Source organism: Thermobaculum terrenum ATCC BAA-798, from assembly GCF_000025005.1.
Classification (GTDB): domain Bacteria; phylum Chloroflexota; class Chloroflexia; order Thermobaculales; family Thermobaculaceae; genus Thermobaculum; species Thermobaculum terrenum.
In genome coordinates this window covers 1,661,542-1,892,227 of the sequence record NC_013525.1, presented here as the reverse complement: position 1 = coordinate 1,892,227, position 230,686 = coordinate 1,661,542, and the positions used below count along the sequence as shown (strand labels likewise).

216 protein-coding genes, 7 tRNA genes, 1 riboswitch and 1 other annotated feature (2 of these 225 running past the window's edge) are annotated in these 230,686 nt (G+C 47.9%); of the genes, 132 read left to right on the top strand and 91 right to left on the bottom strand.

Features of this window, described 5'->3' with window-relative positions; genetic code table 11:
- From dnaK to TTER_RS08880, 4 genes are all read right to left on the bottom strand, one after another.
- Positions 1–1,796, bottom strand: partial view of a molecular chaperone DnaK gene (dnaK, locus tag TTER_RS08895; RefSeq protein ID WP_012875690.1) — the 5' portion only. Its footprint begins 118 nt before the window's first position; only the first 1,796 of its 1,914 coding nucleotides appear in the window; its start codon is at positions 1,794–1,796; its stop codon lies beyond the left edge, outside the window.
- A gap of 19 nt (positions 1,797–1,815) precedes the next feature.
- On the bottom strand, positions 1,816–2,421 hold the full coding sequence (locus tag TTER_RS08890; RefSeq protein WP_012875689.1) for a nucleotide exchange factor GrpE: 606 nt from the start codon (positions 2,419–2,421) through the stop codon (positions 1,816–1,818).
- Between the two features lie 18 nt (positions 2,422–2,439).
- A complete protein-coding gene (gene hrcA, locus TTER_RS08885; RefSeq protein ID WP_012875688.1) occupies positions 2,440–3,474 on the bottom strand; it encodes a heat-inducible transcriptional repressor HrcA in 1,035 nt (344 codons plus the stop codon).
- A gap of 265 nt (positions 3,475–3,739) precedes the next feature.
- Positions 3,740–4,009: a hypothetical protein gene (locus TTER_RS08880; RefSeq protein ID WP_012875687.1), complete on the bottom strand. Its 270-nt coding sequence runs from the start codon at positions 4,007–4,009 to the stop codon at positions 3,740–3,742.
- Positions 4,010–4,249: 240 nt separating this feature from the next.
- Here TTER_RS08880 and TTER_RS08875 point away from each other — a divergent pair, with 240 nt between their 5' ends.
- The 12 genes from TTER_RS08875 to TTER_RS08820 all read left to right on the top strand — a co-directional run bounded on the left by TTER_RS08875 (position 4,250) and on the right by TTER_RS08820 (position 19,294).
- Positions 4,250–4,483 (top strand): Franean1_4349 family RiPP, encoded by a 234-nt coding sequence (locus tag TTER_RS08875; RefSeq protein ID WP_012875686.1) that lies wholly within the window; start codon positions 4,250–4,252, stop codon positions 4,481–4,483.
- Between the two features lie 63 nt (positions 4,484–4,546).
- A complete protein-coding gene (locus TTER_RS08870; protein ID WP_012875685.1) occupies positions 4,547–5,728 on the top strand; it encodes an aminotransferase class I/II-fold pyridoxal phosphate-dependent enzyme in 1,182 nt (393 codons plus the stop codon).
- Between the two features lie 42 nt (positions 5,729–5,770).
- On the top strand, positions 5,771–6,661 hold the full coding sequence (locus tag TTER_RS08865; RefSeq protein WP_012875684.1) for a universal stress protein: 891 nt from the start codon (positions 5,771–5,773) through the stop codon (positions 6,659–6,661).
- 133 nt (positions 6,662–6,794) lie between these two features.
- Positions 6,795–7,094, top strand: coding sequence for a DUF503 domain-containing protein (locus TTER_RS08860; RefSeq protein WP_012875683.1), 300 nt, complete (start codon positions 6,795–6,797; stop codon positions 7,092–7,094).
- Between the two features lie 80 nt (positions 7,095–7,174).
- Entirely contained in the window at positions 7,175–9,172 is a 1,998-nt protein-coding gene (locus TTER_RS08855; protein ID WP_012875682.1) for a DUF7408 domain-containing protein, read from the top strand.
- On the top strand, positions 9,165–10,130 hold the full coding sequence (locus TTER_RS08850; RefSeq protein ID WP_012875681.1) for an ABC transporter ATP-binding protein: 966 nt from the start codon (positions 9,165–9,167) through the stop codon (positions 10,128–10,130). Before TTER_RS08855 ends, TTER_RS08850 begins: the two co-directional genes overlap by 8 nt.
- 2 nt (positions 10,131–10,132) lie before the next feature.
- On the top strand, positions 10,133–11,137 hold the full coding sequence (locus tag TTER_RS08845; protein ID WP_012875680.1) for an ABC transporter permease: 1,005 nt from the start codon (positions 10,133–10,135) through the stop codon (positions 11,135–11,137).
- Positions 11,137–12,807 (top strand): hypothetical protein, encoded by a 1,671-nt coding sequence (locus TTER_RS08840; protein ID WP_012875679.1) that lies wholly within the window; start codon positions 11,137–11,139, stop codon positions 12,805–12,807. Before TTER_RS08845 ends, TTER_RS08840 begins: the two co-directional genes overlap by 1 nt.
- Positions 12,804–13,805: an AAA family ATPase gene (locus TTER_RS08835; protein ID WP_012875678.1), complete on the top strand. Its 1,002-nt coding sequence runs from the start codon at positions 12,804–12,806 to the stop codon at positions 13,803–13,805. Before TTER_RS08840 ends, TTER_RS08835 begins: the two co-directional genes overlap by 4 nt.
- A gap of 4 nt (positions 13,806–13,809) precedes the next feature.
- The gene (locus TTER_RS08830; protein WP_012875677.1) at positions 13,810–14,721 is read left to right on the top strand and encodes a DUF58 domain-containing protein; all 912 of its coding nucleotides are present in this window, start codon (positions 13,810–13,812) and stop codon (positions 14,719–14,721) included.
- 5 nt (positions 14,722–14,726) lie between these two features.
- Positions 14,727–16,541, top strand: coding sequence for a vWA domain-containing protein (locus tag TTER_RS08825; protein WP_012875676.1), 1,815 nt, complete (start codon positions 14,727–14,729; stop codon positions 16,539–16,541).
- Entirely contained in the window at positions 16,538–19,294 is a 2,757-nt protein-coding gene (locus TTER_RS08820; RefSeq protein ID WP_012875675.1) for a VWA domain-containing protein, read from the top strand. The genes TTER_RS08825 and TTER_RS08820 overlap by 4 nt, the downstream gene beginning before the upstream one ends.
- Here TTER_RS08820 and TTER_RS08815 read toward each other — a convergent pair.
- The 3 genes from TTER_RS08815 to lgt are packed head-to-tail and all read right to left on the bottom strand — an operon-like array spanning position 19,291 to position 21,255.
- Positions 19,291–19,728, bottom strand: coding sequence for a vitamin K epoxide reductase family protein (locus TTER_RS08815; RefSeq protein ID WP_012875674.1), 438 nt, complete (start codon positions 19,726–19,728; stop codon positions 19,291–19,293). The two genes, TTER_RS08820 and TTER_RS08815, sit on opposite strands and share 4 nt — an antisense overlap.
- Positions 19,729–19,737: 9 nt before the next feature.
- A complete protein-coding gene (locus TTER_RS14805) occupies positions 19,738–20,433 on the bottom strand; it encodes a DsbA family protein (RefSeq protein ID WP_012875673.1) in 696 nt (231 codons plus the stop codon).
- Positions 20,434–20,442: 9 nt separating this feature from the next.
- Entirely contained in the window at positions 20,443–21,255 is an 813-nt protein-coding gene (lgt, locus tag TTER_RS08805; RefSeq protein WP_012875672.1) for a prolipoprotein diacylglyceryl transferase, read from the bottom strand.
- A gap of 128 nt (positions 21,256–21,383) precedes the next feature.
- Here lgt and TTER_RS16030 point away from each other — a divergent pair, with 128 nt between their 5' ends.
- Both TTER_RS16030 and TTER_RS08795 read left to right on the top strand, forming a co-directional pair.
- A complete protein-coding gene (locus TTER_RS16030; protein WP_012875671.1) occupies positions 21,384–21,941 on the top strand; it encodes a CGNR zinc finger domain-containing protein in 558 nt (185 codons plus the stop codon).
- Positions 21,942–21,945: 4 nt separating this feature from the next.
- Entirely contained in the window at positions 21,946–24,465 is a 2,520-nt protein-coding gene (locus TTER_RS08795; protein WP_012875670.1) for a heavy metal translocating P-type ATPase, read from the top strand.
- On the opposite strand, the gene TTER_RS08790 is transcribed toward TTER_RS08795, so the two are convergent.
- The 6 genes from TTER_RS08790 to TTER_RS08765 form a co-directional block, all read right to left on the bottom strand.
- Positions 24,417–25,289 (bottom strand): NAD-dependent epimerase/dehydratase family protein, encoded by an 873-nt coding sequence (locus tag TTER_RS08790; protein WP_012875669.1) that lies wholly within the window; start codon positions 25,287–25,289, stop codon positions 24,417–24,419. The genes TTER_RS08795 and TTER_RS08790 overlap by 49 nt on opposite strands.
- Before the next feature lie 102 nt (positions 25,290–25,391).
- Positions 25,392–25,670: a hypothetical protein gene (locus tag TTER_RS08785; RefSeq protein ID WP_012875668.1), complete on the bottom strand. Its 279-nt coding sequence runs from the start codon at positions 25,668–25,670 to the stop codon at positions 25,392–25,394.
- Between the two features lie 27 nt (positions 25,671–25,697).
- Entirely contained in the window at positions 25,698–26,060 is a 363-nt protein-coding gene (locus TTER_RS08780; protein WP_012875667.1) for a hypothetical protein, read from the bottom strand.
- A complete protein-coding gene (locus tag TTER_RS08775; protein ID WP_012875666.1) occupies positions 26,044–26,304 on the bottom strand; it encodes a hypothetical protein in 261 nt (86 codons plus the stop codon). The genes TTER_RS08780 and TTER_RS08775 overlap by 17 nt, the downstream gene beginning before the upstream one ends.
- Positions 26,305–26,733, bottom strand: coding sequence for an Hsp20/alpha crystallin family protein (locus TTER_RS08770; RefSeq protein ID WP_012875665.1), 429 nt, complete (start codon positions 26,731–26,733; stop codon positions 26,305–26,307).
- Positions 26,734–26,798: 65 nt separating this feature from the next.
- On the bottom strand, positions 26,799–27,092 hold the full coding sequence (locus TTER_RS08765; protein WP_012875664.1) for a hypothetical protein: 294 nt from the start codon (positions 27,090–27,092) through the stop codon (positions 26,799–26,801).
- Positions 27,093–27,212: 120 nt separating this feature from the next.
- Between TTER_RS08765 and TTER_RS08760 the strand changes: the two genes are divergently transcribed.
- Positions 27,213–28,340, top strand: coding sequence for a M48 family metallopeptidase (locus tag TTER_RS08760; RefSeq protein ID WP_012875663.1), 1,128 nt, complete (start codon positions 27,213–27,215; stop codon positions 28,338–28,340).
- A gap of 150 nt (positions 28,341–28,490) precedes the next feature.
- Here the strand turns inward: TTER_RS08760 and TTER_RS08755 are convergent, their stop codons facing one another.
- The 5 genes from TTER_RS08755 to TTER_RS08735 all read right to left on the bottom strand — a co-directional run bounded on the left by TTER_RS08755 (position 28,491) and on the right by TTER_RS08735 (position 33,703).
- Positions 28,491–29,210 carry an ABC transporter permease gene (locus tag TTER_RS08755; RefSeq protein ID WP_012875662.1) on the bottom strand — a complete coding sequence of 240 codons (720 nt, stop codon included), beginning with the start codon at positions 29,208–29,210 and terminating at the stop codon, positions 28,491–28,493.
- Between the two features lie 21 nt (positions 29,211–29,231).
- Positions 29,232–29,738 (bottom strand): hypothetical protein, encoded by a 507-nt coding sequence (locus TTER_RS08750; protein WP_169302660.1) that lies wholly within the window; start codon positions 29,736–29,738, stop codon positions 29,232–29,234.
- Positions 29,671–30,621 carry a branched-chain amino acid transaminase gene (locus TTER_RS08745; protein ID WP_012875660.1) on the bottom strand — a complete coding sequence of 317 codons (951 nt, stop codon included), beginning with the start codon at positions 30,619–30,621 and terminating at the stop codon, positions 29,671–29,673. Before TTER_RS08745 ends, TTER_RS08750 begins: the two co-directional genes overlap by 68 nt.
- A gap of 76 nt (positions 30,622–30,697) precedes the next feature.
- The gene (locus tag TTER_RS14800; RefSeq protein ID WP_169302659.1) at positions 30,698–32,023 is read right to left on the bottom strand and encodes a sensor domain-containing diguanylate cyclase; all 1,326 of its coding nucleotides are present in this window, start codon (positions 32,021–32,023) and stop codon (positions 30,698–30,700) included.
- 378 nt (positions 32,024–32,401) lie between these two features.
- Entirely contained in the window at positions 32,402–33,703 is a 1,302-nt protein-coding gene (locus TTER_RS08735) for a glycosyltransferase (protein WP_012875658.1), read from the bottom strand.
- Between the two features lie 227 nt (positions 33,704–33,930).
- On the opposite strand from TTER_RS08735, the gene lat reads away from it, so the two are divergent.
- Together lat and TTER_RS08725 are read left to right on the top strand one after the other, a co-directional pair.
- Complete coding sequence (gene lat / locus TTER_RS08730; protein WP_012875657.1) at positions 33,931–35,280, top strand: L-lysine 6-transaminase; 1,350 nt, start codon at positions 33,931–33,933, stop codon at positions 35,278–35,280.
- Between the two features lie 135 nt (positions 35,281–35,415).
- Complete coding sequence (locus TTER_RS08725) at positions 35,416–36,558, top strand: peptidyl-prolyl cis-trans isomerase (RefSeq protein WP_012875656.1); 1,143 nt, start codon at positions 35,416–35,418, stop codon at positions 36,556–36,558.
- 242 nt (positions 36,559–36,800) lie between these two features.
- Here the strand turns inward: TTER_RS08725 and TTER_RS08720 are convergent, their stop codons facing one another.
- From TTER_RS08720 to TTER_RS08695, 6 genes are all read right to left on the bottom strand, one after another.
- Positions 36,801–37,355: an O-acetyl-ADP-ribose deacetylase gene (locus TTER_RS08720; RefSeq protein ID WP_012875655.1), complete on the bottom strand. Its 555-nt coding sequence runs from the start codon at positions 37,353–37,355 to the stop codon at positions 36,801–36,803.
- A 2-nt stretch (positions 37,356–37,357) separates the two neighbouring features.
- On the bottom strand, positions 37,358–38,626 hold the full coding sequence (tyrS, locus tag TTER_RS08715; RefSeq protein WP_012875654.1) for a tyrosine--tRNA ligase: 1,269 nt from the start codon (positions 38,624–38,626) through the stop codon (positions 37,358–37,360).
- Positions 38,627–38,702: 76 nt separating this feature from the next.
- Complete coding sequence (locus TTER_RS08710) at positions 38,703–39,746, bottom strand: serine hydrolase domain-containing protein (RefSeq protein ID WP_012875653.1); 1,044 nt, start codon at positions 39,744–39,746, stop codon at positions 38,703–38,705.
- A gap of 22 nt (positions 39,747–39,768) precedes the next feature.
- Entirely contained in the window at positions 39,769–41,397 is a 1,629-nt protein-coding gene (locus TTER_RS08705) for a putative manganese-dependent inorganic diphosphatase (protein ID WP_012875652.1), read from the bottom strand.
- Between the two features lie 32 nt (positions 41,398–41,429).
- On the bottom strand, positions 41,430–42,422 hold the full coding sequence (gene gmd / locus TTER_RS08700; RefSeq protein WP_012875651.1) for a GDP-mannose 4,6-dehydratase: 993 nt from the start codon (positions 42,420–42,422) through the stop codon (positions 41,430–41,432).
- The gene (locus TTER_RS08695) at positions 42,419–43,399 is read right to left on the bottom strand and encodes a GDP-mannose 4,6-dehydratase (protein WP_012875650.1); all 981 of its coding nucleotides are present in this window, start codon (positions 43,397–43,399) and stop codon (positions 42,419–42,421) included. The genes gmd and TTER_RS08695 overlap by 4 nt, the downstream gene beginning before the upstream one ends.
- A gap of 148 nt (positions 43,400–43,547) precedes the next feature.
- Here TTER_RS08695 and TTER_RS08690 point away from each other — a divergent pair, with 148 nt between their 5' ends.
- Entirely contained in the window at positions 43,548–45,341 is a 1,794-nt protein-coding gene (locus TTER_RS08690) for a S9 family peptidase (RefSeq protein WP_241215201.1), read from the top strand.
- A 20-nt stretch (positions 45,342–45,361) separates the two neighbouring features.
- On the opposite strand, the gene larE is transcribed toward TTER_RS08690, so the two are convergent.
- The 8 genes from larE to pyk all read right to left on the bottom strand — a co-directional run bounded on the left by larE (position 45,362) and on the right by pyk (position 53,550).
- Positions 45,362–46,198 carry an ATP-dependent sacrificial sulfur transferase LarE gene (gene larE / locus TTER_RS08685; RefSeq protein WP_012875648.1) on the bottom strand — a complete coding sequence of 279 codons (837 nt, stop codon included), beginning with the start codon at positions 46,196–46,198 and terminating at the stop codon, positions 45,362–45,364.
- Positions 46,199–46,234: 36 nt separating this feature from the next.
- Complete coding sequence (locus TTER_RS08680; RefSeq protein WP_012875647.1) at positions 46,235–47,044, bottom strand: ParA family protein; 810 nt, start codon at positions 47,042–47,044, stop codon at positions 46,235–46,237.
- Between the two features lie 29 nt (positions 47,045–47,073).
- Positions 47,074–47,541: a universal stress protein gene (locus TTER_RS08675; protein ID WP_012875646.1), complete on the bottom strand. Its 468-nt coding sequence runs from the start codon at positions 47,539–47,541 to the stop codon at positions 47,074–47,076.
- 49 nt (positions 47,542–47,590) lie between these two features.
- Positions 47,591–48,652, bottom strand: coding sequence for an RIP metalloprotease RseP (rseP, locus tag TTER_RS08670; RefSeq protein ID WP_012875645.1), 1,062 nt, complete (start codon positions 48,650–48,652; stop codon positions 47,591–47,593).
- Between the two features lie 10 nt (positions 48,653–48,662).
- Complete coding sequence (locus TTER_RS08665; protein WP_012875644.1) at positions 48,663–49,874, bottom strand: 1-deoxy-D-xylulose-5-phosphate reductoisomerase; 1,212 nt, start codon at positions 49,872–49,874, stop codon at positions 48,663–48,665.
- Positions 49,875–49,935: 61 nt separating this feature from the next.
- Complete coding sequence (locus TTER_RS08660) at positions 49,936–50,412, bottom strand: hypothetical protein (protein ID WP_012875643.1); 477 nt, start codon at positions 50,410–50,412, stop codon at positions 49,936–49,938.
- 127 nt (positions 50,413–50,539) lie between these two features.
- Positions 50,540–52,075: a 2,3-bisphosphoglycerate-independent phosphoglycerate mutase gene (gene gpmI, locus TTER_RS08655; protein WP_012875642.1), complete on the bottom strand. Its 1,536-nt coding sequence runs from the start codon at positions 52,073–52,075 to the stop codon at positions 50,540–50,542.
- A gap of 38 nt (positions 52,076–52,113) precedes the next feature.
- Positions 52,114–53,550 (bottom strand): pyruvate kinase, encoded by a 1,437-nt coding sequence (pyk, locus tag TTER_RS08650; RefSeq protein ID WP_012875641.1) that lies wholly within the window; start codon positions 53,548–53,550, stop codon positions 52,114–52,116.
- Between the two features lie 127 nt (positions 53,551–53,677).
- On the opposite strand from pyk, the gene TTER_RS08645 reads away from it, so the two are divergent.
- From TTER_RS08645 to TTER_RS08605, 9 genes are all read left to right on the top strand, one after another.
- The gene (locus TTER_RS08645; RefSeq protein ID WP_012875640.1) at positions 53,678–54,214 is read left to right on the top strand and encodes an RrF2 family transcriptional regulator; all 537 of its coding nucleotides are present in this window, start codon (positions 53,678–53,680) and stop codon (positions 54,212–54,214) included.
- 29 nt (positions 54,215–54,243) lie between these two features.
- A complete protein-coding gene (sufC, locus tag TTER_RS08640; RefSeq protein WP_012875639.1) occupies positions 54,244–55,017 on the top strand; it encodes a Fe-S cluster assembly ATPase SufC in 774 nt (257 codons plus the stop codon).
- Positions 55,018–55,060: 43 nt separating this feature from the next.
- Positions 55,061–56,470 carry a Fe-S cluster assembly protein SufB gene (gene sufB / locus TTER_RS08635; RefSeq protein ID WP_012875638.1) on the top strand — a complete coding sequence of 470 codons (1,410 nt, stop codon included), beginning with the start codon at positions 55,061–55,063 and terminating at the stop codon, positions 56,468–56,470.
- Positions 56,471–56,551: 81 nt separating this feature from the next.
- Complete coding sequence (gene sufD, locus TTER_RS08630; protein ID WP_012875637.1) at positions 56,552–57,856, top strand: Fe-S cluster assembly protein SufD; 1,305 nt, start codon at positions 56,552–56,554, stop codon at positions 57,854–57,856.
- A gap of 5 nt (positions 57,857–57,861) precedes the next feature.
- Positions 57,862–59,115 (top strand): cysteine desulfurase, encoded by a 1,254-nt coding sequence (locus tag TTER_RS08625; protein WP_012875636.1) that lies wholly within the window; start codon positions 57,862–57,864, stop codon positions 59,113–59,115.
- A gap of 39 nt (positions 59,116–59,154) precedes the next feature.
- Positions 59,155–59,541 carry a Fe-S cluster assembly sulfur transfer protein SufU gene (gene sufU, locus TTER_RS08620; RefSeq protein WP_012875635.1) on the top strand — a complete coding sequence of 129 codons (387 nt, stop codon included), beginning with the start codon at positions 59,155–59,157 and terminating at the stop codon, positions 59,539–59,541.
- Between the two features lie 51 nt (positions 59,542–59,592).
- Positions 59,593–59,910, top strand: a complete 318-nt coding sequence (locus tag TTER_RS08615; RefSeq protein ID WP_012875634.1) for a non-heme iron oxygenase ferredoxin subunit — start codon at positions 59,593–59,595, stop codon at positions 59,908–59,910.
- 356 nt (positions 59,911–60,266) lie between these two features.
- Complete coding sequence (locus TTER_RS08610) at positions 60,267–60,917, top strand: translin family protein (RefSeq protein ID WP_012875632.1); 651 nt, start codon at positions 60,267–60,269, stop codon at positions 60,915–60,917.
- A 62-nt stretch (positions 60,918–60,979) separates the two neighbouring features.
- Entirely contained in the window at positions 60,980–61,711 is a 732-nt protein-coding gene (locus TTER_RS08605; protein WP_012875631.1) for a DUF554 domain-containing protein, read from the top strand.
- Here TTER_RS08605 and TTER_RS08600 read toward each other — a convergent pair.
- Positions 61,688–63,991: a heavy metal translocating P-type ATPase gene (locus tag TTER_RS08600; protein WP_012875630.1), complete on the bottom strand. Its 2,304-nt coding sequence runs from the start codon at positions 63,989–63,991 to the stop codon at positions 61,688–61,690. The two genes, TTER_RS08605 and TTER_RS08600, sit on opposite strands and share 24 nt — an antisense overlap.
- Positions 63,957–64,382, bottom strand: a complete 426-nt coding sequence (locus tag TTER_RS15390) for an ArsR/SmtB family transcription factor (RefSeq protein WP_012875629.1) — start codon at positions 64,380–64,382, stop codon at positions 63,957–63,959. Before TTER_RS15390 ends, TTER_RS08600 begins: the two co-directional genes overlap by 35 nt.
- A gap of 84 nt (positions 64,383–64,466) precedes the next feature.
- Between TTER_RS15390 and cutA the strand changes: the two genes are divergently transcribed.
- On the top strand, positions 64,467–64,838 hold the full coding sequence (gene cutA / locus TTER_RS08595) for a divalent-cation tolerance protein CutA (RefSeq protein ID WP_012875628.1): 372 nt from the start codon (positions 64,467–64,469) through the stop codon (positions 64,836–64,838).
- On the opposite strand, the gene TTER_RS08590 is transcribed toward cutA, so the two are convergent.
- The 3 genes from TTER_RS08590 to TTER_RS08580 are packed head-to-tail and all read right to left on the bottom strand — an operon-like array spanning position 64,825 to position 66,702.
- Complete coding sequence (locus TTER_RS08590) at positions 64,825–65,064, bottom strand: YtxH domain-containing protein (RefSeq protein WP_012875627.1); 240 nt, start codon at positions 65,062–65,064, stop codon at positions 64,825–64,827. The genes cutA and TTER_RS08590 overlap by 14 nt on opposite strands.
- A gap of 35 nt (positions 65,065–65,099) precedes the next feature.
- Complete coding sequence (locus TTER_RS08585) at positions 65,100–65,828, bottom strand: ABC transporter ATP-binding protein (protein ID WP_012875626.1); 729 nt, start codon at positions 65,826–65,828, stop codon at positions 65,100–65,102.
- A complete protein-coding gene (locus TTER_RS08580; protein ID WP_012875625.1) occupies positions 65,812–66,702 on the bottom strand; it encodes a deoxyribonuclease IV in 891 nt (296 codons plus the stop codon). The genes TTER_RS08585 and TTER_RS08580 overlap by 17 nt, the downstream gene beginning before the upstream one ends.
- Before the next feature lie 83 nt (positions 66,703–66,785).
- On the opposite strand from TTER_RS08580, the gene TTER_RS14795 reads away from it, so the two are divergent.
- The 4 genes from TTER_RS14795 to TTER_RS15385 all read left to right on the top strand — a co-directional run bounded on the left by TTER_RS14795 (position 66,786) and on the right by TTER_RS15385 (position 74,101).
- Positions 66,786–68,807, top strand: a complete 2,022-nt coding sequence (locus TTER_RS14795; RefSeq protein ID WP_012875624.1) for a protein kinase domain-containing protein — start codon at positions 66,786–66,788, stop codon at positions 68,805–68,807.
- A gap of 203 nt (positions 68,808–69,010) precedes the next feature.
- On the top strand, positions 69,011–71,341 hold the full coding sequence (locus TTER_RS14790) for a protein kinase domain-containing protein (RefSeq protein WP_012875623.1): 2,331 nt from the start codon (positions 69,011–69,013) through the stop codon (positions 71,339–71,341).
- Positions 71,342–71,432: 91 nt separating this feature from the next.
- Positions 71,433–72,374 (top strand): Stp1/IreP family PP2C-type Ser/Thr phosphatase, encoded by a 942-nt coding sequence (locus tag TTER_RS08565; RefSeq protein ID WP_012875622.1) that lies wholly within the window; start codon positions 71,433–71,435, stop codon positions 72,372–72,374.
- 518 nt (positions 72,375–72,892) lie between these two features.
- Complete coding sequence (locus TTER_RS15385) at positions 72,893–74,101, top strand: CapA family protein (protein ID WP_169302657.1); 1,209 nt, start codon at positions 72,893–72,895, stop codon at positions 74,099–74,101.
- Here the strand turns inward: TTER_RS15385 and TTER_RS08555 are convergent.
- The 4 genes from TTER_RS08555 to TTER_RS08540 form a co-directional block, all read right to left on the bottom strand.
- Complete coding sequence (locus TTER_RS08555) at positions 74,076–76,136, bottom strand: thioredoxin domain-containing protein (protein WP_012875620.1); 2,061 nt, start codon at positions 76,134–76,136, stop codon at positions 74,076–74,078. The genes TTER_RS15385 and TTER_RS08555 overlap by 26 nt on opposite strands.
- Positions 76,137–76,551: 415 nt before the next feature.
- A tRNA-Phe gene (locus TTER_RS08550) sits at positions 76,552–76,627 on the bottom strand.
- Between the two features lie 25 nt (positions 76,628–76,652).
- Positions 76,653–76,726, bottom strand: a tRNA-Val gene (locus tag TTER_RS08545).
- A 23-nt stretch (positions 76,727–76,749) separates the two neighbouring features.
- Positions 76,750–76,838: transfer RNA gene (locus tag TTER_RS08540), tRNA-Leu, on the bottom strand.
- A gap of 362 nt (positions 76,839–77,200) precedes the next feature.
- On the opposite strand from TTER_RS08540, the gene TTER_RS08535 reads away from it, so the two are divergent.
- The 4 genes from TTER_RS08535 to bcp all read left to right on the top strand — a co-directional run bounded on the left by TTER_RS08535 (position 77,201) and on the right by bcp (position 81,021).
- A complete protein-coding gene (locus TTER_RS08535; RefSeq protein ID WP_012875619.1) occupies positions 77,201–78,754 on the top strand; it encodes an MptA/MptB family glycosyltransferase in 1,554 nt (517 codons plus the stop codon).
- A 103-nt stretch (positions 78,755–78,857) separates the two neighbouring features.
- Positions 78,858–79,817 carry a phosphatase PAP2 family protein gene (locus TTER_RS08530; protein ID WP_012875618.1) on the top strand — a complete coding sequence of 320 codons (960 nt, stop codon included), beginning with the start codon at positions 78,858–78,860 and terminating at the stop codon, positions 79,815–79,817.
- A gap of 3 nt (positions 79,818–79,820) precedes the next feature.
- Positions 79,821–80,573 carry a nickel pincer cofactor biosynthesis protein LarB gene (gene larB, locus TTER_RS08525; protein WP_012875617.1) on the top strand — a complete coding sequence of 251 codons (753 nt, stop codon included), beginning with the start codon at positions 79,821–79,823 and terminating at the stop codon, positions 80,571–80,573.
- A complete protein-coding gene (gene bcp, locus TTER_RS08520) occupies positions 80,563–81,021 on the top strand; it encodes a thioredoxin-dependent thiol peroxidase (protein WP_012875616.1) in 459 nt (152 codons plus the stop codon). Before larB ends, bcp begins: the two co-directional genes overlap by 11 nt.
- Here bcp and TTER_RS08515 read toward each other — a convergent pair.
- The 7 genes from TTER_RS08515 to TTER_RS08485 all read right to left on the bottom strand — a co-directional run bounded on the left by TTER_RS08515 (position 81,018) and on the right by TTER_RS08485 (position 88,437).
- A complete protein-coding gene (locus TTER_RS08515) occupies positions 81,018–82,205 on the bottom strand; it encodes an MptA/MptB family glycosyltransferase (protein ID WP_169302656.1) in 1,188 nt (395 codons plus the stop codon). The two genes, bcp and TTER_RS08515, sit on opposite strands and share 4 nt — an antisense overlap.
- Positions 82,206–82,460: 255 nt before the next feature.
- Positions 82,461–83,456 (bottom strand): methylmalonyl Co-A mutase-associated GTPase MeaB, encoded by a 996-nt coding sequence (gene meaB / locus TTER_RS08510; RefSeq protein WP_049822995.1) that lies wholly within the window; start codon positions 83,454–83,456, stop codon positions 82,461–82,463.
- The gene (locus tag TTER_RS08505; RefSeq protein WP_012875613.1) at positions 83,404–83,865 is read right to left on the bottom strand and encodes a cobalamin B12-binding domain-containing protein; all 462 of its coding nucleotides are present in this window, start codon (positions 83,863–83,865) and stop codon (positions 83,404–83,406) included. The genes meaB and TTER_RS08505 overlap by 53 nt, the downstream gene beginning before the upstream one ends.
- 137 nt (positions 83,866–84,002) lie before the next feature.
- A complete protein-coding gene (locus tag TTER_RS08500) occupies positions 84,003–85,715 on the bottom strand; it encodes an acyl-CoA mutase large subunit family protein (RefSeq protein WP_012875612.1) in 1,713 nt (570 codons plus the stop codon).
- A 100-nt stretch (positions 85,716–85,815) separates the two neighbouring features.
- A complete protein-coding gene (locus TTER_RS08495; RefSeq protein WP_012875611.1) occupies positions 85,816–86,661 on the bottom strand; it encodes a 3-hydroxyacyl-CoA dehydrogenase family protein in 846 nt (281 codons plus the stop codon).
- A gap of 21 nt (positions 86,662–86,682) precedes the next feature.
- A complete protein-coding gene (locus TTER_RS08490) occupies positions 86,683–87,516 on the bottom strand; it encodes an ABC transporter permease (protein ID WP_012875610.1) in 834 nt (277 codons plus the stop codon).
- Between the two features lie 12 nt (positions 87,517–87,528).
- The gene (locus tag TTER_RS08485) at positions 87,529–88,437 is read right to left on the bottom strand and encodes an ABC transporter ATP-binding protein (protein ID WP_012875609.1); all 909 of its coding nucleotides are present in this window, start codon (positions 88,435–88,437) and stop codon (positions 87,529–87,531) included.
- A 322-nt stretch (positions 88,438–88,759) separates the two neighbouring features.
- On the opposite strand from TTER_RS08485, the gene TTER_RS08480 reads away from it, so the two are divergent.
- From TTER_RS08480 to proS, 4 genes are all read left to right on the top strand, one after another.
- Entirely contained in the window at positions 88,760–89,380 is a 621-nt protein-coding gene (locus TTER_RS08480; protein WP_012875608.1) for a helix-hairpin-helix domain-containing protein, read from the top strand.
- Positions 89,377–90,786, top strand: coding sequence for a ComEC/Rec2 family competence protein (locus TTER_RS08475; RefSeq protein WP_012875607.1), 1,410 nt, complete (start codon positions 89,377–89,379; stop codon positions 90,784–90,786). Before TTER_RS08480 ends, TTER_RS08475 begins: the two co-directional genes overlap by 4 nt.
- Positions 90,787–91,052: 266 nt before the next feature.
- Positions 91,053–92,786 carry a DNA repair protein RecN gene (gene recN, locus TTER_RS08470; RefSeq protein ID WP_012875606.1) on the top strand — a complete coding sequence of 578 codons (1,734 nt, stop codon included), beginning with the start codon at positions 91,053–91,055 and terminating at the stop codon, positions 92,784–92,786.
- Positions 92,787–92,847: 61 nt separating this feature from the next.
- Positions 92,848–93,090: a binding site (T-box leader), on the top strand.
- Positions 93,091–93,157: 67 nt separating this feature from the next.
- A complete protein-coding gene (gene proS, locus TTER_RS08465) occupies positions 93,158–94,609 on the top strand; it encodes a proline--tRNA ligase (RefSeq protein ID WP_012875605.1) in 1,452 nt (483 codons plus the stop codon).
- Positions 94,610–94,636: 27 nt separating this feature from the next.
- On the opposite strand, the gene dgoD is transcribed toward proS, so the two are convergent.
- From dgoD to TTER_RS08425, 8 genes are read right to left on the bottom strand one after another with little or no spacing between them, the layout of a single operon-like run.
- Positions 94,637–95,785, bottom strand: coding sequence for a galactonate dehydratase (dgoD, locus tag TTER_RS08460; protein WP_012875604.1), 1,149 nt, complete (start codon positions 95,783–95,785; stop codon positions 94,637–94,639).
- Between the two features lie 17 nt (positions 95,786–95,802).
- Positions 95,803–96,108 (bottom strand): exodeoxyribonuclease VII small subunit, encoded by a 306-nt coding sequence (gene xseB, locus TTER_RS08455; protein WP_012875603.1) that lies wholly within the window; start codon positions 96,106–96,108, stop codon positions 95,803–95,805.
- A gap of 5 nt (positions 96,109–96,113) precedes the next feature.
- A complete protein-coding gene (gene xseA, locus TTER_RS08450) occupies positions 96,114–97,322 on the bottom strand; it encodes an exodeoxyribonuclease VII large subunit (protein WP_012875602.1) in 1,209 nt (402 codons plus the stop codon).
- Between the two features lie 17 nt (positions 97,323–97,339).
- A complete protein-coding gene (gene accB, locus TTER_RS08445; RefSeq protein ID WP_012875601.1) occupies positions 97,340–97,867 on the bottom strand; it encodes an acetyl-CoA carboxylase biotin carboxyl carrier protein in 528 nt (175 codons plus the stop codon).
- Between the two features lies 1 nt (position 97,868).
- A complete protein-coding gene (gene efp / locus TTER_RS08440; protein WP_012875600.1) occupies positions 97,869–98,429 on the bottom strand; it encodes an elongation factor P in 561 nt (186 codons plus the stop codon).
- Positions 98,430–98,445: 16 nt separating this feature from the next.
- Positions 98,446–99,555: a M24 family metallopeptidase gene (locus TTER_RS08435; protein WP_012875599.1), complete on the bottom strand. Its 1,110-nt coding sequence runs from the start codon at positions 99,553–99,555 to the stop codon at positions 98,446–98,448.
- A 52-nt stretch (positions 99,556–99,607) separates the two neighbouring features.
- Complete coding sequence (locus TTER_RS08430; protein ID WP_241215200.1) at positions 99,608–100,480, bottom strand: glycosyltransferase family 2 protein; 873 nt, start codon at positions 100,478–100,480, stop codon at positions 99,608–99,610.
- Positions 100,467–101,471 (bottom strand): lysylphosphatidylglycerol synthase transmembrane domain-containing protein, encoded by a 1,005-nt coding sequence (locus tag TTER_RS08425; RefSeq protein WP_012875597.1) that lies wholly within the window; start codon positions 101,469–101,471, stop codon positions 100,467–100,469. Before TTER_RS08425 ends, TTER_RS08430 begins: the two co-directional genes overlap by 14 nt.
- 243 nt (positions 101,472–101,714) lie before the next feature.
- Here TTER_RS08425 and TTER_RS08420 point away from each other — a divergent pair, with 243 nt between their 5' ends.
- A complete protein-coding gene (locus tag TTER_RS08420; RefSeq protein WP_049822994.1) occupies positions 101,715–103,178 on the top strand; it encodes an ammonium transporter in 1,464 nt (487 codons plus the stop codon).
- An 80-nt stretch (positions 103,179–103,258) separates the two neighbouring features.
- On the opposite strand, the gene TTER_RS15615 is transcribed toward TTER_RS08420, so the two are convergent.
- A tRNA-Sec gene (locus TTER_RS15615) sits at positions 103,259–103,357 on the bottom strand.
- Between the two features lie 112 nt (positions 103,358–103,469).
- Here TTER_RS15615 and thpR point away from each other — a divergent pair.
- Both thpR and prfA read left to right on the top strand, forming a co-directional pair.
- Positions 103,470–104,054, top strand: a complete 585-nt coding sequence (gene thpR / locus TTER_RS08415) for an RNA 2',3'-cyclic phosphodiesterase (RefSeq protein ID WP_012875595.1) — start codon at positions 103,470–103,472, stop codon at positions 104,052–104,054.
- Positions 104,055–104,069: 15 nt separating this feature from the next.
- Positions 104,070–105,137: a peptide chain release factor 1 gene (prfA, locus tag TTER_RS08410; RefSeq protein ID WP_012875594.1), complete on the top strand. Its 1,068-nt coding sequence runs from the start codon at positions 104,070–104,072 to the stop codon at positions 105,135–105,137.
- 50 nt (positions 105,138–105,187) lie between these two features.
- Here the strand turns inward: prfA and rpmB are convergent, their stop codons facing one another.
- Positions 105,188–105,439: a 50S ribosomal protein L28 gene (gene rpmB / locus TTER_RS08405; RefSeq protein WP_241215199.1), complete on the bottom strand. Its 252-nt coding sequence runs from the start codon at positions 105,437–105,439 to the stop codon at positions 105,188–105,190.
- A gap of 132 nt (positions 105,440–105,571) precedes the next feature.
- Here rpmB and TTER_RS08400 point away from each other — a divergent pair, with 132 nt between their 5' ends.
- The 13 genes from TTER_RS08400 to tatC all read left to right on the top strand — a co-directional run bounded on the left by TTER_RS08400 (position 105,572) and on the right by tatC (position 117,413).
- Positions 105,572–107,209: a DAK2 domain-containing protein gene (locus tag TTER_RS08400; RefSeq protein WP_012875592.1), complete on the top strand. Its 1,638-nt coding sequence runs from the start codon at positions 105,572–105,574 to the stop codon at positions 107,207–107,209.
- Between the two features lie 9 nt (positions 107,210–107,218).
- Positions 107,219–108,067, top strand: coding sequence for a DegV family protein (locus TTER_RS08395; RefSeq protein WP_012875591.1), 849 nt, complete (start codon positions 107,219–107,221; stop codon positions 108,065–108,067).
- Positions 108,057–110,417: an ATP-dependent DNA helicase RecG gene (gene recG, locus TTER_RS08390; protein WP_012875590.1), complete on the top strand. Its 2,361-nt coding sequence runs from the start codon at positions 108,057–108,059 to the stop codon at positions 110,415–110,417. Before TTER_RS08395 ends, recG begins: the two co-directional genes overlap by 11 nt.
- Complete coding sequence (rsmD, locus tag TTER_RS08385; RefSeq protein WP_012875589.1) at positions 110,417–110,986, top strand: 16S rRNA (guanine(966)-N(2))-methyltransferase RsmD; 570 nt, start codon at positions 110,417–110,419, stop codon at positions 110,984–110,986. The genes recG and rsmD overlap by 1 nt, the downstream gene beginning before the upstream one ends.
- 120 nt (positions 110,987–111,106) lie before the next feature.
- Positions 111,107–111,574 (top strand): hypothetical protein, encoded by a 468-nt coding sequence (locus TTER_RS08380; protein WP_041424431.1) that lies wholly within the window; start codon positions 111,107–111,109, stop codon positions 111,572–111,574.
- Between the two features lie 76 nt (positions 111,575–111,650).
- Positions 111,651–112,211, top strand: a complete 561-nt coding sequence (locus tag TTER_RS08375) for a YceD family protein (RefSeq protein WP_012875587.1) — start codon at positions 111,651–111,653, stop codon at positions 112,209–112,211.
- A gap of 23 nt (positions 112,212–112,234) precedes the next feature.
- A complete protein-coding gene (gene rpmF / locus TTER_RS15380; protein ID WP_012875586.1) occupies positions 112,235–112,426 on the top strand; it encodes a 50S ribosomal protein L32 in 192 nt (63 codons plus the stop codon).
- A gap of 48 nt (positions 112,427–112,474) precedes the next feature.
- A complete protein-coding gene (locus TTER_RS08370; protein WP_012875585.1) occupies positions 112,475–113,509 on the top strand; it encodes a beta-ketoacyl-ACP synthase III in 1,035 nt (344 codons plus the stop codon).
- Positions 113,499–114,428: an ACP S-malonyltransferase gene (fabD, locus tag TTER_RS08365; RefSeq protein WP_012875584.1), complete on the top strand. Its 930-nt coding sequence runs from the start codon at positions 113,499–113,501 to the stop codon at positions 114,426–114,428. Before TTER_RS08370 ends, fabD begins: the two co-directional genes overlap by 11 nt.
- A gap of 2 nt (positions 114,429–114,430) precedes the next feature.
- Positions 114,431–115,792, top strand: coding sequence for an acetyl-CoA carboxylase biotin carboxylase subunit (accC, locus tag TTER_RS08360; RefSeq protein ID WP_012875583.1), 1,362 nt, complete (start codon positions 114,431–114,433; stop codon positions 115,790–115,792).
- A gap of 8 nt (positions 115,793–115,800) precedes the next feature.
- Positions 115,801–116,262: a transcription antitermination factor NusB gene (gene nusB, locus TTER_RS08355; protein WP_012875582.1), complete on the top strand. Its 462-nt coding sequence runs from the start codon at positions 115,801–115,803 to the stop codon at positions 116,260–116,262.
- A 70-nt stretch (positions 116,263–116,332) separates the two neighbouring features.
- Positions 116,333–116,581, top strand: coding sequence for an acyl carrier protein (gene acpP, locus TTER_RS08350; protein WP_012875581.1), 249 nt, complete (start codon positions 116,333–116,335; stop codon positions 116,579–116,581).
- An 82-nt stretch (positions 116,582–116,663) separates the two neighbouring features.
- A complete protein-coding gene (gene tatC, locus TTER_RS08345; protein WP_012875580.1) occupies positions 116,664–117,413 on the top strand; it encodes a twin-arginine translocase subunit TatC in 750 nt (249 codons plus the stop codon).
- Positions 117,414–117,419: 6 nt separating this feature from the next.
- Here the strand turns inward: tatC and TTER_RS08340 are convergent, their stop codons facing one another.
- On the bottom strand, positions 117,420–119,141 hold the full coding sequence (locus TTER_RS08340; RefSeq protein ID WP_012875579.1) for an Rqc2 family fibronectin-binding protein: 1,722 nt from the start codon (positions 119,139–119,141) through the stop codon (positions 117,420–117,422).
- 53 nt (positions 119,142–119,194) lie between these two features.
- Here TTER_RS08340 and gmk point away from each other — a divergent pair, with 53 nt between their 5' ends.
- Entirely contained in the window at positions 119,195–119,821 is a 627-nt protein-coding gene (gene gmk / locus TTER_RS08335; RefSeq protein ID WP_012875578.1) for a guanylate kinase, read from the top strand.
- Here gmk and TTER_RS08330 read toward each other — a convergent pair.
- Positions 119,811–120,503, bottom strand: a complete 693-nt coding sequence (locus TTER_RS08330) for a response regulator transcription factor (RefSeq protein ID WP_012875577.1) — start codon at positions 120,501–120,503, stop codon at positions 119,811–119,813. The genes gmk and TTER_RS08330 overlap by 11 nt on opposite strands.
- A gap of 85 nt (positions 120,504–120,588) precedes the next feature.
- Between TTER_RS08330 and TTER_RS08325 the strand changes: the two genes are divergently transcribed.
- Positions 120,589–120,918: a LysM peptidoglycan-binding domain-containing protein gene (locus TTER_RS08325; RefSeq protein ID WP_012875576.1), complete on the top strand. Its 330-nt coding sequence runs from the start codon at positions 120,589–120,591 to the stop codon at positions 120,916–120,918.
- Between the two features lie 61 nt (positions 120,919–120,979).
- On the opposite strand, the gene TTER_RS08320 is transcribed toward TTER_RS08325, so the two are convergent.
- Positions 120,980–121,597, bottom strand: coding sequence for a 50S ribosomal protein L25/general stress protein Ctc (locus TTER_RS08320; protein ID WP_012875575.1), 618 nt, complete (start codon positions 121,595–121,597; stop codon positions 120,980–120,982).
- 168 nt (positions 121,598–121,765) lie between these two features.
- On the opposite strand from TTER_RS08320, the gene rpsP reads away from it, so the two are divergent.
- Genes rpsP through TTER_RS08300 form a run of 4 tightly spaced genes read left to right on the top strand, consistent with a single transcriptional unit; the run spans position 121,766 to position 123,762 of the window.
- The gene (rpsP, locus tag TTER_RS08315; protein ID WP_012875574.1) at positions 121,766–122,056 is read left to right on the top strand and encodes a 30S ribosomal protein S16; all 291 of its coding nucleotides are present in this window, start codon (positions 121,766–121,768) and stop codon (positions 122,054–122,056) included.
- A gap of 5 nt (positions 122,057–122,061) precedes the next feature.
- Entirely contained in the window at positions 122,062–122,307 is a 246-nt protein-coding gene (locus TTER_RS08310; protein ID WP_012875573.1) for a KH domain-containing protein, read from the top strand.
- Entirely contained in the window at positions 122,288–122,827 is a 540-nt protein-coding gene (gene rimM / locus TTER_RS08305; protein ID WP_012875572.1) for a ribosome maturation factor RimM, read from the top strand. Before TTER_RS08310 ends, rimM begins: the two co-directional genes overlap by 20 nt.
- Positions 122,828–122,829: 2 nt before the next feature.
- Positions 122,830–123,762 (top strand): LysR substrate-binding domain-containing protein, encoded by a 933-nt coding sequence (locus TTER_RS08300; RefSeq protein WP_012875571.1) that lies wholly within the window; start codon positions 122,830–122,832, stop codon positions 123,760–123,762.
- A 37-nt stretch (positions 123,763–123,799) separates the two neighbouring features.
- Here TTER_RS08300 and radC read toward each other — a convergent pair whose 3' ends face one another.
- Positions 123,800–124,504, bottom strand: coding sequence for a RadC family protein (radC, locus tag TTER_RS08295; RefSeq protein ID WP_012875570.1), 705 nt, complete (start codon positions 124,502–124,504; stop codon positions 123,800–123,802).
- Between the two features lie 202 nt (positions 124,505–124,706).
- Between radC and TTER_RS08290 the strand changes: the two genes are divergently transcribed.
- From TTER_RS08290 to TTER_RS08245, 10 genes are all read left to right on the top strand, one after another.
- Positions 124,707–125,774, top strand: coding sequence for a rod shape-determining protein (locus TTER_RS08290; protein ID WP_012875569.1), 1,068 nt, complete (start codon positions 124,707–124,709; stop codon positions 125,772–125,774).
- Between the two features lie 14 nt (positions 125,775–125,788).
- On the top strand, positions 125,789–126,619 hold the full coding sequence (gene mreC, locus TTER_RS08285; protein WP_012875568.1) for a rod shape-determining protein MreC: 831 nt from the start codon (positions 125,789–125,791) through the stop codon (positions 126,617–126,619).
- A 19-nt stretch (positions 126,620–126,638) separates the two neighbouring features.
- On the top strand, positions 126,639–128,027 hold the full coding sequence (locus tag TTER_RS08280; RefSeq protein ID WP_012875567.1) for a Mur ligase family protein: 1,389 nt from the start codon (positions 126,639–126,641) through the stop codon (positions 128,025–128,027).
- Positions 128,028–128,029: 2 nt separating this feature from the next.
- A complete protein-coding gene (locus TTER_RS08275; protein WP_012875566.1) occupies positions 128,030–128,746 on the top strand; it encodes a type 1 glutamine amidotransferase in 717 nt (238 codons plus the stop codon).
- A gap of 9 nt (positions 128,747–128,755) precedes the next feature.
- The gene (locus TTER_RS08270) at positions 128,756–129,259 is read left to right on the top strand and encodes a hypothetical protein (RefSeq protein WP_012875565.1); all 504 of its coding nucleotides are present in this window, start codon (positions 128,756–128,758) and stop codon (positions 129,257–129,259) included.
- Positions 129,256–131,472, top strand: a complete 2,217-nt coding sequence (locus TTER_RS08265; RefSeq protein ID WP_012875564.1) for a penicillin-binding transpeptidase domain-containing protein — start codon at positions 129,256–129,258, stop codon at positions 131,470–131,472. The genes TTER_RS08270 and TTER_RS08265 overlap by 4 nt, the downstream gene beginning before the upstream one ends.
- A complete protein-coding gene (gene mce / locus TTER_RS08260) occupies positions 131,472–131,882 on the top strand; it encodes a methylmalonyl-CoA epimerase (RefSeq protein ID WP_012875563.1) in 411 nt (136 codons plus the stop codon). Before TTER_RS08265 ends, mce begins: the two co-directional genes overlap by 1 nt.
- A 29-nt stretch (positions 131,883–131,911) precedes the next feature.
- Complete coding sequence (locus tag TTER_RS08255) at positions 131,912–133,477, top strand: acyl-CoA mutase large subunit family protein (protein ID WP_012875562.1); 1,566 nt, start codon at positions 131,912–131,914, stop codon at positions 133,475–133,477.
- An 18-nt stretch (positions 133,478–133,495) separates the two neighbouring features.
- A complete protein-coding gene (locus TTER_RS08250; RefSeq protein WP_012875561.1) occupies positions 133,496–135,037 on the top strand; it encodes an acyl-CoA carboxylase subunit beta in 1,542 nt (513 codons plus the stop codon).
- A 179-nt stretch (positions 135,038–135,216) separates the two neighbouring features.
- Complete coding sequence (locus tag TTER_RS08245; protein ID WP_012875559.1) at positions 135,217–136,962, top strand: acetyl-CoA carboxylase biotin carboxylase subunit; 1,746 nt, start codon at positions 135,217–135,219, stop codon at positions 136,960–136,962.
- Between the two features lie 3 nt (positions 136,963–136,965).
- On the opposite strand, the gene TTER_RS08240 is transcribed toward TTER_RS08245, so the two are convergent.
- On the bottom strand, positions 136,966–137,193 hold the full coding sequence (locus TTER_RS08240; RefSeq protein WP_012875558.1) for a hypothetical protein: 228 nt from the start codon (positions 137,191–137,193) through the stop codon (positions 136,966–136,968).
- 164 nt (positions 137,194–137,357) lie between these two features.
- On the opposite strand from TTER_RS08240, the gene mraZ reads away from it, so the two are divergent.
- The 19 genes from mraZ to TTER_RS08140 all read left to right on the top strand — a co-directional run bounded on the left by mraZ (position 137,358) and on the right by TTER_RS08140 (position 158,848).
- Positions 137,358–137,792 (top strand): division/cell wall cluster transcriptional repressor MraZ, encoded by a 435-nt coding sequence (gene mraZ, locus TTER_RS08235; RefSeq protein ID WP_012875557.1) that lies wholly within the window; start codon positions 137,358–137,360, stop codon positions 137,790–137,792.
- Between the two features lie 10 nt (positions 137,793–137,802).
- A complete protein-coding gene (rsmH, locus tag TTER_RS08230; RefSeq protein WP_012875556.1) occupies positions 137,803–138,717 on the top strand; it encodes a 16S rRNA (cytosine(1402)-N(4))-methyltransferase RsmH in 915 nt (304 codons plus the stop codon).
- 27 nt (positions 138,718–138,744) lie between these two features.
- On the top strand, positions 138,745–139,176 hold the full coding sequence (locus TTER_RS08225) for a hypothetical protein (protein WP_012875555.1): 432 nt from the start codon (positions 138,745–138,747) through the stop codon (positions 139,174–139,176).
- Positions 139,163–140,911, top strand: a complete 1,749-nt coding sequence (locus tag TTER_RS08220; protein ID WP_012875554.1) for a peptidoglycan D,D-transpeptidase FtsI family protein — start codon at positions 139,163–139,165, stop codon at positions 140,909–140,911. The genes TTER_RS08225 and TTER_RS08220 overlap by 14 nt, the downstream gene beginning before the upstream one ends.
- Positions 140,912–140,918: 7 nt before the next feature.
- On the top strand, positions 140,919–142,310 hold the full coding sequence (locus TTER_RS08215) for a UDP-N-acetylmuramoyl-tripeptide--D-alanyl-D-alanine ligase (RefSeq protein WP_012875553.1): 1,392 nt from the start codon (positions 140,919–140,921) through the stop codon (positions 142,308–142,310).
- Positions 142,307–143,341, top strand: a complete 1,035-nt coding sequence (gene mraY / locus TTER_RS08210; RefSeq protein WP_012875552.1) for a phospho-N-acetylmuramoyl-pentapeptide-transferase — start codon at positions 142,307–142,309, stop codon at positions 143,339–143,341. The genes TTER_RS08215 and mraY overlap by 4 nt, the downstream gene beginning before the upstream one ends.
- Before the next feature lie 28 nt (positions 143,342–143,369).
- Positions 143,370–144,482: a lipid II:glycine glycyltransferase FemX gene (locus TTER_RS08205; RefSeq protein WP_012875551.1), complete on the top strand. Its 1,113-nt coding sequence runs from the start codon at positions 143,370–143,372 to the stop codon at positions 144,480–144,482.
- Between the two features lie 20 nt (positions 144,483–144,502).
- On the top strand, positions 144,503–146,047 hold the full coding sequence (murJ, locus tag TTER_RS08200; protein WP_012875550.1) for a murein biosynthesis integral membrane protein MurJ: 1,545 nt from the start codon (positions 144,503–144,505) through the stop codon (positions 146,045–146,047).
- Between the two features lie 28 nt (positions 146,048–146,075).
- Complete coding sequence (locus TTER_RS08195) at positions 146,076–147,119, top strand: lipid II:glycine glycyltransferase FemX (RefSeq protein WP_012875549.1); 1,044 nt, start codon at positions 146,076–146,078, stop codon at positions 147,117–147,119.
- 34 nt (positions 147,120–147,153) lie between these two features.
- A complete protein-coding gene (gene murD / locus TTER_RS08190; RefSeq protein ID WP_012875548.1) occupies positions 147,154–148,578 on the top strand; it encodes a UDP-N-acetylmuramoyl-L-alanine--D-glutamate ligase in 1,425 nt (474 codons plus the stop codon).
- Complete coding sequence (gene ftsW, locus TTER_RS08185) at positions 148,571–149,761, top strand: putative lipid II flippase FtsW (protein WP_012875547.1); 1,191 nt, start codon at positions 148,571–148,573, stop codon at positions 149,759–149,761. Before murD ends, ftsW begins: the two co-directional genes overlap by 8 nt.
- Positions 149,758–150,369, top strand: coding sequence for a hypothetical protein (locus TTER_RS08180; protein ID WP_012875546.1), 612 nt, complete (start codon positions 149,758–149,760; stop codon positions 150,367–150,369). The genes ftsW and TTER_RS08180 overlap by 4 nt, the downstream gene beginning before the upstream one ends.
- Before the next feature lie 5 nt (positions 150,370–150,374).
- Positions 150,375–151,733, top strand: a complete 1,359-nt coding sequence (gene murC / locus TTER_RS08175) for a UDP-N-acetylmuramate--L-alanine ligase (protein WP_012875545.1) — start codon at positions 150,375–150,377, stop codon at positions 151,731–151,733.
- A gap of 2 nt (positions 151,734–151,735) precedes the next feature.
- The gene (murB, locus tag TTER_RS08170; RefSeq protein ID WP_012875544.1) at positions 151,736–152,641 is read left to right on the top strand and encodes a UDP-N-acetylmuramate dehydrogenase; all 906 of its coding nucleotides are present in this window, start codon (positions 151,736–151,738) and stop codon (positions 152,639–152,641) included.
- Positions 152,641–153,729, top strand: coding sequence for a D-alanine--D-alanine ligase (locus TTER_RS08165; protein ID WP_012875543.1), 1,089 nt, complete (start codon positions 152,641–152,643; stop codon positions 153,727–153,729). Before murB ends, TTER_RS08165 begins: the two co-directional genes overlap by 1 nt.
- A gap of 34 nt (positions 153,730–153,763) precedes the next feature.
- Positions 153,764–154,501, top strand: coding sequence for a cell division protein FtsQ/DivIB (locus TTER_RS08160; RefSeq protein WP_169302655.1), 738 nt, complete (start codon positions 153,764–153,766; stop codon positions 154,499–154,501).
- A gap of 111 nt (positions 154,502–154,612) precedes the next feature.
- Positions 154,613–155,863 carry a cell division protein FtsA gene (gene ftsA / locus TTER_RS08155; RefSeq protein WP_012875541.1) on the top strand — a complete coding sequence of 417 codons (1,251 nt, stop codon included), beginning with the start codon at positions 154,613–154,615 and terminating at the stop codon, positions 155,861–155,863.
- A 60-nt stretch (positions 155,864–155,923) separates the two neighbouring features.
- Positions 155,924–157,024, top strand: a complete 1,101-nt coding sequence (gene ftsZ / locus TTER_RS08150) for a cell division protein FtsZ (protein WP_049823040.1) — start codon at positions 155,924–155,926, stop codon at positions 157,022–157,024.
- Positions 157,025–157,159: 135 nt separating this feature from the next.
- Positions 157,160–158,848, top strand: coding sequence for an arylsulfotransferase family protein (locus TTER_RS08140; RefSeq protein WP_012875539.1), 1,689 nt, complete (start codon positions 157,160–157,162; stop codon positions 158,846–158,848).
- 98 nt (positions 158,849–158,946) lie between these two features.
- Here TTER_RS08140 and TTER_RS08135 read toward each other — a convergent pair whose 3' ends face one another.
- The 3 genes from TTER_RS08135 to TTER_RS08125 all read right to left on the bottom strand — a co-directional run bounded on the left by TTER_RS08135 (position 158,947) and on the right by TTER_RS08125 (position 161,676).
- Positions 158,947–159,711, bottom strand: coding sequence for a menaquinone biosynthetic enzyme MqnA/MqnD family protein (locus TTER_RS08135; RefSeq protein ID WP_012875538.1), 765 nt, complete (start codon positions 159,709–159,711; stop codon positions 158,947–158,949).
- Positions 159,698–160,966 (bottom strand): glycosyltransferase family 39 protein, encoded by a 1,269-nt coding sequence (locus TTER_RS08130; protein WP_169302654.1) that lies wholly within the window; start codon positions 160,964–160,966, stop codon positions 159,698–159,700. The genes TTER_RS08135 and TTER_RS08130 overlap by 14 nt, the downstream gene beginning before the upstream one ends.
- A 637-nt stretch (positions 160,967–161,603) precedes the next feature.
- Positions 161,604–161,676, bottom strand: a tRNA-Lys gene (locus tag TTER_RS08125).
- 263 nt (positions 161,677–161,939) lie between these two features.
- Here TTER_RS08125 and TTER_RS08120 point away from each other — a divergent pair.
- From TTER_RS08120 to TTER_RS08065, 12 genes are read left to right on the top strand one after another with little or no spacing between them, the layout of a single operon-like run.
- Complete coding sequence (locus TTER_RS08120) at positions 161,940–162,590, top strand: cytochrome c3 family protein (protein ID WP_012875536.1); 651 nt, start codon at positions 161,940–161,942, stop codon at positions 162,588–162,590.
- A gap of 24 nt (positions 162,591–162,614) precedes the next feature.
- A complete protein-coding gene (locus TTER_RS08115; RefSeq protein ID WP_012875535.1) occupies positions 162,615–165,569 on the top strand; it encodes a TAT-variant-translocated molybdopterin oxidoreductase in 2,955 nt (984 codons plus the stop codon).
- Positions 165,570–165,572: 3 nt separating this feature from the next.
- Positions 165,573–166,964, top strand: coding sequence for an NrfD/PsrC family molybdoenzyme membrane anchor subunit (gene nrfD / locus TTER_RS08110; protein ID WP_012875534.1), 1,392 nt, complete (start codon positions 165,573–165,575; stop codon positions 166,962–166,964).
- Positions 166,961–167,506 carry a DUF3341 domain-containing protein gene (locus tag TTER_RS08105; RefSeq protein ID WP_012875533.1) on the top strand — a complete coding sequence of 182 codons (546 nt, stop codon included), beginning with the start codon at positions 166,961–166,963 and terminating at the stop codon, positions 167,504–167,506. Before nrfD ends, TTER_RS08105 begins: the two co-directional genes overlap by 4 nt.
- Positions 167,493–168,110 carry a c-type cytochrome gene (locus TTER_RS08100; RefSeq protein WP_012875532.1) on the top strand — a complete coding sequence of 206 codons (618 nt, stop codon included), beginning with the start codon at positions 167,493–167,495 and terminating at the stop codon, positions 168,108–168,110. Before TTER_RS08105 ends, TTER_RS08100 begins: the two co-directional genes overlap by 14 nt.
- The gene (locus tag TTER_RS08095) at positions 168,107–169,348 is read left to right on the top strand and encodes a hypothetical protein (RefSeq protein ID WP_012875531.1); all 1,242 of its coding nucleotides are present in this window, start codon (positions 168,107–168,109) and stop codon (positions 169,346–169,348) included. The genes TTER_RS08100 and TTER_RS08095 overlap by 4 nt, the downstream gene beginning before the upstream one ends.
- On the top strand, positions 169,335–169,823 hold the full coding sequence (locus tag TTER_RS08090) for a hypothetical protein (protein WP_012875530.1): 489 nt from the start codon (positions 169,335–169,337) through the stop codon (positions 169,821–169,823). Before TTER_RS08095 ends, TTER_RS08090 begins: the two co-directional genes overlap by 14 nt.
- Positions 169,820–170,683 (top strand): SCO family protein, encoded by an 864-nt coding sequence (locus tag TTER_RS08085; RefSeq protein WP_012875529.1) that lies wholly within the window; start codon positions 169,820–169,822, stop codon positions 170,681–170,683. Before TTER_RS08090 ends, TTER_RS08085 begins: the two co-directional genes overlap by 4 nt.
- Positions 170,684–170,685: 2 nt before the next feature.
- Positions 170,686–171,714 carry a cytochrome c oxidase subunit II gene (gene coxB, locus TTER_RS08080; RefSeq protein WP_012875528.1) on the top strand — a complete coding sequence of 343 codons (1,029 nt, stop codon included), beginning with the start codon at positions 170,686–170,688 and terminating at the stop codon, positions 171,712–171,714.
- A gap of 27 nt (positions 171,715–171,741) precedes the next feature.
- Entirely contained in the window at positions 171,742–173,388 is a 1,647-nt protein-coding gene (gene ctaD, locus TTER_RS08075) for a cytochrome c oxidase subunit I (RefSeq protein WP_012875527.1), read from the top strand.
- Entirely contained in the window at positions 173,381–174,085 is a 705-nt protein-coding gene (locus tag TTER_RS08070; RefSeq protein ID WP_012875526.1) for a cytochrome c oxidase subunit 3 family protein, read from the top strand. The genes ctaD and TTER_RS08070 overlap by 8 nt, the downstream gene beginning before the upstream one ends.
- The gene (locus TTER_RS08065) at positions 174,085–174,510 is read left to right on the top strand and encodes a cytochrome C oxidase subunit IV family protein (RefSeq protein ID WP_012875525.1); all 426 of its coding nucleotides are present in this window, start codon (positions 174,085–174,087) and stop codon (positions 174,508–174,510) included. The genes TTER_RS08070 and TTER_RS08065 overlap by 1 nt, the downstream gene beginning before the upstream one ends.
- A gap of 116 nt (positions 174,511–174,626) precedes the next feature.
- Here the strand turns inward: TTER_RS08065 and TTER_RS08060 are convergent, their stop codons facing one another.
- From TTER_RS08060 to TTER_RS08025, 8 genes are all read right to left on the bottom strand, one after another.
- Positions 174,627–175,514 carry a universal stress protein gene (locus TTER_RS08060; RefSeq protein WP_012875524.1) on the bottom strand — a complete coding sequence of 296 codons (888 nt, stop codon included), beginning with the start codon at positions 175,512–175,514 and terminating at the stop codon, positions 174,627–174,629.
- A 22-nt stretch (positions 175,515–175,536) separates the two neighbouring features.
- Positions 175,537–176,856: an Nramp family divalent metal transporter gene (locus TTER_RS08055; protein WP_012875523.1), complete on the bottom strand. Its 1,320-nt coding sequence runs from the start codon at positions 176,854–176,856 to the stop codon at positions 175,537–175,539.
- Positions 176,849–177,571, bottom strand: a complete 723-nt coding sequence (locus tag TTER_RS08050; protein WP_012875522.1) for a metal-dependent transcriptional regulator — start codon at positions 177,569–177,571, stop codon at positions 176,849–176,851. The genes TTER_RS08055 and TTER_RS08050 overlap by 8 nt, the downstream gene beginning before the upstream one ends.
- 194 nt (positions 177,572–177,765) lie before the next feature.
- Positions 177,766–178,515 (bottom strand): hypothetical protein, encoded by a 750-nt coding sequence (locus TTER_RS08045; RefSeq protein ID WP_012875521.1) that lies wholly within the window; start codon positions 178,513–178,515, stop codon positions 177,766–177,768.
- Positions 178,516–178,653: 138 nt separating this feature from the next.
- A complete protein-coding gene (locus TTER_RS08040) occupies positions 178,654–179,496 on the bottom strand; it encodes a metal ABC transporter permease (protein ID WP_012875520.1) in 843 nt (280 codons plus the stop codon).
- A 9-nt stretch (positions 179,497–179,505) separates the two neighbouring features.
- On the bottom strand, positions 179,506–180,273 hold the full coding sequence (locus TTER_RS08035; RefSeq protein WP_012875519.1) for a metal ABC transporter ATP-binding protein: 768 nt from the start codon (positions 180,271–180,273) through the stop codon (positions 179,506–179,508).
- Positions 180,264–181,208, bottom strand: coding sequence for a metal ABC transporter substrate-binding protein (locus tag TTER_RS08030; protein WP_012875518.1), 945 nt, complete (start codon positions 181,206–181,208; stop codon positions 180,264–180,266). The genes TTER_RS08035 and TTER_RS08030 overlap by 10 nt, the downstream gene beginning before the upstream one ends.
- A gap of 6 nt (positions 181,209–181,214) precedes the next feature.
- Complete coding sequence (locus tag TTER_RS08025; protein WP_012875517.1) at positions 181,215–181,658, bottom strand: Fur family transcriptional regulator; 444 nt, start codon at positions 181,656–181,658, stop codon at positions 181,215–181,217.
- A gap of 131 nt (positions 181,659–181,789) precedes the next feature.
- Between TTER_RS08025 and TTER_RS08020 the strand changes: the two genes are divergently transcribed.
- Both TTER_RS08020 and TTER_RS08010 read left to right on the top strand, forming a co-directional pair.
- A complete protein-coding gene (locus TTER_RS08020; RefSeq protein ID WP_012875516.1) occupies positions 181,790–182,515 on the top strand; it encodes a CPBP family intramembrane glutamic endopeptidase in 726 nt (241 codons plus the stop codon).
- Between the two features lie 574 nt (positions 182,516–183,089).
- A complete protein-coding gene (locus TTER_RS08010) occupies positions 183,090–183,332 on the top strand; it encodes a hypothetical protein (RefSeq protein WP_012875514.1) in 243 nt (80 codons plus the stop codon).
- Here TTER_RS08010 and TTER_RS08005 read toward each other — a convergent pair.
- The 4 genes from TTER_RS08005 to TTER_RS07990 form a co-directional block, all read right to left on the bottom strand.
- Complete coding sequence (locus TTER_RS08005) at positions 183,298–184,530, bottom strand: MFS transporter (RefSeq protein ID WP_012875513.1); 1,233 nt, start codon at positions 184,528–184,530, stop codon at positions 183,298–183,300. The genes TTER_RS08010 and TTER_RS08005 overlap by 35 nt on opposite strands.
- A gap of 36 nt (positions 184,531–184,566) precedes the next feature.
- Positions 184,567–185,673, bottom strand: coding sequence for a Gfo/Idh/MocA family protein (locus TTER_RS08000; protein WP_012875512.1), 1,107 nt, complete (start codon positions 185,671–185,673; stop codon positions 184,567–184,569).
- A gap of 76 nt (positions 185,674–185,749) precedes the next feature.
- Positions 185,750–186,883, bottom strand: coding sequence for a Gfo/Idh/MocA family protein (locus TTER_RS07995; protein WP_012875511.1), 1,134 nt, complete (start codon positions 186,881–186,883; stop codon positions 185,750–185,752).
- A gap of 37 nt (positions 186,884–186,920) precedes the next feature.
- Positions 186,921–187,916, bottom strand: a complete 996-nt coding sequence (locus tag TTER_RS07990; RefSeq protein WP_012875510.1) for an NAD-dependent epimerase/dehydratase family protein — start codon at positions 187,914–187,916, stop codon at positions 186,921–186,923.
- Positions 187,917–188,152: 236 nt separating this feature from the next.
- On the opposite strand from TTER_RS07990, the gene TTER_RS14785 reads away from it, so the two are divergent.
- Positions 188,153–188,575 carry an Hsp20/alpha crystallin family protein gene (locus tag TTER_RS14785; protein WP_012875509.1) on the top strand — a complete coding sequence of 141 codons (423 nt, stop codon included), beginning with the start codon at positions 188,153–188,155 and terminating at the stop codon, positions 188,573–188,575.
- A gap of 213 nt (positions 188,576–188,788) precedes the next feature.
- Here the strand turns inward: TTER_RS14785 and TTER_RS07980 are convergent.
- Positions 188,789–188,861, bottom strand: a tRNA-Val gene (locus TTER_RS07980).
- Positions 188,862–188,974: 113 nt separating this feature from the next.
- Here TTER_RS07980 and TTER_RS14780 point away from each other — a divergent pair.
- The 3 genes from TTER_RS14780 (at position 188,975) to TTER_RS15775 (ending at position 193,093) form a co-directional block, all read left to right on the top strand.
- Positions 188,975–190,048 carry a tyrosine-type recombinase/integrase gene (locus TTER_RS14780; protein WP_012875508.1) on the top strand — a complete coding sequence of 358 codons (1,074 nt, stop codon included), beginning with the start codon at positions 188,975–188,977 and terminating at the stop codon, positions 190,046–190,048.
- A 456-nt stretch (positions 190,049–190,504) separates the two neighbouring features.
- A complete protein-coding gene (locus TTER_RS07965) occupies positions 190,505–192,559 on the top strand; it encodes an AAA family ATPase (protein WP_012875506.1) in 2,055 nt (684 codons plus the stop codon).
- Positions 192,560–192,946: 387 nt separating this feature from the next.
- Positions 192,947–193,093, top strand: a complete 147-nt coding sequence (locus TTER_RS15775; RefSeq protein ID WP_169302653.1) for a hypothetical protein — start codon at positions 192,947–192,949, stop codon at positions 193,091–193,093.
- Positions 193,094–193,230: 137 nt separating this feature from the next.
- On the opposite strand, the gene TTER_RS07960 is transcribed toward TTER_RS15775, so the two are convergent.
- Positions 193,231–193,307 (bottom strand) — tRNA-Val (locus TTER_RS07960).
- 424 nt (positions 193,308–193,731) lie between these two features.
- On the opposite strand from TTER_RS07960, the gene TTER_RS07950 reads away from it, so the two are divergent.
- The 6 genes from TTER_RS07950 (at position 193,732) to ispF (ending at position 200,607) form a co-directional block, all read left to right on the top strand.
- A complete protein-coding gene (locus tag TTER_RS07950; RefSeq protein ID WP_012875504.1) occupies positions 193,732–196,044 on the top strand; it encodes an immune inhibitor A domain-containing protein in 2,313 nt (770 codons plus the stop codon).
- A gap of 82 nt (positions 196,045–196,126) precedes the next feature.
- A complete protein-coding gene (locus TTER_RS07945) occupies positions 196,127–197,308 on the top strand; it encodes a GNAT family N-acetyltransferase (RefSeq protein WP_012875503.1) in 1,182 nt (393 codons plus the stop codon).
- Positions 197,309–197,439: 131 nt separating this feature from the next.
- The gene (locus TTER_RS07940) at positions 197,440–198,303 is read left to right on the top strand and encodes a PHP domain-containing protein (protein ID WP_012875502.1); all 864 of its coding nucleotides are present in this window, start codon (positions 197,440–197,442) and stop codon (positions 198,301–198,303) included.
- Between the two features lie 35 nt (positions 198,304–198,338).
- Positions 198,339–199,412 carry a PIN/TRAM domain-containing protein gene (locus TTER_RS07935; protein WP_012875501.1) on the top strand — a complete coding sequence of 358 codons (1,074 nt, stop codon included), beginning with the start codon at positions 198,339–198,341 and terminating at the stop codon, positions 199,410–199,412.
- Positions 199,409–200,110: a 2-C-methyl-D-erythritol 4-phosphate cytidylyltransferase gene (ispD, locus tag TTER_RS07930; protein ID WP_012875500.1), complete on the top strand. Its 702-nt coding sequence runs from the start codon at positions 199,409–199,411 to the stop codon at positions 200,108–200,110. The genes TTER_RS07935 and ispD overlap by 4 nt, the downstream gene beginning before the upstream one ends.
- A 17-nt stretch (positions 200,111–200,127) precedes the next feature.
- Positions 200,128–200,607 (top strand): 2-C-methyl-D-erythritol 2,4-cyclodiphosphate synthase, encoded by a 480-nt coding sequence (gene ispF / locus TTER_RS07925; RefSeq protein ID WP_012875499.1) that lies wholly within the window; start codon positions 200,128–200,130, stop codon positions 200,605–200,607.
- 65 nt (positions 200,608–200,672) lie between these two features.
- Here ispF and rny read toward each other — a convergent pair whose 3' ends face one another.
- Positions 200,673–202,202, bottom strand: a complete 1,530-nt coding sequence (rny, locus tag TTER_RS07920; protein ID WP_012875498.1) for a ribonuclease Y — start codon at positions 202,200–202,202, stop codon at positions 200,673–200,675.
- Positions 202,203–202,409: 207 nt separating this feature from the next.
- Between rny and TTER_RS07915 the strand changes: the two genes are divergently transcribed.
- Complete coding sequence (locus tag TTER_RS07915; RefSeq protein WP_012875497.1) at positions 202,410–204,029, top strand: MFS transporter; 1,620 nt, start codon at positions 202,410–202,412, stop codon at positions 204,027–204,029.
- 1 nt (position 204,030) lies between these two features.
- On the opposite strand, the gene TTER_RS07910 is transcribed toward TTER_RS07915, so the two are convergent.
- From TTER_RS07910 to TTER_RS07865, 10 genes are all read right to left on the bottom strand, one after another.
- Positions 204,031–204,555, bottom strand: a complete 525-nt coding sequence (locus TTER_RS07910; RefSeq protein ID WP_041424423.1) for a MarR family winged helix-turn-helix transcriptional regulator — start codon at positions 204,553–204,555, stop codon at positions 204,031–204,033.
- A 34-nt stretch (positions 204,556–204,589) separates the two neighbouring features.
- Complete coding sequence (locus TTER_RS07905; protein ID WP_012875495.1) at positions 204,590–205,411, bottom strand: LOG family protein; 822 nt, start codon at positions 205,409–205,411, stop codon at positions 204,590–204,592.
- A gap of 125 nt (positions 205,412–205,536) precedes the next feature.
- Complete coding sequence (locus TTER_RS07900; protein ID WP_012875494.1) at positions 205,537–206,736, bottom strand: MFS transporter; 1,200 nt, start codon at positions 206,734–206,736, stop codon at positions 205,537–205,539.
- Positions 206,737–206,753: 17 nt separating this feature from the next.
- Positions 206,754–207,131, bottom strand: a complete 378-nt coding sequence (crcB, locus tag TTER_RS07895) for a fluoride efflux transporter CrcB (protein WP_041424422.1) — start codon at positions 207,129–207,131, stop codon at positions 206,754–206,756.
- A 49-nt stretch (positions 207,132–207,180) separates the two neighbouring features.
- A riboswitch (Fluoride riboswitch) is annotated at positions 207,181–207,241 on the bottom strand.
- 73 nt (positions 207,242–207,314) lie between these two features.
- The gene (locus tag TTER_RS07890) at positions 207,315–208,169 is read right to left on the bottom strand and encodes an LLM class flavin-dependent oxidoreductase (RefSeq protein WP_012875492.1); all 855 of its coding nucleotides are present in this window, start codon (positions 208,167–208,169) and stop codon (positions 207,315–207,317) included.
- 53 nt (positions 208,170–208,222) lie between these two features.
- A complete protein-coding gene (locus tag TTER_RS07885) occupies positions 208,223–209,374 on the bottom strand; it encodes a cysteine desulfurase family protein (protein WP_012875491.1) in 1,152 nt (383 codons plus the stop codon).
- Positions 209,367–210,914, bottom strand: coding sequence for an L-aspartate oxidase (nadB, locus tag TTER_RS07880; RefSeq protein ID WP_012875490.1), 1,548 nt, complete (start codon positions 210,912–210,914; stop codon positions 209,367–209,369). The genes TTER_RS07885 and nadB overlap by 8 nt, the downstream gene beginning before the upstream one ends.
- 14 nt (positions 210,915–210,928) lie before the next feature.
- Positions 210,929–211,792 (bottom strand): carboxylating nicotinate-nucleotide diphosphorylase, encoded by an 864-nt coding sequence (gene nadC / locus TTER_RS07875; RefSeq protein WP_012875489.1) that lies wholly within the window; start codon positions 211,790–211,792, stop codon positions 210,929–210,931.
- A complete protein-coding gene (nadA, locus tag TTER_RS07870) occupies positions 211,792–212,745 on the bottom strand; it encodes a quinolinate synthase NadA (protein ID WP_012875488.1) in 954 nt (317 codons plus the stop codon). Before nadA ends, nadC begins: the two co-directional genes overlap by 1 nt.
- Positions 212,742–213,317, bottom strand: a complete 576-nt coding sequence (locus tag TTER_RS07865) for a transcription repressor NadR (protein ID WP_012875487.1) — start codon at positions 213,315–213,317, stop codon at positions 212,742–212,744. Before TTER_RS07865 ends, nadA begins: the two co-directional genes overlap by 4 nt.
- Between TTER_RS07865 and pabB the strand changes: the two genes are divergently transcribed.
- The 16 genes from pabB to TTER_RS07785 form a co-directional block, all read left to right on the top strand.
- Positions 213,202–214,815, top strand: a complete 1,614-nt coding sequence (pabB, locus tag TTER_RS07860) for an aminodeoxychorismate synthase component I (RefSeq protein WP_083768851.1) — start codon at positions 213,202–213,204, stop codon at positions 214,813–214,815. The two genes, TTER_RS07865 and pabB, sit on opposite strands and share 116 nt — an antisense overlap.
- Positions 214,815–215,711: an aminotransferase class IV gene (locus TTER_RS07855; RefSeq protein ID WP_012875485.1), complete on the top strand. Its 897-nt coding sequence runs from the start codon at positions 214,815–214,817 to the stop codon at positions 215,709–215,711. Before pabB ends, TTER_RS07855 begins: the two co-directional genes overlap by 1 nt.
- 139 nt (positions 215,712–215,850) lie before the next feature.
- Positions 215,851–216,207 (top strand): NADH-quinone oxidoreductase subunit A, encoded by a 357-nt coding sequence (locus tag TTER_RS07850; protein WP_012875484.1) that lies wholly within the window; start codon positions 215,851–215,853, stop codon positions 216,205–216,207.
- Positions 216,198–216,725, top strand: a complete 528-nt coding sequence (locus TTER_RS07845) for an NADH-quinone oxidoreductase subunit B (RefSeq protein ID WP_012875483.1) — start codon at positions 216,198–216,200, stop codon at positions 216,723–216,725. The genes TTER_RS07850 and TTER_RS07845 overlap by 10 nt, the downstream gene beginning before the upstream one ends.
- 28 nt (positions 216,726–216,753) lie before the next feature.
- Positions 216,754–217,230, top strand: coding sequence for an NADH-quinone oxidoreductase subunit C (locus tag TTER_RS07840; protein ID WP_169302672.1), 477 nt, complete (start codon positions 216,754–216,756; stop codon positions 217,228–217,230).
- A gap of 14 nt (positions 217,231–217,244) precedes the next feature.
- The gene (gene nuoD, locus TTER_RS07835) at positions 217,245–218,447 is read left to right on the top strand and encodes an NADH dehydrogenase (quinone) subunit D (RefSeq protein ID WP_012875481.1); all 1,203 of its coding nucleotides are present in this window, start codon (positions 217,245–217,247) and stop codon (positions 218,445–218,447) included.
- Positions 218,448–218,476: 29 nt separating this feature from the next.
- A complete protein-coding gene (locus tag TTER_RS07830) occupies positions 218,477–218,995 on the top strand; it encodes an NADH-quinone oxidoreductase subunit NuoE family protein (RefSeq protein WP_241215234.1) in 519 nt (172 codons plus the stop codon).
- Positions 218,988–220,730, top strand: coding sequence for an NADH-quinone oxidoreductase subunit NuoF (gene nuoF, locus TTER_RS07825; RefSeq protein WP_012875479.1), 1,743 nt, complete (start codon positions 218,988–218,990; stop codon positions 220,728–220,730). Before TTER_RS07830 ends, nuoF begins: the two co-directional genes overlap by 8 nt.
- 17 nt (positions 220,731–220,747) lie before the next feature.
- Positions 220,748–223,387 (top strand): molybdopterin-dependent oxidoreductase, encoded by a 2,640-nt coding sequence (locus tag TTER_RS07820; RefSeq protein ID WP_012875478.1) that lies wholly within the window; start codon positions 220,748–220,750, stop codon positions 223,385–223,387.
- Between the two features lie 38 nt (positions 223,388–223,425).
- Positions 223,426–224,427, top strand: coding sequence for an NADH-quinone oxidoreductase subunit NuoH (gene nuoH, locus TTER_RS07815; RefSeq protein WP_041425001.1), 1,002 nt, complete (start codon positions 223,426–223,428; stop codon positions 224,425–224,427).
- 42 nt (positions 224,428–224,469) lie between these two features.
- Positions 224,470–224,982 (top strand): NuoI/complex I 23 kDa subunit family protein, encoded by a 513-nt coding sequence (locus TTER_RS07810; protein WP_012875476.1) that lies wholly within the window; start codon positions 224,470–224,472, stop codon positions 224,980–224,982.
- A 2-nt stretch (positions 224,983–224,984) separates the two neighbouring features.
- Positions 224,985–225,506 carry an NADH-quinone oxidoreductase subunit J gene (locus TTER_RS07805; protein ID WP_012875475.1) on the top strand — a complete coding sequence of 174 codons (522 nt, stop codon included), beginning with the start codon at positions 224,985–224,987 and terminating at the stop codon, positions 225,504–225,506.
- A gap of 2 nt (positions 225,507–225,508) precedes the next feature.
- Positions 225,509–225,814, top strand: coding sequence for an NADH-quinone oxidoreductase subunit NuoK (nuoK, locus tag TTER_RS07800; RefSeq protein ID WP_012875474.1), 306 nt, complete (start codon positions 225,509–225,511; stop codon positions 225,812–225,814).
- Positions 225,815–225,817: 3 nt separating this feature from the next.
- The gene (gene nuoL, locus TTER_RS07795) at positions 225,818–227,704 is read left to right on the top strand and encodes an NADH-quinone oxidoreductase subunit L (protein ID WP_012875473.1); all 1,887 of its coding nucleotides are present in this window, start codon (positions 225,818–225,820) and stop codon (positions 227,702–227,704) included.
- A gap of 32 nt (positions 227,705–227,736) precedes the next feature.
- A complete protein-coding gene (locus TTER_RS07790) occupies positions 227,737–229,272 on the top strand; it encodes a complex I subunit 4 family protein (RefSeq protein ID WP_012875472.1) in 1,536 nt (511 codons plus the stop codon).
- Positions 229,273–229,318: 46 nt separating this feature from the next.
- Positions 229,319–230,686 carry the 5' portion of an NADH-quinone oxidoreductase subunit N gene (locus TTER_RS07785; protein WP_012875471.1) on the top strand. It continues 81 nt past the right edge of the window, so the window shows 1,368 of its 1,449 coding nt (coding positions 1–1,368); its start codon is at positions 229,319–229,321; the stop codon falls past the right edge of the window.

The following is a 230,686-nucleotide window of genomic DNA, read 5'->3' as shown; positions in this document are numbered from 1 at the left end:
TACATCTGTGCGCCGATCTGCTGGCTGGCCCTGGCCAGTTCGTCCGTGGCGGTTCTTATCCGCCCGATGTCCTCGCCGGCCATCGCCTGGCGCAGGTCCTCGATCTTGCGCTGGATGTCCGACTTCAGGCTCTCGTTGATCCGATCGCCGTGCTCGCGCAGCACCTTCTCGGTCTGGTAGATCAGCGAGTCGGCGATGTTGCGGGCCTCCACCAGCTCCTTGCGCCTCTGGTCCTCGGCGCGGTGCTGCTCGGCCTCGCGCACCAGCCGCTCCACCTCCTCCTTCGACAGGCCGCTGGAGGCGGTGATCGTCACCTTCTGCTCACGACCGGTCGCCAGGTCCTTGGCCGAGACGTTGAGTATGCCGTTGGCGTCTATATCGAAGGTCACCTCTATCTGCGGCACTCCCCTGGGTGCAGGCGGTATGCCGTCGAGGATGAACCTCGCCAGAGTCTTGTTCTCGGAAGCCATGGGCCTCTCGCCCTGCACGACGTGGATCTCGACCTGCGTCTGGTTGTCCGCCGCGGTCGTGAACACCTGGCTCCTGCGGGTCGGGATGGTCGTGTTGCGTGGGATCAGCGGTGTGGCCACCCCACCCAGCGTCTCGATGGACAGGGTCAGCGGCGTAACGTCCAGCAGCAGGACGTCCTTCACCTCTCCGGACAGCACACCCGCCTGGATCGCCGCACCTATGGCCACCACCTCATCAGGGTTGATGCCCTTGTGAGGCTCCTTGCCAAAGAACTTGCGGACCGTCTCCTGGACCAGAGGCATCCTGGTCTGGCCACCGACAAGCAGCACCTCGTCTATGTCCGACTTGGAGTAGCCGGCGTCCTTCAGCGCCTGCTCCATCGGCGGGATAGTGCGCTCCACCAGGTCGCCGACCAGCTGCTCGAGCTTCGACCTAGTCAGCGTTATGATCAGGTGCTTGGGGCCAGAGGCATCCGCCGTGATGAACGGCAGGTTGATCTCCGTCTGCTGGGTTGTAGACAGCTCGATCTTGGCCCTCTCAGCGGCCTCCTTCAGCCTCTGCAGGGCCATGCGGTCCTGCCTCAGGTCTATGCCCTGGTCTCTCCTGAACTCCTCTATCAGCCAGTCGATGATCCTGTTGTCGAAGTCATCGCCACCCAGGTAGGTGTCACCGTTCGTGGCCTTGACCTCGAACACGCCCTCGCCTATGGCCAGTATGGAGATGTCGTACGTACCACCACCAAGGTCGTAGACTGCGATCTCCTCCTCGCTCTTCTTGTCCAGACCATAGGCCATGGATGCAGCTGTAGGCTCGTTGATGATCCTCTTGACGTTGAGCCCCGCAATAGTCCCCGCATCCTTGGTCGCCTGCCTCTGGCTGTCGTTGAAGTAAGCAGGCACCGTGATCACCGCGGAGTCAACCGTCTCGCCAAGATAGGCCTCTGCGTCCGCCTTCAGCTTCTGCAGGATCATCGCCGAGATCTCCTGAGGGGTGTACCACCTGTCCCCCATCTTGACCTCGACTCCGCCGTTGGCTGCCTGACGAATCTTGTAGGGGACTATCTTCATCGCCTTCTGGACCTCAGGGTCATCGAACCTTCGGCCCATGAACCTCTTGATGGAGAATATAGTGTTCTCAGGGTTGGTGACGGCCTGCCTCTTGGCTATCTGCCCCACCAACCTCTCACCCGTCTTCGGGTTGATAGCCACAACGGAAGGCGTCAACCTCGAGCCCTCAGCGTTGGGAATGATCGTGGGCTCACCACCTTCCATCACAGCCATCACAGAGTTGGTCGTACCAAGGTCTATACCAATAGTTCTTCCCATATCCTCACTCTCCTTTCGGCTACTGTGCTACTTTGACCATGCTTGGCCGCAGCACCCTGTCTCCAAGCATGTAGCCCTTGCGATATTCTTCTACTACGGTTCCGTGCTCAACCCCCTCCACAGGCTCGGTAGATACAGCCTCGTGGATGTTGGGATCAAAAGGCTTCCCCACTGCCTCTATCGGTTTGAGCCCTGCCAGCTCGAGCGTAGAGAACAGCTTGCGCTCGACCAGCAGCAACCCCTCTACCCAGGGACTGCCCTTGAACTCTTCCGGGATAGCCTTCTTCGCTCTCTCGAAATCGTCCAGCACCGACAGCAGGTTGTAGATCAGCGACGCCGTGGCCTCCCTGGACCACGACTCCTTCTCCTGCTCTATCCTTCTCCTGTAGTTGATGAAGGACGCTCTCTCCCGCTTGAGCTCGTCCAGCAGCCCCTGAGCCTTCTCCCGCTCCTGCTGGAGCTGCTGCTCGAGATCAGCCTGGGCTGAGGCCTCGGCAGCCTCGATCTCCTCGACCACGGGCTCAGTCATCTCCATGGGCTCGTTGTCCGCCTGAGCCTTCTCCAGCTCCGGCTCCACAGGCTGAGTGTTCTCCATCTCCTGCTCGTTTCTTGCTTCCTGGGTCATCAGCACCTCCTCGGTCATCTAGCTCTCAAGGTATTTGTCAGAGAGCAGCTCGCTCAGCAGGTTCGACAGGTAGTAGACCGAAGATATCGTGCGCTTGTAGCGCATCCTCATCGGGCCCACTACCGTCAGCAACCCCTGGCTGCCACCCGCAGCTCTGTAGGTGGCCGTGACTATCGCACAGTTCTGCATCTCGGGGATCGGGATCTCCGACCCTATGATCACGTGGACGCCAGGCCACCTGGCGACCCTCTCCGATAATATTCTTAACAAGCTGCCACCCTCGATCATTTCTATCACCGGGCGTGCGCGCTCGCTGCTCTGGAACTCGGGCTGCGCCAGCATCTGCGTCAGCCCCACCTGATGGACCTCTCCGATCCCCGATGCCTGCGACACCACGTCTATCACTGCCCTTACGATATCGCTGACCGGAGCAGGCAGGTCCCTGGCCCTGCGAACCAGCCTGGAGGTCACCTCACCAGCGAACTCGGCGTTCAGAGCCGCAGCGATGCTGTCCAGCTCCTCCTGAGAAGCCTCATAGGGCATCTCGTACACCGACTGCCTCACCGTACCATCGTCCATCACAGCTATCACCAGGGCGGACCTGTCATGCAGCTGTATGAGGTGTATCCGTTTCAGTCGCAGGTTTTCCGACTGCGGGGTAGTGACCAGCGCAGCATTATTTGCCAGCTGCGCCAGCACCGAAGCCGCCAGCTCCGCCCACCTCTCGATGTCTCTTACCCTCTCTATCTGGTGGAACTGGTGCTCCACACGCCTCAGATCCGCCGGGCTGAGACCCAGGTTGTCCATCAGGTTTTCCACATATAGCCGGTAGCCGGCCTCGGAAGGCACACGCCCACCGCTGGTGTGCAGGTGGGTCAAATAACCCATCTTCTCCAGCTCCGCCATCTCGTTGCGCAGGGTAGCAGAGCTCACACCCAAGCCGTACTTGTCCCGCAGCGTCGCGGACGCCACAGGCTTGGCTGTAGCTATGTACTCCTCTATCACCAGCTTGAGCACCAGCCTGGCTCGCTCGGAAAGGTTCAGGTCTCTCATCCTAGCACCCACACCTCTGGAATTAGCACTCTCGCCTTGAGAGTGCTAATCCGGGTATCAGAATAGCATTATAATATGAAAGTGTCAACCTCTTAGTGAGCTCTTTTGGAGAGCGCAAGGAGTGTGAGTAGCGCTAACCGGTGCTTATGGGCGTTGCGAGGGAAGTGTAGAGGATCCAGAACACTGCAACGCCCAGCACCAGCACCACGAGAATTCCTACTACGGTGAATACCCCAGAGTTCTCTTCTTCCATCGGTTATTCAGTTTAGGCAGTAGGTTGTTGAGATTGCTGCTCGCTTGTCGTATCCTCGGGCAGCATCGGCTCGAGGATCTTCTGGATAGCCATCACGTGCTGGCAGTCCCCGAAGGTCGAGAATGTATGGCATCCACAGTTCCACTTGTTGTCCCTGAAACTAACCTCGTACGAGTTGTTATCCCCATTAAATGTAGCCTCGAGATGGTGGATGCGTACCCTCTCCGGCTCCTGCGCATACCTGTGTGCCTTCTCTATCTTGCCTATAAGTCCTGAGTTCATTGGCCACCTCCTGCTTTAACTACCGCTAAAAGCACACATCCGGCAGCCCTCATCGCTACCGGATGTGTTCTATCGCCTCCGTGTAAGAGACTTTCCATTGGTTTGACATTGCCGATACCACCCTTTGGTTTGGATGGATTATATTCCTGGTTTGGACAAGAGTCAACTGTGCAGATGCATGAAAATACCAGCAGCGCCGCTGGCAGGTAATATGCTAAGCTTTCTGCATGAGGGGCGAAGATGTCGAGACCTGAGCTGGAAAGAGTCATCGTTGAGGCCATATCAAAAGAGGATTTCCTGCAGCTGCTGGTGGATTCCCCTTACGACGCGCTGGCCTCCTATGATCTCGACCCCCGCGAGGTAGGAGCCCTGATAGCCGCCAGCGAACCTGACCTGCTGGCGCTTGGGGTGGATCCCCAACTTGTCAGAAAGTATGTAAATATTTTCCATATTTCCAGAGGCGGTGGCGGTTGATTCGATTGACACTGCGGGATTGCAGTTCTATATTTACCGTGTCTACAACTGGGAGAGTTTTCAATGGCTACTGTGGATCATCGTAGTGTAAGCAGGTTCCTTTCGGAGAGGGCCAGAAGGATCCCCCCTTCCGGCATCAGGAGGTTCTTCGACCTGATATCTGGAGTCGAAGGAGTCATATCCCTGGGCGTAGGAGAGCCCGACTTCGTCACCCCAGACCCCATACGCGAGGCTGGAATCAGAAGCATAAGAGAGGGACACACCTCTTATACTTCTAATTACGGCCTTCTCGAGCTTCGGGAGCTCCTCTCGGAACATCTGGCAGCCAGATATGGCGTGAGGTACGACCCCCACTCGGAGATCCTCATAACAGTTGGAGTGTCTGAGGCGCTCGATATTGCCTGCCGAGCGGTCCTCGGGCGGGGCGACAGGATACTCGTGCCCGATCCCTCCTATGTGGCCTATGTGCCCGCGGTCGTCATGGCCGATGCCGAGCCTGTCATGGTCCCTCTTTCCCAGCGCTACGAGTTCGAGATGCGCGTGGAGTTCCTCGAGCCGCTCCTGTCCCCAGAGGTGAAGGCCTTGCTGCTTGCCTATCCCAACAACCCCACCGGTGCGGTTATGCCGAGGCACGAGCTGGAGAAGCTGGCAGCCTTTGCCGAGGAGCACGATCTCCTCGTCATCTCCGACGAGATCTACGACAGGCTCACCTACGGAGTCGAGCACACCTGCTTCCCATCCATGCCCGGTATGAGGGAGAGAACCATACTCCTGGGCGGCTTCTCCAAGTCGTACGCCATGACCGGATGGCGGGTGGGGTACGTCTGCGCACCGGCTGACCTGATAGAGGCCATGATGAAGATCCACCAGTACACCATCATGAGCGCCCCTACCGCCGCCCAGTACGCAGCGATAGAGGCTCTGAAGTCTGGTGAACCCTACGTACAGCAGATGAGGGCCGAGTACGATCGCAGGCGGAAGGTGATGGTCTCCTCCCTCAACGAGATAGGGCTGCCCACCTTTGAGCCTAAGGGAGCCTTCTATGTGTTCCCGGATATCACCCCCACAGGCCTGTCCTCCATAGAGTTCGTGGAGCAACTCCTGCTACAGCAGAAGGTAGTTGCTGTGCCAGGGGATGTCTTTGGCCCCTCGGGGGAGGGGCACGTGCGCATGTGCTACGCCACATCCATGGAGCAGATAGAAGAGGCTCTGGAGAGGATCAACAGATTCGTGCACAGGCTATAGCCTTTCCTCCTCTCCCAAAGATTTATCAGGAGGTGTTTCTTTATGGCTGAGGCTCAGTTCCCCAGAACCCTGCTTTTGGCTACCGACGGGCTACAGGACTCCGCCCTGGCCCTCGATGCTGCCTTGGATCTGGCGTCCAGGGCCGGTGCCGATCTGCACGTGGTGCATGTGTGGCAGGCACCGCCACCTTTTGCCCCAGTCGGTATGGTGCCCGTGGTGGTGGAAGACCAATCCTCAGAGGTTGAGAGTGCCGCCAGAAACCTGCTGGAGAAAGAGGTAGAGAAGGTCCGATCCAGGGGTGTCACAAGTGTCCACCCCCACCTGCTGTCAGGGCGTCCCGCTGAAGAGATACTGTCGGTTGCCAGGCAGATAGAGGCCGACCTGATAATCATCGGCAGCAGGGGTAAATCCGGCCTTGAGCGACTCATGATGGGTAGCACCTCTGAAGAGGTGGTACACCATGCCCACGTACCGGTGCTCGTGCTGAGAGGTGGGGCGGATGTCTGGCCACCTCACAAGGTGGTCGTGGGCGACGATTTCTCGGAAGAAGCTGAGCGAGCTGCAGAGATCGCCGCAGCCATCGCCAAGCTACTGGGTTGCGGTCTGGAACTGATCACCGCCTATCCTACACCTGTGCACCCAAGAAGACATCCTGAGGTGCTTTCGGAGCTGCTGCAGTCCCTGCAGGAAAGCTCCTCCCAGCGATCCGAGAACCTGAGGGGCAAGTTTCAGGTCGAGGTCAAGCCCGTAGTAGAGGCTGGAGATCCTGCAGAGGTCCTGCTCCGCCACTCAGACCGAGATGGAGAGCCGACTCTGGTGGTGGTAGGAGCGCGTGGACTGGGAGCTGTGCAGCGCATGCTGCTCGGGAGCGTATCTACAAAGATCCTCAGGACCTCGCGGAATCCTGTGCTGGTGTGCCCACGCCCCAGATAGCCTACTGACCGATAGCCAGGAAGGGCGAACACTGTCTGTAGTATCTCCGTATCTCCTGGCTTTGGTAATGATCTCATTTGACTTTATAATCAAACAATAACAGAACTCACCTGTATCAGAAGGAGTTCAAAAGATGGCGGCTGTGATTGCTGCTTGCAGGCTGGTGCTTCATCTGCCTGAAAGCCAGTCCCTAAAAGATAAGCGCCAGGTTTTGAGGTCTCTGCAGAGCCGGCTCACCGATGCATACAGCGTATCCGTTGCCGAGACTGGCTCGCAGGACAAGTGGCAGTCCGCTGAACTGCTGGTAGCTTACGCCTCCAGCGACTCGCGCCACGCAGATGAGGTGCTGGCCAAGGTAATAGCATTTGTTGAGAGCTATCACCTCCCCGTCGAGCTGCTCGATGCGGAAACAGAGCTGATTCATGCTTTCTAGAGGCTGTGTGATTACCGGGCTGGAAGAAACTTTTACGTCCTTTGAGAGTTATTTTATCTAGATACCAAAAGAGGTGAAACTTGAAGCATCTATCGGTCAGGTTTGTCCTTGCACTAGCTTTCATTTTTTCTCTAGCACTCCATTATGTGGGCTCTGCTTCCGCACAGAGTAACGTATCGGTAGAAGTAGATTCTGCCTTCGATGGCTCTTATTCCAGCCTCTGGGGTGTTGCACCGGTTCGTGTAAGAGTATCGAATCAAGGACAGAGCTTTGTCGGCAGGGTGGAGCTGATCGTCTCCCAGTCCGCTGGCAACCTCGTCTACACTACCGAGATGGATCTACCTCAGGGCAGCTCCAAGGAGGTGGTGTTTTATCCCTCGATGATAGGGACCTCCGTGACCCTGAGGGCCAGGGTGCTCAACGGCACTCAAACTCTGGCAGAAGCCTCTGCTCAAGCCAGCGCTATAGGCTCTTCTCAGTATCTGGTAGGGGTCATCGTCCCTTCTGCCGATTCCTATCTCCGGCTTGAAAACAGGCAGCTTGGCGATATCAACGTCGTGCAGATAGAACCCAGAGACCTCCCCGACAGATCGCTGGTTCTGGGGAGCCTGGATGCCCTCGTGCTGGATGGAAGCGTGGCTACTGATCTCTCCCCACAGCAGGTTGAAGCTCTCAGGTCCTGGGTCAACTCCGGCGGCACCCTGCTGCTGGTAGGGGAGCTGAGTGCGCTGGGCGATGTTATGCCCGTCAGGCTGAAGGGGGGATCAACTAGCGCTGACGTTGAGGATCTCGCAAGCTTGTCGCGCACCAGCACCTCCCCGGGCAGAGCACAGGTGCTGGCCGCTGACCTCGTGAGCGGGGCACAGGTGATCGCTGGCTCTGCGTCCACCCCTCTCGTGGCCGAGAGGTCCTTTGGCGAAGGCAGGGCTATATGGCTAGCCTGGAACCCCACAGAGGAACCCTTCAACACGTGGCAAGGGACACCCAGGATACTTGCCAGGCTGCTGGCTTCATCCCCCCACAAGGCTAACGACGCACTGTTTCTCTCATCCTGGGAGATCAATCAGTTCGTACAGAATATCCCCGGCTTAGGATTGCCATCTACCTGGGCCCTGATAGGCTTCCTGGGAGTCTACGTGGTGTTGATAGGCCCCGTGCTTTACTTCCTGCTCAAACGCACCGACAGGAGGGAACTCGCCTGGGTACTCATCCCCGCGATCTCCCTCGTCTTCTCCGTGGTGGCCTACGCAGGTGGATCGGCCACCCGAGGTCGCGCGACCACGATAAAGTCCCTGGAGGTCGTGCAGGCAGATGCTGGTTCCAGGTACGAGCAGGTAATGCTCAATTTTGGCATATTCAGTCCCGTCAGGAAGAATTACGACATAGCCCTGGACTCGAGCCTGCTGCCCATGTGGCAAGTTGCGGGCGCAAGCAGTCTGGGCACCTCGGATAATGCCATATCCACACGCGGATATACCGTGGAGTTTGACCAGGGATCCTATGTCGTGAGCGATGCCTTTGTGGATGTCTATAGCTTCAAGTCATGGGCTGCAGTAGGCGCCCGCGTGGCCGACAGACCCATGGTCGAGGCAGATCTGCGTTTCAATGGCGGCACCATGAGCGGCGAGATCTCCAATCACAGCCAGTACTCCATAGAGGAAGCTTTCGTGTTCCACAACGGCCGGTGGTTCAGAGTAGGAACTATAGATAAACAGTCTGTCAGGCGCGTAAGCAATGTTGACTCCTCCACAGTTATATGGGAAAACACTTCCCCCGACGCTACCAATGACTTTAGAAGAACGGCGATCACCGAGTCTGTTGTTTCCCCGACCACTCCGGCACCACCTGACAGCTCGGTGCGGCCGCTGGTTCCAGGCACGGACACTGTGCTCATTGGTTGGCAAAAGAACGTGCCAGCGATGGTCGGCCTGAGAAATCAGGGAGCTAGAATCTACACAGACAGGCTGGTGGTGATCAGGATACCCTCTGACCAATCTTCCCAATCTACCCCTGGTACCTCCAGTCGGGGCGATGATAATCTCCTGAGCAGCTACTTGGGAGGGCGGACCAATGCCTGAAGCTATCGTGCAGACCCGAGGATTGACCAAGATCTATGGGCAGCTGAGAGCGCTTGATAACCTGGATCTCGAGATCGAGCAGGGCAGCATATACGGGTTCATAGGCCCCAACGGAGCAGGCAAGACCACTTGCATGCGTATACTCTGCACTCTCCTTGAGCCTACCTCCGGCGAGGCCTGGATCAATGGCCTCTCAGTGCGCGATGAGCCCGAGAAGATAAGGATGCATATAGGCTACATGCCAGACTTCTTCGGTGTCTATGGGGACATGAAGGTCTGGGAGTACATGGACTTCTTCGCGCGGTGCTACAAGATCCCTCAGGATCGCATAGGCACTCTCACTGACGAGCTGCTGGAGCTGGTCAACCTGCAGGATAAGAAGGACGACTACGTTGAATCCCTGTCTCGAGGGATGAAGCAGCGGCTCTGCCTGGCTCGCACCCTCATCCATGACCCGGACCTGCTGGTGCTGGATGAACCCGCTTCCGGGCTGGACCCAAGGGCACGCATCGAGATGCGAGAGCTGCTGAAGGAGCTGCGCTCCATGGGTAAAACCATCATGCTATCCTCGCATATCCTGACGGAGTTGGCCGATGTATGCACCCATATCGGCATCATAGAGAAGGGCAGGCTGCTCGCCTCCGGGCAGGTCGACGAGATGATCTACAGGCTGCAGCTGCAGAGGCGTATCAGGCTAGTTTTGACCGGTGGAGCCTCCGGAGCCCTCGAGGTGTTGAGCTCGACAAACGATGTAAACGATGTCCAGATCATGGAGCCAGCCCCACAGACCGATGAGGATCCGGCCACCATATCTTTTGGTTTGACATCACCTTCTAATAACTACTCGCCTCTCATAGCGAGGCTTATCGAGGCGGGTGCCCAGATAAGGGAGTTTGTGGAAGAACGAGGTGACCTGGAGGATGTCTTCATGCAGGTTACCAAGGGGGAGGTGCAGTAGAGGTGGAAGCTATAGTGACTAAGGAGCTCCGCAGCAGGATGAGGGGAGCCAGAGCTTTTGTTGTTATAACGATATTCCTGGCCCTTCTGTCCTGCTTTGTGGTCGCTCTATACGGCTTTACCAAGATAACCACCGGTAGCATAGGAGGTCCTCCGCCCCCTCTGGGCCGGATAATGTTCTATACGCTGACCGGCATAGAGCTCCTGCTGATAGCTCCCTTGGCGCCTGCCTTCAGCGCCGGGACCATTGCCGGCGAGAAGGAACGCCAGACATTCGACCTGATGGTGATAACTCCGGTAACTCCGACCAGCATCGTGCTGGGGAAGGTGCTGGCTAACCTGGCATATATAGCGTTGCTCATAGTTGTGGCTCTTCCCATACAGGTCCTGTCGATAACGCTTGGTGGGCTGACTCTCACAGAGGTCATGGTTGGCCTGTGGATACTACTCCTTGCGGCGGTATTTTATGGCTGTGTCAGCGTCTTCTTCTCATCTTTCCTGCGCAGCACCACGCTGGCCAGCGTCTTCAGCTACCTTGTAGTAGCGCTCAACCTCATAGGAGCCATATTTATCGTGCTCATCCTGGGAATTCTAGGCTCTGATAACACCCTCGCGGCAATGCTTGGCCCTACTTCCGAGGCCCCATCGAAGTTTTTGTTGTATGTGTCGGATCTGCTCATAGCTTTTAGCCCCGTGCTAACCGCGATAGTCTCGGAGACCGCTCTGGTTGCCAACGGCGATCTGTTCCTGATACATCTGGATCTGGCTAACCCGAATACCCAGGGAAGATTTACAATGTCTCTACCAAGCCCCTGGATAATATACAGCGTCATATATATAGTCCTGTCCGTGGTGTGCGTATGGCTAAGCATCAGAAATGTGAGACCCGTGGTCGCCAGGAACCCAAGAAACCCTTCTCGCCCCGAGGGGTATACTCTTACGGAGACCATGGAAGATGTACCATTGACTCAGGGTGATCAGAGGGGTGCTGCGGAAGGGGAAGTTTGATGCCAGCTGATCAACTTTGGATAATCAAGAGAGCGACCAACAGGCTGGTGCTCCGCGTAAGAGCTGCTCGTGCAGTGTATGCAGCCGTCTGGGGGCTGGCCTGCGGATTCGCACTGGCTGGCATGATCGGGCTGGCAGGTAGATTGTGGCCGCTGCTGGACCGTGGCCAATTATGGCTTGCAGCCGTATCTCTTCCCCTGGCAGCAGGCATCCTGGCGTTTGTGGGAGCTTTCATCTGGCCGGTCGACAGGATAAGGGTCCTCACTGCAGCAGAGATGAAGCTTGGCCTGAGATCCAGGTTGAGCTCTGCACTAGCTTTTGAGGGCTCGCAGGGGGGCATGATCGACAGGCTGTGGTTGGATGCTGCACGTATCAGCCGGGATATCGCCTGGTCTGCTGCAGTCAGGTTCAAGTTTTCAAGGATAGCCGCTGGAATATGCGCTGTAGCTGTCCTCCTCCTGATATTGAACGGTGTCGTCCCTAATCCTCAGTTTGATGTACTGCGCGACAAGAGACAGCTTGCCATGGAACAGCGCGAGCAGGCACAGCGCATAAGGGAGTCTGTACAGCATCTCAATAAGCTGGGCTCCACTGACCCTGAGGTCAGGAAGATCCTGCAGGAGCTGGATGCCTTGCAGCAGTCCCTTGAGAAAGGCAACCTCACCAGAGAAGAGGCCGTGTCGAGGGTGGCTGAGTCGGAAGCAAAGATCCAGCAGCTGAATATCGAGGGGCCGGCTCGTAGCAGAGCTGCTTTGGATAGGGCAGCCTCGGCTCTTGGAGCTTCTGCCCTCACCAGCGATCTGGCACAGGCTATCAGGGATCGTGACGCGTCCAGGGTGAAAGCAGAGCTGAAATCTCTCGACCAGAAGCTACGGAGTGGTACCCCTCAGGAGAAACAGCAGATCAAGCAGGCACTGCAGAAAGCTGCTTCTGAGACCTCTGGCTTGTCATCCGACCTGTCTAATGCCCTCAGGCAATCGGCTATGGATGGCAAGCTGTCGGGTTCGCTGGAGCAGCAGATCGATGCAGGGATGTCCAGAGCCTCGACAGCTGATGCCGTCGAGCGAACGCTGTCGCAGCTCCAGGATAGCAGGCAGTCCCTGGCACAGTCAGGGGACCGGAACACGGCAGCTTCCAGCTCGGGCAATCAGTCATCGGGAGGTAGCACTTCTGATAGCAACGCTCAGCAGGGTAACGCATCTTCTGGGGGCGGTCAGGGAGCCAAAGCAAACAGCAATCAGGGGTCTGGACAAGGATTATCTGGCTCGAGCACCACTGGTGGGACCGGAGGGGGAGCCAGGACTGGTGTCGGTCAGGGTAATAAGAGCGGTCAGGGTGGAATAGCTGGCGGAGCCAATAGGGGCACTACCCCCTTGCCTAAGGACATGCCCGTTTATGCCCCATCCAGAATAGATAGCAAGGGGAAGAAACTTGTGAGGGTGGGGTCGAGCTCCTCTGGAAACCAGGAGGGCACAAGCGTGGGACAGGGAGCCAGAAACCAGGCAAGCAGGAGTTACTCCGAGGCTTACGCTGACTATAGTCAGGCAGCCTATTCCTACCTGGAGGAAAAGTATATACCGGTCTCGCTAAAGGACTACGTGAGGGAGTACTTCGATCAGATAGCGCCATCGGGGGAGGACAGTAAATCTCAGGGGCAGGGGAATAAATGACGAATAGACTTTCCATTTCACCAGATGAGTTCACAGATATAGCTCAACGCATACTTAGTGAGGTCTCCAAGAGGATAGTCGGCCAGAGGGAGCTTGTAGAAGGGACCTTGATATGTATCCTGTCTGGAGGTCATGCCCTCCTGGAAGGACTACCCGGGTTGGGGAAAACTATGACTGTGCGCACCTTCGCCGAGGTGCTTGATCTGCACTTCAGCCGCATCCAGTTCACACCCGACCTGATGCCCTCCGATATCACCGGTACCAATGTGTTGGAAGAGGATGCTTCCGGAGCCCGTCGCTTCAGGTTTCAGGAGGGCCCCATCTTCGCTAACCTGGTGCTCGCAGACGAGATCAACCGAGCTACCCCAAAGACGCAGTCCGCCCTGCTGGAGGCTATGCAGGAGCACGCAGTTACCGTGGGCAACGATACTCACGCTCTGCCGAAGCCCTTCTTTGTGTTGGCTACTCAAAACCCTATCGATCTTGAGGGTACTTACCCACTCCCTGAGGCGCAGCTAGATCGCTTCATGTTCAAGCTGCTTGTCCCCAGCCCATCTCCTGAAGAGTTGGTGCGCATCCTGGAGACGACCACCACACCAGCCACTATTTTGGTAGAGAAAGTAGCAGATGCCGATACTATCAATCAGATGAGGATGCTTTCTCTGGATGTACCAGTTGCGCCTCATGTTTTGTCTTACGTTTCTGAGCTTGTCCTTAGGACTCATCCCGATAACCCTGCAGCGCCCGCGAGTGTGAAGAGATACGTCAGGTTTGGGTCGAGTCCCAGGGGGGCCCAGGCACTGGTACTGGGTGCGAAGGTGAAAGCTCTGCTTGAAGGGCGTTACAACGTGGCGGTAGAGGATATAAACGAGATCGCTGCCTGGGCCCTGCGCCACAGGATAATACTCAACTATGAAGGCGAGTCTGAGAACATTTCTACGGAGAGTATCGTTCGCGACATAGTAGAGTCGCTAGTGGCTTCGCTTACCAGGATCTAACAGCATGGCTAACGTATCCTTCGACCTGACAGACATAACGTCGGTTATGACCCCCGATCTGGTGCGAAAGCTCGACTCCGTCTCCCTGATGCATCGGGGCAGGTATTCCGGGAGGATGAGAGGTGAGCGTCGCAGCACCAAATGGGGACAGAGCATAGAGTTTGCCGATTACAGAGATTATTCGCCCGGGGATGACCTCAGGAGGGTGGACTGGAATCTGTACGCCCGTAGCGATCGCCTGTATGTCAAGCTGATGGAAGAGGAGGAAGACAGGACCGTCCGGTTGGTGCTGGATACAAGCAACTCCATGGGCTTTGGTACACCATCAAAGATCTCTATGGCTGCTGGTCTCGCCGCCGCAATTGGATACTTAGCCCTCAACGACCTGGACAACCTGGTAGTGGTAGAGCCTAGCCCTCAAGGTTATACCTCATCCCGCAGGCTTCGGGGGAGGGCAGGATTCAGGGAGCTGCTAAGTATGATCGCTAGCTGCCGGCCTTCAGGCAAGGTGAACCTCGAAAGATTGTTGACGAGGTTGGCCTCTGGCTTAAGGAGGACCGAGCTGCTGGTAGTGATTAGTGATCTCATGGAGGCTGGGGACGTACACAGGGGCCTGCGCAGGCTCCGTGGCAGAGGCTCTGAAGTCGTCCTTCTGCATGTCCTTTCACGGGATGAGATTGAGCCACAGATAGCTGATGGGCAATTCGAACTCATAGATTCCGAGACCGGAGAGGCGATCTCGATACGAGCGGATAACGATGCCTTGGAGCGCTATGCACTGGAACTGCAATCCTGGCTGAACGGTATCAGGGATACCTGCAAGGCAGTTGGGATAACATATCTTCAAGTGATTAGCGATCAGGATATCGAGCAGATACTCTTTGACGATCTGCGCAGGCTGAAGGTTCTGGAGTAAGGCTCATGGCTTTTGCTACTCCTTTGGCTCTGGCGCTACTGCTGCTGTCCCTGCCTCTGGCGGTCATGTACTTGCTACGACCGCGTCCTGATAGGGTCGTGGTCTCGAGTAACTTCCTGTGGAGGAACATATCTCAGGATCTAGAGGCCAATGCCCCCTGGCAGAAGTTGAGGCGCAATATCTTTCTGCTTCTCCAGCTGTTGATCCTGACATTGTTGGTGTTAGCCATGGCCAGGCCTATGTGGAAGACCAACGCCTATATCAATGGTGATGTCGTGTTGATCCTGGATACCTCGACCAGCATGGCTGCCAGAGACGTAAATCCCCATCGACTACAGGCTGCAATCAGCAGGATAGAGGCTCTGGCCAAAAGCTTGCCAGAGGGTAGTTCCGCTGCCCTTGTCACCGCTGGCCCCCAACCTTCAGTGGTTGTAGGGCCTACGACTGATACAGGGGAGATAATTCGTGCAGCTCGAAATACCAGCCTGGCTTATGGTGAGAACAACCTCGGTGATGCTTTCCTGCTGGCCAAGTCCATCGCCAGCAGGATGAGGAATCCCACTATAGTTCTTTTTACCGATGGTGCCTATAATGCGCAATCGCTTCCCGATATGCCCTACCCCGTGCGCATAGAACGTGTGGCCGGTGATGGTAGCAACTCTGGCATAGTAGCTATGGCCACAAGACATAGCAGTAGCGGAGTACAGTTATGGATCTCGATCGCTAACTATGGGCCACAGAGAACCGTCGACGTAAGTATACTCGTCGACGGTGACTTGTACGATTCTAGAAAGATCGCCTTGCCTTCAGATAGATCCATGGGTATTGAGATTAATGATGTGCCGGTGGGCAAAGTGATAGAAGCCAGGTTGTCACCGGGAGATGATCTGCCCGAGGACGATCGGGCCTGGACTCTTCGAGATCCCCTCCCTCCCATGAAGGTATTGCTCTACGGCAGGGAGAGTCCGTTCTTGCAGAGAGCTCTAAGCCTTTATCCGAATGTTGATCTGTACAAGTCTTCCTCAAAAGAGGTTCCTGCCGGCTACGACCTGTACGTGTTCAATGGCAGCTTGCCGGATAAGCTTCCACTTACAGGCAATCTAGTGCTCATGGGGACTCCTGGCAAAGAGCTTTTCGGCGTTGCTGGTCAACTGGATTCTCTCCAGATCACGGCTCAGGAAGATCATCCCCTGCTGCGCTACGTGGATTTGACTACCGTATCTATTGCCAGCGCACGCAGGATGTTGTTGCCGGATTGGATGACGCCCCTGGCTTATTCCGGAGATGTGCCGGTCATGGCTGTGGGTGATAATGCGGGCAGAAGAGTGCTTGCCTTGGCGTTCTCCCCTGAGGATTCCGACATGCCGTTGCAGGTTTCCTTCCCTATACTTGTAAGTAACATCCTGGACTACATGAGACCCGCCAACCTGAGCAACTTGAATCAATCGTTACCCCAGGGAGCAGTGGTGCCTTTGGGACAGGACGAGAGATCGGTCAGGGCTCCTGATGGTGAGCTGTACCCCGTCTCGACAGGAGTCTTTGCTGATACGTACCAGCCTGGGGTGTACGAGGTCCTGGATAAGGAAGGCAATGTGCTGAGGCGCTTCGTGGTCAACGCCGGCAGCCGAGTAGAGTCCAACATAGGGGCTAATGCCAGCTTGGAGCCTATTGGGGATTCAGCTGCTACCTCTGAGCAAAGAGTATCTGCGAACACAAGAGTGCGTTGGCGCCCTCTGGCATTCATCGCGCTCGCCGTGCTTTTCTTGGAGTGGGCCCTGTACGTTAGCAGGCATATGCCTCGCAGGAGGAGGATCGCATGAGGCTAGGATTTGATAGCCCCCTGTTCCTTTTCCTGCTATTATTGCTGCCGCTTGTACCGCTGTCTGCCAGGGCTCTAAGGCTTAGCAGGATGCGGAAAATCCTCGTTGCGACTGCGAGGTTAGCAGTTCTGACCTGCCTCGTCCTTGCTCTATCTGGATTGTACCTGCGCTTGCCAAGTCACAAATTGGGCGTAGTGTTCCTGGTTGATGCCTCCGATAGCGTTGGGCCAGAAGGTATAGCACAGGCTAAAGAGTTCGTGCGCAAGGCTTATCAATTAGCTGGTCGGGATGTGGATCTGGGAGTGGTGGTATTCGGGAAGGAACCTTTGATAGATTCGCTCACTTCTTCTGATGGCAAGCTGCCCGATTTTCTGTCTCGACCTGATTCGACCGCAACGGACATCCCTTCAGCTATGCGACTCGCCTTCTCCATGTTCCCTGCGGACTCCTCCAAGAAGATAGTCCTGCTCAGTGATGGCAATAACAATGTGGGCGATATGCAGGAGGTGTCTCGCCTTGCTCGGATGTTTGGGGTGACGGTGGACTACTACCCGGTATCTCAACTTCCCAAAGCTGATGCTTTGGTTGATTCGGTCAAAGCTCCCGCAAGGATCAAACCAGGGCAGAGCTTCAGCTTGCAGATAGTAGTAAGCAGTACCGTTCAACAGCGGGCTAAACTGACGGTGCTGGATGGTGACAAGAGCGTCGTTAGCACTGATGTAAGCCTCAAGGCTGGGAAGAATACTTTTGTGGTACCCCTTCCAGGGCAGGGACAAGGCGTGCATAAGTGGGAGGCTCGGATAGAAGCAGCGCAAGATGAGATCCCCCAGAACGATAGAGCAGCCAGCTTCACGTATGTTGAGTCCCCGTCGAGGGTGCTGGTAGCAGAAGGGACTCCTGGAGAGGCCAGTGGGCTTGTGGCAGCTCTGAAGGCAGGAAAGCTCGTAGTGGATACCGTTGATAGCAATGATATACCGAAAGATATATCTACGCTGGCTAAATATGATGCTGTGGTTCTGGTAAACGTACCGGCTAACTCTCTTCAGGATGCCGGCAAGACCCTTCAGGTGTACGTGCATGACCTCGGTAAAGGGCTAGTGGCCATCGGTGGCGACAGAGCTTTTGCCCTCGGTGGGTACTTCAACACTCCTCTGGAGCAGACGCTACCTGTAGATTCCCAGATTAGAAATCCAGATGAAGAGCCTCAGGTGGCGGTAGTAATGGCTATAGATAAGTCCGGCAGTATGGCTGCGTGCCACTGCGAAGGCTCAAAACTCCTCGAGCAATATCCAGGAGGCATTCCCAAGGTAGATATAGCTAAGGAATCAGCGATCCTTAGCTCTGAGACCTTAGGCCCTAATGATATCTTCGGCGTAGTAGCTTTCGACACTGCCCCTCGTTGGGTGGTGCGCCCTGAGCCTGTAACTGATAAGAGCTCTATAGCTGAGAAGGTGGCTGGTATCCAGGGCAGTGGTGGAACCAATATCTACGGAGGGTTAGCTGAAGCCATTGATTCCCTGATCAAGGTCAAAGCCAAGAATAAGCACGTAATCCTGCTCACAGATGGCTGGAGCAATGTGGGGAACTATGATGAGCTCATATCCAAAGCGAGAAGACATGGTATTACCATAAGCACCGTATCTGCAGCTGGGGGCTCAGCCCAACTACTCAGGTCCATAGCTGAGAAGGGTGGCGGCACCTTCTACAACACTCGAGATAGTGCAGATATACCGCAGATAGTGCTGAAGGAAACTCAAAAGCACATGAGGGCGTACATCCAGGAGAGGCAGTTCTACCCCTCTAGCTATGCCCCTAGCCCCATCCTGCGCGGTATCGATAGCACACCTCCCCTGCTGGGCTACGTGGCTACTTTCCCAAAGCCTGGGTCGACAGTAGCGCTGGTGTCGCCCCAGAAGGATCCAGTCCTGGCTCAATGGCAATACGGTTTGGGCAGGGCGATAGCATGGACTTCAGATGCGGGTGGGCGATGGAGTAAAAGCTGGCTAGGTACACAGCAGTATGCTCGACTGTGGCAGCAGGCTGTGGATTGGGTAATGCCAAGATCTTCCGAGAACGTTCAGGTGTCGACAACCTATGAGGATGGTTATACCTCTGTGGCTGTAGATGCTGTCAATCCCAGTGGTAGCTTTATTAATGGCGCTCAGGCCAGGGCAGTGATAGCTGCCCCAAGTGGGCAGACCCATGAGGTAAACCTCGAGCAAACAGCACCAGGACGTTATGAAGGCAAGCTACAGACGACTGTTCCAGGCTCGTACATAACATCTGTGACCCTAAGCACTCCCAGCGGCACTTTGAACGCCCCCACCTCAGGCTTCATCGTACCTTACTCCCCTGAATACAAGAGCTTTGGATTGAATACAGCTATCCTGGAAGCTTTATCCTCAGCAACCGGGGGCAGTAAGCTGAACGTGCCCCAGGAGATATTCAGGTCTGATGCAAAGTCATATTCCAGACTAGATCTCTGGTGGCCACTGCTGCTAGCTTCCCTGCTGTGCTTGCTGCTGGAGGTAGCCTTCAGAAGGCTGAGGCTGAGCTCTGAACTCCTAAAGGTGTTAGACGTCCGCAGGCTAGGGACTATCCGGAGTGCTGGCAGATCTGGTGCTCCTGTTGATAGACTTAGCAACACCTCAGGTGGCTTGGAGGGCTTGACAGAGGATAAAGAGGAGCGAGCTATTAGGGATGAAAGGTTATCAAGATTACGTGCGGCTCGCGATCGTGCGAGGAAGCGCTAGCTTTCGGTGACCGCCTCGCCTCTGTAAAACCTGGACATCTCGGCTATCGAGAGCAGGAATAGCAGCGTTATTATGACCGCAGACGTGACACACCAGGGGCATATAGCATGAATCACGTAAAGCTCCAGATAGGTCAAATATGCAGAATAAAGCGTACCTGCCAGCGAGATACCAAATATGGCAACTGCTGGCAGAACATTATCCTTAGTCAAGAACAACCACACCAATAGTACGTCCAGGGCCAGGTACATCAGAAGCCCCAACAGCGCCACCGGCACGCCCATAACTACCGAGTAGGCACTTGTCTGCACTTTCTCGCATCCCCCTGTTCCCAGGCATAGCGCAAGGTTACCACTATAATGGACCCAAGTGAGGTAAGCTGCCACGGCTGTGCCCGCTATCGACAGGGCCAACATAACTATGTTGCGCCACATAGTCCTACCCTACTTGCTCTGCACCGAATTGATGACCTGCACCAGCTGCTCGTAGCTAGGTAGCCCCTCTATCTTCTCGCCGTTCACAAAGATCGTTGGTGTAGCTCGAACACCCTTAGCCCGTCCATCCTGGGTGTCGGCCTGCACCTTGGACAGGTACTTCCCACTATCCAGGCAGGACCTGAACTGGGCAACGTTCAATCCCAGGTCACTGGCAAACCTTATCAGGTTAGCTTTGCTAAAGGTTCCGGAATTCTCCGCTCCCTGCTCAGAGAACAGCTTGTAGTTGTAATCCCAGAACCTACCTTGATCCTGGGCGCAATAGGCTGCGGCCGCAGCATCTACGGATTCCTGCCCTATAAAGGCGAAGTTTCTGTACACCAGCTTTACCTTACCCTCAGGAATCAGGGTCTTTTTGAGCTGTGCCTCGGGCCCCATGACGAACTCGCGGCAATACGGACATTGGTAGTCGGCCCAGACTTCCACTGTGACCGGGGCGTTGGGATCACCCATCACGTTGCCTTCGGCCGGGACACCTGTGGGTACGGCTACCTGATTTCTATTTGAGGCCGACTCAGGTGTCGTAGATGCTGGCCTGTTGAGAACTATTAGTAGCGCCACTATGACAACGGCTATCACTACAACGACTAGTGATAGTACCAGGGCTGCCCTGTTGGTTTGAGTTGCTCTTCTGCTCTGACTCATCTTCTCCTCTTATCTGCTCTGTTCTGAAGTAGTGAGTGTATAGCTTGATCTGTTGATCCCTAACCTAACCACCAGAAGTATGAGAGAAAGCACGATCGTAATGAGCGCGATGACTTGCGCTTCCTGAAGCCCAAAGGCAACGATCGTTTCCTGCCGGAAGTAAGTCAGCCCGAACCTGATTACGCCATAGCCTATCGCAGCCACTAGGAAAGTCACACCAGGGACCTGTACCCTGCGCCATAGGTAGAACACTATGACAAGCAGGAGGCCACAAGCCACTATCTCATAGACAGGATAAGGATGTGTTGGCACACCGATAAGGGAGGAAGGGAGCTGCGCCCCAGGGTTAACATATACGAGTCCCCACCCTGCGTTAGTGGGCTCTCCCCATGCATCGCCGTTAATTAGGCAACCGATACGACCTATCATCTGACCAACGAGCATTGCAGGAGCCGCAGCATCCAACAAAGGCCATACGGGCAGTCGATATAACCTGGCTGCTATAAGTCCTGCTACTATGCCCCCAATGAAAGAACCATAGACGGCAATACCACCTTTCCAAACAGCGATTATCTCGACAGGGTTCTGACTGTAATAAGATAAATGGTCTAGCACGTGCATCAGGCGAGCGCCAACAACTCCGCCTACTATGATCCATATGATCAGGTTGCTGAGCTTCTCCTGGTCGACGTTATATCTTTGTGCAAGGCTTAGCCCTAGCCAAACCGCCACTACCACCGCGATTGCGGTAAACAAACCATGCCAGCTAAATGCCAATGGGCCTAGCTGAAACATTATAGGGTCGATGTTGATACGGATCATATCCTACCCTCTGTAATCTCAAGTCGTACCAATTAGTAATACTTGCTTGCTCGAGTATAACAGTTTGACCCTCAATAAGCATAATTGCCACCCTTGATGTAACCACTAAATAATATTATGATAGTTACATGAAAATAATAGAAAGTGTAAATTCCGGCTACGCAATAACGATCAGCACTCTAGATCCCCAGAGCTTGGTGGATCTCTTGAATACTCCTTCTGTACGGCATGGACAGGATCCTTCTGCTGATGAGCTTGAGAGGGCCACTGGCTTTATCGGCACTCGGCAGGATCTTGTCGAGGCTGGCGATATCGGGAGGCTGCTAAGGGCTAACCTGAGTGGAGAGCTTGAAACTGGCGACCTGCTGCAAGAGATCAACGAGTATCTACGGAGCCATCAAGCTACATTGGAGATCATTGATGGGCGCTTGGCTATAAGCAGTAACGGAAGCCCCATTATCCAACTCTATCTGCTCGTGGCTGACATGATAGCTTCGGGGATCTGGCACAGAGTACGCAAGTGCCTTGGATGCGACTGCATCTTCTATGATGCCTCACGCAACGGCAAGAGAGTGTGGTGCTCGATGGAAATCTGTGGCAACAGGGCCAAGGTTGGCAGATGGCGAAGGAAGCATGGCGCTGTATGCACATGTGGTGATGTATGTACATGTGGAAGGAGGAAATGAATTCATGGCCACTACTTCTGAGGAAAAGAGCCTAACTATACCAGTTGAAGGTATGACCTGCGCCTCTTGTGTGCGCCATGTAGAACAAGCGATAAGTAAGTTGCCTGGTGTAGAGGCCGTAGATGTCAACCTGGCAACCAGTAAAGCCTTTATAAGGCTGGGAGCACCAGTATCTGCATTGCAGATAGCCGAAGCCGTCAGAGACGCAGGTTATGAGGTACCGGAAGCCACTGTTGAGCTGCAGATCGAGGGCATGACTTGTGCCTCCTGCGTCAGGGCTGTGGAGAAGTCCCTTGCTAACCTCACTGGGGTGCTGTCTGCAGATGTGAACTTTGCTACATCCAAGGCTTTGGTGAGGTATGTGCCTGGGGCAATAGGCCCGCAGGAGATGATCAGGGCTGTGGAGGATGCAGGCTATGAGGCCAGGCTCGCAGACGCGACCCAAACGCAAGTCGTTCAGACTGACCACCAACGGGAGTACAAAAATACGATCACGAAGGCTGTTGTTAGCCTTGTGTCTGGCCTGTTTCTGATGTTCCTCTCAATGAGAGACTACTTCTCCGTGCTTCAGGCCATCGATCCCAAAGCGATCAACTGGATCGGCCTGCTGATAACGCTACCAGTACAAGCTTGGACAGGTTGGACCTTCTACAAAGCGGCATGGCGATCGGCGCTTCACAGAAGTGCGAATATGAACACCCTTATCGCTGTTGGTACTGCCGCGGCTTTTATCTATAGCGCACTAGTCACACTGTTCCCAGGAGTCTTTGCCATGATGGGCGAGACTCCCCACGTGTACTACGATACGGGCTTGATAATCATAGGTTTGGTGCTTCTTGGCAGGGCTCTGGAGTCGAGAGCCAGGGGTAAAGCTTCGGATGCGATCAGGAAGCTACTGGATCTTCAGCCTCCGGTTGCCAGGGTCATGAGGGAAGGGCAGGAGGTTGAGGTACCTGTAAGCGAGCTGGTGCCGGGGGATGTAGTAATAGTACGACCTGGTGAAAGGATCCCGGTAGATGGAATCGTCACTGGTGGCAGATCCGTGGTTGACGAGTCGATGATAACCGGAGAGTCAATCCCAGTCGACAAAGCTGTTGGCTCTCAGGTGTTTGCCGGAACCATAAACCAAAGCGGTTCATTTGCTTTCAGGGCTACTCGTGTGGGGAGTGAGACTCTACTTGCCCAGATAGTAAGACTGGTCGAGCAAGCCCAAGGGTCAAAGCCTCCCATACAGAGGCTGGCAGATGTTATAGCGGGATACTTTGTGCCTGCTGTGATAGGTATAGCCCTAGTAACATTCGTTATCTGGCTGGTGTTTGGTCCTGAACCCAGGCTTACCATGGCTCTGCTCAACTTCATAGCTGTCCTCATCATAGCCTGTCCATGCGCTCTTGGACTAGCTACTCCTACTGCGATTATAGTTGCAACCGGTAGGGCAGCTCAGATGGGCATCTTAGTTAGGGATGCTGTTGCTCTGGAGGCGCTCTCAAGGGTCGATACCTTCGTGCTGGATAAGACTGGCACGCTGACGAAGGGTAAGCCTGTGGTGGCCGATGTAATACCGGTGAACGGCTTTGATGCAGCCTCGCTGCTGCAGGTGGTTGCCTCCGCAGAGGCACTGAGCGAACACCCGCTGGGGCGTGCGATTGTAGAGCATGCTCAGAGCAACAATATTAACATAACTAAGCCAGACAAATTCGAGGCCATAGTTGGTGGTGGAGTAAGAGCCGAGATTGATGGTAAACAGGTGCTCGCAGGTAACCCCCGCATGATGGCCGAGATGCTAGGAGATAGAACTGTAGACTCCTACAGCACAGTGGTGGAGGATGTGGCTGCAAGGGGTGCTACTCCCATAATGGTTGCTGTTGATGGTCAACTGGTGGGAGTTGTAGCTGTGGAGGATGAACTACGAGCTGAGAGTTTCTCCCTTGTTAAGAGCCTGAAGGATATCGGAAGGGAAGTCGTGATCCTTACTGGTGATAACAGGCTAGTAGCCGAGGCAATAGCGCGTAGGTTGGGAGTGGATCAGGTTATTTCCGAGGTGAAGCCTGATCAGAAAGCCGAAGTGATAAAGTCCCTAAGAGACAAAGGTAAGAAGGTTGCGATGGTTGGGGATGGCATCAACGATGCCCCAGCTTTGACGTTAGCTGATGTAGGGATATCTATGAGCAGTGGCACGGACATAGCAATGGAATCGGCTGACATAACTCTGATGTCCCCTAACCTTAAGCTGATAGTAGATGCGTTGGAGCTTTCCCGCGCGACTGTGAGGGTTATAAAGCAAAACCTCTTCTGGGCGTTTATCTATAATGTTGTGCTCATTCCTTTGGCAGCGGGAGTGCTCTATCCATTCTTTGCGGGCTCTGGTGGATGGAATGGGTTGCTCAACCCCATGATAGCTGCAGCAGCTATGGGGTTGAGCTCGGTAAGCGTGGTAAGTAACTCCCTGAGATTAAGGGGATGGCGTCCTAAGGACTATAAGTCCTCTCTAAGACCTGAGGCTATGCCTGATGCTCTGCTGTGAGTACTAAGCGATTTGACAAGATCTAACGGGGCTAGCTTGGGATTTAGAGTGGTTATATCATCTTGAGGTTCATACCCTACTAGCTCACATGTTTCCGAGATATCCATCTTATTGTAGAGGCTGGCGCTCAAGCCATGGAGGATAGCGAACTTGAGATGCTCAGCCTCTATAGCTTTGTGGATAAGCTGCAGGAGATCTCGCTGTGATACGAAGGCATCCATTACTCTCGTGCTCCACTCAGCACGCATCCTCTCGACTGGCTGGAAAGCACCAATGCGGATAGCTATAACGGATAGCCCCTCCTGCTCTGCCATGTACCTCCCCAGAGCCTCTCCAAAGCATTTGGTGACGCCATACAGGTCGCCAGGGTTGACAGGGTCGTTGATCTTGACTTGTACTCCCTTGGGATAGCCTGAGACCGCGTGGATCGAAGAAGCAAAGATGACCCTCCGGCACCCGGCGCTCTTTGCTGCCACATAGATGTTGTAAGTACCGATAATATTAGGTTCCAGGAGCTGGCTCCATGTAGCCTCGGAATCAGGGTTAGCTGCCAGGTGCACGACTGTGTCTATTCCCTGACACACCTCCTTGAGCTGCTGAAGGTCGGTTAGCTGAGCTACTACGACCTCTCCAAAGGCGCTAAGCTGCTCGACATCTTCTTCCTTCCTTACCATCAATCTTAGATCGTAAATGTCGCTGGAGTGCTCTGCAAAATAACGCCCGATGGTGCCTGCAGCTCCGGTTACAAGCACCTTCCTCCTAGTGGGACTTTTGCCGGGGTCTTGCTGAAATGTATTTGCTTGAAAGGTAAATGCCTCGGCCATGCATCCTCCTGACTGTGTGAATTTCGGGTTAAACTGATCCTGGGGAGGTATCTTCCCAGGATCATGATAGCTGAGTAAGTATGCATTGGGAAGAAGAACTAGCTACCGTCGGACGAACTTGAAGAATCGGCTCTCCTTGCCTTCGCTCGTTTCCTCCTGATAAAGGAAGGCCAATTGCTTCTCTTCAAACTTCTGGAAGAACTCTTCCCAAGATATGGGTTGGAGCTTCTCGTCATCGCCGTAGCCTGGAAAGTCTATTCTAAGCACACCAGCCTCATCCCCTTCCTCGGTACCCTTAACGGTAGCTGGTCTGCCTCCCCGCTCTTCCACCCAGCGGCGTATGGTTTCGTGATCAGTAGTCGTTTTACTTTCTCCTGCCATTTTTAACCTCCCTAGTTTCCTGGTCCCTTACTTTTTTCTTCCAGCTTCAAGCAACTTGTTCCATAGCTCATAGGGTGCGGCGTCTTTGGCCACTAGCTTTGAACCGTGTGGCGCAATCTGATTCGCCATTCCCGTGAATTCACCTTTCTCCAAGTCCATAAGATCGATGTAGGTCTTGCCCTGTTCTAAGCGAGTTCCCTCAGGCACAATTGGCAACTGCTCCAGCTCATCCTTCCTGAGCCAGTTGAGATGCTCAACCAGATCTTTATAATCTGCTGCAGGTCTTCCCTGGGTAGTGTCCGGCCCTAGGTCCCCATAATTGAATCCTGCCTCAGGCTGAGGGTTAAGATCATGTGTGAAGCTGTCTTCAGGTTTAGGATTTTGAGTCATCGTGATTCTCCTCTTTATCCTCATCCAAGAAGGGGTCTGTCTCGGGATGCTCAGTGTAGCTTTCTTTACTGAACACATCCATATTAGTGATATCGCCCACGGGCGCATCCGGTGGTTCGCTGTCCCTGGCCCTGTGCCTTGAGCTTATCATGTCCTCATGAGGAGATTCCCCACCATCCAACCTGTCCTTGGGGCGTGGGCGATCGTGTTGATCAGTTGCTTCTTCTCTATCTTTAGGTGCCATTTAGCCTCCTATCTTGACCTGAATCTTCCTGGGTTCTGATCTTCTTCTCTTATCGAAGGTGATCCTTAGTATGCCGTCCTCTATGGAAGCGCTCGCCGAGTCCACATCTATAGTTTCTGGTAGCTGCAGGCTACGAAAATAAGGGCTGCTCTGCCACTCTTGAACCAGATAATTGCGACCGGCATTTACGTTCTTTGGGCTGGCCTTGATTGTGAGCACACTATTTGCGAAGCTTAGCTCTATATCCTCCGGCTTTACTCCTGGTATTGGTGCTTCGATGACTATGGAGTTATCGGTCTCATAGATATTCAATGGCACAAGCTGTGGCCTGTCTCCTCTCTGGTTACCAGGAGTTCTTTGCTCTTCTATAAGTCTATTGAGCGCTTCGCGCAGACTTATCAGGTCTCCAAAGTCACGATAGAAACTCATTGCTTGATACCCCCTCACCGACAAGTATTTTTACGAGCAAGGAGTATACCAAAGACTGACACGACCTAGATGCCTTCCTTGGGATGCCCTAGCTCGTCGGCATCAAGGGGACGAATATCTCCGCTTGGACCAACTGCCCACCTGGTACCTTGTAGACGATCCAAAGCCCTGTGAAGTATCGCCCATACCTGATCAGGCTGCATCCCCTTCTGCTTACATACATCCTCAAGGCTAATGCCAGCAGCTGCCATAGATGCAATCTCAGCCTCTTCTCCTCCTAGCTCCTGTAGTACCTCATTAGGAGCTTGGGAGAGTTGAGAACTTATGACTCTGTAGTCCTGCTCATAGTTTTGTGGCATCTTCATCACCTCCGGGGCATACTTCGCAGGAACTGTGCCTCTCGGAGGTATCTGTTTGCTATATCCTGGTGCTCGCTATATAACATCACAGAAGTATGTAGCGAAGACCGTGGAGGATGTATGGGAGAATCAGATAAGCTCCAGCAGGCGATAAAGTACAGCCGTCAGAAAGAGCTCTTATGGGTACTCTCCACTCTAGTTGGGATCTGTATAAATGTCCTGGCTATACTGCTTGGTCTGCCAATGCTGCTGTGGAGGTTCCTTGATGGGAGGGTTCCTGCTAGGTTGCGCTTGCCGGCTTTTGTAACCATTTTGTCAACGCTGGATTGGTTGATCTCTTTACCAATAGCCTTCTACTCAGGGTATATCCTGGAATGGCGTTATAATCTCAGTACACAACGCTTGCGCCACTGGCTGCTGGACCAGCTAAAAGTTCATACCCTCTCCGTAGCTTTTGGCGTACCTCTGGTAACCTCCTTCTATCAGGTCGTGAGGAGATGGCCGCGCCGCTGGTGGCTGATAGTTTCGGCAGCTATGCTACCTTTCACAGCATTGCTTTCAGAACTGTTTCCGGTGCTTATAGCCCCTCTGTTCAATAAATACGAGCCCATAAAAGACCCCGACTTCGAGAGTGAGCTACGACAGCTGGCTTCCAGAGAAGGGGTTGAGATCTCTCGTGTCATGCGCATGGATATGAGTCGACGTACCAAGAAGTCGAACGCTTTCTTCACAGGTCTGGGCAGGAGTCGTCGCATAGTACTGGCTGATACCTTGCTGGACCAGTTTCCAAAGGACGAAATAGAGGCCGTCGTAGCTCACGAACTAGGTCACCAAGTTAGGCGTGACACATGGAAGATGGTCGGTATAAGCAGCCTCGCCACAACTTTATCGATGTTCTTATTGTCTCGTATCTTCCCTGTGGCCACTCGTCTTTTGCCCTCTAGATATCGAGATAAAGAGCTATCATCCCCTGCAAACATGCCGTTGCTAGGTTTACTTCTGCAGCTGATTACTCTGGTGGGGATGCCTCTGATCAATGCCTATTCTAGAAGAGTGGAGTATGCCGCGGATGAGTACGCTGTGCGCGTAACCCGCAAGCCTGAAGCACTAGTATCAGCGCTGCAGAGACTGCAAGAATCCAACTTGGTGGATCCAGACCCACCGCTGATAACCAAAGTGCTGCTGCACTCTCATCCTTCGATCAAGGATCGAGTCAACCGGATAAGAGAAATAGCTCATCAACAATAGGGTTAGATTCTTTTGGGATTAACCCATTCTGACATGTATCGAGTTCGATCACCTGCATATTGTGTGCGTGCTAACGTGCAGTGGGTATATGCTTAGTAAAGATTCTGGAGATGGGGATGACGTGGCCCATCTCCACTTGCGTTTGGATTTCTAACTGGCGCTGAGCCGAGATGGAAAAGGAATAGATCTATTCCCCAAAGCCAGGAGTAACAAGTTCACCAACAGACTTATTAACAGGAGTATGATGCCGAGGGCAATCGCGCGATCGAAGTTGCCCCTGTTAACCTCCAGGGCGATGGCTGTGGTCAATACCCTGGTGTAATGCAGGATGTTACCGCCCACTATAAGTGAAGCTCCTACTTCAGCTATCGCCCTCCCGAATCCTGCAGCTACTGCTACTACTATCTGCTGTCTAAGCAGCCTGACCAGTTCGTAGCTGATGCGGAGCTCCGAAGCGCCATCGGTACGCATAGCTTCTATGAGCTCGTAATTAGAGCTGAGTATGGCGCTGCGTGTGAGGTTGGTTGTTATAGGGACAACTACCAGGAATTGAGCTACTATCATAGCTGCTGGGGTGTAGATCAATCCCAGGTCTCCGAGTGGTCCAGAGCGCCAGAGCAGCAACGCAATCACCAGACCTACCAATATCGGCGGTAGCCCCATACTGGTGTTGATAGCTGCCTCCAGAAGCCTCTTGAAGGGGAGATCTCTGGAGGCAAGAGCTATTCCTAAAGGTATACCCGTAATAGCTGCTGCGAGAGTTGCTATGCCCGAGACTACGAGAGAGAGTAGCGCTATCTCGTAAGTGAGCCTGTCGAAGGTAAATATAAGTTGTAGAGCATTGATGAAACCCTCCAGAATCAGGTGCATATCTGGTGATAATTCCTGCCTTCATGCAGCATTCCGGGGAGCACTATATGTTCCTCCTACGTAGCCTAGAGCCAGTCCTATGGGTACATTAAGCACGGCAATGAAGATTAGTTGAGCTATAATATCCCCCACGCTCAAAGGCACAATACCCAGTGCTGTAATAGCTAAGCTGTCGATAATAGATGTGACTATGCCCGCAATCCCACCTGCTCTAAGCCCCTGTGATACGTCGCGGGTCAGCCCTGCTGCCATGTAACCACAAACGGTGTAGAAGATCATGGTAACTATAAGGTTTACGCATTGTGTGCCTATGTCCCCTGGCGCTGTTTGATTTGAAGAAGGTGAAGGCGTGGTCAGCAGCATTACAGCTATGTCAGCAACCGAGGTAATCGCCCCAAACGCTATGCCGGCAAGAATAGTTTGTCTACGGAAGTTCATGCCCGCTATACCTGTTGCTTCACTATTGTTCTGCCCTGACGCCCATGCCAACTGGAGTAAGCCAGTTTCTATATCTGAAGTCTCTACCATAAACCACTTCTCGGTAGATGTCACGTAGCTGACGGGTAATAGGACCAGGGGCTCCGTGCTTCATTTCGTGTCGATCAATCGAAGCTATGGGAGTGATCTCGGCATGCGTACCACAAAGGAAGGCCTCGTCTGCTAGGTAGGTCTCCGTACGATCCACTACCCTTTCCTCTACTTCAAGGCCCAGGACCTCCCTTGCCAGGTGAATAACAGTGTCTCTGGTAATGCTCTCAAGTATTCCGCTGGTGATATCAGGTGTGATGAGCTTGCCCTTACGAACGAAGAATACACATGATCCCGTACCCTCGGCAACTTTACCTTCAGGATTGAGGAATAAGGCTGTATCGTAACCGTTCATAGCAGCCTCGCTGGATGCCAGCTGGCTATTACGATAGTTGGCCAATGCCTTAATTCTGGGGGGAAGTACTCTCTCGTTGATTCTCGTCCATGAGCTGTAGCAAGCATGTAAGGAAAAATCTTCCTCTAATCTTGACACAGCAGGTCTAGAATAGATGAACATCTCTGTGGTTCTATCACCAACTACGCTAAAGGCTTTATTGCCTACCGCGTATGCCAAGGGCATGATATAGACGTCTCCCCTGTAATCGTTGGCCCTAACCAGATCTATTGTGGCTTGACATATCTCGTCCACTGTGAACTCTTTTGGCATGCGTATCAACTGCATGGACTGCTCAAGTCTGCGAGCGTGATCTTCGAGCCTAAAGATGTACATCTCACCTTCGGCATTGTTCCAATAGCCTCTTATCCCCTCGAATACAGCTGTAACCGATGCCCACCAGTAGTCGGTCAGGTGGACTGTGGCCTCCTCCCAAGGGATAATCCTGTGGTTCCACCAAAGATACTTGGGGTTCTCTTGCTGCGACATATTCCCTCCTGGACTCCAACTTAAAGAGCTCAAAGATATGCTAGCAGATAGGAGGATATTTGATGCATATATTTTTCTAGTATGCGCCCATAGGTTCAAGCTGTGGATCTTGTCTCATGTCTGCATAGTGCACGACTTTGTTACGCCCCCTACGTTTGGCTTCGTAGAGAGCTGCATCGGCATTGCGGATGAGCTCTTCTGGGGTGGCACCATCAAAAGGATAGGTGGCTGCGCCCACAGAAACCTGAAGTGTTATCGTCCTCCCGTCCTCAAGAACCACTTGGTGTCCAGATATAGCCGATCGCAGGCGTTCTGCTGCAGCTTTGCTGTCGTCTATAGATGCTCCAGGGAGAATAGCTTCGAATTCCTCACCCCCGAACCTCCCCAGTACGTCGATGGATCTTAGCGTCTGACGAGCTACTCTCGACATCTCCTTGAGAACTTTATTACCCACTTCATGCCCAAAGGTGTCGTTGACCTGCTTGAAGTGGTCGAGATCGAAGAATAATATAGAAAGACCTGTGTAAAGCCGACGTGATCGCTCGATCTCCTCCGCAACCCTTTCTACGAATGCACGATGGTTGAGAAAGCCACTTAGGGGATCCCTGGAGGCTTTCTCTGAAAGTTGGCGGTACCACTCAGCATTGCGTAGGGCTAGGGATACGTAATCAGCGATCGACTCCAGAGCGGTTATAGCAGAAGTATCAAATGCGTTCTCCATGCGACTCTCTATAATTAGTACTCCCCCGGGACGATCATCTATTATGATAGGGATAACTGCCATCGACCTGGCCCTGAGACATGCAACTCCCCCTACGCCCTTCTCCTGTAAGAGGTCATTTGAGTAGACGCTCTTACGTTCTTGTATGGATCTGTTAATAAGTGGGTGAGCGTTGATATTGCCATGGACGGTCTTTTTGCCATCTGTTCTGTAGCTAGCCACGATGCTAAGCTCGGAGGAATCCTCAGTAGTAAGTGCCAGTATGACGGCGTCATATCCAAGATTTCTATGGATTGCACCTACTACTACATCTGGGACATTCTCCGGAGATATCACGGCCAGCACGTCCTGTCCGACGGCATGAACAGCTTCCAGCTGTATCCTGCGGCGGCGCTCTAACTCAGTCTCTCGCTGCAGCTGACGACTACGAGTCCATACGTCCTCTAGGTTGTTGCGTAAAATCTGCTCTCTGTGACGCAGGCGAATGATTTCTCCCTTCATTAGGGCTCCGATGGCTGTTGCTCCAAGGGACGCTACCGACAGGACTGCCTGCTCGACCAGACCACGACTGGATACATCTGAGTAGATCATAGGGGTGAAAGCAGCAATTACTACCATCAATCCAATAAGAAGGGCTGATGTCAGCTCATAGTAGAGGGCAGCAAATACTACCGGTAACATATACAGTGGCTGAAAGGGACTATGTTCCCCACCGGTAAGATAGACTAGTCCGGCTAGTAGCGATATAGAGCTTAAAGGCATCAGGAGAAACAAGCTTCGTGGCAAGCTATCCCAAGGCACCAAGTAAATAAGAACTATGGAGATTACAGCTCCCAGGATGATTAGATTTGCGCCAACGCGACTAGATGCCAAATGCAATTGCGGGTAATTGATCACGAACAGAACAAGAATTACGGCTATAGCGTAGAGAGAGCTTGCTAACGCTCGTAGCTTACGCTCTAGGCCGTTCCTGTAGTTAGTTGGTTCTTGCCCTGTATGCACTTTGATCTCTACATGATACAACAAAACTGCGGGGTGTTGCAGCAATAAAACATATCATTACCCTTCCACCACCTGTTGATGATCATCCTGTGTGGCAGCCATCTCTGTTGACCGCTCACTATACAGCTTGTCGAATAGTCGTAGATAGTCAAGTAGATACCTAGTAATAAGGAAGTGCTGACGGACATGCTCCCTGCCAGCAACACCCATTCTTATCCTGTCATCAGGATTCCTCAGTAACCAGATTACCTTCTCAGCAGCCAGTTCGTTGTTATCGGCTATGAATCCGTTGACTCCATCTAAAACCTGCATGGGAATGCCGCCCGCACTTGTGCCCACAACCGGAGTACCTTTCCAGAGTGCCTCTGTCACTACCAGACCGAATCCCTCACGTTTGCTGCGTTGAAGGACAACCTGGGAGGATCTTTGAAAGACATTGACATCGACACTGTTATCCTTAGTGCTTGCCAGCAGGTAGATGTCAGGGTCTTCACCGGCATGCCTGGCGGTCTTCCCGAACCAGTCTATGCCTTCGGGATCATCGCTTGCCAACGTAGCTACCATGGCAAGCTGTAACTCTGGTACTTCCTTCTTGACCAGTCTATAGACATCTATCACACCAAGAGGGTCCTTCCACGGATCATAACGTGATATCTGCGATATAAGTGGGCGAGTCTGATCTATGCCATACCTTGATAGGACGTCATGGATTGTCGACTCGGGCAATTCAACATTCTTGGGACTTAGGGGATCAATAGCCGGGGGGATGATTGCTATGTGCCGAACAGACAGCCCAGATTTGACGTACTTCTCCATTGTGAAGATAACGGCATCGTGGCATTCCACATAGGGCTTTATAAACTCCCATACCTTGGGCTGAGCGTCCGTAAGATCTATATGACATCGCCATATCCAGAAACCTTTCGTGCCTGCACCCCTTTCCTTCAGGAGTCGCCTAATAGCTACCACCTGCGGATCGTGCATCACTACAAAGTCGTAATCTTCATCGAACAGATCAGCGTTCATATTGCTGTAGCGCAGGTAAATATCCAGCATATGCTGGGTAACTGGGATGGGCATGCCTTGTAGGGCGTTATGGAAGGCTTTGGTTACCTCGAAAAACTCAGTCGCACCCCGAATGACTTGCCACTCTGCATGCATGCCAAGGTCCTGCATCATAGGAACCATCGTGCTGAGTATCTCAGCTACCCCTCCACCAAAAGCTGTGGCGTTTACGTGAAGCACTCTGGCGTCCTTGAACTTGTTGCTGAGCCTCTGAATCTCAGCTAATTGCTCGTCAGGGGCAACTCCTTCATAGGAATCCAGGCGAACAGGTTTGACAGGCACCCGAGTGAACATCTTGGACCCTCCTCATACTCTTTTCCCAAGGGTTGGCAAGAAGTATACCCGGATGCCGAAGAAATTCAACCCCTAGGCGCACGAAAGTCTGACACCTTTGGGGATGGGGCGTTTATGACTCCATTATTACCCGCAAGGGTTATATAAAACCCAACAGAGCAAGCATATAATACACTGAGGGGATCACGAGGGGTGGTTAACATATCAATTTTATGGGGGTAAAGGGTATGGATACAGTTGTGAGGACGGGCTTTGAACCCGTGAGGATCGCACCTGCGGATGTACATACGTGCTTGGCTCGCCACATCCTTGTGGATGGCTTGCCACTGGTATATGACTACAGAAGAAGCCAGGGCTCATATCTCGTGGATGAGACGACTGGCAGGCGCTACATAGACCTGTTCAGTTTTTATTCATCTGCTCCCCTGGGGCACAATCACCCCAAAATGCGCGATCCTGAATTTGCAGCCAAGATAGCGGAGATAGCATTGATCAACCCTTCAAACTCCGATGTGTACACTGTTGAGATGGCTGAGTTTGTTGAGACCTTGGCAAAATACGTTATTCCTCCAGAATTCCCGCACCTGTTCTTTGTAGCTGGTGGAGCGCCCGCTGTGGAAAATGCTCTCAAGGTAGCGTTCGATTGGAAGGTGCGGAAGAACCTTGCAAGAGGCAAGGGAGAAAAGGGGACTAAAGTCATACACTTTAGGGAGGCCTTTCACGGCAGGCTGGGATATACTCTATCTCTGACGAACACCTATGATCCTCGTAAGTACAAGTACTTTCCAAAGTTTGATTGGCCTAGAGTCGAGAATCCCAAGTTACGTTTCCCAATTACCGCTGAGGTTATTGCAGAGGTTGAGGAAGCTGAGGAGAGGAGTGTCGCCCAGATAGAGGCAGCTCTTGATAGATATCAGGATGATATCGCAGCGATCATTATCGAGCCTGTGCAATGCGAAGGTGGTGATAACCACTTCAGACCCGAGTTCTTTGCGAAACTACGCAAGATTGCCGATGAGCGTGAGGTAATGCTTATCTACGATGAGATCCAGACAGGTATGGGCATGACAGGTACATGGTGGATGGCTGAACAGCTAGGTGTCATGCCAGATATCATAGTCTTCGGGAAGAAGCTGCAGGTGTGTGGTATAGCAGTAAGCCGCAGGGTGGATGAGGTCGAGGATAACGTGTTTGTAGAGCCCAGTAGGATAAGCTCTACCTGGGGCGGTAATCTGGTCGATATGGTCAGAGGACAGCGCTACATACAGGTTATCCTTGAGGATAATCTCCTGGAGAACGCTTCTCGCCAAGGTAAGTTCCTCTTACAGCAGCTCGAAGGACTTAGGGAAGAGGGTTTTGCTATCTCCAACATCCGAGGGAGAGGGCTACTCGTGGCTTTCGATCTACCTGACCATGAGCTTAGGGATCTGGTCCATCATGAAGCACTGAAGGCGGGAGTGATATTGCTTAAGTGCGGTGAGAAGGGCATACGATTACGGCCCTTTATGGATGTGAACAGTGACGTCCTGCAGGAAGCCATAGATATACTCCGTACTATTTTGCCTAGATCTAAGTAGTGTTCTGCATGCATACTTAGATGATGTTTTTCTCCAGCATAGGGGTTTTGACATCTCTCAGGTTTACTGGTTATCATTGCAAGTCCATAAAAAGTAACATGGTGAGGTTGAGCTAAGCATCTGGAGGTAGGCATATTGAGTATAAGAAGGCAGGTATGTAAGGTAATGGGACGTGTTGTCCCCACTGCACTGGTTCTCTCAGTCCTGATAACTGGATGCGGTCCCACTAGCTCTCAAGAGCAGAGATCTCAGCAGATTCCTACACCTGCAGCAACAGTAGCAGAGCCTATATCCCTGATGCCATCACCTACTACTGTTAGTACTCCTGAGACCTCAAGTGCCCCAACTGTTCAGGTTACTCCTGTCCCCACCGCATCTACAGCGAACTTTGACCCTAATGGTATCGTAGCAGTAGTTAATGGTGAGAAGATCACCAACAAGGAGTTCTATCAGGAGCTTGAGAAGAGGTATGGCCAGGATTTGATCAGTGATATGGTGATCACCAAGCTGATAGAGCAGGAGGCCCGTAAGCGGGGGGTATCGTTGTCCAATGAGGATATGCAGAAGGCTCTCCAGCAACTGCAAACAGCCTTTCCTGGCCAGAGCATAGAGGAGATAGCTCAGGGTCAGAACATGACAGGTGACCAGCTGCGTGAGCAAGTCAGAGTGATGGCGCTGCTCGATAAAATGCTGGCTCCTCAGGTAAAGGTAACCGAGCAGGATGCCAGGAACTTCTATAATCAAAATCCACAAGTTTTTCAATCCCAGGAACAGCTAAGGCTTGGCCAGGTAGTGACGGATAATGAGCAGCAGGCTGCCGATGCTGCACAGGCGCTGCGAGATGGTAAAGACCTAAAAGAAGTGATAGCCAAATATGGCAGCAAGAGCCCAGAAAGGGCTAAGAAGAACGGGGACCTGGGCTACAAGTCCTTGAACGAGCTAGACCCGCAGCTAGGAATGACTGTGATGCAGATGGCCGTAGGGGATGTGAGTGATCCTATACGGCTGCCTGATGGTTCCTACGCGGTCGTCAAGATGATAGATCGCAAGGGTGGAGTACAGATGCCCTTTGATCAGGTCAAGGACAGAGCTATGGAGCTGGCCAAACAAGACAAGATTAACAGCATGATACCTAAGTTCCTTGAAGAGCTATATAGTAAGGCAAAGATTCAGTCACGAATAAAGATCATACCACCTAACACTCAGCAACCATCTGCCGAGCCATCTCAGCCTTCTCCGTCACCTCCGGCACCATCAGGCGAAGAGCCTAAGGGTTAGGATAATACCAGGGACTTTGCATTTGTCATGTGCGAGCGTCTGCTATGCTTCTGGCAGACGCTCGCTTCTTTTGAAGCTTACACCTGTAGCTAAGAATCTAATCTTTATCTTTAGAGTTTCCCAGCGACTATATGTAACCGTGAACTAGCCATTTTTCCCGTCAGGTATCTCCTGCTTGCAAAACTTGCAAAACTTTCTGATCACATCATAGATAATAGGTTTGTCCCATGATCAGGATGGGATCATGCAACAAGATTCTTCTCCTTGGCGAGTGCATCGAGCGCCGATTCGAACGCTGCCATTGCATCGTTTCCCCAGAGGACAAAAGTTATATCTTGCGGCTCCTTGCCTGATTGTAGATGTTCTATGGATACTCTTAGTGCAACAGGTGCAGCCAGATGTAAAGGGTATCCATATGCGCCGGTACCAAGAGAAGGGAAGGCTATGCTGTGCACAGAATGTTGATTAGCTAGCTCCAGACTTTTTCTGTAGGCACTTTCCAGTAACTGTTCCTCGCCAGCTTTCCCTCCTCTCCAGATAGGGGCTACAGCGTGGATAACATACTTAGCTGATAGACGACCAGCTCCGGTGATCACTGCACTTCCTGTAGGGCAACCACCTATTCGGCGGCATTCCTCCATGATACTGGGGCCCCCAGCTCGGTGAATGGCTCCATCTACTCCCCCACCGCCACTGAGGCTAGCATTAGCTGCATTTACTATGGCATCCGCTTTGACCGTGGTAATGTCTCCCTGGATGAGTCGGAGGGTACCTTCGCCTACCCTTATCTCAAGCATGGTTATTCCTCCTGTAGGATAACCGGAGTCCTTGATCCAACCTGTAGCAGAGCTTCATGCAGCTGCCCTGGCGTTATCACGTGAGTGTCGTCTTTGACAACCTCACCCCGAAGCCTAACTCCTCCCTGACGGATAAGACGTTTTGCCTCACTGTTGGAGGAAGCCATACCAGTTGTTACCAATATATGAGTTAGTCTAGTTCCCTCCGGATTAAGCTTTATCTTGGCAACAGGGATGTTGCTTGGTAGTTGATCAGTCTTGCCACCGGTACGCCTGATCTCAGCGTATCTCTCGTAATCTTCTGCTGCTCTCCTGGCCGCTTCAGGCCCATGAAACTGTGATACGATCTCTGTTACGAGCTGCTTCTTGACCTCTCTAGGATCGGCCTGTCCGTTCTGTATGGCCTGAATTTTCTCCTCTATCTCCTCGATGGGCACGTCTGTGAGCAACCTGTAGTAAATACCTATATGATCATCGCTCATCGTCATTAGCTTGTTAAACTGCTCCTGTGCTCCCCAGGAGACGCCTACGTAGTTGCCCAAGCTCTTGCTCATCTTCTCTGTCCCCGTCAGACCAGGTAGCAGAGGAAATGTGACTACTACTTGTGGTTCCTGACCGTAGAGTCTTTGTAAGTCTCTCCCCATGAGGCAATTGAATTCCTGGTCCGTACCTCCGAGCTCTATATCTGCATTAATCGACACGGAGTCCATACCCTGCATAATGGGATAGAACATTTCATGCAGGAACACAGTCTGATCTGGATCCTCAAATCTTCGCCCGAAGTACTCCCCCTCTAGCATCCTCTTGACACTGATGTGGGAGCCTATAAAGATGAGGTCCTTAAGAGTCAACTTCGCCAGCCAGGTGCTATTGTAGACAACCTCAGCGCGTTCAAGATCCAATATCTTGGATACTTGCTCCTTATAGGTGGCCGCGTTCTCTAGCACCTGCTCATGGCTCAGAGGAGGTCTGGCCTTACTGCGCCCTGAAGGGTCCCCCACAGTAGCCGTGAAGTCCCCAAGTACGAGTATGGCTGTATGACCAAGATCCTGAAACCGCCTCAGGTTACGCAGAGGCACGGTATGTCCTAGATGTATATCGGTTACTGTGGGGTCTATACCCAACTTGACACGGAGGGGCCTGCCTTCCTTCTGAGCTGTGGTCAGCTTATAGCGTAAAGCTTCCTCATCAGGAAGGATCTTCTCTGCACCACGTTTGATTATCTTTATCTGTTCGTCTACTGACATTTGCCAAATGTCACTGCCGCTCAATATTTGAACCCCTTTAACATGTTCATGGTAATGAATTCTTATAAAATCATACCGATTTTTGCAGCGATATTTTCAGCTAGGTTATAGAGCCATACACTGCGTTCAGGATTTTACGAGCGGTATCGTGCTCTACATCCCATCTGTTAGTCAGATAAACAAACACCAATTGCCACTTGGGGTCTATTGCCAGCAGTGTCCCCGTAGCTCCTCCATGCATGAACATCTCTTCCGATCCCAATAGATCAGCATCATTACGCCTCTTTCCCCATCCCAGAGCGTAGGCTGCATCACGCTGGCCTTCGGGTGTGACTTCCTTCATCCCATGAGTATATAGCCTGGTCATTGTGTTCACTGCCGGCGGGCTTAGGAGCCTGTATCCATTGAGCTGACCACCCCTAAGAAATGCTTGCCCAAACTTGACCATATCGCTAGCTGTGCTCCATAAGCCTCCCCCTGCTACTTCCATCCTAATGAAGCCTTCCAATTGTTCTTCACTCCCGAAATCATGAACAGGCATAGCAAGAGTTCTATCTGCAGGGGCAAACGATGTGTGTTGCATGCCGAGAGGTTCAAAAACGTATTTTGAGAGGTATTCAGCAAATCGCAGCCCTGTAAGTCGAGAGACTATTTCCGCGAGTATGGAAAAGCTAAGAGAGCAGTATTGGTAGTTGGTACCAGGCTCAAACTGTAGGTAGCTCTCACACGCGGCTTTCACTAATTCGTGATGACTTGGCTGAGATACAGTTTGCATCTGCTGCCATGCCCACTCCTCAGCTAGGCCGCTCGTGTGGGTCAGTAAGTGAAATACCGTAACGTGTTCCTTTCCATGTTTTCCAAATTCAGGTACATACTTTATCACCGGATCACTTAGCAGTAACCTTCCTCTCTCCACCATCTGCATTACAGCTGTAGCGGTGATGGGCTTCGTGATGGATGCTAAGAGGAATATGCTCTCGATCTTAGCGTTATCTTGCCCGGGAACTACATGAGACCACAGTGTTTCTTCCGCATTGGCCACAGCGATCACAGCTGTAGGATGGTCCCCCGACCTGACGGCTTCTTCAGCTATCTCTGCAGCTTGTTGTAGCCCTTTAGTGTCAACAGTAAGTGTAGCTTCCATCAATCAATGCCTCCAGAACTGCTTATTTCTCAAGTACTCTAGCAAGTGGGGGTACTACCTGCTTCTTTCTGCTGACTACCCCTTTCAAATAGGCTGTCCCTTCCCGGGGATGTGCACCAAAGGCCTTGGTTACTATTTGTTCCTCATCCTCTTCGGGGACGAACAGGATGCTTGATTGGTCCAGTATATCTGTGGCCAGGAACAGGAGGTAGTTCAAACCCTTCTCATGCTTGAACTTTTGCATCTGCGACAGGAAATCCTGCTTGTGCTGCTTGAAGAAATCTATGTCTACGGTCTCAGCTTGACCTATTCCCACCTTGTTACCATTCCAGTCGTAGATCTTTAAGTTAGATTCCAAGATCTGTATTGGAGTCTTCTGGTCATAGTTAGAGTTGGCCTTGAACATGGCGTAGGCAAGTTCCTGAGGTTCCACAGATGCTACATCAGCCAACCACCTTCCGGCCGTTTCGTCCCTGGGGGTTGATGTAGGAGATCTGAAGAGTAATGTGTCCGAGATGATACCGGAGAGTAGTATACCTGCTATCTGCGGTGAGGGCGTAATACCTCTATCTCGATACATCTCCGCAACTATAGTGCTCGTGCTGCCTACAGGTTCAAGCTTCATAAATATGGGCTCTGGAGTATGAAGATCTCCCAGATTGTGGTGGTCTATAATTTCTAGTATCTGTGCTTGTTCAAGTCCTTCTACAGCTTGTGATCTATGGTTGTGATCTACCAATATGACTTGTTTCCCTTTGAACCTAAGCAGATCTGATCTCGTGACTATGCCCACGAGCTTCCTATCGGAGTCGACAACTGGTAGAGCTGTGGTAGCGGTGGTTGATAACAGAGATGCAGCCTCTGACGCCGGATCATCTGGATCGGCAGTTGGAGCCTCCCTGCGCATTACCTCTTCCACTGCCACACTTAGATTGAGCAGACGTGTAACTCTATAAGAGTCATGAGGGGTAAGCAGAAGCAAAGTGCCTCTGGATCTCGCGAAGTCGATGACGGACTTATCAGGCCGAAGGTTACCTACGACTATAACGCAGGCCGCTCCACGAGAAATAGCAAGTTCCTGGACATCTTTGCGGTTGCCCACGACGACCATGTCGCCCGGTTGCAATCTCTGCTGAATGGTGCTGGTAGCCATAGCGGCCACGGACACTCTGCCTTGCCAGTCTCCCTCAGGTGTGCCAGTGAGGACCTCGGCTTCAAGCGTGCGTACGATCCTATCGTATGAAAGCTTTAGCTGTGCTCCTCCCGAGAGGTCCAACTCCTGCAGGTATCTAGCAGCTACGTCGTCCAGGGTCAATACACCGATCAATCTATGTTGATCATCGACTACGGGTACGATCCTTTTGTCCTGTATTACTCTGCCAGCCTCCCTTATCGTGTGAGAAGCTTTCAGGTATTGCGGAGCTCTGTTCATTACATCGGAAACCCTGGTATAGACGTCACTTATGAGCTCCGGGATCTCAACTCCGAACCTGTCTAGAACGAATGCTGTTTCTGCTGACAGATCGCCCAGACGTACCGGCTTGGTATCAAGTTCTTCTGAGCGTTGCTTCAGGTCAGCATAGCCTATGGCGGACACTATAGTATCAGTGTCCGGATTGCGGTGACCAATAACGTATATCGGGTTTCCCATATCAGGTTACACCTCCCTAGCTCTTTAACGAATCAACGGATCATCGGTGTGAGCGGAGCATCCTTCTGGCTGGCTACTAATTCCATGTCTGCTTCCACCATCATTCTGACTAAATCTTCGAACTTCACAGTTGGCTGCCAGCCCAGCTTCTGCCTTGCTTTCGTGGAGTCTCCTACTAGCAGGTCGACCTCGGCAGCTCGGAAGTACTTGGGATCGACCACTACATAGTCTCTATAGTCAAGTCCAACATGTGAAAAAGCTAATTCGACCAACTCCCTTACAGAATGCGTTTCTCCAGTAGCTATAACATAATCGTCAGGAGTATCCTGCTGCAGCATGAGCCACATCGCCCTCACGTAATCGCCGGTATATCCCCAATCTCTTTTGGCATCAAGGTTACCTAGTCTAAGTTCCTTTTGCAGCCCGTGCTTGATCCTTGCTACACCATAGCTAACTTTACGAGTAACGAATTCTAGTCCTCTCCTGGGGGATTCGTGATTGAAGCATATTCCTGAACACGCGAATATTCCATATGACTCTCGATAGTTCACCGTGATGTAATGTCCGTATACCTTTGCTACACCGTAGGGGCTACGTGGATAAAAAGGAGTGGTTTCTTTCTGGGGAGTCTCTCTTACCTTGCCAAACATTTCTGAGCTGGAAGCCTGATAGAACCTTATGCTGGGGTCTACAAGTCTTATAGCCTCCAGCATACGGGTTACTCCCAGCGCAGTGAACTCTCCAGTTAGCACTGGTTGGGTCCAGCTGGTGGGTACAAAGCTCTGCGCTGCCAGGTTGTAGACCTCATTTGGTTTATATTCCTTGATGATATCTATCAGAGAAAGCTGATCTAGCAGATCTCCAGTTACTATCTCTATATCATCTTGGATGTGCTTTATTCTTCCAAAGTTTTCCAGGCTAGTACGCCTTACCATGCCAACAACTCTATAGCCCTTTTCGAGCAGGAACTCTGCTAGGTAGGAACCATCTTGTCCAGTTATGCCGGTAATTAGCGCCGTTTTCATATGGTATCTCTCCCATGACGCACTAAGTATTGATCGCTTTTGACCCTATCTCTCCAATAGTCAAGAATGTCTATAAGGGTCTGCTCCAGTGGTATATGCGCCTCCCACCCCGTATCTCTGCGAAACTTCTCGGGATTGCATCTTAGCTCAGGTATGTCTGAAGGTCTCAACCTGTTAGGATCCGTCTCTACTTTTATATCTATTTTGGATTGTCCTACCAGAAATTCCAATATCCATTGAATGGACACTGATCTACCTGTCCCTATGTTGTAGATCTCTCCAGACCTCGATCTATCTACGGCTAATACGTAAGCCTTTACTATGTCTCTAACATCAGTAAAGTCACGCTTGCTTTCTGTATTGCCGACCCTGATCACCGGCTCCGATAGACCTGCCTCTATACGCGCTATCTGCTCTGCAATGGATGGTATAACTAGCCTGGGTTTTTGCCCTGGGCCCGTGTGGTTAAATGGCCTTAGTACCGTAACAGGTAGTTCTTGACTCTCATGCAGGCTGAGAGCAAGCAGTGTCTGTGCGGCCTTGCTCACGGCGTATGGGCTTATAGGAGCTAGTGGTTGCTTCTCGTCTATCGGCAGTTCGTTGGGCTTTACCTTACCATATTCCTCCGCGGAACCTATCGCTATGATTCTGGGTTTCGGATCTATATCTAGCGCGCTGTATAGCAAATTCGCTGCCCCTAATGTGTTATTCTCGATCGTATATATTGGGTGTTCAAAGGAGCTGAACACTGAGCTTTGAGCCGCTAGATGAAAGATTACGTCCGGCCTAATGTCTTGGATAATATGCTGTATAGCTCCGCGATCTAGGAGATCTGCCCTGACTGGAGTTGCACCCTCGACTGGCGCACCAGATCTTGAAAGTGCCCATACATGCCAGCCTTGTGTCTTAAGCTCTCTTACCAGGTAGGGGCCCACAAATCCCGATGCTCCTGTGACTAGAACCTGTCTCTCTTGCATGTACCTTCTTCCTTAGTTTTCCTATTTGCTCTTCACCTTCAAGCCCATATTATCGGCCTAGACGCAATACCCATATTACTCCAATTTAGATATATTTCCGACTTCTGCTATCGTATTACTTAGGCTACTCCTAATTATCGAGTGAGAGGTGAAGAGGTTGCATAAGTATGACTTTCGTAGGTTCCTACATGTTCGCAACGCTTATGCAGGGTCGATCAGCCCTAGCGGTAAACAGGTGGCGTTTCTGTATGATGTGACTGGTGTCCCCCAGGTTTGGATCACGTCCATAGATGGACAGTGGCCAGACCAGGTTACCTACTTTGAAGAAAGAGTATCAGGAGTCAAGTTTTCTCCAGACGGTAGCCGACTGGTGTTCATCATGGATGCTGGTGGCAATGAACGACATGGCATCCATGGTGTGTTGTTGGATGGTTATGTACACGAACCTATACAGCCAGAGCCGAATGTCATTCACTTGTGGGGAGATTGGAGCCCTGACGGTAGGCGGATAGCCTATACCTCAAACAAAAGAGACCCCAGGTTCTTTGATGTCTATATCAAATCTTTAGATGGTGGGGATCCCATTATGGTCTTGCAGGACGATGGGACGAACTCTGTTCCTGCATGGAGTCCAGATGCCCGTCACCTGATTGTCTCCAGGTCTGAGACTAACCTGGACAATAATATCTACCTGCTGGATTTGGAATCTGGCGACCGTAAGCTTTTATCTCAGCATGAAGGGGAAGCGCTGTTTGTATCACCTCACTTCATTGGATCCGACAGACTGATAGTTGCCTCTAATAAGGATAGAGAATTTGTAGGAGTTGCCGAGATAGATCTGAACGATGGAGATTTCAGATACTTGATCGAGACCGACTGGGATGTAGATTCTCTTACGGTCAGCAAAGATGGCTCAAAGATCGTCTATGCACTTAACGAGGATGGCTATAGCAGGCTATATATCTGGCAGGATGGCCACATTAGAGCCTTAGAGTATATTCCTTCTGGCGTGCTTGCGCAACAGCTAGAGCTATCTGATGATGGCTCGACTCTAATACTCTCTATGTATTCTCCCTCCCTTAATCTGAACGTTTGGGCAGTAGATGTATCCTCTGACAGGTGCTGGCAGGTTACTTATGCTGGCAGGGCTGGTATACCTGACGACGTATTTGCCGAGCCTAGGCTGATCAGGTATCGAAGCTTTGATGGTCTGGAGATCCCTGCTTTTCTCTATCTCCCGCCTGATAGGGAGCCTCCTCTACCGGTCGTTGTCCACGTGCACGGTGGTCCTGAGTCGCAGGCAAGGCCAATTTTTAATGCGTCCATCCAATACCTGGTTCACCATGGTTTTGCCGTACTGGCCCCGAATGTACGTGGCAGCACTGGTTATGGCAAATCTTATACACATTTGGACGATGTTTACCTCCGAATGAACTCAGTAGCGGATTTAAAGGCTGCAGCGGACTGGTTAGTAGAATCGGGCATAGCTCAAGAGGATAAGATAGCGATAATGGGAGGTTCGTATGGTGGATTCATGGTGCTATCGGCCATAACCACCTATCCGGATGTTTGGGCAGCAGCGGTAGATATAGTCGGTATAGCTAATTTCGTGACCTTCCTCGAGAACACTGGCCCATGGAGGAGGAAGCTTCGGGAAGCCGAATACGGAAGCCTTGAGAACGATCGAGAATTTCTGGAGTCTATATCCCCTATCAACCATGTGGACAGGATAAGTTGTCCGTTGCTGGTAGTACATGGTACTAACGATCCAAGGGTGCCTGTGGGAGAGGCGGAGCAGATAGTAGATAGCCTGCGCGCCAGAGGGACGGATGTAGAGTACATACGATTTGAGGATGAGGGACACGGTGTAGTGAAACTGCCTAATAGGATCTACTACACAGAGCAGGTTGTAAGGTTTCTCGACAAGCACATTGGGAGCTAGCTCCCAATGTGCTCTATATCTTAATTCGCTGTATGAGTGTGAGTGTAATTTGGGGTAAGCTTTAGTACGTCGTTCAAACTACCGCTACGTAATCCAGAAAGATCCAAGGAGACATAGAGGAAACCAGCAGCCTTGATGGCGGATACTATCTCATCACGCTTCTCAAGTACCTTTGGGAACTCCTCGATTGGTACCTCGATGCGAGCGACATCGCCATGATGCCTGACCCTTAGCTCTCTAAATCCTAATGATCTCAGGGCTAGCTCGCTCTGCCCAATTTGGCGAAGCTTCTTGATAGTTACACTGCTGCCATAGGGAATACGGGAAGAAAGGCAAGGCATGCTCGGTTTATCCCAGGTGGGTAGACCCTTTAGCTTTGATATTTGGCGTATTTCTGCCTTGGTTAGTCCTGCTTCTGCTAATGGGCTGCGTATACCTAGCTCCTTAGCTGCCTGATGGCCAGGGCGGTAGTCATGGCTATCATCCAAGTTGAAGCCATCCACTACAACTGCATAACCTTCCTGTTTCGCGAGCGCTGAGAGCTTCGTAAATAGTTCACTCTTACAGTAGTAACATCTGTCAGGATTGTTAGCTACGTATCTGGGGTCAGATAGCTCCTCAGTGTGAATAGGTATGAACCTTATACCTATCTTTCTAGCGTTTTCCTCGGCTTCTTTGAATTCTTCTTCTAGAAGGCTTTCACTTATGGCTGTGGCTGCTGCTGCCTTGTCCCCCAAGACTTCATAAGCTACTGCTGCAAGCAGGGTGCTGTCAACGCCCCCAGAATAGGCGACCAGCACGCTGTCCATATCTCTCAATAAAGATTTCAGAGTTTCCAGCTTGTCTTCAAGGGACATATCAATGCTCCTTAGCTTCTTATAGTGCATTCTATACTAACGGTCAGGCTTACTGTCAAAGGCAAGACCGTATACCTGCTTTATTCTGTCTAAAAACTCTTCTCCCAGGGAGCTGTATGCAAGCGCTGCTTTGGAGCTTGGATAATACTCAAATATGCTTTGACCATAGCTCGGTGCCTCGCTAAGGTAGACGCTTCTCGGTATAAGAGTTCTGAAGAGTTTGTTTGGGTAGTGTTTTTGTACTTCTTCCACAACTTGCTTCGACAACCTAGTTCTGCTATCAAACATAGTCATAACTATACCGAAGAGCTCCAATGTTGGGTTTATCCTACTCTTCACTAGTTGGATTGTACTGACTAGGTGTCCTAACCCTTCCAATGCCAGGTACTCACATTGTATGGGTACTATAAGTCCTCTAGAGCTACTCATCGCATTTATGGTCAGCAATCCAAGCGAAGGTGGACAATCTATTATGACTATGTCGTAGTTGTTGAGTATTGGCTCAAGTGCAATCTCTAGCCTCTTGTCTCTATCAGGCAGCGAGGCAAACTCTACTTCGGCTGCTGCCAGGTCCCTACTTGCTGGCAATAGATCAAGCCCTGTTTGTGAGGTTAGATGAATAACTTCTTTAGCAAGTTCTTCTCCGGACAACAGATCATAGAGAGTCGCTCCTTGGGGCTCTACTCCAAGGCTACTTGTGGCGTTTCCTTGGGGGTCGAGATCCACTAGAAGTGTGCGTACACCGCGCCCGGCAAGATACGAGCTAACATTGACGGCTGTGGTGGTCTTGCCGACTCCACCCTTCTGGTTAGCTATAGCAAATATAGGTGTAGACTTCTTGTTCATTTTGACAGGAGGGTTTGATAGGATCCTCTTCAGCTTTGAGTGCCTCTAAGCACTATAACTTTCATTGGGGCATGCTCAAGTATATAGGGGATAGTTGTCCCCATGTAGTACTCTCCATGCTTGCGCTTGTATGGTAATCCTACAACTATAAGGTCGCAGTCTCTAGCCGTGGCCTCATCCACTATGGCCGTACCTGCCGTTCTGGCTTGTAACAGGTCCAGGTCTATTCGAGCTCCTATGGAGTCTGCAATAGCTTGGGCTCTTTCCAAGACTTTATCTGCCCTTATACTAACGTCCTCGTCTGGAGAGGCATCTACAGGCTCTGTCCAGGGCATCTCTATAACGTGCACGGCATATATGGGAGTCTTAGTCCCTTTGGTCAACCAGCAGGCAAACTTTACCACGGCTTCATCCATCGGGTTGTCTCCAATTGCGACAAGTATTCCCCTGAATTTGTCTATCCCTGTTGGGTGTTCCTCTCGTCGCCAGGGCAACATATAATTCTTTCCTCCAGATAAATGTTAGTATCGTGGAAAGAGGTTATCTTTATGGTATAGCTGTACCTCCAGCTATCCTTAGCACATCGAAGATACTGATTATTGCAAGCAGGGCTAGTAACAGCATCATCCCAACGGCGTGCACTAGGGCCTCTTTGTTGGGCGAGATTTTCTTGCCGCGGATAGCCTCGATTATCACGAAAATAAGCCTCCCTCCATCCAATGCTGGCAGAGGTAAAAGATTTACCAGGAACAAGTTGATTGAGAGGAGAGCTGTCCACTCAGCTATTCCTCTGAGTGCGCTCTGTCGCGCTATCTGTCCGGTGGCGTCAGCAATACCTATGGGCCCCATTACGCCTCCTATGCCGACCTTCCCAGTGATTAGGTCGCCTATGCCCTGCACTATAGTCGCTATTACTTCAAAGCTATGACTAATCCCCACTCCGATAGCTGCGATAGGATTGTACTTACGAGTTACTACGGTTTCTGGATATATAACTATGCCGATTGCTCCCTGCCCTCTGGGTGGATTTACCCTTGGTGTTACCTGCTTCGATATTGTTCTTCCATCTCTCTCCACGACGATGGTCACTGTTTGGCCCTGTTTGCCTGCTATTACTCTGGCTATATCATCGGGGGAATCTATGCTTATCCCGTCTATAGATCTAATCTTATCCCCCGGCTGCAGTCCTGCTGACGCCGCGGGTGAGTTATCAGCTACCTGCCTGATGACAGCCCCCTTAGAAACTGGTAACCCAGTCATTGCCAGTAGGGTGAATATGATTATGGCTAAGAAAAGGTTCATTAGAGAGCCAGCAGCTAGAACTATCGCCCTTTGCCAAGGCTTCTTGTAGCTAAACGACCTTGGGTCGTTGGGGTCTTCTCCGTTCTCACCATAGATGCGCACGAAGCCCCCAACAGGTATGAGGTTAATGCTATAGATAACCTCCCCACGCTTTATACCTATTAGTCGTGGTGGAAACCCGAACCCGAACTCTTCTACTCTGATACCGTTTAGTCGCGCAGTTACAAAGTGCCCCAGCTCGTGCACAAACACCAGCAGCCCGAGCACTGGTATTATCCATAGATAGACTAACCAACCTAGATCCAATTTCTACCCCCTATACTTCTATACGGCTACGGCCCTTCATGGACTTGATGAAGGATTTTACAAATAATCTGGCCCACCTATCTGCCTGTCTAATAGATTCTAGATCTATATCTTCATCTTTACATATTGCTTCATGCTTAGCTAAAGCTTCCTCTACTATACAGGATATATCTAGGAATCCTATATGACCTTCCAAGAATGCTGCTACAGCTTCGTCATCTGCAGCGGACAATACTGCGGGATAAGTGCTGCCCTTCTTGCCAGCTTCTATAGCTAGACTCAGGCATGGAAACCTAGCCATGTCTGGAGGGTAGAATTGCAGCTCAAGTGACTTAGTAAAATCCAGATACCCTAGTTTGCTATTGTAGGAGTGCTCCGGATAGCATAGGGCGTATTGAATAGGCACTCGCATGTCTGGGATGCCAAGTTGAGCTTTTATTGAGCCATCATTGAATTCAACCATTGAGTGCACTATGCTTTGGGGATGGATCACCACATCTAGCTGTTCAAACGGCATGTCAAACAGCCAGTGAGCCTCGATTACTTCTAGTCCCTTGTTCATTAGAGTGGCACTATCTATAGTTACCTTGTTCCCCATGCGCCAATTTGGGTGGGCTAGCGCTTGAGATGGAGTAACTTGTTTCATCTCCTCTAAAGGCGTATCTCTGAAAGGTCCGCCTGATGCGGTTAGTATAATCCTCTTTACGCCTTCCGGTCTTCGTAATTTGGAATCTCCTAAGCCTTCCCCCTGCAGACATTGCCATATTGCAGAATGCTCACTGTCTATAGGCCGAACTATAGCATCGTGTTTATGCGCCTCAGATACTATGATTCTGCCCGCCATGACCAGGGCTTCTTTGTTGGCCAGGGCAATTATCTTGCCGTTCCTTATACCTTCTATGGTAGGTTCCCATCCGGCAGAACCGGTTGTAGCCACCACTAACAAGTCGACCTGAGGAGATGCCGCTATCTCTAACATCCCCTCAGGTCCGCTTAGCCCACCCGGGAGTTTATCGCTAACAAGGCAGTACATTTGTGGCTTGAAACGTTCTATCTGCTCTTCAAGTAGTTTACGGTTGCTGCCTGCAGCTAAGGCTACAACCTTGAATTTATCTGGATGTGAGCTTATAACATCCAGAGTCTGAGTGCCTATCGAGCCTGTACTACCGAGTATAGCTACCTTTATCGGCTGAGCAATTTCACCTTTGGGGTACATAAACATAACGCCCAATTCTACCCTTGAGTATATTGGGCGTCAAACTAATACTGATGGCCTTGATTAGCTAAGCTGAGTTTGGCAGGAAGCTTCTCAACCAAGGCTTAATAAGGGCCCACGGACTTGGCATCTCGTCGCTATCTTGAGGTTCTATTCGGCTTCTAGTAGGCTCTGTTTTGGACGCAACAAGTTTTTCATATTCATGAGTCGGTACGCCACCGCTCTCAAGCAACTTCCTTCTGGTCCTCCGCATCTCTCGCTTGAGCAACATGAGCTCTTTCTCTATCACTGCTATCTCATCCCTAAGATCCTGTATGGCCAATTCCCTTTCCTCTAGTAATGACAAGAGCTCATGCCATTCCATGGGCTCACGCTCGTCATCTTCAAGTTCTGTTAGAAGTCGTGCTCTGCGCTCTTTGGCATTCATATAAGCCTTTCTCCTGTTTTGAAAATCCTCTATAAAGGATTCCAGATCGTTATTACATTCTCTCCCCAAGCTTTCTATTACCTTAGAAGAATAGGTGTGCCCATTCCTTGTTGCCAATTGCCCTCTCCTTGTGTCTCCGATTCCTTTCTAAGTACGAACTCATCATAAGCATCAAGAGTAAAAGAGGGCATTAAAGGATCAGCCAGAGCGCTAAAAGCATCGTAAAAGCAGGAGGTTAGTAAGACTAATCCCAGATAATTAAGCTGGAGCCAGTCATATCTGGATGAGGGGGTATTCCTATTAGGTCGAGTAGGGTTGGCGCCACGTCGGCAAGCTTGCCCCCTGCTCTTAGTCCCCTAACTTTACTGACTCCTACGAGTATACATGGAACTGGATTAGTAGTATGTGTTGTACATGGGGTGCCATCTTCCATAAGCATGGTCTCGGCGTTACCATGATCGGCTATGATGAGTGCTGCTCCACCGACCTCCGTAGTTGCCTTCACCAACTCACCAACTCCCTGATCCACGGTTTCGCAGGCTTTTACTGCGGCGGATATAACGCCCGTGTGACCTACCATGTCAGGATTCGCAAAGTTGACTATAATCAACCCATCTTTCTTCTGCCTTATGCGCTCTGCCACTTTCTGCGCAAGCTCTGGTGCGCTCATCTCGGGTTGAAGGTCGTAAGTAGGCACCTTAGGGGAAGGCACCAATAACCTTTCCTCTCCTTCGAAGGGCTTCTCTCTCCCGCCATTGATAAAGTAGGTAACATGAGCATATTTTTCGGTTTCAGCAGCGTGGAATTGTGAGAGCCCAGCCTCGGAAACAACTTCGGCTAATGGATGAGCAACATCGAAGGCTCTGAAAACTACACCGCTTACCGGTATCTGAGGGTCGTATTCAGTCATAGTAACGTAGTATAGAGGTGTAATATATACGTCGCGCTCGAACTCTTTGAAGTTAGGATCTACAAATGCTCGAGTCAGCTGCCGTGCTCTGTCGGCTCTGAAGTTGTAGAAGATTATGCTATCCCCCGGTCTAACAGTTACGGGAGAGCCATTATCCACTACGGCTATAGGCTTTACGAATTCATCTGTGATACCTTCCTGGTAAGATTTTTCGAGGGCGGCGATAGGATTACTTGTTTGCTCGCCTATCCCCTTGGTCAAAAGGTCATAGGCTAACTTGGTCCTGTCCCATCTTTTATCCCTGTCCATGGCGTAATAACGGCCAATTATGCTGGCTAGTTTTACACCCGATTGTTTGAATATGGGCATCCAATGGCGCAAGTAATCCAGGGCGCTCTTGGGTGGTGTATCTCTGCCGTCCAGGAAGGCATGTACAGCAACTCTATCGAGCCCATTTTGCTTGGCCATGTCGATTAGGGCCTTCAAGTGGTTGTAGTGACTATGCACACCCCCTGGGCTGAATAGTCCCATCAAGTGTAATGTGGCATTGTTCTCCTTGGCGCTATCAATGGCACTAAGTAGTGCGGGATTCCGATAGAAACTACCATCTTTTATAGACTTATCTATCCTTGGCATGTCCTGTAGCACGACGTAACCAGCGCCGATATTGAGGTGACCTACCTCAGAGTTGCCCATCTGCCCTTTAGGCAACCCCACAGCCTCACCAGAAGCTTGCAAAGTAGTGAATGGGCAGCAGCTAGACAGCTGGTCATAGTTCGGAGTACGTGCAAGATGGACCGCGTTACCCTCGCCTTCTGGGGCTATACCCCATCCATCCATGATGATTAGCACTGTTGGCCTGTATGGCAACCTCTTCCTCCCTATGGTTTATTCTTTCTCCATAATGGCTAAGTGTCCGACCCTGCGACTACGTGCAACTTGATGAAGTTAGTTTTTGTTGGACCTGGAATAGGCATGCCACCAGTTATCAATATCATAGATCCAGGTTCTACGTAGCCACGGTCCAGCAAGTCTTGTTCTACCCAGGCTACAGAGTCTTCAATCCTGTCTTGCTTAGGCATTAGCAGTGCTCTTACACCCCACCAGAGCGCCAGTCTTCGCCTTACTTTTTCTGAATATGTATAGGCAAGAATAGGCACACTAACTCTAGTGCTACTCATAATCTGGGCGGTGTAACCGCTCCTGGTCATGGGAACTACAGCACACACTTCGGGTAAATCCTCAGCCATGGAACATGCTGCGTCACTGAGAGCACGAACTGGATTCATGTTGGTGAAGGACTCCGTCTTTCGCGTTGGTATGCTCTTCTCGGTCTCCATGGCTATTCTTCTCATCATGCGTACAGCTTCAACTGGATATTTGCCTACGGCTGTCTCTCCAGAGAGCATTACAGCATCCGTCCCATCTAGAATCGCATTGGCGACATCGCTTGCCTCTGCTCTAGTGGGTCTGGGACTTGAGATCATGCTCTCCAACATCTGGGTGGCTGTTATAGCTGGGAGTCCTCTTTCCTGACATTTCCTTATTACCTGCTTCTGAATTATGGGTACTCTTTCAGGCGGCATCTCAACTCCAAGGTCACCGCGAGCTACCATTACTCCATCACTTACACAGAGGATGTCGTCTAGATTGGCTATGGCCTCAGGCTTCTCGAGCTTTGATATCACTGGAGCATCTGAATCTAAGTCTCTTAGCACTTTCTTGGCTAGCTCTACGTCAGATGGTTTCCTAACGAAGCTTAGCGCCACATAGTCTACTTCTAGTTCACGCCCTATCTTTAGGTCCTGAATATCCTTTTCGGTCAGTGCGGGAGTGCTGAGGGGTACTCCCGGAAGGTTTATTCCCTTGTGCTCATAAAGGAACCCCCCTCGTACTACTTCACACAACACATCGGTATCCTTCGAGTCTAGAACCCTTAACTCGAGGTTGCCGTCATCAAGGAGTATTATGTCTCCCGGCTTGGTATCCTCTGCTATATGCTCATAAGTAGTGGGTACTAGCTTGGCATTCCCCAACACCGGTCTGCTGGTTAGAGTGATCCTGTCGCCTGCACTCAGCGTTATAGGTCCACCACCTTCGAACTCTCCTACTCTTATCTTGGGTCCTTGAAGATCTTGCAATATGGATACAGGGATATCTAAAAGAGAAGAGATCTTTCTGATAGACTTAGCGACAGAGGCATGCATCTCTGGATCGGAATGCGAGAAGTTGAGTCGGAAGACGTCGACGCCTGCCTCTATCAGCGCACGAATCATGGTCTCGCTGCTGGTCGCTGGACCTATGGTAGCTACAATTTTGGTCGCTGGCCGTATAGTCCTGGGCATCTTCTCCCCTAAAGAATTTTGTTTCTTCGGCGGTTATTCTACCAATTATAAAGCTCTTTAAGTGGCAGGTACACTTAGCAAAGCTGATGAAAATCTGCTATACTAATTCCGACTTAGGAGGTCGGAATTGGTTGCTAGAGAACGAGCACTCTTTTCTATAAGGGCCGAGTATGGCGTAAGACTGATGATGATGCTGGCTCGGGAATATGGTAAGGGACCGCTATCACTTGCACGTGTAGCTGAAGAAGAACTTTTGCCCTTGCCTTACTTGGAACAACTTATAGCCAACCTGCGCAGAGATGGGTTGGTTGTGAGCCATCGTGGCGCCAAGGGTGGGTATGAGTTAGCAAAGCCACCTGAAGAGATTACCATGGGTGAGATAATAAGGTCTCTTGAAGGTCCTATAGTGCCCATGGTGTGCGCTACTGAAGACGAGTCGGAGATTACTTGTTATAAAGGTGATTATTGCTCGGCCCAGATTTTATGGTCTAGAGTTAGGGATGCGGTCAGGCAGGTTTTAGATTCTACAAAACTCTCTGAAATCGCCAATATAGGCGAAGCTGCGGGAGAAGAGGGGTGCTGTTCCAGCAACCAGATCACACCCCATAAGCTGCAACTGCACTTGGGGCACAAACCTGAATCTTATCATAGGCTTAGTCAGTAAAAATCATAACTACGGAGTGGAGTTGGTATATGGACAAGGTGCTAGTTATCAAGGATCTACATGTCAAGTTAGCAGAAGAGGACAAGGAAATCATCAGGGGGCTGGATCTCGAACTTGAGAAAGGTAAAGTCCATGCTATCATGGGCCCCAACGGTTCTGGAAAGAGTACATTAAGCTATACGCTTGCGGGTCACCCCAACTACGAAGTTACAGAAGGCGACATACTATTTGAGGGCGAAAGCATTCTCGAGCTTGAGCCGGATGAGAGGGCTCAAAGAGGCATCTTTCTAGCGTTCCAGTACCCGATGGCTATACCAGGAGTGACCATGGCTAACTTCCTGCGTAGTGCGGTCAATGCTGTACGTCAGGCCAGGGGTGAGGCCCCCATGCCAGTACCCGAATTCCGCAAGAAGTTAAATGAGAAAATGGCCATGCTCAAGATGGATAGGAGCTTTGCCAGCAGATACATAAACGACGGCTTCTCTGGAGGGGAGAAGAAGAGGGCTGAGATCTTGCAGATGGCTATGCTCGAACCCAAACTGGCCATTATGGATGAGACCGACTCTGGATTGGATATTGACGCTCTTAGGATAGTGGCTGATGGCGTCAATACCCTCAAGACCAAAGATATGACGGTCCTGCTCATCACGCACTATCAAAGAATCCTCAATTACATCAAGCCTGATGTGGTTCACGTACTAGTCGATGGCAGGATCGTTACCTCTGGCGGTCCCGAGCTAGCCCTGGAGCTAGAAGATAAGGGCTACGATTGGGTCCGTCAGGAATTTGCGGCTGCAGTCTAGCTACCTTGTTAGGCTGTTTAGGAATTTGGAAGGAGTTTGCAAAATGGCTATAACAGAAGAAGAGCTGAGGCATTCTGAAGATCGATACGAGTACGGCTTTAAGGATCCTGAGAACTATGTTTTCAAGAGCCGCAAAGGGCTATCTCCCGAGGTAGTCAAAGAGATCTCCTGGATGAAAGGTGAGCCGGAGTGGATGACTAAGTTCCGGCTAAAGGCCCTAGATCACTTCCTTAAGAGGCCAATGCCTACCTGGGGTGGTGATCTGAGCGAGATCAACTTCGATGATATCTACTACTACGTCAAGCCTGTCGAAAGACAGGGCAGGTCCTGGGATGAAGTGCCCGACTATATCAAGCAGACGTTTGATCGCTTGGGTATCCCTGAAGCTGAGCGGAAGTTTCTAGCCGGTGTTGGTGCTCAGTATGAGTCCGAGGTTGTATATCACAACCTTAGGAAGGAGCTTGAGTCTCAGGGAGTTATATTCCTCGATACAGATACAGGATTGAAGGAATACCCTGAACTGTTCAAAGAGTATTTTGGTACAGTTGTGCCGCCTAACGACAATAAATTCGCGGCTCTGAACAGCGCCGTATGGAGCGGTGGTTCATTTATATACGTTCCTGAGGGCGTCAAGGTAGAGCTGCCCCTGCAGGCATACTTCCGTATAAATGCCGAGAACATGGGTCAGTTCGAGCGCACCTTGATCATAGCTGACAAGGGTAGCTACGTACACTACGTGGAAGGATGTACCGCACCTGTCTACAGCACTGACTCCCTGCACTCTGCTGTGGTCGAGATCATAGTCAAAGAGGGGGCAAGGGTTCGCTACACGACTATACAGAACTGGTCGAAGAATGTGTACAACCTGGTTACTAAGAGAGCTGTGGCATACAAGGATGCCACTATGGAGTGGGTTGATGGTAACCTTGGCTCTAAGCTGACTATGAAGTATCCATCGATCTATCTAATGGAGCCAGGTGCTAAGGGTGAGATCCTATCCGTAGCCTTCGCGGGTCATGGACAGCATCAGGATGCAGGTGGGAAGGTCATACATGTGGCTCCTTATACCACTTCTACCATTACTTCGAAGTCCATAAGCAAGAATGATGGTAGAGCTAGCTATCGCGGCCTTCTCAAGGTGTATCCGGATGCTCATCACTGCAAGAGCAACGTGCGCTGCGATGCGCTGCTACTCCATGAAGAAAGCCGAACGGATACCTACCCATACATTGAGATTGAGAACGACCAGGTAGAGATAGGTCACGAAGCAACCGTTAGTAAGGTTGGCGAAGAGCAGCTCTTCTACCTGATGAGTAGGGGTATATCCGAAGCTGAAGCCTACAGCATGATAGTGACGGGCTTTATCGAGCCCATCGCAAAGGAGCTCCCGATGGAGTATGCTGTTGAGCTCAATAGGCTTATCCAGTTGGAGATGGAAGGCTCCGTAGGATAGTGAAACCTTGCTGGGAAGAGGGTGTTCCCCTCTTCCCAGAGCCCCCAGATATTATCAATTCAGTTGGTTGAAGGGAGAGGGATGGAAGTTACGAGAACAGCTATCAATACAGGTCGCATTTCACGCGAGACGGTGATTAATCTTTCAGAATCCTTGAATGAGCCCGAGTGGTTTAGAGACCTCAGACTTAGGGCTTGGGAGGCATTTGAAAATACTCCAATGCCCACGCTACAGGATGAAGAGTGGCGAAGAACGGATATTCGGGCTCTCAACTTCGATAATTTCCAGGTTCCACTAGAAGCATCCTCTAGCTATCTACCTGAGAGCTCTGAGGACCATAGAAGTGGCTTCGCTCAGTTTGTGGATGGCAGGCTAGTTCAATCTTGGCTAGATGATTCTCTGGCAGCTAAAGGGGTAATAATGACCGATCTCTCAACAGCTGCCAGGGAGTATCCTGATTTGCTTAGGCAGTATCTTTTCTCAGTAGTGCCTGATGCCTACAGTAAATTTGCTGCCTTGGCTAATGCTTTTGGTAATGGAGTCTTTGTATACGTTCCTAATAATGTCCAAGTAGACCTGCCAGTGCAGATCAGTTTCACGCTCAGTAGCCCGGGGCTAGCTGTGTTCCCCAGATCCTTAGTGGTGGCTGAGAGGGGCTCCAGTCTGGCCATCATAGAGCGCTATTATACCGAAGACTGGAAGGATGAGCCGGAGTCCCTGAGTGTTGCTGGAGCCGAAGTAGTGGCAGGTGAAGGATCGCAACTACGGTATGTAAGCGTGCAGGAACTGGGAAGAAACTTCTGGCACTTCCTCGTACAGAGACACAAAGTACTAAAAGATGCTCAGGAAAACAGCCTAAACATAGGTCTCGGCGGTAAACTTTCTAAGTCTAACGTAGAGACTATCATGGCCGAGAAGGGCGGAGTTTCTGAGCTGCTTGGTATATACTTCGGCGATGATTCTCAGTTCTTTGATTACCACACTCTTCAGGATCATGCTCAACCTAACTGTACAAGTGACCTTCTATACAAAGGTGTGCTGAAGGATACAGCAAGAGCTGTCTTTAGTGGGCTTATTAAGGTCAGACCTGGAGCTCAGAAGACGGATGCCTACCAGACAAATCGCAACCTGTTGCTATCCGACAGCGCACGCGCTGACTCTATTCCTAATCTTGAAATAGAGGCCAACGATGTACGCTGTAGCCATGGTGCGAGCGTTGGTCCCATAGATAAAGAACAGCTCTTCTACCTGATGGCTCGAGGGCTTAGTAGGAAAGCTGCCGAGAGGATGATAGTTGATGGCTTCTTTGAGCCAATAGTGAATAGAATCCCGCTTGAGGGAGTAAGAGACAGACTTCTGGCTGCTATAGATAAGAAAATGGAGTGATAACTATGGCTGTTTCGACTACTACTAGAGCGCAAACCGTTGATTGGGATTCGATACGCAATGATTTCCCAGTACTCCAGCAATCCCACAATGGTAAAAGGCTTGTCTACCTAGATAGCGGTGCTACAAGCCAGAAACCTAAGGTCGTCATAGACGCGCTCAATGAGTATTACAGCCGGTACAACGCTAACGTTCACCGTGGAGTATATAAACTGAGCGAGGAGTCTACTGCTCGCTACGAAGAAGCCAGGGTCAAGATCCAGAAGTTTATCAACGCTCGCAGTCCTAAAGAGGTCATATTCACCTCCAACGCTACTGGGTCTATTAACCTTGTGGCTTATAGCTGGGGAAGAGCTAATGTTCGTCAGGGAGATATCATAGTTTTCACTGAAATGGAACATCACTCCAACATAGTTCCCTGGCAAATTCTTTCCCAGATGACTGGTGCTAGACTGGAATTCGTTCACATCACAGATGATGGTTATCTCAGATGGGAGGATATAGATAGGGTGTTGCAGTTACGGCCAAAGATTTTGGCCGTAACTGCGGCTTCCAATGTGCTAGGTACCATAAATCCCATTGAGGAGATAGTAAAAGCTGCGCACTCCGTGGGCACCTTAGTGTTGGTCGACGCAGCACAGGCTGCACCTCACATGCCAGTCGATGTTCAGAAATGGGATGCAGACTTCGTGGCCTTCACCGGCCATAAGATGTTAGGCCCAACTGGCATAGGGGTTCTTTATGGTAAGAGGGAACTGCTTGAGTCGATGCCACCATTCTTTGGTGGTGGTGACATGATAAGGGAGGTCCATCTAGAGTGGACCCGCTACAACGATCTGCCCTGGAAGTTTGAGGCTGGAACTCCTCATATAGCTGGAGTAATTGGGCTGGGAGTAGCAGTAGATTATCTTTCGGCTATAGGTATGGAGAACGTCCGAGAGCATGAGCGGGAATTGGTAGAATACGCACTAGAGCAGCTATCACAGGTGCCAGATCTAGTGCTGTATGGTCCGCCAGCCAAGGACCATGGAAGTGCCGTTAGCTTCAATCTTGGGGATATACATCCCCATGATCTCGCACATATTCTGGATCAGGAAAATATAGCTGTCAGGGCTGGTCACCACTGTGCTCAACCTCTTATGGAGAGATTGGGTTGCGCAGCTACCACTAGAGCCAGCTTCTATATCTACAACACCAAAGAGGATGTCGACGCCTTGGTCGAAGGACTTTGGAAGGCCCGAGAGGTGTTCAAACTATAGTAGAATTACTGGTTAGATTACTTTGAACTAAGGTTTGGTATGGAAGATTTCTACAGAGAGTACATACTGGATCATTACAGGAATCCACGCAATAAAGGGACAATAGATAATCCTGACCTATCGTATGAAGACTCTAATCCTCTCTGCGGCGATGAGATCAGGATAGATCTCCGCATCAGAGATGATGTGGTTGAAGAGGTTAAATTCTCAGGCAGGGGATGTGCGATATCTCAGGCCTCAGCCTCGATGCTAACTGAGATGGTAGAAGGTAAACCTCTGGAGGAAGTCAAGCAGATATCTAAAGAGGATGTGCTTGACATGCTGGGGATACAGCTGAGTCCTGTTAGAGTCAAGTGCGCTCTCCTTAGTCTGAAAGTGCTCAAAGGTGCGGTCTACGGTATTCCTCACACTGATGAGGACCTCTAGTCATTAGTCCTTATTTTATGACTTTATTACCTATGGGAGAGTTATTCCTGTATGGGGCAGTGGTATGCTGTTGCTAAAACTAAGGATATAAGGCCAGGCGAGGTCAAGCATGTAGAGCTGCAAGGAAAGGAGATAGGCATATATGAGGTAGATGGCGAATATTATGCCATCTCCGACATATGCTCGCATGAGTATGCTCGTTTATCTGAAGGTGAATTTTATCCAGATGAATACTTAGTTGAGTGTCCTCTCCACGGCTCTCAGTTTGACATAAGAACTGGCCGTCCAAGAAGTTTACCGGCGGTGAGACCGGTTCCTGTCTATCAAATCCGCGTAAATGGAGATGATCTAGAAATATACCTCGACTAATTACCCGTGCTCCTCTGCAACTCTACAGAGGAGCACTTTTATCTTCTGGTAATGTTATAATCCGTCAAAAATCCGTTGTATAAGGCGAATAAACAATTGTGCATTCTGTGGGTGATCGAAGATCTGATGCAGGGCTTCCCGATATGATCTGCTGCCCGCGTTGTCGAGGACCTCTTGAGTTGGCTGATAGCCACGTGCTCTGTACAAGCTGCGGGCAGTCATACTTGCAGGTTGAGGGGGTCTTGATCTTGCAGTATCCCCCAGAGGATATAAATAAGAGGGGGCTTATGGATATAGTAGGGGAGTTGATAACCTTCAGACTTGATAAGTAAAAGACAGTCCCATAAGGAGGATGAATGTCGATAGCAACTGAGATAGGCCTAGATAAAATAGGTTCTGATGCGCTTTCCAAGCTTGAAGCCAAGCACAACGTGCGTGAGATAGCATTGACCGTATCCAGAGCTATAATTAGAGCTTCTGCAAACGCCATTCGTGCCACCCACAGAGACGAATTTGATGAAGCTCAAAAGGATCTTGATGCTGTTGCAGAGCAGATAGCTGATCTCAAACAGCAATTGCATGATCATCCAGATATATATTGGGCCGGTTATGTACAAGATGCTCTGAAGGAGTATGCGGAAGCTAGAATCACCCTGTCACTGATACGCCACAATGCTGTGCCGCATATGGATGAGATAGGGGTGGATGTGTCGCCCTATCTGAATGCTCTTGGAGAGGCGGTAGGCGAGCTCCGCAGAAAAGTATTAGATATCATTCGGCATCAGGATGTTGAGCAAGCCGAGCGCTTTCTGGAGATCATGGACGAGATCTATAACTTGCTAGTGACCGTAGATTATCCAGATGCCCTCACCGGTGGTCTGCGCCGCACTACCGATAACGTTAGAGGTATATTGGAAAGAACCAGGGGTGATCTTACCATCGCTCTCAGGCAGCAAAGGCTGGAGAAGGCGCTTACAACTTTCTACAACAAGATAGATATGCAATAGTTATTTATTGACGATCTAGGCGATCGCTACATGTTGGAGGTGTAAATATAAACGCCTTCCAGATGCTATCAGGAACCCTACTCAATGTAGTAACAGTCTCTGTGGGTTCTACTCTGGGGCTAATAGTTGGCCAGAAGATGCCGGATAGAATCCACAAGATTATTTTTGATGGGCTAGGATTGCTCACCCTCCTTGTTGGTGTCCAGATGGGTTTGGAGACAAGGAATGTTTTGCTCCTGCTTGGGGCTGTCCTGATCGGTGGAATAATAGGTGAGTTGCTGAAGATAGAGAGCAACCTCGATAGGTTTGGCAGCTGGGCTCAGCACAAACTCACTAGGGGTAACGATGGTCGTTTTAGCGAAGCTTTTGTGGCTTCGAGCCTTGTATTCTGTGTTGGGCCAATGACCATCACGGGCAGTCTGCAGAATGGGCTAACGGGTGATTATAGGTTACTTGCATTGAAGTCTTTCCTGGACCTATTTAGCTCTTTCGCCTTCGCCGCATCCTTGGGGTGGGGAGTATTTCTCTCGATACTCACAATTTTGATTTTTCAGGGAGGATTATCCCTCGGGGCAGGACTCTTCTCGGGGATACTAAACGATGCACAAATAATCAGCGAACTCACCGCGGTTGGTGGAATACTGATCATAGGTATAGGCATCAGGTTACTAGATGTAAAACGTATACCTGTGGCTAATTTCTTACCTGCTCTGATAGTCTCACCATTATTAGTTACAGCAGTTAGAAATCTAGAACCTGTATTTAGAAATCTATTCAGCGGGTTTATGTCTTAGTATTCTCATAGCGTTCGCCGTAACGATGATCGATGCCCCTGTATCCGCCAATATGGCAAGCCACAGACTCGTTATACCTATAGCCGACAGCAATATTATCGCTGCCTTGATGAACAAGGAGAAAGCTATGTTCGATTTGATAGTGGTCAAGGTGCTTCTAGACAGCTTAATTGCGAAAGGTAGCTTGGTCAGATCACTCGACATTAATGCTATATCAGAGGTCTCGATAGCTGTGTCGCTACCAGCTGCTCCCATGGCGATACCTAAATCTGCTGCAGCCATTGCCGGAGCATCGTTTATACCGTCGCCTACCATTGCCACCTTTCCATATTCGTCTTTGAGCTCCCGAATGGCTTGAACTTTGTCCTCTGGTAAAAGCTCTGCTCGATATTCATCTATACCCAGTCGTTGAGCAAGCGATCGGGCTGTAGTAGAGTTATCGCCGGTGAGCATGACTATGTGTTGTATTCCGTTTTCCTTCAGTTTCTGTATTACTTCCCGTGACTCAGGTCTAGGTTCATCTTCGACCGCTATAGCCCCAAAAACTTCTCTATCGGATCCCACTATCAATACTGTTCTACCATTCTCCTGCCACTTCTTTATCACGTGTGACAGTTTGCTTATATCTACTCCTAGTTCTTCAAACAATCTAGGTGTTCCTATGTAGTAAGTGGTACCATCGATAGTAGCCCTTGCTCCTCGCCCCGTGATAGCTTCAAAGTCCGATATTTCCTTTGCTATAAGCTCAAATTCACTCTCGTCGTGAGGATAGAGATGTTGATGTTGATCCCCGTGCACATGCTGAGGACTGGCAGTTACCTCTAGCTCTCTCCTTCTTAATATAGCTGCTGCCAGGGGATGCTCAGATCTCTCTTCGATAGTAGCTGCAAGGGATATAACCTCTTCAGGCTCATAGCCATCGGTAGCATACACCTCCACTACCTCAGGTCTTCCATGGGTCAGGGTGCCAGTTTTATCGAAGGCTATAGCACCAATTTGTCCAGCTAGCTCTATATAACCACCACCCTTTATCAGCATCCCATGCCGAGATGCATTAGCTAGCGCAGCAACTATAGCTACCGGAGTGGATATTACTAGAGCACATGGACAACTTATGACTAGCAATGTTAGCGCCCTATAGAACCAGGGTATAAAAGGCTCTCCCATTAATGGTGGTATCACTGCCAATAGTATGGCCAATGCTATTACAGCTGGAGTGTAGTATTTGGCGAAACGCTCCATAAAACGCTCGGTCTTGGCGCGATTGGCTCCAGCTGTTTCTATCAGCCTTGTAATTCGAGCAAGAGTACTATCCTCCGCTAGCTTTGTTACTTCTACTTCCAGGTAACCTCTTTGGTTCAGAGTGCCAGCATAGACTTCATCTCCAGGTGATTTCTCCACAGGTAGACTCTCGCCAGTTATAGGGGCTTGATTAACGGTGGAATAGCCAGAAATTACGCGTCCGTCCATGGCTATCCTCTCACCGGGACGTACGAGCATCACATCCTGCAGCTCTACTTCCTCTACAGGCAGCTGTATGGTTTCGCTACCCCTTCTGATTCTTGCTACTTGTGGGGCTATCTGGAGGAGTTCCTGTATTGCGTTGCGAGCTCGATTGATAGTTAGCGATTCCATTCCCTCGCCAAGAGAGAATAGCATCACTACGGTAGCAGCCTCAGCCCATTGATTGATTATTACAGCTCCTAATACGGCTATCGTCATCAGAAGGTCTATACTAGCGGTCCTTGTCCTTAGGAGTGCTATTACGCCGGAGCGAGCAATATTGTATCCTCCAAAAACTATGGCCAGTCCGTAAAATATCAGCTGAATCAGGTTTACTTTTTCTAAGCTAAGGCCAAATACGGCTAGTATTGATGGTATCTCTGGGAACTGGGGGATTATCCCTTTACTGTTGAGGAAACCGAAGATAACGCCTAGTAGATAGAAGAATCCTGCGGTGATAGCTGCTCTTAGCTGCTGTATATGCAGTACCTGCGAAATCCAATCATTATTTCTTACCGGGGTCGATTCGGTATCAACATTGTTTTGGCCTACAGGTTCTGCACCGTAACCTGCTGATCGAATAGCCTTGACTAACTTGCCAGCAGTATCCTCTTTGTGTGATTCGTCTTGCAGAGTAACCTGTACACTTGATGTGCTAAAGTTTACGTTGCAGTCACTAACTCCCTCAACGGATCGAACTGCGCTCTCTACAACCCTTGCACAGCTAGCACAGTCCATCCCCTCAACTTTGATAACGATCTTCTCTGCTTGATTCATGCTCTTCCTCATCATCTGCTTCACTTTCAAGTAAGTGATTTAGAGTTTGTTGAATGAGGTTGACCACGTGATCATCACATAATTGATAGTAAACTGTACGACCTGTCTTACGATACTTGACAAGCCGCATAGCCCTTAGCAACCTTAGTTGATGTGAAACAGTACTCTGCTTGAGTCCAAGTTTGCCTGCTATTTCACACACGCACGATTCGCCGCCAATCAAAAGAGTTATTATTTTCAGGCGTGTCGAATCGGCCAACACTCCAAATACCTCAGCTAGATCCAAAGCTAGATCATCACTGAGTGGTAAAGTATGTTTATAAGTAGAAGAAGGGCTATGCTCTTCGGCGCATATATCTTGCGGTTGTTCTAAGGCTTGTAACTTATTCATCACGCGCTTCCTGAATTCAATATATGAGCAACTATTCATATATATTCTACATAAACTCTTGATTGTCATCTAGGGGTGAACATCATGACGAACGAAATAGTACTGATTTATACCGTTTGTGGATCAGTTGAGGAGGCTGAGAAAATAAGCCATACGTTAATCCGCGAATCGCTTGCTGCCTGTACTAATTACTGGCCTATTCACAGCATGTATGTGTGGAAGGATGACCTAGTACACGACAGTGAAGTAAGCATGATAGTCAAGACAACACATGAAAAGATGGCCGAGGCTTGCAGGAGAATACAGGAGCTACACTCTTACGAGTTGCCCTGCATACTGACACTTTCTCCAACCTATGTTGATCCATCTTACGCGACGTGGATTATAGCTGAGACCAAAGGGAGTGTTAGTAAGGACTCCTCAGCTAATAACCGGGAGCTAGCTACTGAGACATAGCTCTTCTCTTGATAGCTAGCGCGTCTACCTTAGATTCCCACTCAGCCCTGAGCTCTCGCTCCCTGGCAGCCATTGCGCTCCTTGCGGCCTCGGCAGCTTCTCGCCGTCGAGCGTCAAGCTTTCTTTTCAATTCTTCGCCAGATTGAGGTGCAGCAACCATAGCTATTGCAGCTCCGACCGCTAGCCCAACTCCTGCCCCCAAGATGAACCTAAAGAGTTTACCCACTTATCTTCCCTCCAAATGCTAGATAGCACAAATCATTATAGTTCAGGTGACTCGTCTTCTGGATATTCCGGCTTAGGAATCAAGCCTTCTTTCTGTAGTATCCATACAGTGGCGCGATTGAGCAGCACTGACAGGAAAGATAACGTTATAAGCACGATCAATGGGGATATCAATATGCTCATCAGTCCAACTAATAGCGCCATTATCAGCAGGGTTGTAGTAAAGAAAGGATACCTCGAGAATGCCACAAATCCATTCCTAAGGGCCGTAAGAGCACCTTTCTCAGACCTAACCATCATGGGCCCGGCCAGAAATATAGTGCCAAACCAAATCCATCCTATGACGATGCTTACCATTGACAAAGGTACAGCCCAGGTAGCGTTTACCGAGAGATAAAAGCCCACTACAGTCAAAACGATGGCTATTCCAAGAACCTCCAGCCCCAGGAGCATCCAAGCTCTGCTCGCATCGCTTCTAGCATGCCTTAGCATCAGAGTAACTTCTGGCCTTTCGTTGTACACTAGAGATTCAGCCGTAACATGTAGCAGGCCAATCAACAATGGAGCACCTACGATCACGAATAGCAATATACCCACTACGATCGTAGCCAGAGGATGTATACCAATGGCATCCATCCCCAGACCTATTAAGAAAGGCAGCAGAATAGCTCCTACGGCCACCACCACGTTACAAACACTGTATCCGACTAGATTGAACCAAGTGTCTCCTATAGATCTGAAGAATACCTTAATTGCCGATATCATCTTTGCCTTCCCACCACTGCCTAAGCTTTTTTATTTGCTCTGCACCTGAATTCTTATCTGCTATCTGAGGCGTTTCGAGTATCCAAGGTTTGAATCGGATGCCAGGATTGGTGAGTAAAGCCTTCCATCCTCTCTCCCCAATTATTCCCTCGCCTATGTTCTCATGCCTATCCCTTCCGCCCCCAATACGCACATTAGTATCGTTGGCATGTATTAATTTTAGCTTATCCAACCCTATTTTTTGATCAAACTCCTCAAAAGTTTGGTTGACAGCATCCTCAGAGGATAGATCGTACCCAGCAGCCCATATATGAGCAGTATCCAAGCATATAGCAGCTCTCTTTGTATCACCTATTTTATAGAGTATCCGTGCTAAGTCATCGAAGGTTGATCCCAAGCTGTTCTTGGTGCCGGCACTAGTCTCCAGAAGAACGGGTACCTCATCCGTATTATCAAGTGCTGTTTTAACACTATTCACAAGGTTTTTTTCCGCCTCTTCTCTTGTGGTACCTGATGATGACCCTAAGTGTATAACCACACCTTGTGCCCCTAACCTCTTGCCCCAATGCAGATAGGAGATTATGGAACTGATGCTCTTCTCTCTTAGTTCGGTATTTGGGGCGGCAGGATTTAAGAGATATATTGCATGTAGGAAGATGGCGCGAAAATTGCTTTGATTGTATGCATCAATGAATAACTGCACCTCTTCATCAGGATGTGCGGGCTCTCTCCATTGTTGGGGAGCACTCACGAAGATTTGTATGCAGTTGGCACCGATTTCGAGTGCCCTTGGTATGGCCTTGCTTAGTCCTCCCCCTATACCAACATGTGCGCCTATTAGAGGTTCCTGGATAGTCTTATTTTTCTCATTCATGCTGAGAAATATATCACATCATGCGACCTCAAGTGCGATTTTGTCTCTAAGCAGTCTGGCCTGGATAGCCTGGAAAATCAGCTATGTATAGGGTGTTAGACAACCGTTACGAGGTAGAGTGGAAGGTAGGGCAGGGTGGAGCAGCGGAGGTATACCGAGCTGTGGACCTGAGGCTTGGGAGGGTGGTGGCGCTGAAGGTATTGAGGGCTGGTCATGCCCAGGATGAGAAGTTCAGGGCCAGGTTCATCAACGAGGCCAGGGCAGCAGCGAGGTTGTCGCATCCCAACATAGTGGATGTGTACGACTATGATGAGGTGGATGGGACGTACTTCATAGCGATGGAGTACGTGGATGGGAAGAACCTCAAGGAGTACATCAGGGAGAGGGGTAGGCTGAGTGAGGGGGAGGCGATAAGGATCACGGAGCAGATATTGGAGGGATTGAGTGCGGCGCACAGGGCGGGTTTGGTGCATCGGGACATGAAGCCGCAGAACGTGATGGTGACGGAGGGTGGTGTAGTCAAGATCACGGATTTTGGGATAGCGAAGGCAGTTGGGGATGCTGGGATGACGGAGGCTGGGGTGGCGTTTGGGACGCCACACTATTTGTCTCCTGAGCAGGCCAGGGGAGATGAGGTGACGCCGCGGAGTGATGTGTACGCGGTGGGAGTGATGATGTATGAGATGTTGAGTGGGCGGCTACCTTTTGAGGGGGAGAATCCGATGAGGGTAGCGTATGCGCATGTTTTTGAGGAGCCTGAGGGGTTGAGGGAGGTAGCGCCGTGGGTGAGTGAGGGTTTAGTGAGGGTGGTGGAGAGGGCGATGGCGAAGGATCCATTGGAGAGGTATGGGGATGCTGGGGAGATGTTGAGGGATCTGAGGAATCTGCCTCTGCCTGCTGATTCCCACTATAACCAGGATGCAATGTACGAACTCACCAGCGATTTTTCTAAGCATAATTCTTATGTGGATCCTTGGGGAGTAACTACCTCTTTGCCGAATGTCCCTAAATTTACCTCTGGTGGTCAGCACAAAAATCGAGTTGCTAGGACAGAAATAGCGGAACCTGGAGATAGTAAACGAGTTTCGAAACCGTTCTGGATACTGCTACCCGCTACTCTCTTGGTGTCAGCGTGCGTGTTGCTTGGAGCGACATTTGTTCCCTTCGTAAGTTCTCGAATTCCTCCTATTGTTACCGAAACCCCGGATTCTAACCTTAATACGCCTTCTGAGTCTCCCTACCCAGTAGTATTAGTGTCTACTCCCATTCCCACTGAGAGAACGTACTATCTTCGGGGTAGCGTTCCGGCTCCTCCAGAGAATTTGACAGCTGTAGCCTTATCTCCTTATGCCATCAAGCTATTTTGGGTGGATGTATCTCCAAACGAAGATGCATATTTTATCTATAGAAAAACGAGTGGTGCTAGTTGGCGTCGCGTGGCAATACTAGGCCCTAACAGCATCTCTTATCTAGATAAAGGGTTGAAACCCAATACTGATTACACATACAAAGTATGTGCAGTTAATAGCCAAGGTAGCTCTAAATGCCCTGAAGCTTCCGCACACACAGATATCCTTCCCCCTACTTCTACTACTTACATTATTACCCCAACACCTGAGCTGGAGAACTCTCCTGAAGTTGTCCCAACTCCTACTTCTACTCCCACGCCTGAGCCAACTAATACTCCAGTAAGGCTTAATACTCCTATTAGTCGACCTACGGCAACTCCTACATCTACACCCACGCCTACACCTACACCCACCGTCGAGCCAACGCCAACTCCTACCAAGGAGCCAACTCCTACTCCGACAGCGACATCGACTCCTACACCATATCCAACTGTATTGCCTACTCCCACCAAGTCTAGCCCTCCAAGACCTACAGTTACACCTACTAATGTACCCACTCCTATCCCTACCATCTGGCCGACTCCAACAATCTCTCCCACTCAGGAACCGGTTCCTACTTCGACCCCAATGCCGCGTCCAGAGTCCACGGAGCCATTAACTACACCGACTGTAAGAGTTGAATCTTCAGGTACATATGTCCCAGCTACTCAAACACCGTCATCTATCTTGATCACTCAGACACCACAAAATCGCTAGCGAGGCATTTAGCTTATACTTGCAATATAACTTCGCCAGATCTGATATCCATTGAATTGCGTATTAGAGTACAGAATTCGCACAAATTAAGATGTATGGGTATCATATTGTGTGAGCTTTTCTTATGGAAACAAAGTAAAAGTATTCAAAGGGATTCATAGGTTAGCATTATTACAGCTTACCTTTTATAGGGGTTTGGAATAGTGGAGCTTGGTGTAATAGGCGGACGTTACGAGGTAGAGTGGAAGGTAGGGCAGGGTGGAGCAGCGGAGGTATACCGAGCTGTGGACCTGAGGCTTGGGAGGGTGGTGGCGCTGAAGGTATTGAGGGCTGGTCATGCCCAGGATGAGAAGTTCAGGGCCAGGTTCATCAACGAGGCCAGGGCGGCAGCGAGGTTATCGCATCCCAACATAGTGGATGTGTACGACTATGATGAGGTGGATGGGACGTACTTCATAGCGATGGAGTACGTGGATGGGAAGAACCTCAAGGAGTACATCAGGGAGAGGGGTAGGCTGAGTGAGGGGGAGGCGATAAGGATCACGGAGCAGATATTGGAGGGTTTGAGTGCGGCGCACAGGGCGGGTTTGGTGCATCGGGACATGAAGCCGCAGAACGTGATGGTGACGGAGGGTGGTGTAGTCAAGATCACGGATTTTGGGATAGCGAAGGCAGTTGGGGATGCTGGGATGACGGAGGCTGGGGTGGCGTTTGGGACGCCGCACTATTTGTCTCCTGAGCAGGCCAGGGGAGATGAGGTGACGCCGCGGAGTGATGTGTACGCGGTGGGAGTGATGATGTATGAGATGTTGAGTGGGCGGCTACCTTTTGAGGGGGAGAATCCGATGAGGGTAGCGTATGCGCATGTTTTTGAGGAGCCTGAGGGGTTGAGGGAGGTAGCGCCGTGGGTGAGTGAGGGTTTAGTGAGGGTGGTGGAGAGGGCGATGGCGAAGGATCCATTGGAGAGGTATGGGGATGCTGGGGAGATGTTGAGGGATCTGAGGAATCTGCCTCTGCCTGCTGATTCCCACTATAACCAGGATGCTTCCTCGGAGCCTACAGTTGCCGTCCCGGTGATGTCAATTGAATCTCCTCCATCTGAATCCACGCGCACTGCTTCGGTGATATCAGGTCCAAGAAGAACTTCAGTATATGGTGAGCCGGAGGAGGAATCTAGGTCACGCCTCTCACCTGCATGGTTGCTAGTACCTTTGCTGCTACTTGGTTTCTTGGGTGGATGCCTGTTGATGCGCAATAGTGTGCTATCTCTCCTTCCAGGAGGTGCTCAGAGCCTTGCGACACCTACTACAGGAATGCCACCTATAGTGGTGACAACTGGTCCTACTAGTACCCCGATAGAGCCATCTCCAACTCCGGCTTCAACTCCTACTCCCGTCTTGCCTTCTGCTCCAGAGAACTTGCGTGCAAGGTTATCTCCTGACGGAGAGGCCGTGGAGCTTACATGGACGGACACAGCATCTAATGAGACCGCCTATCTTGTTGAACGCTCGACCGATAATAGGGAGTGGTTCCTGTTATCTACCCTAGCTGCTAACTCGAATTCCTTTACTGATAACACTATTTCGCCTGGCAAGAAATATTATTACAGGGTGAGGGCGCGCGGTCCTGAGGGTTATTCTGACTATGCTCTTACGTCTATAGAGATTCCTAAGCCTACACCAGTACCTACAAATACCCCAACTCCTACGCCTACATTCACACCTACTCCTACACCCACACCCACTCCCACCAGAGAGCGCGTGTGGATGTATGCTGCAACAACAGATTACAGCAACGTAAATATGAGGCAAGATCCAGATCCTAACTCACCTAGACTTATAACAATTCCTTACGGTGCTAGAGTAAGGGCATTTATACCAGCCGTAGAGGGGGGGGATGGTAATGAGTGGTACGAAGTGATCTATAGAGGCATAAGAGGATATGTGTTGGCAGATCTTCTTACGATCCAAGCTCCACCACCAAAGCCTACTCCTACACCCACACCTACACCTACTACCGAGCCAACACCAACTCCCACTAGGGAACCAACTCCTACACCTACGCCTCGTTCTACACCAGCTCGAACTGGCTCGGTATCTATACGCCTTGAGGATAGTTTTTTCAGAGGAGGATGGAGCAATGAGGACGGATATAAGGGCAGGTCCGCACAATGGATATACGGACAGCGTACCCAGTATTGGCGTATGAGCACTCGTTTCGTATTATGGGGAGACAGAGAAGGGATGGCAACCCTCAAGCTTGTAGGCATGGACTCTGAAGATTCGAAGAAGACCAGGATAAGTATATTAATCAACGACCAAGAGATATTTAGAGGTCCTGACCCATTGCCAAACGACACCCAAAATTTGAATGATTCTGGTAATTGGGGGGAGAGTACAATTACCTTCCCGTCAAGTCTCTTAAATGACGGTAACAACACTCTAGAAATCCAAAACTTGGAGAAAAATGGTGGTTTTGGGCGCCCACCTTGGTTTATGCTGGACTATGCGGTTGTTAGCTTTAATGTAGATTGAGCAAAGAAATCATTTTGAATGATGTATTCTTTCCGGAAATCCAAGGCCCTAATAGCTAAGATAAAGTCTCGACTGATTTTTGAGGAGAGCGATGCTATCCGATATTTGGAAGAAGATTAGAAATACTGAACAGACGGGAGACTCAGGTACGGAGCCGGAGCGCTTGTCGGATGAGATAACGCAACCTCTCCCTGTGATGGAAGTCAATAAGGCTAACTCTGGTGATGTCATTCTTGGAATCAGAGCAGCAGCCCGGACAGACTCAGGAAGAGTTCGACGCACAAATGAAGATGATGTACTGTTAGCTCTTCCGGAATCCAACGAATCTGTTTTACCTACTATAGGTATTGTTGCTATTGCCGATGGAATGGGAGGCCATGATAAAGGCGAGGTTGCTAGCAGAACTGCAATAGAGGCTACCATAAATCACTTGCAGAACAACCCTTTCTTTACTGAGGGGCACTTTCTCAGGCAGAACCTATCCGATGACGATGTTGTCAATGTTGTACGTGAAGCAGTCCAAACTGCTAACAGGGCTGTTTACCGTACTAAGGTTGAGCAAAGTACCGATATGGGTACAACCCTGGTACTTGCTCTTATTTTGCGTGGCAAGAGCTATATAGCTAATGTTGGAGACAGTCGAGCCTATATAGTGAGAGATAGAGCTATACGCCGTATTACTGAGGATCATTCCCTGGTTGAGCGCATGATAGCTGCAGGACAGATAACTGAGATCGAGGCTAGAAGGCATCCTCAAAGAAACCTTATATTTCGATCTTTAGGTACAGAGCCTGTGGTTGAGATAGATATGTTTGTCGAACCTCTAAGGTCAGGAGACAGGTTACTTCTCTGTAGCGACGGTTTAAACAGCATGGTGTCTGACGATGTCATAGCTGATATTGTCTCTCATGAAAGTGATGTCGATCGGGCTTGCAGGTTGCTTATAAGGGCTGCAAACGATGCTGGTGGTGCAGACAATATAAGCGTTGCTCTGGTGGAAATGGTAGCACTTGAGGACCAGACATCAATGTAAAAATATTTTTGCTAAAGATACTAGAATTATCTACAGGTCACCCACAGTAACTATACTTACCCCACATGTAATTTTGTTGAGAGAATAAAGCCTGATCCCTTCTTAGAGAGATCTTTATGAGAAAGTTTCTTTTACTCCATCTACTTATATTCAGTCTTTTGATTACTTCTTGCTATTCACAGCATAAAGTTGCCGAAACTGAAAGAAGGAGTTCGTCTGTCTCCTCCCAACAAGGTCATAAGTCAAATCATGTAGATAATGCAGAGGCCACAACGGCTAAAGAATTACCAAATGGCCATCTATCTAACTCGAAATTCGTGGGAGATAGTGGAAAGCGTTTAGATCCTAGGCTCCAATCTTCTAATTCAGTTCCTGGTAAAAATGCTAAGGGTGTTGCGATTAAAAATCCCTCAACCCCTAAGAAAAACACCTCAAGCAAGATTACAGATCGCCAGCAGTCAGTAATATCCGATCCCACTCTTATGTATGTGAGTACTTCTAATGGAGCGGGACTGAACTTGAGGGAAGCTCCTGGTGTACGTTCTGGAGTACTTATGGTCATTCCTAATGGCTCTAGGATTAGAGTATGGAAAAAAGACTCACAAGTACTAGATGGTTATACATGGTATAGGGCAAGTTATGGTTCGGCGTCGGGCTATGTAGCTTCAACCTTTTTATCTAGTGACCTTGGCGATTCATCAGATGATAAGGATCAAAATACTATTGGTAAAACCATCATCTCAAAGGTTGATAATGGTTCAAATGATGGTCGTGCTTATGATCGTAAGGGTAATACTTGGACTCTGAATGCTGTTGGAGACATAATGCTTAGCAGGTCCGTGCTCTATAAGATGAGATATTACGGCAGCTATCGTCATCCGTATCTCAGGACTGCCAACTTACTAAGAGATGCTGATTTTACTATAGCTAACTTGGAGCTACCTCTCTCAGACCGAATCCCTCCGCCTGCGGATGACCATACTATGACTTTTGTAGCACCTACAGCTGTTGCCGATGGTCTAAGGTGGGCAGGGATAGATGCCGTTACTTTGGCTAATAATCACACCCTGAACTTCGGGCAGGCACCATTAGTAGACACATTGAAAGCACTAGATAAATACGGAATTGGGCACTTTGGCGGAGGTGTAAACTGGGAACAGGCTTATTCTCCTGCTATCTACAATATAAAGGGAGTCAAGGTAGCTTTTCTGGGATTCGATGGTGTCTATTGGTGGAACTGGTCCAACAAGAACGCCCCAGGTATAGCTACAGCTTGGGAAGATCCAGTTAGAGAGTCGATTGCTAGGGCTAGACACCAGGCAGATGTTGTAATCCCCTACTTCCACTGGGGTGTTGAGTATACCTCAATACCTAATCAGTTCCAGCGTCATATGGCAAGGGTAGCCATCGATGCCGGTGCTGATTTAGTGCTAGGCTCACATCCACATTGGGTACAACAGGTCGAGGTTTATAAGGGTAAGCTGATAGTGTATTCGATGGGAAACTTTGTGTTTGATCAAATGTGGTCTCAGGAGACAAGGCAGGGGGTGATAGTCAAGTTTACTTTCCAAGGCAAAAACCTCGTATCTGCCAAGTTCTTGCCAGTCCTTATAGAAGATTATAACCAGCCAGTGCCAGCCACCGGCTATGACTATCGCGCGGTGCTGGATCGCATGGGGGTAGAGCCGATAGTTTATTTTGCTAAGGAGCGTGTACCTGCAAGGTGAGTTGCTCTCTCAGCTCATCTGGCTCATTTACCGGCATGGAACATGCATAGTTTCTGCATACGAATGCTGTGGGCTTGTTGTTCCTGAGTGTCCTCCCCTGAAGAAGGGGTAGATCACTGCGAGATGCCTCTTCCTCAGTAGTAGAGATGAGTATCTTGTTGGGTATGTATGTTTGCCTTATGACTTCTAATAAAGCTTCTGTATTTACAGAATGCTTGTCTCCAAGTATTACGATTTCCACTGATGGGCTTAGGAGAGTATTAGCAACACACAGCATATGTCCAAAAGCTGTAGGGTGCTTGGACATAACTAGCGCAAGCCCACGTACCACTCTGGATGCGATTTCTCTGTAATCTTGCCTATCGAATATCACGGCTAGCCTTAGTAAAGCCATGCAGGCAAGAGAATTTCCAGAAGGTGTTGCGTTGTCATAAAGATTTCTAGGCTGCAAGAATATGTCGCTATGCTTTATAGAAGTGTCAGAGAAAGTACCTATCTCCTCCTTCCAGAAACTATCTATCATATCCTGTACAAATCGTCTTGCACTTTCTAACCATTTGCCATCTGAGGTTATCTCGTAGAGGGTTATTAGTGAGTTAGAGAGTGCAGCGTAATCTTCCAAAAAGCCTGGTACTTTTGGTTTGGAGTCGCTGTAAGTGTGATGCAGCAGACCATCAACGACTAAGTTGTCCAACAGGAACTGTGCGTTCCTCTGAGAGGCAGCTATGTACTCTGGGTTATTCATTGCAAATCCCGCTTCTGCCAAAGTAGTGGACATCAACGCATTCCAAGACGTAACTACCTTGGTGTCTTTCGCAGGAGGTGTTCTCTGATCTCTGTAATGCAGTAACTTCATCGAAGCTTCATCAATTATTTTTTCTACTTCAGATAAGTCCATGTTATGATCTCGGGCGAGATCCTCTATGCTCTTCGCTATATGAAGGATGTTTTTACCCTCGAAGTTGCCACTTGCAGTTACACCGTAATGTTCACATACAAGCTCAACTTCTCGTTCATTAAGGACCCTCTTTATCTCATCTAGTGACCACAGGTAGTACTTGCCTTCTTCACCTTCAGAATCCGCATCTTGTGCCGAATAAAAACCTCCCTGAGAGGATGTCATATCCTTCAGTACGTATTGTAAAGTCCTATTGACCACCTTTAGGTACCAGGAGTTATGTGTTACCTGCCAGGCGTGCAGGTAGGCTCGAGCGATAAGCGCCTGGTCATAAAGCATTTTCTCAAAGTGAGGTATTAGCCAGGTTCTATCTACGGAATATCTATGAAAGCCCCCGCCTAAGTGGTCGTGTATACCTCCCAGGCTCATGCGAACCAGGGTAAGGGTTACCATATCAAGATATTCCTTCTGCTGAGCGCGGATGAAGCTTTGCAGCAAATATTCAACAGTCATGGGTTGTGGAAACTTGGGTGCAGTGCCAAAGCCACCATATTGATGATCGAAGCTACTCTTTAGGCTCTGGCAGGCACTTTCCAGAATTTCTAATGATATATCGTGCGATTTCAGTTCGGCCCTGCTAATCTGGAGCAATTGCTGAGCGATCTGTGATGCGCTCTGTTCGATCTCTTGTCTTCGGGTATGGTATACCTCAGATAGCCATAACAACAGCCTTTTGAATCCTGGCATCCCTACTCTATCTTCCGGAGGGAAGTATGTACCTCCAAAGAAGGGTTTACCATCTGGAGTTAGAAAGACGTTCAACGGCCACCCTGCCTGCCCTGTCATCGCCTGCACAGCTTCCATGTAGATAGCATCTATGTCAGGTCTCTCTTCTCGATCGACCTTGATGTTTACAAAATTATCGTTCATTATCTTGGCTATCTCAGGATTCTCAAACGACTCATGTGCCATAACATGGCACCAATGACAGGAAGAATACCCTATAGATAGCAGTATAGGCTTGTCTTCTTTGCGTGCTTTATCAAAGGCTTCTTGTCCCCACGGATACCAGTCAACTGGGTTTTCGGCATGCTGTAAGAGATAAGGACTTGATTCCTGAGCTAATCGATTTGGCATGTTCTTTCCCCAATGTTATGTTTGTAGAGAATTCTGCCGCAATGTTTGTACCATCTGCGTGATGTGAGCAATGGATGTTGAAAATTCGCAGGTAGTCATTCAGGTAAGATCACGTTGCTAGCAACGCTCTTTCAACGCACTTGTTTCTTAACTTAGAGATCCAGACAATGATATATAGGCCGAAGATCGCCTTAAGATGGTCTGTAGTAGCATCTACTTGCTATTCTACTTTCATGGCAAGGATTCGCGAGTCCGTGCTCTAAAAGTCTTCCAGGAAGGTATAAAAATCTGAAATCATTCTTTGGTGCAGCCCTGAAAGCAACCTGCCAGCAATGCTGATAAGGATTTTGCTCTCATTGAAGAGAGGCTTGAATGGGAGCACCATGTTGGAGGGACTTGCAAGATCTGGGTTTTGTGGTGCCGAGGGGCGGATTCGAACCGCCGACACCGTGATTTTCAGTCACGTGCTCTACCGACTGAGCTACCTCGGCGCATATCTTATTACCCAAACTAAGGTGGGCGATAGAGGACTCGAACCTCTGACCTCCTCGGTGTAAGCGAGGCGCTCTAACCAACTGAGCTAACCGCCCACAAAAATAAAGACAAAAAATATTGGTGCCGAGGAAGGGACTCGAACCCCCACGACCGATAGTGGTCACTAGCCCCTCAAGCTAGCGCGTCTGCCAATTCCGCCACCTCGGCATCCAGACTACAAAGAGTATATAGAGCCTCGAGGTCAGCTGTCAAGGGATACCGTAGGTGCTGCCGTCACCTTGGCCTACTCATACAAAGGGATTGGCCTTAGCCTATCGTGACGGATGAGTGGATCTAGAGAATAATTCTTAAGTTGTCAACAGCGCTGATCAAAAGAGATTAGTCCGCAGATTGCGCGCAAAGTTATCTAATTAATTGTCTAGTGTAAGTGTTATCTCTGCTCTATTTGATACCAGTAGGACTACTGAGGACCCAACAAGGTTGGATCTTTTGATGCTGTTTGACACTTATTACTTTTGATGGATATTATCATCAGAATGCTGATATAAAACTTGGATGTTTCTGGCTTTATGGCTTCAACTTCTGAATTGATTGCTAACCCTAAAGAACGTATATATGCGAAACTTGGGGCTCTTGCGATTACACGCTCCATTATCTTTCTATATTTCTCATCTTTCTTACTTTACGTGGCCTTATTTCTCTTGCTTAGAGCAAAGAGTTTCCGCCTTACTCAAACTCTTACATTGCAGATGTGGGGATGGCTAAGAGCTTTCTCAGACTTACTTACTCCTTCAAGCTTTGACACTGCTACCTGGAGGAGTGCCCAGGCGGGATTTCACGAATTGCTTTTTGCTGTGATAATCGTGCTCTTGGTTGGATCATGGCTTCGAATATTATGGGTTCTCAAGACTTCTAATAGGGACCTGAAACTCCTGTGGATACTTTTGGGTGCTTTGGGTTTGAGTATACCTTTGCTATTGTTGCCCGGAATGTTCTCCGGAGATCTCTACCTATATATGTTCTACGGTAGGATAATAGCCAAGTACGGAGATAACCCTCTGATAGTTCCTCCTAATAACTACCCAGGAGACTTTCAGCTCTACTGGATCTACTGGAAATGGCTGCCATCAGCTTATGGTCCGGTCTGGTTGATGCTTTCGGGGGCTTTAAGCGCTTTCGGGGGAGATGGGTTGTGGTCAAATATATTCTCTTATAAGATAGCCGTCCTTATCTTGCACGTACTAACTACGGTGGTGGTCTGGTTATGTGCAAGGTCGATCACACCCGAACATGCTGGCTGGGCTGCCGTATTTTATGGTTGGAATCCACTCGTACTGCATGAAACTGTGGGCAGTGGTCATAACGATGTAATGGTAGCTCTGTTTGTATCTCTTGCCTTGCTTTCGGCGCTACGCAAGAGATGGCTGTTCGCTGTTTTCTTTCTAGTAGCAGGGAGCATGGTCAAGCTTACGACGATTGTTCTCCTTCCGTCTTTGCTGCTCGTATGGTTAATGGGTTTAGAAAGCAAAAGGGAAAGGCTCCTAGCATTGATCAAGGGAATTGGAGTCGCTCTTGTTTCTGGCTTGATATTGTATGCCCCATTATGGGCGGGTACAGCCTTGTTCACCAATTCTCTGAATAATCCCGCAGCCCAAAGATACTTGAATTCATTGTGGGAACTTATATTGATGCCCATTATGAAGGATTATTTCCCGCCGCCTGCCTTGGATGCTTTATTTGACATAATAAGGAACTCAATATTTGCTGTCTTCTTCTTTTGTATGCTCTTTCTAACTGCCAAGAAGAGAAGTTTGCAGTGGTCTTGGATCTGGCTTTGGTTTGGTTATTGCCTGACGCTTTCTTGGATATGGCCATGGTATTTCTTGCTCCTAATCGCCGTTATTGCGGTCTATAACAGGGATCTAGAGTCATCCCTCGGTATTGCATTGACCCTTGGAGGATTTCTGTTTTGGATGGGTTGGCCCGATCCACCTCTCCCGGCCGCTCCCTGGCTTTACTATTTCAGGTCCATAATTCTGCTAGGTCCTGCTATCGCAGTGGTTGCCGTGCCAAGAATCCGGAGTTTTATGATTACCCTTCTAGGAACAAGACAAGTACAATAAGAGTATTAAAATCAGTTGAAGGTTTTTGTTAGATTGGCTAACGTCAACCTAATTTTTAGCCTCTAGCTAGACTAGGTAAAACTAGAGAGACAGGAGGTTGGTTTTGTCTGAACGAACTTCAGGTGGGAGAATTGGTGAGCCCATAGGTAGGTTGTCCAATAAGGGCTATCTAATAGCGATGACTATATATATGTTGGTTGTCTCGGCCTTTACCTTCAAGGCTGGAGGGTTTCTCAGACTAGATACTGTGCTTCTCTTTATGCTCATAGGTGGGATAATTATAGGCGGAGGGCGTACTTTCCTTCGTGACTGGGTGCCCTTTGTTGTGCTCTTTCTGGCCTGGCAGATGTTGGCTGGTTATGCAGATAATGTGGGATTCAAGGCGCACAATGAAAGCCTTGTAAGAGCTGAGAGGTTTATAGGTTTTGGTCATATTCCCACTGTAGTGCTGCAAGAGCATCTCTATGTGCCTGGAAAGATCCACTGGTACGATATAATGGCAACTACCTTCTGGGCCTTTCATTTTGTGCTCCCCATTCTGTATGCGTTCATGCTTTGGGTAAATAGAAGAGGCCTGTATTGGAAGTTTGTCAATTCCCTATTGTTCCTTTCTTTTGCGGGATTCTTGACCTACATGCTATTTCCAGCTGTGCCTCCTTGGTTGGCATCCTATTGGGGAACTATTCCTCAGAAAATCTATCTGATTAGGGATATAGTACTGAGTCAGCTTCACTTTGGTGGTATGTCCTTATCTATGCTGATCAAGCACGGTAACCCCAATTATGTAGCTGCTATGCCTTCTTTACATGCTGCCTATCCCACGCTGGTGTTCGTATTTAGTTTGTTCCATTGGAGGAAATTTGCACCTATAGCTCTCCTGTACTGCTTTGGCCTGTGGTTCAGTATCGTATACATAGGAGATCACTACGTTATAGACACTCTCGCAGGCATCGCTTATGCAGTAGTCTCTTTCACAATTGTCTCGCTTATTTATCGATACCTTGAGAAAAGACGAGAGAAACTAGTCTTAGAGACATCACAAGCTGTGGAGGCAGCGGGCTGATATATGGATCCATTCGCTGATCTTATTGCTAGTTTAAGTACCGATCGTGATGAGCATGCAGGTCAACTTGCTCGAGTTGATCTGCATCGTCAATCGCGTAAGGGCGTGCCCGAGGTTATATATGCTCCTGGTAAGAATCTTGAGGTGATATTTAGGAGTATGGAGGAGCTTCTTAGCCATTCGGGTAGAGTCATAGTCAGCAGGCCATCACCTGAGATCAGAGGGGAGATAATTGCACGATACAACCCTAGATACCATGTTATTGGTAATTGGTCAGTAGCTGTTGAAGACCCCAATATTCCCCTGCCGGTATTAGATGCTACAGTGGGGATAATCACAGCTGGCTCGTCTGATTGGCCTATAGCTGAGGAAGCTCAGTTAGTAGTTCGACACATGGGATGCAAAATTATAGAGGCTAGAGACGTCGGTGTCGCAGGTATACATAGGTTATTCCCTCCTTTGCGTGAGATGTTAGGTCAAGGAGTAGATGTTATTATAGTTGTAGCTGGTATGGATGGCGCTCTACCCTCTGTTGTCTCGGGACTGGTAGATGTTCCTGTAGTGGGTATTCCCACATCTACCGGATATGGAGCTGGTGGACAGGGATGGGGGGCACTACTATCTATGCTTCAGACCTGTGCTCCTGGACTATCAGTGGTCAACATAGATAACGGAATTGGTGGAGGCGCCGTCGCAGGAATGATAGCTAGACAAGTTTCTAAAGCAAGGAGGGCAAATTCTAGCAATGGTAAGTGAAGGTAATGTTGCACCTGACTTTACGTTGCCGGATGAGAATGGTAACCAAGTTAGTCTGAGTCAGTTTAGAGGGCGCAAGGTTATACTGTATTTCTATCCTAAGGATGATACTCCGGGTTGTACAACTGAAGCTTGTGGTATAAGAGATAGCTTCCCTAACTTTGAAGCTTCAGGTGCTGTTGTGCTTGGCGTTAGCCCAGACTCTGTAGAGAGCCATAAGAAGTTCAAGGAAAAGTACAATCTGCCGTTTACCCTCTTGGCAGATACAGACCACAAGGTGGCGGAGATGTACGGTGTCTGGGGCACTAAAAAGATGTATGGCCGAGAATTTACAGGTGTTCTTCGCACAACTTTCCTAATAGATGAAGAAGGCAAAGTACAGAAAGTATTCAAGAACGTCAAACCGGACGTGCATGCCCAGGAGCTAGTTGAAGCTCTAGCTTCCTAAATCGGCATTAGTATAGTCCACCACAGCCACCAAAAGCTTCCTACTGCGTATAGTAAAGCTATGTACTTTCGGTACTTTTCATTCCAGGATATAGCCAGCAAGGCAAATCCTGGAATGAGGTACCAAGGGTAAGCTGTAAGAAACAGCATTGGAAGAAGGGACATTGTGCTTCCCCAGGCGAATGCTTCTTTCTCCAAACATGTTTTCCTGTCCCTGTAAATGACAAAGGACTGCAACAATACCCACAATATAAGTAACAGTACGCCTACCTCTGAAGCCAATGCGCTGAAATAGTAGGCCTTATCAAAATCATAGAAGGGGGCTGTATACCTAAGCACCTGATCCCTGACTAATAGAGGCACGAATCCTGTTACGAATAGCCTCTGTCTATCTAGGAAAGCTGGAAAGGCTTTCCCCTGCCAGTATGGCAAATATGTTACTGCAACCAAGAAGATGAATGCCCCTGTAAGGAGGAAGATTCTCTTTAGCCTATTTCTGGAGATCTCCATCTTGATTTGCGATACAAAATTGATCATCAATAGAGGTGCAGTTGTGAATTTGGTCAGAAAAGATGCCACCAGTAATATCCACCCGGTTAGGCAGCTTTTATGCTTATAGATTGCAAACAAACCTAGGACCACAAGCAATCCTACAAATGCATCTAAGTGAGCATTAGCAGGACCCTCAAACAGGACCAATGGATTCCATGCAAACAAGGCTGTCGCAAATATTCTGCTCTCGCTGTTTCTGAGAAGCTGCCAAATAAGGTATGCGATGGCTAGGACTGAAAGCCCTCCTAAAAGCTTAAATCCCATACTTGCTGAGAATGGTGAGTTGCCAGTGATGAGAATTACTAACGCCGACAGACTAGTCCATAGAGGTCCATATACGGCCTTCAGATCTATCCAATAGTTGAAGGGCAGTAATGGGCTGTTAGGTAGATCTGCTGGGACCGTCAAATATGGGTTAAGTCCATGTAGTGCAAGTGATTCCCCACTTATACCGTAGTAAAAGACATCGGTAGAGAATAGCGGTGGCGTAATGGTGGCAGCAAGTACCAGTAATACTATCGAAATCCAGAGCCAGATTCTGTTTATTCTGCTTGCTACAAAAATCAGAGATAGAACATATAAAGACCATAGGGCTATATGCAGGCTCTCAAATAATGGCCAGAACTCCCACATAGAGCCAAAGTCGATTGGAGGTATGGGCAGGCTACTTCGGTAGATACGTGAGATCTCTATAGAGTAGTATGGTAATCTATCACGGCCGGCCCAAGGCTCAATAAAGTCATAAGGTATATTAAACTGCATCAGACAGATTACCAGGAACGCCAAGATGAAGAGGCAAAGGATGATCGCCCTTCTGTATCCTACACCCCTGTGAGTATCCGCATATCTGCTGTAGCTACTGGGATAGCCAACTGTCACTTGGTATCATCAAGATCTGGAGCTAAGTTTTGAGCATATAAAGTTCAAAAGCGTAGACGCTGCTGCCCTAGGCTCAAGTTCCCTATTTACCACCTTAGCTATTAGGTCTCTTACTTCAGGATATTGGAGAGCTATCAGTCCATAGTTTCTAACTGCTTCCTGAAGCAGTAAAATCATCTCGGATTCTATCGAAGACTTGGCTCTGTTCGCTATCTCACCGCTGTTGTATAGGTACTCCTTATGCTTCTGAATCTCATCAACTAACTCAGATATACCTTCTCCAGTCGTCGCTATCGTTTTCTTGATGGGTACCTTCCATCCCCCGGGTGATGGCTTTGATAGCGAAAGCATCTGCCTTAAGTTATTTGCCAGCTCCTCTACCCCTGGCATATCTGCTTTATTTATTACTAGTATGTCCGCTATCTCCAGGATACCTGCCTTGATTGTTTGGACATCGTCCCCCATTCCGGGCATGTTCACGAGGACTATCGTCTGTGCCGTCTTGGCGATGTCCACTTCGTCCTGTCCGACCCCTACAGTTTCTATAATGACGACATCCTTGCCAGAGGCATCCAAGACGCGCACAACATCCCTGGTGGATTTGGTTAGTCCACCTAGATTGCCTCTTGTAGCCATGGATCTTATGAATACTCCAGGGTCGGACTGCATCCTCAGCATTCGGATTCGATCTCCCAGGATAGCTCCGCCGGTTATAGAGCTGGATGGGTCAATAGCTACTACTCCTACGGTGAGCCCTCGCTTTCTGTACTCTCTTATCAGCTCCTGAGTAATGGTGCTCTTCCCAGAGCCCGCAGGCCCAGTTATACCAACGATATGCGCCCTACCTGTATGGGGATATATAGCGCTAAGGATAGCTCTGGCCTGAGGAGCATCATCCTCGATCATGGAGATCAGACGAGCTACTGCAAGTCTGTCGCCTTTGAGCACTCGATCAGCTAGCGATGTGTCTACGGTTCGTGTTGACGTTTGCTCTGATGAATTCAACTATCTCCCTCAAACTACTACCTGGGCCGAAGATTCCCTTTATGCCCATTTCGCGAAGTTTAGGTACGTCTTCGGCTGGAATTATTCCACCTGCAACTACTAATACATCTTCTAAGCCGTTTTCTTTCAGTAGTTCCATGATACGAGGAAACAGGGTCATGTGCGCACCCGATAGTATAGAAAGTCCGATAACATCTACATCTTCCTGGATAGCAGCTTCAACTATCATTTCAGGGGTCTGCCTTAGTCCGGTGTAGATCACTTCCATACCTGCATCTCTTAGGGCTCGAGCTATGACCTTCGCCCCTCTATCATGACCGTCAAGTCCAGGCTTGGCCACAAGTACCCTAATACGATGTTCCTGTGACGGTAATTCCTGATAGGCAAAGGAAGTTGCTGCTTCGCTCAATCTTTTTACTCCTCCACCCTTTATCTTAACTTTTGCCTGATTTGTAGTAGCTCAGAAAACTTGGTCCTTAGCTCTACAATCTCTAGTTATAGAGATTGTTTTCTTTTTTGTAAAGCTCGTCCCTTTGACAGACGATCTCATATTATTACCTGTTCGCTGTAAGTCCCGAACACATCCCTAAGCACATCAGTTATCTCCCCTAGAGTAGCATCTGCATTAGCTGCATCGATCAATGGAGGCATTAGATTTTCGCCCGTCTTAGCTGCTTTCCTTAGTCTATCGAGCGATTCTTGCCACGCCTTCTTGTCTCTGCTACTCCTGATCTCCTTCAGCCTTTCTCTTTGTAGTTGCTCCCCCCTGGGGTCTATTTCCAGGATAGGTGGTTGCCAGCTGTAGTCATCATCCTGGTACGCGTTTACCCCTACTATCCTTCGTTCTCCAGATTCCAATTCCTGGTTATAACGATAAGCGCTCTCGGCTATTTCTCGCTGCGGGAACCCTACCTTTATAGCCTCGATCATTCCTCCCATGTCTCTTATCTTCTGTATGTACTCTCGTGCTGAGGATTCGATCTCATTAGTAAGCGTTTCCAAGAAATAGCTACCTCCAAGGGGATCTACAGTGTTGGTCACGCCGCTCTCTTCCGCGATGATCTGTTGGGTTCTCAAGGCTATCTTTGCAGCTAGTTCGGATGGTAGCGTGAGGGCTTCATCTAGGGAATTGGTGTGTATGCTCTGTGCTCCGCCCAGTACCGCTGCGAGGGCTTGTAGCGTGGTACGTACTATGTTGTTTTCGGGTTGCTGGGCTGTAAGAGAGCATCCTGCCGTCTGGGCATGAAATCTCAACCTCCAAGACCTAGGATCTTTGGCACCGTATCTATCCCTAAGTTCATAAGCCCATATCCTACGGGCAGATCTGAACTTCGCTATTTCCTCGAATAGATCATTATGTGAGTTGAAGAAAAAGGATAGTCTCGGGGCAAAATCATCAATCTTCAGCCCTCTTGCCAGAGCATGTTCTACATAGGTGAAGCCATCGCTTAGAGTGAATGCTAGTTCTTGGATCGCAGTAGAGCCTGCTTCCCTTATGTGGTAGCCACTGATGCTGATTGTGTTCCATTGGGGCATCTCTTTCATGCCAAATTCTATAGTGTCTGTAACAAGTCGCATCGAAGGCTCTGGAGGGAAAATGAACTCTTTTTGAGCTATGTACTCCTTGAGTATATCGTTTTGCAAAGTCCCTCTTAGCTGAGATCTGTGGTAACCAAAGCGTTCTGCAGCGGCTATAAACATGGCCCAGATTATAGCTGCCGGCCCATTGATAGTCATGGAGACACTTACTTTATCCAGGGGCAATCCTTGTAGGAGAATCTCCATATCACGCCTGGATGATACAGCTACTCCACATTTCCCAAATTCCCCTTCAGCCAGCGGATGATCGGTATCATAGCCGTACAGAGTAGGTAAATCGAACGCTATAGATAGTCCTGTCTGCCCATTCCTTAGCAGATAGTGGAATCTGCGATTAGTCTCCTCGGCTGTACCATAGCCTGCAAACATTCTCATAGTCCAGAGCTTGGACCTGTACATTGTGGGATGTATACCACGCGTGTAAGGGAACTCACCCGGCAGCCCTAATGCCTGGTTATAAGGGATATCTTTGGTGTCTAAAGGTGTGTAAATGGTCTTGATTGGGATACCTGAAAGGGATGTAAAGTGTTCTTTGCGCTCAGGTATTCTTCTAATTGACTCCGGGAGGGTTTTCTCAAGCCAGTGCTTATATGCTTCCTCTAAGTCCGCTTGATGCTGCAAGTCATCTACTGGGTAAGTGCTACCATCTTCCACCTTCATGTCCCCTCATCCCCTTTCTGCTCACTAGAGAGCACTTTACATAGGGTTATTTACACCTAAAAGGGGAATAAGTCCAGACTTAGGGAATGGTGATCTCTATCTACAGATAGTCATAGAAGCCACTACCTGTTTTTCTACCAAGCTTACCAGCAGCAACCATCTGTCTGAGCAGTGGACAAGGCCTGTATTTGGGGTCTCTGAACCCTTCATAGAGGACATCAAGTATATAGAGGCAAACATCTAACCCTATGAAGTCTGCTAGCTCTAGCGGACCCATGGGGTGGTTCATCCCAAGCTTCATGACCTTATCTATATCATCTCTCGAAGCCACTCCTTCATAAAGGGCAAATATAGCTTCGTTGATCATAGGCATCAACACTCTATTTGACACGAAGCCTGGAAAGTCCCTCACTACTACTGGTTCCTTCCCTAGTCTACGTGCTTCATCTATGATCTTTTGGCACGTTTCATCGCTGGTCTTTAGTCCTCTTACTACTTCTACCAACTTCATTACAGGCACTGGATTAAAAAAATGCATGCCTATAAATCTGTCTTCTCTACTGGTAGAAGCTGCCAGTCGCGTTATCGATATTGAAGAGGTGTTTGATGCAAATATGGTATCGGATGGGAAAAGTTCGTCAGCTAAGCTAAAAAGCTCAAGCTTGGCCTCTACGTTCTCGTAGATAGCTTCAATTAGCAGATCAGCTGAAGGTACTTGTCGGATGTCTGGTAAGGCAACTATATTGGAGAGCACGCTTTGCTTTTGCTCCGGAGTTATCCTACCCTTTTGTACCGATTTTTCTAGATTCTCCGAGATCGTCTCTAATCCAAGTGATAGTTGCCTCGGGTCCACCTCTACTAGATATACTTTGTCTCCTGCTTGAGCAAAAACTTGGGCGATACCTCGCCCCATCGTGCCAGCTCCTACGACAACTATATCTGCCACTTTTCCGCTCCTTACAGAAGTCTAAGTTTGCTCCTGTCGGCGGAATAGTATCACAGAAAGACCGCCCAGTATCACCACATATAAGATAAGTGTGATAACAGCTCTATCTGTGCTAACAGAAAGTACAGATCCTGGGACTGAATTATCTCCAAGCTGTTGCCCAAATGTTGAGCTGACTTGGCTGGCGTTGATACCGATAAGTATCTTGACGAATTCCCTTACCTGTGAAACTGATTGAGCTACAAGCTGCATTATTGTCTCGAGTGCAAGTGAGTAGATTAGTCCAAGTCCTACGGCCAGGGCTGTTCCTCTGAAGAGGGTTGCAAGGAAAATGCCTATTGATGTCCAGGCTCCCATGATTAGCAATCCTGCCCCTATTGCTCTTATAAGCTCAGCTATAGATGGCCAGTCGGCTTTGATTCCCTCTATCTGCATTACGATGAATGTGTCCAGGTAAGCAGTAGCTATAGAGATGAGTGTATATACGGCTACGACTGATGCTGCACCTAGCAGCTTACCAAGGAAGACTTGTGATCTTGTGGGTTTCTGCGTTAACACAGTCTTCCAGGTATTCCATCCGTATTCGCCACCTACCGTCATTGCTCCCAAGATGAGGGCGATCGCTCCCCCAAAGCCAGAGATGGAGGTCAGAGCTAACCCAAGCGTATTCCCAGGAGAAACCAATTGGGTAAAAGTCGCATCGCTCTGGGTGGTTTGTGCTTCCTGAGGGGTAATCTTTATTATCCAGTAAATTAACAGCCAGAAAAGTGTGCTTACTACTGTTACAAGAGCCAGTATCCATATAGCCGGTCTCTTATAAAGCTTAATGAGCTCTGCTCTAAATGACCCTATCATTTTGCATTTCTCCTAAACTACCTGTTCTTCGTTAACTTCCGTTAGGTTCAGGAAGACTTCTTCAAGGCTTTGACTAGTGGGATGCAGCTCGCTTACTGCCACTCCCGACTGTACAAGAAGCCTATTGATTTCGGCTGCCATGCTGGGGTCGGTAGAGATGAGTAATGCGCCATCTCTCTCTTCTATCTTTTCTACGTAGTCCAAGCTCCTTAGCATACTAAGGGCCAAATCGGATGGGGTGGCTCGGACGAGCAGAGCTCCAGAGCCCTTTAGTTCAGAAATGGTTCCCTCGGCTATAAGCCGTCCTTGCTGGATAACACCTACTCTGTCACATATCTGTTCCACCTCATTCAATAGGTGGCTTGATAGCAGTACGGTGCGGTTACCTTGACCCAGGTTGCGTATTAGCTCCCTCATCTCTGCCATACCTTTGGGATCAAGGCCATTCGTAGGCTCGTCGAGTATAAGGATTTGCGGATCCTTGAGCAACGTAGCGGCTACACCTAATCGCTGCTTCATTCCTAGGGAGTAGCCCTTAAATTTGTCATTAGCTCTATCCTTCAGCCCTACTATGTCTAGGACTTCATCAATTCGTGATCTAGGAGCGCCACTATAGTCTGCGATAACGCGAAGGTTGTCCCGTCCTGATAGATATGGATAGAAAGCCGGCGATTCCACTAGTGAACCTAGTAAGGATAAGGAATCAGGTGTTCCCGGTACCTTTCCTAATATGCGGGCACTACCTGATGTAGGTTTGATGAGTCCCAATAACATCTTTAGGGTAGTTGTCTTGCCGGCACCGTTAGGACCTAAGAATCCATATATTTCACCCGCTCTTACCCTCAAGTTGAGGTTCTCGACAGCCTTGATCTTGTTGTTGTAGATCTTGGTTAGATTGTTTGTTTCTATTACGTATTCCATGTCCTACTTCTCCAATAGATCATATTTCGGTAATTTCCGAAATATACTGCTGATTATAGCATAGAGATGATGTGTCTATGCACGCGATTGCAATTGCAATCGCTCTTCAGCATCATAATCCTTGGAAATAGAGTAAATCAAATCTTATAGTACAGGCGGGGTAGGATCTTAATATTACTTTTATTGGAAATTTGAATACCATCTTTAGCATGGTAGGAATATAATTAGCCGTTAGGTGCTGTTCCCCTCGTTGGCAGATATCCATACTGTCTTTATGTACTCATAAGGGGTCTATTCAAAACAACTTATATGAGGTTGGTTCTTGTCCGATCAATCTAATAGATTCTCGCGGATTACCGACCATATATCTGTTCTTATAATCTCGGTTTCTATGGTGCTGCTCGTCATGTTGGCAAAGCCCAAACCGGAGAAAGTTGCTAACGTGATTACCCAACCAACTTTGCCCCCTACTCCATCTACTGTGACGGTGCACATACTAGGAGCTGTAAGTAAACCTGGAGTCTACACCTTGCCCGCTAGAAGCAGAGTTGTGGACGTAGTGAAGATGGCAGGTGGTTTTACAACGAGAGCCGATACTATGAGCGTAAATTTAGCTCAGATACTACGTGACGAGATGCAGGTTATAGTACCTTTCAAGGCTCCTGGTTCCAAGTTGGGTAGTAATAATGGACAGTCAGCACTTAATCCAACTCATTCCAGTGGTTCTGCTGCCCAAGAACCACAAGTAGCACCTATAAATATCAATACAGCTACTAAGGAACAGCTGGAAGAGCTACCAGGCATTGGCCCAAGTAAGGCAGCTGCGATCATAGAGTTTAGGCAAAAGCATGGACCATTCAATAGCCTTGAAGATCTTCTCGACGTGCCGGGTATAGGCCCTTCGACACTGGAGAACATTAAGAGCATGGTCGTATTCAGGTGATATACGTCTTCGTCTTTGCGTGGTTATTAGGTCTTGTATTCGGTACCTTCTTCAAACTGGACTATCTACCTATATCTCTATGTTTAGCTATGCTTATGGCCTTTGTTTGGCGTACTAGGAATAAAGTTTATTTTTGCCTGGCAGTAACCATGCTTGCATCCCTGTTAGGCGTTCTAAGATCTGAGATCTACTATTCTAGAGCTGACTGGGCAAACAATGATACTCCATTCTCCGAGTACAGTGGAAAGGTATTGGATAAAGTTTCTAATTCTGCACTTGTGAGCTTAAGTAGCCCTCATAGTGGTACCTGGCTGTTAGTGGGGAGTATTACAAACCTGACCCCGGGAGATCACTTGTACATCAGTGGCAGCTCAGTGCCTTTCTATCAGCTGGATGGTTTCCTTTTCAGATACTCCTTGAGCAAAGGTGCTCATGGGGTGATATTTGCTAAGTCCATCAAGGTAGTAAGTAGAGATAAGGGGAATCTCCAATCTGTTATGGCGAAGGTTCGCAATAATACGTCTTCCCTAATTAGGTCTTATGTAGGCTATCCTTATTCTTCCGTAGCTGAGAGCATGATTTTAGGTAATGCCGGCAACGTTCCCGAAGATATTGAAAGGGACTTTCGTGAGTCTGGGCTTTCACACATACTGGTTGCTTCTGGTTTCAATGTAACCATATTGGTGTTGATAGTTATAGCTTTCCTTCGGCCCTTAATAGGCATAAGAGGCTCGATGTGCCTTGCATTTATTCTTGTCCCAATATATATGGGTTTATCGGGCATGTCCTCCCCGGTGGTTAGAGCCTCCGTGATGGCTGTCACATCCCTTTGGGGTAGGTGGATCGGCCGTCAGAATGATTCCGGGAGGTCCTTGTGCTTTGCTCTTTTGCTTATCTCTGCCCTGCAACCTTTCTCGATCTACGATATAGGCATGCAGCTCTCAGTGTTGGCTACGGCTGGCATAATATGGTTGTACCCATCGGTGGCCAGGGCCATGGCTCGTCTTCCAGAATTACTTCGGGAAACAGTTAGCATCTCCTTTGTAGCTCAGGCTAGCACTATGCCATTACTGATCTTCTATTTCGGTAAGGTCTCACACTTGGCTATACTGGCGAATGTCTTGGTAGCACCTCTTATTCCTCTGGAAATGATACTTACCGTCCTAACGGTTGTGTTAGGAGTGTTATCGGCGTCCTTAGGAAGTGCCATTGGGTGGTTAACTGGCAAATTCGTACTGGCAATCGTATATATAGCAAACTCCATAAGTGAAATATCTGCTGCTAGCGAACTTAGGCTCATTGTTGGACCTAAGTCTCTGGTGCTGTATTATCTAGTTTTTGTTGCGGTAATACTACTTGCTCAACCTGTTGCTCGTAGGTATGCAAGAGATTTCTGGGTATTCTAATTGGCGAATCTGCTTGACATGGGACTCAACCCCTGATATGCTGCCAGTAGTTAAGAAAACCTTAGGTTTTCCGTTTAGGGTAAAGGAGGTGATGCCCATGGACACATCAGGTAGTAAGGGCATCACCGGAGGAAGGCTAGCTTAGTCATCATCTCCGGTGATCCCTTTTTCTTTTAGGTCGAGCTTTAGTAGCTCGACCTTTTTTATTGCGACATAATATTTAACTTGTTAGGATTTCTTAGACCAAGTTTGTGGGGAACTCTTAGGTGCTGGCTGAGCTCCATATCAGAGATTTTGCAATCATTTCGGAGATAAACATCAGCTTTAGTCCTGGCTTCAACGCCTTCACAGGGGAGACAGGTGCTGGGAAAAGCATAATAATTGATGCTCTTGACCTTGTGTTGGGTGGTCGAGCGTCTCCTGATATGGTGCGTACTGGAGCCTCTTCCTCCCTTATTCAGGCTATGTTCGTGTTGGAGGGGGGTGTACTTAGGGAAGTAAGTGAACTTCTGGAGTCTAATGGGCTTGATCCCTCAGAGGAGCTCATTATTACTCGGGAGATTAGCTCGAGTGGTAGATCGTCTGCAAGGATCAACGGCTCCCTTGTTCCCGTAACTCTTCTAAGGCAACTGGGCGAGAATCTAGTGGATATTACTGGTCAATCAGAACATCTAGTTCTCTTGCGACCTTCCGCCCAAAGGGATATGCTCGATCACTACGCAGGCGCTATCGATCTACGCTCTGAGGTGAGCCAGCTGTATAACGAAATCAGGCAAGTGCAATCTGAATTGGATGCTCTGGTTTCCGGTCAACGTGAGGCAGAACGCCGTGCCGATATGCTGCGTTATCAGATTGAAGAGATCAGCTCGGCTGATCTACAGCCTGGTGAAGATGAAGAACTACTAAAACGAAGGAACTTGCTAGCTAACGCTGAAAAGCTAGCTCAACTAGCTGACAATGCCTATCAGTCCTTGTACTCCTCTAGTACAAGTGCGATAGATCAGCTTCAGCAAGCTCAGAGTCTTCTTGAAGAATTGGTACGCCTTGACAACTCCTTGTCCTCTAATTTGGACATGATATCTGAGGCGGTTGTTGCTGTTGAAGAAGCCTCGCTTAGTATTCGTAGATATAGAGATTCCATAGAGTTTGATCCCGGCATGCTCGAGGTGGTTGAAGAACGCCTGGATCTTATAAACAAGCTAAAACGAAAGTATGGGGCTACTATTGAGGAGATACTCCAGTATCGGGACAATGCTGAGGCTGAGCTTTCTGATATCGAGAACAGCGACGAAAAGATAAGGAAGCTGGAAACCCAGCTTGAGAATCTTCGGCAGCAATTGGCACAGAAGGCCAAAGATTTATCTTCTATAAGATCAAAAGCTGCCAAGGATTTAGGTAGAAAGATAGAGCAAGAGCTAAACGATCTGCTGATGACCAATGCCCAGATCGAGATAAAAGTTGGTTATAAGCAACCTTCTGACTATTCAATCTCCATAGATGGGACAGAGGTAGGCATAGATCAAACTGGTGCTGACGACATAGAGTTGTTGGTATCGCCTAATCCGGGGGAACCGCTCAAACCTATTGCTAAGGTTGCGTCTGGAGGAGAGATATCTCGTATTATGCTGGCGATAAGGACTGTATTGTCTGCGGCAGACACCACTCCCACATTGGTATTTGACGAGGTGGATGTTGGCATTGGTGGTCGTAGTGGTAGGATAGTTGGTGAAAAGCTAACCGGACTGGCAAGTAATCACCAGGTGATAGCCATAACCCATTTAGCACAGGTAGCTGCTTACGCAGATACACACTTCAAGATAACTAAGGTTATTCAGGACAACCTAACAACGACAAGAGTTGATAAGCTCGACAGGGAGGGCATCAGACATGAGTTAGCAGCCATGCTTGGTGGTATGCCTGTGACAGATAGATCCCTGCAAAGTGCTGATGAACTCATAGATTTGGCTAAGAGATCCAGGCGACTATCTTTGGCTTCGTAGGATTATTTGACTATAGATCTGGTAAACTGCTAATCTCCTTACGTCAGAAAACTAATATATAGACAAGGCGCTGAAGGGGAATAGTAGGCACCAGCTGAGAAATACAGAGATCCGGAACATGGTGAGAACCGGACAGTAGGCTGTGCTGAACCCACCCCGGAGCCTCTGTCGAAGCGTCTTATGGACGATAAGGCAGTACGCTGCCCCCGTTAAAGGGCTGATCAGCGTTTGCTGGTCACTGAGGTGGGAGTTTCAAGCTCCAATCGAGGTGGTACCGCGGGAAGTTATAGAACCCGTCCTCGAAGTCTTGCGCTTCGAAGGGCGGGTTTTTTATTACGACCTGCTAAGAAAAATTTATCTGGAGGTGGATAATGTCAAGCACTAGCTCTGAATATGTGCAGAAGATAACGAAGAGGAGCGAGGATTTTGCTGCATGGTACAACGACGTTGTGCTTGGGGCTCAGCTTGCTGATTACAGCCCGGTCAGGGGAATGATGGTCTATAGACCTTATGGATACGCTATATGGGAAAACATACAGAAATTATTGGACGCAAGGTTCAAGGCGACAGGGGTAGTCAATGCCTACTTCCCTCTGCTTATTCCTGAGAGTTTACTCAGAAAGGAAGCAGAGCACGTTGAAGGCTTTAATCCTCAAGTAGCATGGGTGACACATGGGGGGAACGAAGAGCTTGAGGAGAGATTAGCGGTACGCCCTACTTCTGAGGCGATAATAATGCAGATGTATTCCAAGTGGGTGCAGAGCTATAGGGACCTGCCGATATTGATCAACCAATGGAATAGTGTGGTGCGCTGGGAGCTACATACTAGGCTGTTCCTGCGTACAGCTGAGTTCCTATGGCAAGAAGGTCATACTCTACACGCTTCGGCCGAGGAAGCCACAGAACGTACTTTGCTTATGCTTGAGGTCTACAGGTCGTTCCTTGAGGAAGATCTAGCAATACCGGTTATCCCTGGTCGCAAGACTCCTTCTGAGAGGTTCCCGGGTGCCGCTGAGACCTATACCGTAGAGGCACTTATGGGAGATGGTAGGGCGCTCCAGTCTGCTACTAGTCACGACTTTGCCGATCATTTTGCTAAGGCTTTTGACATAACATTTCTAGATAAGGATGGCGAGCGCAAGTATGGGTATACCACTAGTTGGGGGCTCTCTACTCGCACCATAGGTGGAATAATAATGGTTCATGGTGATGATTCGGGTTTGATAATACCTCCTAAAGTTGCCCCAATTCAGGTGGTAGTAGTTCCTATATGGAGAAGCGAAGAAGACAAACAGAAGGTCTTGGAGCACATAGATAGGATAAAGGAAGTTCTAGGAGATTCTTTCCGACTGCACATAGATCTGAGTGAGGAGAAGACTCCTGGTTGGAAATTTAATGAATGGGAGCTCAAGGGGGTGCCAGTAAGGCTTGAGGTTGGTCCAAGAGATGTTGCCAATAGCGCTGTTGTGCTTGTGCGTAGAGACAATAGGGATAAATCTCAGGTACCTCTGAACGACCTTGTTGTAAGGCTGCAGCAAACCTTAGCTGATATACAGCAGTCTCTGTTCGACCGCGCCAAGCAGTTCAGAGACGAACACACGTTTGAGTGTGAGAGTGTTGCTCAAATGTTGGAGGTTCTTGATAACAAGAGAGGGTTCATCTACGCAGGATGGTGTGGTAGTGATGAGTGTGAGGCTGCGGTCAAAGAGGAGACTCGTGCAACTATCAGAGTGGTGCCTTTGGCCCAGCCCGAAGATCCTGGTACTTGTATTAGATGTGGAAACAAGGCACAAGTAAAAGTGTACTTCGCACGAGCTTACTAGTATCGAAGGAGTGGTGAGGATGTTCCCTCACCACTCCGCTATCGACCCATCCACGTTTCTCCATATTGGACTGCGCCAGTTATGGCCAATTTGAGAAGCGTTCCTAACCTTCTCCTCGTCAATTGTTATTCCCAGTCCAGGGTCAAGTGGCAGTAATACATATCCATCTGAGAAATTGAATACCTCAGGATTGGCCAGGTAAGAGAGCAGCTCTGACTCCTTATGGTAGTGTATCTCTAGGCTTTGCTCTTGTATGAGTGCATTCGGAGTACAAAAATCCACTTGTAGAGATGCAGCAAGAGCTATTGGGCCTAGTGGGCAATGGGGAGCAAGTGCGATATCATAAGCCTCTGCCATAGCAGCTATCTTCTTAACTTCCAAGATACCTCCAGCATGGCTTAAGTCCGGCTGTATAACGTCAGCCAATCCTTTGGAGATGATTTCCTTGAAACCCCATCTAGTGTACAGGCGTTCTCCAAGTGCGATTGGAATACCAGTGATAGCTCTCAAGTCTCTTAATGAGTCCTCGTGCCCGGGAGGGAAAGGCTCCTCGATAAACATAAGCTTGAATGGCTCAAGTTCCCTCACGAGGCTTCTTGCCATACCTTTGTGTATTCTTCCGTGGAAGTCTACTCCTATAGCTATATCGTTACCTACTGCCTCCCTGACTAGGGCGACGGACTCTATTATTAGATCCAGCTTTTGGGGAGTGTCTATCCAGGTATTTGGTCCTGGAACACCCATCTTGATGGCCTGATAGCCTGCATTAACGCGTGATAGTACTGATTCTGCCAGCTGTTGGGGAGTATCTCCGTGAACCCAGGAGTAAACCTTCATACGATCTCTCACAGGGCCACCCAATAGTTCATATATGGGTACACCCAAAGACTTGCCCTTTAAATCCCATAAAGCCTGCTCTATTCCGGAGAGCGCGCTGGTGAGTATTGGTCCACCCCTGTAGAAACCCCCTCTATATACTGCCTGCCATATATCCTCTATGTGGTTCGCTGGCTGGCCCACAATGTAATCAGCCATCTCACTGATGGCTGCTGCAACAGTGTCAGCCTTTCCTTCTACGATTGGTTCTCCCCAGCCCTCCAGCCCTTCGTCCGTGCGGATCTTCAGGAAGAGCCATCTTGGTGGGACTTTATAGAGGGTGAGGCTTTCTATTTTCATAAGTGCCTTCACAGCTTCTATCTGCGATAGTCATAATTCCAACTGAGATCAGAATCCTCTTCATCTTCAGAGTAAGATTCTGTTTTCGAAATCAGGTCATCAGTAGCTGCGTATTCGGCAGCCTCTTCCTCTATCTGTCTGAGCCTAAGTTCAGCTTGTTGGAGTATAGAGTTGCACCTAGATACGAGTGCGTACGCTTCCTCATAGCAGGCGAGAGCGTCCTCAAGTGTTAGACCTCCAGCATCCAATTTGTGAATGAGCTCCTCCAATCTAGAGTAGGCTTCTTCAAAATTCAGTTGGGATGTATCCCTATCCGTACTCATAGTACCTACCTCTCTACCTGCTTTACTGTTTGATCTACCATAGATTTTATAAAGCCGTCGGCGAGCCTGGTTGTTATCGCTTTAGTATTCCCTACATCATCGATTGATCTAAGAACCTTACCATCCTCCGTGGTAGTTACAGAATATCCTCTGCCAAGTACAGCCTTAGGGTTCAGAGCGTTCAAACTAAGAGCCATAGTTTCCAAGTTGCTTTTCTTGAGTTCTATCAGGTGTCTTACCCTGCTAAGTGCGTTATCATTGAGCAGAGATAGCTTCTCTCTATGCCTATGTATAGCATGTATAGGGCTTGTTCTCTTGAGATGAGAGTGCATGTGCTGCACATCCTCCATACACTGCCGCAATTTTTGTCTCATGTTCATGCTAGCTATGTTTAGCATGTGATCGAGGGATTGCCTCAGCTCCGCGACGTTAGGCACTACTAGCTCAGCGGCTGCGGATGGAGTTGGGGCTCTTAGATCAGCTACATAATCGGCTATAGTGTAGTCTGTCTCGTGCCCTATGGCGCTGATCACAGGTACTGGGCAGGCATATATAGCCCTAGCCACGCATTCTTCATTGAAGGCCCAAAGCTCTTCTCTAGATCCACCACCTCTTGCCAGGATTATCACGTCTACTTTTGCAGTCTTATGTAGCTTCTCAATAGCAGCTGCTATCTGTAAGGATGCACCATCTCCTTGAACTTGAGTGTGAGACAGTATTACCTCTGCTAGTGGATACCTGCGCCTGAGTATGTTGAGGATGTCATGTAGTACAGCACCATGCTTACTGGTAACTATCCCTATTGCTGATGGGAACTTGGGAATGGATCTCTTCCTGCTCTCATCAAAAAGCCCTTCGGCCTCGAGCTTTGCTTTGAGAGCCTGGAACTCAAGCTCCAATCTACCAGTACCTTCTGGCTGTACTATATCCACGTAGAACTGTAACTTACCTGATTGCTTCCAAATAGACACTCTGCCATGGGCGATAACTGCTTGGCCGTTAGCAAGCTCAGCCTGTACGTGTATTAGATCCTGCTTGAACAACACACAAGAAAGCTGAGATTCCCCGTCTTTGAGTGTAAAGTAGAAGTGTCCTTTACTCGACTGGCTTAGGTTACTGATCTCACCTTGGATCCAAACATCGCTCAGTAGACGATCAGTCTCAAGCAGCTGCTGGAGATAGAAATTTATATCGCTAACGGTCAGCAGGTACAACTGACATCTCCTATGAGCTATTCAGGTGTGGCAGAAGTATCTACCAGCATCAGTGGTTGGCCATATTCCACCGCTTGTCCGTTTTGAGCAACGATCTCCACCACACGTCCGCCTATCTCAGCAGGCACATCGTTCATAATCTTCATCGCCTCAATGATACCGATCGTTTGTCCCGGACGGATGAAATCCCCAACTTTGACGTAAGGATCCGCATCTGGGCTTGGTGAAGTATAGAAAGTGCCTACCATAGGTGCAGTGATGGGCACTATGTGTTGCGATTCTGTCTGTTCCGTAGTGGCTGGAGCTTGAGTAGGTTGAGTTACCTGCTGAGGGGGGGGAGTCTGAACTGGGTAAGTTTCTACTTGCGCATGAGGTATAGGCTGTGCTTGATGAGGTATATTAACATCGTTTCTTAGCCTTAGCCTGAAACCTCCTTGCTCTATTTCCAGCTCAGTTACCTTGCCCTGGCTTACTAAATCTATTAGGTCCCTAAGTCCTTGATCTAGTAGCTTGGAAAGATCGAATTCTTTGTGTTCCGGACTCATATTATCCCACCCGCTCTATATATTCCCCAGTTCTAGTATCAACTCTTATGATATCTCCCTCATTGATGAACAAAGGCACCTGTACTACTAGTCCAGTTTCCAGTCTAGCAGGCTTACTACCTCCTGCTGCCGTGTCTCCTCTAACACCTGGGTCGGTTTGCACGACCTGCAGTTCGACCGTTGTGGGAAGCTCCACTCCTATCGGCTCATCGCCATACATAAGTAGGTCAATGTTCATACCCTCTTTCAGATACTTGACTGCATCTCCTAAGAGGTCAGCGCTCAGAGTGGGTTGATCAAAGGTCTCGGTATCCATAAAAGTATAGTTCTCGCCGTCATTGTACAGATATTGGACGGTACGCCTTTCAAGTCTTGCAGTTTCAAACTTGGTGCCTGCTTGGAATGTGCGCTCCGTAATGGCACCGGTGCGTAGGTTTTTGAGCTGAACTCTTACAAAGGCAGATCCTCTTCCAAGCTTTACATGCTGGAAATCCAACACCCTTACGAGATCGCCATCGATTACAAGTGTGTTGCCTTTTCTAAGTTCGCCAGTCGATATCATAAGAAGTAATACTCCTTTACCTGTTTTTGAATATAGGTGCTTGAGAAAGTACGGATGGTCCGTTGTCCACAAGAACTAGGCTCTCTATCCTGACTCCTCCCCATCCAGATATGTAGATGCCTGGCTCAATAGTTACCACCATCCCCTCTTGAAGTACATCTTCACTGTTCTTCCTCAGACTTGGCTTCTCATGAACTTCTAGTCCTACACCGTGTCCCAGACTATGGGTGAAAGCTTCTCCGTAACCTGCCTGATCGATTATTCCTCTAGCTATAGCGTCGATTTCCCCACCGTCAAGTCCCGCCCTTATTGCTGATCTCGCAGTATTATGTGCCTCCAGTACAATGTTATAAACCTCTTCAAACTTAGAGTCTGGTTTACCTAAGCAGAATGTGCGGGTCATATCAGAGCAATAGCCACGGTAGAAAGCTCCCATATCTACTATTATGGGTTCTCCTTCTTGGACTGGTCTATCGGTAGGCTCATGGTGTGGCCTGGCAGCATTTGGACCAGCAGCAACTATCGTCTCAAACGAGGGGCCTTCGGCTCCCAGCTCTATCATAAGATTATCTAGTAATCTGGCGACCTGCTTTTCTGTCATCCCTGGGGATATCTGATCTAGCATCTTACTAAATGCAGCATCAGCTATCTTGGCAGCTTCGCTGATCATATTCTGTTCATAAGGGTCTTTGATAACTCGCTGAGCTTCTACCAGCCCCTTGACGGGGATAAGCTCTACTCGGTCTTCAAGGTGGGACCTAAGATCATCTATAAACCCGTATGTTACATAGTCTCTTTCGAAGCCAACCTTGTGTAGCCCCAGATACCTTAGCAGATCAGATATAACGATGTTTGGCTTATCCTTTACGAGAAATGGCTCTACTGCTGTGACCTCTTTTTGAGCATGCTCAATATACAGAGAGTTAACAAGTAGCAACGCTTTCTCTTGAGTGATAAGTACGTATCCTGAACTCTCTCCTATGGCTACGTCTCTGGCTGTGAATCCTGTCAGGTAACGCCGGTTTGCCTGACTGAAGACCAGTAAAGCATCCAGCTCATGATCAGCGAGTGATTTCCTTAGCTTATCTATTCTTCTAAGGTAATCTGGTAGAAAGGCGTTGTTCATCCAACGTACTCCGCTCTGGGGGTGCACACAAGCGGCATTATAGCATATAGGTCTAATGCCTTTCTTTGCGCGTCCTATTCCTAGCTCTTGTCGCTATCCCTAGGACTGCAAATAAGGCACCGATAGCTGCGCCTGCTCCGACCAAGGGGGAGACTTTTATCCTTTCCTTCCATACCCTGAGGCGCAACAAGAGTATTTCCGCCATCGCTTGCAGCACTACAGAAGGTTTGGCACCTGTAGATACACCTGCGGTGCGAGGATAGTGATGCACACCTACTTCTATTATTGAAGCCTTGCGTAGCTTAGCGAAAGAAAATATCTCTAGATTTATCAGAGCCCCAGGTGCCTTAAGAGGCAGGCTCTTTATAAGGCTTGCCCTAAAGATCTTGAAACCGCAGTCTATATCCTTAAGGTGTATGCCAAATAGTAACTTCGCTGCTAGATGAAATATAGCTGCGTTCACTTTACGATGTGCTGGATCTTGCCTCTTTGTCCTGTAACCGGCAACTATGTCATAGTGGTTGACATAAGGTAAGAGCAACGAGATGTCTCCAATGTCAAACTGGCCGTCAGAATCCATGCACATAATATATTGACCATGAGCGGCAGCGAAGCCGCTTCTCCACGCCGAGCCGTAGCCTAGATTTCGGGGATGATGAATTACCCTTATCCTGCTATCCCTTGCTGCAAAGCCTTCAGCTATCTCTCCCGTTTTATCCTGACTACCGTCATTTACGACTATTATTTCCCAGTCAGGCAGGGTCTCGTTGAGGACTTCTATACATCTCCCCAAGACGCGGGGGAGGTTTGCCTCTTCATTGCGAGCGGGCAGTATCAATGATAGCTTTCCATTAATGTTCGCAGATGCCTTTAGATTTGAATCAAGCATTGCTTCGCTATTTTCCCTCGATCTATTTATTCCCACTAACTAAATATAGGAGTCCACCTACGAGTAAGACACTCCAATAAGTTATGCCGCGGTCTATTAGCGCTATTGAACCCGCTAGAGATTTCTCAACATATACCCATTGTAGTACTGTTATCACCGCACCCTCTACTACGCCAAATCCCGCAGGTGTGAAGGGAATGGTCGTAAGCAGAGAGGCGGCAAGCGCCAAGAATATCACCTGTGATATTGTGAGACTTGCTCCTAAGGCAACCGCTACCGCCCAGAATCTTGCGCTTTCCAAAATCCATATTAGAGCGGTGAGCAACAATATTCTATCTAGCCTTCTGCTAAATGCAAGTAGTATACCCTCTTCCAATCTTGAGTAGAAAGGTCGTACCCTACCCGGAAGGATCTTATGGACATACACGCTGACGTACTTAACAGAGGCCAGTATGCCAAAACTAGCCAGTGCAAGGGTTCCACCAAGTGTTACCAAGAGCACAAAATGTGGAGGCAGCTTGGTTCTGAAAGCTATTATTCCTGACACTAATAAAAGTGTGAACAATACCCCTACATCTGCTACTCTCTCGGCAAATATGGTTCCCATGGTCTTGGAGAAAGATACTTTGGCGTTTCTCTTCAATAGGTATCCTCGGTAACCGTCTCCTAGCTTAGCGGGCAGTACTGAGTTGGCGAACCAGGAGAGAAGAATAATTCTAAGAAGACCTAGCGTACCCGGGAGCTGAGCATCATTTGTGCTGGAATAGCCAGAGTTATTCAGCACTTGCTGCCATCTTATGGTACGTACATAGAATGTAGCGTAGTAGAAAGCGAAACCTAAAACCAGGAATAGTAGGTTGGCATTGCGTGCATTATCAATAACTTCCTTTACAGGAATGTTTTGTCTTGCAAATATGAAGATAAGTATTACTAAGGATATAAGAAAAGAAATTATCGTACGCGGACGAAGTATCTGGTCCCTTATGTTTAAGCCCTGTTCTGTTTGCTTAGCCTCTATTTCGGTCATGCTCTAGGTACTTTCACCTACTATCAAGAGTTTCTTGTAGCCTACATCAAATGTTGCCGAATTATAACAGCGAGTGTAAACGTATGCCATGTTTATGGCATATAGGTAACGTTCTTATTCATTATGACGTTCCATTTGTGCAGTATGCACAAACACCTCCTGATTATTCCGGCCTTGTGACGTATATAACGCCCATAGTTCAGGAATAGTATGCAATCAAAAGAAATTGTGGAGGGTAAAGAGATGCCGGAGAAGTTGCTTAGTGCCTTAGGTGATGGATCTATAAGTATCAGTGTCCCGGGAACTCTTTGGGTTCTCCTGGGAGCTTTCTTGGTATTTATAATGGTGCCCTCGATAGGCATGCTGGAGGCAGGGCTCACACGACAAAAGAATGTAGTGCATGGCCTAATGAAGAGCCTATCTGCAGCTTCAGTGATGATGGTAATATTTTTGATAATAGGGTTCGGTCTAGCTTTCAGCCCATCAACCATGGCTGGTATTATAGGTAACCCAATACATTACCTCTTTGGTGGTGATCCTCAATCCGCTTGGCCAACTATATTTACGGACGGAAGTGCAACTGGAGGTGTACCACTCTATGCCTATGTGCTCTTCCAGATGATGTTTGCTACCGTCACGCTGGCGTTAATAGGTGCTGGCGTGTCTGAACGTATAAAATTCAGTGCGTGGCTGCTTTACTCGCTGTTCTTCTCTCTCATACTCTACCCACTGGTTGCTCACTTGGTATGGAGCCCTAATGGTTTGTTTGCCACATTGGGCACGCGAACAGGTTGGCTAGATGGCATGGGGGTGCGTGACTTTGCGGGCGGAGTTGTAGTTCATGCTCAGGCTGGATTTGCTGGGCTTGCTATAACCCTAGCACTTGGAGCTAGCTTGAAGCGGAGAGCCACACTATCCTCGCATGCTCCATTCGTCAAGTTCAAGAAGTCCACTGTAGTTCCAAGTGGCTATGAGGATTTGGCAGCTAAGGAAGCTAGTGAAAAGTACGCTAACAACATACCTCTCGCTGTCATAGGTACCGCTCTCCTGTGGTTTGGCTGGTTTGGATTCAACGGCGGCAGCAGTCTTGAACCTAATCTGCAAGGTGTATCTGCTGCACTTGCTACTACTGTGGCCGCAGCTGCAGCTGGCCTTGTGTCTATGTTGATGAGCAAAGCTGTCGATGGTCGTTATGATGCAATCATGGCTATAAGCGGTGTTCTCGGTGGTCTCGTAATGATCACGCCTAACGCTGGTTACGTAGATCCTGGTGCTTCGCTTGTGCTCGGCGTCCTGGCTGGTGTAGTCACCTTTGGTGCTACCAAGATCATGGAGAAATACCTTTATCAAATAGATGATCCTATAGGAGGCTTTCCAGTTCACGGCGTGAATGGCGTGCTTGGCTCCATGTTAGTGCCAGTATTTGCTCGTCCCGATGTCAGTGGCTTGCCTGTAGCTGGGCTTCTGTATGGTGGAGGTACCGACGCTTTGGTCTGGCTGGGTATCCAGACTCTGGGCATAGCCGTCGTGTGTACGCTAGTCTTCTTCGCTTCCTATGCGTTTATCAAAGTAAGCTCTGCCTTTGTCAAGGTAAGAGCTGCATTCGAGGAGGAGGCTGCAGGACTAGATCTGGTCGATCACGGTGTATATAAGGAGGAGATACCTGCCAAGACTGTTGGGACTCTTGCTAAGGAGTCTACGGCTTAGCTCTAGTCCAGAGCTGATTACAATAAAATAAATGGGAGGTGCTTTACTGTAGTGCCTCCCATTTATTTTGCTCTAGAATATGGCGGGAGCGCGTGGGAGTCGAACCCACCGGAGACCAGCAGTGCTAGCCTCCCAACGGTTTTGAAGACCGCGGAACCCACCGGGACCCTTCCGCTCCCATGAGAATACTAGTAACTGTTCTGACATGTAGTCAAGAGAATAATATATTCTGGTTGAATGTTTTAATGTTGGCTATTGACAAATGATAGTAAATAAATTTGCGACCTAACTATGTCCGATGATAAAGCAAGATTGTTTTTAGCTATAGATATCCCCAAAAGCATTCGGAGCATATTATATGATCTAGGACGCTCCGGATTAGCTGGTTCTACCGGTCTTAAGTGGGTAGAAGAGTCCAATATCCACCTAACCTTGAAATTTCTGGGGGATGTCTCAAGGTCGCAAATAGATGCTATTCAAGATGTCTTGGAAGATATAACTTGTCCTGACAGCATAGGTTTGGAGATCAGGGGATTGGGCATATTTGGGAACTTACGAAGGCCAAGAGTTCTATGGGCAGGAGTTTCTGGGGACATTGAAGCTTTGAGGTTACTTCACCAAGAGGTGGAAGATAAATGTGCTCGGTTAGGGTTTGACCGAGATGTTATGGAGTATAGACCCCATGTAACCTTGGCCAGGTTCAAGGAATCCTTTGCTGATACTCCTTCTCTACGCAGGCTTTTAGGAGCTAATAATGATGTATCATTAGGAAGCTTTATTGCAGAGAGCATGGTGCTCTACCAAAGCACCCTTTTGCCTAGTGGACCTGTCTATACACCTGTAAAAACCTTCAATCTGATAGAAAACAAGGATTGATATACTAGAAGCATGATGTTGGAGAGACTGGATAACATTGAAAAGAGATTTGATGAGTTGGATCGGATGATGTCTGATCCTGAGATATTCTCAGACCCCTCTCGCCTCATGGAGGTTGCACGTGAGAGGTCTGAACTGGAGGATATTGTTTCCCTTTATCGGGAATATAAGAAAGTAAAGTTGACCAGGGAAGAAGATCGACGCCTCATGGAGGATCCAGATCCTGATATAAGGCAAATGGCTGAGGAAGAATACGAACAGCTTGCTGATCGTGAGAAGGATCTGGAAGAGCGTCTGAAGATAGCATTACTTCCTAAGGATCCTAACGATGAGAAGGATGTTATAGTTGAGATCCGCGCTGGCACGGGAGGTGAGGAAGCAGCTCTATTTGCTGCCGATCTGTATCGTATGTATACCCGCTATGCTGAGAGGCAAGGCTGGAAGACTGAAGTACTCTCCACCAGTGAGAGTGATGCTGGCGGATTCAAGGAGATAATATTTGAGGTCAAAGGAAGAGGTGCTTATTCACGTTTGAAGTACGAAAGCGGTGTGCACAGGGTGCAGCGTGTGCCTGTAACAGAGTCTCAAGGCAGGATTCACACCTCTACGGCTACAGTGGCTGTGCTGCCTGAGGCTGAAGAGGTGGAGGTAGAGATTGATCCTGAAGATCTACGCATAGATGTATTTAGATCAACCGGACATGGTGGTCAGAGCGTTAATACGACCGATAGTGCTGTGCGTATAACACATCTTCCCACCGGTCTTGTTGTTACCTGCCAGGATGAGAAGAGTCAGCTAAAGAACAGGGCCAAAGCCATGGCAGTTCTTAGAGCTAGACTCTATGAAATGGAGAGAAGGAAGAGAGAAGAAGAGCTGGGTCAAGTGCGCCGATCGATGGTTGGAACCGGAGAAAGGAGCGAGAAGATACGCACTTATAACTTCCCACAGGACAGGGTTACGGATCACAGGATAAAAGAATCTTTCAGCAATCTACCCGCAATACTTGATGGCGAGATAGACAGGATAATCGAGTCTTTGCAGGTGGCTGATAGGGCTGAGCAGCTGCAATCAGCAGGTGTGTAGGGGCAACGCGGGGACATGCTCGAGTGGATATCCACTCGAGCATGTAGTGCTTAAGCGGCTGTGGACTCGGCCTTCTTTGCCAGGGTTCTTAGGCACCTAGTGCAAATATGTATCTTCACAAGCTCCCCATTTAGCATAACTGTTTGCCTGTGTACGTTCGGCTTGAAAGGCCTGTTGGTTTTCTGAGCCCTTCTCGCCCACTTTCCTCCATGGTGGTACTGTATGCTTCTTCCAAACTGGGTCTTCTTCCCACAAACCTCACATCTAGCCAATGCTGTTACCTCCAGATTTGAGTCTTGCACCGAATATCAAGTATTATTCGCTTCGAGTAGGAATAGCGGATTACAAATAAGACTATGATTGATTTATTGACCTACTAGTTTATCACTCTATCTCGTAATATGACAACAAGCTTGAGTAACGAAGGATACAGCATGAAGCCTGAAATATCGCTAGAAGGTAAGAATATACAAACATGTGGTGTGGATGTACTTGTAGAATCACTGAAGTACTCATCAAAGTGGCTTGAGCAGCACAGAGAGCGTATAAACCGTCTAAATGTCTTCCCTGTTCCTGATGGAGATACTGGAGATAACATGCTTATGACTATGCTCGGGGCGGTAAGAGCCATCGAAGAGCAAGCTCCTACTACCATGGCAGCATTAGCGGACGCCCTCGAGGAAGGGGCTCTAATGGCTTCCCGTGGTAACTCTGGTGTAATACTTTCTCAAATGATAGCAGGGTTTGCCTCTGTTATAAGAGGATTTGACAGCTTAGATGTAAGAATATTGGCAGAAGCCTTCAAGGTGGCTTCAGAATATGGATTTAGAGCACACTCCGAGCCTGTGGAAGGCACTATGATGACCGTTGCACGGGATATTGCCAAATCCGCTCACCAAGCTGCAAGAAATACAAATAGTATTATAGACTTTCTCTCCATCATAATTGATGATGCCAGGGAAAGCGTTAAGGCTACTCAGTACATGCTACCTAAGCTTCAACAGGCTGGAGTTGTCGATGCCGGAGGTGAGGGGCTAGTAGTCATACTTGATGGTGCATTGCGATATTTCAAGGGTGAGCTGCTAGAGATAAACGAAGATAGCTTCGAAGGGGCTGATTTCGCATCTGTAGATCTCGAGGAAGAGGATATTTATGGGTATTGCACGAACTTCGTGCTTCGAGGACATAACATAGATGTTGAAGAGTTTCGTAGCAAGATGCAGTCTATGGGGACCTCTGTGCTTGTGGTAGGCACCCCTGCGATCGTCAAGGTGCATGTACACACGGAACAACCGGGTGAGGTTCTTTCTTATGCTTTAAAGTTTGGCACGCTCCATCAGATAAAGCTTGATAATATGGGAGATCAATATGAGCAGAACGTACTGCACACTAGGACTCATCCTAGTTCCCAGATCACTACTGGGTTAGTGATTGTGGCTGCCGGGCAAGGTTTTACGCGCATGCTCCAGAGGGAAGATGGCGTAATAGTTGTGCAGGGCGGACAGACCATGAATCCCAGCACTGGAGAGATAATCAAAGCTGTGAGGGAGTGCCCTGCTGATGCTGTTATAATTCTCCCTAATAACCCCAACATAATCATGTCAGCTGAGCGCGCGGTAGGGTCTGCAGGGAAGAGAGTAGAGGTCGTGCCTACTAAATCCATGGCTGAGGGCATTGTGGCTTCTATGGCTTATAATCCTTCCCTGACGCTGGAAGAGAATTTGGAAAATATAAGATCTGCTATCAGAAACGTAAGATCGATAGAGGTTACCAGAGCTGTGCGGGATGCTCAGGTCAAAGATGTATCAGTGAAGGAGGGGGACTATATCGGTTTGCTTGATGGGCAAATAGTTGCCTCTGGAGCAGATTTATCTGACGTAATGAGGCATATTCTGGAGACTATAGAAGATCTTGATGAGTATGAGCTGATTACCTTGTATAGAGGACACGACCTTTCACAACGGGATGTGGAGAGTTTGGCTGAATTCTTGAAGGAGACATTTCCGGATATAGCTGTGGAAGTCTACGATGGTGGTCAGCCACATTATCAAATAATTGCTTCTTTAGAGTGAGGTCAGAAATTGAGCCAGGTTAGGGTAGTAGTGGATAGCACATCAGATATACCTCGTGACCTAGCTTCTTCTTTGGGTATTACGATAGTACCTCTCAGAGTGATTTTTGGGGACATGACCTATCTAGATGGTGTAGATCTCGATGCTGATGAGTTTTATAAGAAGCTTACTTCGTCCAATGTTCTCCCTCGTACTAGCCAGCCTCCTGTGGAGGACTTTAAGAGAGTGTTTAAATCTTTGTCTAAGGATGCAGCAGGTATCTTATGTATAACCATTTCAAGCAAGGTAAGTGGTACATACAACTCAGCTAAGATAGCTGCTAATCAGGTTGAAGAAGTCCCTATAAAGGTTATAGATAGTAAAACTGTATCGATGGCGTTTGGTTTTGCAGCTATCGCTGCTGCTGAGGCTGCTAGAGAAGGAGCGTCCTTAGAGGAGGTTGAAAGAGTAGCTCTTGATACTCTATCTCGTACCGATCTACTAGCCTTTGTTGATACTCTGGAGTACCTCCAAAAAGGAGGCAGGATCGGTAAAGCTGCAAGTCTGTTGGGGACATTGCTGCAAGTAAAACCCCTGATCACACTGCGTGAAGGCGAGGTAGTCCCCGTTACTCGTACGCGTACTAGATCTAAGGCAATATCTGCTCTGATAGATTGGGCTCATAAGTACAAACATCCAGAACGCATTGCTGTTATATGGAGTACTAATGAGGATGAGCTAAATACTCTCCTTGAAGGTTTAAGCGATCTATCTCCGGATCGAGAAGTAATCATTACCAAGTACGGTCCTGTAATCGGTGTGCATGCAGGGCCTGGTGCCATGGGGGTGATCGTGGTTAATAAGTCAAATGAAGACTGAAGAACTAGCAGCAAAGCTAAAAAATATTCTTTTATTGGAGCAGCGCCGCGGCTACAACAACAAGGCCGTATTGGGTGGCGTAGAAGCTTTTATTCAGAAGACGGTTCTCCCTCAGGCTTCTGATGATGACCCACAGGCTAAGCGTATTCTTAAGGCATCCGAGAAGCTATTAGGGTATTCGACTTGTGCACCGGAAGAGCGCTCAACCAAAGTAAAGGAAGCGCTGGATCTGTTGGATGGTAAGGCTTCTTCTGTGTTCCCACTTCCCAACATAAGACAAGCTCCGTCAAGGAGTGTCCCTGATCTCGAAAAGCCGATATCATCGATGCCTGGGGTTGGTCAAAGAAGAGCAGCTTTATTTGGCAGGCTGGGAATTCATCTTATAAGAGATGCACTCGAGTATTATCCACGTGAGTACCATGATAGATCTAATCTTCGAAAGATAGCAGAATTGCAATTTGGAAACACGGAGACCTTTATAGCAAAGGTTAAGGAAGTTTCTGTTCGCAAGCTATCGAACAATCTTAACCTCTTAACTGCTCGACTTCAGGATGAGACAGGTTTTATTGATGCAACATGGTTCTCACGAGGTTTTGTGAGGCGTGACCTTGAACCTGGTATGGAGATAATCGTTACAGGCAAGGTGGGGCAGTTTCTCGGGAAGTTAAAGGTGGAGTCTCCCGAGTATGAGCATCTGGACAAGAGTCTGCTCCACTCAGGCAGAATAGTGCCTATTTACAGATCCACAGAAGGACTAAACAACAAGCTACTTCGAAGTGTGATACACGATATAGTTGCCTATCACTCTGTGCGCATAGAAGACCATCTGCCTCAACATCTTATTGATGAGCTCTCGTTACTGGATCTTGGAGATGCACTTTACCAAATACACTTCCCCGATTCCTGGGATCAGCTCGAGGCTGCCCGCAGAAGGCTTGCGTTTGATGAATTCCTAGAAATACAGCTTGGGGCCCTAATGAAACAAGCAGTTAGGCGTAGATCCAAGGGTGCCCTTGCCCTCGATGTTCGCAAGCCACAGATAGGAGAATTCCTAACTAATCTTCCATTCAGGCTTACCGGAGCACAGGAAAGAGTCATACAGGAGATCATGCATGATCTTGAGTCGGATGTGCCAATGAACAGGTTACTCCAGGGAGATGTTGGGTCAGGAAAGACAGTGGTAGCTGCTTCGGCCCTGATAACTGCTTTTGCTAATGGTTATCAGGGGGCTATCATGGCGCCTACCGAGATACTAGCCGAACAGCATTATAAGGGTATATCTAGACTCGTCTCGGTTCTAGGAGAGGATGCTCCTAAGGTTTCCTTGCTTACCGGTAGTATCAAGGGCAAGGAAAGGGATGATCTATATCAAGCTGTTGAACAGGGTGAGATCGATATCCTTATAGGAACTCATGCTCTGATACAAGAAGGAGTGAGATTTAACAACCTCGCAGTATGTGTAGTCGATGAGCAACATAGATTCGGAGTTGAGCAAAGAGCAGCCTTAAGAGCCAAGGGCGTGAACCCCCATCTGCTGGTAATGACAGCTACCCCCATACCTAGAAGTCTTGCCCTCACTATATACGGAGACCTGGATCTCTCTGTATTGGATGAGATGCCCCCAGGAAGGCAACCAATACAGACTTTTGCGCTAACTCCTGAGCAGCGAAGCTGGGCTTATAACTTCCTCAGAGAAGAGGTAGAGCGAGGAAGGCAAGCATACATAATATGTCCGCTAGTCGAGGAATCAGAGAAAATAGAAGCTAAGGCTGCAATTGAAGAATATGAGCGCTTGCAGAAATATGTTTTCCCAGATCTTCGTCTTGGTTTGCTGCATGGGAGAATGAAGCCCAGGGAAAAGGATGAGGTGATGGAGAGGTTTCGCCTTGGCGAGTTGCAGGTGCTCGTTTCAACTGCAGTGGTCGAGGTTGGGATAGACGTGCCCAATGCTACAGTCATGCTGATAGAGGGAGCGGACAGATTTGGACTTGCCCAATTGCATCAGTTCAGAGGCAGAGTCGGAAGGGGTACTGAAAAGTCTTATTGCTTGTTACTCTCGGATTCGCCCTCTGAGGATGCTCGGAAGAGACTTGAGATAGTTCAAGAATGTAGCGATGGTTTCGTCTTAGCTGAGGAGGACCTGAAGATGAGAGGTCCAGGTGAGTTCTATGGTATAAGGCAATCAGGACAGATAAACCTGAAGGTAGCTAAGTTGTCAGATTTCGGTCTTTTGGAGGAAACTCGCAAAATAGCTGCTGAGCTTCTGGAAGATGATCCAGATCTTAGGCATTACCCTAAACTGAGGAGCAGAGTTGTAGAGAGAATGAAGACACTTTCAGAGGCCAATTGATGCGTGTTACGGGTGGGGAGCTAAGGGGAGTAACTTTAAAGTCTCCGCGTAGCCTTAGTACCAGACCGATGACCGATCGCCTTAGGCTGGCTCTCTTTAGCATTATTGCTCCTATGGAACAGCCCAGAGGCAGAGTGCTAGATCTGTATGCGGGCACAGGTGCACTTGGAATAGAGGCTCTTTCGAGAGGGGCTGACTTTGTAGATTTCGTAGATCAAAACTCTTCAGCTTGCGCCGTTATAAGAGCTAATTTGGAACAAACTAAACTAGTAAATAGGGCCAAAGTACACAAGCGGTCAGTTAAATCCTTCTTAGCTTCATATGAGGGGGAACCATTCGATCTTATATTTATGGATCCGCCATATGCTGACGCCGATATTGAAGAGGTGTTATCATTTATATCTCGTAAAGGTATGCTATCAGCTGACGGTTTGCTTGTGCTAGGGCATACCTCAAGGAGGAACTTTGCTGAAAGAATAGGTGCATTGGAGCTACTGATAAAACGATGCCATGGCGATTCATGCATTAGCATCTATACAGTAGCGGAAAGAGATCGTAATACGGATTAATCTGGTAGTTGTACCTTAGAGGCTTAGCCTGGTATTAGGTACCTCTGTGCTTAATAGCTGTGAACAGGGTAGAATTGCCGGTATCGGAGTTGAAGGCAATGCGGTAGCCCTATCGGAGGGATGTGGACTGTGGATATATACGCATTACTAGATCAACTAGAGCAACTGGCTAATAGCTCTAAGAAAATGCGTTTCACTAACAAGATACTAATTGACGAGGATGAGTTGCTCGAGTTAGTAGATCAGTTACGTACTGCTATTCCCGATGAAGTCAGACAATGCAAGCGCATGCTGGCTGAACGTGAGAGAATCATATCCACCGCTCAAGCTGAAGCTGAGAGGTTGAGGGAAGAGGCAGAGAAAGAAGTTGGCAGAATAATAAATGATCAACAATTGGTTGAGCAGGCTAGGAGCCAAGCTGAGAAAATAATCAGCGAGGCTGAAGAAAGGGCTAGGGCTATAACTGAAGGCGCAGATGAATATGCCCGCGATGTCCTTAGAAGCCTGGAAAATATGTTGTCATCGCAGCTGAATACTGTGAGAAATGGCTTAGCTCAGTTGGAGTCTAAGGAGGGAACAAAAGCCTAACCTTAATGGTTATAAACTTTGGTTAGCTAGATATTCATTAGAGCATAAACTCTTATTGGTACATAGGATGACTGCGATGAACGCTCATAATTATGATCTAGAGTTCAATGTATCAGGATTACTCAAGCAGACTACTGGAGCCTCTCGTACTTATCATTTCGAGACTCCTGACCTGCAATTGTACGAAGAGTCCGTAGCTCACCAGATAGTAGGTGATGCTGGAGCTCTACGTATCAAGACCGGTATACTCGTTCAAGGTACTGTAACGGCAAATGTTGAGATGGAGTGTTCACGTTGCCTGGTACCTTTCGTTGGTAAGATTGAAGCTTCCTTTGAAGAAGAGTTCCGTCCGACTGTGGATATAATTAGTGGTGTGTCGATGCATGAGATTAGAGAGGGTGAGTACGAAGGAGATTATTCGTGGCTTACCCACGATCACATGATGAACCTTACTGAGGTCATCAGACAAGCTATCATAGTCAATATGCCTTATAATCCTATATGTAGCCCTGACTGTGCAGGCCTTTGTCCGGAATGTGGCGCGGATCTCAATGTAGAACATTGTGGCCATATGACGGCAAAACTTGACAACCGCCTGTCAGTTTTGGCATCTCTACTTGAGCAACTAAAAGACTAATGAGAAAAGGAGTGTGTTGAGAGGTGGGTGCATTACCCAAGCAGAGAGTATCTAGGGGCAGACAAGGACGTAGAAGAGCTCATCACGTGCTGAAGAGCATCTCATTGACTTCCTGCCCTCGTTGTGGAAGCCCCGTTAAGACTCATCACGTATGCCCTAACTGCGGCACTTATAGGGGTATAGCGGTAATCGACATTGAAAACTCGCGCCGTTAGCGGCATCTTTATAGCCTAAGTCGACATTCTAATTTCTGGAGATATTTAATGTGTAGGCATGCTGCTATAACAGGCTGGGGCTTCTGCGTGCCCGAAAAGGTCCTTACCAATTACGACCTTGAGAAGATGGTCGATACTAGCGATGAGTGGATAAGGACTCGTACTGGCATAGTTGAGCGCAGGATAGCCAGCAGTGATCAGACTACCTCAAGCATGGGAGTAATAGCTGCACAAAGAGCATTGGATAAGGCTCATCTTGCAGCAATAGATCTGGACCTCATATTATGTGCCACCTGTACTCCAGATCATCTAATCCCAGCCACAGCATGCCTAATACAGCATGAATTGGGGGCTGTGAACGCAGCTGCCCTCGATATCAATGCAGCTTGCTCGGGATTCGTCTATGCATTGGTGACAGCCTCTCAATTCATAATGTCAGGCACGTACGATAGGGTGCTGATAGTTGCTGCCGAGACCCTGAGCAGGTTCGTCAATTGGCAGGATCGTAACACCTGTATCCTGTTTGGTGATGGCGCTGGCGCTGTGCTGCTAGAGGCGACCGATCAGGATGGGGGGCTAGTAAGCTCAGTTTTAGGTGCTCAAGGGGACGTAGGAAGGCTTCTTACTATAGAAGGTGGAGGATCGGCTAAACCAGCTAACCCAGATACCCTTGCCAATGGTGAGCACTGTATCAGGATGAAGGGTAACGAGGTGTTCAAATTCGCGGTCAGGTCTATGGGGCAAACTGCAAAGCAAGCCATAGATAAGGCTGGACTAAAGCCAGAAGATATAAGAAAAGTCATCCCGCATCAAGCTAACATAAGGATTATTAAGGCAACCCAGGAAGCTCTGGGTATCCCTTGGGAAAAAGTGTTTGTAAATGTCGATAGATATGGCAATACCTCGGCGGCATCTGTTCCTATAGCTTTGTGTGAGTTCCTCGAGACAGAAGAAGTATCCCCGGGAGATAATCTATTATTCGTAGCTTTCGGGGGTGGTCTCACCTGGGGGGCTGCAGTGGTTAGATGGATAGATGTAGAATCTCACATATCTGAGAGGGTTGAAGGCCCATATGCAATCTAATCATGCTGCCTGTGCTTTCCTCTTCCCCGGCCAGGGATCTCAATATGTAGGTATGGGATTGGATCTATATAAGGCATATCCTGAGGTTCGTCGCATTTGGCAGGAGGCAGACGATATTTTGGGATTTAGTCTGCGATCACTTGCCTTCGAGGGGCCGGCCGATGAATTAACGCAAACCGAGAACGCCCAGCCTGCTATTCTCGTCAGCAGCTACGTAATGTACAGGATACTGTCTGACCTTAATCTGATTGAGAATCCAAGTTTCCTAGCTGGGCATAGTCTGGGTGAGTACAGCGCGCTTCTCATTGCGGGCAGCCTGACTTTTGCGGATGCGGTTAGGCTTGTACGTACAAGAGGTGAGATCATGGCCCGTTACGGTCGCATTACTGCTGGCAAGATGGCTGCAGTTATTGCTATGGACGAAGATAAACTTTCCGAAATAGCCAAGGAATATGGTGTTGACGTGGCCAACTATAATAGCCCTGATCAATTGGTGATATCGGGCCCCGCAGAGGCTATTGATAAGCTTGTGGAGATTCTGCCTTCACTAGGTGCTCGAAGGGTGATTCCCCTTCCAGTGAGCGGTGCGTTTCACTCCTATCTCATGAAACCTGCTGCGAAAGAGTTTGCTCCTCATATAGACTCTGTTGATCTCAGCGCCCCTCAGGTACCTGTAGTGGCCAATTCCACGGCCGAGTTATTGCTGACTGTGGAGGATGTTCGTTCCGAGCTCAAGAGGCAACTTTCATCTCCGGTGATATGGCATAAGTCTATCACCAGGATTTGGGAAAATGGTGTTCGTAAATTCGTGGAGATCGGTCCAGGAAGAGTATTGACCGGACTTAACCGGAAAATTATACGTGAAGCCGAAGCTATAGCTTCGGAGGATCTAATAAAATCGGTTCTGGGGAATGGATAGGCATGTTTAAGAAGATCCTGATAGCTAACAGGGGTGAGATAGCAGTACGTGTAGTCAGGGCATGTCGAGAATTAGGCATAAGATCTGTGGTTGCCTACTCTGAAGCAGATAGAGAATCCCTGGCCGTACGACTTGCTGACGAATCGGTCTGTGTTGGTCCTGCACCCAGCTCCAAATCTTATCTGAATATACCATCTATCGTTAGTGCAGCTTTGATTACTGGTTGTGATGCTATACACCCGGGATATGGTTTCCTATCGGAGAATACTTACCTTTGTGAGATTTGTGAGCGTATAGGTATCACCTTTATAGGCCCGCCCAGACACGCCATCGAGCAGATGAGTGACAAGGCGATGGCTCGCCAGGCTATGAAAGAGGCCGGGGTACCGATAATTCCTGGAACGGAAGAACCTGTTTCCAATCTCGAAAGGGCAGCTCGGATTGCGAGAGATATAGGTTATCCGGTACTCCTTAAGGCTGTGGCTGGAGGTGGCGGGCGAGGCATGAGGGTCGTGCATACTCCCGAGGAACTTGCCTCAACCTTCGAAGTAGCCAGTAGCGAAGCCGACGCTGCTTTCAAGGATGGACGTCTGTATATCGAGAAATACCTTGACAGACCTCGGCATGTAGAGGTGCAAATAATTGCCGATAAGTACGGGAAAGTGCTTCATCTTGGTGAGAGAGATTGTTCAGTTCAGCGCCGCCATCAAAAACTGATAGAGGAGTCTCCGGCTCCGAACCTGTCTAACCGCACTAGAGAAGCTATACATAAGGCAGCTATCAAGGGCGCCAAGCACATTCGCTTCCATAATGTTGGTACATTTGAGTTCCTAGTTGATCAGCAGGAAAAGTTTTATTTCATTGAGGTAAACACTCGCATACAGGTAGAGCACCCAGTTACCGAGATGGTAACTGGTATAGATCTGGTTAAGTGGCAGATAAGGCTGGCTGCTGGGGAGCCTCTTGGCTTTGATCAAAAAGATGTTGAGTTTCGAGGCCATTGTATCGAGTCCAGAATAGTGGCTGAAGATCCTTACAAAGATTTTGCTCCTCAAGCCGGTGTGATAGATTTGTATATACCTCCCGGGGGGCCTGGAATAAGGGTGGATTCTCATCTTTATTGCGGCTATAGAGTCCCGACCTACTATGACTCTCTGCTGGCTAAGGTCCTTGCTTGGGGAGATGATCGGGATGAGGCTATTGCCCGCATGCTAAGGGCTCTGGACGAGTTTGTGATAACTGGTGTCCAGACCAGTATAGAATTTCACAGAGAGGCGATAGATCGTACGGATTTCAGGAAGGGAAACGTGCATACTAAATTCGTTGAAGAGATGTTTAGTAATAAGGTCCCTTCCGAAAGATAACTGAGGGAATGGATTCTCGAAGAGAAGAGTTTATACAACAACGACACCAAGCCAGAGCACTTGCCATGCAGGTGCTCTATGAAGCTGAGACTACACGTAAGCAGCCCTATGAGATTCTTCAGCGCAGACGAAACGAAGAAAACATACCTGAACAAGTACATGCTTATGCCTCAGATTTGGCTATAGGCGTATGGCAGAATCGCAAGGAATACGATAGCTTGATTACCAGATTTACCCCTACGTGGACTATAGATCAGATGGCAAAAGTTGACAGGAACATATTGCGTATAGCCGTGCACGAGATGCTCAGGAGGAATGATGTCCCTATAGCTGCAGCTATCAATGAAGCTGTTGAGCTTGCTAAAGAGTATGGGGCAGAGGCATCACCTAAGTTTGTCAACGGAGTTCTAGGAGCTATAGCTGATGCTATAGAATCTTCAAGCGGAGGGATTGCACCTGTGAGAGAATGACATTATTATTCGTGATAAGTAGTTTTTATCTAAAATCAAAGTCTTCAAATCAAAATCATGGAGGGATGTCGTGCAAGAGGAAACCTATGCAAAGCTAAAGGCAATGGTCGCAGATAGGCTTCATGTACCCGAAGACCAAATTACACCGGAAGCCTCGTTCGTAGAGGATCTAAATGCTGATTCTCTTGAAGTTGTTGAACTTGTTATGGCGCTGGAAGACGAATTCGGGATCAGCATACCTGATGAGGATGCCGAGAAGATCGTAACTGTTCAGGATGCTCTTAACTACATTGAGCAGCATGCTGGCAGTAATTCATAGGAAAGGTACCTGATACTTGGAGCGCCATAGCCTCAACTGGTTAGAGCTATGGCGCTCCAAAGTTTTGGTGTAAACTCATAGTATGAAGACAGACCAGGATATGTACATCCCGGACAATCAGGGTGAAGGGGAAGAGTACGAAGGGCCCGAAATGACCCTAACCGAGCACCTGGCTGAGCTCCGATCGAGGTTGATTAGGGCTGGCTTAGGTGTAGTTGTGGGTATGGCTATTAGCTTCCTCTTTGTCCAGCATATAGTACAAGCCTTACTAGAGTTAATTAAGCCCCATACTCCGTTGGCTACTGGCATTACGGAAAAGTTCACTACTTACATGAAGGTGGCCTTCATCGGTGGTATAGCTATCGCCATGCCGCTGATAGTCTATCAACTTATCGCCTTTATTAGCCCTGGTCTGACTAAGAGAGAACGAAGGTTTGTATTGCGTGCCCTACCTTTCGTTACATTGCTGTTTGTTACAGGCGTTATCTTTGGCTATTTTATAGTCCTGCCTACGGCCCTGCGCTTCCTGTTAGGATTTGGTTCAGAAGATATTGCTACGATGCCTCGCTTTGCAGACTATATAGGCTTCGTAAGTAACTTGTTGTTATGGGTTGGGCTTAGCTTTGAAACTCCTGTAATAGTTTATGTGCTTATCAAAGCAAATATAGTTTCCGTTCAGAAGCTTACCAAACTAAGAAAATACGCTTTCGTAGTAATTTTGATTGCGGCTGCCATAATCACCCCTACTCCTGATCCTATGAACATGATGATAGTAGCTACTCCCATGTACCTGCTTTATGAACTCGGTATACTTATGGGAAGGATCTGGTAAGTTGGGTTATCCTACATGTTTTTCAGGCTTCACGTTTATACTTTTCTCGTTCCTATAGGTAACTTGCCCTGGACCTGCACCCTTTATTTTACGAACGTATCTCACAGGGCAATATACCACCTCAACTGAGCTAGAATCCCTTGCGCTGCTATAGTAAGCAGCGGTTTTAGCGGCGATCTCAATCATAAATTTATCAAGATTAGGGTTACTGCTTCTTACAATCACGTGTGAGCCTGGTAAGTTCCTGGCATGAAACCACCAGTCATCGGGTTTGGCTTGCTCGAGAAGGTGATTGTTTTGGATTGATGATCTACCCACCATAATCTTTACTCCAGGAAGAGGAGAGAAGCTCATTATCTTAGGAATGCTTTGTGATTTCTTATTCTGTTTGCTTTCCACTCGATGCCCACCGAGAATACCAGATCTCTCTAGCTCCTTTCGTAGTTGAGAAGCCTCGGCATCGGTTTCTGACATTTGAGCGAAGGTCAAAGCCTCCTCCAATGCAGAAACCTCCAGTTTTGCTTGTTCGATTAACTTGGGTATTTCTTGGAGGGCTCTTTTTCGCCTTTTATATTCCTCAAATCTCTTTTGAGCGTTCTCCGAAGGAGAAAGCATTGGATCTAATTTGATCACTTGGTTTCCAACAACAAGTTCTGTCTGCCCTGGCTGTATATCATAGAGATGCGACAATATAGTTTCTCCCTCTTCTCTTAGCTTCTCCACAGAAGCTAAGTTTGATTCTTGTTCTTGTAGAGAGCGAACCTTTTGTCTGGCTCTAACCAACAGTTCCTGTAGGTCATTTATTAGTTTTGTCTTAGCTACTCCAGTGGATTCCTTTCTGGCTGGAGCCTGCTGGTAGGCATTAATCGCTTCACTCATACTGCTTAGTACACGTAACTCTGCCTTCTCAGCTAGATGGAACATGCGATATGGGGCATATGCGAGGACTTTGTCGTTGCTTACAGCTATACAGGGCTCCCAGTTACGGGTCCTCCATAGTGATACCATGTCCTGTACTACTTGGATTACTGCGTAAATATCCTTAATCTGGCTGACTCTGATTTCCACATTGCCTGTACTTCGATAAGCTATTTCTTTACCTAGCAGTGGACTGATTCCTACTACCTTTGTAACTAACAATTGCCAGAGAGGAGTGTCGTCTTCGGCCGATTTAAGTGTGTCTCCTAGTTTGTCTCTAGTTAGGTCGTTCGGATGGATACCAGATCTTGCTGGAGGAGGGATGTAAGGGTACTTAGGCAGTACGACTCTGACCTTGCTCATATCTGATGTCACTCTTTTCAGGCTTTCCACTATAGTCGTGCGGTTCTCATCCAGCATTATTAGATTGCTGTGTCGTCCCATCAGCTCGGCGTAAAGCCAGTGCTTAGAGTTGAGTTCAGGAGATCTTTTCGCTATACTCAATCCAATAACTCTTTCTGCGACGGGCTGGAAGATTTCTTCTATACGCGCTCCTAAGGCATGTTTTCTCAATAAAAGGGCTATAGGGGTGACAAGATCTGGGTTATGAGGAGGTTTTTCAGGGAGCAACGTTATCCTAGGATGAGAGGCTTCTATGCTGATAAATAGGTAGAGTCTTTCCCTGTGGTTATAAACTTCGAAAGCTAAACTCCCCTCGTTTGGGATATAAAGCTTTTGTATAAAGCCTCCGATGACCGTCTCTTCCAGTTCGTCACTTATAGCTGCTGTTGTTAGAGCATCAAAATACATAACAATTTACTCCATGTTCTCTCGTGTTATCTGCATTCAGGAGGGTATTTGAATTGGATTCTAACCTCCCATGTAACAAACCACTTTTGGTAGTACTATCTGGCCCATCTGGTGTGGGCAAAGATACTGTCCTGCAGAAGATGAGGGAAATGCAAATCCCTATGCATTATGCCATTACTGCTACTACCAGGCCCAAAAGGCCTGGAGAGATAGATGGTTATCATTACTACTTTTTATCCGTAGAGGAGTTCAAGAAGAAGATAGAGCAGGGAGAGTTTCTAGAGTACGCCAACGTATATGGTAACTGGTATGGATCTCCCAAATCGCCAGTTATTAGGGCACTGAAAGAAGGTAAGGACGTACTTCTTAAGCTTGATGTCCAGGGTGCACGTTCTGTACGCAAAGATTTTCCTGAAGCTTTACTGCTATTTCTAGCACCGCCAAGTATAGAATGGCTGAAATATCATCTGAGAGCTAGGAAAACAGAGACTCCGGAGAAGCTACGTGCTAGGGAGGAGGCAGCTCTAGAAGAATTGAAAGCTGCAGATGAATTCGACTACGTGGTGTTAAATCGTGATAATGATGTTGAGTCGGTAGTACGGGAGATAGTGGAGATAATCAACAGGGAGAAATCGTCTCGTTGCTTAGGAAGACCTCAGGAATCAAGCGTCAGTCGGTAGGATTTACTGAGAGCATATACCCTATGCCGGGGTGATTAATTATCTCGATAGTAGGATCTTGCGCGCACAGCTTCTGTCTTATTTGCCTAATATAGACTCTTAGCTTCTCTGAATTGCCATTATAGTCCTCACCCCACACAGTGGATGTGATATCTGCGTGAGGGACTATTCTATCAGCGTGTAACATCAGTTTTTGGAGTATCTTACACTCTGTAGGGGACAACTTGATATCTCTGCCCTTAACGGTCACTTTATGGCTTTGGGTATTGAGGGTAATACTACCTACTGTTATGCGTGCACATTGAGAGTCCCATGATACAAGACCGTACCTTCTCAAAACCGCCTTGATCCTGGGAACCAGTTGTGATCTAATCTTATCTGCAGGCAGGACGTCATCAGCTCCAGTCTCTAAGAGATTTACTCTGATCTCGGGGTCATCGCTATCTATGATGGCAATAATAGGAAAAGATGTCCCCAGTTCCTTACAGTAGCTAAGCAAGTATTGATATTGCTCATTCTTTGAGGTGACAACTATCAATCCTTTATCAGGAAAACAATTCCCTAAGAGATACAGGCTCTCTAATACCTTGGGTCTAATTCCATGCTTACTTAGCGCCTGTACACAGCTATCCCTTATTGGTGATTTTGGTCCTAGGATCAGGATCGGAGTTATCTTGAGCACAGCGGAAGTTTAGCCCTGCTGATATTATATTGTCAACCCGTGTATCTTGGACAACCTTGTTGATGCCCTGGTAGAATGCTCAGCAATGAAAAGGATCAAGCTCTCTCTGTTAGTAGTTATATTCTTATTTGCTTTTGCTGCAGCTTGTTCTGAGCTGCAGGTATCTGTGCCCCCTAATTCTACTCCTGCAGTGGTGATTTCTGTCTCCACTCCTGAAGGTGCGGGGGCAACGCCCACACCGCTTCGGATTGCCACTAAAGAGTACGTCATTAAACCTGGTGAGACTCTTACAGAGATAGCTAGCCGCTACGGACTAACCGTAGAGGAGTTAGCCGCCTTAAATGGCATAGACAACCCTAATACCATAAGGGCTGGCCAGGTTATTAAGGTGCCGGTAAGACCCCTGAATAAATAAAACAAAGACCCGGAGATTGACCCGGGTCTTTGTTTTATCTTGATAGCCAATGATTAACAGACTATTCCTGTTCCTGTTCTTCTTCCTCGGCCTCTTCGGTTACCTCTTCAGGCTCCAGCTGCACTGGTACTATCTTCACTACCATTTCCTCTGGGTCTGAGGTTATCTTGTAGTTTCCAGAGGGTTTAATGTCGGCCACATATATGGTCTGATCTATTTCTGCTAGGTCCTCTACATTTATCTCTATTTCATGAGGTATATCCGCAGGTTTTGCTCTGACGGTAAGTGACTCCAAACCTCTCTGTAAGACTCCAATGTTGTTGCGTATAGCAGCCGGTTCACCAACCAGTACTATCGGTACCTCGGTCTCGATCTCCTCCTCCAAGTTGACCGCATGGAAGTCAGCATGGAGAATATTAAGCTTTACCGGATGGACTTGTACGTCCTGTATGAATACCTTCACTGTCTGCGAGTCGTCTATCTGTAGGTCAATTAGGGATGTTCTGCCTGCTCTCTTAAGCGTATGCTCGAACTCCCTTGCGTTTACTTGTACTGGTGTGGGATCTATCCCATATCCATAGACTATAGCAGGTACGAATCCCTGCTTGCGAAGTGTATTCAGGCTGCGACCTACAAGCTCTCTCTTGGAGGCCTTTATAGTAAAATTCTCCTGAGTCATATTTCTCCTCTTTGGAGCTTAATTTTTTATCTGTCTTCCAAACCCATGCATTTTAGCAGAACATTAATAAGTATCTCAAATAGTGATAAGCATCCTTGCTGTAACGTAAAACTGTTGGTTATAATCACTGCTGTTCGAGAATTATAATTTTAAGTTTGGAGGGTTGAATTGGTCAGAATAAGGCTTCGCCGTATGGGTGCAAAAAAGAAGCCATTTTATAGAATAGTTGTTGCTGATGCCAGATCACCACGTGATGGTAGGTTCATAGAGTCTATTGGCTACTACAATCCACTCACTGAACCCACGACCATCGTGATAGACGAGGAGAAAGCCAAGCTTTGGCTGTCTAGGGGTGCTCAACCTACAGTCATCGTGAAGAAGCTAATGCGTCGCCAGGGAATTCTACCTTCTAGGGAGTCTTCTGGTTCGGAACAATCAGAGCAACAGGCAGGTGAATAGCTAGGGTGATAGAGGAGCTTGTAGAGTATGTAGCCAAGTCTTTGGCTGATAATCCTAATGTGGTTCAGGTCACTAAGACCTCTAAGCCCAGGGGAGTAACTTATACGCTCTTCCTGGATCCTAATGATATGGGTAGGGTAATAGGTCGCAACGGTAGAGTTGCTAAGGCTATACGCACTCTTGTATCCATTGCTGCTACCCGCGAGGGTATAAAGGCAGAGTTGGAAATACGTGAGTCTGGCAAGGCTTAGGAGACGTCCACATCCACCTGATAACTATGTAATAGTTGGACGAATCCTCTCACCCCATGGGGTGAGAGGAGAAGTTAAAGTTGAACCTATAACTGACAACCCTGAGAGATTCAAACAGCTTAGACAGGTATACGTTGGGGATGCGCTGCATAAGGTGGTATCCGTACGTGTGCTGCCTAAGTTTGTGCTTGTCCGATTCGAGGGTATGGAATCACCCGAACAGGCTAAAGCTCTCTCTGGTATGTACCTGTATATTCCGAAAGAACAGGTCATGCCCTTGCCAGAAGATACCTTTTATCATTTTGATCTCCAAGGTATGGAAGTGGTTTCTACATCAGGAGAGCCTCTGGGTACGTTGCGCGAGATTTTGATCCGAGAAGCTAATGATGTATTTGTTGTGGATCATCCAAGGGGGGAGATTCTCATACCGGCTATTAAGGACGTAGTGAAGGATGTGGACCTTGAGAATAGACGTCTCGTAGTAGAATTGATTCCAGGGTTGTTGCCTTGGGAGAGCTAATTATGAATCTGAATCAGTTGCGTGTCCTGGTTGCACTTATCAATCGAGGTTCTTATACTGCAGCTGCTGAGCAACTGCATTTGAGCCAGCCTGCCGTTAGCCAACAAATCAAGGCCCTTGAAACTGCCTGCGGTGTACCCGTGGTGGAGCGGGTGGATGGAAAGATTGTGCCTACCTATGCAGGTGAAGTGCTCTATCGTTACGCTCAATCTATGCTCCATATAGAGGAAGAAGCTCAGCATGCACTTGCCGGTATAAAGGCAGGTGTAAAGGGTAGGTTTGTTGTAGGGGCTAATACTACCGGCGGCATGTATATAACCCCCCCGTTGATAGCAGCGTATCGCAAGAATCATCCGGAAACTGAGATTATATTTCGTATCGAAGGAACTGAGAGCCTACTGGCAGCTCTTGCCAACAGGTTGCTTGATCTGGCCATAGTTGGGGGGCCAGTAACTGATAAAAAGCTCAAAGCTGAACCCATACTTCCAGACCGAGTGGTACTTATAACCTCTCCTCACCACCCGCTTTCTAGCAGACAGCAGATAAGAGCGCAGGATCTTGCAAATGAGCGCTTTATAATAGCCCGTTATGGTTCTACTACTCGGCGGCTTATTGAAAGTCGTCTCAGGCATAAAGGGGTCAATCTGCATATAGCGATGGAGATGGCTGGTACGGAGGATATCAAGAAAGCCGTTGAAGCTGGACTTGGTGTAGCCATGGTGAGCCAATGGAGCGTACTAAGAGAGGTGGCAGCCGGGCACCTAAGGCAGATAGAAATAGTTGATCTTGATATTAGGCGGGATTACGTCATGGTGACTAACCCAGCTCGTTACTATACGCCAGCGGCAGAAGATTTTATGGATTTTGTCCGCCAATATGCGCCTCAGCTTAAGCCCTCAAATATCCTCAAGTCTACTCCTGTAACCGTTCCCTAGTTCTTGCTCCTTTGGTCTAGGTGACAGTTAAGTCGCTTTACCTGAATCCTAGGTGTCTTCTCCTCATTGATGTGTAGCTATTACGGCCTACGATTATGTGATCAAGCACTTCTATATCCAGTAGCTTACCCGCTTCGATCAGTGATTCAGTAGTCCTTACGTCCTCAGAGCTAGGAGTTGGATCTCCCGACGGATGATTGTGGGCTAGAATAATGCTCGCAGCGTTGTTGCGTACTGCAGGTTTGAATACGTCTGCCGGTCTTATTAGTGCCGAATTCAAGCCTCCCTTGTAGACCTCAGTTATAGCTAATATTTGATTCTTGGTATTTAGCTGTACTACTCTTAGATGTTCCTGTTCAAGATGCCCCATCTCTAACATAAGCAGATCTGCTATGTCTTCCGGCGAAGTTATTCTTCTCCTCTGCTCGGGCATTTCCTTTAGATAGCGCCTTCCTAGCTCTAATGCTGCCTTGATCTGACAGGCTTTAGCTTCCCCTACTCCCCTCTGAGAAGCTAGAGAGTTAAAGTCAATCGAAGCTAGCCCAGTGATACCCTGGTTCTGAGCTAGTAGCCTCCTGGCAAGGTCGATGACGTTTTCTCCCTTTATTCCCACCCTGAGTATTATGGCTAAAAGTTCAGCATCACTTAGATAGGATGGTCCCAGAGCCTTCAGTCTTTCTCTAGGTCTGTCAGTCTCCGGAGTTTCCTTGAGAGTGAAACTGGTGTAACCGTCTGTGCTCATGCTGCGTTGAGGATAACAGAGATTCTTCCAAGCTATCAAGAGATGGGGCTTGCTACGATTAAGTGACAATTTTTGACGTTATTTTGAGTGATGACACTATGCTACAATTGCCGCGGATTGATTTATTGAGTTTACTCCGATTATTACTTTTGCTTATAACTAATATTAGTACTACAACTACGAGAACGATGATGGGAGTAATATGAGGTCTCCTATAAACGCACTATTCGGATTATTCAGTAGAGATCTTGGCATAGATCTAGGAACTGCAAATACTTTGGTTCACGTAAGAGGTAGAGGGATAGTAATTTCCGAGCCCTCTGTGGTAGCTATAGATAAAAAGACACGAGAGGTGCTTGCTGTAGGGTCTGAAGCCAAGGCCATGGTAGGCAAGACACCAGCAAATATAGTGGCTGTACGACCGCTCAAGGATGGTGTCATTGCTGATATCGATATCGTCGAGAAGATGCTCAGGTACTTCATTGAAAGGGTGCATAATGGCAGCATCTATCCATCAAGACCAAGAGTGGTGATCGGGATACCTAGTGGTGTGACGGAAGTCGAGAAGAGAGCTGCTAAAGATGCTGCCATCGCCGCCGGTGCCAGAGAGGCCTATACAATCGAGGAACCTATGGCTGCTGGTATTGGTGCTGGGCTTCCTGTAAACGAGCCTACTGGTAGTATGGTGGTGGACATAGGTGGTGGAACTACTGAGATAGCCGTCATCTCGTTGGGAGGGATTGTTATCAACCACTCTATAAGAGTGGGGGGAGATGAGATCGATGAGGCTATCATACAGTTCGCCCGTCATGAATGTAATCTTCTGATTGGCGAGAGAATGGCTGAGGCTGCCAAGATTGTTGCTGGCTCAGCTTATCCTTTGGAGGAAGAGCGTAGGGTCACTCTTAGAGGCAGAGATATACTTACCGGTCTACCAAAGGCTGTAGAGGTTTCTAGTATAGACCTTAGGGAAGCTATAAAAGGCCCAGTGGACGAGATTGTTGAGCTTGTCAAGTTAGCGGTCGAGGAGACACCTCCAGAGCTTATAGCCGATATTATGGAGCATGGGATAACTTTGGCGGGTGGAGGAGCCCTACTCCTCGGGCTCGATAAGAGGATAGCCGCTGAGACACAGATGCCTGTACGTATAGCTGACGATCCACTTACATGTGTAGCCCGAGGAACTGGCAAGGTAGTTGAGAGCTTGATGGAGTACCAAAATGCTCTAAGGGCTGGTCAGCAGATGCGTCGTGCCGCTGTTACTCAGTAAGAGAGAGGGATAGTATGACTGATGCTCGCAAGGGCGTAACAGCGCTTGCCTTGCTTGCTGTGGTTGGTCTGACTCTGTTTTTGGCCAGTAGCCTTAGGCTTACTTCCCCTATTGCCGATCTTGCGGATACGCTGATAGGCCCCGTTCAGAGAGCAGTATCTTCTGTTGGTTATTTTGTAGATGATTTCAGCGCCTCTATCATCTCTGCTGGAAAGCTCGAGCAGGAGAACAAAAGGTTGCAGCAGGAGATACTACGCCTCCAGGCAGAGAATGCTAAGCTGCAGAGCCTTCAGCAGGAAAATGAGGAGCTAAGGCAACAACTTGGATTTGCTCGAGCTAGGACAGATCTAAAGATGCTAAATGCTATGGTCATAGCTCGTGATCCAACAGCTATGCATCAGTATCTTGTCATTGATAAGGGCTCCGCCGATGGTGTGCGGGTCGGGCAAGCTGTTGTGCACCCTGGAGGAGCTCTTGTTGGTCAGATCATGAATGTTGAACAGCATCGATCTCAAGTGCTTTTGATCACAGATATAGATAGCTCCGTAAGCGCTGAGATAGCTAGAACCCAAGCTGATGGCGTTCTAGAGGGTAGGTGGCAGAGAGGAGGACTACTGGAACTAAGGTATATCGAAGTTGGTAAGATGCCTGATGGTCAGCCGAGAGTAAAAGCGGGTGATTGGGTAGTTACGGGGCATCTAGGGGGTATAGTTCCTAGCGGCCTTTTGATAGGGCAGGTAAAGTCGGTCAAAAGCTCCGACTCAGGGCTAGAGCAAGTAGCGGAAGTTATACCTGCGGTAGACGTGCGATCGGTAGATCGCGTGCTCGTAGTGAGCAATAAGTAACCTCTAGGGAGACAGGTATTTGGATTTGAGGCTATCCTTAGCCATACTTAGCGCCAAACTTGCCAGCAAGTTGATTCGTGCCTCTGGTAGAGGCGGTGGTACCGCTTTGCCTGGCCTGGTAGCGCAAAGGGTACATCCTGATGTCGTCAGCCGTGTATCGAGTCGTTTAGAGGATGGTGTTTTCTTAGTGAGCGGCACGAACGGCAAAACTACGACTAGCAGAATAATTGCCGAATGCTTTGTGAAGGATGGTTATAAAGTTTTACATAATAGGTCTGGGAGCAACCTGGTCAGAGGAATAGCTTCCTCCTTAGTGGACAATTCCAGGATTTCGGGGATGCCTACCGCGGAGTTGGCGGTATTTGAGGTAGATGAAGCTTCTCTTCCTGGAGTCCTCTCCTGCCTGACACCAAGGTCTATTCTGCTCACTAACTTATTCCGCGATCAGCTCGATAGGTATGGTGAGATCGATACAGTGCGTAAACGCTGGGTCGAAGTCATATCTAAGCTACCAAGTGAAGTTACTCTTATAGTCAATGCCGATGATCCTTCGCTTGTATCGATTGCCCGTCAAGTAAACTGCAGGGTTATCTACTATGGTCTCAACGACAATGAAGTAGCAATGCACGATCTACCACATGCAGCGGATGCCGTATTTTGTCCCGACTGTGGTGGAGGCTTGCTGTATTCCTCTGTATATGTGTCCCATATGGGCAATTACTGTTGTCTCAATTGTGGTTTTAGCAGACCTGCCCTAGATTATGAGGCGAGAGGCATACAGTTCAATGGTGTAAGAAGCGTGAGTTTCGAGTTGCACCATTCCCAATCTATCTTGCATCTTGATCTACCACTTCCAGGTTTGTACAACGTCTACAATGCCTTGGCGGCATGTTCACTCGTTATGGAAGCAGGTGTAGAAGCATATTTGGTTGAGCAAACAATTCGTTCCTTTGAAGCGGCATTCGGTAGATTCGAGCGGGTCAAAGTAGGGGACAAACAAATAGTGCTTGCATTGATCAAGAATCCCGTGGGCTGTAACGAAGTCCTTAGAATGTTCTCTTACGATGATTCGACTGATCCGATATTGATTGCAATAAATGACAACTTTGCAGATGGTAGAGATGTATCTTGGTTATGGGATGCTGATTTTGAGATGCTAGCTTCCAGAAATAGTCCTTTTGTAGTCAGCGGGATTCGTGGCGCAGATATGGCCTTGCGCCTAAAGTACGCTGGTGTAGATCCCTCCAATATCCACTTGGTAGAGCGCCTAGAAGATGCTCTGGATAGGTCGCTCAGCCTGACCTCCTCCGGGGGTGAGCTTAGAGTAATGCCTACCTACACTGCCATGTTGGACCTTAGGAGGATAATGTCCTCCCGAGGATGGGTTGATCCATATTGGGAGGACTGAATATGGAGCTAAGGATCTGCTTTCTTTATGGTGGCCTAATGAATATCTATGGGGATAGAGGTAATGTTATTGCGTTGGCAAAACGCGCTCAGTGGAGGGGGATAGCCCCCATTGTCAAGATTATAAATCCAGGTGATCCTATAGATCCTGATTATTTTGATGTATTCGTGTTTGGCGGCGGGCAGGACAAGGAACAATATGTAGCAGCTCGCGATCTTCAAAAGTTGAACGGCGAGAGACTAAGGGTGGCGGTAGATTACGGCGCAGTTGTGCTAGCAGTTTGTGGAGGATATCAACTGCTGGGATTATATTACCAGCCTTGGAATGCCCCTCGTATCGAGGGCGTTGGGCTAATAAACTCTTACACAATTGCTGGTAACGAGAGGTTTATAGGCAACGTTATCGTCGATTCCCCCTATGGAAAACTTGTGGGGTTTGAGAACCACAGTGGATTGACCTATCTGGGTGAAGGGGTAGAACCTCTTGGTGAGGTTTTAAAGGGTAAGGGTAATAATGGCACGGATGGAACGGAAGGGGTAATATCCGGAACTGTATTCGGCACCTATATGCATGGCCCTATACTCCCTAAGAACCACCTGCTTACAGACCACATCCTCGGCCTGGCTCTGAGCAGGAGGTATGGCAAAATAGAGCTAAGTAAACTGGATGATACCTTTGAGTTTCTTGCTCACGATATTGCTGCTGCCAGGCCCAGGTAAGTGCTTCTTATGAGATCATTAGGACTGCTCATACTAGCCTTGTTGTCGTTTATAGTCATACACTTTGTACTTATTCCCATCTTTCCTGTTTTTTTGCTCAACAACCTTTGGCTGGTTCTTACGCTACTGATAGTGGTAATGCAGAACCCATATCTAGCGGTTATTACGATTGCGTTGGTAAGCCTTGTAAGTGACTTGTCCACTGGATTTTCTGTAGGAACTGGTTTCGTATCTTTGAGCTTGGCTGCCATGGTGATGTATGTGGTTTATCACATGCTCTTACTCAGATCTCCTTTTGCCGCACCGGTGGGTGTCGCGCTAGCTACGATAGTTTATGGCTTCGCTAATGTGTTCGTGAGCTATATATCGGGATGGAGTAATCTTTGGTTTGATTTCTTGTTTAGGTGGTTATTACCTTCCGTAGTAATAAATGCTTTACTATCTGTGCCGGTGTACTTGCTAGTAAAGAAGTTAAGCGTTGGTGGTTATAGGAAGAGGATATCTTCGATATGAGCCTCAATCCTAAGCTGTTCTACAAAGGATGGTTACACACAGATCAAGATCCAGATGGTCCTCCGCCAGATACCGGTAGAAGGTGGACGATATTCAAACTGCTTATCGTCTTAGCATTCACTATCCTGGCTATCAGGCTTTGGTATCTACAGATAGTCGATGGTCCCCAGTATAGGGAGATGGCTAGAAATAATTCTATAAGATTGATCCCAATAGAACCTCCGAGAGGGCTCTTCTATGACCGAAACGGTAAGCAACTGGTATATAACGTTCCCAAATGGAAGGTTTATCTAACACTTTCTGATATGCCTGAGGATGAGTCACATTACCAAGAGGTACTAAATAGACTTGAGAGTTGGCTGCATCTTGGTGCAGTAGTCTATGTAAACGGCAGCATGATCTCAAATGACAATATAGATGCTGTGTCTAGAGTAGTAGCTCAGAGGCTAGGGTTGGCACCAGAAGAAGTTGCTGATGTTATCAAGGCTTCAAAGAGAGATGAATCTCCTAAAGTCCTACTGGAGGATATACCATCCGACAGGTTAGCATCTATTAGGAAGTCCCTGGAAGGCATACAAGGCTTCAATGCAGTCTTGAGATTACAGTGGCTAGTCGAGCATAGCGGTGTACCGCCATTTCAACCTGTGGAAGTCGCAGAAGGTGTTCCTCGTGATGTAGCCCTATCTATAGAATCGCAAAGGGTATTGTTACCTGGGGTGTCTATAGAGTACTCCTCATCAAGAGACTATCCTCAGGGGCCGGTGTTTTCGAACCTGATAGGTTATACAGGCAAGATTTTGGCCGAGCAGCTTGACTATTTACAATCCCTGGCAAAACGGTTTGGGCAGGATCCTTACAGACTGGATGCTACTGTAGGTAGAGCTGCGCTCGAATTTCTCATGGAGCCTTATCTTAGAGGGGTAGAGGGACACAAAGAAGTCGAGGTAACCAGCACTAACAGGGTAGTTAGGGAGGGAGATATAACAAATCCTGTTCCAGGTGACAATATAGTACTGTCGATAGATTCTGATCTTCAGAAGTTTATATATGAGCAGATTAGCTCGGCTGTCAGGCAAAGTGGTGCTAGATCCGGGGCTGCGGTCGTTATTGACCCTCAAAACGGCGATGTTCTGTCCATGGTTAGCTTTCCAAGCTATGATAACAATGCCTTTATAGGTGGTATATCCTATGGGGAATACAACAAGTTACAACAGGACCCAGGAGCCCCATTACTAGATAAAGCAATCAGTGGCATGTACATGCCTGGCTCGGTACTCAAGCCATATATCGCTGCAGCTGGCTTGGCAGAGGGGGCTATAAGAGCAGACACTAAGCTACAGTGTGGTGGCTACATAGATGTCCCAGTGGTAACTAGTGCTAGCGGGATAGTACGCCAGAGAGTTTATGACTGGAGCACCTCCAAGGTGACAAACGAGAATGTGATTGGTGCTCTCTCCAAGTCTTGTGATGTCTTCTTCTACCTGGTATCTGCGCCTTCGGGCCAAATTGACATTATGGGCAGGCCGTTGAGGTATTATCCTCCTGGTGCGGAACTGCCAGTAAATTTCCAGGGGATAGGTATAGAGGCTGTCAATAAGTATCTTAGAGCTTTCGGTTTTGGGCAGAGAACGGGAATAGATCTAAATGGAGAGTCTTCCGGGTTGCTGGCAGATGCTCAGTGGAAGGAGAAGAATTATCCGGACACTCCTTGGACCGTATTCGACACCCTAAATACAGGGGTGGGGAGAGGATACACTCTCGTGACGCCGATCCAGGTGGCTGCTGCTACGGCCTCTGTGGCTAACGGTGGTACCCTGTACAAGCCAAGGCTAGTCATCAGGATTGTGGATCCCCGAGGAAAAACTGTAAAGGAGTTTGTCCCTGAGGTCCGCAGCAAGAGCGTTGTTTCGTCCAAGTATCTAGATATAATACGTCAAGCCATGCTTCAGTCTCTGCAAAGCGGCGCTGCGTCCTATTTACGGACACGTGGATTGCTGTCTAGGGATATCGATGCTGGGGTGATGGTAGGGACACCACCAGCGGTATTAGCTAAGCACGGTATGAAGCCTATCTCCTGGTTCACCGCTTTTGCTCCCTATACGAATTCAAAAGTATCTATAGCTGTAGTCATTGATGGTGTAAAATCAGGCTCGGATCCTGCGCCTGAAGTAGGAGCCAAGATAATCAATTACTACCTTGAAAGGAACAAGTAGTGATCCATAAGTATTCCATAGACCATGTGGCTCTTGTCGCCAGAGATGCCGAAGCAGTAGCCCAGCATTACAAAAATATGCTAGCTGCAACTGAGATCACGAGAGATGATATCCCAGAACAGGGGGTGTTCGTGATTCTCTTGCAGGTTGGAGATAGCAAGCTCGAGATAATTACCCCAACTGTAGATGACAGTGGTGTGGCTAGATTCCTCGACAAAAGAGGAGAAGGATTTCACCACGTAGCTTATGCAGTAGAGGACATAGAATTAGAACTCGCGAGGCTGGAATCAGAAGGCTATAGGCTAATAGATAGCAAACCCAGAAAGGGTATAGGAGGTCATTTAGTGGCCTTTATTCATCCTGAATCCACTCATGGGGTATTGATTGAGCTGGTACAGCATGTGGACTAAGTGTCCAATTGAAGAGTGGAGGTGAGGACTTGTCTGACCAGAAGGAATTTAGGACGGCGTCCGGTATAGAGCTTAGAAGCTTTTATGAGCAGGTATATACGCCTGATTCCAAGCCGGGAGAGTATCCCTATACTCGTGGCATATATCCAGAGATGTATAGAACTAGATTATGGACTATGAGGCAATATGCTGGGTATGGTAGCGCTGAAGAAACCAACGCCCGTTTCAAGTATTTGCTGTCCAATGGTCAGACAGGATTATCTGTGGCTTTTGACCTTCCCACCCAGATGGGATACGATTCTGACCACCCCCTGGCTGCTGGTGAGGTCGGTAAGGTTGGAGTAGCTATATCCTCGCTAGAGGATATGGAGACTCTATTTGAAGGTATACCGTTGGATAAAGTCAGTACGTCTATGACCATAAATGCACCAGCTGCCATACTATTGCTTATGTATGAAATAGTGGCTGAGAAGCAAGGGGTATCTCCTGAGCAACTCTCCGGAACTATTCAGAACGATATTTTGAAGGAATACGTGGCACGTGGGACATATATATTCCCACCAGAGCCATCTATGAGGCTTATAACGGACACTTTTGCCTATTGTCGCCAGCACTTACCCAAGTGGAATCCTATTAGTATAAGCGGCTATCACATTCGTGAGGCTGGAGCCACTGCAGTACAAGAAGTTGCCTTTACCTTGGCTAATGCCATTGCATACTGTGAACGCGCCTTGGAGGCGGGGCTCAAGATAGATGATTTTGCTCCGAGGTTGTCTTTCTTCTTTGTTGCTGACAGCGACTTTTTTGAAGAAGTGGCCAAGTTCAGGGCTGCTAGGCGTGTCTGGGCGAAGATAGTCAAGGAAAGATTTGGTGCAAAGAACCCCAGATCTATGCAGCTGAGGTTTCATTGCCAGACAAGTGGTGCATCTCTTACGGCTCAGCAACCACTTAACAACATAGTAAGAGTAGCTTATCAGGCGATGTCTGCTATTCTGGGAGGCGCCCAGAGCTTGCACACTAATGCCTATGATGAGGCATTAGCGCTACCCACAGCTGAATCTGCAAGGTTGGCCCTTAGAACACAGCAGATACTCGCTTACGAGACAGGGGTCGCATCGGTAGTTGATCCCTTAGGGGGCTCATACTTCGTGGAACACCTAACGGAGGAGATAGAAAATCGAGTTTGGTCTCTGCTCTATGAAGTTGAGAATCGAGGCGGTGCGGTCCGTGCTATAGAGACAGGATGGATGCAGGCTCAGATACATGAATCTGCCTACGCTAAACAGCTGGCAATGGAATCCCAGGAACGTGTTGTAGTTGGTGTAAATAAATTTCAGACCGATGAAGAGGAGAGAGTGGAAACTCTCAGGGTAAATGAAGAGCTTGAGTATAAGCAAAAGCAGCGACTGAAAGATTTGAGGAATAGGAGAGATACCTCTCAAGTGCAAGAAGCTCTGTTGGCAGTCAAGCAAGTCGCTGCATCTCAGGATAATCTTCTTCCAGTCATTAAGAAGGCTGTAGCTTCCTATGCAACTGTTGGTGAGATATGTGATGCTCTGAGGTCTGTCTTCGGCGAATATAATCCGCCTTATTAGATGTGGAGATAGTATATCGTGAGTTTGGATTCCAGGATAAAACAACTGCAGGATATGAGAGCCCAGCTGCAGGAGCAACGAGAATCGAACGCCTCTAGGCAGCACGATAAAGGCAAGCTTACAGCTTGGGAAAGGCTTGATCTGCTGCTTGACGATGGAAGCTTTCATGAAATCGATGCTTTTGTAACTCACCGGACTGAAGAGATTCGCGATAGGAAGCCACTAGGAGATGCAGTGATAACGGGCTACGGTACCATAGAAGGAAGACAGGTATTTGTCTATTCCCAAGATTTTACGATCTTCGGTGGATCACTTGGAGAAGTGGTTGCCGAAAAGATCTGTAAGGTCATGGATCTGGCAATGAAGGTCGGAGCTCCCGTGATAGGCATCAACGATTCTGGGGGAGCCAGGATCCAAGAAGGAGTTGTGGCTCTTGGGGGATATGCTGAGATCTTCTGGCGTAATGTGCAGGCGAGTGGTGTTATCCCACAACTGAGTGTGATAGCCGGACCATGTGCAGGGGGTGCTGTATATTCTCCCGCACTGACAGATTTTATATTTATGGTTGAAAACACCAGCTACATGTTTATTACCGGGCCAGAGGTTATAAAAGCAGTTACTGGCGAGGAAGTGACTTTTGAGGAGCTAGGGGGCGCAATAACCCATAGTACAAAGAGCGGTGTGGCTCATTTTGTAGCACCAGATGAGCCCGCAGTATTTGAGCAGGTTAAGGAATTGCTAACCTTCCTGCCACAAAACAACCTTGAAGATCCGCCATTCTATGAAACTGAGGATTCTCCTGATCGAGAATGCTTGACGGCAATATCAGTATTACCAGATAGTCCTAATAAACCCTATGATATGCGAGATGTTATAAGGGATGTTGTCGACGAAGGTTATATGCTTGAGGTTCAAGCCGAGTGGGCGCAGAACATCGTTACAGCTTTCGCTCGTCTTGGAGGATTTGCTGTAGGGGTAGTTGGTAATCAACCTAAGGTGTTGGCCGGCACGTTAGATATAGATGCTTCTGAAAAGGCTGCAAGGTTTGTAAGGTTCTGTGATGCGTTCAATATACCCTTGGTCACGTTCGTGGATGTACCCGGATTTCTTCCAGGCACTAATCAGGAGTACGGGGGTATAATTCGCCACGGTGCGAAGCTGTTGTATGCCTACGCTGAAGCCACCGTTCCTAAGCTAACGGTTATAACTCGTAAAGCTTATGGTGGAGCTTACGATGTTATGTGTTCCAAGCACATAAGGGCAGATATCAATCTAGCATGGCCTACAGCGGAGATAGCAGTCATGGGACCCGAGGGTGCTATAAGGATCCTGCATAGACGCCGCCTAGCAGAGGCCAAAGATCCTGAAGCTCTTGCCCAACAGCTTATTGACGAATACAGGGCTCAGTTTGCCGATCCCTACCACGCTGCCTCTCGTGGCTATGTGGATGATGTAATAGATCCGAAAGACACAAGAAAGATGCTGATCAATGCTTTGAGGCTGCTTAGAACTAAGAGAGAGATACCTCCTAGCAAAAAACATGGTAACATTCCGCTTTAAGACAAAAGATGTTCCACAAGAATACATGGTTGCAATTCTTGCTGCGCTGATGACTATGGAGAACGCTGATCTACAGAGCCAGGAGAGTGTAGCTACAAGCGCGTGGCAAGTTTTTTCTAGGTTAGAAGCGACTGGGCTTAGAATGGGAACCTACTATTTTGAGAGGTTAGCGAGACGTTATGTTCAAAAAGATTCTGATAGCTAATAGGGGTGAGATAGCTATTAGGATAGCTCGCACCTGTCGTGATCTGGGTGTCAAGACGGTAGGTATTTATTCAGATTCGGACCGTGAGGCTCCCTTCTTAGACTGGATGGATGAGTCCTACGCTTTGCGCGGGCGATCATCCTCGGAAACTTACACGAATATTCAAAAGATTATCGAGATAGCAAAGAGATCTAGCTGCGATGCTATACATCCAGGCTATGGCTTCCTTTCTGAGAACGCTGATTTCGCTTTGGCCTGCCAGGAGGCTGGAATCACCTTTATTGGGCCTTCTCATGAGGCCATTTTCAAGATGGGCGATAAGCTACGAGCTAGATCTTTAGCTGCCGAGGCGGGAGTGCCGATATTGCCTGGATATGGCCCATTAGAAAAGCTTAGTGAAGCTGAAAGTTTCGTGACTGAGCACGGTCTCCCCGTGGTGATTAAAGCTGCCGGAGGAGGTGGTGGCAAGGGATTAAGGACAGTAAATGCTCTGAGTGAGTTAGCTACTGCCATAGAGACTGCACAGCGTGAGGGCCTAAGCTATTTCGGTAGCTCTGATGTCTATATAGAGAAGTATCTCCCTCACCCAAGACATGTGGAAGTACAGATATTTGGTAGGTGTGATGGAGATGTCTTCGCAATAGGTACGAGAGACTGCTCCACTCAGAGAAGAAGGCAGAAGCTTATAGAAGAGGCTCCAGCCCCTTTGATAGATGACTCCACTAGGGCAGCAATGGAATTAGCTGCTGTCAACCTTGCTAAGGCTGTTGGGTATAAGAGCGCAGGTACGGTAGAGATGCTTTTATCACCATCCGGTGATTTTTACTTTCTGGAGATGAATACCCGCTTGCAAGTAGAGCATACAGTGACCGAAGTGGTCTATGGTTGTGACCTGGTTGCTATGCAGATACTAACCGCAGCTGGATATCTTGTTGATGTCCCTAGCTCACCTTTAGGTCATGCTATACAGTGTCGAATCAATGCTGAAGATGTTGCCAATGACTTTATGCCAGTAAGCGGTCGAATAAGTAGGTTGCGTGAGCCTGCTGGGCCATGGGTTAGAGTGGATAGTGGAATTGCCTCTGGTTGTGAACTTGCTTCCGATTATGATTCTCTTCTTGCAAAGCTAATAGTTTGGGGCAAGGATAGACGAGAAGCTATTGATAGGCTCCGTCGAGCGCTAATGGAGTACGTAATTGAAGGTGTTCCCTCTACATTGGACTTTCATCGTTGGATGGTAAACAGGAAGGAATTCATTGAAGGGCCAGTAAGTACTCACTTCGTTCAGGACCACATGGATGAAATCCGTCTCGTTGGGGCTACCCTATCTGCGCCATCTATAGGGTCTCACTCTTACAACGAAGAGAACCTAATAGTGGAGGTGGATGGCAGGAGATTCGAAGTAATTGTTTACAATAGTGGAGAGAACAAGAGCCAGAAGACAAACACATCCTCTTCCAAAGTACGAGCCGCTACGAGTGCGGGTCTTACCAGAAGAACTGGCGAGGATACTCTTGTTAGCCCTATTCAAGGTAATTTATTGCGAGTGCTAGTATCAGAGGGTGAGATGGTGTCCGCTGGTCAGCCAGTTTGCATCATAGAGTCGATGAAGATGGAGAACGAGATAGCAGCTCATAAAAATGGTAAGGTTTCCAAGTTGCTTATTGAACCTGGAAACCCAGTAGTTGTTGGTCAGCCGCTAATGGAAATATCCTCTTAACGCTTATGCTGCTTGTTGAGTCTCATCTTCTATCCCTACCCAATAGTAGCCGGGCCGCACGTAATCCACCGCATGAATCGATATGCCCTCTACCTTGACGTTGGCATCCTCCTTGTTTACCAGACAAACATTAGGATGCTGTCCCATTCTATCCACATATCTTTCGATCGCATTTTTTATCTTCTCTTCAGTAGTAACCCTTTTTGAATCATCGAACCATACAAGAAACATTATCAGCCTCCTTTGTGAACCTAAGTTCTATTATAACACAATGCTTTTGAGCCTTGTAACTTGTACTTTTTGTCCCCATAATGGTGACCTGTGGATAAATGTGGTTGAAAGTGGGGATAAGTGGGTGGAAATGTGGATAACTTTCCACCCAGTGGAGCTAAGAAGTGTTTCTTGGAAGATTTGACAACAAGCTGGATGATAAGGGTCGACTGGCCATGCCGGCTAAGTTCAGAGCTAGGCTGGCTGAAGGCTTTGTTGTCACCAGAGGTTTCGAGCCATGCCTGACGGTTTATCCCATGTCAGAGTGGAAGAAGCTAACTGAGGCCCTCAATAGATTCCCAGTCACTGACCAGAAGGCGCGGATAATTCGAAGAGTGCTGTTTGCCCAGGCGTGCGATACTGAGCTTGATAAGCAGGGGAGAATACTTATTCCTGAATACCTTCGTGAGGCTGCCGGCCTTACTTCCGAGGTGGTGGTTGCCGGCATGGATACATACATAGAGATATGGGACAAAGCTCGATGGGAGGAGATGGAGCGTCAGAGCGAAGAAAATGCTGCAGATATAGCCCAGACCCTAGCAGATCTGGGGATGATGTGAGGTGTTTGGTATGCACACTAGCGTGCTTCTTGATGAGTCTATAGCTCTACTAGATATTCATCCTAATGGCAAGTATATCGATGCCACATTAGGTGCTGGTGGGCATGCAGAGAAGATGCTGGAGCGAAGCTCACCATCTGGAAGGGTGCTAGGGCTGGATGCGGATCCCAGGGCTATTGAGTTAGCTCAGCAGAGGCTAGGTAGATTTGTTGGCAGATATGTGCTGGTGCATACGAACTTCAGGTACATTGAGCAGGCTGCTACCGAGCACGATTTTAACCCATGCGACGGTGTGCTGTTTGATCTGGGTATATCTTCCATGCAGGTAGATGCGTGGGCTGCTGGTTTCTCCTTCAGAAGGGACGAGCCGCTAGATATGCGCTTTGATCCTACTAGTGGAAAGACTGCGGCGGACATTATTAGGGAGTCTTCTGAACAGGAATTAGCACGCATTATATGGGAGTACGGAGAAGAACCCAAGAGTAGGCAGATTGCCAGAGCTATAAAGTCCAGTCGTGAGCCTATTATTACTACCGTGCAATTAGTGCAAGCAGTGGAATCTGTTTATAAAGGCAAAAGAAGCAGGATACACCCAGCAACGAGAACCTTCCAAGCTCTAAGGATAGCCGTAAATGATGAATTGGATGCTCTACAGGAAGGGCTGGCTGGTGCTCTTCGTGTTCTGAGGGTCGGTGGTAGGCTTGTGGTAATAAGCTTCCATTCGCTCGAGGATCGTATTGTAAAGCATTTCATGCGTGAGCGTTCGAAAGGTTGTATATGTCCGCCGGAGCAGCTGGTGTGCACTTGTAATCATCGTCCTGAGATCAAAGTGCTGACTCGAAAGCCCATAGTTCCTTCTGAGGAAGAGGTAAAGGTAAATCCTAGAAGTCGTAGCGCTAAGCTGAGAGCCGCGGAGAAGTTGTAGGTCAAGATTACTCTGGGAGGTGTTGTTATGGCTGTTATATCTTCTAGGTCGAGGACCTTCAATCCTAGGCCAATTACAGCTGCCAAGGTAAAGAGGCGCCGTTTCCCAATGTACTTTGAGATGGACTCTGCTTCGATGTTTATAGGGGGCGTTACTCTACTTGCGCTCACATGTCTGCTTTATCTAGTACAAACAACTAGGGTATCAGTGTTGGGGTACCAGATACAGCAGGTCCAGGCTCAGCAGGCTGAAGCCCAAAGGGAGACCGATAACCTGATCTATCAGATCAGTCTCAAGCAAAGCCTTCCAGAGATAGAAAGATACGCTCGAGAGAAGTTGAAGATGCGTCCGATACGCGAATATAAGTACCTCCCGGTTAACGTCCGCCCAGAAGACCTCAAATCCGGCGACCATGTTGAGGAGCAGCAACTACCAGGAGGCTTAGATGTCCACGATTAGGACCTATTCTGACAATCACGGTCTACCTGGTTGGAGACTCAAATTCGTTTTGTGGGTTCTTCTAGGGTTCGCTCTTGTACTTGTAGGTAGGTTGTTCTACCTACAGGTTATACAAGGGTCTTTTTTGGCTAGCAAGGCAGAGCAAGCACATCAACTTGTCAGAGAAATAGATCCCCCAAGGGGTAGGATTTACGATCGCAATGGTAAGATACTGGCCTCTAATATAACGGTCTATAGGCTATATGCGACTCCGCAGTATGTCGAAGATCCAGAGAGTGCTGCCCAACAGCTATCCCCTCTTATCGGTGTCCCAGCAAAGGAGATAGCTGACAAGCTTAAACAAGGTGTACCCTGGGTATCTATAGCAACCAGACTCACCACGGAACAGAAAGAGAAGATAGAGGCACTACATATACCAGGAATAGGTTTTGAACCTCAAACCGCTCGTGCTTATCCCAATGGTTCTCTGGCTGCCCAAGTTCTAGGTTTTACCAATTTTGAAAACGTGGGCTCTTATGGCGTAGAAGGAGAATACAATAACTACCTATCAGGCGAACCTGGAAAGATGATAGCCGAACAGGATCCGGCTGGTAACTGGATTCCTGTGGCTCAACGCCAGGTCATACCTCCAAAGCCTGGTGCAGATGTGCAGCTGACTATAGATGCTACGGTGCAATACTATGCAGAAGAAGTGCTCCAGAAGACTGTGAAGGAGCAGAAAGCTAAGGGTGGAAGCATCATAGTTATGGATCCGTATACTGGTGAGATATTAGCTATGGCTTCCTACCCTACCTTCAACCCACAGGAGTTCTACAACGTCAGGAATACCTCGGTGTTTGCTAACCCTGCCATTAGTTCAGCCTATGAACCTGGGTCCACTTTCAAGATCATAACTATGGCTGCGGGGCTAGCAGCTGGAGTTATCACTCCCGATACCCGAATCGATGACAAGGGTTACCTGAATGTGTACGGGTACACCATACACAACTGGGATGGCAGACCACATCCTAATGAAAGCATGACAGAGGTCCTCATGAACTCTGCCAATGTGGGAGCAGCCTACGTAAGCACCAAGCTTGGTGAGGATCGATTCTATAGAAAGGTTCAGGACTTTGGCTTTGGTGCGAAGACTGGTATTGACCTGCAGGGAGAAGCAACTGGTATCCTTGTATTGCCATCTAGCAAAAACTGGTCACCGATCAACTTGTACACTAATGCTTATGGCCAGGGTATAGCTGTAACACCAATACAGCTGATAACTGCTCAGGCAGCGGTGGCCAATGGTGGGTTGTTGATGAGACCTTATGTGGTCTCCAAGATAGAAAGGAATGGTAAGGTAATAAAGGAGAACCGACCGACTGTAGTCAGAAGGGTGTTATCTAGACAGGTTGCCGAGACTCTAAAGAGTATGATGAAGACCGTCGTCGAAGAAGGGGAGTATCAGGTTGCTAGAATACCTGGATACTCTGTCGGAGGTAAGACGGGTACTGCTTCTGTACCAGTAAATGGCCAATACGATCCAAATGTGACTATAGCGTCTTTCATAGGTTATTCACCTGTCAAGCATCCTAAATTCATTGCACTAATCAAAATAGATCAGCCTAAAGGCTCACGCTGGGGCTCTGAAGTTGCAGCTCCGGCTTTCAAGGAACTAGCTCGCAAACTGTACACGTACTACAATATTCCTCCGGATCAGCCAGAACAAATAGAGACTAGTAGTGGTGAACAGGGGTAGCGTTTGTATGAAGTTGCGTGACATAAAAGAGGGGACGAACGGGAAAATACTTTCTGGTTCTACACTCGATCTTGAAAGAGAAGTCGGTGATATAACCACCGACTCTCGTCTTGTTAAGAAGGGCGATGTCTTTATCGCTATTAAAGGCGAGCGGGTCGATGGTCATGATTATATTCAGGATGCAGTATCAAGGGGTGCTCAGGCGTTAGTGCTGAGTAGAACCCCATCCATCCAAATCCCAGAGAGCGTCTTAGCACTTGAAGTCGATGACACTGTCTTAGCACTTGGCAAGCTAGCTGCCTATTGGCGCAATAAAATGCCTGCTAAAACTATAGGCATTACCGGAAGTGTTGGTAAAACAAGCACTAAAGAGGTGACTGCTTCGATCCTCAGCAGAAAGTTCGTAACTCTTCGTAGCCAAAAGAGCTATAACAACGAGATAGGACTACCTCTTACTCTACTTGGGCTAACACCCGAGGTGGAGGTTGCTGTTCTTGAAATGGGTGGTGCCTATAGGATGGGAGAGATAGAGTATCTATGTTCTATAGCCAAGCCTTTTATAGGGGTGGTCATAGTAGTGGGTTATGCTCACATAGGCCGCATGGGAAGCCTGGAGAGGATTGCTGAGAACAAGTCTGAGCTTGTTAGATCTCTTCCCTCCGAAGGTTTTGCAATCTTGAATAGAGACGACCACCGCGTCAAGGCCATGGCTGATGTAACTAAAGCACACGTGGTTTGGTATGGACTCGATGAAGAGTCCTATATACGAGCAACTGATGTCGTAAGTGAGGGTCTGAACGGAATAAGGTTCGTCCTACACATAGGCGATAGGTCTTATCAGGTTAAGGCACCCCTACTTGGTAGGCATAGCGTGCATACGATATTGGCTAGCGTTGCGGTAGCGCACGTGATGGGAATGGAAGACCAGGAGATAGTACATGCAATCAAGGAGTTACCACCTGGTCTTAGGTTGATAGTTAACAAGGGCATCAATGGTAGCACCATCTTAGACGATACTTACAACGCTAACCCAACATCTATGCTCGCAGCTCTTAATTTGCTGAATGATATCGAGGGGCATAGGATAGCTGTCTTAGGAGATATGGCGGAGCTTGGGCACTTTACGGAAGAGGGGCACTTGAAAGTAGGCGCTAGAGCTGCTGAGGTCTGCGACAAGCTCTATACGGTTGGCGAACTTGCACAGATAATAGCTAGAGGCGCTTTGCAGGCGGGGATGAATCCGGGTGATGTGGTGACCTTGAAGGATTACCAGGAAGCGATAGATGTGCTGAAGAGAGACTTACATGAGGGCGATGTAGTACTCGTAAAGGCTTCAAGGATAGTTTCTCTGGATAAGCTTGTTGCCGCTCTTACCGTTCAGAATGAGGTGGTCCAATGATACCCCTAGCCCTCCTCAGCATGTTTCAGACCGAGGTAAAGCTGGCACGCATCGAGGTGATGCGTGAGGCTTTGCTGTTGTCGGCCCTGACGTTCCTGGTCACCTTAATTATTGGCAGACCTATTATCAATGAACTCAGAAGGCGTGGTATAGGTAAGAAGATCAGGATTGAGGGGCCACAGACCCACCTTGTAAAGGAAGGAACACCGACAATGGGTGGGATCATGATTTGGTTAGGCGTGTTCCTCGTCAACGCGATCTTCAACGTAAGATACTGGTGGATCTACGAGAGGCGATCCCTGATACTGCCACTGCTAGTTGTTCTTGCCTGTGGTACTCTGGGCGCTATTGATGACTTACTCAATTTGAGCGGTGGAAAGAGCAGCGGACTTACGGCTAGATTCAAGTTTCTCTGGCTAACGGTCATAGCAACTGGCGCTGGCATAGTTCTTCACTATTGGTTTGAGCTAGATAGCATGTATATACCATTTTATGGAAAGGTGCCTATTGGTGTTTTCTATATACCCATAGCTATATTTGTTATTGTGGCTACCAGCAACGCTGTGAATCTAAGTGATGGATTAGATACTTTAGCAGGCGGGTTATTAGCTTTGAGCTTTGCTGCTTACGGCATAATCGCTTTCCTACAGGGACAAAGGTACATAGTCACTCTATGCTTTACGACGATAGGAGCTCTTCTAGCTTTTCTGTGGTATAACGCTCATCCTGCCGAGGTGATAATGGGAGATACAGGGGCGCTTTCCTTAGGAGCTCTATTAGCCGTTGTAGCGCTCATGACTGGCCAGTGGCTCCTGCTGCCTATTATTGGCCTTATGTTTGTCGCTATTACCCTGAGCGTGATCCTGCAGGTTGGTTATTTCAAGCTGACAGGAGGTAAGAGGCTGTTCAGGATGGCTCCCTTGCATAACCATTTCGAACTCAAGGGTTGGGCAGAGACTCAGATAGCTATGCGGTTTTGGATCGTGGGTGTAGCAGCAGCTTTAGTAGGTGTTGCTCTAGCACTCTCATAGCAAGTTTGAATTTTCTGGAAGGAGATCGATGGCGGATATCAATACTGTGGAGAGACTACGCTCAACTCGCACGAGAAAATATGAGGTCACCGAGACCAGAAGTGCTACCCGGGAACAATGGGACAAGTGGCTTGAGGACAGCCCCGGAGGTGGACACATTCTTCAGAGCTACGAATGGGGCGAGCACAAAAGCAGGTATGGTTGGAAACCAGTGCGCTTGACCTTGAGTGATAGCGGCAAGGTAGTAGGGGTTGGGCAGTTTCTAGTGCGCAAGACACCATTCGTTGGGGGACATGTTATGTACTGTCCTAAGGGTCCATGGATACCTTGGGATGATGAGGATGCGGTGCGCACTTTCTTCAAAGGTGTAGTCACAGTTGCCAAGCGTGAGAATGCACATACGGTAAAAATTGAGCCAGAGGTTCTAGAAAAGAATGAGCAAGTCAAAGGTATCCTCAAGGACCTGGGATTTAGAAAGGCTCGATATGACTTGCAGTTTAAGACCACGATGGTGGTGGATCTTACCCCATCGGAAGATGAGATGTTGGCTCGTATGAAGGGCAAGACACGCTACAACATAAGGTTGGCTCAGAAGAAGGGCGTGCGTATTGTTGAGGATGATACTCCACAGGCATTAGAGGACCTATATAACCTTCACAGGATCACTGCTGAAAGGGACGGCTTTGTGCTTAGGCCCAAGAGTTACTACATGGCTGCCTGGACGAAGATGAAGGAAGCAGGCAGAGCACATTTCTTCTTCGCCGAACACGAGGGTGAAAGATTGGCAGGAATGGTAGTTTATACCTTCGGGCACAAGTATTGGTATATGATAGGTGCTTCAAGTAATGAGAAGCGGAACCTAATGCCCACTTACTTATTGCAGTGGGAAGTTATGCGTTGGGCTAAGTCCCAGGGACTTACCTACTACGACATGGTGGCCATACCTAACCCAGATAACCTAAATGAAAGTGATCCGATGTGGGGGCTCTACCGATTCAAGAGTGGTTTTGGTGGAGAGATAGTTGAGTTCCTCGGCATATACGATCTACACGTCAATAAGCTCCGCGCTTGGGCCTGGTATAACTTTGAGCCACTCTATTACAGGCTGTATATGCGCCTCAAGAACGATAACTTCTACTAATACTGGAGCTGTTTATAGACTTGACTGCTCGTCTTGCTAGGTTTGCTTTCATAATGGCTGTGGCTTTCGTACTTAGTCGTGTGCTTGGACTGGTACGAGATCAGGTTATCCTAGCCTTGATTGGCCCTGGAAGGGACTACGATGCCTATCTGCTAGCCCTTCAAGTGCCGGATCTGCTCTTCATACTAATGTCAGGTGGCGCGTTTAGTGCAGCTTTTATCCCTGTTTTTACCCGATTGATTCAGAGTCATGGGGATGATGAAGCCTGGGATATGGCTAGTGGGGTAATGTGGACTACTGTATCTATAGCCGTAGTCCTCATACTTTTAGTGTGGATATTCGCACCTCAGATAGTTGCCTATGGAATTGCCAGAAGATCGCACGACCCTTATGTAGTTCAGAAGACTACAGAGCTATTGCGTCTGGTAGTATTCCAACCGCTCTTTCTACTGCTAGCTAGCGTAGCCACTGCAGTGCTCCAGTCGTTTGATCGGTTCCTTGTACCCGCAATTGGTCCTATTATCTACAACATCAGCATAATTGTTTCTACGTTGCTTTTCTCAAGATGGCTGGGAATTGACGCAGTTGCCATTGGCGTGGTGGTGGGAGCTGTTTTGTTCTTTCTTATTCAACTCCCTTTTCTCCTGCAAATGGGATTATCTACAAGATGGCAGCCACCGTTCGCAAACCAACATGTTAGACGTACATTTATCCTGCTTGCCCCTCGAATAGTTGGCCAAGCTGCAGTGCAAGTCAATACCATGGTGGCATTATACCTAGCTGCGGGTTTGGGTACCGGTAGAGTAACAGCATTTAGAGTGGCTTCGCTTCTGTTTGCTCTGCCAGTCAGCTTATTTGGTACTAGTGTGGCTACGGCAGCGTTTCCAGCCTTGTCAAGAGAAGCAGGTGCTATGGATATAGCCGCATACAAGAGCGTTCTCAAGCGTGCTGTCAAGGGTGTTATATTCTTTATATTGCCCGCTAGTGTAGGTATGATGCTTCTAAGAGAGCCTATTATTGCGCTTTTATTCGAGCGTGGTAAGTTCACCAGAGAGGATACTTTACTAACTGCACAACCATTCTTCTTCTTCGCTGTCGGGATGTGGGCATATGCTCTTGTAGACATGCTTCCTCGGGCATTTTATGCTTTGCAAGATACGCTTACCCCTCTGAAGGTAGCCTTGGTAACGGTGTTGCTGGACATATTTGTCTCGTTCATACTTGTTGGGCCGCTTGGGCTACGTGGACTGGCATTTGCCTTTTCACTTGCGACGATAGTTCAGGTCCTGGCCCTCTCCTACCTGCTTAGATCACGTGTAGGTGAATGGATCGATTCGGAGATGATAAACTTCTTGCTCAAGTGCTGTATTGCTACTGTTCTTATGGGTGGACTACTTATTCTCCTTAGACCATGGGTAGTGAATTATCATTTACTTTCTTTCCCTGACTTCCTTGTTAGGCTACTTATTGTTATTGCGGTTGCTGCAGGAGGGTATCTAGGTGTCAGCACTGCGCTAGGGCAAAGTGAGGTGAGAGTAGTACTCAATATGGTTCTAAGAAAGTGAACACTTGCTTATAGTTGGGAGATGATAGGTGTCTAAAGAACTAATGGATATTAGCTTTATAGCAGATAGAGATCTCTGGGATAGATTTGTCTCGTCATATGGGGGTAATTTCTTGCAGAGCTGGGAGTGGGGAGAAGTCAAGCGCGGGCACGGCTGGTTTCCCCTTCGGCTAGCGCTTATTAAAGATGACACCCCTGTGTTAGCTGCACAGGTGCTATTCAGAAAGCTTTTCGGCCTCACTGTAGCTTACGTACCCAGAGGACCGGTCGGAAAGGCTGAAGGCGATGAATTAGATAAATTTATCTACGGTCTACATAAGGTGGCCAGGGCTAATCACGCGATCTTTATTCGTATTGAACCTCCAAGGGAAGTGCCTTGGGCTCGACTGCTAGAGGGCGCTGTTATCAGCGAGAACACTATACAACCTCGAGCAACCCTAACGGTTGATCTTTCTGTTGGTGAAGAGGCAATTCTTAAGTCCATGAGATCTAAGACCCGATACTACGTAAGGCAGTCTGAGAAATTGGGTGTTACCACCAGGGAAGGTTCTTTGGAGGATGTCAAGGTCTTCTATGATCTATTGGAGGAGACTTCCAGCAGAGCAAGATTCGGGATACACGCTTATGACTATTACAAGGATGTATACCAGCAGTTTGTAGGAAAAGACCTCGGTAAGCTCATCCTGGCAGAGTGGCAGGGAGAAGTCATAGCCGGAGTGTTCACGATAGCCTTCGGTAATTATGGCGTGTATCTGTATGCTGCTTCAAAAACTGATCATAGGGATAAATATCCTAACTACCTGCTGCAGTGGAAGGCCATGCAATGGTGTGCCATGAAAGGCTGTAAAACGTACGATCTCTGGGGAGTTCCTTTAAAAGCTGCTCGGGAATTTAAGAATCCTACAAGTGGTTCTCCGGATATTAGTGGGCAAAACGAGGGTCTATGGGGTGTCTATGGCTTCAAGCGACATTTTGGCAGGGAAGCAGTTATATATCCCCCTGCTCTAGACTACCCTTATATTCGACCCTTGTATCTTGCTTGGTTTAGGCTAAGAGGAGCAGAGAGTGAGTAGTTTATAGCTAAATACTCTTTCGAGGGAGCTGTATATGGGTACTAGGATCGAAGAGGCTTATAAGGATCTTGAGGGGAAAAAAGCTCTGGTGCTTGGATTAGGCGTACACGGAGGAGCACTTGGAGTAGCTAGGTTCCTTGCTGAGCATGGCGCAGAAGTCACTGTAACGGATTTGAGACCAGAAAGTGAGTTGGCTGAGAGCTTAGAAGCCTTGAAGGATTTGGATATTAGATATGTGCTGGGGGAGCATAGACCTGAGGATATCCTCTCAGCAGATTTCATAGTACGCAATCCTGCTGTGCCCAGAGAGTCCAAATGGCTCGAACTAGCGCGGGAGAATGGGATTCCTGTGCTGATGGAGATGAACCTATTCTGGCGTTATTGTCCAGCTCCGATTACCGCCATTACTGGCTCTAAGGGCAAGAGCACAACTACCTCCTGGTTAGGACATATCAGTAAGCTTTGGCGTCCCGACACAGTAGTGGCCGGAAATCTCAGAGTTTCTGCCCTGAGTATGCTGCCTCAGATCAGTGAAGATACCCCTGTCATCCTCGAACTATCTAGTTGGCAGCTAGAGGCTTTCGAAGTTGGTGGCGAAGCTCCACATGTAAGCTGTATCACGAATATATCTTACGATCACCTCAACAGATATCCCAGCTTCGAGGCTTACTACAACAGCAAGAGGTGGATATATCGCAACCAGAAGACTACTGACTATGCTGTGTTCAACTACGATGACCCTATTGTGTCACGTTTCGTGGAAGATTGCCTGGCTCAGGTTAGATGGTTTAGTCGTTCAAGCCATGTTAAGCCAGGTGGTTATATAGATAACGATTACATCTATCTAGTTGATGAGACGGGTAGTACTAGGAAACTCCTCCAAGTGCACGAGCTCCAGCTACCAGGAGAGCACAACAGGATGAATGCTCTTGCTGCTGCCGTATTAGCCTCAGCCATGAACATACCAGATGAATTTATTGTAGAAGGTCTTAGGACTTTCAAGGGGCTTCCTGATAGGTTGGAGCTAGTATCGGTCATTGATGGAGTAAAGTACATCAACGATACCACAAGCACTGTGCCGGCATCTACGATCGCGGCCCTTAAGGCTGTAGAAGGTGAAGTAGTGTTACTGGCTGGGGGAGCCTCCAAAAATGTGCCCTTTGACGAACTAGCTGATTTTATATGCCAGAAGAAGGTTCGTGTCGTTCTCTTGGAAGGCTCTGCTACTGCGGATTTGCAAACAGCAATTAACAAAAGGTGCCCTGAGCTAATAGTTGGGACCTTTTCTAGCTTAGAATCTGCACTAGAGGCAGCAAGAAGCGTAGCTAGACCTGGTCACACGGTTTTGCTGTCTCCTGCCTGTGCGAGCTTTGGAATGTTCAGAAACGAGTTCCACAGGGGGCAGTTATTTAAAGATCTAGTGCACAAGATGGAAGGGAAAGGGACTCAGCATGGCTAACACTACCGTCAGGCCCAAGTTCATAGATGCAGGACCTATTGATAAGTGGATCTTGGCGCCTGTCGTAGGCTTAGTAGCTCTTGGAACCGTAATGATTTACAGCTCAAGTTTCGTTGGTGCCTATATGAATGGGTTGTCTCCCAATTATTTTTTGATCAGGCACCTCATCTGGCTTTGTATTGGTAGCTTAGCTTTGTTTATTACCAGCAAGATTAACTATCAGTGTTGGCGTAGATACAGTGTGCCCCTTATGATTGTGGCTCTATTGGCTTTAGCCTTTGTCGTGTTTGCTCCCGACTCCATAGCTCCGGAGATAAACGGTGCACATAGGTGGATACGCCTGGGTCCATTGAGCGCGCAGCCCAGTGAGTTCGCAAAGATAGTTTTCATTACATATGCAGCTGATTGGCTATCTCAAAAAGGGGAGAAAGTACGTAATCTTTGGTATGGGCTCATACCATTCGGTATTATTCTGGGGTTCATAATAGGGCTAATAATGCTTGAACCTGACATGGGGACTTCTATTGTATTCGCCATGATAGGTGGGGTAATGCTGTTCTGTGCAGGAGCCAAGATAATGCAGCTACTTGCGGGAGCAGCTTTGGCCTTTGCTGCCTTTTTGGTTTTGATCATAGAGGAAAGCTACAGATTGAACAGGTTAACTATTTTCCTCGATCCGTGGAAGGACCCCAATGGCTTGGGATTTCATCCAATACAGTCTCTGTTTACCTTGGGCTCAGGAGGTCTAATAGGTGAGGGACTTGGAGCCAGCAGGCAGAAGTTTGGCTGGTTACCCGAGGCCCACACGGACTCCATTATGGCGGTAATTGGTGATGAGTTGGGATTTGTGGGGGCAGTGTTTGTATTAATTCTCATTATAGTAGTGGCAGTCCATGGCTTTAGGACTGCTCTTAGATCTCCTGATGCTTTCGGATCACTCATGGCCACTGGCATAACTACTTGGATAGTTTTCCAGTCCTTTCTGAATATTGGAGTGGTCACTCTTACAGTACCTTTCACAGGTGTTCCAATGCCATTTATATCTTTTGGTGGGTCCTCACTAGTTGTATTAATGTCCGCAGTAGGCATCTTGTTAAACCTTAGTAAGTACGCTCAGCCTGTTGTTGAGGACAGAAAGGAACTACGTAGACGCAAGTTGCTGTTGCGCAGAGGAATGTCATGATGGAGTGGACACTACCTGCAGTAGCTCTGTTAGCCCCAATACTAGGAATTGGCGCCTATTATGGTTACCGAAGGACTTTCATGTGTGAGCTTGTAACCGCTTGCGCCCTCATATTCCTTCTGGTGGCTTTTGATAAACTAAATGAGCTCTTCTTGCACTTAATAAGGCTAGTATCCGGATTTTTGACAAAGCTTCTAGTGGCATTAGGTATACATGGTGCTAATTTGAGGGACATGATCGATGGGATGCCTCAAACCCTTTTACGAATAGCATTCCTAATAATTTCCCTCTATGCTGCTTATTGGATGGGAGGTTATTTACGTTCACCCTCAGAGGAGAGGCTTTCTAGATTTCTGGGAGCCCTTATAGGTGCAGGAAACATACTGTTTGTGCTGGCTATCGTTGGTCAAAGGGCTGTAGATATACTGGGCCCAAGGAGGGTACATAACCTCCTATTGTTTCCTGGTTCAGAAAGGGGATTAAGTATCAAAGTACCACCTTTGCCTGAGCCCTCCATGCTTTCGCAGTGGAGCTATTATGTGGCACTCGCCGTAATAGTGCTACTATTCGTGTGGGGTTTGTCCAGATTGTCGAGGTTTAGGGGATAGTCGAAGTGAAAGTCCACTTCGTAGGTATTGGTGGTAGTGGTATGAGCTCTCTTGCCGGCATATTAGTCGGCGCAGGTGAGGTGGTTACTGGTTGTGATCGTGTGTTGAACGCCCAGACTGCTGAGTTGGAGCGTAAGGGAGTAACAATCTGGCAAGGTCATGATGAAAGTCACCTTGACGGCGTGGATTGTGTGGTAGTGACTAAGCCTGTGATGAATACTTCCGAGGTGCTATCAGCTGTCGAAAAGGGTCTCAAGGTAGTTGATAGGGCAGAGCTACTCGGTCAGCTGATGAATGGCAAAAAAGGCATTGCTATTGCCGGCACCCATGGTAAGACCACTACAACAGCCCTCGTCGCTGAGATATTGATTAGGAGTGGTGTTGATCCCACTGTATTAGTGGGTGGTGTGCCAGTGGGGTGGGAGATCGGTGGACGCTACGGCAAGGATGAATGGATGGTTGCCGAAGCAGATGAGTATGCTCGATCTTTTTTATGGCTGCATCCGGAGCTAGCTGTGATAACTAATATAGAGCACGATCACCCAGACATTTTCCCTACGGAATGCGAGCTTGTTGATGCTTTCTCCAGTTTTCTCAGGGGTATGAAGCCTGACGGGAAAGTCTTCGTTTGTAAAGAGAGCAGGCTAGCTATGGAGGTTGTAAAGGGTATAGCATCCGCAAGTCGCTTGTATTATCAGACTTATGGTGTTGAAGGCGGTTGTGACTGGTCGGCTCGAGTAACCAGGAAAGTTGGCGGCGTTACATGTTTTGACATAATTGGCCCGGACTTCATGCTTGAGGGGCTCAAAACCAGCTTGCCTGGCAGGCATAACTTGATAAATATAGTTGGTGCTGTGGCAGTGGGCATAAATGCAAGTGCTTCGCCTGAGGGCGTAAAATCAGCTATACAAGAGTTTCGTGGTGTAAAGAGAAGGTTTGAGTATAAAGGCGAGTCTAAGGGCGTAATTGTGCTGGACGACTATGCCCATCATCCTACGGAGATAGCAGCAACCATTAGTGCGGCCCGCGAATATTATCCAGGTCGCCAGATATTTGTAGCATTTCAGCCACATACATACAGTCGTACCAAGACATTCCTAGCTCACTTTGCTGAAGCTCTCAAGTTAGCAGATAAAGTATTCTTGCTGGATGTATATGCTGCTCGCGAGCAACCGGATCCGGACCTTGATCTAGATACATTGCTAAAGATGATAGGTAATAACTCTGAGCGCGTTGGGAATGTAGAGGAGGCTTCCCAAATTATACCTAGGTTCTTAGTTGACAACTCTGTACTGATTACTATGGGGGCTGGGGATGTAACTAATCTTGGCCCTAAGATCTTGGAAGAGTTCGGAGAAATGTAGCTTTGAGTCCTAGTCAAATGGTTACCCCGAAAATAGAGTATAATGAACCCCTTTGGAAACATACCTCAGTCAAGGTCGGTGGTCCTGCAAGGTTGTTTACTCGTGTCAGGGGGAGTGAGGAACTACTCAATGCTGTCCGTTGGGCTATAGCAGAGAATATGCCTTTTATGGTAATTGGGTCTGGTAGCAATATCGTAGTTGCTGACGCAGGCTTTAACGGACTTGTCATAAATTCCATAAGTAGAGATGTAAGAGTCGTCCGGGAAGAGGATGATCAGGTCATAGTCGAGCTTGATGCCGGTACTTTTCTTCCAACTGCCGCTAAGAAGCTTGCTTCGCTTGGGCTAGCGGGCCTGGAGTGGGGAGTGGGTATTCCTGGGACAGTGGGGGGTGCTGTTGTAGGTAATGCAGGTGCTTACGGTGGTGACACGGCGGAGCGCCTGGTAGATATTGATGCAATAGATCTCAGAGGAGAGTTTATAACTCTTACTAATGAAGAGCTTGCTTTTCAATATAGGAGCAGTGCGATCAAGCGAGGGGAGATCGAGATTGCGGCGGTGATAAGAGCCCGCTACAGGGTGTTTAGATCTGACCCGAACCTTATCAACATCAAGATTAGGCACTTTCTTATGGAGAGAAAGCGCAAAGAACCAGTAGAGCCGAGTATAGGATCGACTTTCAAAAACCCACCAGGTAATTACGCTGGAGCCATTATAGAATCAGCGGGTCTGAAGGGACTTCGAGTTGGTGGTGCAATGGTATCTCCAAAGCACGCTAACTATATCATAAATACTGGTAATGCCACTGCCTCTGATATTAGAGACCTGGTGGAAACGATTCGAGATTTGGTATTGGAAAGAAAAGGTATAAGGCTTGAGACAGAGATAGAGTTCAAGGGAGATTGGTAGTGAAGAGGTACAGGTTACTTCTGTTGTTCGGTGGGAGATCAGCAGAACACGATGTGTCGGTAGCTAGCGCTATATCTATGATGAAGGCGCTCAAAGATAGCGATATAGACATTCTCCCTTGTGGTATCACTAGAGAGGGGACTTGGAAGGTTGGTGAGGAGGCGGTCAAGATGCTCGCTTCCTCTGCTCTCTTTGCCGGCGATTCGGATGTTAGGGATATAGTCCCTGTAGATTCACAGCCTAGGAGTGTTCCTGAAGCCTTGAGCGCTGTTGATGTAGTCTTTCCCCTGCTGCATGGCCCTTATGGGGAAGATGGCACTGTTCAGGGCTTTCTTGAGTTAGTTAACGTACCATATGTTGGTTCTGGGGTGTTGGGCTCCTCCCTGAGCATGGACAAGATAGCTATGAAGAAGATGTTTGAGTCTGAGGGGCTACCGATCACAAGATACCTGGGGATACTGAGAAGTGATTGGCTCTCCGACCCTGAAGGCATTATTTCTAAGATTGAATCAGAGCTTGAGTATCCAGTTTTCGTCAAACCTGCAAATCTTGGGTCAAGCATAGGAATTACAAAAGCTAAAGATAGAAGCTCCTTACTGCAGGCACTAGAATTAGCCTCAAAGTATGATCGCAGGCTGATAGTCGAACAGGGAGTTGAGGCTAGAGAGCTCGAATGTGCGGTTCTCGGAAACGATTACCCCAGGGCATCTGTTGTTGGAGAGATACTACCAGGAGACGAATTTTATACATTCGAAGCCAAATATATAAGCGAATCCTCCAAGACTATCATTCCAGCAGATATACCACCAAGTGTTTCTGATGAAATTAGAGATTACGCAGTCAGAGCCTTCAAGGCAGTGGATGCTGCAGGTCTGGCAAGAGTAGATTTTTTCCTAACTAGCGAAAATAAAGTCCTCGTAAACGAGATAAATACGATACCAGGATTCACCCCTATTAGTATGTATCCTAAGCTATGGGAAGCTTCCGGGCTATCCTATCCTGATCTTGTGAGGAAACTGTTGGATCTAGCTATGGAGAGGCATGCTGATAAGCAGCATAGGGTTATCCCCCTCTGGGAGGCTTCATAGGATGACCACTTTCATATGGTCTGTGTTGGCGAGTTTGCTTGCTAAGGATAGGTCTCATGTAAAGCCGAAGCTGAGTTGGAAGCAAAAGCTTCTGAGACTTTCCCTTGTGCTGGGATTTATTGGTGCTTTGATTCTCCTTTGGCAGGCTTATAACTCTGACCTATTGCGGGTTCAGGAGGTTAAGGTTAGGGGGGTAAGCCATCTAACAGAGAGCTATGTGATTCAAAGATCTGGAATATTAGGTGCAAATATTCTCACCTTGAATACCGGTGAGGTAGAAGCCAGACTAAGGGATATTCCCTATGTAGATACTGCTAAGGTTAGCAGAGGGTTATCTAATAGGGTTTACATCGATATAGTTGAGAGGCAACCTGCCATAGTTTGGATGTCTGGTGGGAGTAAATTCCTTGTGGACAGTTCTGGTAAAGTCCTGGAAGAGGTGTCTGCTACACCAAGGATGCCTCTCCTGGAGGCTAACACCAAGGGTGATGTACATCCAGGAAGCACCTTGGATCCTAAGCTAGTTGCTTCCACTCTCACTTTGTTTTCAGGTCTCCCTGAGGATATAAGGGCCAGTGTGGAGAAGGTCAAATACACACCAGGTGTGGGATACGAGGTAATATCTTCTGCCGGATGGACCGCTGTAGTAGGCGATGACGACAGGCTTGAAGCCAAGGTGGCTATATTGTCTAAGATACTAACTTTGGGTGACGTGTCATTTATTGACGTGAGTACACCTGCAACTCCCTATTATAGGCTGCGAAAAAGTTAAAATTGAGTAAATTTCTTATCACACATGCATTGGAATACATGCTATACTGTCGGCATCCACGATAATAACTTCCATTCGACAACAGCCCTTTAGCCTTTATGGGAGTGGGTTATGCCGAAGCCTAAGGTAATGGTTGGCATCGATATAGGCACCACCAAGGTATGTACTTTGGTGGTAGAGGTTGCCGAAGATGCCCCAATGAAGGTGCTTGGCGTAGGACTCTCCTCAAGCCAGGGCATATCCAAGGGTGTAATTACAGATATTGATGCTGCTACCGAGGCTTTGGCAAGCTCAGTAGATAAGGCAGAGCGACTATCAGGTTATAAGATAGGCTCAGCCATAGTTGGTATATCTGGGGCTCATGTTAGTTGTTTACAGAGTCATGGAGAGCTCCTACTCCCGGACGGTGGGTACATAGATGCCGCTGATGTAGAGAAAGTACTACAGTCTGCTCGCCATATAGATCTGCCACCTCAGAAAGAAGTGCTTCATGTCATACCTCGCCAATATGAGGTGGATGGTAATGGTGGCATCAAAGATCCAGTTGGGCTTAGCGGCTTTAAGCTGGAAGTTGATGCTCATGTGATTGCTGCTCATGTAGGGGCTGTACAGAACCTGTTGAAGGTGATCCATAGAGTTGGATTGGAAGTTGACGATCTTGTATTACAGCCTTTGGCAAGCAGTTGTTCTGTGCTCACAGAGCCTGAACGTGATCTGGGAGTTATGCTTATAGATATTGGTGGTGGTACCACCGACGTGGCTATCTTTGTTGAAGATGCTATATGGCACACCGCTGTAATACCTCTGGGAGGTAATAACATAACTAATGACCTCTCAATAGTTTTGGGGATAAAGACAGACGTAGCAGAGAAAATTAAGGTAGAATCAGCGGATGTATCTGGCGAGGAGGAGTTGAATTCGAGTTCTCTACCTGGTTTGGGTTCTACGTTGAGGGTGGAGGGATTATCTGATGGAGAATATAAGACCGTATCCCGAAACCTCGTGAATGAGATAGTTGACTCTCGAATCAGTGAGATTTTTGCCTTGGTCTTGAGTGAGCTAAGACGTAGCGGATATGATGATATGGTGCCGGCTGGTGCCGTTCTAACAGGAGGCACGGCCCAACTCAAGGGCATAGTTGATAAGGCTGAGAAGGTACTTGATATGCCTGTGAGACTAGGAGCCCCCGAGGGGTTGTCGGGGTTATCAGAAGCCGTACACAATCCGGCTTTTTCCACATCGGTAGGGCTCCCATTGTGGCGCTTTAGGTCAGAGGCTGCCGCTTCTAGGTTAAGTAAACTACCTGAGCGTCGCTCTGGGGCCGCAAAACTGGTAGGCTGGTTCAGAGAATTTTTACCATAAGAAATTTTGGATAAACAGTATTTTGTTAGAGGAGAAATGCCAGTGGGTCCGGAAGAGAACATCCATAAACTCGTTAGAAGCGATAGCCAGTCATCCTACTCATCCTTTGCTGATAGCAATCGTCTAGCCGTTATAAAAGTCATTGGTGTAGGCGGAGCCGGGGGAAACGCCGTTAGCCGCATGATAGATGCGGAAGTTAAGGATGTCGAATTCATTGTTATGAATACAGACGCACAGGATATTCTTCACTCTGAAGCCGACGTCAGGATATCTATAGGAGATAAGTTGACTAAGGGGCTGGGCGCTGGCGGAGATCCATCAGTAGGGGCTAAGGCAGCAGAGGAGAGCCAGGATGAGATCTATGATGCCCTTAAAGGTGCTGATATGGTTTTCATAACGGCTGGTATGGGTGGCGGTACTGGCACCGGGGCTTCCCCCATTGTGGCTCAGATAGCGCGTGATGTAGGAGCGCTTACCGTAGGGGTAGTAACGCGGCCGTTCTCCTTTGAGGGTTCCAAGAGGCGAGCTGTTGCAGAGGAAGGTATACAGCGTCTGAAGGAGCATGTGGATACCCTGATAGTTATACCTAACGACAGGATTCTTCAGCTGGTCGAGAAGCGGACTACCGTCAAGGAAGCATTCCACATGGCGGACGACGTACTCAGGCAGGCTATCCAAGGTATAAGCGAACTTATTACAGAACATGGCAATATCAACTGTGACTTCGCTGATGTAAAGGCCATCATGAGCAATGCTGGATCTGCATTGATGGCGATTGGCAGGGGAACCGGAGAAAATAGAGCAGTAGAGGCAGCGCGAGCTGCTATAGAAAGCCCGCTTCTGGAGCTATCTATAGAGGGCGCTAAAGGTGTCCTCTTCAACATAACGGGCAGCGAAGACCTGGGAATGCTCGAACTACATGAAGCCGCCCAACTTATACAAGAAGCGGCAGATCCGGAGGCAAACATCATATTCGGTCACGTTATAGACAATAGGCTGCAGGATGAGGTCAAGATCACGCTTATAGCCACAGGGTTCGATAACGTCAAGCGAGTTCCAAGCAACAAACCGGTTTCTATCCAGAAGGAGCCACAAACCCAAAAGCCTCCAGCACAGGAGGACTATGATATACCGGCATTTCTCCGCCTCAGACAGAGGTAGAGCAAAAGAAAAATTTTGATTAGGGGGTGGTGCAACTGCACCACCCCCTAATTTTTATACCTTCATAAAAGTATAAAAAGTGATTTTTAAGTATCATCTTAGAGTAATTGTCATATTTGGAAGGAGAGTAGGGTTATGAGGTCATTTCTAGCGATCAGGTTGTATGTTCTTATCCTAGCTGTGACCCTACTGGTTAGTAGTTGCGGCTCGGGTGGAAGAAATAATTCGCAAACCCCACCAATCTCAGTTACCACTAATGCATCTAGACTACTGCCATCACCTACAGCTTTGGTCACCTTGTCATCACCTACTCCTGAGGTGGTACCAACTCCCAAACAGCAGCTTATGCAACCTAGCCCTACTGCTATCTCTGAACCGACCCCGATAGAGCAGGTCAATTCACGTTATATAGTAGATGTAAGGAAAGTAAACAGGATTATAGGACGTGGTAAGGTTAGATACTTTTTCTCTCGACCAGATATAAAACCACCTAACGTCACTGTTCGAGCCTCTTCTAAATCCATGGCGTATGGTTATATCTTTATAGCACCTAAGAAGGGCCCTGGTCAGTCCGGCCCCATGATTGTTGATAACCAGGGTGAGGTGGTGTGGTTTCTCCCCATGAGAGCTGGTAAGCGTGTTCTAGATTTCAAGGTACAGAATTATAAGGGTAACCCTGTACTTACTTGGTGGGAGGGAGCGTTGGATATGAAATTGGGGAGTGGAAAGGGTGATTTCGTGATAATGAATATGCACTATAAGGAGATAGCTAGAGTCAAGGCAGGAAATGGTTATTATGGGGATCTCCATGAATTTCTGATTACTCCAGAAGGAACAGCCTTGTTCTTAATTTATCATCCTGTTACTAAGGATCTGTCGGACTTAGGAGGAGTGAAGAACACCCATGTAATAGATGGTATTGTACAGGAGGTGGATATAGAATCCGGTAGAGTGCTTTTTGAGTGGCATAGCTTGGATCATGTAGGGCTAGATGAATCTTATATTCCTGTGCCTAAGAATTCGGGCCAGCGTTACGATTACTTCCATGCTAACTCTATAGCTCTAGATAAAGATGGTAACTTGTTAGTCTCTGCAAGGCATACATGGGCTGCTTATAAGATCGATCGAGATACTGGCAACATCATTTGGAGGCTGGGAGGTAAGAAGAGCGACTTTACTTTCGAATCCAAAGCCAAGTTTGCTTATCAACATGATGTGCGTCGCCAACCTGATGGTACTATTACCTTGTTTGATAATGTTGCAGATTCAAGGAAGAATGGGAAATCTCGTGGGCTTGTCCTTAGGGTTGATGAGCAATCCAAAAGGGTTGAACTTGTGAAGGAGTATATACATCCGGATAGAATCCTTTCTATGACCCAAGGTAATATGCAAATTTTATCGAACGGTCATGTGTTTATAGGTTGGGGATCGGAGCCTTTCTTCTCTGAATTTGACCAGGAGGGGAACCTTTTGTTTGATGCTCAGCTACCGACAAGTTATGATAACTATCGATCATATAGATTTGAGTGGTCTGGTGAGCCGGAAAGTGCTCCTAGAATTGCCGCACAGCGTAATCGAAGTCAAGATAAGGTAACTATATACGTTAGTTGGAATGGTGCTACGAGTGTCCACAACTGGGAGGTACTGGCGGGTAATACTCCAGGTAGCTTGATGTCTTTAGGCGTATCTCCAAAGATGGGATTTGAAACAGCCATCCTCCTCAAGACTAATAAACAATACTTTGCGGTTAGAGCTCTAGATGAAAATGGAAACGTGATAGGGAAGTCATCAGTAGTCAAGATAACGAACATGGGTAGAGATTAGTCTTTAGCCATTCCTGTAAAAGTTGGCATCTATCTTCTAATCAAGATTGAACTATAAATAAACTACTAAGCTAAATAGTCCTTGAGGGTACTGGCAACTTATCTCTTGCTCTTACTCAAGGACAAAAGCTGTCTTAGTCCTTTCCTAGCTTGCTCGTTGGTGGTTAGTGTTAAGGAATTGATTAGTACTTCCCATTTATCTAATGTGATGCCTGTGGTATTTGATACCTCACGAGCTATCGTTGGTCCTTGTTGATCCAAAAAGTCTGACAATATATTTAGCTTACTATTTATTATGTGTTGCACTCCCAAGTGTTGTTCTGGAACGTATAATACAGACCTGACCAGCGGCGTGCCGTGCATTATCCACCAAGCTAGGCAAAGGTTTTCCGTGTACTCATATTCTTCGGTAATTTCCAGAGCTTCTTTGCCTATAAGTATCCTTGCCAGCTCTACCGATTCCAAGGTTGTTGAGTCCTGCTCGTATCTGTTTTGTATACCGTAGTACTCCCTCATCAGATGGTCTACTAGGTGCTCATAGAGAGTGTTATAAAAATCAGGGGATAATTGGTAATAGTCGATCTCGTCAAGCCTCTTTGCACTTACGGCCAGGATATCTGGCGCTTGAGCATCCGTACAGAGCATCATGGCTCTCAAGTTGTCAATATTCTCTTTCTCCAGGGCGAAAGGGTCAATGAGTCCTACTGTGGCCTCGCCTGATTTTATTGCTTCAATCGCTTGCAAATCATCTTTTACCACTAAGGAATGCATATCATTGGTCAACCATCCGGACTCAAGCAACCAAAGCAGAGGCATATGAATATGATCAGATTTGAGTGCTATGGTGATTTCAGTTGTCTCCATGAATTTCCTTCCATTCGGTTACGGTTAGTGGTGGTAAATGTTCTTGGGCTCTCTGCTGCTGTACTTTGCTCCATTGCTCGAATTGACTTAGAGGAACTGCCGGTTCTCTGGCTTCAAGAAATTCAGGACTAGAGGCCCAGTTGAAGTATTCTATAGTGTTCCATATTGAGACAGATGCAACGATGAAGGTCGATATTACTATTGCTACACTTCTAGCCTTTTTGTTCTTAAAAACTGCAATTATTTTGTCTAGAGCTAATCCGACGAAAAAGTATATGGAAGGGATCATGCCTATACCCCGTGCTGCATCCGGGGTATTGATAGATAGCACTTGGGTGAAGAACCACGGCACGAGTAACGCTACCCACCAGAGAGCTGAATTTCGGAGACAGAAGAGTGATAGTATCATGCCAAGAGCAAATAGTAATGCTGCTGCTGGATCCAGCAGGGGTTTACCAAATGGAGAGTATCTAGGTCTTGTATCTTTCAGGGGTTGCTCAGGGGGGCTATATGCAGGACCTCCCATAACACTTCCATCAAAGAAGAACCTTGCATTGCGTTGGATTTGATAAAGCAATATGCTCCCAATACCATAGTGACCAAAATACCCATCGTCAGCTGCATTGAGCACACTTACCCTTTCGGCTCTTATATTGAATCTAGCGGGGTCTGCTGCTATCGAGGGGAGTTGAGGGATAAATAGTGCTATGGCAGTGATTATAAGCAGTCCATACCCTGCAACAATCCTGGTCACCTGTTTTCTATGCAGTAAGATAGCTATTGGGGTGTAGGCTATAAGAGACAGTAGGATTGCCCTGCCAGAGAAGTAAGAATATAGCCCCAAGGATGCGGTGAAACCTGTTAAGATCCACCATTTCCACTGTTTCTTTTCCAAGGCCTTGTGCAATAGGAGCAAGGCTAGGGAGGTAATTAGAACTACATTGATGTTTTCCCATCCGGAGCGGGAGAAATTGAGATACCAGACACTAAAGCTCATTAGAGTGAGGGCTAATATGGCTGCTACTGGATGAATGTATCGCCTGTATAGAAGATAAGTAATTGGTAAAGCCAGCATGCTAAATAGGGCGCTTGGCAGCCTTAAACCTAGAAGGTCGTTCTTAGCGAAATAGACAAATATTGAGGCAACCCACATGGAGAAGGCTGGAGATGGCTTCCAATCTAACCCGAACGGTCCAGGTCCACTGTGGGCTAAGATGGTGTATATAACACCAAGATTGTCCGCCTCATCGGCCATCAGGTTAGCTGGAAATGATCCTAGTCGGTAGAGTCGGACTCCAAGAGCTATTGAGCACACTATCACTAGGATGATGAGATAAATATACTCTGCCCTAGTGATTGCACCGGGAATAGCCGTGGCTCTGTTTGTCTTTGAGTCTTGATTGGTAACTCTTGCTGTCATCTCAATAAGTATAGCAACAGAAGCTGTACTTGCAGATTATGGCACTGTATGTGCAACCTTAGTTGCAGATAATCATTATTACAAGAGTATGTTGGGTCTTCCCGAATTTATTGATTCCCATGGCTGTTGAGCTGCCATATAGATCTTTGTAACTCTATTTCGCCTATCTAGCAGCTTTGCTTATAAAAACTATGCAGATAGTTTTATTGCATTGTAGTTCTAGTAGCTATGCTAAGTTTAGGCTTTATGGGGGTTAACCCGGCTCCTGGGGAACGTAGGTGTAGGTAATGACTCTTAAGTCAATACAATCAGTTAGTTCTATTTTATCTTTACGGCTATGTTACGCAAAACCTATGGAGTAACGGGGGTGAGCTAGATAAAGATCAGCTTTTTGCATTATCTAACTAGAAAGAAAGCAGTGGTAGTGTAATGTTTTGCTATCTCAAATGTATGAACTCAAGATACTCCTGGGTGAGCCGCCAGGGACTCGAACCCTGAACCCACTGATTAAAAGTCAGTTGCTCTGCCAGTTGAGCTAGCGGCCCAAAAAGAGTATAACAGAAAAGAAAGCAATTGTTTAATCCCTAGTGGATAGCTTAGTACTATGTATTAGTGATATTTTTCACAAATTCTGTAGTTTGACTTGCATCTTATAGCAGCTGGGTTCTATAATGCGGCGGAGTCTGATTGAGCTTGCAAAACCTACACAAGTTTCGGGATCTAGGGTTCTCTTGTAAAGGTCATGTGAGGGGCCTTTTACTAAGTAAAAGCCAAAGTAGTTGAAAATATATCTGGAAAGAGAGCGGATATGGCACAGGTATTTCATCGCAGCGCTAATGCCTTTGCACGAGCTAGTATCTTTGGTGTAGTGTTTGCTCTTGCTGTTATTGCAGGTGTGGCATATGTGATGGTTAGGTCTAACTATGCCACCCGTATTGACTTTACCCCTGCTCAACCAGTACCCTTCAGCCATGCCCACCATGTGGGTGGAGATGGTATAGACTGTAGGTACTGTCATACTTCTGTAGAAACATCTTCCTTTGCTGGTATCCCCCCCACCAAGACCTGTATGAACTGTCACTCCCAGATATGGACTAACAGCCCACTTCTAGCTCCGGTTAGAGAAAGCTACGAGACTGGCAAACCAATAGAGTGGAAGAGGGTATACGATCTTCCAGAGTTTGTGTATTTCAACCACAGCATACACATAGCCAAAGGCATAGGTTGCTCCACCTGCCACGGCCGTGTGGATAAGATGCAGCTCACCTACAAGGTTACTCCCCTCAACATGGGTTGGTGCTTGGATTGCCATGCTAACCCCGCCAAGTATGTACGTCCCAAGAGCGAGGTGTTCAACATGGAATGGACTCCGCCAGCTAACCAGCTAGAGCTTGGTCATGAGCTGGTGAAGAGATATGGTATCCAGAGCAAGACTAGCTGTTCTGTCTGTCATCGCTAAAGAAAAAGTTGTGGGAAGGTTGGTATGGATCTGGAAACTCTAAAATCTAAGCTGGGCAATTCTAGAGGTAAACAGTTCTGGAGGAGCCTGGACGAGCTAGCTGACTCTGAAGAGTTCAAGCAGTATCTTCACAGGGAGTTCCCCGAAAGAGCTTCCGAGTGGCTTAGCTCCATGAGCAGGAGGGATTTTATTAAGCTCATGGGCGCTTCACTAGCATTGGCCGGTATAACCGCGTGCGGCCCAAGGCCAGCCGAGAAAATAGTTCCCTACGTAGTGCAACCGGAAAACATAGTCCCCGGCGTGCCCTTGTTCTATGCTACTGCGATGCCTTTAGCTTCAAGTGTAATTGGGCTCTTGGTGGAGACTCATGAAGGGCGCCCAACTAAGATAGAGGGTAATCCTGATCATCCTGCAAGCTTGGGGGCTACCGATCATTTTGCTCAAGCTTCTATCTTGAACCTATATGATCCCGACAGAGCAAAGACAATCACCTATGGCAACAACATAGCTTCCTGGGGGAACTTCGTCGGGCAGATCAGCCAAGCTATGGATGGCATCAAGAACCGAAATGGGGCTGGTCTGGCAATAATGACCGGCATGGTAACCTCTCCCACTCTAGCAAATCAGATTCAGTCTCTATTGCAGGATCTCCCTCAGGCTAGGTGGTACGTCCATGAACCTGCCGATACAGATCATGCTATTGAGGGAGCAAGAATAGCCTTCGGGCAGCCTCTGCAGCCTGTGTATGATTTCACTAAGGCTGATGTAATAGTTGCTTTGGATTCTGACTTCTTGCTTGATCTGCCAGGTAACGTACGATATGCTCACGACTTTGCTCAGAAGAGAAGAGTCTCTGGCGAATCGGGTGAGATGAACCGCTTGTACTCCATAGAGAGTACCTTCTCTGTAACTGGTGCCAAGGCTGATCATAGACTTCCTGTACGCCCAAGCAGGATACCACAGATTGCACAAGCTATCGCTGCAAGACTTGGAGTAAATGTCCAGGGGAACATTGAAGGCGAGGAATCCCGTTGGGTTGATGCTATTGTTGCTGATCTCCAGAACCATAGGGGGAGCAGTGTAGTTATAGTTGGCCCTTATCAGCCCCCTGAGTTGCATGCCTTGGCGTATGCTATCAACCAATCTCTTGGCAACATAGGACAGACCCTACGCTTTATCCAGCCAACTGTTTTCCTACCTGATCAAAAGAGGACTGCCTCCGATCTTGTTAATGACATCAGGGGTGGTAATGTCAACCTGCTAGTGATGTTAGGGGGTAATCCTGTATATACTACTCCGCCTTCCCTTGGTTTTGCGGATGCTCTTCGTCAAGTAGACCTGTCGGTATATGTAGGTCTACATAATGATGAGACTGCTGCACTAAGCAAGTGGATGATTCCCGAGGCTCACTATTTAGAGTCCTGGAGCGATGCTCTGGCTTTTGATGGTACTGCCTCCATAATTCAACCAATGATAGATCCTCTGTACGGAGGCAAAACAGCACACGAAGTAATAGCTCTATTAGCTGGTAATGGTAGTGCTGAACCTTATGATTTGGTTAGGCAGTATTGGCAGAAACAACCTCAGATGAGTCAGTCTTTCGAAGAAAGCTGGCGTAGATCGGTACATGATGGTTTTATTAGGGGTTCTGCCAGAGAAGCACAGCAGGTCAGCCTTCGGTCTGGATGGGAGCAATCATTATCCTCTCTAAATCAGGAATCCAGCGAAGGCATGGAGATTGTTTTCAGGCCTGATCCTAATATCTATGATGGTCGGTTTGCTAATAATGGTTGGTTGCAGGAGCTTCCAAAGCCCCTCACGAAGCTTACCTGGGACAATGCCGCACTATTTAGTCCCGGTACTGCCAATAGACTGGGTATTAAAAACGAGGATGTCGTCGAGTTAACACTTGATGGCAAGAAACTCGAGATAGCTGCTCTTATACTACCTGGCCATCCTGACGATACAGTGACAGTGTACTTGGGTTATGGAAGAACTCAGGCAGGTAGTGTAGGTAATGGTTACGGATTCAACGCTTATGCTTTACGTTCTTCGGAATCTCAGTGGCAAGCTTCCGGCCTCCAGGTGCGGAGGACGGGTGGTAGGTATCTTCTAGCTATTACTCAGGGGCACTTTAGCATAGAAGGCAGAAACATAATGCGTACTGCCACCTTGGAGGAATTCAAGAAGAACCCGCATTTTGTGGAAGAGTATGAAGAGGAACACGGAACTCCTCCTTCGTTCTACCCTGATTATGTGTATAACAGCTATAAGTGGGGTATGGCTATCGATATGAATGCCTGTATAGGCTGTAATGCATGTGTGATAGCCTGCCAGTCAGAGAACAATATAGCTGTAGTTGGTAAGAAGAACGTACGTAACTCTCGTGAGATGCATTGGCTGCGCATAGATACCTATTTCTCAGGTGAAGCTTCCAACCCGCATACCTTCTATCAGCCAATGATGTGTCAGCACTGCGAGCGAGCTCCATGTGAGTATGTATGCCCAGTAGCTGCCACAACCCACAGCCCTGAAGGTATAAATGAAATGACTTATAACAGGTGTGTGGGTACAAGATACTGTGCTAACAACTGCGCCTGGAAGGTCAGGCGGTTCAACTTCTTGCAGTACATAAATAAGAATGTGCCTAGCTTGAAGTTGATGTACAATCCAGATGTAACCGTGCGTGAGCGCGGTGTAATGGAGAAGTGTACATTCTGTGTGCAGAGGGTCAACGCAGCAAGAATAAATGCGGAGGTGCATAACCGAAGAATTGGCCCAGATGAGGTCCTTACAGCCTGTCAGGCTGTGTGTCCGACCAATGCCATTGTCTTTGGAGATCTCAATCAGGATAGTCAGGCGGCTAGGATGCAAAAAGATCCAAGGGCATATAAGGTGCTAGGGGAGCTGAATACCAATCCTAGAATCAGCTATCTTGCACCTTTACGGAATCCCAACCCGCAGTTGGAACAGGAGTAAGCCATGGCGGATCAAGTAACACAGAACCAATATGTAGTAACTCCACCGAAGGAACCGCTGGTTTCGCCAAAACATGACTTAACTAGTGTCACTGAGAGAATTAGTTCCATAGTATTTACACGCACTCCTAAGGGATGGATAGGTGGATTTGTCTTTTTCTTTGCAATAACGATGATTCTGCTAGTATCAGTAACTTGGCTCTTTATAAAGGGAGTGGGAATATGGGGAATTAACACTACAGTTGGTTGGGGATTTGCAATTATAAACTTTGTTTGGTGGATTGGTATAGGTCACGCGGGAACTCTGATTTCCGCTATCCTGTTGTTGCTGAATCAAGAGTGGCGTAATGCAATAAACCGATTAGCAGAGGCCATGACACTCTTTGCTGTGGTGCAAGCGGGAATGTTTCCTATACTGCACCTAGGCAGGCCGTGGTTATTCTACTGGCTGTTCCCTTATCCTAATACAATGGGGATGTGGCCTCAATTTCGTAGTGCTCTCATGTGGGATGTGTTTGCAGTTTCCACATATGGAACTGTATCCCTAATTTTCTGGTACACAGGACTTATTCCTGATCTAGCTACGATGAGGGATAGAGCCAAGCATAGGATATCTAAGGTTTTGTATGGAATATTCGCACTTGGTTGGAGGGGTTCTGCTCGGCATTGGAATAATTACCAGAAGGCATATCTATTGCTAGCTGGTCTATCCACCCCGCTAGTTGTCTCGGTCCACAGTGTAGTTAGCTTGGACTTTGCTCAATCCCTACTACCGGGGTGGCACACTACTATATTCCCTCCATACTTCGTGGCAGGAGCTATATTTGCCGGATTTGCTATGGTACTTACCATAGCCATTCCTCTACGGAGCTTCTACCACCTTGAAGACGTGATCACTATGCGTCATATAGATGCTATGGCCAAGTTTACTCTGCTTACTGGCCTGGTCGTTAACTATGGTTATCTAACAGAAGCATTTACAGCATGGTATTCAGGTGAGACCTATGAGCAATTCTTTATCTATAACAGGATAGTTGGACCATATTGGTGGGCCTTTGCTTCTCTAATGCTTTGTAATGTCTTGGCACCTCAGGCTTTGTGGTTCCGTAAGATAAGATACAATCTACCGGCGCTGTTCGTAGTTATGATGTTTGTTAATGTAGGAATGTGGCTAGAGAGGTTTGTCATAGTAGTCACAAGCCTACATCGTGACTTTCTACCGTCGTCTTGGGCTATGTATGCAGGCACAGTTTGGGATTGGCTAACCTTTATCGGAACAATTGGCTTCTTTATGACTCTAATGTTCCTGTTTATCCGAGTGCTTCCAGCTATACCTATGTCCGAAGTTAAGGAGTTAATCGCTGAGGAGAAAGAGACTACGGAGATGACAGCATGAGCACGATTATAACTGGACCCGTATATGGTGTTATGGCTGAATTCGAAGATGAGCACTCTTTATTGCATGCCGCTCGTGAAGCCTATAAAGAAGGCTACAGGAATATGGATGCCTACAGTCCGATTCCGGTGTTGGGATTACCTGAAGCTATAGGTGCTCCCAAAAGCAAGGTTCCATTAATAGTTCTTATATTTGGTTTGACAGGTGCAGTAACTGGGTGGTTGTTACAGTATTGGGTCACTGTTATAGCTTATCCACTGAATATAGCTGGAAAGCCGCTTGTAAGCTGGCCGATGTGGGTGCCTATTATATTTGAATTGATGATTCTATTTGGTGCTCTCTCAGCCTTTTTTGGAATGCTAGCCCTAAATAGGCTCCCCGAACCATATCATCCAGTTTTCAATGTGCCTGGGTTCGAAAGGGCTTCTCAAGATAGGTTTTTCCTATGCATTGAGGCTAAGGATCCTAAATTTGATAGGTTCTATACTCGAGAATTTCTGAAAAGTCTTGGTGCTGTAGAGGTTTCTGATGTTGCTCCATAAAATTTTGAGATATAAGGCAGGTTCTATACTTTTGTTGCTACTTTTATCTAGCAGCATGCTTGTGGCCTGTGCAGGCAACATGCGCGAACAACCTCATATAGTGCCCTACGAGGAGAGTGATTTCTTTCCTGATAAACTATCAGCTCGCCAGCCACCAGCGCATACTATAGCTAGGGGACAGCTGGATGATGATCCTATACTCTATGGGCCTATGGGAACACCAACTCCCAGTCAGGGCAGTGCTTCGGCGAGTCAGGATGTTTATCCTTTTGCGATAACCAAAGAGGTCCTTGAGAGAGGGCAGGAGAGGTTTAACATTTACTGTTCTCCTTGCCATGGGCGTGCTGGGGATGGTAATGGTATGATAGTGAAGAGGGGCTATAAGCACCCACCATCCTTCTATGAGCAGAGATTAATCAATGCTCCTGCCTCACATTTCTTTGATGTGATTACAAATGGATTCGGTTCCATGCCTGATTACAAAGCTCAAGTAGCTCCTCAGGATAGGTGGGCGATCATAGCTTATATTAGGGCTCTCCAGCTGAGCCATAACGCTACTATCCAAGATGTACCTGCAGATAAGAGGGGAGAGTTGGAGAAGTGAGTCATCATGAAGTCTTGCCCGTAATTGAGACTCCTATACCCGCACCAGATGGTGTTAGGAGAGCTCAGAGAATAGCTCTTATTGTAGGCATTGCGGGTATAGTGCTGTCACTAATTGGCCTTTTCCTCGATTTTGACCAGTTCTTTAGGTCCTATCTCTTTGCATACACCTACTGGACTCTTATAGCCCTAGGTTGTCTAGGGCTTCTAATGATCCAGTACATGACCCAAGGAGTTTGGGGTGCATCAATTCGAAGATTCTTGGAGGCTGGGGCAAGTACGATCCCAATTATGGGTATCCTCTTCATCCCTCTCCTGTTTATAGTCCTCAGCCATAACGGTATCGTATGGCCCTGGGTTGATCCACACGTAATGGAAGAGAACCATATGCTCCAAGCTAAGGAGCTATACTTGAATGTACCCTTCTTTATTATCCGAATTATTGCTTACTTCTTAATATGGTCACTACTAGCTATCTTCCTAAATAGATGGTCTTCCGAGCTAGACCGCAATCCTTCTATAGAGGTCTCTCGTAAGCTTGTTAGGATTAGTGCTCTAGGTCTTATATTATTTGCCCTAACTACATTCTTTGCGAGCATTGATTTAGTGATGTCACTTGACCCTGAATGGTTCTCTTCTATATTCGGAGCTATCTTCGGAATAAGTGGAGTCTTAGGGGCCTTTTCTCTAGTGATTATATTGGTTTCTATTCTTACCTCTAGGGGCCCCCTCTCTAGAGTCATGACTCCTGCTCATTTTCATGATTATGGGAAGCTGTTGCATGCCTTTGTCATCCTCTGGGCATACTTGTCTTTTGCTCAGTACTTGATTATTTGGTCTGCAAATTTGCCGTTTGAGGTTGTTTGGTATCAGCATCGCATGACTGGTGGATGGCAATGGGTTGCATTGATAGTTGCACTTTCGATGTTCTTTATCCCATTTCTATTGCTCCTGTCAGTACCTCTTAAGAGAAGCCCTAAATCTCTTTCTATGGTAGCTGCTTTCCTATTCATAGCCCAGTTCATACATGTAGTCTGGATTACTATCCCTTCAATAGCTCCTAATGAAGGTCATTTCCGAATCCATTGGCTAGATATAACTCTCCTGGTAGCAATAGGCGGAGTATGGTTTGCCATTTACTTTTGGAGACTAGCTTCTAAGTCCTTAATACCTTTGTATGTTGTTCCAGTAACACATCCAAGATGGCATCCGGAGTTGGAGCAGAATGTCGCACAATAACAACGAAGAATATCGGTTCAATAACTTCAACGTAGGCGATATACCTGAGCCTGAGCATGAAGACAGAGATGTCAACGTACGGGGCATTGTTATCGCAGGTGTAGCCATAGCCTTTGGTGCATTTATAGTATTCGTAGTATCTGCTTTCCTCCTCAACTGGCTCACTAGTCGAGGCCAGCAAGTTACGCAGGTGCCTTCGGTAAGCCCATTGCCGACCTTGCAGCCTGCTAATCCCCCACTGCAGGTTAACGAACCAGCTGACCTCAAGGCTCTGAGAGAGGAGGAAGACAAGAAGCTAAATACCTACCAATGGATAGATAGAAACAAAGGTATAGTCCAGATTCCTATTGACAGAGCTATGGAGATCATCGCTAACGAAAACCTGCGTCATGAACAAGGTAAGACTTATGATGATGTGGGGAAAGACGCTCCAGTTGATTGGCGTTCTGGGAGGCCTATTGAGGGAGGAAAATGAAACTCTGGGGCCGAATAATAGCCATTGCCATAATATTACTGCTATTTGGATCTCGAGGCATAGCGCTCGCCGATGATTCAAGTCAATGGTCTGGTGCTAGTCCTCCACCTTCACTCTTGGATAAAGTGGGCGTAGATCAGCGTTTAGGTAATTCGATACCCCTAGATCTTACCTTCAAGGATGAGGCGGGTAAGACAGTCAGGTTGGGTGATTTCTTCAACAAGGGCAAGCCTGTAGCACTGACTCTAAACTACTTTAGTTGTCCAATGCTGTGCCCATTGGTACTAGATAGCCTGGCGAACACAGTAAAAAACATGGATTTTACTGTGGGTAAGGAGTACGAAATAATCACTGTCGCGATAGATCCAAGAGAAGGACCTAAAGACGCTGCTAAAGCAAAGGCAAAATACCTGGCTAAGTATAATCGCCCAGGAGCAGCGCAGGGGTGGCACTTCCTTACAGGCTCTGAACAGAATATAAAACGCTTGGCAGATGCTGTAGGAGTACGATACGCATATGACTCTAAACTGAACCAGTATGCACATCCAGCGGTCCTAATTGTGCTAACTCCGGAGGGTAAAATCTCGAAGTACTTCATGGGATTACCCTCATCGCCTACTGATTTGAAGCTGGGGCTAATAGAAGCTTCCGGTGGAAAGATCGGATCGATCGTTGATCAGGCAGTTTTGTTCTGTTACCACTATAATCCAGTGACAGGTAAGTATGATTTTGTAGTCATGAACCTAATACGAGCCGGTTTTGTATTAACAACTTTGATCCTTGGCAGTTTTGTGTTTTACTGGTGGAGGAGGGACCACCAAAGAAATAAAGGCGAGAAGTCAATGAGAGGAGTGATCTGAGTATGCAAGGAGCCTCCAACTTTGCGGGGCAGGTTGACCTGCTTTTCTGGTTCATAACTATCTTGTCTGCACTAATCGCTATTGGTGTGTTTATTCTAATAGTGGTGTTTGCCACTAGATACCGTAGGCGCTACTCAGGTTATGTACCACCTGCTATTGAAGGCAATAATAGGTTAGAGATAGCCTGGATAGTGATACCGACGGTAATAGCTCTAGCTACGTTTGCATGGGCTGCAGTAGTATATGTACATATGCATAATCCTCCGAAGGATGCTTTAACTATCTATGTTGTAGGGCGTCAATGGATGTGGAAGGCCCAACAGCCGACCGGACAGTGGGAGAATAACGAGCTACATGTGCCAGTCGGCAAGCCAGTGAAATTGGTCATGACTTCTCAAGATGTAATACATGACTTCTTTGTGCCGGCATTTAGAGTTAAACAAGATGTAATTCCTGGCAGATACACGACTATGTGGTTCACTGCTGAGAAACCTGGGGTATATGATCTATTCTGTGCAGAGTACTGCGGAACCAACCATTCTGAAATGATTGGGAAGGTCTATGCTCTATCTCAGCAGGATTATGAGGCTTGGCTGTCTGGAGGTAGTACTACTGCTAGCTCTTCCGGAATGACTGGTAGTGGTGGATCTCAAGCTTCTTCGCAGTCAGCTGGTCAGCAGCTTTATCAGTCTCTGGGGTGTGCCAGCTGTCATGGTCAAAACGGCGAAGGCCAAATTGGTCCGAGACTTGCAGGTCTTTATGGCAGCAAAGTGCAGCTCTCTAATGGTCAAACTGTGGTAGCAGACGATGCTTATATTCGTGAGTCTATACTGAATCCACAAGCTAAGATAGTAAAAGGTTATCAGCCTATAATGCCCACTTTCCAAGGGCAGGTAACAGAACAGGATATACTACAATTGATTCAGTTTATAAAATCCCTGGGTAATAGTGGTTCCCAGGGCACGGCTCAAAATCAAGGTGGTAATATGCCGGCAGCATCTCCTGTACCGGCCGGGCAATCAGGGCAGTAGCGTAGTTGGGGAAAGCGAGGTGGAACAATGGCAACTGTGACTCGAACGATAGATTATGAGAAACCTGTATATGAGGAGGAGATAAACTACCTCAACACGGACTATTCTTTGAAGTCTTGGTTGTTCACGCTTGATCATAAGCGAATAGGTATACTTTATCTAATCTCAATATCTCTTATGTTCATCCTGGGCAGTGCTGCTGCCGGGCTTATCCGACTTGAGCTTCTGACCCCACAAGGGGATTTGCTTAACGCTGATGCCTATAACAGAGCCTTTACCATGCACGGCATAATCATGGTATTCCTGTTCCTGATACCATCGATTCCTGCCGTGCTAGGGAACTTTGTGCTCCCAATGATGTTAGGGGCTAGAGATGTGGCCTTTCCAAGGCTTAATTTACTTAGCTGGTATATCTATGTATTTGGTGCTCTATGGATCCTTGCTGGATTGATCCTTGGTGGGGCTGATGGTGGATGGACTTTCTATCCTCCTTATAGCACTACATATGCAAACAGCCATATAGTTCCCGTTGCGCTTGGCATCTTTATAGTGGGTTTCAGCTCAATCCTCACAGGACTAAACTTTATTGTAACTACCCATAGAATGAGAGCGCCAGGACTTACCTGGTTCAGGTTGCCCCTCTTTGTATGGTCGCTCTACGCTACGAGCCTGATTCAAGTACTTGCTACACCGGTTTTGGCTATAACTCTGCTTCTTGTGGCTGTTGAGAGAGTTTTGGGAGTAGGTATATTCAGCCCGCAGCTAGGTGGTGACCCGATTCTTTTCCAGCATATGTTCTGGTTCTATTCACATCCAGCTGTGTACATAATGATCCTTCCTGGAATGGGAGTTGTTAGTGAGCTTGTAGCCTGCTTTAGCCGTAAAAACGTATTTGGATATAAGTTTGTAGCCTTGGCTAGCGTGGCTATAGCTGTGTATGGTTTCCTTGTATGGGGACACCATATGTTCGTTGCTGGCCAATCGGTATATGCAGGAATGATATTCTCTGCATTAAGCTTCCTCGTTGCAATACCTTCGGCGATAAAGGTCTTCAACTGGACAGCAACGCTCTATAAGGGATCCATTTCCTTCCAGACTCCTATGTTATATGCTCTTGGCTTCATAGGGCTCTTCACTATTGGTGGTCTTACTGGCCTTTATCTTGCTGCTCTGGCTACTGATGTTCACCTGAGCGATACTTATTTCGTCGTAGCTCACTTTCATTACATAATGGTTGGTGGTATGATGCTCGCCTACCTAGGTGGGCTCCACTATTGGTGGCCGAAGATGACAGGAAGAATGTATCCTGAGCTGTTGGGTAAGCTTTCCGCCCTGATCGTGTTTATAGGTTTCAACTTGACCTTCTTCCCTCAATTTATAGCCGGATTTGAGGGAATGCCCAGAAGGTATCATGAATATGCTTCCCAGTACCAGATATTCAATGTATTATCTACTGCTGGAGCTAGTATTCTTGGGGTAGGTTTTATATTACCAGTTCTATACCTGCTTTGGTCCCTTAAGTGGGGTGAAAAGGCTCCGATAAATCCTTGGGGATCTGCTGGCCTGGAGTGGCAGACACCGACACCACCTCCAACCCAGAACTTCTTGGAAACTCCAGTGGTTACTACAGGTCCACATCACTACTCTCAAGTGAGGGAGGAAGTCGTTGGCTGATAGCACTGTAGCAGTAACATCAACCCAGGCGGTTGAGGTCCACCATGAGGACCCAGCCCTGAAACATCAGTTTGATACACCCGAGCAGCAGTACGGGGCGTCCATGTTCGGCATGTGGATTTTCCTCTCCACCGAGATCATGATGTTTGGGGGATTATTTCTGGGCTATATAGTCTATAGGGCCTTATATCCGCAGGCTTGGCATGAAGCCACGCTACATCAAAACTGGATTATTGGTGGAATAAACACCCTTGTACTGATTACCAGTAGTTTCACGGTTGCCTTGTCCATATATGGTGCTCAAACTAATAAGAAAAGACTTACTGTTTGGTGCTTGTTGCTTACTATTCTGTTTGCCTTCGTATTTTTAGTGAACAAGTACATAGAGTATTCAGCTCACTATCATGAAGGCTTACTCCCTGGAAAGTGGTTTAACACCTCTGAGTACGGTCGACAGACTGAGTTGTTCATGTTGTTTTACTTTGTAATGACCGGCCTACATGGTATACATGTACTGGTAGGAATCCTTATATTATCTTATATGGCTTACAAGGCATGGAAAAACACCTTTCACTCTGGGTACTATACTCCCCTCGAGGTAGCTGGCCTTTACTGGCACTTTGTTGATATAGTTTGGATATTCCTGTTCCCATTGCTATATCTTATGGGCGGTGTGTCGTTTGGAGGAGGCCACTAATGACGGTATCACATGATGCCTCTGGCGAGGCTGTATTGGAACACGAAGAAAATATTGTTGGTCATCTGCATCATGTTGTCTCCTGGCAGACGTACTTGGCTGTATATATAGCTCTAGTATTTTTTACGGTTGTTACCGTACTTGTAGCCACCGTTCACTTAGGCGAGTTTAATACGATGGTAGCGCTATCTATTGCGGTCGTGAAGATGCTTTTGGTTTTGCTATTCTTCATGCACGTTCGCTGGAGCGGTTCTGTCCTAAGAATGATCGTACTAGCTGGGTTTATATGGTTTATGATTATGGTAGTGTTGACCATGTCCGATTATGCCAGTAGACATTGGGATCAGGGAGGATCTGCTGCGCCCAACGTACCAGGAGTTGCCCCGGTTGTACAGCAAGTAAATAGTGAGCAATCGAATCATTAGGTAGTGTAGAACCAGAGATTTAGGAGAAATAGGGTGAAGACTAACATAGTCTTCACCCTATTTCATTTATGTATGCTTGTATAATTAGGTAGTTTCTGCAGAGAGTACAATCAGTGCTAGGGCCTTACCAACAACATAGGTTTGTCTATCCTATACTGTACATTTGATCCAACACTCGCTGACCAAATAGCTGAGAATCCAGGGTGTCCATGGCTAGCCATAACCACCAAGCCTATATCTGGCCGCATAGCTTCTTGGGACACTACCTCTACTGGATCTCCTCTTAGTACTTTAAAATTGGCGTCTATTTTTTCTGGTAGGCCGGCCCTAACGTCCTCAAGGTATTGAGTAGCTTCATCTTTTTCTAGCTCCAGTACTGCTGAAGTAGCCAGAGGTAGTATCCTTGCAGTAGCAGCTTGATCTCCTCTAACTGTTCCGATAGTTGGTACTACTAATAACAATAGTAATCTAGCTTCCAACATTTCAGCCATATTAGAAGCTATCGGAATAGCTTTTTCAGATTGTTTCGTACCATCTAATGGTAGAAGTATGCAATTGACCTTTGGTAAATCCCTCTTGACACCATCTGCCTTCAGGAGCAAGACTGGTGCGTAAGTAGCACGCAGTACTTGCTGGCCAATGCTGCCAAGAATCAAACCTCTTATTCCCTGTCTGCCATGTGAGGTCAAGATAATTAGGTCAGCACCCATCTCGTTTACATGATCAGCTATACTGGCAGCTACGTTACCTGCTGGCACTGCGTGAACATGGATATCTACCTCAATATAAGGAGGGAATCTCTTCCTCAATTCCTCTAGATAATGCTCTGCTGACTTAAGATCCTTAATATGAGGTTCACCGTGTATTGTGCTAGGCGGGCTTTTCTCCAATATATGCGTTAATAGCACCTTCGAACCGGCTTTTTCCGCTATTAGTAGCGACCAGGGTATTGCCGATTCTGCCATCTTGGAACCGTCTAATGGTACAAGCAGCCTCTTGAACAATGGATACAAGCTCCTGGAAAAATTATCTTATGATTTGGCTGAGTGTTTCGTAAAGTAGGAAGACATTTAGACTTATTATAAGTGCAGCCACAATGCTAGCTAATACAGTAGTAAATTTGTTGTTCACAAGATGATTCCCAATTATACTTCGCTTGCTAGTGAATATTAGCAATGGTACTAAGGCAAAAGGTATTCCAAAGGATAATACTACCTGACTTATAACCAAAGTTCTTGTAGGATCTAAGCCTAAGGCTATTACAACGAGCGCAGGTAACATAGTTATCAGTCTTCGAAGCCATATTGGTATCTTTCTGCTGATAAATCCCTGCATTATTACTTGGCCAGCCATTGTTCCCACAGCAGATGATGACAAGCCAGAGGCGAGTAGAGAGATAGCAAATATTGTGCTAGCAGCTCCACCCAACAATGGAGTAAGGGTTTCATAGGCTTGCTCTATGCTTGCTACATCACTTCTGCCTGTATGGAAGAATGTTCCCGCTGCCATTACCAGCATCGAGGCATTTACGAAGCCGGCTATACCCATAGCTACTACAACATCTATAATCTCGAATCTGTAAATTCTTTTGGCTTGTTGTACATTACGCGGGATTATTCGGTTCTGTGTAAGAGAAGAATGCAGATAGATAACGTGTGGCATTACAGTAGCTCCCAGTATGCCGCTTGCAAGTAGGACGCTTTCGGTGTCAGAAAACCTAGGTCTCAGCAAGGATTGTCCTATCAGTCCCACATCAGGCTTTACAAGAAAGAGCTCAATTACATAGCATGCAGCTATTACAGCTAAGAAAGCAGTGATTACAGCTTCTAATGGGCGAAATCCGTAGCGCTGCAAACCTAGTATAAGAAAGGTAACTATTCCCGTTAGTATTCCAGCCCAGAACAGATCTATTCCAAACAGTAGATAAAATCCCAACGCCGCTCCTAAGAACTCTGCTAAATCTGTAGCCATAGCAACTACCTCAGCCTGGATCCACATAAACCACACAACAGGCTTAGGTGCATGATCTCTTATAGTCTCAGGCAGGTTTTTGCCAGTGGCTATTCCAAGCTTGGCAGAAAGCGATTGTATTAGCATAGCCATGATGTTGCTGAGTGCTATGACCCATATGAGTAAGTATCCATACTGGGCCCCTGCCTGGATGTTAGTAGCAAAGTTACCAGGATCGACGTATGCAACTGATGCTATAAATGCTGGACCCAGGAAAGGCAACAATTTCGCTAAGGATAATCTGCGGCGTTTGCCTTCTAATACCTCTACGGAGACGCTTACTGTACCCTGTCCCTTTCTTGCAACTTCGTATGGACTGCTGTGCTCATCACTCATTGTTTCTCTCCGTGCAGGTAGAATCATACGATGGAGAAACAAATATATCTTTTGAAAGAGAGGGACTGAGGTAGTGCTCTTTATCCCCTATCCTTACAATCAAGCCTCCTTCGAAAGGTATCTTCTTTAGTACTTTTGCTTCCTGACCAGGTGTTAGTCCTATATCCCTTAGATAGGTTAGCTTCTCACGGGAGTTAGTCTTTACTTGCCTAATGATTACCGATGCTGGACAAACCAGCTCATTCATAGGAATCTGGTTGCTTATATGCCTTTCCTGATTTTGTGTGAGACTGCCCTCTGTGCTAGGTATTATTTCTCCGTGTGGATCTGTCTCTGGTTTGCCTAGAATAGCAAACATCCTCTCTTCCATCTGCTCTGAGATGTAGTGTTCTAGCTTTTCCGCCTCTTCATGCACTTCTTCCCATCCGTAACCGAGCATCTTGTGAAGGTAAAGCTCTATAAGCCTATGATGCCTAATGATCTCGAGTGCTACCCTTTGCCCTTGGGTAGTAAGTTTGGCTCCCTTATAAGGCTCATGACTAACAAGTCCCATCCGATCCAGCTTGACTAACATCTTGCTCGCTGATGCTGGTGATACTTCCAGATAATCAGCTATTTCTTGCGTGCTAGCTACCTCTTCGCTAGAGCCTTCTTCATGGGTAATCATATAAATAGCCTTTAAGTAGTCCTCTATAGCCTCTCCCAACCTTGACATTTTTATTACCTCTCCATATTTTAGCCTGAGTTAAATTATATTTTGGTTTCCTCTAATAAGCAAGTATTGCAGGTGAGAGACAATCAAGGGACAGCTAATAAATTTTTCTTGGTCGTATTAGAGAAAACAAAACCCCCAAGTGATCTAATCACTTGGGGGTTAGACTTGAGCCTGGGTGGACTATAAGCTATTGATTACCTGCGGCGCAGAGCCAGGGTACCCAGAGCTCCTAGTCCTACCAGCATGGACAAACCAAGAGCCATTCCAGCCACTGGCAGGTTGCTATTGTTGGCCATTCCACCAGCACCAGTTGATGGCATACCAGTCTTGAAGTTATAAACGTGGAGCATAACAGTGTCGTCATTATCCTTGGTGGTGTCTAGAACTATTGTACCGTTGCTGGCACTTACTAGAGTATTGGCATCCTGATTGGCTCCGAGAGCCTGCGGTGTGAACAACAACGCACCAAACATATGGCCCGCAGGAGGCTGGCTCTCGGTAATAGTTACCTTACCTTTAGCAACACCACTAATTACGTAATGGGAGATATCTACACAAGTATCGGCAGAGACCTTGCCGTCTCCATTTACATCTGTCTTCAGATCGGTTTCGCACAGCTTAGCTGGCATGAACTTGGCATCATCCAGAGTATAGGTATGGCCGGCGCTGTCCATTACTGTGAAGTTGAAGTCTACATGTCCTCCATTGACTGCCCCAGCTGGACCGTTGTCTCCGGGCCTGGTAACGACAGGACATGTAAGGACTTGATTCAAGAATGATCCAAGGGCATTGAAATCATCAATGTTTTTGATGTTTTCCGGACAGGCATGCTTCATTATCGCAATATTCCCAGTGGGGGCCTGGCCGCCACCAGCGAACGCGGATACTGAAAAGCCTATTGCAAGAGCAAATGCTGCTACTAGAGCTAAGAGTCTTCTTACCATTTGGGTTACCCCTCCTTCCAGCTTTATAAAGTAATTCGTGTTCCTGCCACCCTAGGCTCTGTCTTCCTCTAACAGATATACGCATGCGCTATTTGGATGGATTAAGCTAGAAGGAGATTTTTATATTTGGTGTGTAATTTATTTTGTGCCTAGAAAAATGCGGGATGCTTTTATGTTGCGCGATGGTAGAATCGAAGAGATTGTAAATAGTATTACTGCTGTAAGCACGATGGCTCCACCGGGTGCAAGGTCCAGAATATAAGAAAAAGCTAGACCAAGAATTGTGGATGCCAGACCAAAACAAATAGAGTATATAGAAGCTTGCTTAAAGCTTCTAGCTATTTGTAACGCGGAAGCAACAGGTATGACTAGCATACCGGCTACCAACAGCACACCCACCACCCGTAGAGCTGAGACAACTGTTATGGCTCCTAGAAGGACGATAAGGTGATTCAGTAGGTTTACTGGCAGTCCCGATACTTTTGCTATATCTTCGTCGTATGTAAGTGTGAAAAGCTCTTTGTAAAGCATAATAACTAGAACTATTACACAAGCACCTGTAATACCAATGATCAAAAGATCTGTATTTGTTATGGTTAGAATGCTGCCGAAGAGGTAAGTGAACAGGCTTAAGTTCATACGTCTAGCTAAGCTGGTCAGTACTACACCCAAGGCTATTCCTGAATAGAACACTATAGCTAGCGCCAAGTCGCCATGCTCTCTTCGCCAAGACCTTAGTTTCTCAACCCCAAGAGCACCTGCAATGGCAAATATGGCTGCGCCCAATAGCGGGTTTATGCCTGCTAACCAGGCGGCGGCAACACCCGCGAACGCAGCATGTCCTAACCCATCTCCTATTAGTGATAACCTGCGCAACACTAAGTAAAGACCGACTATGGGACAGCTTATGCCCACGATAATCGAAGCTATAAGCGCTCTCTGCATGTAGTCCTGACTTAGTGCGAATATGATGTCCTGCATGGCTTTTCTCTAACCGTGATGATGATCGGAGGCTGCTATTGCCTCCAGAATCTGCTGTTGGGTTGCTAAATGTACATCCATTTCTTCCGGAGTACCTTCAAAGATAATTCTTTTGTTGAATATGATAACCCTACTTATATATCCTCTTATCGTATCTAGGTCATGTGAGATGTTGATGATTGATAGTCCTCGCTCGGATCTCATCCGGTTTAGTAGTTCCATGATGCTACGTCGGGTCTCTGGGTCTACGCTAGCGGTAGGTTCATCAAGCAGGAGGAGATCAGGATCACAGGCTAATGCACGTGCCAGCATCACTCTTTGGTATTGCCCCCCGGATAGTTCACCAACGACATGCCTGCTTAGGTGATCTATTCTCAATTCTTCTAATATTGACTGCACCTTGCTCTTATCGGCTTTGTCTAATCGCCTGAAGAACCCCTTCCTGCCCACTCTTCCAGATAGGACTACCTCTTCAACCGTTGCAGGAAAACCAGGCCTTACAGAAGACACCTGAGGCATATAACCTATTCTTGGCCACTGATTGAATCTCTCTATGTCTTGCCCAAAGATCTCAATCTGCCCACTATCAGGCTTGATCAAACCAGCTATAAGCTTTAGAAGTGTTGATTTACCAGAACCATTAGGCCCTAGAATGGCTAGGAAGTCGCCCTTACTCACAGAGAAGCTGACGTCCTCTACTACAGGTGAGGACGTGTAGCTGAAGGTAACATGCTCTAACCTTAGGATTATCTCTGTGTTTGGTAAGTTTACTTGCATTCTAAACCTTCCCTCAGGACCTGTAGGTTTTCCTTCATTAGCTCAATATAGTCTTTACCTGCTTTCTCCTGCTCAGGGGTAAGGCTCTCTATGGGATTGAGAACCATAGTTTTTGCCCCTACCTCATTTGCAATAGTCTCTGCCACTCTTGGGTCTACCAGCGTCTCGAAATATATCACTTTAGCTTGATGCTTTCTTGCCAGTTCTACTACTTCTTGCATCCTCTTTGGAGAAGGTTCCGACTCTGGAGATAAACCTGTTATAGGCACTTGGATTAGATTGTATCTTCTAGCCAAATATCCAAAAGCAGCGTGACTCGTAATAAAATACCTTGTCCTGCAATTACTAAGCCCTCTCTCAAACTCAGAATTTAGCTGGTCAAGCTGCTTAGCATAATTAGAAGCGTTTTCCTCATAGTAAGCTTTATTTCTTTGATCTATTTGGCTTAGTGTGTCCCTTATTTCATAAGTTATCTGCTTCATCAGAACTGGATCAAGCCAAACATGGGGGTCGAATGCCAGCTCTTCTGAAGCATGCTCTTCGCTATGGTCATGTTCTGTGCCTTCAGATTGAGAAGCAGGTATGGTTTGCAGTCCTTTGGTTACATCCAGCTTTACAACTTCAGAATCAATATTCTGTAACGCTTCCTCAAGAGCCGGTTGAAAACCCCCGCCTATATACACAATGAGCTTAGCGGACATTAGGGTATTTATATCTCCTGGTGTTAGTTCCATGTCATGGGGTTCGGATCCAGCAGGGACCAAATTCGTAACTTCTACTCTGTTCCCTCCTACCTGATGAACTAACTCATATAGAGGATAAACAGACGTGACTACTTTGACCCCTGTGTGTTCAACAGGGCTATTACCCTGAGAACCACAGGATACCATTAGAGCAAAGATTATCGGTAATAGTAGAGCTATAAACTTTCTCATTGTTCCTCATCTTTTCTGGGTTTGAGAAGCTGTGCGGCAGGATTCGCACAACCCGGAGATCTCTATTGAGTGATATCTGAGCTCAAAACCAAGTTTTTCAACAGCCTTCTCTAGAGCTTCTTCAAGATTATCGCTATTTACCTCGCCTATCTTCCCACATTCGGTACATACGATATGGTGGTGGTGGGGAGGACTGCATACTATATAGCCATCTTTGCCTTCAGATAGCTTGACTTTGTCCAACGCCCCTAGCGACAAAAGTGTATCGAGAGTTCTAAATACCGTTGCTCTCCCTATTTCGGGATATACGCGGCTTACCTCCTCTAGAATCTCGGAAGTAGTAAAAGTCGCTCTCTTACCTATCAGAGATACAATCTTCATTCTAGAAGAAGTATTCTTATAACCGGCATCTACGAGTAGTCTTCTAAGGAATAACTCTCTATTTCTCATTGCGAGACAAATGATACCAGTATCATTTGTTGCGTGTCAAGCTTCGGAACTCAGAGAAACTATAATTGCGTGTACCTTGTTGTCCAAGTTTATTGATGACTAATTTGCGCTTCTAGGAGGATATTCTTCATATGAATCAAGCCTCGGATAGGATTGAAAATAGTTCTTCTAAGAGATGGGGATTAGTAGATGTTATAGTAGTTTTTTTCCTAGGGCTATTCTTAGGCGTGTTCGCTGCAGTCCTAGGGCTACTAGTCTTTGAACTGATTTTGGGGCATGAACCCTCGGGTACTTTTAATTTTGTGCTACTTACTTCCCTGCTATACTTGGGTTTTGCTGTCAGTGTGTGGCTTTGGATAATCAAGTTCAGAGGTGTAACTCCAAGAGCTTTAGGATTTAATCCCGTCCCTATAGGGGCGATATACACGATGTTTCCTGTTTTCTTGCTTATGCTTGTTGTTAATGTGCTTGTGACTTTAGTAATGACCTTGCTGTTGGGTCCATACGAGAATCCTCAGACGCAAGAAATAGAGCGATTAATAATTTCTAAGCAGGACCTGATAGGAGTTCTGTTTACGATAGCGATTGTGGCACCGGTTGTAGAGGAAACCTTATTCAGGGGAGTGCTTTATCGTTATCTGCGTTCTAGGCTTGGAGTTCCCATATCAATAATACTTACGTCATCTGTCTTCGCAGTCGTTCACTTTATACCGGTTATATTCCCTTTGTTGTTCGTGGCCGGATGTTTTCTTGCATGGGTATCGGAGAGATACGATAGCCTGTATCCCTCGATGTTTTTACACTTCCTGAACAATGCCACCATGGTGCTACTTCTTTACTCTGCTATGAAGCTATGACAGTGATCTTAGGAACAAGGGGTGTGCCCCAGAGACGGCCCTAATATTCTGGGACACACCTTACGTGAGAGGAAGGATTGCCTGCGCTTATTTATGAGCAAAACTTGTGCCACTCAGGGCTTGAAATAGGCATTATGTTATTGGTTATTCTAATACTTGGAATGTAACTTGCTTTGATTATGATGATCTTGAATCTAGCCTTACCTTACAGTTGAAGGAGGAGAACATATGCCACCGAAGGATATTAGCAATATAAATTTCGTTGGTAATAATTGCCCTAACTGCGAAAGATACAAGGCAAGGATTGCTCAGTTGGAAGCTGTAGTATCTGCCCTGGAGAATTACTTGATTACTGTTGACACCCGTAATCAGATCAAGTATAGGCATTTGAATTCGAGTGGTTCAGCAAGTGTAGACCTTGTTTCGCCTGGAGAAGGTAGGGTAGGTATTACCTGCGCGAATGGTATCGACTCTGCTCTGCAATAAGCATGGTAATGCGCCAAGCATATGACATAATAGTCATATGCTTTTTTGTTGCTTGTGTTGTTTGAATGCTTAAATGGGGGTAATTGATATGGAAGAGGAGCTAAGGGATGCTCTAAGACACCTGACTCCGAGAGAAGCAGTCAAAATCAAGCTTGATCCTCTGGGATGCATAAAGATGGCTCAGGCAGCGGCTCGAGGGGAGCCTACTGAGCTATCCCCTCAGGCGGTAAGGTATCTGAATCTGCTAGTAGCCTACATTGAACAGCATGGTCCAGACTCGGTTCGTGACCTGGCTTCTAGGTGGCGTTTGGAGATGCGCCGTAATTGTTAACATCCACGTCGGGTGGGCTGCTTGTTGCTGCCACAACTAGCAAAAGCACAAATAGCCCACCTAGTCCTATGAGGATCATAGCTGCTCTTAGTGACACGCTATCAGCTATCAACCCTACTATCGGTGGGCATAGTATAAAGCAGGCATAAACAGCCGACATAGAAATGCCAGCTATCGCTCCGCTATCTATCTTAGGAGCAACCTTATGACCCAATCCTAAAGCCGTGGGTATTACTCCTGCAGACCCTAACCCGGTGAGCGCAAAGCCGGCTATTGCTGTCGGGATGCTGTGTACTAATAGAAGGGCATTAGCCAAGAGCAGGATAATACCCGATGTGACCAGAGAAACTCTCTCTCCGAATCTCATCACAAAGGGTGCATTAAGTAACCTTCCCAACAACATAGCCCCATTGAAAGCTGCTAGTGCCGTACCTCCAACGCTAGCACTAGCTCCTAGGTCTCTGAGATAGATAACGGTCCAGAGGTTGGCTACGCTTTCCCCCATTACTCCTAGGCTACATATGAGAGCTATGAAGATTAGCCTTTTATGTGTTGATAGTAGCTTGACAGTTTGTGATAGTCCTGTGCCCTCGGCTTCTATACTGCTTGGGGGGTACTTAATGGTGATGGTTGCTAATATGGCAAGAATACCAAGTATACCTATTAGCAACAGCACAGTCTTATAGTTCCAACCTAGTCCTATGGCCCATCCTGTCCCAAATGATCCTAACATCGCTCCGCCAGCAAATCCAGCGTGCATGACATTAAGAGCATGCTTACTTGTAGCCTTTTCCCAATCAATTGACGCAGCATTTATGGAGAGGTCCATCAAACCATCCCCAATTCCTAGGGTCATCATCACCAGCGCTAATTCAGGAAGGTTTCCTACTATTGACAAAAGTAGAGAGCCCGCTGATAGGCAGACTAGTCCTGAGATACCGATAAGTTTTTTCGTGACTCTAAGGGTTATACTTCCACCAGCCAACAGGACGAGCATGCCCAGAAACGCAGGTACAGCTTGTAGCCCTCCGAACACACCCTTGCTTATAGCAAGCTCATCAATTATCAAAGCCCATAGGACGCCCAAACCACCTAGGTTGACGCCAAAATAGACAAAGTGAAGCAAAAGTATAACGAATGTCTTAGTAGGACTCCAAGATTTGTCTTGAGCGATCTGATGATACGTTACTTGTCTCAATATAGGCACCCCAACTGCGATATCAACCTTTATCTGTCAATCATCAAGTAAATTTGCTGGCAAATCAACTGGTAGTGGGGAAGGTCTCTGGGGATGCGAAGATATATGTACGTGGCGTTCTTTGGATGATGCTTGGTAAATAGAATGCATGACCTCCAGGACGTGATACCCCATGTCGGCTGTTGCTCTGTGTGGACGCCCACTTCGTATAGCGTGAGCCATATCTGCTACACCAATACCCCTCTCATTCTCCGTCCTGGGATAGGCTAGTGGTATCTCTTGCCATTCGGGTTTGTTCCTGAGCTTAAGTAGTGGGGTGCCTCCAAAACCATTAGGATCCGGGACTACTAGCGTGCCATAGGTGCCATAGATCTCTATATTCGGTAACCTTGAGCCCCAAACATCAAACGTAGTGATCATGGTTGCTATAGGGCCACCTTCCAGGTCCAAAACACTTGCTACATATGTAGGAGTTTCCACACTAATTCTCTCACCGTAACGAGCTTTGCTAGTGATGATCCTCTCTTGAGATGTAATTCTTGCCGAGCCTGTAACTCTGGTTACTGGTCCTATTAGATTGATTAGGGCGGTTATGTAGTAGGGCCCCATGTCGAACAGTGGACCTGCTCCCTCTTTATAGAAGAATGCTGGGTCAGGGTGCCAACTCTCTGGGCCGCTAGCCATCATGAATGCTGACGCGCCAACTATGTCCCCTAGTATTCCATCCTCTATAAGCTTGCGACATGTTTGCTGAGCACCGCCGAGGAATGTATCCGGTGCGCAGCCGACCCTTAGTCCTTTCTGTCTTGCTAGCTCTAGGATCTTCTTACCCTCGTTGAGTGTCGTAGCTAGAGGCTTCTCACTGTATACATGCTTTCCGGCTCTCAGACAAGCCATAGTGATACCCGCGTGTGCTGCAGGTATAGTCAGGTTTATTACCATTTCGATTTCGGGATCTTCCAAGAGTTTGTCTACTGTGTAGACCTTAGGTATCCCGAACTCTTTTGCTCTAGCCTCAGCTCTCTCGAAGATCATGTCCGCGCAGGCGACGACTTCGTACATCTCATATTTGCGAGCGTTCTCCATGTAGACAGAACTTATGGTGCCGCAACCTATAACTCCAACCTTAACTGGATCTGACAACTTGGGAGGCCTCCATCTTAAGAAGTTTCTAAGCAATAGCTATCTTACCTTGATAAAAGATAAGTACGCTAGTGTGTTAGTGCTGGTAATTGAAGCTAGTCTTGAGTTCCACCGCCTTCCCTGACCGTGCGGAATCATACACACCTTGTATGATCTCTATAACATGTCGAGCATGTTCCGCACTTATTTCAGGGGCTTTGTCTTTGATCACACAGTCAGCGAGGTGCAGTATATCTCCTACTATATAATGATTGGTTCCCTTAGCCTCAGCTCCTGATATCTCTGGGGCTCCTACATGAGCTAATACTTCCTCGAAACCTAACCTGTTTCTGCCACTTCCCTTCACCCACAGCTCATAAGAACCTGTAGCACAGCCTCCATAAATGATTGCTCCATCATCTCCATATATTTCCATAGATGGAACTTTTGAGCATCCTCTTATGAAATGAGAGCTTATTACGAAAAAGCAACTGTTATCAAACTCTAGAATAAAGTGCGTGTTATCATCCATTTCTACCTTGATCTCTTTTGACTGCCAAAAGCGGATAGGTATGGATACACCTGACATAGCTACTACTCTTCGCGCTGGGCCAAGTATCCAAGTGATGGCGTGCAGGTCATATACGGCTGCATCTCGAAGAGGACCTCCGCCTGGTTTGTAATACCAGGAAGGGTCAGCGTGTTCGAGCTCTGACCCTGGTTGTCGGCGTATGTCATCTTCGTGCCTCGCACCTCTTTGTGCTCTTCCCCAGCATATCTTTCCAATTTTACCTTCACGTATATGGTCTCTTATTTCTTGCATTGCTCGGGATCTTAAGTGGTTGCCTGGAGCAGCTGCCACTTTAACTCCAGCCTTACGTGCGGCATCTATGATGGTATTAGCCTCCTCAACTGCAAGAGTCATCGTTTTCTGAATATAGATATGCTTGCCAGATCTTATAGCTGATAGTGCATTGGGCAAATGGCTTGGCACAGGGGTAGCTATGACTACTATATCGACGTCTTTATCCTGGCACAGATCTTCAGCTGAATCATAATGCTTTGGAATATTGAATTTGTCCGCGATCTCCTCAGCTCTATTAGGAAGGTTATCAGCGACTGCAACGAGTCTAATCCTCTGTTCGACCTCGGTATCTAGCAAATTAGGGATTATATCGAAGACGGTTACCACCCCACAACCTACAATTCCCACCCCAAGAATATCGCTCATTATTACTCCTCCTGGTGTTTCCTATCTATAGTGCTTACTAGCAATTGAAGTTAGAGATCATTCTCTCTAGATTCCTTATAATTCGGTCCTCTGTATCGTCCGATCGTGCATCCGGTATCAGCCCTCGAGCGTCCAGATCCCTTACATAGTCTGGCATCCAGTCTGCGAGTGTAATCCTCGGATTGAATTCAGGAATATCTCTACGTATCTTGTCGAGACTATAGATACGATTCCACCTAGACTCAGAAGCAAGTAACCAAGTACCTTCTGGCCATACCTTGATAAGCAGCTCCGCCGGAGCATCTACGAGGTTTGCTTTCTGCCCTAGTGACCATGCAATCTCTTCATGATAATCGCGCCAAGTCTTCATGTCCCATCGAGTTATGATGTAGCTCTCGCCTATACACCTTTCTCTCCCCACTGCTGCAGCTATTCCCAAGCCGACATCATCGGAATGACAGTGAGCCCATATAAGGTTCCCCTCATGAGTGACGAGTATTGGGAGTCCTTTTCTTACCCTGTCTATCCATATGTTCCCACCTCCAAGTTGGCGGACTATCCCATCCTGGTAACCCCAAGTCTGTGCCGGCATGAATATGGTTACGGGGAAACCATATTCTTTGTATGCGTTCATGAATACATTATCAGCAGCTACTTTGTTGCGAGAGTATTCTATAACTGGGTTTCTGCGTGTGTTTTCATTTATCGGATATTCAGCTGGCTCCCCTCCAAACACTGCTACTGTGGATACATGTATGAAATGCTTTACATCTCTGAATGCCCTAAGGTCGCTTTCTGCTTCTTCTGGGGTGTAACATATCATGTCTATAGCTGCGTCGAATTTATTTTCTTGCATTGTCTTCTCAAATGTATTTAGATCGTGTCTGTCTCCATGAATGACTTTTACTTCCTTTGGTAGAGGTCGCTTCGTTACACCCCGATTGAACACAGTTACGTCATGTCCAAACTCCAACAAGTACTTAATAACACCTGTACTGATATTTCCTGTGCCTCCAACCACTAGTACGCGCATGATCATACTCCCGTCAGGATGATAGGTGTGTGGCATACCACATGCCAATAGTAATAGTATATTCTTAGAAGTTGGACAAGTAAATAGTTAAGTGCTAGGCAATATGCACACTGAACTAATCTTAGTACCCTAGTAAAATAACTTGACTATTTATATTAGATTTTGCTAATTATTTTCTACGGGTGAAGGGTTCTCAAATCCAAGGCGCGTACATCTCTGGAAAGGAGGTGATGCGTATGCTGAGGATTTGGGATCCGATACTTGATGTAGAGGCTATAAGGGAATCCATTTATAGAACTTATAATGATAGGTCTGTACTTGGTGGCCAAGCTGCCTATCCATTGGATCTGTTAGAGGAGAATGATAACTATATTGTTAGAGCTTCTCTACCTGGATTTTGTCCCGAAGACATTAGCATTAAAGCCGATAATCAGGGAATATTGGTTACAGCCCATACCGGGCAAAATAGAGTGCAACAGCGATACTTACTTCGCGAGCGACCTGAAAAGAGCTCTTTTATAAAGAGGATTAGACTGCCAATAAACATTGATGTAGATAATATAAAAGTTAATTTACATAATGGAGAGCTCACTATAGTCTTGCCTAAGATTCGCAGAGAAAGAAGTCAGACAATAAAAATAACGCCTAGTTCCAAATAGGAGCTTAATACCACTTGTCGGTAACTTCATAGTTGGTACCTTCTCCCCATCTGTCTACTCTTGGTAAAGCCAGATAGACAGATGGGATTTTGTATAGAAAAGGGTCTGCTGCTGACATCAACCTTTGCTGTCAAATTGCTGTCAAATTAGAGGTGGTTTAGTAGGCAAGAGAAAGGGCTGGATTCGAACCTGAGGTGGAATCCAGCCCTCCAGTGGGCGAAACAGGACTCGAACCTGTGACCTCACGGATGTGAACCGTGCGCTCTGACCAACTGAGCTATTCGCCTCGTACATGTAGTAGCCTCTCTCGCAGCGACCCTCCACATGTGGTAGCAGCGTAGTTGCCGTCAGGCTTGACAGCAACGCTGACAGCAACGGGGCCCTCAGCAGGAGGGAACTATGCGACAAGCCAATGGCGAAGGCACGGTGTACAGGCGGCGGGACGGGCGCTGGGTGGCTGCCGTGGTGCATGCTGGCAGGCGTATCTCTCGCTACGCCAAGACCAGACGGGAAGCCCAGAAGCAGCTCAGGGAGTTGCTAGAGGCCGCGGCAGAGCACAGGCTTGTGCCTCCCAATAAGCTGACCTTGGAGCAGTACTTGGCTGAGTGGTTGGAGGTACGTAGCAGGGAGCTCAGGGTCAGCACGCGCGTCAACTACCAGAGGCTGATAGAGCAGCACATCTGTCCCGCACTGGGAGGCAGGAGGCTGCAGGCGCTGGCTGCCCTGGAGTTGAGCAGGTGGCTGGCTGGACTTGGAGAGCGCCTGCCCAGAAGAGCACAGGAGGCCTATGCCCTACTACACAAAGCCTTGGCGGATGCTGTGAGGCTGGGGCTGCTGGCTACAAACCCCTTGGATCGGGTGGAGCCTCCAAAGCACCAACGCAGACGCCCCACACTCCCTGCAAGAGACCAGATAGCCCTACTCATCGCCGCCCTGGAGGCGGGCAAGGCCGGCTGGTACAGCGAACTCCTGCTGTTCCTGCTCGGTAGCGGTTGCCGCATAGGAGAGGCGCTGGGGCTGGAGTGGGGGGACGTGGATTGGCAAGAGGGTAGCGTCAGGATATCTCGGCAGCTGCTAGAGGTAGGTGGAGAGGTACACGAGTCCCCGCCCAAGAGCCGGGCGGGGGAACGCGTGATAGCCCTACCTGCTTTTGCCCTCGAGGCTCTCAGGCAACAGAGAGCCAAGAAGCTAGGCAAGTACTGCTTCCTGTCCTCTACGGGAACCACTCCTTGCAGACGCAACGTCCTACGGGCCTTGCATGCCGTGTGTGCTGAGCTGGGACTGCCCAGGCTACGGATACATGACCTACGACACGTGCATGCTTCGCTCTTGGCACATGCTGGCGTGCCCCCCAAGGTAGCACAGAGCAGGCTAGGACACAGCTCTCCTATGGTCACGCTGCAGGTCTACCAGCACGTGCTGGATGGCGCCGATAGGGAGGCCGCGCTGCGTTTGGAGCGGGTCCTTGGGTGAGGGAGAGGAGCATGCGGGTGCGGGGGCCTGGATGGGATCGTACAGACCACAAAATCCGACATGTCGGAATAAAAAATCCGACAGTCGGATTTTCTGTCGGATTTTGTGTGCTGTCGGGCTTCGAGGCCTTAGGAGAGGACGCATTTGAGGCTCTAGAGCGGGATTTGGCTCTAGAGCTCAAATTTGGCCCTCCTGAGGCCTCAAAAAGGGAAAACAAGGCTCTGTGCGGCAGGTTGCAACCTGCCGCACATTGCCCTATATGGTGACTAGGACGCTTTTTTGTTCGGTCAGCACGGCAAGGAGGTGAGGATGGTACACTAGTGCTGACGCCCGAGGCTTTGAGGGCAACAAAAAGAGGCATCAGTAGCTACTGATGCCCCTGCCCCCTGGTGCGGGAAGCACCCCCCCTGTTTGTTTTGGCCGAGGGGAAAATCGGCCCTGAGGAGCTGCAAACCAATGGTACTACAAGACGCAAACGATGTCTATACCCTCATCACCACGAACCTGCAGTGCCCCGACCCCCGGTGCCAGTGCCACCGCGAAGGCGGCAGCAGCAGAACACTCCACTGCTCCGCGCACTCTGACGAGACCCCGAGCCTGTCGGTCAAACTTGAAGGCGACAGGGTTTTGGTCCACTGCCACGCCGGCTGCTCACAGGGCGAGGTCATCAGCGCGCTGAGGGAGCGGGGCCTGTGGTACTCACGAGAGCCTGGATCCAACGGCTTCAAGAAGAAGGTCACCAACTACCGGGTCTACTCAGCCCTGGATGGCATGCCTGCTGGCGTGCACGTCAGAGAGGATTTGCCGGACGGCTCCAAGCGTGTGCACTGGCGTGGACTGGCGTGCAAGGTCTCTGAGCTGGCTTTGTATCGCGCTGAGCTGCTCACGCAGCATCCTGAGGCAACGGTTGTCATCGTGGAAGGCGAGGCTGTGGCTGAGAGCCTGCAGCAAGAGCTGGATCCCAAAACCTGGCTGGTGCTTGCCACCTACGGAACAAGCTACAGGCCCATTGATGAGGCTTTGCGGCCCCTGCTCGGGCGTGATATTGTGCTCATACCTGACGCTGACCGGCCAGGACAGGATCACATGGAGGATCTAGCTGTGAGGCTGTGGCGACTCGGGCAGGATCCCGCTAGGATCAAGCTGCTGAGTGGCCACGACTTTGGAGACAGAGCCAAGCCGGCCCCCCAGCTGATAGCCACCAAAGCCAAGCCAGTGCCCGCTGAGGAGCTCGAGAGCTGGGCAGAGACAAAATCCAAAACCAACAACATAGGAACTTCTGTTGTTGGTTTTCCTGACACGGGGCAAAAACCCAAAACCAACAACATAGGAACTTCTGTTGTTGGTTTTGGGAATTGGTTGTTGTCAGGTCAGCAGCTGCTTGAAGCCGCCAAAGAGCAAAGTAGCATCGAGTACCTGCCCCTGCTTGGAGAGGAGGGCTTTGTGGTGCGGGGCTGGTCTCATCTGCTGGCGGGCTACCCAAGAGTGGGGAAGACAGAGCTGCTGCTTGGCTTTGTGGCTGAGCGCACACAGGCAGGCGACAAGATCCTGTACCTGAGCGAAGAGCCTCAAAGCATCTGGGCGGTGCGAGCAGCCAGGATACGCGACAAGGTCAGCTGGGACAACCTCACGCTTGGGCTGGCTTTGGGCGTGGATCCCGCAGATCTGCTTGCCAGCGTCAAGGCCTCAGACGCTGACGTCGTGATCATTGACTCGATCCGCAATCTGCTGCAGCCTCGTGATGAAACCGACAACTCTGAGCTTGCAAGACTGGTCAATCCCTGGATAGTGGCCTGTCGTGAAGCTGGCAAGACCCTGATCCTGGTGCACCACACACGCAAAGGAGGCGGCGATCACGGCGAGGGCATCGCTGGCGGGCACGCCCTGCTTGGAGCTGTGGATGTCGCGCTGGAGCTGAGCTATGACAAGGTCGAGTCAAGAAGAGTGCTGACCAGCTATGCAAGAGTAATTCCGGGCAAACAGCTGGCTTACGAGCTGAGTCCTGAAGGCGAGCTGCAAGCCTTGGGCAGTCCTGCAGCTGTGGAGTTGCGTCAGCTGCAAGCCAGGATCTTCTGGATCCTTGATGAAGCTGGTGACTGGCTCACGACGCGCGAGGTCAGAGCTGCGCTTGGCGAGCCACAGCCATCAGATGAGCAGGTCAGGCAGGCACTGCTTGGCTTGGCACGCGCTGGCAAGGTTGAGCGCGACCCGGATCTCGCCACAGAGGCCAGAGGCAGGCCAGCCAGGTGGAGGTTGGCACCAATTCCCAAAACCAACAACAGAGATTCCCTAGTTGTTGGTTTTAGTTCTCAGGACTCAGGATCCGGCCAGCCCGAGCCAACCCCTGAGCCGCCTGAAGGGGACCCCCCGCTTGACGATCCCGAAGCGGCCCCACGCCGCCACAGCTGCGGGGGGCCGCTGCTCGAGACAGGCCTGCCAGGCTGGCTGTCGTGTCCGAGCTGTGGCGTCTACATCAAGGCTGATAGCAATGCAGCAGAGGCACCTTTTTGAGTGAGCAAATTTGCTGGCCATGCATAAATCCAGGGACAAACCGCTACACAGGCTGCTTGGGTAGCAGGTGTCCTGCTAGTGGTTGCTGGGCAGGCACCAAGCCCATGCCTCGAGGCAGGAACAGGGCTTGGTGCCGGTGGTGTCAGCGGCCTTTTGTGCAAGCGCACCCTCACCAACGGTACTGCAGTAGGGAGTGCTACCAGGACGCCAGGAACGCACGTCGGCGTGAGCGTCACCTGCAAACCATCCTGTCGCGGAGCGCGTGCTGATGCTGGATCCAACACTGCTCCGCCAAGCTCCGTGTGATCCAACAAGGCAAGTGAGGACGCCCTTTTTTAGAGTGTCACCTTGTGTCACCTGATCTAGGCAAGGGGACAGTTGACCTTTGTGGCTGATGGATCTATCATGTGGGCACATCACGCCGTGACTCGAGCGGTGGACAGTACTCGAGGGAGGGCCCTGCAGCCCTGGAGCTACAGGACCCGTACCAGCAGGGGTAGGCTGCTGGCAAGAAGATTGTATCACTTCTGCTAGCTTCCCCTCCCTGGTGCGGCCTTGTGGGGGTTGCTGACAGCAACTTGACAGCAACGGCTCCTCACTATTGCTGTCAAGTTGGAGAGGGCTAGTGCTAGGCAGAAAGCGCGGAAGAGCAGATACTACAAGGTTTTCTTTGGTGGGCGAAACAGGACTCGAACCTGTGACCTCACGGATGTGAACCGTGCGCTCTGACCAACTGAGCTATTCGCCCCTAGATAATAAGATACCAGAACATGAATTTATGGAGCAAGTATGCCCTCAGGGAAAAGACCGCCTTGAGGACTTGAACCTCAAACTCGTTGGTCGGTGCTTGCCGCAATCGTTTGCGATCCGCTGCAAGCCTTTGACCCCGCTCTACCCTTGAGCTAAACGGCCTTTTCCCCCTTGCCTTACTAGCGGATAATAACATCAAATAGTTTCTTTGCCAAGATATTTGATAACAAATTAATCAAATCTACACATGTTTCTACACATATTCTATCTCTGTTCAGTCGATCACCAAAGACATTTTTGTTCTTGGTGATTGCATGAATAATTTGCTTGTTGTAGAAATCTAGATCTCTGTTGACATGGACATCTGTTATTAGTAAACTTCAAAGTTGTGCCTTGTAGGTGTTTGTGATTAGGAGGGGTTTATGCATCGTCTCACCACACTGATACTGGTTATTCTTCTTGCTCTAGCTCTTATTCCTTCCAACACCTTCGCAGCCCAGAGAGTGGATGGGGTACAAAGGGGTAAGGGGCATGGTAAGGTACTGGACAATCGCAAGCCTAATCCCTTAGCCGAGAAACAGTTCAAAATGCGGCAGAAGGGCTTGCAGAAGCTCATTCAGTCACAGGCTAGTGGCAATCTTAGCTCTATGGCGAAGGGTAAGAACAAGGTTGTAAAGCTGGCTAAGGGCCAGTACGTTGAGTTAGCTAGAGAAGATACAGACCATATATTCACGATCCTAGTAGAGTTTGGTGGAAGTGAAGGTCCTCTACACAACCAGATCCCTGAACCAAACAGGAGAGAAGATAATTCTACCTATTGGGTACAAGATTTCAATCGTGACCACTATGATCAAATGCTCTTCTCGACTGCTCGAGGTGTCATATCTATGGCTAACTACTATCTCGAGCAATCTTCAGGCAGGTACACGGTAGATGGCACGGTCACTGATTGGGTAAGAATCAATGCTAATGAGTCGGATTATGGCAGGCCAGAGCCTGGCCAAATCTCTGGGGATAGCAATACTGTGTATAGGATAATAAGGGATGCTATAAACCAGTGGGTGGCAGACCAAAGGGCTGCAGGTAAGACAACTCAGCAGATCCGCGATTATCTATCTCAGTTTGATGTCTGGGATAGATATGATCATGATGGAGATGGAAATTTCGACGAACCCGATGGTTATATCGATCACTTTCAGATAATACATGCTGGTGAAGGCGAGGAAGCTGGTGGGGGTGCTCAAGGAGCAGACGCCATATGGAGCCATAGGTGGTATGCCAATTGGCCAGCTATAGGGGTGGTGGGACCTTCACCTGATGCCCTTCTGGGAGGATATGAGTTCCCAGGAACAAATATCTGGGTTGGTGACTACACTATAGAGCCTGAGAATGGTGGTGTCGGAGTTTTTGCTCACGAGTTCGGTCACGATCTGGGACTGCCAGATGAGTATGATACTAGCTATCTAGGGGAAGCTAGTTCAGCTTTCTGGACTCTTATGTCTGCGGGCTCCTGGCTTGGTGAGGGCAAGGATAGTATAGGTACGAAGCCGGGACATATGAATGCCTGGGATAAGTTGATGCTGGGCTGGCTCAATTATGATGTTGCTATCTCAGGTCAAAGATCTTCGCATCGTCTGGGCCCAGCTGAATACAACACCAAAGCTGCGCAAGCACTTATAACTGTACTACCCAAGAAGCAGGTCACTACTGAGATAAACACTCCTTACTCAGGTTCCTGGGAATGGTGGAGCGGTGCTGGTGATAATCTTGATAATACTCTTACCCGGAGTATTGATCTCTCAGCTGTAGGTTCTGCATCACTTCAAGCGTATCTGTGGTACGACATTGAGGATGGATGGGATTACGCTTATGTCCAGGCGTCCGATGATAATGGTTCAACATGGACAAACCTGGAAGGTAATGTAACTACTAATGATGATCCCAATGGTCAGAACCTGGGCAATGGCATAACCGGTAATTCCGGAGGTTGGGTACTAGCAAACTTCGATCTCTCTCAGTTTGCAGGGAAAGATATACTTCTCAGATTCAGGTATGTCACCGATGGTGCTGTGCAAGGTAAAGGGCTGACTGTTGATGAAATCAAGATAATAGGAGATGGGAGTGTAATCTTCACAGATGGGGCCGAGGAAGGAGACAACGGCTGGGATGCTAATGGATTCTCGAGAATTCAGGGCTCCATCACTAGAAGCTACAACCACTACTACATAGCTGAATATAGGCGATATCTTGGTTACGATACCGCGCTCAAGACTGGTCCATACAACTTCCCGGATCCTAGCAGGAACTGGGTAGAACACTACCCATATCAGGATGGATTGCTTATCAGTTACTGGGATACCTCTTTCAATGATAATAACGTAGGACAACACCCAGGTCAGGGTTTGATCCTACCTATTGATGCGCATCCTGAACCTCTCCTGAGAAAGGATGGTACTCCATGGAGGACTAGGGTTCAGGTTTATGATGCTACATTCGGGCTGCAGAGAACTGACCCAATAGCTTTATCGTATCTAGATTCGTCGGGTCGTCTGGTGAGGGTAAAATATCCCTCCTTGCCTGCAGCGCGAACTTTCAATGATCTGGATACTTACTGGTATGCCAGCAAACCTGACGCTGGTGTGAAGGTCCCGAAGACTGGTACCATTATCCAAGTAGTTGGTACGAGTAACCATGGCAACTTCATGCAAGTGCAGGTAAAACCTGCCAGAAGATAATAGAGTAATACGTAAGGGGGCATCATGAAGATGCCCCCTTTTTTTATGCTACTCTTTCTTAGCCTTTACTATGGAGGTGTTTATGACCTTAGAGATGGAGTCCCCTAGGATAGTATTTGCTGATGGAGATCGTAATAGTGTCCAGGTTAGATTACAGATTGGTAACTTAGTAGTCTCTAAGGCTACAATTATCCCCCGTCTTATGCGTATTGGTAGATCGGTTGTTAGGGTAGACGGTATAGGTGGTGTAGAGACACATGAGCAATATCGACACAAAGGCTACGCCCGGAGAGTGCTAACCGAAGCTGTCAATAAGATGAAATCCGGGGATGCAGCCTTGTCAATTTTGTGGGGGATACCCAACTTTTATCACCGATTTGGATTTGTATCCGCAATCCCCGCTCATATTATGTCCTTGGATGCATCTGTGGAGCACGAGACAATACCCGATGGTTGGACCGTAAGACCATTTAGGTGGGAAGATGTGGATTCTCTAGCTAGGTTACATAATGAGTTTATCAAGAATTCGGTCGGCCCTCAGCTTAGGGGTGATAGCCCTCCTTATAGCCCAGCTTGGAATCAGCTAAGGGAAGAGGCTAGACATGAATGCAAAGTATTGATAGATGAAAGTAGTACTATAGTAGCTTATGCTTGGGCGTGTTCTAGCGATGTTTGGTGGACGGACTTTCTGCCTAGACAAGATAAGAACTCCCTTATGTTAGCAGAGGTGGTTGCTGCCGATGAGTTGGCGGCGGACGTAATCTTAGGCGTATGTGTGGATTGGGCCAAGTCAAAGGGATTATCTCGAATAGACGTGGCTACCCCTCCTACAGGTAATGTGGCAGCGGCAGGTATGTTGTTAGGTGCTAGGTTTACAATTCAATACCATCGATGTCAAGAGATTATGATTAGGTGTCTTGACCCTTATAGGTTGCTGACGCAGATGGAGCCTGAGTTGGAATATAGATGGCTACACTGCAAAGACCAACTCGATAAGTTTAGTTTAGGTATATTTACCGACGAAGGTAATGTAACTGTTTTCCTGGACCGTAACGGTGCACACATCTTTGAAGGAATCCATGATGAGCTAGATGGGAGAGTGTTCATGACTCAACACGAACTTGCTAGATTAAGTCTAGGAGCTTATCCGCCGTCTGCGATCTTGTCTCGGTTAGATCGGAAACCAGAAGACAAAACTGCAGAGGTGCTAGAAAGAATATTCCCATTTACTGGAGCATTTGTTTGCCCGCCCGACTCTTTGTAGGATATTAGGAAATCTTCTGGAATAGCAGGTAAAGCCTTATTATATTCTTACAGTGCATACAAAGTCTGTACTGTAAGCAGTATATTGCTGCATGTATAATTCTGAGATACCTATGAAATTTGAATTGAGAGGTGACGAAGCTGGTCAAGAAAGAAATAGATCTTCACATGCACACAGATAGGTCGGATGGACGCTATCCGCCGCGTGAGCTGGTGCAACTTGCAAGAGATGTCGGGCTTAAAACGATCGCAATAACCGATCATGACACCGTGGCTGGAGTAGATGAGGCTGTAGCCGCAGGAGAGGAGCTAGGTCTCGAAGTTATTCCCGGTATTGAGCTTAGTACTACCGTGGAAAAGGGCGAAATCCATATGGTCGGCCTTTGGATTGATCCCAATAACCAGGAGCTTCTTGAACTAACAGAGAAGCTTAGAGGTGGAAGAGAATGGGCTGCTAAGAAGATGGTAGAGAATCTTCGCAGTATGGGCATGGACAGGCTTACCTTTGAGAGGGTGAAAGAGCTAGCGGGTACAGCTAGTATAGGAAGACCTGCCATAGCTCAGGCGATGCTTGAGCAAGGCTATATAGAGAAGTTTGAGGATGCTTTCACTGATGAGTATATAGGCCCTGGCGGTAAGGCCTACGTGCCTAGGCATAAGTTGCTTCCAGAGGATGCTGTAAGGGTTGTGCACAGGGCTGGAGGAGTTGCTATCTTAGCCCATCCTACTTTTACTTATGACCTGGAGAAATCGCTTGCCAAGCTTGTTAGGGCAGGACTAGATGGTATGGAAGTATACTACACTGGGTATACACCGTCTGTGCGTGCCTACCTGAGGTCCTTAGCAAGGAAATTTGGGCTGTTGATAAGTGGAGGCAGCGACTTTCATGGTGTACCTTCTATGGAAGAGCCTCCGCTGGGTAGTATCTATGTACCACCAGTTGTATTGGAGGCGCTAAGGGACAGGCATCGCAGAATGCATGTATTGGCTTCATGAGATAGTGTCCTAGTTCGGTACGAGGTGTACGATAAATGAACATCAGGCTCGTGATCAGGCTGTTCGTTGCCATTTTGTTGGGCCTGATTGGTTGGCAATTGGGTTATTCGGCAGCGGCAGCCTTAGATCCTTTATTTAGATGGGCTTGGATAGTAGGACTATCTGGAGTCTTTATAGGTGCTCTACTAGGTTTATTGTTTGCTCCTTATTTGACTATAGTCCCTTTCAACGCCGTCAGAAAATGGATAGCTTCGGTTGCTGTTAGCGATTTAGTTGCTGCGGGCGTAGGACTAATACTAGGACTTGTAATTTCCGCTCTGGTTACCTTCCCGTTGAGAGCCCTTCCTGGTTTTTTAGGTAACCTAATGCCTCTGCTTGCTGCTATAGCTATTACTTATGTCTGCATAATGGTGGTAGTTATGCGGCATAGAGAAATCGCAGAATACGTGACTGAACGCAAGTTCCTAACAGGCGCTCCCAGGAAAGGGTTTGTAGTAGGCAATAGGTACATATTGGATACTAGCTCTATCGTTGATGGCCGCATTGCAGACATAGTTTCTACAGGCTTCCTATCCGGCGATCTAATAGTTCCTCAGTTCATACTTAGGGAGTTACAGGCAATTGCTGACTCACAGGATTCTCTAAAGCGCGCTCGTGGTAGAAGGGGGTTAGATGTGTTGGCAGCTCTCCAAGAAAGCAGCAACGTTAGAGTTGAGATATTTGAGGGGCATATCGAGGCCGGTGAGGATGTAGATAGCAAGCTGTTATACCTAGCTAAGGATCTGTCAGCACCGATAATTACCAATGATTACAATCTCAACAAGATAGCTACCCTGCAAGGCGTGAAGATACTCAATGTGAATGAGTTAGCACACGCACTTCGTCCAGTATTGCTTCCTGGTGAAGACCTAACCGTGAAGATCATACAAGAAGGGAAGGAATATAACCAGGGAGTTGGCTACCTTGATGATGGCACTATGGTAGTCGTTGAAGGTGGCAAATCCAAGATGAACTGTGAGGTAGATGTGGTAGTCACACGCGTTCTACAGACCGTGGCGGGCAGGATGGTATTTGCTCAACTTGCAGATGTGGAGCGTGATGCAAGGTGAGGAATGACTCTGTTGTCGGTGCTGTTATAGTTGCGGCTGGTACGAGCTCTCGCATGTCTGGGATAGATAAGCTTTGGATAGACTTGGGGGGTAAACCTGTAATTTATCATTCTATCTGCGCCTTCCAGCTACTGAATGATATAGATGTGATCGTGGTGGTTACATCGGCCACGAATCAAGAGAAAATTAGAGAGCTATGCCGTAGGGAGTCCCTAGATAAGGTTGTAAGCGTCTGTCTGGGCGGCAATACACGTCAGCAGAGTGTGCTTTGTGGACTTAGGGAGATACCTAACGCTAGTTTAGTAGCCATACACGATGGGGCTCGTCCCTTGGTTACCCCAGAGGTTATAAAGAGAGGGATAATTACAGCTGCCGAGAAGGGAGCTGCTATTGCTGCTGTACCTGCGAAGAGCACATACAAGGTGGTCGATAACCAAGGCAAAATATTGTCCACTCCTAATAGAGAAAGCCTTTGGGAAGCCCAGACTCCTCAAGTCTTCAACTATATGGACATTCTAAGTGCACACGAGAGGGCGGCTCATCAATATGAGGTTTTTACAGACGATGCTTCACTGATGGAGTCCATGGGTCGTGATGTGTGGGTCTATGAGGGAGATTATAGAAATATCAAGATAACCACATTTGAAGATGTCCTTATAGCGAGAACTTTGATAGATAACCGGCTTGCAAAAGGCTAATGTAATGGAGGATTTGGTTGCGAAGCGGAATAGGATTTGATGCCCACAGGTTCGTAGTAGGACGGAAATTGGTGATCGGAGGGGTGGCTATACCTCACCATATGGGACTTGAGGGGCATTCTGATGCTGACGTTCTAACACATGCGATCATAGATGCTTTGCTGGGGGCGGCTTCTATGGGTGATATTGGTACTTTGTTCTCTTCGGATGATCCTGATCTCGCAGGAGTGGATAGTACAAAACTTTTGGCAAAAGTGTGTGAGTATGTTAGAGGGGCTGGCTGGGATATAGATCATGTAGATTCCACGATAATCGCCCAAGCACCGAGGATGTCTCCTTACATTGGTGCTATGAGAGATAAGATCTCCAAAGTTATGGAGATACCATTGACCAGCGTTAGTATCAAAGCTACTACGACTGATGGTCTGGGACCGTGGGGGAGAGAAGAGGGTATTGCCGCTCTAGCTGTGTGCAATATAAGTCGCAAGGACGAATAAAAATAGGGCGGGATAAAATCCCGCCCTATTTTTATTGCTTACTAGCTTATAGAAGAATCCGACCGTTATCTAGCATATTCAACGTTGCGGGTTTCTCTTATTACCGTTACCTTTATCTGGCCTGGGTAACTCAGGCTCTCCTCGATCTTGCGGACAACGTTTCGTGCAAGCTTTGCAGCTTCTAGATCATCTACGTGATCTGGTTTGACTATTATCCTGATCTCTCTTCCTGCCTGTATGGCGTAGGATTTCTCAACGCCCTCAAAGGAATTGGCTACTTCCTCCAGCGCTTGTAATCGCTTGATATATTGCTCGACGCTTTCACGTCTAGCACCGGGGCGACTACCTGAAATGGCATCTGCAGCAGCCACTATGACTGCTTCAACAGTTTGTGGCTCTTCTTCTTCGTGGTGTGCAGCTATAGCGTGCACGATCTTGGGCGATCTGCCAAGTCTGCGAGCTATCTCAGCGCCTATGAGAGCATGAGGACCTTCTACCTCGTGGCTCACAGCCTTACCTATGTCATGCAGTAAGCCGGCTGTCTTGGCGACGTTCACATCGGCTCCGAGCTCAGCCGCTAAAGCAGCGGCTATCAGGGAGGTCTCTACCGCATGTCTCAGTTGGTTTTGGCCATAGCTAGTACGATACTTGAGCCTTCCTAGAAGCCTAATCAGTTCAGGGTGTAGTCCTTGCACCCCTGCCTCCATTGCTGCCTGCTCACCAGCTTCTTTGATTTCAGCTTCTACCTCCTGCTGAGCTTTGCTTACCAATTCCTCTATACGAGCTGGATGTATCCTGCCGTCACTGATTAGCTTAGTAAGAGCTCTTCTAGCGACCTCACGCCTTATAGGATCAAAAGCAGAAAGAGTAACTACTTCTGGTGTATCGTCTATAATGACGTCAACACCAGTGGCTTCTTCGAAGGCTCGTATGTTGCGCCCTTCCTTACCGATGATCCTTCCCTTCATATCCTCGTTGGGAAGTGGTACGGTAGATACACTGACCTCACTGGCGTACTCGGTGCCTATGCGTTGGATAGCGTATGCCACTATCATCTGGGCCCTGCGCTCTGCCTCTTCCTTGGCTTCTGATTCTATCTGTCTGATGATCCGAGCTGCATCTTCTCGGGCTTCTGCCTCCACCTGTCTGAGAAGTTCGGCTTTGGCTTCTTCTTTTGTCATCTCAGCCCTCTGCTGGAGGACTAACATCTGCTCCTGCTTGATCTTTTCAAGCTCATTACGTATTCTCTCAGACTCTTGATCACGAGCTTGTATCTTTTGCTCTCGTCTTTCAAGGGCCTCTATCTTACGGTCAAGATTCTCTTCCTTCTGCTGAAGCCGGCGCTCAGCGCGGGCTAGGTCTGCTCGGCGTTCTTTAACCTCTGCCTCTGCTTCATTCCTGATTCGAATAGCTTCTGCCTGAGCTTCCAGTAGAATTTGCTTCTGCTTTGTGGCAGCTTCTTCGGATATTCTATCGCGCAATCTCTCAGCTTCGCGTATCTGATTATTGGAAATGAAGCGAAGGTAGAGGTAAGAGGCGCCTGCGCCTACCACCAGCGCTATGCCAGCGATCACGAAAGTTAGCGCGTCTGGCATACCCTTACCTCCTATTCAGTTTTCAAGGTTCTTTTCTAAGTCAGGCATTCGCCTGACTTGCCGAATTTCAACCTTCTGAAGCAAGCATAGCCTTGATATGTGGATGGTGTCAAGCTTGTGAGGCAATAATTTGACATAAAATATTACTTGATGAAATTAGTAAATATCTCTAAAATAGAGATAATTTAAAATATAAGGAGTTTGCTTATGGATGGCAATCCTGCTTCTGTAGATGTCGCTCCTAAAACTGGTCGCTACTATAAGTTCCGTTGGCTAGGAATGGCTCTCTTAAGCTTAGGGGTTTCCCTAATAATCGTGGATGCTACCATTGTCAATGTGGCTGTGCCTTACATAATTAGGGACCTAGGAATCAATCTGAATGATGCGGAATGGATAAATAGCATCTACTCATTGGTCTTTGCTGCTCTCTTGGTAAGCGTTGGTAAGCTTGGCGATAGGGTAGGGCGAAAACTGATCTTCTTACTGGGGCTGATAGTATTCGTTGGGTCCAGTGCATTGGCGGGCCTTGCACCTAGTGGTTCATTACTGATACTTGCTAGGTTGTTTCAAGGCATCGGAGGAGCGATGATATTGCCGTCCACGTTATCTATAGTGAACGCTACATTTAGAGGAAAGGAGAGGGCTATTGCCTTTGGTATATGGGGTGGAATTATAGGAGGGATGGCCGCTCTGGGACCATTGCTTGGAGGATGGCTCACAACCAGCCTCTCCTGGCGATGGGCCTTCTACATTAATCTGCCATTAGGTGCTATAGCTTTCATAGGTGGTCTTCTATTCATAGCTGAAAGTAGGGATGAGGATATACGCCCAGGATGGGATTTTACTGGATTTGTCTTGCTGACTTTGGGGTTATTGTCTTTGGTATTTGGCCTTATTGAAGGTCAGAGGTATGGCTGGTGGATACCTCAGCAGAAATTCGATCTTCTAAGCTTTTCCTGGCCATATGATTCTGTATCACCAATACCTGTAGCTATCTTGATAGCAGCTTTATGTATAACTCTTTTCTTATTGGTTGAGCGAGCTAGAATCCGTAGGGGAGATGTAGTTCTCGCCGATCTAAGGCTGTTTAGAATTCCGAGCTTCGCTTATGGTAATGCCACTGCATTGATCGTGAGTTTGGGTGAATTTGGGATCATATTTGTACTGTCGTTGTTCCTGCAGGGAGCTCTAGGATATACGGCATTTAGGGCAGGACTGTTGCTTCTGGGTGTTGCTGGTGGGTCTTTTGTGGCTAGCGGGCTTGTACCCAGGGTGGCCTCCAGGCTGGGTGCTAGAAGGGCTGTTAATCTGGGAATGGCCTTAGAGGGTATAGGTATATTTACTTTGGCACCTCTGATATACTCTCAGGTAAGTGGGGTTAGGCTTCTGCCATCATTGATTATCTATGGAATGGGGGTTGGTTTTGCCACATCCCAGCTCACAAGTGTGATTCTCGCCGATGTCCCCACAGCTCAATCAGGGCAAGCCTCAGGCTTGCAGAGCACAAGTAGGCAGATAGGTTCTGCTATAGGCATAGCCTTGATTGGAACCACTCTAGCCTCAAGGCTAGGTCACGAAACTGCTCAACAGTTGTCACAGATCCCTGGCCTGCCCTCTGCTACCAAGGATCGATTCGTTGATTTGATAAGTAGCACCGCTGGTCAAGTATTGACTACTCTTAGGGGTACTCCTGGATCTGAAGCTATCGTCAAGGCCGGAGAATCAGCCCTATCGAATGCTACTGGCACAGCGGCGATTGTAGCTGGTGTATTTGTCCTCCTGGGGTTTATACTCAGCCTACGGCTGCCGGCTTCTAACGAGAGTTAAGCTAGTCGTTATGCTTAACTAATCTCCTATAGTGAGAATGCTTAACAAGTACTGGTATTAACTTGTTCAGAAAATCCTCTATTATTTGGAGTTCGTCTTCTGAGTATCTGTTTAATATCTGATGTACCTCAGAGACGAACTCTGATTGTACATGTCTTATATCTTCGATCGCATGATCTGTAATGTGAAGTATCAGGCTCCTGCGATCGTGAGGATGCGGATCTCTACGAAGGTAACCTGCTTCCTCAAGCCTATCCAGCAAGGCGGTTATTGATCCGGTGCTCATCTTTAGATTATTGGCCAGCTGCTTGGGGGTTAAGTCACCGTAAGTATGTATATGTTCCACAGCTGCCAAATCTGATAGCGTCATGTCCAGTCTCTCTGCAAGACTTATTGCGTAGGCCAGGTTGGCCACTCCAAAAGACCTCAGGAGAGATGATATTCTGGCTATTTCCCTCGCCTTTGTACTCTCTCCCTTGCCTGATGAATTCTTTTCACTTATGTCTGGTTCTGTTTTATTACTCATTATTGACAATATAGCACTTGCATAGTCATACAAACTACTGGGCATCAGCCTTTTGAGGGTTTGCTATGTTCTTATGTTGCTGTTCGTGGAGTATGTCTTCAGGTCTTCTCCAACATTCGTTTATTATCTGTACTACGTCTTCAGCAGTGTCGGCTATCCTTATTAGGTCCAGATCTTCTGGAGATATCTTCCCTTCAGCCAGCATTGGCTCCTTAAGCCATTCTATTAGCCCCTGCCAGTATCGACTGTTTACCAGTACCAAAGGAAAGTTCTGGATCTTACCAGTTTGGATCAAAGTAAGTGCTTCGAATAGCTCATCTAGAGTTCCAAACCCTCCAGGGAAGACCACAAAGGCTTCGGAGTATTTGACGAACATCATCTTACGGACGAAGAAGTAGTGAAAGTTTATAGATATATCTATGTAAGGGTTGGTGCCTTGCTCAAATGGCAGCTCTATGTTGAGCCCAATAGAAGGCGATCCTCCTTCTTGTGCTCCTCTGTTAGCTGCTTCCATTATTCCGGGCCCGCCACCGGTTATGATAGAAAAACCTTCGCTTGAAAGTCTTCTAGCTACATCCCTTGCCATTTGGTACATTGGGTCTTCTCTTGTGACCCTTGCAGAACCAAAAATTGCCACCGCGGGATATATGTGAGCCAAAGTATCGAAGCCTTCAACGAACTCTCCCATGATACGGAAGACCCTCCAGGGGTCCGTATCGGTGAAGTCCGGCATCTTTTCCCGGGTTTCAAGTAGTCGCTCGTCTTCTGTTGGTTTACCCAGGCGTGTTCCCCTGTTCAACTCTTGATCTCTTCTGGTAGGGGTGGAAGGTTTTTGATAGGAGTTTGAGCTTGACATACAGATACCTCCAAGAGGGGGAAAGAGATACTTACACAATAGCATTCATGATGCCAAAACTGGTTCACCTATATTTTAGACCCGATTCTCCACCCTTGTGTTTCTAGTATCTAGTTTTCGATTACTCAGGCCAGTCGTAATCTCCCGCGCAATGACAAGATTATTACCACTGATGCGACTTGTACTAATACCGAGAATAACACCAGCAGTGGTATAGAGATATCATACAAAACTCCCATAAGTAGACTACCGCCGAACCAGAATAGCCCGTAGCCAGTGTTAAATACACCGAAGGCTGCGCCTCTTCTATCTGCTGGTACCATCCTAGAGACCGCCGCTCTCATAATAGATTCTTGCGCTCCCATTCCTATACCCCACATTATTACCCCTATGACTGACAGGTACGCATTACCAAGGAAAGATAATGGTGCAAAAAGTGCTGAGAGCACGGTCCCGATCGCCAAAGACAACATCCCCATACGATCGAAAAGCGCACCTAGGAATAGAGCAGCTAGGGCGTCTGTGCCCATCGCTACCGTGTATAAGATCGGTATAGCATCCTGCGAGAAGAGGTTAGCTTTTTGGAAGTGATAGGCTATAAGTGGGAAATCCGCATAACCGGCAGCTATCAGCCCTATAGCTAACATGTAAACCCAGAAAACTCCCCTTAGCCCTTGAGTTTCGAGCTCTATTTGTCTTATCTCTAGTTTGTGTGGAGCAGGGTACATAACTCTGGCTGCTATTAGCGTTGCTATAGATAGGATTGCTGGTATAGCCAATACAGCAAATCCTGTCCTATAACTACCGGATGTAAAAAACAGCGTAGCAGCAACTATCAGAGGTCCTACTACAGCCCCGATCTGGTCCAGAGCTTCATGTATTCCAAAGCCCTTGCCAGTTCCTATTTGTGATGCTGCGTGTGAGAGCATTGCATCACGAGCTGGTACCCTTAGGGCCTTCCCCATTCTTTCAGCAATTACCAATATGGCTGCAAGTTGCCAGTTACCTGTGAGGGCAAGGAGAGGCACAGCTCCCAGGTTGATTACGTATCCAAGTATCGTGGTTAGCCAGTATTGCCTTGTGCGATCGCTGATATATCCACTGACTAGTCTAAAAGCGTAACCAAGTAATTCGCCAAAACCTGCCACGAATCCCACCACCGCTCCACTGGCTCCCAGAACAGCTAGATAAGGACCTATAATTCCCCTTGCTCCCTCATAGGTCATGTCTGCGAAGAGGCTTACAATCCCTACAAGCACAATGAACCGGAATGCGTGAGAGCGAATTGTAGTGGTGGTACTTCTTTGAGTCTTTATATCTTCCATAATTTATACCTCGATAATTAGATAGCTCTGCCCGATATTACTCCTAGATAGCCCGCAAGTAATCCTAACACTCCACTACCTAGGATATTAAGTAACGCATATAACACTCTTCCTTGCTGGAGGAGCTCTATGGTTTCGAAAGTTAGCGTAGAGAAAGTGGTATAAGCTCCAAGAAAGCCTATAGCGAAGAACTGCCGGTACTCTATAGGTATCTCAAACCTTTCTAAGGCTAGAGTCATGAACAAGCACAACACGAAGCTACCACTTACGTTGATTATCAATGTTTCGAATGGAAAGGCAGTGGACCACTTGGAAGCTAGCCACCCTCCAAGTATGTATCTAGCATTGGCTCCCAGAAAACCTCCTATCCCAACTATTAGATAGTTCAAGCTCATAAACCTCCCGACAAAAGCTCTTGCTTAACACAATTGATGGCCTCTACCCAGAAGGGTAGAGGCCATCAGCACAACGGCGGTTCAAGGCGAGCCTCATCGCCTTATGTTATTTTCTGAAAGAATGATAAGCTTGAGAAAAGCACATAGTCAAGTTATTGAGGCTTTCTCTGGCTTCTGTGCCTTTTAGATCCTTGGAGGTCCCGCAACAATACGAGCCTCTATTTCCGTTATCTGTTCAGGCTTGATTTCCCAGCTTGTACCGAATCTAGTAGGACCAAGATCCTCTATCCACCAAGTAACTCCTACTTCGATGTATGGCCTAACTATCTCCGCAGCCTTGTTATGATCATCGTGAGGTGTTATCCCGCTAACTGCTAGATCAAAAGATGTACTATCGGCCCGATTACTGGCTATGAAATCTCGGATTTCAGCTGCTTCCTGTGGGGACAAAATTTGCTCCCATTTGCCAGGTATAGCGCCATCCCACTTGGCAGCTCTTCTCATAGGTCCTTTGTTAGGCCACCAACCACCGATCCATATGGGTATTCTGGGTTTTTGGATGGGTACTGGTGTAAATCTTACTCCATCTACCCTTAGGTATTCCCCTCTGAAGTTAGTTTCCTCACCTCTCCACAATAACTCTATTACCCTTAGAGCTTCATCTGTCCACCTAGCCCGGTATTTTATATCTCCGATTTGCCCTAACCTTTCATACGATTCTGGAGGATCTCCTAGACCTATACCTAGTATTAGTCTGCCATCACTTAGAATATCGAGCGACACCGCTTCTCTCGCTACCTTCCACGGATGTCTTCTAGGGAGTGCTATTACCATCGGCCCAAAACTTATCTTGGTGGTGCTCATCGCGATCGCGGCCAGGCAAACCGTAGTATCTCCACAGGGACCATTGTCCCTTATCAGATCGTCCCATATGAAGAAACCATTCCATCCTGAATCCTCAGCCATCCTTGCTAGCCTAGCTATTTCTTTAGGATTCGATAACTGGTCAAAAGCAGGTATATTGACTCCAAACCTCATATATTCATCTCCAGATAACAATTATTTGGGCGGAACTTGGTACTAGGGTGCTTTCACGCTGTCTTCTTGTACTGCTTGATGCGGCCTACAGTCAATATTATCTGTTGAGCTGCCTCTTCTATCTCTCTCTCGGTGTTGAATCTACCAAGGCTGAATCTTATGGTTGACTTTGCCTCCTCTTCTCCGATTCCCATCGCTAACAAGACGTGCGAGGGCTCTGGATGGGCTGATGTGCACGCCGACCCAGAAGAGGCAGCTACACCAGAAAGTTCAGCTAGCAGTTCTGAAGCACTAATGCCTTTGAATGTTACGTTCAGCGTGTTGGGGAGTCTATATATTGGATGTCCGTTCATCTTTATATCCGTTAGAGAGTGGCTCAGCTTCTCCCAGAGAAGATCTCGCATTCTCTGTAGCCTAAGTTTCTCTTCTAGTACGTTGTCGGAAGCTATTTCAGCTGCCTTGCCAAAACCAACTATGCCAGGCACGTTCAGAGTTCCGCTTCTTAATCCTTTCTCATGCCCCCCGCCTCGTATGATGGGTTGTAGCTTGTGTCTTATGGACTTCCTGATATACAAAGCCCCTATACCTTTTGGTCCATAACACTTGTGTGCTGAAAGACTCATCAGATCTATTCCGAGCTCCTGCACACTGACGGGGATTTTGCCGAGGGCTTGAGCAGCATCTGTGTGCATGACTATGTTATACGTGTGAGCTATCTCGGAGATATCACGGATAGGATTTATGGTACCTACTTCATTATTAGCTAGCATTATAGAGATCAATTTTGTGTTTCGCTTAATTGCTTGTTCCACATCATGTGGATCAACCTGCCCATATTGATCCACTCCTAAGAAAGTTACCTCCACCCCACATGCCTGCAAGAATCTGGCGGGATCCAACACTGCTTTGTGCTCCACTGAGCTCACTATTAGATGATCCCCAGGTCTGATCATCCCTAGTATTGCCAAGTTGTCTGATTCCGTTGCGCCGCTAGTGAATATTATTTCCTCTGGATTTGCTCCTATAGAGAGCGCTATCCTCTCTCTTGCTAAGTTAACCGCCTCCTCAGCTACCCACCCATAAGCATGTGTAGTAGAAGCTGGATTTCCAAAGTGTTCTTGGAGAAAAGGCATCATCTCTTGCAGGACTCTTGGGTCCAGTGGGGTTGTGGCGTTGTTATCTAGATATATTGGCAGGCTAAGCATTGTTGGCCTCTACTTTCGGGATCTCCACATCCAATCTATAATGGCACCCACGATTGACTGTGTCTGCAAGTGCTGAGGAAATCAATTTCTCAGCAACCAGCAAGATGCTTTTGATGTTATGCGCACGAAAGCCTTTTCTTGATTTGATAATATTGGTAAGCACTTGTACCCGCTCGAGCCCCGCTCGAAGGGAGTCGCCGTCTCTAACAATGCCTGCATTGTTCCAGAGGGTATCCTTCACTTCCCTCAGTATGCTTTGAGCCTCAGCTTCTGATATCTGTTCGGAAAGCGATATCTCAGTAGAATTCAAGGTATAAGGTGTTTCACGCTTAGGTAACGGTTCTTGCAAGGCCGTGTCCTGCCCTGCTCTCCAGCCAAACACTAGTCCTTCCAACAGAGATGTCGAGGCCAGGCGATTAGCTCCGTGCAAGCCTGTGTGTGCTACTTCTCCAGCTGCCCAGAGCCTAGATAAACTAGTCCTACCTAGACTATCTGTAACTATACCTCCACAAGTGTAATGGGCTGCTGGTACTATTGGTATTGGTTCGCTCGGGACGTTTATCCCCAGACTTCGACACTTTTGAAAGATAGTAGGGAACCTGGTCCGCATCTTTATTTCATTAATTCCGGACACATCCAGATAGACATATTTCTCGCCAGATTCCTTCATTCGTACCCAAATCTCGCGAGCTACTACATCCCTTGGAGCTAATGACCCAAGGGGATGTCTTATAAATTCTTTCCCTGTGGAATCTACTATTACTCCGCCCTCTCCTCTGACCGCTTCTGATATGAGGAATTTGCTATCTTCATGTGAATACAGGGCTGTGGGGTGAAATTGGATATAATGCAGGTCTCTGACGTCTGCTCCAGCTCTCAAAGCCATGGCGATGCCGTCCCCGGTGGCATAAGCTGGGTTGGTAGTATGTTTAAACAGAGCTCCGAGCCCCCCAGTGGCTAGTATTACGCCTTTATTTGCTAGCCCTAAGTGCAACCTGCCGCTTTGGATGAAATAGATACCAATACAGATCCCATCAGTAACGAGTAGCTCTATAGCGTTCGCTTCCCAAAGGATCTTTATGTATTCATTCTTCTTTTTTATTGAGTTTATAAGAGCTCTTTGTATAGCCCATCCTGTTCTGTCTTTGTGGTGAAGTATTCTAGGTACAGAATGGGCACCCTCTCGTGTGAGGTGAAGTAGACCGTTTGAATCCTTGTCGAAGGGGACTTTCAGGTCCTCTATCAGAAGCTTCCGAACTAGTATAGGACCTTCTCTGGCTATGATCTCAGCGGCTGATCTCGAGCCAGCTCCCGCAGCTGCTGTCAATATGTCGTTTACTAGCAACTCCTCGGAATCATCCTGTCCTACATAAACTATACCGCCCTGCGCATGGCTGGTATTGGTATCCTCAGGACTTCTTCCCTTGGCCAACACAACTACTTGCTGCCCGTGGGTTGCGGCCGCCAAAGCTGCAGCACACCCAGCTATACCACTGCCTACAACCAGGACATCGCAAGTTATTGTCTCTACGGGCAACATGGTGCATCCCCTCTTTATTGATTTGTCACTGGCGTTATATCGAGAGATATATCCATAGCCCTTGCGGAATGGGTCAGCGCACCTACCGATATAATATCCACACCAGCTTCTGCGTAATCCCTCACATTGCTTAGATTGATGCCTCCAGATACCTCCACGATTATCCTGTTATCAAAGCTCTTTATAAGCTGTGTTGCCTCTTTGACCTGTGCGGGTGACATGTTGTCAAGGAGGATAACATCAGCTCCGGCTCTCAATGCTTCATGAAGTTGATCCATATCCTCTACTTCCACCTCGATCCGGAGTGTATGAGTAGCTCTGGACCTAGCAGCTCTAATGGCTTGCTCTACACCGCCGGCTAGAGATATGTGGTTATCTTTGATTAGTATGCCATCGTAAAGGCCGAATCTATGGTTGTTTCCTCCTCCTGCTACTACCGCTGCTTTTTCGAGAGTTCTTAGTCCTGGGGTTGTTTTGCGGGTATCTACAATCTTAGCTTTAGTGCCCTTTACAGCTTCTACGTATTGTCTAGTCAGTGTAGCTATGCCACACAACCGCATGAGAAAATTCAGAGCTACTCTTTCTGCTGCAAGCAGACCTCTAGCAGATCCTTTTACATAACCAATGCAGGTGTCGGCTCTAATAGCACACCCGTTATTGGTAAACGACTCGAATATCAGGTTGTTGCCCAGTACTTCCTCAAATGTTGCCTTGGCTACTTCTAAGCCAGCGACTACCATGTCTTCCCTAGCTATGATTTTTCCACAGGCTTCTAGATCTTCTGGTATGGTTGCTTCGGACGTCAGATCCCCATTACCTAAATCTTCGTGTAGAGCGTTTTTTACTATTTCCCGTACCACGTTCTGGTAGTAGGTCATTAGCTAAGCTCCAGCATTCTCTCTATGGGTCTAAGAGCTCTAACTCTTAACTCTTCTTCCATCTGGATTTCTGGGTATCCGTTGAGCATGCACTGGTATACCTTTTCAAGAGTATTCAGTCTCATGTGTGGACATTCACTGCAAGCCTCGCAAGCAGCACCCTCTGTTGGGGCTCGAATGTAGGTCTTCTCAGGAGCCAGGATCTGCATCTGGTGTATGATCCCAGGCTCAGTGGCCACTATGAACCTTTGAGCAGGGCTTTCCTTTACTCTAGCGAGCAGCTTGGCTGTGCTACCTATATAATCAGCCAGTTGTAATACCCTCTCCTCGCATTCTGGATGAGCTAGCACCTCGGCATCTGGATACCTTATTTTTAGCTGTCTAATCTTCCGTTCAGAAAACAGAGTGTGCACCATACAGGTACCAGGCCAGAGTACCATGTCACGCCCGGTCTTTCTTATAAGGTAACTGCCTAGGTGTCGATCTGGAGCAAATATGATAGGTTGATCCTCCGGTATGCTTCGTATTATTTTCTCCGCGTTGCTGGAGGTGCATATTATGTCTGAGAGAGCCTTTACAGCTGCTGTAGTATTTATATAGGAGACAACCACATGTCCTGGATGCTGCTCTATAAATTCTTTGAACTTATCGGCGGGACAACTATCTGCTAATGAGCATCCAGCTTGTAAGTCAGGTAAAAGAACTTTTTTGTCGGGATTCAAAATCTTGGCGGTCTCGGCCATGAAGTGGACACCGCAAAAGACGATCACATCAGCATCCGTACCCTTAGCCTTCTGTGCTAGCTGAAGAGAATCACCTATGAAGTCGGCTACGTCCTGTATCTCAGGCTCCTGATAGTAGTGAGCTAAGATTACGGCATTTAGCTCCTTCTTGAGATGCTCGATCTTATCTGCGAGCTCTATACGAGGAGTAGGGTTAATGATAATGCTCATCTGCTTCTAGCCTCCGCCAAAGTTTCTAATTCAGTCTCATCTTGCGAATCTTCTTTGATGAGGAATCCTAGTTTTTCCAGTACCCTCAGAGCTTCATCTAAGTATTTGCGATCCCGAGCTGCCAAGGTGTGCATATGTAGTCCGTCCGTAAGCTCTGATAGAAGATGTGCCTTGCAGGAGCTGACCTTCTCGAGGAATTCTTCGACATCTGCTCTGGAGTCTAGCTCTAACCTTCCCCTCAGTTCGCCATATATGGGATGAAGTACTGCTACATCTACTATGCGTACACCTACGTCCACCAGACTGTAGAGTTCTTTAGGAGTGTCTTCAGGTCTATGCCTTACGACTACCTCTATTTTCTGCATGCCCGGCGCTAGAGCAGTAGCTAGCATGTAACCTCTGCTGGTGGCTACTATTGGTTCACCTGCTGATCTAAGTAGGGCTATATCATGGACTATGGCTTGCCTACTTGTCTGTAGCTCCTCTGCAAGCTTGAAACCTGGGACTGGATCAGCCCCGGCTTGGCGTAGTATATCTAGCAATTTGGATCTTCTCTCTTCACCCTTGTTCATAGCTGCCCCCTTATCCAAGTTAGTATACTGTCACTACACCTGTAATATCAACTGTAATGACAGTAAGTATGCTCTTGTCGCGCTAAACTTGACTTATATGGGAGACAAGTACAATCCCGTTGTGGTCGAACTGAATATAACTCCTATTGAGGCTGCACGAAGGTTAAGATGTTTGCCTGGCTTTATATTTCTTGACAGTAGTCTTGCAAACGAGCGCATGGGCAGGTATTCCTACATTGCTGCCGATCCTTTCATGCAATTGAGATCTGATGGAAGGAAGATCCTGGTTGAGTCCGAGTCCCAAAGCTTGTTGGAAGATGATCCTTGGAGCGTTCTCAACTCGAGGATCGCATGCTTGAAACTTGAGCGTCTGAATGGGTTACCTCCCTTTCAAGGCGGTGTGGCCGGATACTGGGGCTATGACCTGGGACGTCATCTAGTCCGTTTACCTCACTTGGCGAAGAAGGATGTAAGTCTTCCCGATATGTGGTTAGGTTTTTACGATTGGGTTGTATCCTTCGATCATATTGCTAATAACGCGTGGCTCATTTCTACCGGCTTGCCTCTCTGGGATAGAAACTATGCTAAAGAGAGAGCAAGGCAAGTCTTGACAATGCTAGAGGGGTTTCCATCCGATCAGGTAACTGTATACCGCCCTGATGCACGTATCAGGTTTCGGTGTGAGACTGCGTATAAAGAGTACGTCCAAATGATACTCAAAGCAAAGGATTACATAAGAAGAGGTGATATATATCAAGTCAACCTCTCGCACAGGCTACAAGCCAACTATCCAGAGGATCCATGGGGACTATATCTTCACTTGCGGAGCCGAGCTCCAGCACCATATTCGGCATACCTGGAGCTGGATACCCAACAGGCTATTTTAAGTTTCTCACCTGAAAGGTTCCTTAGTGTTCGTGAAGGAGTGATAGAGACCAGGCCTATAAAGGGTACTAGGCCACGTGGCATCACCCTTGATGAGGACCAAGCGATGGCTTTGGAACTAAGCAATAGCAGCAAAGACAAGGCTGAGAATTTGATGATAGTGGATTTGCTTAGGAATGATCTTGGGAAGGTAGCTGAGATAGGCTCTGTGAAGGTTACTGATCTGTTTGCTATTGAGGGATACTCCCATGTATGGCAGATGGTGAGTACCGTAAGAGCAAGAATCAGGAGCGGCCTAGATTCACTCGACGTCCTATACGCAGCCTTTCCTGGTGGGTCCATTACTGGATGCCCGAAGATAAGGGCGATGGAAATAATCGAAGAGCTTGAGCCATTCAGGAGAGGGGTGTACTGTGGAAGCATTGGATACCTAAGCTTTACTGGAGATATGGATACTAGCATAGTGATAAGAACTATGATTTACGATGCCGGTAAACTCTTGCTACAAGTTGGTGGTGGTATAGTGGCTGATTCTGATCCGGATGCAGAATATCACGAGACTATGGCCAAAGCTAACACGATAATCGCATCCCTGGGGGCAACTATCAACTGATGAGTGCTCTGGTCTGGCTCAATGGAATCTTGCTTAGTGAGGAGTCCTGTGTGGGAATAAGCCCGAGCGATCGAGGTTTCACTCTAGGGGATGGAGTATTTGAAACTATAAGAGTTTCTAGCGGTATACCGCTCTATGTGGAGCATCACTTGGAAAGATTAAGGATCGGGTGCAGCTTACTGCAGATACCTATTAATTATAGGGACCATGAGCTACTAGTTTACATAGGTGAAACTATTACCGCTAACGGACTAAGCGAAGCAGTATTAAGAATTACAGTTACTCGCGGGACAGGTAAACGAGGAATCCTGCCTCCTACCAATCCTGAGCCAACCATAGTCATAAGTGCCTCACCGTACGAAAGTCATTTATTGGGAGAAGATATAAGTAGAGTAAATCTCATAGTATCGTCGGTAGCGCGCAATAACCTCTCTCCTACCTCTCGTATCAAATCTTGTAACTACCTTGATAATATCTTGGCTAGAATGGAAGCTTCTGAGAAGGGAGCTTATGATGCAGTCATGCTCAATACCAATGGTGAGGTTGCTTGTACCACAAGTGCGAATCTCTTCATAGTGCAAGAAGGAAGACTGATAACCCCTCCACCTAGTGCTGGTGTTCTGAATGGAACTGTGAGGAGGGTACTACTGGATAGGCTATGTCATCGCCTTGGGCTATCTGTTATAGAGAGAAAAGTGTCCTTACAGGATCTTCTTTCCGCTGATGAAGTGTTCATAACTAACTCGGTGATAGGCGTGTTAGGTGTTGACAATATAAACGGCAATCGCATCGGTAAGAGGGATTCAGGAGAGATCACTCTGGATATTAGAAGAGAACTTGAGAAAGACATAGATTTGTACAAGACGCACTTCCGTTGGCAGGGGTCTGTAAGCTAGCGATAAAAATCTCCTTGTAACATGACTAACTGGAAAAGCTAGTTCTGTAGTGGTATAACTGCCATGGACTGGTTATCAGCTTAAGAGATTGTGATATAATTCACAAAGTGAACAGTGTTTGCTCTCGAGGGGTACGGGGATGCTAACAGATTATGTGCCTATTGGAGTCCTCTTCCTGTTGGTGGCTGCATTCGCAATAGCTGCCTTAGCTCTTAGCTACGCGCTTTCTCCTAAGAGACCAAATCCAGTAAAAGCTGAGACCTACGAAAGCGGCATCAAACCTACTGGTACTGCTCAGCACAGATACGACATAAGGTATTACACCGTCGCGATGTTGTTCGTGCTATTTGATATAGAGGCTATCTTTCTATATCCATGGGCAGTGGTCTACGATCGCATAGGCCTGTACGGCTTGGTAGAGATGTTGCTGTTCATAGTATTGCTAATCATAGCCTATGCCTATGCGTGGCGAAAGGGGGCTTTGGAATGGTCGTAAATACTAGGAATGGAAACAAAAGAGGTAACTTGTTGGAGGCCACCCAGAGAGCCATCTTTGGCTGGGCACGTAAGAGCTCGCTTTGGCCTATGACTTTTGGTCTTGCGTGTTGCGCCATAGAGATGATGTCCGCAAGTGCTGCTAACTATGATGTTATGGAAAGGTCTGGGATGTTATTCAGGCCATCTCCAAGGCAGTCAGATCTAATGATAGTAGCGGGCTCTGTTACCTTAAAGATGGCCCCTGTTTTGCGTAGGCTTTACGATCAGATGCCTGATCCTAAGTGGGTAATATCCATGGGTAGTTGTGCAAGTGCCGGTGGACCATATCCTACCTATAGTCATTTGCAGGGTGTGGATAAGGTAGTCCCGGTAGATGTTTATGTCCCGGGTTGCCCACCGGTGCCTGAGGCTTTGTTCTACGGTATACTCCAGCTTCAAGGTATGATCCAGCGTGGTGACAGACAGGTGAAGGAGGCTCCCATTGACCCAGAACCCAAGCTCCAACCCACAAGATAAGCAAGGTAATAATGAGCAGCCTCTACCGATAATCAATACTCTTCAGGAAATAATTCCTGGAGCTATAGAAGAAGTTACCGTCTTTCGAGGGGAAACTACCATAGTTGTTCCTGTGGATAGGCTCATAGATATAGCTCGCACGCTTCGTGATAACCCGGCCATGCAGTTCAACTACTTGGTTGATGTGACTGCAGTGGACTGGCTGGGCAGAACGCCGAGATTTGATGTTGTATACCATCTATATAGTATCCCTCTCAATCATGCTATACGCATGAAGGTGCGAGTGGACGATGGCCAACATGTGCCTTCTCTAACTGGGCTGTGGGAGTTGGCTAACTGGGGGGAAAGAGAAACCTACGACATGTTTGGTATAGTTTTTGAAGGCCATCCTGATCTACGGAGGATCTTGCTTCCTGAGGACTGGCAGGATGGCTTCCCTCTTAGAAAAGATTTCCCCATAGGTGGTTATGGCATCTGGGCAGCTGAGAATGTGCCTTTTAGGTAATCGAGGGGGCGGCGATGAACACTAGATACGATATCCATCAGCTTCAAGAAGAGGAAATGGAGCTCAATATGGGGCCTCAGCACCCAAGCACGCACGGGGTGTTGAGAGTAGTGCTCAAGCTTGATGGTGAAACTATCAAGAAGGCCACGCCATACGTAGGTTACCTACATCGTGGTACTGAGAAGCTAGGAGAGGTTCATAAGTATTATCAGAATGTTCCCCATACGGATAGAATGGATTACCTGGCCGCTCCTTCTAATAACCTGGCATACGTTCAGGCTGTAGAGAAGCTCTTAGGTATAGAAGATGAGATCCCCGAACGCGCCAAGTACATGCGCGTCATAATGGCGGAGTTAGCACGTATTGCAAGCCACCTGGTCTGGTTGGGCACGCATGCTATGGATGTGGGGGCTATATCTGTCTTCCTCTATTGCTTCCGTGAGCGAGAGATGATAATGAGTCTCTTTGAAGAGTACTGCGGTGCCCGACTCACTACTAGCATGATGAAGATAGGTGGTATGCCCGCCGACTTACCGGATAACTGGTTGGATCATTTAGAGGACTTCTTGCGAATAATGCCTCGTAGGATTGGCGAATACGAAGCATTATTGACCGAAAACCCTATCTGGATAGAGAGAACCAGAGGCGTTGGTGTTATCAGCGCTGAGGATGCGGTGAGCTTTGGTCTTACGGGGGCGTGCCTTAGGGGATCAGGTGTCAATTACGATGTACGCAAGGCACAACCTTATCAGGTGTACGACAGGATAGACTTTGATGTGCCTTTAGGCTCTAACGGGGATGTCTATGATCGATACCTCGTCCGTGTAGAGGAGATGAAGCAGGCTCTTAGAATAATAAGGCAGGCGGTTGATCAGATGCCTGATGGTCCCTATGTCGCTGATCTTCCAGAATATGTACTGCCCCGTAAAGTTGATGCAATGACTACCATAGAGGGTCAAACGAGACACTTCGTGCTCACGATCCATGGGTTCAATGCTCCGCCGGGAGAGATATATAAAGCAGTGGAAGCTCCTAAGGGGGAGCTTGGCTATTACATAGTGAGTGATGGTAGTAATAAGCCCTATAGGATGCATGTCAGGGCTCCAAGCTATTACAATCTGGCATCTTTGCCGAGGATGTCTGAGGGGGGCTCTGTGCAGGACGTGGTGGCTGTCATAGGTAGCATAGACATAGTTCTTGGCGAGGTAGATAGATAACTCGCCTGGGAGGTGTGACTTCCTTGAAGATGGTAAGAGATACTTGGACAGGATCTGAAGAGGATCGAGCCCGCGTAAACAGCATCCTGGATGAGTTTGAAGGGCAGGATCCTATGGAATCCCTTATACCAGCCCTACACAAAATTCAGGCTGCTTACAGGTATATACCAGAAGAGGCGGGGCACATAATTTCTGAGAGGTGGCATATCCCCGAAACAGACATATTCAATGTGGTATCCTTCTACTCCGACTTTAGCACCGAACCCAGAGGTAAGAGGGTGCTATGGATCTGTGAGGGAGCGGCCTGCTATTTCATGGGGGGGCCTCAGCTAGGAGAGGTTGCTCAGAGCGTATTAGGAATACCATACAACGAGACTACACCGGATGGCGAATGGACCCTGAGAAGGGCTGACTTCTGCTTTGGAGTCTGCCATAGAGCTCCACTAGTTGAGTTGGATCATCACATCTATGGTCCATTATCTCCGGAAGAGCTCAGAGCCCTCATAGCTAATCCACCGGAGCATAGTGTGGAGGAAGATCATGAATAGGGATGAATTCGTCCGACTTCGAAAACAATGTGAGGAAAATTGGAACCGAGAAGTTATCTCAGCTGGCAAGCCAGTTATATGGGTCAGTCTTGACTCCGGTGGTATCTATTGCGGATCTCTTGACACATACCGTGCTATTGAGCAGGAGGCAAAAAAGCTAGGCGTTGACATACTCTTAAAACCAACTGGAGCCTTTGGTACTACTTGGCTTGAACCTGTAGTAGATATTCAGCTACCAGGACAACCCAGGGTACTTTATAAACATATAACTGCTGACAAAGTGCCAGAGCTTCTGGAGTCAACCCTTAGGAGAGGTAAGCATCGCGCAGATCTGGCTTACGCAAATTTCTCCGATGAATACTTTCAGGGCATACAACCTCTGTCTGCTACGGATTGGTGGAGACCACAGCATAGGATACTTCTTGCTAATTGTGGTTGGCAGAACCCTGAAAGTTTAGAGGACTATTTGGCTCTCGGTGGCTTCTCAGCTCTAGAGAAAGCTCTATTTGAGATGTCTCAAGACGAGATAATTGCAGAGGTCAAGGCCTCGAACTTACGCGGCAGGGGGGGAGCAGGATTCCCTGCTGGTATCAAGTGGGAGAGCGCTCGCTCTGAGCGCAATAGACCCAAGTATGTCATAGTAAACGCGCACGAGGGAGAGCCTAATGTATTCAAAGATAGAAGACTTATTGAAGGTGATCCCTACGCCGTAATTGAAGGTCTGATGATTGCCGCCTGGGCAGTAGGTGTAAATGATGGATATATATATGTAGGATCCGAGTATCCTCTTGCTATGGAAAGACTGAACAGGGCTATCAGGCGGATGCATCAGGTAGGACTCCTAGGGAAGGACATACTCGGTAGTGGTTTTGACTTTGATATCAAGGTAGTGCCTGGTGCAGGTGCTTACATTAGTGGAGAGGCTTCCGCGGCCATATATGGTATTCAAGGCCAAAAGGGCTTTCCCAGAACCAAGCCCCCGAGATCAGCTGAGGCAGGGCTGTGGGGCAAGCCAACTGTTGTGAACAATGTCGAAACTCTCGCTAATGTGCCTCACATAATCAACAAAGGTGCTCAGTGGTTTGCATCAATAGGTACTGAGAACAGTACCGGCACTAAGGTGTTTTCGCTAGCTGGAGACATAAACCATGTCAGTCTAGTTGAGGCCGATATGGGTATCACTATGCGTGATCTGCTGTTCGTTGCTGGCGGGGGCATGCGCAATGGAGCTAAGTTCAAAGCCGTCTTAGCTGGTGGTATCTCGGGAGGTGCCCTTCCTGAAAGCACGCTAGATCTGACTAATGAGTTTGGGACGCTTGAAGCTGAAGGCTCTATGATGGGCTCAGGTGGTTACATCATCTACGATGAAAACACCTGCATGGTGGACCTTGCCTTCTATTGCACGCGCTTTAACAGAGATGAGTCCTGTGGTAAGTGTGTGCCTTGTAGGATAGGTACCAGTGCCCAGCTAGCCATGCTAGACCGTATAATGAAGGGCCTCGGAGAAGAGATAGATATTGATAGACTTACACAATCTAGTGAGGATATTATTGCTTACTCTCTCTGCGGTTTGGGCCAAGCAGCACCTATTCCAGTCTTGAGCGTGTTGAGACATTTCCGTGATGAGGTCGAGGCTCACATACGTGAGAAGCGTTGCCCTGCAGGTGTTTGCAGGATGACTCCGGTGCGAGAAAGAAGAATGCTGGAATTAATACCCGCTGAAGCAACAGCCTAGAGTTGGAAGGGAATATTATGTCTCAGCAAGATAACATCGAGCAAGTCACACTCACTATAGACGGGAAGCAGGTTACCGTTCCAAAGGGTACATTTATCCTTCATGCTGCCCGCAAAGCAGGGATTCATATCCCTACCTTCTGCGAGTATCCCGACCTGCGACCTTTCGGTGCCTGCCGTATGTGCATGGTTGAGATTACGACTCGTAGGGGTACAAGTATAGATATCTCCTGTTCTACACCGGTCAGTGAGGGGATGATTGTACAGACCCGATCTCCCAAGGTTAGGGAGGCACAAAGGTTCGTGGTGGAATCTCTACTGGTGGATCATCCCCTTGACTGCCCAGTATGTGACAAGTCTGGAGAGTGCGATCTTCAAAACCATGCTTATCTTTCGCAGGTGCGGGTGAATAACCCTTTGCGTCGGCCTAAGATAAGCTGGGAGCTAGAAATGCTCTCAGAATCTGTGTCCATAAAGCGTGATAGGTGCGTCCTTTGTGGCCGATGTGTTAGGGTGTGTGATGAGTTGGTGGGCGCTACGGCCCTATCTTGGGCCCAGAGAGGATTTAGATCCTATATAGATGCTGCCTTTGGCGAGGATCTTAAGAAGTCACCTTGTGTCTCCTGTGGACTTTGTATTCAAGTTTGTCCGGTTGGGGCTTTGCTAAACACCTCCTACCACGATACAGCCCGCGCCTGGTTCCTTACCCATGTGCCTTCAGTTTGTTCCTTCTGCTCTGTAGGATGCTCAATGGACATAAATGTTGAGCAGGAAACCGGTCGGGTTAAGAGGATTACGAGTAATCAAGACACTGGCTTTAATAATCAGCTGCTATGTGCGCGGGGATTCTTCGGATTCGAGTTCATAGAGAGTAGGGAGAGACTAAGCAGTCCCTTAATTCGGAGAGATGGGGAGCTGGTAGAAGCTTCATGGGATGAAGCTATCAAGGAGATCGCCTCCAGGTTACCTGTTTACAAAGGTTCGTTTGGTGCAATAGCCGGAGCCCATTGTACCAACGAGGAAAACTACCTGTTCGGCAAGTTCGTGCGCGGTGTTATGCAGACTAATAATATCGATTATGACACCGGCGGAGGATACGGCGTTCCTGAGAAAGGCCTGAGGGATGTGTTTGGGTCTGACGCGCCAACCAATAGCTTCCTGGATGTGATGGAAAATGCTGGTTCTGTGTTGGTGATAGGAAGCAACCTTGATGTAACTCACCCAGTCCTGGCATACAAGCTACAAACCGCTGTCAGGCGACATCAGATCAAATTGATCGTAGCTTCTCCCAGGCAGGTTCCTCTTGAACAGTTTGCCTCCAAGGTGATCAGATATCGAGAGGGTTCTGAAGCCGAGCTTCTCCAAGGAATTGCAGCCATCATAGCCTCTAGAAGTCAGGTTGATGATGGTTATGTCTCAGAGAGGGTAGAGGGATACGAGGAGTGGCTCAACTCAGTCAGTACAATAACTCCGTCAAATGTTTCTAGGATAACTGGTGTCTCTGAAGTCGACCTGCTAGAGGTAGCAGATATCTATGCAACTGGCGGTACAGGTGATCTAAACAATAAAAGACCTTCGGCTATATTCTATTCCACATCTCTTACTCATCAGCCGAACGGAGAGTTGGTAGATTACGGAGCAGCTGCTTTGGCACTACTAACGGGAAATATAGGTGTGCCTGGTGGTGGTGTAATGGCTCTGAAGATGGCCAACAACTCTCAGGGAGCTGTAGATATGGGTTGTGCTCCCTTCTTGCTGCCAGGTGAGTTTAGGGTGGATGACGATGAGGCTCGTTCCCGCCTTGAATCTATGTGGGGTGTAGAGATAGACCCGAATCCTGGCATGAGTCTAGAGCAGATGATTGATGCCGCTCTCTCAGGCGATCTCAAGGCTATGTATATAATGGGTGCCAATCCTGTCGAATCTAGCTACGATTCCGATAAAGTGAGAGCTGCTCTTAGCAATCTAAGCTTCTTAGTTGTGCAAGACATATTTCTTACTGAGACTGCTAAGCTGGCAGACGTGGTGCTCCCGGCTTGCAGTTGGGCAGAAAAGGAAGGAACTTATACCAGCGCCGAACGTAGGATACAGTATCTGCACAAAGCTATCCCCGCAAGAGGACTATCTGTTGCCGATTGGGGAGTAATCACCCAAATCATGCAGGCGATGGGATACGAAGTTGGCTACAGGAATCCCAAGGATATATTTGCCGAGATAACCCGCGTTGTACCCAGGTATTCTGGTATAACTATTGAGGATTTGGAGTCTGAAGGGAAAGAGATATCTAGGAGACCTGGTAAGGCCTATCGCAGTGTAGCTGTGGATAACATCAAGCGCCATGGAGTTATATGGACTGATGCTCCAGATGGCAATCCTATTCTGTATACTCAAACATTCCCCATAGGCAAGGCTAAGCTTATGCCTGTTGTTATGAGAACCGATTTGCCAGATGCAGCGCAGGTGTACAAAGAGACTTTGGAGCCATCTCTGTATGTACAGGGAACTGGTACGATTACGCGTCGATGCCCCACACTGAAGAGCCTACATGATAACAAGGCTGCTGATAGCTCGCTGGAAAGAGGTAGAGGTGTAGGCGTAGTTAGGGGGCCACATCTGGAGATGAGTGGATACTCTACCGGACAGCTAACTGAGATCTAGGAGTGATCTGAGGCGTGGAAGTATTAGATGCAGCTATAATGCTAGCCAAAATACTTGTGGTCTTCGTAGTAGTGCTCACTACTATGGCCTACCTGACATATTTCGAGCGGAAGGTATTAGCTCGTATGCAGTCACGCTTGGGGCCTAATAGAACAGGTCCCTATGGATTGTTACAGCCTCTTGCAGATGGCCTCAAGCTGTTGACAAAGGAGCCTAATTTACCTGCAAGTGCTGATAAGTTTGTGTTCTTTCTTGCCCCGGTATTAGTTCTAGTGCCGGCGCTAATGGTTTGGGCAGTTATTCCTTTTGGTCCTGCCTTTACAGCTTTTGGTAGACAGATAGCGCTTTCGATTACCGATATCAATGTGGGGCTTCTATATGTATTAGCAATGAGTTCGCTTGGTGTCTATGGCATAGTAATGGCTGGATGGTCATCCAATAACAAATATGCTGCTCTAGGGGGACTGCGCTCTTCAGCTCAACTTATTAGTTACGAGGCCACGCTTGGGATATCTCTAGTTGGTGCTCTATTGATGGCTGGGAGCCTGAACCTGAGAGATATAGTAGAAGCTCAACAAGGTACTATATTGGGGTTCATACCAAAGTGGTTTATCTTGCCTCAAATTTTGGGCTTCACCTTATATCTAACAAGTGCCATTGCAGAGACTAATAGGGCGCCATTTGACCTACCTGAGGCTGAGACTGAGCTTGTAGCTGGTTTCCATACTGAGTACTCTGGATTTCAGTTCGCCATGTTCTTCTTGGGTGAGTACATAAACATGTTAGCTGTGTCTGCTATAGCCTCTACGGTTTTTCTAGGTGGTTGGCTGGGGCCAAATATTCCATTCTTGCCTGCAGCTATAGAAGGGCCAATATGGTTTGCTGTAAAGATGGCTATATTTATCTTCTTCTATGTCTGGCTAAGAGCTACATTACCTAGATTCAAGTATGACCAATTGATGAGGCTATGCTGGAAAGTTATGTTACCGTTGGCTCTGGCTAACATACTGATTACTGCTGCGATCAAGCTGGCGTTTTGATCATACTGGAGCTTTCGTTGTTTGACCATAAGGAGGTCGGAAATGGCTTTACTAGACAGGTTCAAGGGATTCTATGTAGTGCTATCTCAAATGCTGCAGCCACCAGTAACCAGGCAATACCCTAAAGAGCCACGTAAGATGACGCACCGCTTTCGTGGGATCCCGGTACTGGTTACTGACCCCGAGACAGGCGAGGAGAAGTGTACTGCCTGTGGCCTGTGCGCTACAGCATGCCCTAACAACGTTATTACTATGACAAGTGAGCCTCATGCCACCAAGGGAAGGCACCCGGTTACCTATAACATCCAGGCTCTCAGGTGCCTGTTCTGTGGTTTGTGTGTTGAGGCCTGCCCTGTGAAAGCCATACAGATGTCTCATCATTTTGAACTTGCATCTACCAGCCGAGACAATCTGCTATACGATAAGCAGAGACTGTTGGAGTTGGGGCGAGGAATCTACGACGAAGTAGAACAGACGGAATCTGGTGAGTGGATAGAAGTTACTCGGTTCCCGGAGGAAGTGGAATCACCACAACCTAAGAGAGAGGTGGCTTAGAATTGGATCTGGTTTCCTGGCTCTTTATATTGTTTGCTGTTATAGGACTTTTGGGCGCTGTCATGGTGGTTGTTGCCCGTAACCCTGTGCACTGCGTACTCTTTATGCTGCTGACTTTCGTGAATATCGCTGCGATGTTTGTGCTCTTGGATGCACAATTTATCGCCATACTCCAAGTCTTGGTGTACTCAGGTGCTATACTAGTGCTTTTCCTGTTTGTGGTGATGCTTCTACAGCAGGCTGAGAGACCTATACCCATGCTGGCTGCAAGGGTACAATTGCCCGTGGCTTTGGTTGTAGGTGGTTTGTTTCTGCTTGAGATAATAGTTGTAACTTTCGGTAACATTATTACCGCAGGGCGTAAAGGAGGGGATACTCCTCAAGCAATAGCTCAAGCTGGTGGTAACGTGCAGGCTCTTGGGGAGCAGCTCTTTACTAGATGGCTGCTTCCTTTTGAGATTGCTTCAGTCTTGCTCCTTGTAGCAGCTATAGGTGCTTTGTACTTGGCTAAGGAGGATCTATAGGTATGCACCCACCACTCGAGTGGTATCTACTGTTCAGCGGTGCCCTATTTACTATAGGACTGATAGGTGTACTTGTGCGTAGGCATGTTCTCGTAATCTTCATGAGCGTTGAACTAATGCTTAACGCGTGTAATGTCGCTTTGGCTGCTTTTGGTCGCTATCTGAACATAATTGATGCTCAAGAGTTTGTGGTGTTTGTGGTGGCAGTGGCGGCGGCCGAAGCAGCTATTGGCCTAGCCATCATCCTTGCTTTTGCAAGACATAAAAATACAATCGATGTTGGCGAGATGACTATTCTGAAGGAGTAGGAGTTGGAGAGCTACATTTGGCTTATACCTTTACTACCATTAGCTGCTTTTGGTTTCAACTTTTTTTTCGGTAAGGGAAGATCAGAGCCGCTTATTACCATAATTGCGGCTGGTTCTGTGGCTTTATCCTTCTTGCTCTCCATTCTGGTGTTCCTACAAGTAGGTTCGGGTACACATCTTGATTGGAATCTTTATACATGGATAGATTCTGGAAACTTTGACATTAGCATAGGCTTCTATGTAGATGAGCTGGCGGCTATTATGCTCCTGGTAGTTACGGGAGTAAGCTTGCTCGTCCACATATACAGCCGGGGATACATGCATGGCGATCCAGGCTACTATCGATTCTTTGCATATCTTCCACTTTTCACTTTCAGCATGTTGATGCTGGTTCTGGCAAATAATTTCCTGCAGCTGTATTTCTTTTGGGAAGCTGTAGGTTTGTGTTCTTACTTGCTTATAGGTTTCTGGTATGAAAGGCCTTCGGCTTCGTTTGCAGCTTTGAAGGCCTTCCTTGTAAATAGGGTGGGAGATTTTGGTTTCGGACTTGGAGTTATATTCACCTTTGTCACTTTTGGCACCTTGTCTTATGCCTCAGTATTTGAGAGGGCTGATACAGCGTCTACGTCAGTGCTTACCGCTATTACTTTGTTACTGTTCATGGGAGCAATGGGTAAATCTGCTCAATGGCCCCTGCATGTGTGGTTGCCAGATGCAATGGAAGGTCCTACTCCGGTAAGCGCATTGATTCACGCAGCGACGATGGTTACGGCAGGTGTCTATATGGTAGCCCGAGCCAATCCTCTATTTGAGGCTGCACAAGGCACACTTACTATCGTAGCTGTAGTAGGACTTGTAACAGCTTTGCTTGGAGCTACTATAGGCATAGTTCAGAACGACATTAAGCGGGTTATGGCCTATTCAACTATAAGTCAGCTAGGCTATATGTTCTTTGCCTTAGGTATAGGGGCCTATGTGTCGGCTATATTTCACTTGTTTACGCATGCTTTCTTCAAAGCTTTGCTATTCCTTGGAGCCGGTAGCGTCATGCATGCTATGAACGGCGAGACGGATATGCAGAAGATGGGGGGGCTTAGAAGGTATATGCCCCATACATTTGCCACTCTGACCATTGGAGGGCTTGCTCTCGCCGGGGTGCCTCCACTTGCAGGCTTCTGGAGTAAGGACGAGATTCTGGGAACTGCTTTCATTGATCACAAATATTGGATCTATGCTCTGGGCACGTTAGCTTCGTTCCTTACTGCATTTTATATAACTCGACTTATATCTCTTACTTTTCTGGGGAGCCCGAGATTTGATGAACATGAGATACACCCTCATGAATCTCCTTCGGTTATGACCATACCTCTATGGGTACTTGCAGCACTATCAGTAGTAGCTGGATTTGTCGGAGTTCCTCCAGAGAACGGTTTTATACACAGTTTTCTCTCTGGCGTTTTTGAGCATGGTGAGGAAGCTGCTCACGCTGGTGGGTTCTCTGCCGAAGTCCTAGTTCTGATGGCAGTAGCGACCCTGGTGGCTATAGCCGGGATCTTATTGGCTTTGGGTGTGTATTACTGGCAAATACCATCTTTGAATCCCAAGGTGTGGGGAGAAAGATTGTCATTTGTCTATAGGTTACTCTGGAACAAGTACTACTTTGATGATCTATATGATGTTTGGTTTGTCAGATCCACCAAGGCATTGGGAAATGCCCTGTGGTTTGTAGATTCTGAGGGAGTAGATGGTGCTGTTAATGGAGTCGCTAAAGGCGTATCTATTTCCAGCACTTTATTGCGTAAGATTCAAACAGGTTTCGTAGGAAACTACGCCTTGATGATCTGTATAGGCATGGTATTGGTGGTAGCTTACTTGTTCTTCCAGAGGTAACTTAGTTCAGAGACTTCGTGAGGGGTGATGCTTTGACTTACGGAACTAACCAGTTGGGAATGCCAATACTAACGCTTACTCTCCTGGTACCTTTGGCTAGTGCCATCCTGGCAGCTTTGGTCCCGGGGGATCGCAAAAATACTATCCGTTGGATAGCCGTTATAGGCTCCGGCGTCAACTTGATGCTGGCAGCTATTGCTTTGGCCTCTTTCCGTTTTGGTACGGATCAGATCCAGTTGGTCGAAAGATGGATCTGGGCTCCTTCTTTAAACTTACAGTATTACCTAGGTATCGATGGAATATCTGTACTCTTGTATGGACTGACCGCGTTACTTTCATTTATTGCCATAGTATACAGCTTTGGTGTTATCGACTATAGGATAAAGGAGTACTATGTAGCTTTACTTGTACTTGAGACCGGTATGCTTGGGGTATTCGTTGCCCTTGATCTGCTGCTCTTCTATGTTTTCTTTGAGCTAACATTGATTCCTATGGCTTTACTTATAGGTGTATGGGGACATGGCAGAAAACTGTACTCTGCGGTTAAGTTCTTTCTGTATACACTTGCCGGCAGCCTGATCATGTTGGCTGCAATTGCATCGATCTACGTACATACATCATCCATACCAAATGGTCCTACTCTGAATTATGTTGATCTGCTGAGGATAGCGCCTAATTGGAGCTATGCTTGGCAAGTATGGATGTTTTGGGGCTTCTTCTTTGCTTTTGCAATCAAGGTGCCTTTATTCCCTTTCCACACTTGGCTGCCTGATGCTCACGTAGATGCACCAACTGCCGGAAGTATCTTGCTGGCTGGTGTGCTGCTAAAGATGGGTGGTTATGGGTTCCTGAGATGGCTTCTTCCTCTAGCTCCTGAGGCAAGTCGCGACTTAGCAGTGATACCTATAACATTGTCGGTTATAGCTATTCTCTATGGGGCTCTCGTGACCCTGGTGCAAAGGGATCTGAAGAAGCTGGTAGCGTATTCTTCAGTAGCTTCTATGGGCTTCGTGGTTCTGGGTATATTCATTTTCAACCTTCACGGGGCCCAAGGGGCTATAGTTCAGATGGTAAGCCATGGCTTTATATCTGGAGCATTATTCCTAGGTGTTGGGGTCATATACGAGAGATTGCATACTCGGGAGATAGCGAAGCTGGGAGGGCTAGCTACACTAATGGGGCCCTTCGCTTCTCTCTGGGTAATGCTATCGCTAGCTAATTTAGGGCTTCCTGGATTCAGTGCATTTGTAGGGGAGGTCTTAGTGACCTTAGGTACTTGGCTCTATAAACCATGGCTGGCTTTCCCGGTATATGCTTACATCATACTGTCTGCAGCTTACATGCTTTGGATGGTGGCTAGAGTTTTTTATCTTGGAAAGCCTGAATCAAAGGTTTCTCTTCCGCCAATGAATATATATCAGGAGGCTTTACCATTGGTGGTATTAGTCGGATTTAGCTTTGTGCTTGGAGTATGGGCAACACCTTTCCTGCGGGCCACAGAGCCATCCCTGGTGACCCTTTTAGGTCATTTAGGGGTTTCCACGGCTGCATCTATTGGAATAAGGTAGTATATTTGTTAGGGTTATCTTTTGAGGTGAAGTGGGGTGTTAGCAAGTGAACGCAAGCCTTCCTAACGTGGACTTTTGGGCGCTTACTCCCATAATTATAGTCTCTATTACTGCTTGTGCTGTGTTATTAATTGATATCTTTACCCCAATAAGCAAGGGGAAGGTTTATCCTGCTGTTGCTGTTCTTGGACAAGCTCTAGCATTGATAGTAGCGCTAATCCAGCTTGGTGATGCATCTGTAACTACTTTTGGTGGTAGTTGGCGAACGGACAGATTCTCTTTGTTCTTTACTATAACCGTATTGATATCTGGTATCTTGGGGGTCCTTATCTGTGATTCTTGGCTTAGAATAAGAAACCTCGGGCGATCTGAGTTCTATACTCTTCTGTTGTGTTCTGTAGCAGGGGTAATAGTAACGGCTTCTGCTCATGATCTTATAACCCTATTCATAGGCATAGAGCTCACTAGCATCCCTACCTATATGCTTACCGGGTTTGCAAAGCATGATCAGAGGTCAAACGAGGCCTCACTCAAATACTTCCTGCTTGGAGCTTTCTCGACCGCTATCCTGCTGTATGGCTTGACTTGGCTATTTGGCATTACAGGTGGCATCACTTATCCAGAGATCGCAGCTTTTGGTTTGGGTCCTGGAGATGCTAGTAAGGTACCTCTGCTTTTCGCGGTTCTACTAATTATTGTTGGGCTTGGGTTCAAGTCTGCTGCTGTACCGTTCCATATGTGGACACCAGATGCTTACCAGGGTGCCCCTACAGTTGTAACTGCCTTCATGTCTGTGAGTGTAAAGGCTGGTGCATTTGCTGCTCTAATTCGTCTGATGGTAGAGGCTGTACCTGATCTCTATGGTAGTTGGGGGCCGGTACTAGCTGTAATAGCTGTATTGACAATGTTTGTGGGCAACATAGTTGCAATAGTTCAAGAAGATGTCAAGCGCATGCTTGCTTACTCTAGCGTGGGGCACACAGGGTTCATACTAGCTGGCCTGGCAGGATGGGTTCCTAATAATGATATGGCTGTGGCCAGCGTGCTATTCTACTCCTTCGTATATGTTTTCATGAATTTGGGAGCCTTTGGCATCCTCGCATGGTTGGAGAATCATGGGGGTAACACCCTTTTGGATTCGATGGATGGACTCTTCCTTAGATTCCCACAGGCAGCTGGTGCATTGGCAATATTTCTTCTAGCCCTAATGGGTTTCCCACTGACAGCCGGATTACCAGCTAAGGTGTTCGTCTTCCTGGGTGCTGCGGATGGTGGTTATACTTGGCTGGGTGTGTTGGTGTTTGTGGCTAGCATAATCTCTGCTGTGTTCTACTTAAAAGTAATGGTGCGAATGTTTATGTATGAACCTAAGGTCGCACTGGCTTCTCCCAGACAACCGGATATGGCCATCGCT

Bases quoted from the DNA above. Each gene is read 5' to 3' on its own strand.
- TTER_RS08600 (WP_012875630.1), bottom strand. From the start codon at position 63,991: ATGAATCAAGCAGAGAAGATCGTTATCAAAGTTGAGGGGATGGACTGT.
- bcp (WP_012875616.1), top strand. From the start codon at position 80,563: ATGGTAAGTGAAGGTAATGTTGCACCTGACTTTACGTTGCCGGATGAG.
- sufB (WP_012875638.1), top strand. From the start codon at position 55,061: ATGGCTATAACAGAAGAAGAGCTGAGGCATTCTGAAGATCGATACGAG.
- TTER_RS08840 (WP_012875679.1), top strand. From the start codon at position 11,137: ATGCCAGCTGATCAACTTTGGATAATCAAGAGAGCGACCAACAGGCTG.
- TTER_RS14805 (WP_012875673.1), bottom strand. From the start codon at position 20,433: ATGAGTCAGAGCAGAAGAGCAACTCAAACCAACAGGGCAGCCCTGGTA.
- TTER_RS08675 (WP_012875646.1), bottom strand. From the start codon at position 47,541: ATGTTGCCCTGGCGACGAGAGGAACACCCAACAGGGATAGACAAATTC.
- TTER_RS07850 (WP_012875484.1), top strand. From the start codon at position 215,851: ATGCTAACAGATTATGTGCCTATTGGAGTCCTCTTCCTGTTGGTGGCT.
- TTER_RS08795 (WP_012875670.1), top strand. From the start codon at position 21,946: ATGGCCACTACTTCTGAGGAAAAGAGCCTAACTATACCAGTTGAAGGT.
- TTER_RS08625 (WP_012875636.1), top strand. From the start codon at position 57,862: ATGGCTGTTTCGACTACTACTAGAGCGCAAACCGTTGATTGGGATTCG.
- TTER_RS07845 (WP_012875483.1), top strand. From the start codon at position 216,198: ATGGTCGTAAATACTAGGAATGGAAACAAAAGAGGTAACTTGTTGGAG.
- TTER_RS07950 (WP_012875504.1), top strand. From the start codon at position 193,732: ATGCATCGTCTCACCACACTGATACTGGTTATTCTTCTTGCTCTAGCT.
- TTER_RS08765 (WP_012875664.1), bottom strand. From the start codon at position 27,092: ATGCCACAAAACTATGAGCAGGACTACAGAGTCATAAGTTCTCAACTC.
- TTER_RS08400 (WP_012875592.1), top strand. From the start codon at position 105,572: ATGAAGCCTGAAATATCGCTAGAAGGTAAGAATATACAAACATGTGGT.
- TTER_RS08420 (WP_049822994.1), top strand. From the start codon at position 101,715: ATGCCGGAGAAGTTGCTTAGTGCCTTAGGTGATGGATCTATAAGTATC.
- TTER_RS08580 (WP_012875625.1), bottom strand. From the start codon at position 66,702: ATGAATGAGAAAAATAAGACTATCCAGGAACCTCTAATAGGCGCACAT.
- TTER_RS08225 (WP_012875555.1), top strand. From the start codon at position 138,745: ATGGCTGTTATATCTTCTAGGTCGAGGACCTTCAATCCTAGGCCAATT.
- nadC (WP_012875489.1), bottom strand. From the start codon at position 211,792: ATGACCTACTACCAGAACGTGGTACGGGAAATAGTAAAAAACGCTCTA.
- TTER_RS07910 (WP_041424423.1), bottom strand. From the start codon at position 204,555: ATGAGTAATAAAACAGAACCAGACATAAGTGAAAAGAATTCATCAGGC.
- TTER_RS08180 (WP_012875546.1), top strand. From the start codon at position 149,758: ATGATGGAGTGGACACTACCTGCAGTAGCTCTGTTAGCCCCAATACTA.
- TTER_RS07965 (WP_012875506.1), top strand. From the start codon at position 190,505: ATGGTACTACAAGACGCAAACGATGTCTATACCCTCATCACCACGAAC.
- TTER_RS08425 (WP_012875597.1), bottom strand. From the start codon at position 101,471: ATGACCGAAATAGAGGCTAAGCAAACAGAACAGGGCTTAAACATAAGG.
- TTER_RS07915 (WP_012875497.1), top strand. From the start codon at position 202,410: ATGGATGGCAATCCTGCTTCTGTAGATGTCGCTCCTAAAACTGGTCGC.
- radC (WP_012875570.1), bottom strand. From the start codon at position 124,504: ATGAGCACAGACGGTTACACCAGTTTCACTCTCAAGGAAACTCCGGAG.
- lgt (WP_012875672.1), bottom strand. From the start codon at position 21,255: ATGATCCGTATCAACATCGACCCTATAATGTTTCAGCTAGGCCCATTG.
- TTER_RS08040 (WP_012875520.1), bottom strand. From the start codon at position 179,496: ATGCAGGACATCATATTCGCACTAAGTCAGGACTACATGCAGAGAGCG.
- TTER_RS08265 (WP_012875564.1), top strand. From the start codon at position 129,256: ATGAGCCTCAATCCTAAGCTGTTCTACAAAGGATGGTTACACACAGAT.
- ftsW (WP_012875547.1), top strand. From the start codon at position 148,571: ATGGCTAACACTACCGTCAGGCCCAAGTTCATAGATGCAGGACCTATT.
- accC (WP_012875583.1), top strand. From the start codon at position 114,431: ATGTTTAAGAAGATCCTGATAGCTAACAGGGGTGAGATAGCAGTACGT.
- TTER_RS08780 (WP_012875667.1), bottom strand. From the start codon at position 26,060: ATGACTCAAAATCCTAAACCTGAAGACAGCTTCACACATGATCTTAAC.
- TTER_RS08370 (WP_012875585.1), top strand. From the start codon at position 112,475: ATGTGTAGGCATGCTGCTATAACAGGCTGGGGCTTCTGCGTGCCCGAA.
- coxB (WP_012875528.1), top strand. From the start codon at position 170,686: ATGCAAGGAGCCTCCAACTTTGCGGGGCAGGTTGACCTGCTTTTCTGG.
- TTER_RS08220 (WP_012875554.1), top strand. From the start codon at position 139,163: ATGTCCACGATTAGGACCTATTCTGACAATCACGGTCTACCTGGTTGG.
- TTER_RS08615 (WP_012875634.1), top strand. From the start codon at position 59,593: ATGGGGCAGTGGTATGCTGTTGCTAAAACTAAGGATATAAGGCCAGGC.
- TTER_RS08875 (WP_012875686.1), top strand. From the start codon at position 4,250: ATGTCGAGACCTGAGCTGGAAAGAGTCATCGTTGAGGCCATATCAAAA.
- TTER_RS08720 (WP_012875655.1), bottom strand. From the start codon at position 37,355: ATGCTTGAGATAAGGGTAGGCGAAGGTACCCTCCGACTCATCCAGGGA.
- larB (WP_012875617.1), top strand. From the start codon at position 79,821: ATGGATCCATTCGCTGATCTTATTGCTAGTTTAAGTACCGATCGTGAT.
- nadA (WP_012875488.1), bottom strand. From the start codon at position 212,745: ATGAGCATTATCATTAACCCTACTCCTCGTATAGAGCTCGCAGATAAG.
- TTER_RS08115 (WP_012875535.1), top strand. From the start codon at position 162,615: ATGGATCTGGAAACTCTAAAATCTAAGCTGGGCAATTCTAGAGGTAAA.
- nuoF (WP_012875479.1), top strand. From the start codon at position 218,988: ATGAATAGGGATGAATTCGTCCGACTTCGAAAACAATGTGAGGAAAAT.
- TTER_RS08025 (WP_012875517.1), bottom strand. From the start codon at position 181,658: ATGAGAAATAGAGAGTTATTCCTTAGAAGACTACTCGTAGATGCCGGT.
- accB (WP_012875601.1), bottom strand. From the start codon at position 97,867: ATGAGTCCGGAACACAAAGAATTCGATCTTTCCAAGCTACTAGATCAA.
- nrfD (WP_012875534.1), top strand. From the start codon at position 165,573: ATGGCGGATCAAGTAACACAGAACCAATATGTAGTAACTCCACCGAAG.
- TTER_RS08085 (WP_012875529.1), top strand. From the start codon at position 169,820: ATGAAACTCTGGGGCCGAATAATAGCCATTGCCATAATATTACTGCTA.
- TTER_RS15390 (WP_012875629.1), bottom strand. From the start codon at position 64,382: ATGAATAAGTTACAAGCCTTAGAACAACCGCAAGATATATGCGCCGAA.
- TTER_RS08745 (WP_012875660.1), bottom strand. From the start codon at position 30,621: ATGTCGCAGCAAGAGAACCCCAAGTATCTTTGGTGGAACCACAGGATT.
- pyk (WP_012875641.1), bottom strand. From the start codon at position 53,550: ATGCCCAGGACTATACGGCCAGCGACCAAAATTGTAGCTACCATAGGT.
- nuoD (WP_012875481.1), top strand. From the start codon at position 217,245: ATGAACACTAGATACGATATCCATCAGCTTCAAGAAGAGGAAATGGAG.
- TTER_RS08870 (WP_012875685.1), top strand. From the start codon at position 4,547: ATGGCTACTGTGGATCATCGTAGTGTAAGCAGGTTCCTTTCGGAGAGG.
- TTER_RS08605 (WP_012875631.1), top strand. From the start codon at position 60,980: ATGCTATCAGGAACCCTACTCAATGTAGTAACAGTCTCTGTGGGTTCT.
- TTER_RS08205 (WP_012875551.1), top strand. From the start codon at position 143,370: ATGGCGGATATCAATACTGTGGAGAGACTACGCTCAACTCGCACGAGA.
- TTER_RS08050 (WP_012875522.1), bottom strand. From the start codon at position 177,571: ATGTCAAGGTTGGGAGAGGCTATAGAGGACTACTTAAAGGCTATTTAT.
- mraY (WP_012875552.1), top strand. From the start codon at position 142,307: ATGATACCCCTAGCCCTCCTCAGCATGTTTCAGACCGAGGTAAAGCTG.
- TTER_RS08610 (WP_012875632.1), top strand. From the start codon at position 60,267: ATGTCGATAGCAACTGAGATAGGCCTAGATAAAATAGGTTCTGATGCG.
- TTER_RS14800 (WP_169302659.1), bottom strand. From the start codon at position 32,023: ATGTTACCGGTAGTATTTGCTGCCCTCTACTATGAGCTGACATCAGCC.
- TTER_RS08760 (WP_012875663.1), top strand. From the start codon at position 27,213: ATGGGAGAATCAGATAAGCTCCAGCAGGCGATAAAGTACAGCCGTCAG.
- TTER_RS08830 (WP_012875677.1), top strand. From the start codon at position 13,810: ATGGCTAACGTATCCTTCGACCTGACAGACATAACGTCGGTTATGACC.
- nuoK (WP_012875474.1), top strand. From the start codon at position 225,509: ATGCACCCACCACTCGAGTGGTATCTACTGTTCAGCGGTGCCCTATTT.
- larE (WP_012875648.1), bottom strand. From the start codon at position 46,198: ATGTCCCTTGAAGACAAGCTGGAAACTCTGAAATCTTTATTGAGAGAT.
- proS (WP_012875605.1), top strand. From the start codon at position 93,158: ATGTCAAGCACTAGCTCTGAATATGTGCAGAAGATAACGAAGAGGAGC.
- TTER_RS08045 (WP_012875521.1), bottom strand. From the start codon at position 178,515: ATGGTAAGAAGACTCTTAGCTCTAGTAGCAGCATTTGCTCTTGCAATA.
- TTER_RS08375 (WP_012875587.1), top strand. From the start codon at position 111,651: ATGAACGCTCATAATTATGATCTAGAGTTCAATGTATCAGGATTACTC.
- TTER_RS16030 (WP_012875671.1), top strand. From the start codon at position 21,384: ATGAAAATAATAGAAAGTGTAAATTCCGGCTACGCAATAACGATCAGC.
- TTER_RS08490 (WP_012875610.1), bottom strand. From the start codon at position 87,516: ATGATAGGGTCATTTAGAGCAGAGCTCATTAAGCTTTATAAGAGACCG.
- TTER_RS07935 (WP_012875501.1), top strand. From the start codon at position 198,339: ATGAACATCAGGCTCGTGATCAGGCTGTTCGTTGCCATTTTGTTGGGC.
- rsmH (WP_012875556.1), top strand. From the start codon at position 137,803: ATGCACACTAGCGTGCTTCTTGATGAGTCTATAGCTCTACTAGATATT.
- fabD (WP_012875584.1), top strand. From the start codon at position 113,499: ATGCAATCTAATCATGCTGCCTGTGCTTTCCTCTTCCCCGGCCAGGGA.
- TTER_RS08790 (WP_012875669.1), bottom strand. From the start codon at position 25,289: ATGGCCGAGGCATTTACCTTTCAAGCAAATACATTTCAGCAAGACCCC.
- TTER_RS08270 (WP_012875565.1), top strand. From the start codon at position 128,756: ATGAGATCATTAGGACTGCTCATACTAGCCTTGTTGTCGTTTATAGTC.
- TTER_RS08435 (WP_012875599.1), bottom strand. From the start codon at position 99,555: ATGAACAACGCCTTTCTACCAGATTACCTTAGAAGAATAGATAAGCTA.
- TTER_RS08105 (WP_012875533.1), top strand. From the start codon at position 166,961: ATGAGCACGATTATAACTGGACCCGTATATGGTGTTATGGCTGAATTC.
- TTER_RS08835 (WP_012875678.1), top strand. From the start codon at position 12,804: ATGACGAATAGACTTTCCATTTCACCAGATGAGTTCACAGATATAGCT.
- TTER_RS07900 (WP_012875494.1), bottom strand. From the start codon at position 206,736: ATGGAAGATATAAAGACTCAAAGAAGTACCACCACTACAATTCGCTCT.
- TTER_RS07855 (WP_012875485.1), top strand. From the start codon at position 214,815: ATGAGTGCTCTGGTCTGGCTCAATGGAATCTTGCTTAGTGAGGAGTCC.
- TTER_RS08865 (WP_012875684.1), top strand. From the start codon at position 5,771: ATGGCTGAGGCTCAGTTCCCCAGAACCCTGCTTTTGGCTACCGACGGG.
- TTER_RS08705 (WP_012875652.1), bottom strand. From the start codon at position 41,397: ATGGGAAACCCGATATACGTTATTGGTCACCGCAATCCGGACACTGAT.
- TTER_RS07945 (WP_012875503.1), top strand. From the start codon at position 196,127: ATGACCTTAGAGATGGAGTCCCCTAGGATAGTATTTGCTGATGGAGAT.
- TTER_RS07830 (WP_241215234.1), top strand. From the start codon at position 218,477: ATGGTAAGAGATACTTGGACAGGATCTGAAGAGGATCGAGCCCGCGTA.
- TTER_RS08300 (WP_012875571.1), top strand. From the start codon at position 122,830: ATGAATCTGAATCAGTTGCGTGTCCTGGTTGCACTTATCAATCGAGGT.
- ftsA (WP_012875541.1), top strand. From the start codon at position 154,613: ATGCCGAAGCCTAAGGTAATGGTTGGCATCGATATAGGCACCACCAAG.
- TTER_RS08860 (WP_012875683.1), top strand. From the start codon at position 6,795: ATGGCGGCTGTGATTGCTGCTTGCAGGCTGGTGCTTCATCTGCCTGAA.
- TTER_RS08695 (WP_012875650.1), bottom strand. From the start codon at position 43,399: ATGCAAGAGAGACAGGTTCTAGTCACAGGAGCATCGGGATTTGTGGGC.
- TTER_RS08785 (WP_012875668.1), bottom strand. From the start codon at position 25,670: ATGGCAGGAGAAAGTAAAACGACTACTGATCACGAAACCATACGCCGC.
- TTER_RS14780 (WP_012875508.1), top strand. From the start codon at position 188,975: ATGCGACAAGCCAATGGCGAAGGCACGGTGTACAGGCGGCGGGACGGG.
- TTER_RS08010 (WP_012875514.1), top strand. From the start codon at position 183,090: ATGGAAGAGGAGCTAAGGGATGCTCTAAGACACCTGACTCCGAGAGAA.
- TTER_RS08825 (WP_012875676.1), top strand. From the start codon at position 14,727: ATGGCTTTTGCTACTCCTTTGGCTCTGGCGCTACTGCTGCTGTCCCTG.
- TTER_RS07905 (WP_012875495.1), bottom strand. From the start codon at position 205,411: ATGTCAAGCTCAAACTCCTATCAAAAACCTTCCACCCCTACCAGAAGA.
- TTER_RS08035 (WP_012875519.1), bottom strand. From the start codon at position 180,273: ATGCAAGTAAACTTACCAAACACAGAGATAATCCTAAGGTTAGAGCAT.
- TTER_RS08215 (WP_012875553.1), top strand. From the start codon at position 140,919: ATGAAGTTGCGTGACATAAAAGAGGGGACGAACGGGAAAATACTTTCT.
- xseB (WP_012875603.1), bottom strand. From the start codon at position 96,108: ATGAGTACGGATAGGGATACATCCCAACTGAATTTTGAAGAAGCCTAC.
- TTER_RS08240 (WP_012875558.1), bottom strand. From the start codon at position 137,193: ATGTTTCTTGTATGGTTCGATGATTCAAAAAGGGTTACTACTGAAGAG.
- cutA (WP_012875628.1), top strand. From the start codon at position 64,467: ATGACGAACGAAATAGTACTGATTTATACCGTTTGTGGATCAGTTGAG.
- TTER_RS08485 (WP_012875609.1), bottom strand. From the start codon at position 88,437: ATGGAATACGTAATAGAAACAAACAATCTAACCAAGATCTACAACAAC.
- dgoD (WP_012875604.1), bottom strand. From the start codon at position 95,785: ATGAAAATAGAAAGCCTCACCCTCTATAAAGTCCCACCAAGATGGCTC.
- TTER_RS08770 (WP_012875665.1), bottom strand. From the start codon at position 26,733: ATGAGTTTCTATCGTGACTTTGGAGACCTGATAAGTCTGCGCGAAGCG.
- TTER_RS14785 (WP_012875509.1), top strand. From the start codon at position 188,153: ATGCTGAGGATTTGGGATCCGATACTTGATGTAGAGGCTATAAGGGAA.
- TTER_RS08750 (WP_169302660.1), bottom strand. From the start codon at position 29,738: ATGGTAGAGACTTCAGATATAGAAACTGGCTTACTCCAGTTGGCATGG.
- TTER_RS07885 (WP_012875491.1), bottom strand. From the start codon at position 209,374: ATGCTTAGCCTGCCAATATATCTAGATAACAACGCCACAACCCCACTG.
- sufU (WP_012875635.1), top strand. From the start codon at position 59,155: ATGGAAGATTTCTACAGAGAGTACATACTGGATCATTACAGGAATCCA.
- TTER_RS08130 (WP_169302654.1), bottom strand. From the start codon at position 160,966: ATGGCCGATGAGGCGGACAATCTTGGTGTTATATACACCATCTTAGCC.
- TTER_RS07995 (WP_012875511.1), bottom strand. From the start codon at position 186,883: ATGAGCGATATTCTTGGGGTGGGAATTGTAGGTTGTGGGGTGGTAACC.
- TTER_RS08515 (WP_169302656.1), bottom strand. From the start codon at position 82,205: ATGTGGGAGTTCTGGCCATTATTTGAGAGCCTGCATATAGCCCTATGG.
- TTER_RS07865 (WP_012875487.1), bottom strand. From the start codon at position 213,317: ATGAACAAGGGTGAAGAGAGAAGATCCAAATTGCTAGATATACTACGC.
- recG (WP_012875590.1), top strand. From the start codon at position 108,057: ATGAAGACTGAAGAACTAGCAGCAAAGCTAAAAAATATTCTTTTATTG.
- TTER_RS08890 (WP_012875689.1), bottom strand. From the start codon at position 2,421: ATGACCCAGGAAGCAAGAAACGAGCAGGAGATGGAGAACACTCAGCCT.
- TTER_RS08030 (WP_012875518.1), bottom strand. From the start codon at position 181,208: ATGAGAAAGTTTATAGCTCTACTATTACCGATAATCTTTGCTCTAATG.
- TTER_RS08755 (WP_012875662.1), bottom strand. From the start codon at position 29,210: ATGCACCTGATTCTGGAGGGTTTCATCAATGCTCTACAACTTATATTT.
- prfA (WP_012875594.1), top strand. From the start codon at position 104,070: ATGTTGGAGAGACTGGATAACATTGAAAAGAGATTTGATGAGTTGGAT.
- TTER_RS08850 (WP_012875681.1), top strand. From the start codon at position 9,165: ATGCCTGAAGCTATCGTGCAGACCCGAGGATTGACCAAGATCTATGGG.
- TTER_RS08535 (WP_012875619.1), top strand. From the start codon at position 77,201: ATGGCTTCAACTTCTGAATTGATTGCTAACCCTAAAGAACGTATATAT.
- sufC (WP_012875639.1), top strand. From the start codon at position 54,244: ATGGACAAGGTGCTAGTTATCAAGGATCTACATGTCAAGTTAGCAGAA.
- TTER_RS08680 (WP_012875647.1), bottom strand. From the start codon at position 47,044: ATGAACAAGAAGTCTACACCTATATTTGCTATAGCTAACCAGAAGGGT.
- TTER_RS08245 (WP_012875559.1), top strand. From the start codon at position 135,217: ATGTTCAAAAAGATTCTGATAGCTAATAGGGGTGAGATAGCTATTAGG.
- nuoH (WP_041425001.1), top strand. From the start codon at position 223,426: ATGCTAGCCAAAATACTTGTGGTCTTCGTAGTAGTGCTCACTACTATG.
- gmd (WP_012875651.1), bottom strand. From the start codon at position 42,422: ATGAAAACGGCGCTAATTACCGGCATAACTGGACAAGATGGTTCCTAC.
- sufD (WP_012875637.1), top strand. From the start codon at position 56,552: ATGGAAGTTACGAGAACAGCTATCAATACAGGTCGCATTTCACGCGAG.
- rsmD (WP_012875589.1), top strand. From the start codon at position 110,417: ATGCGTGTTACGGGTGGGGAGCTAAGGGGAGTAACTTTAAAGTCTCCG.
- TTER_RS08275 (WP_012875566.1), top strand. From the start codon at position 128,030: ATGGAGCTAAGGATCTGCTTTCTTTATGGTGGCCTAATGAATATCTAT.
- nadB (WP_012875490.1), bottom strand. From the start codon at position 210,914: ATGTTGCCCGTAGAGACAATAACTTGCGATGTCCTGGTTGTAGGCAGT.
- TTER_RS08320 (WP_012875575.1), bottom strand. From the start codon at position 121,597: ATGACTCAGGAGAATTTTACTATAAAGGCCTCCAAGAGAGAGCTTGTA.
- TTER_RS08565 (WP_012875622.1), top strand. From the start codon at position 71,433: ATGCTATCCGATATTTGGAAGAAGATTAGAAATACTGAACAGACGGGA.
- tatC (WP_012875580.1), top strand. From the start codon at position 116,664: ATGAAGACAGACCAGGATATGTACATCCCGGACAATCAGGGTGAAGGG.
- TTER_RS08140 (WP_012875539.1), top strand. From the start codon at position 157,160: ATGAGGTCATTTCTAGCGATCAGGTTGTATGTTCTTATCCTAGCTGTG.
- crcB (WP_041424422.1), bottom strand. From the start codon at position 207,131: ATGAGCTTGAACTATCTAATAGTTGGGATAGGAGGTTTTCTGGGAGCC.
- TTER_RS08815 (WP_012875674.1), bottom strand. From the start codon at position 19,728: ATGTGGCGCAACATAGTTATGTTGGCCCTGTCGATAGCGGGCACAGCC.
- TTER_RS08555 (WP_012875620.1), bottom strand. From the start codon at position 76,136: ATGCCAAATCGATTAGCTCAGGAATCAAGTCCTTATCTCTTACAGCAT.
- TTER_RS08880 (WP_012875687.1), bottom strand. From the start codon at position 4,009: ATGAACTCAGGACTTATAGGCAAGATAGAGAAGGCACACAGGTATGCG.
- TTER_RS08120 (WP_012875536.1), top strand. From the start codon at position 161,940: ATGGCACAGGTATTTCATCGCAGCGCTAATGCCTTTGCACGAGCTAGT.
- TTER_RS08710 (WP_012875653.1), bottom strand. From the start codon at position 39,746: ATGGAAGCTACACTTACTGTTGACACTAAAGGGCTACAACAAGCTGCA.
- thpR (WP_012875595.1), top strand. From the start codon at position 103,470: ATGTCCGATGATAAAGCAAGATTGTTTTTAGCTATAGATATCCCCAAA.
- TTER_RS07810 (WP_012875476.1), top strand. From the start codon at position 224,470: ATGGCTTTACTAGACAGGTTCAAGGGATTCTATGTAGTGCTATCTCAA.
- TTER_RS08775 (WP_012875666.1), bottom strand. From the start codon at position 26,304: ATGGCACCTAAAGATAGAGAAGAAGCAACTGATCAACACGATCGCCCA.
- TTER_RS08290 (WP_012875569.1), top strand. From the start codon at position 124,707: ATGAGGTCTCCTATAAACGCACTATTCGGATTATTCAGTAGAGATCTT.
- TTER_RS08100 (WP_012875532.1), top strand. From the start codon at position 167,493: ATGTTGCTCCATAAAATTTTGAGATATAAGGCAGGTTCTATACTTTTG.
- TTER_RS07890 (WP_012875492.1), bottom strand. From the start codon at position 208,169: ATGAGGTTTGGAGTCAATATACCTGCTTTTGACCAGTTATCGAATCCT.
- TTER_RS08090 (WP_012875530.1), top strand. From the start codon at position 169,335: ATGTCGCACAATAACAACGAAGAATATCGGTTCAATAACTTCAACGTA.
- efp (WP_012875600.1), bottom strand. From the start codon at position 98,429: ATGATATCGACTGGCGAACTTAGAAAAGGCAACACACTTGTAATCGAT.
- TTER_RS08665 (WP_012875644.1), bottom strand. From the start codon at position 49,874: ATGTTTATGTACCCCAAAGGTGAAATTGCTCAGCCGATAAAGGTAGCT.
- TTER_RS08020 (WP_012875516.1), top strand. From the start codon at position 181,790: ATGAATCAAGCCTCGGATAGGATTGAAAATAGTTCTTCTAAGAGATGG.
- hrcA (WP_012875688.1), bottom strand. From the start codon at position 3,474: ATGAGAGACCTGAACCTTTCCGAGCGAGCCAGGCTGGTGCTCAAGCTG.
- pabB (WP_083768851.1), top strand. From the start codon at position 213,202: ATGGCTTGCCTACTTGTCTGTAGCTCCTCTGCAAGCTTGAAACCTGGG.
- mreC (WP_012875568.1), top strand. From the start codon at position 125,789: ATGACTGATGCTCGCAAGGGCGTAACAGCGCTTGCCTTGCTTGCTGTG.
- TTER_RS08500 (WP_012875612.1), bottom strand. From the start codon at position 85,715: ATGAAGGTGGAAGATGGTAGCACTTACCCAGTAGATGACTTGCAGCAT.
- rny (WP_012875498.1), bottom strand. From the start codon at position 202,202: ATGCCAGACGCGCTAACTTTCGTGATCGCTGGCATAGCGCTGGTGGTA.
- TTER_RS08325 (WP_012875576.1), top strand. From the start codon at position 120,589: ATGAAAAGGATCAAGCTCTCTCTGTTAGTAGTTATATTCTTATTTGCT.
- TTER_RS08820 (WP_012875675.1), top strand. From the start codon at position 16,538: ATGAGGCTAGGATTTGATAGCCCCCTGTTCCTTTTCCTGCTATTATTG.
- TTER_RS08585 (WP_012875626.1), bottom strand. From the start codon at position 65,828: ATGATATCGGCAATTAAGGTATTCTTCAGATCTATAGGAGACACTTGG.
- murD (WP_012875548.1), top strand. From the start codon at position 147,154: ATGGGTACTAGGATCGAAGAGGCTTATAAGGATCTTGAGGGGAAAAAA.
- TTER_RS08135 (WP_012875538.1), bottom strand. From the start codon at position 159,711: ATGGAGACAACTGAAATCACCATAGCACTCAAATCTGATCATATTCAT.
- lat (WP_012875657.1), top strand. From the start codon at position 33,931: ATGGATACAGTTGTGAGGACGGGCTTTGAACCCGTGAGGATCGCACCT.
- TTER_RS08065 (WP_012875525.1), top strand. From the start codon at position 174,085: ATGACGGTATCACATGATGCCTCTGGCGAGGCTGTATTGGAACACGAA.
- nusB (WP_012875582.1), top strand. From the start codon at position 115,801: ATGGATTCTCGAAGAGAAGAGTTTATACAACAACGACACCAAGCCAGA.
- TTER_RS08340 (WP_012875579.1), bottom strand. From the start codon at position 119,141: ATGTATTTTGATGCTCTAACAACAGCAGCTATAAGTGACGAACTGGAA.
- TTER_RS08735 (WP_012875658.1), bottom strand. From the start codon at position 33,703: ATGTTCACTCGGGTGCCTGTCAAACCTGTTCGCCTGGATTCCTATGAA.
- ctaD (WP_012875527.1), top strand. From the start codon at position 171,742: ATGGCAACTGTGACTCGAACGATAGATTATGAGAAACCTGTATATGAG.
- TTER_RS07990 (WP_012875510.1), bottom strand. From the start codon at position 187,916: ATGCGCGTACTAGTGGTTGGAGGCACAGGAAATATCAGTACAGGTGTT.
- TTER_RS08055 (WP_012875523.1), bottom strand. From the start codon at position 176,856: ATGAGTGATGAGCACAGCAGTCCATACGAAGTTGCAAGAAAGGGACAG.
- TTER_RS07820 (WP_012875478.1), top strand. From the start codon at position 220,748: ATGTCTCAGCAAGATAACATCGAGCAAGTCACACTCACTATAGACGGG.
- TTER_RS08380 (WP_041424431.1), top strand. From the start codon at position 111,107: ATGTGGACTGTGGATATATACGCATTACTAGATCAACTAGAGCAACTG.
- TTER_RS14795 (WP_012875624.1), top strand. From the start codon at position 66,786: ATGTATAGGGTGTTAGACAACCGTTACGAGGTAGAGTGGAAGGTAGGG.